At 42.8% G+C, this 230,686-nt stretch carries 227 protein-coding genes, 4 tRNA genes and 8 pseudogenes (1 of these 239 cut by a window edge); 35 read left to right on the top strand and 204 right to left on the bottom strand.

The annotated features are described in order from the left end of the window. The 15 genes from topA to MK370_RS01940 all read right to left on the bottom strand — a co-directional run. On the bottom strand, positions 1-1,786 hold the 5' portion of the coding sequence (gene topA / locus MK370_RS02010; protein WP_268683933.1) for a type I DNA topoisomerase. 308 nt of this gene lie to the left of the window's left edge; 1,786 of the gene's 2,094 nt are visible here — the first part of the coding sequence; the start codon lies at positions 1,784-1,786; its stop codon lies beyond the left edge, outside the window. Positions 1,787-1,870: 84 nt separating this feature from the next. Next, on the bottom strand, positions 1,871-2,713 hold the full coding sequence (gene dprA, locus MK370_RS02005) for a DNA-processing protein DprA (protein WP_268683932.1): 843 nt from the start codon (positions 2,711-2,713) through the stop codon (positions 1,871-1,873). Positions 2,714-2,844: 131 nt separating this feature from the next. Continuing rightward, positions 2,845-3,408, bottom strand: coding sequence for a sugar O-acetyltransferase (locus tag MK370_RS02000; protein WP_268683931.1), 564 nt, complete (start codon positions 3,406-3,408; stop codon positions 2,845-2,847). Further along, positions 3,384-4,226 (bottom strand): PRD domain-containing protein, encoded by an 843-nt coding sequence (locus tag MK370_RS01995; RefSeq protein WP_268683930.1) that lies wholly within the window; start codon positions 4,224-4,226, stop codon positions 3,384-3,386. The genes MK370_RS02000 and MK370_RS01995 overlap by 25 nt, the downstream gene beginning before the upstream one ends. A gap of 17 nt (positions 4,227-4,243) precedes the next feature. Continuing rightward, positions 4,244-5,008: a ribonuclease HII gene (locus MK370_RS01990; protein WP_268683929.1), complete on the bottom strand. Its 765-nt coding sequence runs from the start codon at positions 5,006-5,008 to the stop codon at positions 4,244-4,246. Beyond that, positions 4,995-5,846, bottom strand: a complete 852-nt coding sequence (ylqF, locus tag MK370_RS01985; RefSeq protein ID WP_268683928.1) for a ribosome biogenesis GTPase YlqF — start codon at positions 5,844-5,846, stop codon at positions 4,995-4,997. Before ylqF ends, MK370_RS01990 begins: the two co-directional genes overlap by 14 nt. Positions 5,847-5,987: 141 nt before the next feature. Next, on the bottom strand, positions 5,988-6,326 hold the full coding sequence (locus MK370_RS01980) for an ATP cone domain-containing protein (protein ID WP_002895476.1): 339 nt from the start codon (positions 6,324-6,326) through the stop codon (positions 5,988-5,990). 223 nt (positions 6,327-6,549) lie between these two features. After that, complete coding sequence (dapA, locus tag MK370_RS01975) at positions 6,550-7,485, bottom strand: 4-hydroxy-tetrahydrodipicolinate synthase (RefSeq protein ID WP_268683927.1); 936 nt, start codon at positions 7,483-7,485, stop codon at positions 6,550-6,552. Positions 7,486-7,567: 82 nt separating this feature from the next. After that, positions 7,568-8,644 carry an aspartate-semialdehyde dehydrogenase gene (locus MK370_RS01970; RefSeq protein ID WP_268683926.1) on the bottom strand — a complete coding sequence of 359 codons (1,077 nt, stop codon included), beginning with the start codon at positions 8,642-8,644 and terminating at the stop codon, positions 7,568-7,570. A gap of 302 nt (positions 8,645-8,946) precedes the next feature. Further along, positions 8,947-9,072, bottom strand: coding sequence for a hypothetical protein (locus tag MK370_RS01965; protein WP_268683925.1), 126 nt, complete (start codon positions 9,070-9,072; stop codon positions 8,947-8,949). Positions 9,073-9,256: 184 nt separating this feature from the next. Then, on the bottom strand, positions 9,257-9,781 hold the full coding sequence (locus MK370_RS01960) for a GNAT family N-acetyltransferase (protein WP_268683924.1): 525 nt from the start codon (positions 9,779-9,781) through the stop codon (positions 9,257-9,259). Next, the gene (locus MK370_RS01955) at positions 9,778-10,431 is read right to left on the bottom strand and encodes a DNA alkylation repair protein (protein ID WP_268683923.1); all 654 of its coding nucleotides are present in this window, start codon (positions 10,429-10,431) and stop codon (positions 9,778-9,780) included. The genes MK370_RS01960 and MK370_RS01955 overlap by 4 nt, the downstream gene beginning before the upstream one ends. A gap of 3 nt (positions 10,432-10,434) precedes the next feature. Continuing rightward, complete coding sequence (locus MK370_RS01950; RefSeq protein ID WP_268683922.1) at positions 10,435-11,046, bottom strand: DUF5052 family protein; 612 nt, start codon at positions 11,044-11,046, stop codon at positions 10,435-10,437. Next, the gene (locus tag MK370_RS01945) at positions 11,043-11,576 is read right to left on the bottom strand and encodes a GNAT family N-acetyltransferase (protein ID WP_268683921.1); all 534 of its coding nucleotides are present in this window, start codon (positions 11,574-11,576) and stop codon (positions 11,043-11,045) included. The genes MK370_RS01950 and MK370_RS01945 overlap by 4 nt, the downstream gene beginning before the upstream one ends. Before the next feature lie 75 nt (positions 11,577-11,651). After that, positions 11,652-13,322 carry a formate--tetrahydrofolate ligase gene (locus MK370_RS01940; protein ID WP_268683920.1) on the bottom strand — a complete coding sequence of 557 codons (1,671 nt, stop codon included), beginning with the start codon at positions 13,320-13,322 and terminating at the stop codon, positions 11,652-11,654. Between the two features lie 213 nt (positions 13,323-13,535). On the opposite strand from MK370_RS01940, the gene MK370_RS01935 reads away from it, so the two are divergent. The 5 genes from MK370_RS01935 to MK370_RS01915 all read left to right on the top strand — a co-directional run bounded on the left by MK370_RS01935 (position 13,536) and on the right by MK370_RS01915 (position 17,757). After that, positions 13,536-14,219: a phosphopantothenate--cysteine ligase gene (locus MK370_RS01935; protein ID WP_268683919.1), complete on the top strand. Its 684-nt coding sequence runs from the start codon at positions 13,536-13,538 to the stop codon at positions 14,217-14,219. Positions 14,220-14,230: 11 nt separating this feature from the next. After that, entirely contained in the window at positions 14,231-14,782 is a 552-nt protein-coding gene (coaC, locus tag MK370_RS01930; RefSeq protein WP_268684460.1) for a phosphopantothenoylcysteine decarboxylase, read from the top strand. Further along, positions 14,766-15,329 carry an ECF transporter S component gene (locus MK370_RS01925; protein WP_268683918.1) on the top strand — a complete coding sequence of 188 codons (564 nt, stop codon included), beginning with the start codon at positions 14,766-14,768 and terminating at the stop codon, positions 15,327-15,329. Before coaC ends, MK370_RS01925 begins: the two co-directional genes overlap by 17 nt. 237 nt (positions 15,330-15,566) lie before the next feature. Continuing rightward, a complete protein-coding gene (locus tag MK370_RS01920) occupies positions 15,567-17,285 on the top strand; it encodes a phospho-sugar mutase (RefSeq protein ID WP_268683917.1) in 1,719 nt (572 codons plus the stop codon). A 124-nt stretch (positions 17,286-17,409) separates the two neighbouring features. Next, positions 17,410-17,757: a thiol reductase thioredoxin gene (locus MK370_RS01915; RefSeq protein WP_002897535.1), complete on the top strand. Its 348-nt coding sequence runs from the start codon at positions 17,410-17,412 to the stop codon at positions 17,755-17,757. A 47-nt stretch (positions 17,758-17,804) separates the two neighbouring features. Here the strand turns inward: MK370_RS01915 and mutY are convergent, their stop codons facing one another. The 5 genes from mutY to MK370_RS01890 form a co-directional block, all read right to left on the bottom strand. After that, positions 17,805-18,965, bottom strand: a complete 1,161-nt coding sequence (mutY, locus tag MK370_RS01910) for an A/G-specific adenine glycosylase (protein WP_268683916.1) — start codon at positions 18,963-18,965, stop codon at positions 17,805-17,807. Between the two features lie 65 nt (positions 18,966-19,030). Beyond that, positions 19,031-20,008: a phosphate acetyltransferase gene (gene pta / locus MK370_RS01905; protein WP_002900314.1), complete on the bottom strand. Its 978-nt coding sequence runs from the start codon at positions 20,006-20,008 to the stop codon at positions 19,031-19,033. Positions 20,009-20,031: 23 nt separating this feature from the next. Then, entirely contained in the window at positions 20,032-20,919 is an 888-nt protein-coding gene (locus tag MK370_RS01900) for an RluA family pseudouridine synthase (protein WP_268683915.1), read from the bottom strand. Next, positions 20,916-21,734, bottom strand: coding sequence for an NAD kinase (locus MK370_RS01895; protein ID WP_326845076.1), 819 nt, complete (start codon positions 21,732-21,734; stop codon positions 20,916-20,918). Before MK370_RS01895 ends, MK370_RS01900 begins: the two co-directional genes overlap by 4 nt. Further along, on the bottom strand, positions 21,718-22,389 hold the full coding sequence (locus MK370_RS01890; RefSeq protein WP_002904528.1) for a GTP pyrophosphokinase: 672 nt from the start codon (positions 22,387-22,389) through the stop codon (positions 21,718-21,720). The genes MK370_RS01895 and MK370_RS01890 overlap by 17 nt, the downstream gene beginning before the upstream one ends. Before the next feature lie 95 nt (positions 22,390-22,484). On the opposite strand from MK370_RS01890, the gene MK370_RS01885 reads away from it, so the two are divergent. The 7 genes from MK370_RS01885 (at position 22,485) to MK370_RS01855 (ending at position 27,440) form a co-directional block, all read left to right on the top strand. After that, positions 22,485-23,048 (top strand): CYTH domain-containing protein, encoded by a 564-nt coding sequence (locus MK370_RS01885; protein ID WP_032913581.1) that lies wholly within the window; start codon positions 22,485-22,487, stop codon positions 23,046-23,048. 136 nt (positions 23,049-23,184) lie between these two features. Beyond that, positions 23,185-24,141 carry a ribose-phosphate diphosphokinase gene (locus MK370_RS01880; protein WP_048773468.1) on the top strand — a complete coding sequence of 319 codons (957 nt, stop codon included), beginning with the start codon at positions 23,185-23,187 and terminating at the stop codon, positions 24,139-24,141. A gap of 10 nt (positions 24,142-24,151) precedes the next feature. After that, a complete protein-coding gene (locus tag MK370_RS01875; protein ID WP_326845066.1) occupies positions 24,152-25,264 on the top strand; it encodes a cysteine desulfurase family protein in 1,113 nt (370 codons plus the stop codon). A 1-nt stretch (position 25,265) separates the two neighbouring features. Next, positions 25,266-25,613 (top strand): DUF1831 domain-containing protein, encoded by a 348-nt coding sequence (locus tag MK370_RS01870; RefSeq protein ID WP_268683913.1) that lies wholly within the window; start codon positions 25,266-25,268, stop codon positions 25,611-25,613. 116 nt (positions 25,614-25,729) lie between these two features. Beyond that, entirely contained in the window at positions 25,730-25,951 is a 222-nt protein-coding gene (locus tag MK370_RS01865) for a DUF4649 family protein (RefSeq protein ID WP_268683912.1), read from the top strand. Between the two features lie 124 nt (positions 25,952-26,075). Beyond that, on the top strand, positions 26,076-26,723 hold the full coding sequence (locus MK370_RS01860; protein ID WP_125382264.1) for a redox-sensing transcriptional repressor Rex: 648 nt from the start codon (positions 26,076-26,078) through the stop codon (positions 26,721-26,723). Between the two features lie 24 nt (positions 26,724-26,747). Further along, entirely contained in the window at positions 26,748-27,440 is a 693-nt protein-coding gene (locus MK370_RS01855) for a gamma-glutamyl-gamma-aminobutyrate hydrolase family protein (protein WP_268683911.1), read from the top strand. 68 nt (positions 27,441-27,508) lie between these two features. On the opposite strand, the gene radC is transcribed toward MK370_RS01855, so the two are convergent. The 3 genes from radC to gyrA form a co-directional block, all read right to left on the bottom strand. Beyond that, positions 27,509-28,192, bottom strand: a complete 684-nt coding sequence (gene radC / locus MK370_RS01850; RefSeq protein WP_002900302.1) for a RadC family protein — start codon at positions 28,190-28,192, stop codon at positions 27,509-27,511. A 148-nt stretch (positions 28,193-28,340) separates the two neighbouring features. After that, complete coding sequence (locus MK370_RS01845; protein ID WP_268683910.1) at positions 28,341-29,096, bottom strand: class A sortase; 756 nt, start codon at positions 29,094-29,096, stop codon at positions 28,341-28,343. 14 nt (positions 29,097-29,110) lie between these two features. Beyond that, complete coding sequence (gyrA, locus tag MK370_RS01840; RefSeq protein WP_268684458.1) at positions 29,111-31,570, bottom strand: DNA gyrase subunit A; 2,460 nt, start codon at positions 31,568-31,570, stop codon at positions 29,111-29,113. A 194-nt stretch (positions 31,571-31,764) separates the two neighbouring features. Between gyrA and MK370_RS01835 the strand changes: the two genes are divergently transcribed. Then, a complete protein-coding gene (locus MK370_RS01835; RefSeq protein ID WP_009660370.1) occupies positions 31,765-32,751 on the top strand; it encodes an L-lactate dehydrogenase in 987 nt (328 codons plus the stop codon). Between the two features lie 44 nt (positions 32,752-32,795). Here the strand turns inward: MK370_RS01835 and MK370_RS01830 are convergent, their stop codons facing one another. The 15 genes and pseudogenes from MK370_RS01830 to parE form a co-directional block, all read right to left on the bottom strand. Next, entirely contained in the window at positions 32,796-33,212 is a 417-nt protein-coding gene (locus MK370_RS01830) for an NUDIX hydrolase (RefSeq protein ID WP_268683909.1), read from the bottom strand. Between the two features lie 59 nt (positions 33,213-33,271). Beyond that, positions 33,272-33,343: transfer RNA gene (locus MK370_RS01825), tRNA-Arg, on the bottom strand. Positions 33,344-33,430: 87 nt separating this feature from the next. Beyond that, complete coding sequence (gene rpsA, locus MK370_RS01820) at positions 33,431-34,633, bottom strand: 30S ribosomal protein S1 (protein WP_002909688.1); 1,203 nt, start codon at positions 34,631-34,633, stop codon at positions 33,431-33,433. A gap of 163 nt (positions 34,634-34,796) precedes the next feature. Continuing rightward, a tRNA-Gln gene (locus tag MK370_RS01815) sits at positions 34,797-34,868 on the bottom strand. 13 nt (positions 34,869-34,881) lie between these two features. Further along, a tRNA-Tyr gene (locus MK370_RS01810) sits at positions 34,882-34,962 on the bottom strand. A gap of 50 nt (positions 34,963-35,012) precedes the next feature. Beyond that, the gene (locus tag MK370_RS01805; protein ID WP_268683908.1) at positions 35,013-35,243 is read right to left on the bottom strand and encodes a DUF2969 domain-containing protein; all 231 of its coding nucleotides are present in this window, start codon (positions 35,241-35,243) and stop codon (positions 35,013-35,015) included. 104 nt (positions 35,244-35,347) lie between these two features. Continuing rightward, positions 35,348-36,373 (bottom strand): annotated as a pseudogene (locus tag MK370_RS01800) (branched-chain amino acid aminotransferase); the annotation flags it as partial. A gap of 169 nt (positions 36,374-36,542) precedes the next feature. Beyond that, positions 36,543-38,993, bottom strand: coding sequence for a DNA topoisomerase IV subunit A (gene parC / locus MK370_RS01795; protein ID WP_268683906.1), 2,451 nt, complete (start codon positions 38,991-38,993; stop codon positions 36,543-36,545). An 894-nt stretch (positions 38,994-39,887) separates the two neighbouring features. Next, on the bottom strand, positions 39,888-40,700 hold the full coding sequence (locus MK370_RS01790; RefSeq protein WP_268683905.1) for an aminoglycoside 6-adenylyltransferase: 813 nt from the start codon (positions 40,698-40,700) through the stop codon (positions 39,888-39,890). Between the two features lie 16 nt (positions 40,701-40,716). Continuing rightward, a complete protein-coding gene (locus MK370_RS01785; RefSeq protein ID WP_268683904.1) occupies positions 40,717-41,253 on the bottom strand; it encodes a GNAT family N-acetyltransferase in 537 nt (178 codons plus the stop codon). 29 nt (positions 41,254-41,282) lie between these two features. Beyond that, the gene (fic, locus tag MK370_RS01780) at positions 41,283-41,888 is read right to left on the bottom strand and encodes a protein adenylyltransferase Fic (RefSeq protein WP_268683903.1); all 606 of its coding nucleotides are present in this window, start codon (positions 41,886-41,888) and stop codon (positions 41,283-41,285) included. 18 nt (positions 41,889-41,906) lie between these two features. Next, positions 41,907-42,281: a GNAT family N-acetyltransferase gene (locus MK370_RS01775; RefSeq protein WP_125352671.1), complete on the bottom strand. Its 375-nt coding sequence runs from the start codon at positions 42,279-42,281 to the stop codon at positions 41,907-41,909. A gap of 63 nt (positions 42,282-42,344) precedes the next feature. After that, the gene (locus MK370_RS01770) at positions 42,345-43,091 is read right to left on the bottom strand and encodes a DUF6261 family protein (protein ID WP_268683902.1); all 747 of its coding nucleotides are present in this window, start codon (positions 43,089-43,091) and stop codon (positions 42,345-42,347) included. Between the two features lie 289 nt (positions 43,092-43,380). Next, the gene (locus MK370_RS01765) at positions 43,381-44,400 is read right to left on the bottom strand and encodes a hypothetical protein (RefSeq protein WP_268683901.1); all 1,020 of its coding nucleotides are present in this window, start codon (positions 44,398-44,400) and stop codon (positions 43,381-43,383) included. Continuing rightward, positions 44,397-46,346 (bottom strand): DNA topoisomerase IV subunit B, encoded by a 1,950-nt coding sequence (gene parE, locus MK370_RS01760; protein WP_268683900.1) that lies wholly within the window; start codon positions 46,344-46,346, stop codon positions 44,397-44,399. Before parE ends, MK370_RS01765 begins: the two co-directional genes overlap by 4 nt. 190 nt (positions 46,347-46,536) lie before the next feature. On the opposite strand from parE, the gene plsY reads away from it, so the two are divergent. After that, positions 46,537-47,187 carry a glycerol-3-phosphate 1-O-acyltransferase PlsY gene (plsY, locus tag MK370_RS01755; protein ID WP_268683899.1) on the top strand — a complete coding sequence of 217 codons (651 nt, stop codon included), beginning with the start codon at positions 46,537-46,539 and terminating at the stop codon, positions 47,185-47,187. A gap of 39 nt (positions 47,188-47,226) precedes the next feature. On the opposite strand, the gene nt5e is transcribed toward plsY, so the two are convergent. The 13 genes and pseudogenes from nt5e to MK370_RS11305 form a co-directional block, all read right to left on the bottom strand. Further along, positions 47,227-49,407, bottom strand: coding sequence for a cell surface ecto-5'-nucleotidase Nt5e (gene nt5e / locus MK370_RS01750; protein ID WP_268683898.1), 2,181 nt, complete (start codon positions 49,405-49,407; stop codon positions 47,227-47,229). A gap of 163 nt (positions 49,408-49,570) precedes the next feature. Beyond that, a complete protein-coding gene (locus MK370_RS01745) occupies positions 49,571-50,839 on the bottom strand; it encodes a dihydroorotase (protein ID WP_268683897.1) in 1,269 nt (422 codons plus the stop codon). Between the two features lie 12 nt (positions 50,840-50,851). Next, the gene (locus MK370_RS01740) at positions 50,852-51,316 is read right to left on the bottom strand and encodes an NUDIX hydrolase (RefSeq protein ID WP_002904550.1); all 465 of its coding nucleotides are present in this window, start codon (positions 51,314-51,316) and stop codon (positions 50,852-50,854) included. Between the two features lie 8 nt (positions 51,317-51,324). Beyond that, the gene (locus tag MK370_RS01735) at positions 51,325-51,978 is read right to left on the bottom strand and encodes a uracil-DNA glycosylase (protein WP_002912555.1); all 654 of its coding nucleotides are present in this window, start codon (positions 51,976-51,978) and stop codon (positions 51,325-51,327) included. Positions 51,979-51,988: 10 nt separating this feature from the next. Further along, positions 51,989-52,621 (bottom strand): hypothetical protein, encoded by a 633-nt coding sequence (locus MK370_RS01730; protein WP_268683896.1) that lies wholly within the window; start codon positions 52,619-52,621, stop codon positions 51,989-51,991. Between the two features lie 49 nt (positions 52,622-52,670). Further along, positions 52,671-53,423: a DUF4336 domain-containing protein gene (locus tag MK370_RS01725; RefSeq protein ID WP_268683895.1), complete on the bottom strand. Its 753-nt coding sequence runs from the start codon at positions 53,421-53,423 to the stop codon at positions 52,671-52,673. Continuing rightward, positions 53,420-54,958 carry a glycosyltransferase family 39 protein gene (locus MK370_RS01720; protein ID WP_268683894.1) on the bottom strand — a complete coding sequence of 513 codons (1,539 nt, stop codon included), beginning with the start codon at positions 54,956-54,958 and terminating at the stop codon, positions 53,420-53,422. Before MK370_RS01720 ends, MK370_RS01725 begins: the two co-directional genes overlap by 4 nt. 111 nt (positions 54,959-55,069) lie before the next feature. Continuing rightward, a complete protein-coding gene (gene pyrE, locus MK370_RS01715) occupies positions 55,070-55,699 on the bottom strand; it encodes an orotate phosphoribosyltransferase (protein WP_268683893.1) in 630 nt (209 codons plus the stop codon). A 78-nt stretch (positions 55,700-55,777) separates the two neighbouring features. Continuing rightward, entirely contained in the window at positions 55,778-56,470 is a 693-nt protein-coding gene (gene pyrF / locus MK370_RS01710; RefSeq protein ID WP_049540152.1) for an orotidine-5'-phosphate decarboxylase, read from the bottom strand. Between the two features lie 247 nt (positions 56,471-56,717). After that, the gene (locus MK370_RS01705; protein WP_268683892.1) at positions 56,718-57,656 is read right to left on the bottom strand and encodes a dihydroorotate dehydrogenase; all 939 of its coding nucleotides are present in this window, start codon (positions 57,654-57,656) and stop codon (positions 56,718-56,720) included. Between the two features lie 11 nt (positions 57,657-57,667). After that, complete coding sequence (locus MK370_RS01700) at positions 57,668-58,579, bottom strand: dihydroorotate dehydrogenase electron transfer subunit (RefSeq protein ID WP_268683891.1); 912 nt, start codon at positions 58,577-58,579, stop codon at positions 57,668-57,670. A 103-nt stretch (positions 58,580-58,682) separates the two neighbouring features. Next, positions 58,683-59,657, bottom strand: a complete 975-nt coding sequence (locus MK370_RS01695; protein WP_268683890.1) for a hypothetical protein — start codon at positions 59,655-59,657, stop codon at positions 58,683-58,685. A gap of 30 nt (positions 59,658-59,687) precedes the next feature. After that, positions 59,688-60,533: pseudogene (locus MK370_RS11305) on the bottom strand (hypothetical protein). 233 nt (positions 60,534-60,766) lie between these two features. Between MK370_RS11305 and MK370_RS01680 the strand changes: the two are divergent. Further along, positions 60,767-61,675, top strand: a complete 909-nt coding sequence (locus MK370_RS01680) for a LysR family transcriptional regulator (protein WP_268683887.1) — start codon at positions 60,767-60,769, stop codon at positions 61,673-61,675. 44 nt (positions 61,676-61,719) lie between these two features. Here MK370_RS01680 and MK370_RS01675 read toward each other — a convergent pair whose 3' ends face one another. The 6 genes from MK370_RS01675 to rpiA form a co-directional block, all read right to left on the bottom strand. Then, a complete protein-coding gene (locus tag MK370_RS01675) occupies positions 61,720-62,448 on the bottom strand; it encodes an NAD-dependent protein deacylase (protein ID WP_268683886.1) in 729 nt (242 codons plus the stop codon). A gap of 11 nt (positions 62,449-62,459) precedes the next feature. Further along, the gene (locus tag MK370_RS01670; protein ID WP_268683885.1) at positions 62,460-63,221 is read right to left on the bottom strand and encodes a hypothetical protein; all 762 of its coding nucleotides are present in this window, start codon (positions 63,219-63,221) and stop codon (positions 62,460-62,462) included. After that, complete coding sequence (gene deoD, locus MK370_RS01665) at positions 63,218-63,931, bottom strand: purine-nucleoside phosphorylase (protein ID WP_268684457.1); 714 nt, start codon at positions 63,929-63,931, stop codon at positions 63,218-63,220. The genes MK370_RS01670 and deoD overlap by 4 nt, the downstream gene beginning before the upstream one ends. A 334-nt stretch (positions 63,932-64,265) precedes the next feature. Further along, positions 64,266-65,078, bottom strand: a complete 813-nt coding sequence (locus MK370_RS01660) for a purine-nucleoside phosphorylase (protein ID WP_268683884.1) — start codon at positions 65,076-65,078, stop codon at positions 64,266-64,268. 29 nt (positions 65,079-65,107) lie between these two features. After that, a complete protein-coding gene (locus MK370_RS01655; RefSeq protein ID WP_268683883.1) occupies positions 65,108-66,319 on the bottom strand; it encodes a phosphopentomutase in 1,212 nt (403 codons plus the stop codon). A 13-nt stretch (positions 66,320-66,332) separates the two neighbouring features. Then, positions 66,333-67,010: a ribose-5-phosphate isomerase RpiA gene (gene rpiA, locus MK370_RS01650; RefSeq protein ID WP_268683882.1), complete on the bottom strand. Its 678-nt coding sequence runs from the start codon at positions 67,008-67,010 to the stop codon at positions 66,333-66,335. 177 nt (positions 67,011-67,187) lie between these two features. Here rpiA and mnmE point away from each other — a divergent pair, with 177 nt between their 5' ends. Beyond that, positions 67,188-68,561 carry a tRNA uridine-5-carboxymethylaminomethyl(34) synthesis GTPase MnmE gene (gene mnmE / locus MK370_RS01645; protein ID WP_268683881.1) on the top strand — a complete coding sequence of 458 codons (1,374 nt, stop codon included), beginning with the start codon at positions 67,188-67,190 and terminating at the stop codon, positions 68,559-68,561. A 146-nt stretch (positions 68,562-68,707) separates the two neighbouring features. Continuing rightward, positions 68,708-69,235 carry a hypothetical protein gene (locus tag MK370_RS01640; protein WP_268683880.1) on the top strand — a complete coding sequence of 176 codons (528 nt, stop codon included), beginning with the start codon at positions 68,708-68,710 and terminating at the stop codon, positions 69,233-69,235. A 143-nt stretch (positions 69,236-69,378) separates the two neighbouring features. Here the strand turns inward: MK370_RS01640 and MK370_RS01635 are convergent, their stop codons facing one another. From MK370_RS01635 to MK370_RS01600, 8 genes are all read right to left on the bottom strand, one after another. Beyond that, the gene (locus MK370_RS01635; protein WP_268683879.1) at positions 69,379-70,095 is read right to left on the bottom strand and encodes an alpha/beta hydrolase; all 717 of its coding nucleotides are present in this window, start codon (positions 70,093-70,095) and stop codon (positions 69,379-69,381) included. Between the two features lie 50 nt (positions 70,096-70,145). Further along, positions 70,146-70,217 (bottom strand) — tRNA-Arg (locus tag MK370_RS01630). Positions 70,218-70,257: 40 nt separating this feature from the next. After that, positions 70,258-70,605 carry a 50S ribosomal protein L19 gene (rplS, locus tag MK370_RS01625; RefSeq protein WP_002900259.1) on the bottom strand — a complete coding sequence of 116 codons (348 nt, stop codon included), beginning with the start codon at positions 70,603-70,605 and terminating at the stop codon, positions 70,258-70,260. A gap of 118 nt (positions 70,606-70,723) precedes the next feature. After that, positions 70,724-71,050: a fluoride efflux transporter CrcB gene (crcB, locus tag MK370_RS01620; RefSeq protein WP_268683878.1), complete on the bottom strand. Its 327-nt coding sequence runs from the start codon at positions 71,048-71,050 to the stop codon at positions 70,724-70,726. Then, positions 71,047-71,421 (bottom strand): fluoride efflux transporter CrcB, encoded by a 375-nt coding sequence (crcB, locus tag MK370_RS01615; RefSeq protein ID WP_268683877.1) that lies wholly within the window; start codon positions 71,419-71,421, stop codon positions 71,047-71,049. Before crcB (MK370_RS01615) ends, crcB (MK370_RS01620) begins: the two co-directional genes overlap by 4 nt. Next, positions 71,421-71,684, bottom strand: a complete 264-nt coding sequence (locus MK370_RS01610; RefSeq protein ID WP_268683876.1) for a chorismate mutase — start codon at positions 71,682-71,684, stop codon at positions 71,421-71,423. Before MK370_RS01610 ends, crcB (MK370_RS01615) begins: the two co-directional genes overlap by 1 nt. Before the next feature lie 150 nt (positions 71,685-71,834). Further along, positions 71,835-73,217, bottom strand: a complete 1,383-nt coding sequence (gene sufB / locus MK370_RS01605) for a Fe-S cluster assembly protein SufB (RefSeq protein WP_268683875.1) — start codon at positions 73,215-73,217, stop codon at positions 71,835-71,837. 122 nt (positions 73,218-73,339) lie between these two features. After that, the gene (locus MK370_RS01600) at positions 73,340-73,780 is read right to left on the bottom strand and encodes a flavodoxin (protein ID WP_268683874.1); all 441 of its coding nucleotides are present in this window, start codon (positions 73,778-73,780) and stop codon (positions 73,340-73,342) included. Positions 73,781-73,885: 105 nt separating this feature from the next. Between MK370_RS01600 and MK370_RS01595 the strand changes: the two genes are divergently transcribed. After that, a complete protein-coding gene (locus tag MK370_RS01595; protein ID WP_268683873.1) occupies positions 73,886-74,821 on the top strand; it encodes a DHH family phosphoesterase in 936 nt (311 codons plus the stop codon). A 107-nt stretch (positions 74,822-74,928) separates the two neighbouring features. After that, positions 74,929-75,171: a type B 50S ribosomal protein L31 gene (locus MK370_RS01590; RefSeq protein ID WP_002895374.1), complete on the top strand. Its 243-nt coding sequence runs from the start codon at positions 74,929-74,931 to the stop codon at positions 75,169-75,171. Between the two features lie 209 nt (positions 75,172-75,380). Here MK370_RS01590 and MK370_RS01585 read toward each other — a convergent pair whose 3' ends face one another. The 13 genes and pseudogenes from MK370_RS01585 to uvrC form a co-directional block, all read right to left on the bottom strand. Then, a complete protein-coding gene (locus MK370_RS01585) occupies positions 75,381-77,276 on the bottom strand; it encodes a CAP domain-containing protein (RefSeq protein WP_268683872.1) in 1,896 nt (631 codons plus the stop codon). 703 nt (positions 77,277-77,979) lie between these two features. After that, complete coding sequence (locus MK370_RS01580; RefSeq protein ID WP_002895366.1) at positions 77,980-78,270, bottom strand: cupin domain-containing protein; 291 nt, start codon at positions 78,268-78,270, stop codon at positions 77,980-77,982. Positions 78,271-78,299: 29 nt separating this feature from the next. Then, entirely contained in the window at positions 78,300-79,088 is a 789-nt protein-coding gene (gene ldcB, locus MK370_RS01575) for an LD-carboxypeptidase LdcB/DacB (protein WP_268683871.1), read from the bottom strand. Positions 79,089-79,098: 10 nt separating this feature from the next. Continuing rightward, positions 79,099-80,829, bottom strand: a complete 1,731-nt coding sequence (locus tag MK370_RS01570; protein ID WP_268683870.1) for a TcaA second domain-containing protein — start codon at positions 80,827-80,829, stop codon at positions 79,099-79,101. Positions 80,830-80,848: 19 nt separating this feature from the next. After that, positions 80,849-81,973 carry a DUF6574 domain-containing protein gene (locus MK370_RS01565; RefSeq protein WP_268683869.1) on the bottom strand — a complete coding sequence of 375 codons (1,125 nt, stop codon included), beginning with the start codon at positions 81,971-81,973 and terminating at the stop codon, positions 80,849-80,851. Between the two features lie 98 nt (positions 81,974-82,071). Next, a complete protein-coding gene (locus MK370_RS01560; protein ID WP_002897468.1) occupies positions 82,072-82,386 on the bottom strand; it encodes a rhodanese-like domain-containing protein in 315 nt (104 codons plus the stop codon). Then, a complete protein-coding gene (locus MK370_RS01555) occupies positions 82,379-83,341 on the bottom strand; it encodes a zinc-binding alcohol dehydrogenase family protein (protein WP_268683868.1) in 963 nt (320 codons plus the stop codon). Before MK370_RS01555 ends, MK370_RS01560 begins: the two co-directional genes overlap by 8 nt. Before the next feature lie 274 nt (positions 83,342-83,615). Further along, positions 83,616-84,104, bottom strand: coding sequence for a prolyl-tRNA synthetase associated domain-containing protein (locus tag MK370_RS01550; protein WP_268683867.1), 489 nt, complete (start codon positions 84,102-84,104; stop codon positions 83,616-83,618). A gap of 12 nt (positions 84,105-84,116) precedes the next feature. Next, positions 84,117-84,701 (bottom strand): uracil-DNA glycosylase family protein, encoded by a 585-nt coding sequence (locus MK370_RS01545; protein ID WP_268683866.1) that lies wholly within the window; start codon positions 84,699-84,701, stop codon positions 84,117-84,119. 53 nt (positions 84,702-84,754) lie between these two features. Next, positions 84,755-86,161, bottom strand: coding sequence for a dipeptidase PepV (gene pepV / locus MK370_RS01540; protein ID WP_268683865.1), 1,407 nt, complete (start codon positions 86,159-86,161; stop codon positions 84,755-84,757). A gap of 69 nt (positions 86,162-86,230) precedes the next feature. After that, positions 86,231-86,836 carry a nitroreductase family protein gene (locus MK370_RS01535; RefSeq protein WP_268683864.1) on the bottom strand — a complete coding sequence of 202 codons (606 nt, stop codon included), beginning with the start codon at positions 86,834-86,836 and terminating at the stop codon, positions 86,231-86,233. Between the two features lie 296 nt (positions 86,837-87,132). After that, a pseudogene (locus MK370_RS11330) lies at positions 87,133-87,363 on the bottom strand (DUF4274 domain-containing protein); the annotation flags it as partial. Positions 87,364-87,377: 14 nt separating this feature from the next. After that, entirely contained in the window at positions 87,378-89,213 is a 1,836-nt protein-coding gene (gene uvrC / locus MK370_RS01530) for an excinuclease ABC subunit UvrC (RefSeq protein WP_268683863.1), read from the bottom strand. A 363-nt stretch (positions 89,214-89,576) separates the two neighbouring features. Between uvrC and MK370_RS01525 the strand changes: the two genes are divergently transcribed. The 3 genes from MK370_RS01525 (at position 89,577) to MK370_RS01515 (ending at position 93,109) form a co-directional block, all read left to right on the top strand. Next, complete coding sequence (locus MK370_RS01525) at positions 89,577-90,833, top strand: extracellular solute-binding protein (protein ID WP_268683862.1); 1,257 nt, start codon at positions 89,577-89,579, stop codon at positions 90,831-90,833. 81 nt (positions 90,834-90,914) lie between these two features. Further along, positions 90,915-92,273 carry a carbohydrate ABC transporter permease gene (locus MK370_RS01520; protein WP_268683861.1) on the top strand — a complete coding sequence of 453 codons (1,359 nt, stop codon included), beginning with the start codon at positions 90,915-90,917 and terminating at the stop codon, positions 92,271-92,273. Beyond that, the gene (locus MK370_RS01515; protein ID WP_268683860.1) at positions 92,273-93,109 is read left to right on the top strand and encodes a sugar ABC transporter permease; all 837 of its coding nucleotides are present in this window, start codon (positions 92,273-92,275) and stop codon (positions 93,107-93,109) included. Before MK370_RS01520 ends, MK370_RS01515 begins: the two co-directional genes overlap by 1 nt. Positions 93,110-93,240: 131 nt before the next feature. Here MK370_RS01515 and MK370_RS01510 read toward each other — a convergent pair whose 3' ends face one another. From MK370_RS01510 to lepA, 18 genes are all read right to left on the bottom strand, one after another. Next, on the bottom strand, positions 93,241-95,805 hold the full coding sequence (locus tag MK370_RS01510; RefSeq protein WP_268683859.1) for a CAP domain-containing protein: 2,565 nt from the start codon (positions 95,803-95,805) through the stop codon (positions 93,241-93,243). A 190-nt stretch (positions 95,806-95,995) separates the two neighbouring features. Then, complete coding sequence (gene trmD, locus MK370_RS01505; protein WP_268683858.1) at positions 95,996-96,718, bottom strand: tRNA (guanosine(37)-N1)-methyltransferase TrmD; 723 nt, start codon at positions 96,716-96,718, stop codon at positions 95,996-95,998. Continuing rightward, complete coding sequence (gene rimM, locus MK370_RS01500; protein WP_268683857.1) at positions 96,708-97,226, bottom strand: ribosome maturation factor RimM; 519 nt, start codon at positions 97,224-97,226, stop codon at positions 96,708-96,710. Before rimM ends, trmD begins: the two co-directional genes overlap by 11 nt. A 94-nt stretch (positions 97,227-97,320) precedes the next feature. Then, a complete protein-coding gene (locus MK370_RS01495) occupies positions 97,321-97,683 on the bottom strand; it encodes a TIGR02328 family protein (RefSeq protein ID WP_268683856.1) in 363 nt (120 codons plus the stop codon). Positions 97,684-97,758: 75 nt separating this feature from the next. Continuing rightward, complete coding sequence (locus tag MK370_RS01490; protein ID WP_268683855.1) at positions 97,759-98,313, bottom strand: GNAT family N-acetyltransferase; 555 nt, start codon at positions 98,311-98,313, stop codon at positions 97,759-97,761. Positions 98,314-98,471: 158 nt separating this feature from the next. Beyond that, positions 98,472-99,143 (bottom strand): potassium channel family protein, encoded by a 672-nt coding sequence (locus MK370_RS01485; protein WP_032913402.1) that lies wholly within the window; start codon positions 99,141-99,143, stop codon positions 98,472-98,474. A 10-nt stretch (positions 99,144-99,153) separates the two neighbouring features. Then, the gene (locus MK370_RS01480; RefSeq protein ID WP_268683854.1) at positions 99,154-100,503 is read right to left on the bottom strand and encodes a TrkH family potassium uptake protein; all 1,350 of its coding nucleotides are present in this window, start codon (positions 100,501-100,503) and stop codon (positions 99,154-99,156) included. After that, positions 100,500-101,051 carry a putative immunity protein gene (locus MK370_RS01475; protein WP_268683853.1) on the bottom strand — a complete coding sequence of 184 codons (552 nt, stop codon included), beginning with the start codon at positions 101,049-101,051 and terminating at the stop codon, positions 100,500-100,502. Before MK370_RS01475 ends, MK370_RS01480 begins: the two co-directional genes overlap by 4 nt. 252 nt (positions 101,052-101,303) lie before the next feature. Further along, the gene (gene kphA, locus MK370_RS01470; protein ID WP_002895313.1) at positions 101,304-101,543 is read right to left on the bottom strand and encodes an RNA-binding protein KphA; all 240 of its coding nucleotides are present in this window, start codon (positions 101,541-101,543) and stop codon (positions 101,304-101,306) included. 19 nt (positions 101,544-101,562) lie between these two features. Next, positions 101,563-101,835, bottom strand: a complete 273-nt coding sequence (gene rpsP, locus MK370_RS01465) for a 30S ribosomal protein S16 (protein ID WP_002895310.1) — start codon at positions 101,833-101,835, stop codon at positions 101,563-101,565. A gap of 176 nt (positions 101,836-102,011) precedes the next feature. Continuing rightward, positions 102,012-102,701 carry a YjjG family noncanonical pyrimidine nucleotidase gene (locus MK370_RS01460; RefSeq protein WP_326845065.1) on the bottom strand — a complete coding sequence of 230 codons (690 nt, stop codon included), beginning with the start codon at positions 102,699-102,701 and terminating at the stop codon, positions 102,012-102,014. Positions 102,702-102,901: 200 nt separating this feature from the next. After that, positions 102,902-103,828 carry a DNA repair protein RadC gene (locus MK370_RS01455; RefSeq protein WP_268683851.1) on the bottom strand — a complete coding sequence of 309 codons (927 nt, stop codon included), beginning with the start codon at positions 103,826-103,828 and terminating at the stop codon, positions 102,902-102,904. Between the two features lie 53 nt (positions 103,829-103,881). Beyond that, positions 103,882-104,715: an AraC family transcriptional regulator gene (locus MK370_RS01450; RefSeq protein ID WP_268683850.1), complete on the bottom strand. Its 834-nt coding sequence runs from the start codon at positions 104,713-104,715 to the stop codon at positions 103,882-103,884. A 197-nt stretch (positions 104,716-104,912) separates the two neighbouring features. Then, complete coding sequence (locus MK370_RS01445; RefSeq protein WP_268683849.1) at positions 104,913-105,407, bottom strand: YkgJ family cysteine cluster protein; 495 nt, start codon at positions 105,405-105,407, stop codon at positions 104,913-104,915. Between the two features lie 167 nt (positions 105,408-105,574). Next, positions 105,575-106,219, bottom strand: a complete 645-nt coding sequence (locus MK370_RS01440; RefSeq protein ID WP_268683848.1) for a hypothetical protein — start codon at positions 106,217-106,219, stop codon at positions 105,575-105,577. 105 nt (positions 106,220-106,324) lie between these two features. Continuing rightward, complete coding sequence (pnuC, locus tag MK370_RS01435; protein WP_002900207.1) at positions 106,325-107,116, bottom strand: nicotinamide riboside transporter PnuC; 792 nt, start codon at positions 107,114-107,116, stop codon at positions 106,325-106,327. Between the two features lie 331 nt (positions 107,117-107,447). Then, complete coding sequence (locus MK370_RS01430; protein ID WP_268683847.1) at positions 107,448-108,080, bottom strand: hypothetical protein; 633 nt, start codon at positions 108,078-108,080, stop codon at positions 107,448-107,450. A gap of 42 nt (positions 108,081-108,122) precedes the next feature. Beyond that, complete coding sequence (gene lepA / locus MK370_RS01425; RefSeq protein ID WP_032908149.1) at positions 108,123-109,946, bottom strand: translation elongation factor 4; 1,824 nt, start codon at positions 109,944-109,946, stop codon at positions 108,123-108,125. Between the two features lie 122 nt (positions 109,947-110,068). Here lepA and MK370_RS01420 point away from each other — a divergent pair, with 122 nt between their 5' ends. Then, positions 110,069-110,884, top strand: a complete 816-nt coding sequence (locus MK370_RS01420; protein WP_268683846.1) for a Cof-type HAD-IIB family hydrolase — start codon at positions 110,069-110,071, stop codon at positions 110,882-110,884. Between the two features lie 79 nt (positions 110,885-110,963). Here MK370_RS01420 and MK370_RS01415 read toward each other — a convergent pair whose 3' ends face one another. The 5 genes from MK370_RS01415 to MK370_RS01395 all read right to left on the bottom strand — a co-directional run bounded on the left by MK370_RS01415 (position 110,964) and on the right by MK370_RS01395 (position 115,257). Continuing rightward, entirely contained in the window at positions 110,964-111,329 is a 366-nt protein-coding gene (locus MK370_RS01415; RefSeq protein WP_268683845.1) for a TIGR02328 family protein, read from the bottom strand. Positions 111,330-111,449: 120 nt separating this feature from the next. Continuing rightward, a complete protein-coding gene (locus MK370_RS01410) occupies positions 111,450-112,733 on the bottom strand; it encodes a glycosyltransferase (RefSeq protein ID WP_268683844.1) in 1,284 nt (427 codons plus the stop codon). Continuing rightward, complete coding sequence (locus MK370_RS01405; protein ID WP_268683843.1) at positions 112,702-113,349, bottom strand: hypothetical protein; 648 nt, start codon at positions 113,347-113,349, stop codon at positions 112,702-112,704. Before MK370_RS01405 ends, MK370_RS01410 begins: the two co-directional genes overlap by 32 nt. Then, on the bottom strand, positions 113,342-114,484 hold the full coding sequence (locus tag MK370_RS01400; protein WP_268683842.1) for a glycosyltransferase: 1,143 nt from the start codon (positions 114,482-114,484) through the stop codon (positions 113,342-113,344). Before MK370_RS01400 ends, MK370_RS01405 begins: the two co-directional genes overlap by 8 nt. Before the next feature lie 2 nt (positions 114,485-114,486). Continuing rightward, a complete protein-coding gene (locus tag MK370_RS01395; protein WP_268683841.1) occupies positions 114,487-115,257 on the bottom strand; it encodes an SDR family NAD(P)-dependent oxidoreductase in 771 nt (256 codons plus the stop codon). 138 nt (positions 115,258-115,395) lie between these two features. Between MK370_RS01395 and pepT the strand changes: the two genes are divergently transcribed. Next, a complete protein-coding gene (gene pepT, locus MK370_RS01390; protein ID WP_268683840.1) occupies positions 115,396-116,619 on the top strand; it encodes a peptidase T in 1,224 nt (407 codons plus the stop codon). A 48-nt stretch (positions 116,620-116,667) separates the two neighbouring features. On the opposite strand, the pseudogene ifs reads toward pepT, so the two are convergent. The 51 genes and pseudogenes from ifs to MK370_RS01140 all read right to left on the bottom strand — a co-directional run bounded on the left by ifs (position 116,668) and on the right by MK370_RS01140 (position 169,721). Next, positions 116,668-117,544, bottom strand: a pseudogene (gene ifs / locus MK370_RS01385) (NAD glycohydrolase toxin immunity factor). A gap of 939 nt (positions 117,545-118,483) precedes the next feature. Then, positions 118,484-118,987, bottom strand: a pseudogene (locus MK370_RS11325) (pneumococcal-type histidine triad protein); the annotation flags it as partial. Positions 118,988-119,632: 645 nt separating this feature from the next. Next, positions 119,633-122,029: pseudogene (locus MK370_RS01380) on the bottom strand (pneumococcal-type histidine triad protein); the annotation flags it as partial. A 9-nt stretch (positions 122,030-122,038) separates the two neighbouring features. Then, entirely contained in the window at positions 122,039-122,977 is a 939-nt protein-coding gene (locus tag MK370_RS01375) for a metal ABC transporter solute-binding protein, Zn/Mn family (RefSeq protein ID WP_268683838.1), read from the bottom strand. A gap of 284 nt (positions 122,978-123,261) precedes the next feature. Beyond that, positions 123,262-126,441, bottom strand: a complete 3,180-nt coding sequence (gene carB / locus MK370_RS01370; RefSeq protein WP_268683837.1) for a carbamoyl-phosphate synthase large subunit — start codon at positions 126,439-126,441, stop codon at positions 123,262-123,264. A gap of 23 nt (positions 126,442-126,464) precedes the next feature. After that, positions 126,465-127,541, bottom strand: a complete 1,077-nt coding sequence (locus MK370_RS01365) for a carbamoyl phosphate synthase small subunit (protein ID WP_268683836.1) — start codon at positions 127,539-127,541, stop codon at positions 126,465-126,467. Positions 127,542-127,655: 114 nt separating this feature from the next. Beyond that, positions 127,656-128,573 (bottom strand): aspartate carbamoyltransferase catalytic subunit, encoded by a 918-nt coding sequence (locus tag MK370_RS01360; RefSeq protein ID WP_268683835.1) that lies wholly within the window; start codon positions 128,571-128,573, stop codon positions 127,656-127,658. Between the two features lie 107 nt (positions 128,574-128,680). After that, on the bottom strand, positions 128,681-129,964 hold the full coding sequence (locus tag MK370_RS01355) for a uracil-xanthine permease family protein (RefSeq protein ID WP_072074099.1): 1,284 nt from the start codon (positions 129,962-129,964) through the stop codon (positions 128,681-128,683). An 8-nt stretch (positions 129,965-129,972) separates the two neighbouring features. Next, on the bottom strand, positions 129,973-130,491 hold the full coding sequence (gene pyrR / locus MK370_RS01350; RefSeq protein ID WP_032912894.1) for a bifunctional pyr operon transcriptional regulator/uracil phosphoribosyltransferase PyrR: 519 nt from the start codon (positions 130,489-130,491) through the stop codon (positions 129,973-129,975). Positions 130,492-130,761: 270 nt separating this feature from the next. Further along, positions 130,762-131,394 carry a Pr6Pr family membrane protein gene (locus MK370_RS01345; RefSeq protein WP_268683834.1) on the bottom strand — a complete coding sequence of 211 codons (633 nt, stop codon included), beginning with the start codon at positions 131,392-131,394 and terminating at the stop codon, positions 130,762-130,764. Between the two features lie 7 nt (positions 131,395-131,401). Next, complete coding sequence (locus MK370_RS01340) at positions 131,402-131,740, bottom strand: zinc ribbon domain-containing protein YjdM (protein WP_268683833.1); 339 nt, start codon at positions 131,738-131,740, stop codon at positions 131,402-131,404. A gap of 472 nt (positions 131,741-132,212) precedes the next feature. Further along, entirely contained in the window at positions 132,213-133,541 is a 1,329-nt protein-coding gene (locus tag MK370_RS01335) for an ISLre2 family transposase (RefSeq protein ID WP_060971036.1), read from the bottom strand. 114 nt (positions 133,542-133,655) lie between these two features. After that, positions 133,656-133,964, bottom strand: a complete 309-nt coding sequence (locus MK370_RS01330; protein WP_060971035.1) for a hypothetical protein — start codon at positions 133,962-133,964, stop codon at positions 133,656-133,658. Positions 133,965-133,976: 12 nt separating this feature from the next. Continuing rightward, positions 133,977-134,249 carry a hypothetical protein gene (locus MK370_RS01325; RefSeq protein WP_225915774.1) on the bottom strand — a complete coding sequence of 91 codons (273 nt, stop codon included), beginning with the start codon at positions 134,247-134,249 and terminating at the stop codon, positions 133,977-133,979. Between the two features lie 39 nt (positions 134,250-134,288). Beyond that, positions 134,289-135,083 carry a ParA family protein gene (locus MK370_RS01320; RefSeq protein ID WP_060971034.1) on the bottom strand — a complete coding sequence of 265 codons (795 nt, stop codon included), beginning with the start codon at positions 135,081-135,083 and terminating at the stop codon, positions 134,289-134,291. Positions 135,084-135,252: 169 nt separating this feature from the next. Continuing rightward, the gene (locus MK370_RS01315) at positions 135,253-135,843 is read right to left on the bottom strand and encodes a hypothetical protein (RefSeq protein WP_060971033.1); all 591 of its coding nucleotides are present in this window, start codon (positions 135,841-135,843) and stop codon (positions 135,253-135,255) included. A gap of 12 nt (positions 135,844-135,855) precedes the next feature. Continuing rightward, positions 135,856-137,157 (bottom strand): CHAP domain-containing protein, encoded by a 1,302-nt coding sequence (locus MK370_RS01310; RefSeq protein ID WP_225915787.1) that lies wholly within the window; start codon positions 137,155-137,157, stop codon positions 135,856-135,858. Between the two features lie 75 nt (positions 137,158-137,232). Next, positions 137,233-137,490, bottom strand: a complete 258-nt coding sequence (locus MK370_RS01305; protein WP_060971031.1) for a hypothetical protein — start codon at positions 137,488-137,490, stop codon at positions 137,233-137,235. A gap of 17 nt (positions 137,491-137,507) precedes the next feature. Continuing rightward, positions 137,508-139,457 carry a virulence factor gene (locus MK370_RS01300; RefSeq protein WP_060971030.1) on the bottom strand — a complete coding sequence of 650 codons (1,950 nt, stop codon included), beginning with the start codon at positions 139,455-139,457 and terminating at the stop codon, positions 137,508-137,510. A gap of 9 nt (positions 139,458-139,466) precedes the next feature. After that, on the bottom strand, positions 139,467-140,117 hold the full coding sequence (locus MK370_RS01295) for a hypothetical protein (protein WP_008809712.1): 651 nt from the start codon (positions 140,115-140,117) through the stop codon (positions 139,467-139,469). Next, positions 140,117-140,431: a DUF5592 family protein gene (locus tag MK370_RS01290; RefSeq protein ID WP_053794444.1), complete on the bottom strand. Its 315-nt coding sequence runs from the start codon at positions 140,429-140,431 to the stop codon at positions 140,117-140,119. Before MK370_RS01290 ends, MK370_RS01295 begins: the two co-directional genes overlap by 1 nt. A 191-nt stretch (positions 140,432-140,622) precedes the next feature. Beyond that, positions 140,623-140,907, bottom strand: coding sequence for a BRCT domain-containing protein (locus MK370_RS01285; RefSeq protein WP_023917005.1), 285 nt, complete (start codon positions 140,905-140,907; stop codon positions 140,623-140,625). Between the two features lie 6 nt (positions 140,908-140,913). Then, positions 140,914-142,983: a pLS20_p028 family conjugation system transmembrane protein gene (locus MK370_RS01280; protein ID WP_060971053.1), complete on the bottom strand. Its 2,070-nt coding sequence runs from the start codon at positions 142,981-142,983 to the stop codon at positions 140,914-140,916. A gap of 126 nt (positions 142,984-143,109) precedes the next feature. Further along, positions 143,110-143,592 carry a hypothetical protein gene (locus tag MK370_RS01275; RefSeq protein ID WP_008809716.1) on the bottom strand — a complete coding sequence of 161 codons (483 nt, stop codon included), beginning with the start codon at positions 143,590-143,592 and terminating at the stop codon, positions 143,110-143,112. 97 nt (positions 143,593-143,689) lie between these two features. Continuing rightward, on the bottom strand, positions 143,690-146,830 hold the full coding sequence (locus MK370_RS01270; protein ID WP_125356400.1) for a VirD4-like conjugal transfer protein, CD1115 family: 3,141 nt from the start codon (positions 146,828-146,830) through the stop codon (positions 143,690-143,692). Beyond that, complete coding sequence (locus MK370_RS01265; protein WP_105025988.1) at positions 146,823-147,074, bottom strand: hypothetical protein; 252 nt, start codon at positions 147,072-147,074, stop codon at positions 146,823-146,825. Before MK370_RS01265 ends, MK370_RS01270 begins: the two co-directional genes overlap by 8 nt. Before the next feature lie 223 nt (positions 147,075-147,297). After that, positions 147,298-147,762 (bottom strand): single-stranded DNA-binding protein, encoded by a 465-nt coding sequence (locus MK370_RS01260; protein ID WP_105025989.1) that lies wholly within the window; start codon positions 147,760-147,762, stop codon positions 147,298-147,300. Between the two features lie 15 nt (positions 147,763-147,777). Next, on the bottom strand, positions 147,778-148,668 hold the full coding sequence (locus tag MK370_RS01255) for an LPXTG cell wall anchor domain-containing protein (protein WP_105025990.1): 891 nt from the start codon (positions 148,666-148,668) through the stop codon (positions 147,778-147,780). 20 nt (positions 148,669-148,688) lie between these two features. Further along, a complete protein-coding gene (locus MK370_RS01250) occupies positions 148,689-149,771 on the bottom strand; it encodes a hypothetical protein (RefSeq protein ID WP_060971024.1) in 1,083 nt (360 codons plus the stop codon). A 17-nt stretch (positions 149,772-149,788) separates the two neighbouring features. Continuing rightward, complete coding sequence (locus MK370_RS01245; protein WP_060971023.1) at positions 149,789-150,136, bottom strand: TrbC/VirB2 family protein; 348 nt, start codon at positions 150,134-150,136, stop codon at positions 149,789-149,791. Positions 150,137-150,232: 96 nt separating this feature from the next. Next, on the bottom strand, positions 150,233-152,056 hold the full coding sequence (locus MK370_RS01240) for an AAA family ATPase (protein ID WP_105025991.1): 1,824 nt from the start codon (positions 152,054-152,056) through the stop codon (positions 150,233-150,235). After that, complete coding sequence (locus MK370_RS01235) at positions 152,050-153,807, bottom strand: type IA DNA topoisomerase (RefSeq protein ID WP_060971021.1); 1,758 nt, start codon at positions 153,805-153,807, stop codon at positions 152,050-152,052. The genes MK370_RS01240 and MK370_RS01235 overlap by 7 nt, the downstream gene beginning before the upstream one ends. A gap of 194 nt (positions 153,808-154,001) precedes the next feature. Then, entirely contained in the window at positions 154,002-158,219 is a 4,218-nt protein-coding gene (locus MK370_RS01230; protein WP_268683832.1) for a PBECR4 domain-containing protein, read from the bottom strand. A gap of 18 nt (positions 158,220-158,237) precedes the next feature. Then, on the bottom strand, positions 158,238-158,498 hold the full coding sequence (locus MK370_RS01225; RefSeq protein WP_060971019.1) for a hypothetical protein: 261 nt from the start codon (positions 158,496-158,498) through the stop codon (positions 158,238-158,240). Between the two features lie 109 nt (positions 158,499-158,607). Next, the gene (gene mobP2, locus MK370_RS01220; RefSeq protein WP_105026031.1) at positions 158,608-160,974 is read right to left on the bottom strand and encodes a MobP2 family relaxase; all 2,367 of its coding nucleotides are present in this window, start codon (positions 160,972-160,974) and stop codon (positions 158,608-158,610) included. Between the two features lie 16 nt (positions 160,975-160,990). Further along, a complete protein-coding gene (locus MK370_RS01215; RefSeq protein ID WP_060971018.1) occupies positions 160,991-161,464 on the bottom strand; it encodes a hypothetical protein in 474 nt (157 codons plus the stop codon). A gap of 21 nt (positions 161,465-161,485) precedes the next feature. Beyond that, positions 161,486-162,280, bottom strand: coding sequence for a DNA/RNA non-specific endonuclease (locus MK370_RS01210; RefSeq protein WP_060971017.1), 795 nt, complete (start codon positions 162,278-162,280; stop codon positions 161,486-161,488). Then, on the bottom strand, positions 162,280-162,627 hold the full coding sequence (locus tag MK370_RS01205; protein WP_053794433.1) for a hypothetical protein: 348 nt from the start codon (positions 162,625-162,627) through the stop codon (positions 162,280-162,282). The genes MK370_RS01210 and MK370_RS01205 overlap by 1 nt, the downstream gene beginning before the upstream one ends. Continuing rightward, on the bottom strand, positions 162,620-162,958 hold the full coding sequence (locus tag MK370_RS01200; RefSeq protein WP_053794432.1) for a hypothetical protein: 339 nt from the start codon (positions 162,956-162,958) through the stop codon (positions 162,620-162,622). The genes MK370_RS01205 and MK370_RS01200 overlap by 8 nt, the downstream gene beginning before the upstream one ends. A gap of 409 nt (positions 162,959-163,367) precedes the next feature. After that, complete coding sequence (locus tag MK370_RS01195) at positions 163,368-163,643, bottom strand: hypothetical protein (protein ID WP_060971016.1); 276 nt, start codon at positions 163,641-163,643, stop codon at positions 163,368-163,370. Between the two features lie 127 nt (positions 163,644-163,770). After that, a complete protein-coding gene (locus MK370_RS01190) occupies positions 163,771-164,784 on the bottom strand; it encodes a hypothetical protein (protein WP_268683831.1) in 1,014 nt (337 codons plus the stop codon). Positions 164,785-164,800: 16 nt separating this feature from the next. After that, complete coding sequence (locus MK370_RS01185) at positions 164,801-165,001, bottom strand: hypothetical protein (RefSeq protein ID WP_053794429.1); 201 nt, start codon at positions 164,999-165,001, stop codon at positions 164,801-164,803. A 10-nt stretch (positions 165,002-165,011) separates the two neighbouring features. Further along, on the bottom strand, positions 165,012-165,239 hold the full coding sequence (locus tag MK370_RS01180; RefSeq protein ID WP_060971014.1) for a hypothetical protein: 228 nt from the start codon (positions 165,237-165,239) through the stop codon (positions 165,012-165,014). Next, a pseudogene (locus MK370_RS01175) lies at positions 165,236-165,676 on the bottom strand (thioredoxin). The gene MK370_RS01180 and the pseudogene MK370_RS01175 overlap by 4 nt, the downstream one beginning before the upstream one ends. Then, positions 165,673-166,089 (bottom strand): hypothetical protein, encoded by a 417-nt coding sequence (locus MK370_RS01170; protein WP_020992730.1) that lies wholly within the window; start codon positions 166,087-166,089, stop codon positions 165,673-165,675. Before MK370_RS01170 ends, MK370_RS01175 begins: the two are co-directional and overlap by 4 nt. Next, positions 166,073-166,261 carry a hypothetical protein gene (locus tag MK370_RS01165; RefSeq protein ID WP_225915773.1) on the bottom strand — a complete coding sequence of 63 codons (189 nt, stop codon included), beginning with the start codon at positions 166,259-166,261 and terminating at the stop codon, positions 166,073-166,075. Before MK370_RS01165 ends, MK370_RS01170 begins: the two co-directional genes overlap by 17 nt. A 13-nt stretch (positions 166,262-166,274) precedes the next feature. Then, positions 166,275-166,475, bottom strand: coding sequence for a hypothetical protein (locus tag MK370_RS01160; RefSeq protein ID WP_008809739.1), 201 nt, complete (start codon positions 166,473-166,475; stop codon positions 166,275-166,277). A gap of 194 nt (positions 166,476-166,669) precedes the next feature. Continuing rightward, entirely contained in the window at positions 166,670-168,160 is a 1,491-nt protein-coding gene (locus MK370_RS01155) for a primase C-terminal domain-containing protein (protein ID WP_105025994.1), read from the bottom strand. Positions 168,161-168,193: 33 nt separating this feature from the next. Further along, positions 168,194-168,865, bottom strand: a complete 672-nt coding sequence (locus tag MK370_RS01150) for a DUF2786 domain-containing protein (RefSeq protein ID WP_023916838.1) — start codon at positions 168,863-168,865, stop codon at positions 168,194-168,196. A gap of 168 nt (positions 168,866-169,033) precedes the next feature. Continuing rightward, on the bottom strand, positions 169,034-169,534 hold the full coding sequence (locus MK370_RS01145; RefSeq protein WP_042763686.1) for a hypothetical protein: 501 nt from the start codon (positions 169,532-169,534) through the stop codon (positions 169,034-169,036). A gap of 37 nt (positions 169,535-169,571) precedes the next feature. Then, complete coding sequence (locus MK370_RS01140; RefSeq protein ID WP_197414642.1) at positions 169,572-169,721, bottom strand: hypothetical protein; 150 nt, start codon at positions 169,719-169,721, stop codon at positions 169,572-169,574. Between the two features lie 289 nt (positions 169,722-170,010). Between MK370_RS01140 and MK370_RS01135 the strand changes: the two genes are divergently transcribed. Then, positions 170,011-170,535 carry an ECF transporter S component gene (locus MK370_RS01135; RefSeq protein ID WP_268683830.1) on the top strand — a complete coding sequence of 175 codons (525 nt, stop codon included), beginning with the start codon at positions 170,011-170,013 and terminating at the stop codon, positions 170,533-170,535. Positions 170,536-170,555: 20 nt separating this feature from the next. Then, positions 170,556-171,086 (top strand): transcription repressor NadR, encoded by a 531-nt coding sequence (locus MK370_RS01130; RefSeq protein ID WP_268683829.1) that lies wholly within the window; start codon positions 170,556-170,558, stop codon positions 171,084-171,086. Positions 171,087-171,134: 48 nt separating this feature from the next. Here the strand turns inward: MK370_RS01130 and MK370_RS01125 are convergent, their stop codons facing one another. From MK370_RS01125 to MK370_RS01095, 7 genes are all read right to left on the bottom strand, one after another. Continuing rightward, positions 171,135-171,602 (bottom strand): 8-oxo-dGTP diphosphatase, encoded by a 468-nt coding sequence (locus MK370_RS01125; RefSeq protein ID WP_268683828.1) that lies wholly within the window; start codon positions 171,600-171,602, stop codon positions 171,135-171,137. Beyond that, positions 171,575-172,111: a hypothetical protein gene (locus MK370_RS01120; RefSeq protein WP_268683827.1), complete on the bottom strand. Its 537-nt coding sequence runs from the start codon at positions 172,109-172,111 to the stop codon at positions 171,575-171,577. Before MK370_RS01120 ends, MK370_RS01125 begins: the two co-directional genes overlap by 28 nt. Next, the gene (locus MK370_RS01115) at positions 172,101-172,646 is read right to left on the bottom strand and encodes a DUF1697 domain-containing protein (protein WP_268683826.1); all 546 of its coding nucleotides are present in this window, start codon (positions 172,644-172,646) and stop codon (positions 172,101-172,103) included. Before MK370_RS01115 ends, MK370_RS01120 begins: the two co-directional genes overlap by 11 nt. 62 nt (positions 172,647-172,708) lie before the next feature. After that, on the bottom strand, positions 172,709-173,413 hold the full coding sequence (locus MK370_RS01110; RefSeq protein ID WP_002918866.1) for a hypothetical protein: 705 nt from the start codon (positions 173,411-173,413) through the stop codon (positions 172,709-172,711). A gap of 178 nt (positions 173,414-173,591) precedes the next feature. Next, positions 173,592-175,580, bottom strand: coding sequence for an excinuclease ABC subunit UvrB (uvrB, locus tag MK370_RS01105; protein ID WP_268683825.1), 1,989 nt, complete (start codon positions 175,578-175,580; stop codon positions 173,592-173,594). A gap of 161 nt (positions 175,581-175,741) precedes the next feature. Further along, positions 175,742-176,689, bottom strand: a complete 948-nt coding sequence (locus MK370_RS01100; RefSeq protein WP_268683824.1) for a CPBP family intramembrane glutamic endopeptidase — start codon at positions 176,687-176,689, stop codon at positions 175,742-175,744. A 67-nt stretch (positions 176,690-176,756) separates the two neighbouring features. Next, positions 176,757-177,701, bottom strand: a complete 945-nt coding sequence (locus MK370_RS01095; protein WP_268683823.1) for a CPBP family intramembrane glutamic endopeptidase — start codon at positions 177,699-177,701, stop codon at positions 176,757-176,759. 195 nt (positions 177,702-177,896) lie between these two features. On the opposite strand from MK370_RS01095, the gene MK370_RS01090 reads away from it, so the two are divergent. Both MK370_RS01090 and MK370_RS01085 read left to right on the top strand, forming a co-directional pair. Beyond that, complete coding sequence (locus tag MK370_RS01090) at positions 177,897-180,065, top strand: ABC transporter substrate-binding protein/permease (protein WP_268683822.1); 2,169 nt, start codon at positions 177,897-177,899, stop codon at positions 180,063-180,065. Further along, positions 180,065-180,805, top strand: a complete 741-nt coding sequence (locus tag MK370_RS01085; protein WP_002895249.1) for an amino acid ABC transporter ATP-binding protein — start codon at positions 180,065-180,067, stop codon at positions 180,803-180,805. The genes MK370_RS01090 and MK370_RS01085 overlap by 1 nt, the downstream gene beginning before the upstream one ends. A gap of 57 nt (positions 180,806-180,862) precedes the next feature. On the opposite strand, the pseudogene MK370_RS01080 reads toward MK370_RS01085, so the two are convergent. Together MK370_RS01080 and MK370_RS01075 are read right to left on the bottom strand one after the other, a co-directional pair. Next, positions 180,863-182,648: pseudogene (locus MK370_RS01080) on the bottom strand (serine hydrolase domain-containing protein). Positions 182,649-182,761: 113 nt separating this feature from the next. After that, positions 182,762-182,953 (bottom strand): hypothetical protein, encoded by a 192-nt coding sequence (locus MK370_RS01075; protein WP_268683821.1) that lies wholly within the window; start codon positions 182,951-182,953, stop codon positions 182,762-182,764. Positions 182,954-183,569: 616 nt separating this feature from the next. On the opposite strand from MK370_RS01075, the gene MK370_RS01070 reads away from it, so the two are divergent. After that, entirely contained in the window at positions 183,570-185,096 is a 1,527-nt protein-coding gene (locus MK370_RS01070) for an ATP-binding cassette domain-containing protein (RefSeq protein WP_268683820.1), read from the top strand. Positions 185,097-185,171: 75 nt separating this feature from the next. On the opposite strand, the gene MK370_RS01065 is transcribed toward MK370_RS01070, so the two are convergent. From MK370_RS01065 to MK370_RS01015, 11 genes are all read right to left on the bottom strand, one after another. Then, positions 185,172-186,908 carry an ABC transporter ATP-binding protein gene (locus tag MK370_RS01065; RefSeq protein WP_268683819.1) on the bottom strand — a complete coding sequence of 579 codons (1,737 nt, stop codon included), beginning with the start codon at positions 186,906-186,908 and terminating at the stop codon, positions 185,172-185,174. Further along, positions 186,898-188,640, bottom strand: coding sequence for an ABC transporter ATP-binding protein (locus MK370_RS01060; protein WP_268683818.1), 1,743 nt, complete (start codon positions 188,638-188,640; stop codon positions 186,898-186,900). The genes MK370_RS01065 and MK370_RS01060 overlap by 11 nt, the downstream gene beginning before the upstream one ends. A 96-nt stretch (positions 188,641-188,736) precedes the next feature. Further along, complete coding sequence (locus MK370_RS01055; protein WP_268683817.1) at positions 188,737-189,924, bottom strand: MFS transporter; 1,188 nt, start codon at positions 189,922-189,924, stop codon at positions 188,737-188,739. Between the two features lie 125 nt (positions 189,925-190,049). Further along, positions 190,050-191,396, bottom strand: coding sequence for an asparagine--tRNA ligase (gene asnS, locus MK370_RS01050; RefSeq protein ID WP_268683816.1), 1,347 nt, complete (start codon positions 191,394-191,396; stop codon positions 190,050-190,052). Between the two features lie 22 nt (positions 191,397-191,418). After that, a complete protein-coding gene (locus MK370_RS01045; protein ID WP_002906354.1) occupies positions 191,419-191,784 on the bottom strand; it encodes a VOC family protein in 366 nt (121 codons plus the stop codon). A gap of 179 nt (positions 191,785-191,963) precedes the next feature. Next, positions 191,964-192,314 (bottom strand): hypothetical protein, encoded by a 351-nt coding sequence (locus tag MK370_RS01040; RefSeq protein ID WP_268683815.1) that lies wholly within the window; start codon positions 192,312-192,314, stop codon positions 191,964-191,966. 9 nt (positions 192,315-192,323) lie between these two features. Continuing rightward, positions 192,324-192,917, bottom strand: coding sequence for a hypothetical protein (locus tag MK370_RS01035; RefSeq protein ID WP_268683814.1), 594 nt, complete (start codon positions 192,915-192,917; stop codon positions 192,324-192,326). A 14-nt stretch (positions 192,918-192,931) separates the two neighbouring features. Continuing rightward, positions 192,932-193,351, bottom strand: a complete 420-nt coding sequence (locus MK370_RS01030; protein WP_268683813.1) for a hypothetical protein — start codon at positions 193,349-193,351, stop codon at positions 192,932-192,934. Positions 193,352-193,583: 232 nt separating this feature from the next. Beyond that, the gene (locus MK370_RS01025) at positions 193,584-194,057 is read right to left on the bottom strand and encodes a hypothetical protein (RefSeq protein ID WP_268683812.1); all 474 of its coding nucleotides are present in this window, start codon (positions 194,055-194,057) and stop codon (positions 193,584-193,586) included. 262 nt (positions 194,058-194,319) lie between these two features. Continuing rightward, on the bottom strand, positions 194,320-195,501 hold the full coding sequence (locus MK370_RS01020) for a pyridoxal phosphate-dependent aminotransferase (RefSeq protein WP_268683811.1): 1,182 nt from the start codon (positions 195,499-195,501) through the stop codon (positions 194,320-194,322). Beyond that, positions 195,498-195,986, bottom strand: coding sequence for a DUF5590 domain-containing protein (locus MK370_RS01015; RefSeq protein ID WP_268683810.1), 489 nt, complete (start codon positions 195,984-195,986; stop codon positions 195,498-195,500). The genes MK370_RS01020 and MK370_RS01015 overlap by 4 nt, the downstream gene beginning before the upstream one ends. A gap of 114 nt (positions 195,987-196,100) precedes the next feature. Here MK370_RS01015 and MK370_RS01010 point away from each other — a divergent pair, with 114 nt between their 5' ends. Next, entirely contained in the window at positions 196,101-196,547 is a 447-nt protein-coding gene (locus MK370_RS01010; protein WP_268683809.1) for a MarR family winged helix-turn-helix transcriptional regulator, read from the top strand. Between the two features lie 85 nt (positions 196,548-196,632). Beyond that, entirely contained in the window at positions 196,633-197,181 is a 549-nt protein-coding gene (locus MK370_RS01005; RefSeq protein WP_268683808.1) for an NADPH-dependent FMN reductase, read from the top strand. 207 nt (positions 197,182-197,388) lie between these two features. Here the strand turns inward: MK370_RS01005 and yaaA are convergent, their stop codons facing one another. After that, positions 197,389-198,117, bottom strand: coding sequence for a peroxide stress protein YaaA (gene yaaA / locus MK370_RS01000; protein WP_268683807.1), 729 nt, complete (start codon positions 198,115-198,117; stop codon positions 197,389-197,391). A gap of 16 nt (positions 198,118-198,133) precedes the next feature. After that, positions 198,134-198,718: a VanZ family protein gene (locus MK370_RS00995; protein ID WP_268683806.1), complete on the bottom strand. Its 585-nt coding sequence runs from the start codon at positions 198,716-198,718 to the stop codon at positions 198,134-198,136. A 129-nt stretch (positions 198,719-198,847) separates the two neighbouring features. Between MK370_RS00995 and MK370_RS00990 the strand changes: the two genes are divergently transcribed. Both MK370_RS00990 and trhA read left to right on the top strand, forming a co-directional pair. After that, entirely contained in the window at positions 198,848-199,309 is a 462-nt protein-coding gene (locus MK370_RS00990) for a DUF1836 domain-containing protein (protein ID WP_268683805.1), read from the top strand. Next, positions 199,293-199,940 (top strand): PAQR family membrane homeostasis protein TrhA, encoded by a 648-nt coding sequence (gene trhA / locus MK370_RS00985; RefSeq protein WP_268683804.1) that lies wholly within the window; start codon positions 199,293-199,295, stop codon positions 199,938-199,940. Before MK370_RS00990 ends, trhA begins: the two co-directional genes overlap by 17 nt. Before the next feature lie 64 nt (positions 199,941-200,004). Here trhA and MK370_RS00980 read toward each other — a convergent pair whose 3' ends face one another. Both MK370_RS00980 and MK370_RS00975 read right to left on the bottom strand, forming a co-directional pair. Continuing rightward, positions 200,005-200,571, bottom strand: a complete 567-nt coding sequence (locus tag MK370_RS00980) for an ECF transporter S component (RefSeq protein WP_268683803.1) — start codon at positions 200,569-200,571, stop codon at positions 200,005-200,007. Further along, positions 200,528-201,418, bottom strand: coding sequence for a pyridoxamine kinase (locus MK370_RS00975; protein WP_268683802.1), 891 nt, complete (start codon positions 201,416-201,418; stop codon positions 200,528-200,530). The genes MK370_RS00980 and MK370_RS00975 overlap by 44 nt, the downstream gene beginning before the upstream one ends. 39 nt (positions 201,419-201,457) lie before the next feature. On the opposite strand from MK370_RS00975, the gene MK370_RS00970 reads away from it, so the two are divergent. After that, complete coding sequence (locus tag MK370_RS00970; protein ID WP_268683801.1) at positions 201,458-202,777, top strand: PLP-dependent aminotransferase family protein; 1,320 nt, start codon at positions 201,458-201,460, stop codon at positions 202,775-202,777. 49 nt (positions 202,778-202,826) lie between these two features. On the opposite strand, the gene MK370_RS00965 is transcribed toward MK370_RS00970, so the two are convergent. The 28 genes from MK370_RS00965 to miaA all read right to left on the bottom strand — a co-directional run bounded on the left by MK370_RS00965 (position 202,827) and on the right by miaA (position 230,374). Next, positions 202,827-204,566 carry an ABC transporter ATP-binding protein gene (locus tag MK370_RS00965; RefSeq protein ID WP_268683800.1) on the bottom strand — a complete coding sequence of 580 codons (1,740 nt, stop codon included), beginning with the start codon at positions 204,564-204,566 and terminating at the stop codon, positions 202,827-202,829. Between the two features lies 1 nt (position 204,567). Then, complete coding sequence (locus MK370_RS00960) at positions 204,568-206,310, bottom strand: ABC transporter ATP-binding protein (protein ID WP_268683799.1); 1,743 nt, start codon at positions 206,308-206,310, stop codon at positions 204,568-204,570. Positions 206,311-206,397: 87 nt separating this feature from the next. Further along, positions 206,398-207,069: an MmcQ/YjbR family DNA-binding protein gene (locus MK370_RS00955; protein ID WP_268683798.1), complete on the bottom strand. Its 672-nt coding sequence runs from the start codon at positions 207,067-207,069 to the stop codon at positions 206,398-206,400. Positions 207,070-207,101: 32 nt separating this feature from the next. Next, positions 207,102-207,734, bottom strand: coding sequence for a copper homeostasis protein CutC (locus MK370_RS00950; protein ID WP_268684456.1), 633 nt, complete (start codon positions 207,732-207,734; stop codon positions 207,102-207,104). 64 nt (positions 207,735-207,798) lie between these two features. Continuing rightward, positions 207,799-208,659, bottom strand: coding sequence for a GNAT family N-acetyltransferase (locus MK370_RS00945; protein ID WP_268683797.1), 861 nt, complete (start codon positions 208,657-208,659; stop codon positions 207,799-207,801). A gap of 90 nt (positions 208,660-208,749) precedes the next feature. Continuing rightward, positions 208,750-209,349, bottom strand: a complete 600-nt coding sequence (locus tag MK370_RS00940) for a hypothetical protein (RefSeq protein WP_268683796.1) — start codon at positions 209,347-209,349, stop codon at positions 208,750-208,752. Between the two features lie 203 nt (positions 209,350-209,552). Then, the gene (gene rfbB, locus MK370_RS00935) at positions 209,553-210,599 is read right to left on the bottom strand and encodes a dTDP-glucose 4,6-dehydratase (protein WP_268683795.1); all 1,047 of its coding nucleotides are present in this window, start codon (positions 210,597-210,599) and stop codon (positions 209,553-209,555) included. Positions 210,600-210,840: 241 nt separating this feature from the next. Next, on the bottom strand, positions 210,841-211,434 hold the full coding sequence (locus MK370_RS00930; protein ID WP_268683794.1) for a dTDP-4-dehydrorhamnose 3,5-epimerase family protein: 594 nt from the start codon (positions 211,432-211,434) through the stop codon (positions 210,841-210,843). 4 nt (positions 211,435-211,438) lie between these two features. Further along, the gene (gene rfbA, locus MK370_RS00925) at positions 211,439-212,308 is read right to left on the bottom strand and encodes a glucose-1-phosphate thymidylyltransferase RfbA (protein WP_002897349.1); all 870 of its coding nucleotides are present in this window, start codon (positions 212,306-212,308) and stop codon (positions 211,439-211,441) included. Between the two features lie 134 nt (positions 212,309-212,442). Next, positions 212,443-213,267, bottom strand: coding sequence for a ZIP family manganese transporter TmpA (tmpA, locus tag MK370_RS00920; protein ID WP_268683793.1), 825 nt, complete (start codon positions 213,265-213,267; stop codon positions 212,443-212,445). A 23-nt stretch (positions 213,268-213,290) separates the two neighbouring features. Continuing rightward, the gene (locus MK370_RS00915) at positions 213,291-213,761 is read right to left on the bottom strand and encodes an 8-oxo-dGTP diphosphatase (RefSeq protein WP_268683792.1); all 471 of its coding nucleotides are present in this window, start codon (positions 213,759-213,761) and stop codon (positions 213,291-213,293) included. A gap of 115 nt (positions 213,762-213,876) precedes the next feature. Next, entirely contained in the window at positions 213,877-214,893 is a 1,017-nt protein-coding gene (locus MK370_RS00910) for a hypothetical protein (RefSeq protein ID WP_268683791.1), read from the bottom strand. Continuing rightward, the gene (locus MK370_RS00905) at positions 214,884-216,002 is read right to left on the bottom strand and encodes an NAD(P)/FAD-dependent oxidoreductase (protein ID WP_268683790.1); all 1,119 of its coding nucleotides are present in this window, start codon (positions 216,000-216,002) and stop codon (positions 214,884-214,886) included. The genes MK370_RS00910 and MK370_RS00905 overlap by 10 nt, the downstream gene beginning before the upstream one ends. Before the next feature lie 11 nt (positions 216,003-216,013). Continuing rightward, positions 216,014-216,811: a Nif3-like dinuclear metal center hexameric protein gene (locus MK370_RS00900; protein ID WP_268683789.1), complete on the bottom strand. Its 798-nt coding sequence runs from the start codon at positions 216,809-216,811 to the stop codon at positions 216,014-216,016. Continuing rightward, complete coding sequence (locus MK370_RS00895; RefSeq protein ID WP_268683788.1) at positions 216,798-217,487, bottom strand: tRNA (adenine(22)-N(1))-methyltransferase; 690 nt, start codon at positions 217,485-217,487, stop codon at positions 216,798-216,800. The genes MK370_RS00900 and MK370_RS00895 overlap by 14 nt, the downstream gene beginning before the upstream one ends. A gap of 141 nt (positions 217,488-217,628) precedes the next feature. Further along, the gene (yghU, locus tag MK370_RS00890; RefSeq protein WP_268683787.1) at positions 217,629-218,417 is read right to left on the bottom strand and encodes a glutathione-dependent disulfide-bond oxidoreductase; all 789 of its coding nucleotides are present in this window, start codon (positions 218,415-218,417) and stop codon (positions 217,629-217,631) included. Positions 218,418-218,484: 67 nt separating this feature from the next. Next, positions 218,485-219,165 (bottom strand): DnaD domain-containing protein, encoded by a 681-nt coding sequence (locus tag MK370_RS00885; RefSeq protein WP_268683786.1) that lies wholly within the window; start codon positions 219,163-219,165, stop codon positions 218,485-218,487. Positions 219,166-219,173: 8 nt separating this feature from the next. After that, positions 219,174-220,115: a homoserine O-acetyltransferase MetA gene (gene metA, locus MK370_RS00880; RefSeq protein WP_268683785.1), complete on the bottom strand. Its 942-nt coding sequence runs from the start codon at positions 220,113-220,115 to the stop codon at positions 219,174-219,176. 147 nt (positions 220,116-220,262) lie between these two features. After that, entirely contained in the window at positions 220,263-220,775 is a 513-nt protein-coding gene (locus MK370_RS00875; protein ID WP_268683784.1) for an adenine phosphoribosyltransferase, read from the bottom strand. Positions 220,776-221,087: 312 nt separating this feature from the next. Further along, positions 221,088-223,307, bottom strand: a complete 2,220-nt coding sequence (gene recJ, locus MK370_RS00870) for a single-stranded-DNA-specific exonuclease RecJ (protein WP_268683783.1) — start codon at positions 223,305-223,307, stop codon at positions 221,088-221,090. 105 nt (positions 223,308-223,412) lie between these two features. Continuing rightward, positions 223,413-224,003 (bottom strand): HD domain-containing protein, encoded by a 591-nt coding sequence (locus MK370_RS00865; protein ID WP_268683782.1) that lies wholly within the window; start codon positions 224,001-224,003, stop codon positions 223,413-223,415. Between the two features lie 57 nt (positions 224,004-224,060). Continuing rightward, positions 224,061-224,681, bottom strand: a complete 621-nt coding sequence (locus MK370_RS00860) for a hypothetical protein (RefSeq protein ID WP_268683781.1) — start codon at positions 224,679-224,681, stop codon at positions 224,061-224,063. A 513-nt stretch (positions 224,682-225,194) separates the two neighbouring features. After that, the gene (locus tag MK370_RS00855; RefSeq protein WP_268683780.1) at positions 225,195-225,905 is read right to left on the bottom strand and encodes a class I SAM-dependent methyltransferase; all 711 of its coding nucleotides are present in this window, start codon (positions 225,903-225,905) and stop codon (positions 225,195-225,197) included. Positions 225,906-225,911: 6 nt separating this feature from the next. Continuing rightward, positions 225,912-226,667 (bottom strand): SDR family NAD(P)-dependent oxidoreductase, encoded by a 756-nt coding sequence (locus MK370_RS00850; RefSeq protein ID WP_268683779.1) that lies wholly within the window; start codon positions 226,665-226,667, stop codon positions 225,912-225,914. Next, positions 226,664-227,593 carry a ribonuclease Z gene (gene rnz, locus MK370_RS00845; RefSeq protein WP_268683778.1) on the bottom strand — a complete coding sequence of 310 codons (930 nt, stop codon included), beginning with the start codon at positions 227,591-227,593 and terminating at the stop codon, positions 226,664-226,666. Before rnz ends, MK370_RS00850 begins: the two co-directional genes overlap by 4 nt. A 10-nt stretch (positions 227,594-227,603) precedes the next feature. Then, positions 227,604-228,227, bottom strand: a complete 624-nt coding sequence (locus MK370_RS00840; RefSeq protein ID WP_268683777.1) for a cystathionine beta-lyase — start codon at positions 228,225-228,227, stop codon at positions 227,604-227,606. After that, positions 228,220-229,458, bottom strand: a complete 1,239-nt coding sequence (gene hflX, locus MK370_RS00835; protein ID WP_268683776.1) for a GTPase HflX — start codon at positions 229,456-229,458, stop codon at positions 228,220-228,222. Before hflX ends, MK370_RS00840 begins: the two co-directional genes overlap by 8 nt. Before the next feature lie 31 nt (positions 229,459-229,489). Beyond that, entirely contained in the window at positions 229,490-230,374 is an 885-nt protein-coding gene (gene miaA / locus MK370_RS00830) for a tRNA (adenosine(37)-N6)-dimethylallyltransferase MiaA (RefSeq protein WP_268683775.1), read from the bottom strand. 82 nt (positions 230,375-230,456) lie between these two features. On the opposite strand from miaA, the gene MK370_RS00825 reads away from it, so the two are divergent. Further along, positions 230,457-230,627 carry a DUF3042 family protein gene (locus MK370_RS00825; protein WP_268683774.1) on the top strand — a complete coding sequence of 57 codons (171 nt, stop codon included), beginning with the start codon at positions 230,457-230,459 and terminating at the stop codon, positions 230,625-230,627. The last annotated feature ends 59 nt before the right edge of the window (positions 230,628-230,686 follow it).

The following is a 230,686-nucleotide window of genomic DNA, read 5'->3' as shown; positions in this document are numbered from 1 at the left end:
CTAACTTAATGACCATGGGACTGCCACAGACCTCACAATCAAAACCAGCCGGTTCATCCTTGATTTGGATTTTCTCCATTTCAGTCTCGGCCTTAGCTACTTCCTTTTCAAACGGTTGATAAAACTCGTCAATAACCTTCTGCCACTGCTCTTTGCCAATTTCTACATCATCCAGTTTTGCTTCCATTTCGGCTGTAAATTTCACATTTACGATGCCTGGGAAGAATTCGACAATCAGAGAATTAACAATCTCACCTAGTTCCGTCGGCTCAAATCGCTTGGAAACCAGTTTAACGTAGTAACGTTTCTGAATAGTCTCAATGGTAGGCGCATAGGTAGACGGCCGACCAACACCATTTTCTTCTAAAGTCTTGATAAGAGTCGCTTCAGAATAACGAGCAGGTGGCTGGGTAAAGTGCTGTTCTGGATTGGTATTAACACGTTTGACAGTATCTCCCTTTTCCATATCTGGCAGCATTTTATTCTTGTCCGAGTCGTTGTAAATAGCCAGATAACCATCAAATTTGACCTGACTGCCGTTGGCTGCAAATTGGACACCATTTTGCCCTAGCTTAACATTCATAGTATCAAAGACTGCTGCTGTCATTTGACTAGCTACAAAACGGTTCCAAATCAGCGTATAGAGCTTAAGCTGATCCTTATCCAGATACTTTGCGATGCTTTCTGGAGTATTGAAAACGCTGGAAGGACGAATGGCCTCGTGGGCATCTTGAGCACCAGAGGCGTTCTTAGCCTTGCTGCCATGTTTGGAATATTTGGCGCCAAATTTATCCGTTATAAAGCTTGCTGCTTCATTTTGCGCTACTGGACTGATACGAGTCGAATCGGTACGCATATACGTAATAAGACCTTGTACGCCAGAACCGATATTAATCCCTTCATAGAGCTGCTGAGCCACCATCATGGTCTTACGAGTCCGGAAATTAATCTTATTAGCAGCATCCTGCTGCATAGAGGAAGTCGTGTAGGGCAGCGGGGCATTGCGTCGACGTTCTTTCTTTTCGACACTGTCGACTGTAAAGTCATCACCCTTGAGGTGAGACAGGACTTCTTTGACCTCATCGTTGTTGGTCAGCTTCATCTTTTTGCCATTCATACCGTAGAAGCTAGCCTGAAACTGACGAGTTCCCTTCTTGAAAGTTCCGTCAATTGTCCAGTATTCTTCTGGTTTGAAGGCGTTGATTTCATTTTCCCGGTCGATAATCAGCTTGAGCGCAACAGACTGCACCCGACCAGCTGACAGGCCCTTTTTGACTTTCTTCCAGAGAATAGGAGAAATGGAATAACCCACCAAGCGGTCCAGAACTCGGCGAGCCTGCTGTGCATCAACCAAATCCATATCAATCTGGCGCGGCTCTTTAAAAGCATTCTTGACTGCATCTTTGGTGATTTCATTGAAGACGACACGGTTTTTCTCTTTCTCATCCAAATTAAGAATGTGAGCCAGATGCCAAGAAATAGCTTCTCCTTCGCGGTCCGGGTCACTTGCCAGAAAAACTTGCTTAGCTTTCTTGGCTTCTTTTTTCAAGTCATTAATTAACGGACCTTTACCACGAATATTAATGTATTGCGGCTCATAGTTGTTCTCAAAATCAATGGACATAGTAGACTTTTTCAGGTCACGAATATGCCCGACACTGGCCAGAACCTTGTAGTTTCGTCCCAGATATTTTTCTATTGTTTTTGCCTTAGCAGGCGACTCTACGATGACAAGATTTTTCTTGCTTGTAGACTTTTTCTTTGTTTTTGTTACCAATTTAGACACCTTCTATAAGAAATAAATCTCATAGAGTTTAAACTATTTTTTGATAGATGTCAACTGCTAACTTTTCTTATAGGAAAACTTGTTTTAAAAATCAAACTCAGAAAGGACGTCAGAGCCTGATGTGATGCACTTTGCGCCCTCTTGAATCAAATGATGGCAGCCGTCAGATTTTCCATCTAAAATTGACCCCGGGATAGCAAAGACATCCCGTCCTTCTTCCATGGCTCGCTCGCAGGTAATCAGGCTGCCTGAGCGCATCTTGGCTTCTGCCACAATGACGCCTCGACAGAGACCGGCGATGATACGATTTCGCTCTGGAAAATGAAATTTCAAGGGCTGTTCACCTGGACCATACTCTGTCAGCAATAAATGATTTTTGCCAATGTAAGCTTGTAATTTTTTGTTGGCCTTGGGATAAAAGACATCTAATCCCGTTCCGATGACAGCAATCGTCTGCCCCCCGTTTTGCAGGGCAGCCATATGAGCTGCCGTATCTATTCCACGAGCTAGGCCACTGACGATAACCAATTCATTATTTAGCTCCTTGACAATCTTTTGTACAGAGGCATTTCCTTGCTTACTGCTGTCTCGACTGCCAACCACCGCAGCCTTGGGCAATTCTAGTAGATTTAGATTTCCCTGATAAAATAACAAAGTCGGGGCATCATAAATCTCGCATAAATCCCAAGGATAAATATCATCCAAGATAGAAAATGACGGAAAAAGTTCAAATTCTTCCTTCAAAGCTGGTAAATCAAGCCTCTTGTATTTCTCAATAAAGAGAGCAGGATTGCGGCACTCAGATACGACAGCCTTATCTCGCAGAGAAAGCTTGCCATCTTTACACTCGGCGTATCTCAAAACATTTAAAACCTGATGATTGGTCAAGCCAGCTTTTTTCATTTTATAAATTTCAAAATTATTCATTTTTTCACCTCACTTTCTTATTCGTAAAAAAGTTCAAAAAAAGAACTGTAATACAGTTCCTTCTTTACGATTCTATTAAATTTGATGTTGTCAATAGCTAGTCTCCTTGACTATTGCCTTTAACCCATCTTTTATTCTTTATGAACAGGGATTTCCTTAATAATTCGTGCTGGATTACCAGCCAAGACTACATTGTCACCAAAAGACTTGGTCACAACCGCTCCTGCTCCGACAACCACATTATCCCCTAATGTCACTCCTGGCAGAATCGTCACACCTCCGCCTGCCCAGAAATTATCACCAATAGTGATTGGTGCTCCGTACTCAATACCGGAATTTCTTTCCACTGGATCAAGCGGATGAAGAGGTGTCAGAAACTGACAATTTGGACCGAGCATGGCATTGTTTCCGACGCGAATGGGGCAAACGTCCATCATAGTCAGGTTCCAGTTAGAACAAAAATTTTCTCCTAAATGAATGTTAATTCCGTAGTCGCAAACCAAATCTGGCTTCATAGCAAGATTCTCCCCTGTACTGCCAAACCATTCTTTGATAATAGCACTTCTCTTGTCGCTGTCTTGCTCTTTGTTAAAACGATATTGAAATTCTTTGGATCGGGCTCTAATTTTTCTTAAATCTTCGTCTTGTGGTCGGTAAATCTCTCCAGCAATCATTTTTTCGTATTCGCTTTGCATGTCATCCTCCTTTTCATGCGTGACAAATGGATGGTCAGGTAAAGTTGTTCATCCTCTGATATTTGGTAATTTCTGGTTTGCTTTAAAAATTCAGCAATCTTCCTAGTGGTTTCATAGGCCAAGGGATACTTACATTTAAGTAAGTCAAACATCTCATTGTCCTCTAGGTCACGGTGGCCTCTATCAGTCAGGACTCGCTCACAGAAAAATTTTAGATGGGTCATGAAGCGCTCGAGGTAGATGTCTTCCTCGTCTAAAGAAATTTCCAAACTGTACTTGACAATGGTCATGATTTCCTCCATCATCATAGTCAAATCACGCGCAGCACCGTCGCCATTTTCCAGCTCTGCATTGACCAAGGTCAGCGCCATAAATGCTGCTTCATCATCTGGAAGTTCCTTGCTGACATATGCGCTCAAAAGCTGTTTTGCAAACTGACCAACCTCAAACTCGATAGGAAAAAAGCGTTTAATATCCCATATGAGGAAATTCTTGAGATAAATACCATCTTCCAAGCGCAGCAAGACTCCGTGGATATGATCTGCCATCGCCAGAAAAGCACTGTCTTTGAGCTTCTTCTGCAGTTTCTCCTTTGCGAAAGAAATAATCTTATCTGACATTTCCATGACCTCTGCTGGCAACTCCATCAGAAGCTGTCGTCTATTTTCTGACAAGACATACTTTTTCTCAATCAGCTCATCTGGAATCTCCTGGCCAACTTTTCGACCAAAGGCCAGTCCTCGTCCCATGAGAATAACTTCTTCTTGGTTTTCTTCAGAAATCACCACATTATTGTTTAAGATTTTACTGATAAGCATGCCTCACCTCTTCGTGCCTATTCATACATGGATTTTATTGGTTCAAATGTCTTGCGATGAATAGGAGTTACGCCGTTTCGCTCCAAGCCCTGCAAATGGCTCTTAGTTCCATAACCAGCATTTTGCGCAAAATCATAACCAGGATATTCTTTGTCATAGTCTGCCATCAGCTTATCTCGAGTGACCTTAGCAACAATACTGGCCGCTGCAATAGATAGCGAATTAGCATCACCTTTGATGATGGACTCTTGCGGAATCTCGACATCTAGCTTCATGGCATCAATCAGCAGATAATCTGGCTTGAGACAAAGCTTAGACAAAGCATCTTTCATAGCAAGCTTGGTCGCTTCATAAATATTGACTTGGTCAATAATCTCATTGTCTATCAGGCCAACACCGACTGCCAAAGCTTTATCAAGAACTGCCTGATAGATTTCTTGATGTTTTTTCTTGGGAATTTTTTTACTATCGTTGAGCCCCTTAATTTTACATCCTGGAGGTAAGATAACAGTTGCAGCGACAACTGGTCCAGCTAGAGGACCACGACCGACTTCATCAATCCCAGCTATCGCTTGGTAGCCGGCTTTATAAAGCTTTTTTTCATACCGTAACATCTGCTCCAGACGCAAATCCTCGTCTAACTCTGCTTGAATAGCTCTTTTACGCTTTTCAATCGCCTTTTGAACTCCGCTCCGTTGGTCATTAGCTGCTTCTGCCAGAAAAGAATCAGCCAAATCAGTCACTAACTCTAATCGTTGCTGGATTTCTTTAATCGTTGCCATCTAGTTCTCCAACCGTATCCAAGCAATAACGACCTAACTTGCCATCGCGGACATCTTTGACAAATAGGCTGTAAAAACGATCATAGTCATCGCGGAAGCCGAGTTTTTTGGTCATGTCCATAATCATGTCAGGTGCTTCCTGATTTAGATCCAGCTGCTTGAAACGTGCTGTCAGCTCCTCAGGATAATGCTCCTTAAAGTAATTGAGACCAAAAATCGTTACCTCATCCATAGGCAGCAGATTATCCTTAATAGCACCAGTCAGAGCAAGCTTGAGAGCAACCGTCTTATCTTCAAACTTAGGCCAGAGAATTCCTGGTGTATCCAAGATTTCCAAGTCTTTATTTGACTTGAGCCATTGCTGACCCTTGGTCACACCTGGCTTATTCCCTACAACAGCGATTTTCTTACCAGCTAAGCGATTCATGAGGGTTGATTTGCCAGCATTGGGAATACCGATTATCATGGTACGCAAGGTTTCGATGCGAATTCCTCTCTCCTTCTGACGCGCCAATTTGCCAGCCATAAGCTTTTTAGCCGCATCTGTCACTTTTTTTACAGCAGATTGCTCTTTGGAATTAATAGATAAGGTCGGAATCCCCTGGCTTTCAAAATAGCTCTGCCATTCCTTGATACGAACAGGGTCTGCCAAATCAGCCTTGTTTAAAATCAAAAGCTTGGGTTTGTCACCCACAATCTTAGTCAGCATAGGATTTTGACTGGATAAAGGAAGCCTGGCATCAACCAGTATCGTCACAAAATCAACAAACTTAATATTTTCCTGTACCTGTCTCCGCGCCTTGGACATATGCCCCGGAAACCATTGAATCGTTGCCATAATTCATCCTTTCAACGAATATCATTGATAAAATTTTATATCTTTACCTATTTTAACATATTTCTAAGATTTAAGCGGATGAATGCTAAAGTGATACTCTCTACCGCAAGAACAAAAAAAGCCCTAGCAGGCTTTCTAACTTTATCTTACTTGCTCAAAATGCAGATGCACAGCAATATGATCTCCATAGCCATTGCGCTCTAAATCGCGCTGCAAGCGATAAGAGATATAATGCTCGGCAATAGTAATATAACCTGCACCCAAGAGGCGGCTTTCAACCATGGACTGAATCATGCTGATCGTCGCACGTTCAACCTTAGCTTCTTCCAAATCCAGAACGACTTTCTTTGTAACCTGGGCCAAATTCTGACGCAAATCATCTGTCAACACATAGACAGTCTGCGCTGCCTTTAAAACTGCTTGATAGATTTTATCTGGGTCAAATTCCACAACTTCTCCACTCCGTTTAATAACTTGCATAAAAAACTCCTTTTTAAATTAAATATTTATATGTATTTCTGATGTATTGTAAGTCTCTAACCCAACTGTTGCCAATTAAGTCATCTATAGTCTGCACACAAAGAAACCCAAAGCAAGACCGTACCTTAACATTATACAATTTTTTCCTATTTTTTCAAAGAGAATAACATTCTTAGAAAAAGGATTGCAAAAGCAATCCAAAGTTAAAATTTATCTTTTAAAATCAATAATCCGGTCTCAGAACGCCTTTAACCGTCTCTTTAGTTGCTTGGTAGTCGCCATCAACCACGACCTTGATAATGCGTTTGGCATCTTCTTCAGGTGCAGGCACAAGTGGTAAGCGGGTTGGCCCAGCTGCAAAGCCCAAGTAATTAAGAACAGCCTTGACTGGAGCTGGACTTGGGTATGAGAAAAGGGCATTGACTTTAGGGATGAATTTCCGTTGGATAGCTGCTGCTTTTTTGATGTCATTGTGTTCAATAGCGTCCAGCATTTCAAACATTTCATCACCATTTGTGTGAGAAGCAACTGAAATAACTCCATCAGCTCCCAGATTCATAGCATGAAAGGCATCGCCATCCTCACCAGTGTAAATCAGAAACTCCTCTGGGCGATGCTCAATCAGATAGGCCATATTCGCCAGACTGGTACATTCTTTAACGCCGATAATGTTTGGATGTTCAGCCAACCTCAGCATAGTCTCAGGTGTCATCTCAACTACTACCCTTCCTGGTATATTGTAGATAATGATAGGCAGGTTTGAAGCATCCGCAATAGCTTTAAAGTGCTGATACATCCCTTCCTGAGAAGGTTTGTTGTAATAGGGTACGATGGCCAGACCAGCTGCAAAACAACCAAATTCATCTACTTCTTTGACGAATTCGATAGAATCACGCGTTTCGTTGGTACCGACACCGGCAATCAAAGGAACACGCCCTTTGACAACCTTTTGAACTGCCGCAAATAATTCCAACTCTTCATCGTGAGTCAGAGTTGGACTTTCAGCAGTTGTTCCAGCCAGCAAAATCCCATCTGTATGATGCGCCAAAAGGTGCTCAATCAAGTCTGGAATAGCTTCAAAATTGATGGAACCATCTTCATGAAAAGGTGTGATAAAAGCTGTGATGATTTTACAGTTTTTCAAATCCGCATACGCCATAAACTTACCTCTCTTTATTATACGAAAAGAGGGTTGAAAGAACGTTTATTCAACCCTGTGCTGTCAAGTTTCCTTGGTCACTTTATTTTAATTCAAAAACAACTTCTGCTGTCGGACGAACTAAACCACGCTCATGCAGTGTCTCTGCGATTTGAACAGAATTCCAAGCTGCTCCTTTAAGAAGATTGTCTGAAACAACCCACATGTGGATTCCTTTTTCTGCATCAAGATCCTTACGAATTCGGCCAACAAAGGTTTCTTTCTTACCAACCGCATTGATTGCTTGCGGATAAACCTGATGAGCTACATCATCTTCCAGAACTGCACCTGGGAAAGCTGCGATTGATGCTTTTACCTGGTCAATAGGTGCAACTTCCTTAGTCTCGATGTAGACAGACTCTGAGTGAGCAGACAAAATAGGAAGACGGACACATGTCGCAGAAACAGCAATAGAATCATCTTCCATGATTTTCTTAGTTTCCTTGGTCATCTTCATCTCTTCATAAGTGTAGTCGTTATCTGTAAAGACATCAATCTGAGGTAAGGCATTAAAGGCAATAGGATAATGCTTCTTATCACCGCCACATGGAAGGATATTGGCTTCCGCATCCTTAGGATTTACACCATCATTGAGAACAGAACGTAATTGAGCTTGGGTTTCAAGAATGGCTCCCATACCTGCACCAGAAACTGCTTGATAGGTAGATACGATGATACGCTCTAACCCCCATTGCTGACGAACAGGCTCCAAAGCCACCATCATCTGAATTGTCGAGCAGTTAGGGCAAGCGATAATTCCCTTGTGCTGATCTAAGGCATGGGCGTTGACTTCTGGAACAACCAGAGGGACATCAGGATTTTGACGGAAATAAGAGGTGTTATCGACCACCACTGCTCCAGCTTTGACTGCGTAAGGAGCGAATTTTGCTGAGGTAGAACCACCAGCTGAAAAGAGAGCAATATCTACACCTTCAAAAGCAGTCTCAGTCGTCTCTTCAATAGTAATATCTTGTCCCTTGAACTGGAGAACTTTACCAGCTGAGCGAGCTGACGCCAGATAGCGTATTTTATCAATTGGAAGGCTAGACTCTTCCAGCATTTTAATCATTTGAGATCCAACGGCACCAGTGGCACCTATTACAGCAACTGTATATCCCATGCGATAACCTCTCTGAATTTTCAAAAAATTTTGTATTGTTAGTATTATACTATTTTTAGGGAAAAATGCAAATATTTCTGAAGAATATAAGTTCTAGATTTTAGATAAACTGCATTTATCCACTGCTTTACAACTCAACTTCTTACTGCAGATTCGTTTCATCAAGAGTAATAGCACTCACGACACAGTCTGTCTCAGCATCAATGTCTCTAAGCTCGGCTGCGACTAACCGTCTTGCCTATCTAAGAGAGCTTTCAAGGTTTAGAGCTTTTGTTCTCACGAACAAAACTGCATCCATTGCTCTACGACTCAACTGCCTTCTGCGAAGTTGTTTCATCAAGAGCAATAGCACTCACGACACAGTCTGTCTCAGCATCAATGTCTCTAAGCTCGGCTGCGACTAATCGTCTTGCCTCTCTAAGAGACATAGAAAAATCCCCAATCCGTAGACTGGGGATAGGGGCACTTTCGTGTGATCAGCAGGTTCACACAACTAATCAAGGTCCGCTCCTGCGTTTATGACCTCCCATGCTTCAATTTGCAGAAAATCTGCATATCGACTCATCGCACGAAATATAGTTTACCTTATCTTTTTCCGTTTTGTCAAGATATTTAATCTAAAATATAAACAAAAACTTGTCTATCCTTCCACTCTTTATCTTCTTTTTGGAATTTTTTTCGTACTCCTTCAAGATAGAAATCAGCTTGCTCTAGTAATTTTTGTGAAGGGATATTCTGTAGATCAACATGTGCTTCTAAACGATGAAATCCTAATTCACAACTGACTTTCTTGAGTTCTTCTAACATTGCTCTGGCGTAGCCCTGACGCCAAAATTGATTATGTATCGTATAACCTATTTCTGCCCATTGAAAATCATCTCTAGCTAGCACAAATAAATTAACCATACCTACATGTTTTCCGCTTTTTGCATCATAAATTCCCCAAATATACTGTTGGTCTTTCTCTCGAAAATCGCGGTGCTTAGCCACCAAATCCGCAAACCAACTTTCTGTACAAATTGTCATATCTAAAAGCCCATCATCAAATGGTGATTGGGATGGTAGTCTATTTGAAAATCCTTCCAGCCAAACCGAGTAATCCTTCTCTTCCAGATATTTTAAATAAACATGTTTCATAAATACTTACTTCCTTCTCGAATACTTAACGCAGCCATTTCTTCCTGATGCCGTTCTATAAAATCCTTGACCCAGTCTGGATTGGTTTTGGAATAATCTCTCAGCGCCCAGCCGACGGCCTTGTTAATAAAGAATTCAGTTTGACCTAGATTATTCACTAAAATCTTTTCCAACAGCTCTGTGTCTGTTTCATCTTTTCGCAGCAGCTGATGATCAATGGCCAAGCGCCGCAGCCAGATATCCTCATCACAACTCCAGGATAAAATAATCTCTTTGGTTTCTGGAAATCGGGCAATGATTGATCCGACCAAGCGATCCAAAAAGTCAATGGTATCCCACCAAGATTTTGTTTGGGCCAGCTTTTTCAAACGTGGCAAGTCAGATGGAGTCAATGGTTTCTTGCGACTTTCCAGATAATCTAGCGCGGCATACTGTAATTCTCGATAGGGATTACTCCAAGCTTCATTTATAAAATTCCAGTCAATAACAGAGTCAGCTTGCTGTTTGAAAAAAGCTTTTGCGAGTTTCCGCCTGGCTGGAGTCTTGACTCCTAGAAACTCAAATTTATTTTTCATATAGGCTTTCATAGCCACTGCATCATCAGGTTTAGCTACTGCTTTTAGTTCTTTTACCAATTCTTCTACATTCATAGCTTACTCCAGCAATTCACGGTCATAAATAGTGTAGTCACAGCGGTAAATCACTAGCCTCTTGCCATCAATCAGCAATTCAGAGGTTTTAGGAGCATCTGAATTATCAAGAGAGACATGATCGCCAGCATAGGCAGCCAGCGGAGTCCCGTTTTGAGAGCGAATCAGAATAACTTTTTTCTTTCCAGTAAAGTCGTTTTTAAAAGCTGATATCATGCGATTTAAAACGGGAACTGCATGGCTATTCTCCTCAACATCTGCAGTCTTTTGATACTGGGCAAACACGTCTTTCAAGCCCTTTTCTTCTGCAATCAAGGAAGAGCCCACATGGTCGATCTCATACTTACCCAAAGTAATTTTGAGCACAGATGAATCTTCCTTGGAAATTCCTTCCGCATCAACTGAGTCAAACTCCTCGTTACGCGAAATGGATAGAGACTTACCCGACATTTGATCTATGAGTTGGGAATTTTCATCATAGGTTCGAACCGTCATCTCTAAACCAATCCATTCCTCCTTGGCATTTTTAAACCAATTTTCAACGGACTGACAACCGGTCAAAGTCAAAAGGGTAATGCTTAGAAGAGTTATTAATAAATGTTTCTTTTTCATCATTTCCATTCCATTTCTTTTAAAAGTTTGATGGATCCAGCATGCTTTCCTAAGGATCTTTGCAGCCAAACAATATCATGCCAACGTTCGAATTTATAGCCAATTTTAGGGAAATGTGCTACTTGCTGATAACCTCGCTTAGTATGAAAAGCAATGCTATCTTCGTTAGGCAAAGAAATACAGGCTAGAAAATGCATATATCCCATCTGCTCTAACATTTCTTCCAAAGCATCGTAAAGCTTACTGCCGATTCCTTTTCCTCTAGCATCTTGACTGACATAGACGGATAATTCCACCGCCCAATCATAGGCTGCACGCGCATAATAAGTCGAAGCATAAGCATAACCTAAAATTAAACCATCTTCCTCCGCTACCAGATAAGGATATTTTTCCAATGTTTTCTCAATCCTAGTTGCAAAATCCTCAATGGTCGGTACTTCATATTCAAAAGTGATGGCTGTATTTTCTACATAAGGCGCATAAATAGCAAGCAAGGTTGCAGCGTCTGATGGTGTTGCTAATCTAATGTTCATGTTGACTCCGTAGTCTATTCTCAGTATTTCCACTATTATACCAAAAAAGCTCGTAAAGAGTTTTTTAAACCATAATCAAAATAGACCAATCGCTGTACCGTCTGCTGCCACATCCATATTAAGTGCCGCAGGACGTTTTGGCAATCCTGGCATGGTCATGACATCTCCTGTCAAAGCCACGATAAAGCCTGCCCCAAGTTTTGGTACCAATTCACGAATGGTAATTTCAAAGTTTTCCGGCGCGCCCAGAGCAGCAGGATTGTCTGAGAAGCTATACTGTGTTTTAGCCATGCAGATTGGCAGCTTATCCCAGCCGTTTTTGACAATTTCTCGAATTTGAGTCTGCGCTTTTTTCTCAAAGTTCACTTTTGAACCACGATAAATTTCTCTGACAATTTTCTCTATTTTTTCTTCAATCGAAAGATTATTATCATAGAGACGAGTGTAATGAGCAGGTTCTTCATTAATGGTTTTGACTACAGTCTCAGCCAGAGATACACCACCTTCAGCGCCATCAGCCCAGACGCTAGCTAGCTCAACTGGAGCCTTAATTTCTGCACAAAGTTCCTTAAGCGCAGTAATTTCAGCAGCCGTATCTGAAACGAATTCATTGATAGCTACTACAACTGGAATACCGAACTTACGGATATTTTCAACGTGCCGCTTGAGATTAGCAAAACCAGCTTGGATCGCCTCAATATTCTCTTCTGTAAGTGCATCCTTAGCTACTCCACCATTCATCTTGAGGGCGCGCAAGGTTGCAACAATTACGACTGCATCTGGAGAAGTCGGTAAGTTTGGAGTTTTAATATCCAAGAATTTCTCAGCACCAAGGTCCGCACCAAATCCTGCTTCTGTCACTGTATAATCGGCCAAGCGCAACGCTGTGCTAGTCGCTAAAACAGAGTTACAGCCATGAGCGATATTGGCAAAAGGACCGCCATGAACAAAGGCTGGTGTCCCGTAAATAGTCTGAACTAGATTTGGCTTAATCGCATCTTTCAAGACTAAAGCCAAAGCTCCTTCTACTTCAAGGTCACGAACATAGACTGGTGAGCGGTCATAGCGATAACCGATGACAATGTTAGCCAAGCGCTTTTTCAAATCTTCAATATCCGTAGCTAAGCAAAGAATCGCCATAATTTCAGAAGCGACTGTGATATCAAAACCATCTTCTCGCGGAATACCATTAACCGGACTTCCTAAACCAACAGTCACATGGCGAAGAGCTCGGTCATTTAGGTCAACCACCCGCTTCCAGATAATACGACGCTGATCGATTCCCAGAGCATTTCCCTGATGAAGATGATTATCAATGAGAGCTGACAGGGCATTGTTAGCTGTCGTAATTGCGTGCATGTCTCCAGTAAAATGCAAGTTGATATCTTCCATCGGTAGAACCTGCGCATGACCGCCGCCAGCCGCTCCTCCCTTGATGCCCATCACAGGCCCCAGAGATGGTTCCCGGATAGCAATCATAGTTTTCTTTCCAATTTTGTTGAGAGCGTCAGCTAGTCCAATGGTAATGGTAGATTTACCTTCTCCAGCAGGTGTCGGATTGATTGCCGTTACCAAAATCAGTTTGCCAACAGGATTTTTTTCAACCTCACGAATTTTATCAAAGCTGAGCTTAGCCTTGTACTTACCATATAGTTCTAAGTCATCATAGTTGATGCCGACTTTTTTCACTACATCAACAATAGGCTGCAATTCAACACTTTGAGCAATTTCAATATCTGTTTTCATCAAGAACTCCTCTGTCAATTAATATAAAGATTATAACAAAAAAGAGCAAAATCTACATGATTAAGCTCTAAAAAGATTTTAATGTTCGGGAAAAAGGAAAGTTAAGAAAATTATATTCTCTAAAATATAAGATTTCAGAGAATTATTTTCCGCTGTGACACTCTGCAATTAGAATTATTTTACTAAATTTCTTTTTTCTTGTAAAATAAGGCTATGAAGATATTGATTACTTCTGGCGGGACCAGCGAGAAAATCGACCGTGTCCGCTCTATTACCAATCATTCAACTGGCCGGCTTGGAAAAATCATAACTGAAACTTTTCTAGGCAAGGGCGATCAGGTTACTCTGGTGACGACTCCCAAGGCTATTCGCCCTGCAGCTCATCCCAATCTTACCATTGTACAGATTGAAAATGTTGCTGAACTGCTTGAAAGCTTGGAGCCACTCGTTCACACACATGATGTACTGATTCATGCAATGGCTGTCTCAGACTACGCCCCCGTCTATATGACTGGTTTGGAAGCTGTAGCAGCTAGCCCTGATCTAACTGAATTTCTGAATAAGACTAACTCAGAAAGCAAGATTTCTTCTCAGGATGATGTTCAAGTTCTTTTTCTCAAACAAACACCAAAAATCATCAGCTTGGTAAAAAAATGGAATCCAGATATTCGCTTGATTGGCTTCAAACTCTTAGTCGATGTTTCTAAGGAAGAGTTACTCGAGACCGCACGAGCCAGTCTCATAAAAAATCAAGCAGAAATCATTGTCGCCAATGATTTGACAGAGATTTCTAATAAGGAGCACAAAGCCTATCTTGTCGGAAATGATACTGTAACCCATGCTCAATCCAAAGAAGAAATTGCTCAGCTCCTCTACCTGCATATCCATAATCCGTAAGGAGGTAAATGATGACACAGATTACCTTAGCCGTCAGCGGCAGCATATCAGCTTACAAGGCAGCTGACATTACTAGCCGTCTAAAGAAAGAAAACTTTGATGTTGCTGTCCTCATGACAGATGCAGCGACAGAATTTATCACACCGCTGACCCTGCAAGTCTTGTCGCAAAGACCAGTTGCAATTGATATTATGCAAGAACCTGACCCTAGCAAGGTCAATCACATTGACATCGCTAAAGAGTCTGATCTCTTTTTGCTTGCGCCAGCTACAGCCAATACCATCGCTAAATTAGCCAACGGTTTAGCTGATAATATGGTGACAGCTACTGCCCTGGCTCTGCCACCTCATACGAAGAAAGTTTTGGCTCCAGCTATGAACACTAAGATGTTTGAAAATCCACTAACCCAGCACAATTTGGAGCGTCTGCAGCGTTTTGGATGGAAGATTATCCAGCCGCGCGAAGCTGTTCTAGCCTGTGGCGATCAGGGGACAGGTGCTCTAGCTGAAATTGATACGATTATTGATACAGTAAAGGAACTTATTTATGAAAAAACAATCTAAAATTGCTCAAATTGCTATTTTCTTTGCCATTATGTTGGTACTGCACCTACTCAGCTCGGTTATTTTCAACTTACTTCCAGTACCGATTAAACCTACGATTATTCACATCCCAGTGATTATCGCCAGTATCCTCTATGGCCCTAAAGTCGGAGCTGTTCTAGGTGGCCTTATGGGATGTATCAGCGTTGTCACCAATACCTTGGTGTTGCTGCCAACTAGCTATCTCTTTAGCCCTTTTGTGCCAAATGGAAGCATTTCTTCGTTTCTTGTTGCCATGGTCCCTCGCATTCTCATTGGTATCACTCCTTATTTCGTATATAAAGCTATGAAAAATAAGGCTGGCTTGATTGTAGCAGGTTCCGTAGGTTCTGCCACCAATACTATCTTTGTCTTGGGCGGTATCTTCTTTCTCTTTGCAAATGTATACCAAGGAGATATCAAAGCACTTCTGGCTGTGATTCTATCAGCAAATTCAATTGCCGAGTTAATCATTTCTGCGGTTTTGACAGCAACTATCATTCCTGCACTTGAAAAAGCTAAAAAATGATGATAAATTAGCTTTCCAGACCAAGCCTTGGTTTGGTCTTTTTTTAATACTGCAATTCAGCTCTACCATCTTGAAATCCTTGAAAGAATGCCCTGAAAAGTATTTCATCGTTTTCTAGGTAACCTCTTTCAAAATTAATGAAAATATGCTACAATGAAAGCGATTAAGAAAATTTAAGAGCAGGATTTTTTACTAAATTTTCCACTCTTCATTTCAAAAATAAAGGAGACTCCACCTATGACTTATCAAGATAACTTCAAAAAATGGCTTGATTATGCTGAACTTCCGGACTATCTTCGTGAAGACTTGAATAGTATGGACGAAAAAACTAAGGAAGATGCCTTTTACACCAATCTTGAGTTTGGTACTGCTGGTATGCGTGGTTTGATTGGCGCTGGTACCAACCGTATTAATATTTATGTTGTCCGTCAGGCGACCGAAGGTTTGGCTCGCTTGATTGAAGAAAAAGGTGATGAGTTCAAAAAACGCGGTGTTGCTATTGCTTACGACTCCCGTCATTTCTCACCAGAATTTGCTTTTGAATCTGCTGCTGTTTTAGCTAAGCACAGCATCAAGTCCTATGTCTTTGAAAGTTTGCGCCCAACTCCAGAACTTTCATTTGCAGTGCGTCATCTGGGAACTTTCGCTGGTATCATGATTACAGCCAGCCACAACCCTGCTCCATTTAACGGCTACAAGGTATATGGTGAAGACGGCGGACAAATGCCTCCGCATGATGCAGATGCATTGACAGGCTACATCCGTGCGATTGAAAATCCTTTTGCTATTGAGGTTGCTGATGTTGAAGCTGAAAAAGCTTCTGGCTTGATTGAAGTGATTGGTGATGCTATTGATGCTGAATACCTCAAGGAAGTTAAAGATGTCAATATCAACCAAAAACTGATTGATGAATACGGCAAGGACATGAAGATTGTCTATACTCCTCTGCACGGTACTGGTGAAATGTTGGCTCGTCGTGCTTTGGCTCAAGCTGGATTTGATTCTGTAGAAGTTGTTGAAGCTCAAGCTGTAGCTGATCCAGACTTCTCTACTGTTAAGTCTCCAAATCCTGAAAGCCAAGCAGCCTTTGCCTTGGCTGAGGAATTGGGCCGTAAAGTTGGTGCAGATGTCTTGGTCGCAACTGACCCAGATGCTGACCGTGTCGGTGTCGAAGTTCTGCAAAAAGATGGCAGCTATCTCAACCTTTCAGGTAACCAAATCGGAGCTATCATGGCTAAGTACATCTTGGAAGCTCATAAGAGTGCTGGAACTCTGCCAGCAAACGCAGCACTTTGCAAGTCTATCGTTTCTACTGACTTGGTGACTAAGATTGCCGAAAGTTATGGCGCAACCATGTTCAATGTCTTGACTGGTTTCAAATTTATCGCTGAAAAGATTCAAGAATTCGAAGAAAAGCACAACCACACCTACATGATGGGATTCGAAGAAAGCTTCGGCTATCTGATTAAACCGTTTGTACGTGATAAAGACGCTATCCAAGCTGTTTTGGTTGTGGCTGAGCTTGCTGCTTACTATCGCTCACGAGGCTTGACTCTGGCTGACGGTATTGAAGAAATCTACAAAGAGTACGGTTACTTTGCTGAAAAGACTATCTCTGTAACCTTGTCTGGTGTTGATGGAGCTGAGCAAATCAAGGCTATCATGGCTAAGTTCCGTGACAATGCTCCGAAAGAATTCAACGCTACTGCTATTTCTGTTACAGAAGACTTTAAGGCACAGACTTCTACTGCCGCAGACGGTACTGTTACAGCTCTGACAACTCCTCCAAGCGATGTGCTGAAATACACTTTGGCTGATGGCTCATGGATTGCTGTCCGTCCATCTGGAACAGAACCAAAAATCAAGTTCTACATTGCCGTTGTCGGTGACAGCAATGAAGATGCTCAAGAAAAAATCGCTGCTATTGAAGCAGAGATTAATTCCTTTATCAAGTAAAATAACACTATCAACCAATCAACCAGAGAATGAAATTCACATTCTCTGGTTTTTCGTTTCCAAATCAAGCATTTTTCTGCTTTTTATGGCATACTAGTTTTATCAAAAGAAATGAGGATGATTTATGGAACAATTTGCTCAAAATATTAAAGACTTGGAAGTCACAACTGTAGACCGAGCTCGTCAAGCAATTGCTGACAAAGAGACAGCAACTTTCTTCGTAGGTCGCAAAACTTGCCCTTACTGCCGTAAATTCGCTGCTACTCTTGCTGGCGTGGTCGCTGATACCAAGGCGTATATTTTCTTTATCAATAGCGAAGAAGCTAGCGAATTAGAGAAACTGCAAGCCTTCCGCTCTGAATACAGCATTCCGACAGTTCCTGGTTTTGTTCATGTTCAAGACGGCCAAGTATCTGTTCGGTGTGATTCTTCTATGACTGCAGATGAGATTAAAGCTTTTGCAAACTTATAAAATTGATTCAATTCAAAAATCTGAGACCAAAAAAGTCTCAGATTTTTTTACTTATTTCTAACTTCCTGAAAAGCCTCCCACATCTTCTGCTGGGGTTTGGCAAAGGGGTAATTGCCAAAGTCTTCCGGATCAAGCCACAAGACCTCTCCCTCAGCTGCGTGCTGACTATCTTTAACTCGGCCATAAACCAGCTGGATATGCCACTTGCGATGACTGAAAACATGCTGCACTTTTGAAAAGGACTGCTGCTGCCAATCAACAATCAAATCATAATCCTGCTCAAAGCTTTCTTGAGGAGACAGATCCAGACTTGGCTGATTTTCTGCCACCTCAAAGAGGGACATCTGATTTTCAGTTTGAAATTCCTCGATTTCAATCAAGGGAAAATGCCAAAAACCTGATAATAAGCCAGCAGCCTCATTCTTTTCAAGCAAGAACTGTCCCTTTTCGTTTTCGATAATCAAGCCTTGCAGATAGACTGGAACTGGCTTCTTTTTAGGTGCTTTGATTGGATATTTATCCATTGTTCCATTCAAATAAGCTGTGCTGAACTCCTTTACAGGACTGTCTTCTGGATGAGGATTAAGAGGAGCTTCGATATCTGACCCCAGATCCATCAGCGCTTGATTAAAATCTCCGGGTCTGTCTGGATCAATCAGAATCTCCATCATAGCCTGAAAGACCTTACGATTGCTAGGTTGACCAATATCTAAATCAACTTCAAATAATCGACTCAGCACCCGCATGACATTGCCATCTACCGCAGGCTCAACTAGTCCAAAAGCGATACTAGCAATAGCACCAGCAGTATAAGGTCCAATTCCTTTGAGGCTAGCAATTCCTTCATAGCTAGCAGGAAATTTTCCAGCGAAATCTGCCATTATCTGCTGAGCTGCTTTTTGCATATTTCGCACCCGCGAATAATAGCCCAACCCTTCCCAAGCCTTGAGCAGTCTATCCTCTGGCGCCTGAGCTAAATCAGCTACAGTCGGAAACCAGTCAAGAAAGCGCTCATAGTAAGGAATCACCGTATCCACCCGAGTCTGCTGCAGCATAATCTCAGAAACCCAGATATGATAAGGATTATTTGTTCTACGCCAAGGCAGATCACGTTTGTTTTCATCATACCAAGTTAATAATTTCTCTCGAAAAGAGGCGATTTTATTTGCCTCCCACATCTCAATTCCGTATTCTTTCAAATCTAACATAAATCTAGTATAGCATAAGACAAGAAAAATTGAAGAGCTTATGCCCTCCAATTGTTTCTTATCGTTTAATAATGACCAACAGCCTGACTGGCTGTAATCAAAGTCAGCTTATAAACATCATCCGCATTACAGCCTCGAGAAAGATCATTAACTGGGTGGTTAAGACCCTGCAAGATAGGACCTACTGCTGAAAAGCCACCTAAACGCTCTGCCATTTTGTAACTAATATTCCCAGCTTCGATACTTGGGAAGACAAAGACAGTCGCTTGACCAGCCACAGGGCTGCCAGGTGCTTTCAGTTCAGCTGTTGCAGGAACGAAAGCTGCATCAAACTGCAATTCACCATCGATAGCCAAGTCTGGACGCATTTCCTGAGCCAGCTTAGTCGCTTCCACTACCTTATCAACCTTTTCACCGAAACCAGAGCCCTTGGTCGAATAGCTGAGCATGGCAACTTTGGGATCAATACCGAAAATTTGTGCTGTCAAAGCTGAGTTAACAGCAATCTCCGCCAAAACATTGGCATCTGGATCGATATTGATGGCACAGTCACTGAAAATGTAGCGTTCGTCATCACGCACCATGAGAAAGGCTCCTGAAGTACGAGACACCCAAGGCAGGGTCTTGATGATTTGAAGAGCCGGTCGAACAGTCGCTGCTGTAGAGTGAATCGCGCCAGATACCATTCCTTGGACTTTACCAAGATAAACCAACATAACACCAAAGTAGTTAACGTCTTCCTTTAGCAACTGACGTGCTTCATCTGCAGTGATTTTCCCTTTACGACGCTCAACGAATGCTTCTACCAGTTCTTCAAAGCAAGAACAGTTTGAAGGATCAATAACCTGATATCCTTCTTTTACTCCCTCAATTTCCAGATAAATACGGATTTTATCTGGATTCCCCAAAAGAACTGGTGTAATATCGGTTTCTTTCACCAAGCGTTTAGTTGCTTGCAAAATCCGTGGCTCCTCACCCTCTGGCAAGACAATCTTTACTTCCTTATCTTTCAAGGCTTCACGAATTGAGTCAAAAATTTTCATGTTTCTTAAAACTCCTTTATCTCTTATTCTTTTAATTTCTCAATAACTTGTTTAAAATCTTCTGGCAAAGGACTGGCACGCTCAACTTCCTGACTACTAAAAGGATTATAAAATTTCAAAGAATGACAATGTAAAGCTTGGCGCTCTATTCCGTGTTCCAAACTCCCTCCATAAAGGTCGTCACCCAAAAGCGGAAAGCCAATGTGTGAAAAATGAACGCGAATTTGATGAGTCCGCCCAGTATGCAGATGAATATCCACTAGATAGACATCTCCAAATCGCTCTATGACCTTGTAACTGGTATGAGCGTACTTGCCATCCTCTGTCACGCGCCTCGTAATGATACTCTCAGGATTGCGTCCAATCGGAGCAATAATCTCACCTTGCTCTTCTAAGTCACCAGTCCCCCGAACTAGAGCGTAATAGCGCTTTTCTATCAGCTTCTTCTGCAACTGTTTGTCCAATCTGGCATGAGCATAGCCATGCTTGGCAAAGAGCATGAGCCCACTTGTATCCTTATCCAGACGCGTCACGATATGCACCTGCTGGTTTTCATAGGCATGACGAATATAGTAAGCCTTAACAAAGTTTGCCATAGTATTGGAATGATTAACACTGGGAATACTGGCCACCCCTGCCGGTTTATCCAAAACCAAGAAATGCTCATCCTCGTAGACGACAGACAAGTCCTTATCAACAGCTTTCAGACTCTCAAATCCTTTTTCAGAAGGAATGTCAATCGTCACTTTATCGCCAATATCCAAGAGATAAATAGCGTTCTGAGGCTGATGGTTGACAAGAATGTTTCCGCCGGAAAATTTTATCTTAGCCAAGAGGCCTTTGGAAATTTCATGTCGCTTCAAAAAGGTCTTTACCTTGACATGTTCATCAGCAATAAACTCAAACCTCATTCCTGGCACTCTCCAATAAAGGAGTCTCTGACACGATTCCAAAAGCTGGTATGGCTTGGCGAAGCCACAAAATGTATCTTGTGATTGTCAATCTGGTACTCAATACGGACAATGTTTTTGAAAGAGAAAGTCTGATTATCAACCGCAATAGTGTGATAGTCACTGCGGGTCGGTACCAGCTCAATCTTATCCTTTTTGGGAACAATGACAGACGAACCCAATGTCCGATAAACCCGATTGTTGAGACTGGCAATTTCTGTCACCTGCAAGGCTTCGATTGTCGGATGCAATACCGCTCCACCTAGAGATTTGTTATAGGCAGTACTGCCCGTCGGAGTAGAGACGGAAATCCCATCTCCTCGGAAACGCTCAAAATGAACCCGATTGATAATGACATCAGCTACCATAGTCCGATCCGAACGCTTGATTGTTGCTTCGTTCAAAGCACGAATAGTGCGTGTATCACCATTTTCAAAAGTGATTTTGACATTTAAAATTGGATAAGAAACCTGAGCACCAGTATCTAATTTGAGATTTTCTACCAGCTTATCTAGTTCAAAATCACGGTAGTCTGTATAAAAGCCGAGATGCCCTGTATGCACACCGACAAAGCGGACCCGATCCAGATGTTCTTCATACATATGAAAAGCTGATAGCAGCATGCCATCACCACCCACCGAAATCACGATGTCGGGATTCTTAGGAGTTAAAATAAAGCCATTCTGTTTCAGCTTCTGCTTCAAATCCTGATAGACTTGTTCACTCTGTCTTTTCCGATTGCGGATAATCGCTATTTTTTTATCTGTATTCTTCATCTGTATCATCACTATTTCCCACACCGTCATTTAACTTGCGGTGAAGAGGATCAAAGAGAGCCTGCGCCTCCTGGATAGCATCACGGATTTCTCCCATCTCCTCATCCAGCTGATAGGCAAGATTAGCTGTCGTTTCCAAGCGACACTTGATCTCCTCGGGAAATTCTCCTTTATACTTGTAATTTAAAGAATGCTCAATCGTAGCCCAAAAATTCATCGAAAGGGTGCGAATCTGAATCTCAGCCAGAATAAGCCTATGACCATTAATCGTATCAACTGGATACTCTACAATCACATGGTAGCTCCGATAGCCACTGGCTTTTTTGTTTTTGATGTAATCCCGCTCCTGCACAATGCGCATATCAGTCCGATTTCGCAAGACTTCTAAAACTTCATCCACATCATCGACAAACTGGACCATGACTCGTAAGCCTGCAATATCCTGCATCTCTTGCTCGATATTTTCCTCGCGAATGCCTCTCAGAATCATCTTTTCTTTAATGCTCTCAATCGGCTTGACACGTCCGGTCACAAATTCAATCGGAGAATGGCGTTGCTGCTTGCGGTATTGCTTTCGCACTCCACGCAGCTTAATTTTTAGCTCTCCAACAGCTTGAATATAGGGGTCTAGAAACTCTTCCCATTCTATTGTCATACACTTACCTTGTCATATCATTATTTTTTGTATAAAATAAACACAACTGTTATTATAACATAAATCGCTTTCAAAAAAAAGAAAAGGATATGAAAATGAATCACTTAGAAATTGAATTCAAAACCATGCTGACCAAAGAAGAGCACGACCGTCTGCTCCAGTTATTTGCTGATATTTCCCCTATTAGCCAGACCAACTACTACATCGAGTCAGATCAGCAGAGTATCCGACACGCCCACATGGCTTTTCGAGTACGAACTTTTAACCATCGCGAAGCTGAGCTGACGCTCAAGATTCCTCAAGAAGTCGGAGCCTTGGAACTCAATCAGAACTTGACACCAGAAGAAACCGAAAACATTTTGCAGAACAATGAATTTCCTGCGGGAGAGATTTTAGAGACGCTGCTTCAAAAAGAAATTCCCATCCAAGACTTGAAGATTCTAGGTTCTCTAGAGACTATCCGCTATGAAAAAGAAGACAAAATCGGCCTATTTGCTTTGGATGAGAGCCACTACTTGGACAAAAAAGACTTCGAACTCGAAGTCGAAGTTGAAGATTTCGAAAAAGGAAAAGAAAATTTCCTCAACTTCCTAAAACAGCACTGCATCGACTACAAACCTAGTAAGAGCAAGATAGCAAGATTTTCTGAAAACTTGTAAATCAACGACCACAAAATAGCTGAAATAATCTAATTTTTTTGGTAAAATAAAAGGTAGCAATCTAAAGACTATTGAAATATAAATTTCATGGAGCATTAGATTATAGAAATGACACAAAAAGAGGACGGTCCAACTCATGTCAGATAAAAAAAATATGAAGCTTTTTTCCCTCAACTCCAATCATTCCATAGCTGAAAAAATCGCTGAGGCTGCTGGGGTTCCTTTGGGAAAACTTTCCTCCCGCCAATTCTCGGACGGCGAGATTCAGATTAACATTGAAGAAAGTGTCCGTGGCTATGATATATACATCATTCAGTCTACTAGCTTCCCTGTCAATAATCACTTGATGGAACTCTTGATTATGGTGGATGCCTGCAAGCGTGCAAGTGCCAATACGATTAATGTTGTGATGCCTTATTTTGGTTATGCCCGTCAGGATCGAACTGCTGCTCCTCGCGAGCCAATCACAGCTAAACTGGTTGCCAACATGCTTGTCGGCGCTGGAGTAGATCGCGTGATTTCTCTGGATCTTCATGCCGTGCAGGTCCAAGGTTTCTTTGATATCCCAGTCGATAACCTCTTCACTATCCCACTCTTTGCTAAACATTATTGCAATATGGGGTTAACGGGAGATGATGTCGTTGTCGTCAGTCCTAAAAACTCTGGTGTTAAACGCGCCCGCAATTTGGCAGAATATCTGGATGCCCCTATCGCTATCATTGATTATGGCGAAGATGAGGCGGGTCGATCTGAAGGATATATCATCGGAGATGTCGAAGGTAAGAAAGCAATTCTGATTGACGACATTTTAAATACCGGTCGGACTTTCTCTGAAGCAGCTAAAATTGTCTGTCGCGAAGGCGCAGTCGAAATCTATGCTGTATCCAGTCATGGTCTCTTTGCGGATAAAGCTGCGGAATTGCTGGATGATTCTCCTATCAGAGAAATACTTGTGACCGACTCTGTTGATACCAAAGAAAAAACACCTAAGAATCTCCACTATATTACAGCAAGTGAACTGATTGGTGATGCCATTGTCCGTATCCAAGAAAGAAGACCAGTCAGCCCACTCTTTGCCTATCAAAAGAAATAAGGTAACCGGAGTGATTTATTTAGATAATGCTGCTACAACTGCTTTGTCGCCCGCTGCAATCCAAGCAATGACCAAAACGATGACCGTCTTTGGAAATCCATCCAGTACGCATAGCCATGGCCGAGAGGCTAGTAAACTGCTCAGACAGGCGCGTGAGGATATTGCTCAAGCTCTGCATACTCAAAGCAATAAGATTCTTTTTACTTCAGGCGGAACTGAAAGCAATAATACTGCTATCAAAGGCTATGCCCTTCGTCACCAGAACAGAGGGAAGCATATTGTCACCAGTGCTATTGAGCACCATGCTGTCTTAGAAGTGGTAGAGTACTTAGTAGATAAATTTGGCTTCGAAGCTACTTTTGTTCAGCCAGTGGATGGTCAGATTCGAGCTGAGGATATTAAGAAGTCTCTTAGACCTGACACTATTCTTGTATCTGTCATGGCAGTTAATAACGAGACGGGTGCCATGCTCCCCATTAAGGAAATTGGTGAACTACTGCAAGAACATCCTGCTGCTTTTCACGTTGATGCTGTCCAAGCAATTGGTAAACTTCCCATTTACCCTGACGAGCTAGGGATTGACTTTCTATCTGCTTCAGCTCATAAGTTTCATGGCCCCAAAGGCGTTGGCTTCCTTTATGCCAAGAAGATGGATTTTGACAATTTCATGCACGGTGGTGATCAGGAAGAAAAACACCGGGCCGGAACTGAAAATCTAATCTCTATCACAGGCATGGCGGCGGCTCTGTCAGAGAGCATGGAACATCTAGAGGAAAATCTAGAGCATGCGCAAGACTTAAAAAACAGCTTACTTGCTGACTTATCGGACATTGACTATTACTTAAATGAAAGTCAGCCAAGCTTGCCTTACGTCATCAATTTGGGATTTCCCAATCAAAAAAATGACCTGCTCCTACTTCAAATGGATTTAAATGGATTTTCCATTTCAACAGGATCAGCCTGCACTGCCGGAGCTATACAACCTAGTCATGTCTTGCAGGCTATGTATGACGAGGATTCCAACCGCTTGCATGAGTCCGTTCGGATCAGTACTTCGGACCAAACGACTCTGCAAGAGATTCAATCATTTACAAAGAAATTAAAAGAAATTTTAGGAGGATAAGATGGCCTTTCAAACATCTGTTAGCTTAACAAACTGTGAATATACCTATTCACTTCACCCAAATGTCAAGAAATTTACCTTGCGCGACAATACTTTCGCGGAAAGCAAGGTTGGCAACTATGAACTCTCTCGTCTGCTGGAATCTGTTCCCAACAGCGGAAATGGCTTTCTGCTGAAAATAATCGTCAATAAAGATTTGAATGGCTTCAAAATCAACATCACTGACAAATCAGGCCTGCGCTTGGTCAATATTTTCAAATCAGAAGACCATCACATTATTCAGCAAAAATTTTATTTCTTGATGGATAGCCTGGTTGAAAGAAACATTTTTGAAAAGACTCCACAATAAGCAAGATTCTCGCAATTTTGCTTTTTTGATTTAGACTCTTAAAAAAACAAATGAGCTTGCCTTCTGCTTAGAGCACTTGAAGAAATGACCAACCGAACACAAGGAAAGGATTAACTATGGTTGAACTGATCTATTTGGACTCATATAAGGTAAAACGAACACTCACTTATGAAGACTTCGACGAATTTCTTCTCGCTTTCTCTGGCTGCGTCACAGTTCCTGACTCGCTCAAAGTACTTTCCATAACTTACAATGAGCACCAACTGCCTTTTACAGGGCTAATTGGGGACTTGTATCGCCAGATGTACCAGTTAGACTTGACTCCCTACCAGAACTAAGCACTTCGAATTTATAGCATGACTCAAACTTTCACTCTTTTCTTTTTTAGTGAATCAAACACCCTTAATTAGTTGATTTTTTCACAAACTTCCTATAAAATAGAATTAGAAAGGTTGTGATTTTGTGAAAACTGAAAAAAATACTACAATTCCCCGAGCAACTGCTAAGAGACTGTCGCTCTACTATCGTATTTTTAAACGGTTTAATGCTGAGAAGATTGAGAAAGCCAACTCCAAGCAAATCGCTGAAGCTATTGGTATTGACTCTGCTACCGTCAGACGAGATTTTTCTTATTTTGGTGAACTTGGCCGCAGAGGATTTGGCTATGATGTCAAGAAATTAATGAACTTTTTTGCTGACCTCTTGAATGACAATGCTATCACCAATGTCATGATTGTTGGTGTCGGTAATATGGGGCGGGCTCTGCTGCACTATCGTTTTCATGAGCGCAATAAAATGAAGGTTGTAATGGCTTTTGACACAGATGATCATCCAGAAGTTGGCAGCACAACCAGCGATGGGATTCCTATCTATGGAATTTCCCAAATCAAAGAAAAAATACAGTCAGGAAATGTGCAAACTGCCATCCTAACTGTACCTAGCGTAAAAGCTCAAGAAGTTGCATCAATCTTAGTTCAGGCTGGTGTCAAGGGCATTCTCTGTTTTTCACCAGTAAATCTATCCCTACCTAAGGACGTGGTCGTTCAGTATGTTGACCTGACTAGTGAACTGCAGACTCTGCTCTACTTCATGAGAAAAAATGAACATTAATTTGAAAGAGGTATTGAATACTCAATGAGTAAACCAATTATTGGAATAACCGGAAATGAAAGAGAAATCCCAGACGATCACTTCATCCATATGAGCTATACGGCGACTGGATTCGTTGAGGGAGTTAAAGAAGTTGGCGGAATTCCAATGATTTTGCCAATCGGTGATGAAGAGATGGCAAAACAGTATGTTTCCATTATTGACAAATTAATCATCACAGGCGGTCAGAATGTATGTCCACAATTCTATGGAGAAGAAAAAGCCATTGACAGTGATGATTATCTACTCAAACGGGACATTTTTGAATTAGCTTTAATCAAGGAAGCCCGCCGTCAAAATAAACCAATCTTCACTGTCTGCCGCGGAACCCAACTTTATAATGTCGCCCTGGGCGGTACTCTTCATCAAGACATTGAAGATCATTGGCAAGATAGCTCTGCTGAGTACACAACTCAAAGCATGGTGACCAAGAATGGCTCTATTCTGCATGAAATCTATGGCCCTGCATCTGAAATCAACTCCTTCCACCACCAGAGTATCAGGGATTTGGCTACTGGCCTAGAAGTCATCGCCTATGATCCACGCGATAAGATTATTGAAGCCATCACTTCTACTGACGGTAGTCCTTTCCTTGGCGTCCAATGGCACCCAGAGTTCTTATTTGGCTCCAGAGAAGGAGACTTAGCTCTGTTTGATTACGTTGTCAATATTCTTTAAAATCCTCTATTCCTAGAAAAGCCTCTTTTCAACACGAATAGAAGTTTTTTATATTCAAGTAAATCAAATTATATCATATCTGTCTCCTCTCGGTAGCTATAGTAGTTGGACTTGGACACAATCAAATGATCTAAAAGAACCAAGCCCATCATCTCACAAGCTTCTTTCATATGCTGGGTCACTTCATCGTCGTTTCTGCTAGGAACGACTGAGCCTGATGGATGATTGTGTACCAGTATGATAGATGTCGCTAGGTGCTTGAGAGCATAGTGGAGAATTTCTCTTGGCTCAGCAATACTTCTGCTTACAGTCCCCATAAAAATAGTCTGCTGATGCAAAATTTGATTTTGACTATTAAGATAAATAGCAACCAAGCACTCCTGCCTCATATCTCCCAATTCCTGCTGCATCTTCTGGGCTAATTTTTGACTGCCCATAATCTGCTCTTTCTGCAGAACCTCTGCTCGGTTAATCCGACGCCCCAATTCGATAATCGCCTGTAATTCTACAGCTTTAATCGGACCGATTCCAGAAATTGTTTGCAATTCCTGCAAAGTTAAATACTTGAGATCGTTCAAACTGGAAATAGATGATAGAATTCTTTGAGAAACTTGAAAAACAGTTTCTTTTTTGTTGCCTGTTCTGAGAAAGATTGATAGAAGCTCCTGGTTACTGAGTTTTTCAGCGCCTTCTCTCATCAATCGCTCCCGCGGCATCATGCTAATATCATCTTGAAATGAAATGCTATACATAGAAACCTCCTTATCTTATAATTCGGAAAAAGAGTATAAATCAGCAAGAGTAGATACAAAAAATCTTTTGCCCAAAACAAATTTTAGATAAAAAAAGCTCCAAAAATTAGAGTTCATTCTAACCTTTGGAGTGAAAATTTTTTTAACTTTAGATCTGCATTTGATTATAGGACTTACTGAAAGATTCAAGAACTTCCTTAGGAGCCTTATCATACTCGACAGAACCTTCTAAGGTTCCTTTGACAATAGTCCGGTTGGTTGCCTCGGCATCCTCACAGGTAACCAAAGTAATCTCTGTAACACCTTCTGTATCCTCAATCAGATCCGTTCGATCCGGAGTTACCGTTTCAACACTGGTGATTACATAAGTATAGACCTGCTCTTTATCAGTGATATAAATCTTCATGCCAGCCTTGGCACGATCTAGTGGGGAAAAAAGCATGTTACTAGCCCCTGTGATGCCAAAGACATGGTGGCTAGCCAAGGCATAATTTCCCTGCCCCATCTGCTGGGTCTCTTTCATCGTACCAGCACCATAATACAATCCAGCATTATCCAGTCCTTTGAAGATTGGCAAATTCATGGAAACTTCTGGAATAGAGATGCCTCCGATAACGGGCAGTTGCTGGGCTTTCCACTGAGCGTTGATAACTGCTTCTGTAGAAAGTGACTCTACCTTATTAAAATCAAAGCTAGTCTCAACATTTTTATTTTTATTAATAGAGTCTTTAGAAACCTTGCTGACCTGGTATTGGTTGGTATGCCAGACCATAATCATGTTTCGGATTTGCGCATTAAAGATTAAGCCAAGAGCCACAATAATTAATAATGTCGCAACAATATTGATAAAAATATTTCTTTTGCTTTTTTGTTTTCTTTTTCGACTTCTTTTTCTTTGTACCATATAGAGGTCCTCTTTTACGATTCGTTTTCTTCCTCTGCTACATCTTCTTTATCATCTGCTTCGACGCTTGTAAAGGTGACAATCTGAGCATTTTGGTCCAGACGCATGACCTTAACTCCCATGGTCGAGCGACCAGTCTGAGAAATATTAGCCACACTGGTCCGAATGATGACGCCTGTATTAGTGATAATCATCAAATCTTCCTCGCCAGTAACAGTCATCAGACCAGCAAGGGGTCCGTTCTTATCAGTGATATTGGCTGTTTTAATCCCTTTACCGCCACGACCCTTGGTTGGATACTCGCTGGCAAGAGTTCGCTTACCATAGCCTTTTTCGGTGATAACAAGCACTTCGTCTCCCTCAGCAATCACACCAGCTCCAACAACCTGGTCTCCATCACGCAAGTTAACACCTCGCACACCAGTTGCTATACGGCTCATGCTCCGGACAGCTGTCTCATTGAAGCGGACAGAATAACCAAACTTGGTACCAATGATAACGTCTGCAGCACCGTCCGTCAGAAAGACATTAATTAACTCGTCTTCATCCTTCAAATTCAAAGCCTTGAGACCGTTCTGACGAATATTAGCAAATTCCGTCACACTGGTCCGTTTGACCACCCCATGACGGGTAGTAAAGAAGAGATAGGAATCATCACTGCGGTCTTGTTGGACATTAATAATGGTCTGAATAGTCTCTCCTTCATCCAGCTTCAAGAGATTGACCACCGGCAAGCCCTTGGCTGTCCGACCGTACTCAGGAATTTCATATCCTTTGAGACGATAGACTCGGCCTTTATTGGTAAAGAAGAGCAGTCTATCGTGAGTACTCGTTGAAACCAGCTCTTTGACGAAGTCATCGTCTTTGACACCAGTTCCTTGAACACCGCGGCCTCCGCGTTTCTGAGCGGTAAATTCAGCCTGATTCAGGCGTTTGATATAGCCTTTATTAGACAGGGTAATCAAAACATCCGCTTCCTCAATCAAATCTTCATCTTCAAGAGAAAGAACTTCTCCCACCATCAGCTCAGTTCGACGGTCATCCGCAAATTTACGTTTGACCTCGTCTAACTCTTCCTTGATAATAGCGATAACGCGCTCTGGCTTAGTCAAGATATCAGCCAAGTCCGCAATCAAAGCAATCAATTCGTCGTACTCTGACTGAATCTTATCACGCTCCAAACCAGTCAGACGACGCAGACGCATGTCAAGGATAGCCTGACTCTGGCGCTCAGACAGCTCAAACTTAGCCATCAATTCAGCTTGAGCTTCTGCGTCCGTTTCGCTATTACGGATAATGCGAATCACTTCATCAATGTGATCCAACGCAATCAGCAAACCAGCCAAGATGTGAGCTCGAGCTTCTGCCTTTTCTTTATCAAAAGCCGTCCGTCGAGTCACTACTTCTTTTTGGTGCTCAATGTAAGCCAACAAAATCTCACGTAGAGACAGAATCTTCGGAACACCATTTTGAATAGCCAGCATATTGAAGCTGAAATTGGTCTGCATCTGAGTCAGCTTGAAAAGGTTATTTAGAATGACATGTGCAGAGGCATCACGACGAACCTCAATGACAAAACGGACCCCTTCACGGTTGGACTCATCACGAACAGCTGTGATACCGTCAATGCGTTTTTCCTGCACCAAACGAACAATATGCTCATGGACCTTGGTCTTATTAACCATGTATGGAAACTCGGTTACGACAATTCGCTCACGGCCATTTTTCATCTCTTCAATTTCAGTGCGAGAACGAAGAACAATCGAACCCTTCCCTGTTTCATAAGCCCGGTGAATACCAGACTTACCCATAACCAGTGCACCTGTAGGAAAATCTGGTCCAGGCAGGACTTCCATGATGTCGCGAGTTGTTGCCTCCGGATTGTCCATGACAAGTTTAACTGCATCAATAGACTCACCAAGATTATGTGGTGGGATATTGGTCGCCATCCCAACCGCAATCCCTGTCGCACCATTTACAAGTAAGTTAGGGAAGCGAGCAGGAAGAACTACAGGCTCTCTCTCGCTGGCATCATAGTTGTCAATATAATCAACAGTGTTTTTATTAATATCACGAAGCATCTCAAGAGCAATCTTGCTCATACGTGCTTCTGTATAACGTTGAGCAGCGGCCCCGTCTCCGTCCATAGAACCGAAGTTTCCATGGCCATCTACGAGCATATAGCGATAGCTCCACCATTGAGCCATCCGCACCATCGCTTCATAAATAGAGGAGTCACCATGCGGGTGATACTTACCCATGACATCCCCAGTGATACGAGCTGATTTCTTGTGAGGCTTCTCAGGCGTCACGCCCAGCTCATTCATACCATAGAGAATCCGACGGTGAACTGGTTTGAGACCATCACGAACATCTGGAAGTGCCCGAGCCACGATAACACTCATAGCGTAATCGATGAAACTAGTCTTCATTTCACTAGTCAGATTAACATTTACTAAGTTTCTGTCTTGCATTAAAAAATGCCTTTCTTTCATATTAAACTATCCTATATTATACCACATTTTCTTTAATTTTTCAGTATTTTGAACCGTTTCTAAAAACGTTTACATCGCTAGATATACAAGTTGACCGTGACAAAATATGTCAAAAGTGGTAGAATGAATGTGTATGGGAAATATTCCCTAAAAAAATAAGGAGATGTTTAGAAATGACTGCTACTAAACAACATAAAAAAGTCATCCTTGTCGGTGACGGTGCTGTAGGTTCATCTTACGCATTTGCTCTTGTAACCCAAGGTATCGCTCAAGAACTTGGTATCATTGAAATCCCTCAATTATTTGAAAAGGCTGTCGGTGATGCTGAAGACCTTAGTCACGCACTTGCTTTCACTTCACCTAAAAAAATCTATGCAGCTACTTATGCAGACTGTGCGGATGCTGACCTGGTTGTTATCACTGCAGGTGCACCTCAAAAACCAGGTGAAACTCGTCTTGACCTTGTTGGCAAAAACTTGGCTATCAACAAATCTATCGTTACTCAAGTTGTAGAATCAGGCTTTAACGGTATCTTCCTCGTTGCTGCTAACCCAGTGGACGTTTTGACATACTCTACATGGAAATTCTCTGGTTTCCCTAAAGAGCGCGTTATCGGTTCAGGTACTTCACTTGACTCAGCTCGCTTCCGTCAAGCTCTTGCTGAAAAGATTGGCATCGATGCTCGTTCTGTCCATGCCTACATCATGGGTGAGCATGGTGACTCTGAGTTTGCGGTTTGGTCACACGCTAACGTTGCAGGTGTGAAATTGGAGCAGTGGTTACAAGCTAACCGTGACTTGAATGAACAAGACTTGGTTGATCTTTTCATCTCCGTTCGTGATGCAGCTTACTCTATCATCAACAAAAAGGGTGCAACTTACTACGGTATCGCGGTTGCTTTGGCTCGTATCACAAAAGCTATCCTTGACGATGAAAATGCTGTATTGCCTTTGTCAGTCTTCCAAGAAGGCCAATATGGTGTTGAAAATGTCTTCATTGGTCAGCCTGCTATCGTTGGTGCTCATGGTATCGTCCGTCCAGTAAACATCCCATTGAACGATGCTGAAACACAAAAAATGCAAGCTTCTGCTAAAGAATTGCAAGCAATTATTGATGAAGCATGGAAGAATCCTGAATTCCAAGAAGCATCTAAAAACTAATTTAAAAAACATCTCCAGATAAAAGGGGATGTTTTTTTGTTGCTTTATACAGATTTGTCAGCAAAAATATCTATCAAATAAGGCGCGATGAGCTCTCTATCCATGTCTTCTAAAGAAGAAATCCAGACAAAGTCTGTATGCTCTTCTGGATCTAATATAATATCGCGCTGCTCCATAATCATACCCGCATAAATTAAGCATGTGAAAACAGTATCTTTTATAGAGTCAAATTGACTATCTTCATGGATAATCTTATCAATCCGAATCTTTTGATTAACCTCCTCCATAGCCTCACGTAGAGCAGCCTCTCTGGGCAGTTCATTCTCTTCTACACTCCCACCGGGAATATCCCAATAAGATGGATAGACATTAGGACGACCTCGCTTTATTTTCGAGCGTTTGATAAGCAAATACTTCCCGTCTTTCTCGATAAAGGTATGGGCGATTAATTTTACTGTCATTGCATATTTTCTCCAAAAAAAAAGCAAAAAAAGACTCCAAAGAGTCCAATTTTAAGTCATCCACCCTGAGAGAATCGAACTCCCATCTCAAGAACCGGAATCTTGCGTGATATCCATTACACTAAGGGTGGCAACTAATTCATTATAACTGATTTTCTCTAAAAACACAAGTGAAAATCAGAAAAAGAAGTTGAGATTTCACAACTTCTTTTATCTAATTACAATTCAATATCGCCAAACAAATCAGCCATTGAGAATCCAGTTTGAGTTTCTGGAAGTTCAAAGTCACGCTTTTCTTGACGTTTTGGACGACGAGGACGTGATTGACGTTTCTCATCTTTTTGTCCTTCTTCTTGAGCTGGACGTTCTTCAAGAGCCTTGATAGAAAGTGATACACGCTCATCAGCAGCATTCACTTCAAGAACCTTAACAGTTACTTCTTGACCAACTTTAAGGGCATCTTTAGGGCTTTCAACACGCTTGTGTGAAATTTGTGAAATATGAACCAATCCATCGATACCTGGCAATACTTCAACGAAAGCACCGAAATCAGTCAAACGTTTTACAGTTCCCTCGATCACATCGCCTGCAGCAAGTTTTTGCTCAACGCCATCCCATGGTCCAGGTGTTGTTGCTTTAAGAGAGAGGGATACGCGTCCTTCTTCTTCGTTCAAGTCAAGAACTTTCACTTCGATTTCATCACCAACTGATACAACAGACTTAGGTGATACGTTGCGTTCATGTGACAATTCAGTCAAGTGAACTAATCCATCAACTCCGCCAAGGTCAATGAAAGCACCGAAGCTAGTGATGCGAGCAACTTTACCAGTTACAACATCGCCAACATTCAACTTACCAAAGACTTCAGCACGCGCTGCTGCAGCTTCAGCTTCTACAACTTCACGACGTGAAAGGATGAAGCGGTTTTCTTTTGGATCTACTTCTTTGATCTTAGCATCAAACTCTTGACCTACAAAACGCTCAGTGTTGCGAACGAAACGAGTATCAAGCATTGAAGCAGGGATAAATCCACGAAGTCCTTCAAACTCAACTGAAAGACCACCTTTAACTGCACGAGTGCCCTTAACAGTGACAACTTCTTCTTCACGACCAACCAATTTGTCCCAAGCTTTGCGAGCTTCCAAACGTTTTTTAGATACCAGGTAAGTTACGGTGTCAGTATCTTTACCTACTACTTGACGAAGAACAAGCAATTCAAGTGTTTCACCTGGTTTTACAAGGTCGTTGATATCAGCGTCGCGGTCGTTTGTCAATTCACGAAGAGTCAAAACACCTTCAACACCAGTTCCAGCGATTGCAACATTAGCTTGGTTAGCGTCAACAGTCAATACTTCAGCAGTAACGACGTCACCTGGCTCAACTTGGCTAACACTGTTTAGCAAATCTTCAAATTCATTCATCTAAAAAAATCCTCCAACAATCAAGCTTTCGCTTGACATACTACTTATTTATTTTCCTAAGCACCCGCAAATGACATTGATCTATCGTTAACGATTTCCATCCTATAAAGAAATAAAACACCTGAAGACATTTTATTATTTTATCAGATCTATTACCTAAGAACTGGGGTAGCTGGATTCGAACCAACGCATGAGGGAGTCAAAGTCCCTTGCCTTACCGCTTGGCTATACCCCATTAATATAAAGAATGGAGAGAGAGGGATTCGAACCCCCGAACCCGAAGGAGCGGATTTACAGTCCGCCGCGTTTAGCCTCTTCGCTATCTCTCCGACAATCAACGCTATCTATTATAACATTGATACAATGAAAATGCAAGCCCTTATTTGCTTAAATTATAGGTTTCAATCAAAGTTTCCACGGCTCTTTCAAGTTTTTTATAAAAACTTTCAGCATTTCCATTTTTGATGATTGCAAACTGGCCATCTAGCTCGGCTATCTCGCCGATAACCTTCTTTCCAATAGCAAGATTATAACCGTCAAATTGGTCTGCTCCGACTTTCACTTTGCTATCTGTGATTTGAATTTCAATCTTTTTATCTTTTTTACTCATAACTTACCTCTTTCAAATTTCTATTGTACACGAAAAAGACTGAGTACGCAAGCTATCTTAAGCTAGAATTACATAAAAACTGCCAATCAAGGACAGTTTTTAGATTATACTTTTACAATCCAACCTTCTGGCGCTTCTATATCACCGAACTGAATACCAGTTAATTCGTCATACAGTTTGCGAGTGACTGGGCCGACTTCAGTCTCGCTATAAAAGACATGGAAGTCATCGCCGTGCTGGATACCTCCAATAGGAGAGATAACTGCAGCTGTTCCACAAGCTCCAGCTTCAGTAAATTTACTTAAGTCCGCCAGCGGAACATCACCCTCAATCGGTTTGAGTCCTAGTCTATGCTCTGCCAAATAAAGCAAAGAATACTTGGTGATGGATGGCAAGATTGAGGGACTGAGCGGTGTTACAAACTCATTATCCTTGGTGATACCAAAGAAATTCGCAGATCCCACTTCTTCAATCTTGGTATGGGTGGCAGGATCTAGATAAATCACATCTGAGAAATGCTTATCCTTAGCAATCTTTCCTGGTAATAAACTAGCAGCGTAATTGCCACCCACTTTTGCCGCACCAGTTCCGTGCGGTGCCGCGCGATCATAGTCGTCTGAGACAATGAAGTTAGTCGGAGTCAGACCGCCTTTGAAGTAATTGCCGACAGGCATTACAAAGATAGTGAAAATGTATTCTTCAGCTGGTTTTACGCCGATAATATCGCCGACTCCAATCAAGAGAGGTCGAATATAAAGGGTTCCGCCTGTTCCATAAGGTGGAACATATTCTTCATTAGCTCGGACAACCTGCTTGACTGCATCCACAAACATTTCTGTTGGAACCTGCGGCATGAGCAAGCGGTCAGCTGTTCGTTGCAGACGCTCCGCATTTTTATCCGGACGGAAAAGCTGAATACTGCCATCCTTAGTTCGATAAGCCTTCAGACCTTCAAAAGCCTGCTGACCATAGTGAAGGCAGGGAGACGACTCAGAGATATGGAGCGTAGCGTCCTCCGTTAACGTTCCTTCTTCCCACTGGCCATTGCGATAGTAAGCTAAATAGCGATAAGGCAGTTTCATATATGAGAATCCTAGATTTTCCCAGTCAAGATTTACAGTCATGGTCTTTCTCCTCTTCTTCCAAACTTCATTTTTAGATACTCCCTATTTTACACCTTTTTAAGATATTTTCAAGTATTATTTTCAATTTTCAGAAAATTTTGTTATTCAATCTTCTGTGCCACTATCAAACTTTTATAAATTGAAAAAAACCAGCTCCTGCGAACTGGTTTGATGATTATTTGATGTAAGCTGAGAAGACTTCTTCGTCTGAAATAGTATCAGAAATGAAGCTGCCGTTGCTAGTTCTCTCAGACAGGCTAAGATCAGCTAGATTGATTTCATAGGCAGTCCCTTTATTAGAAAGCACCTGCAAAATCTGCTCCTCACTAGCTTCTGCTTCTGTTGTAAAGAGGTCAAAGTCCACTGCTTCGCCATAGACTGGTCCAGCTGCAAAGACACGATGTGGCTTGGTCTTAAGCTCTCTCAGAACTTGAAGACCGCGATTTGCCCGACTGGTAACAGGAATATCTGCGACTGCCATACGCTTGAGCGAACCGCGCTGAGTCAGGAGGTAAAGTGAGTCAGTATTGGCGATAAAGGCTGCCGCTAGGACATCGTCCTTCTTGAGGTTGATGGCTTTAACCCCAGCCGCCTTAGCTCCGATGACAGGAACTTCCTCAATATTGAAGCGCAGTGCATAGCCATTCTTGGTCACGAGCATAACATCATCCAGCTTAATCGGCGCCAGAGCAATAACCTGGTCGTCTTCATTTTTCAGTTTAGCAAACTTAAGCGATTTGGACTTATAGGTCCGCCAAGGACTGAATTCCCTGCGCTCTACACGCTTGATCTGACCTAACTTGGTCGCTGCAAAGTAAGTGCCCTCCTCAAAGCTATCCAGCAATTCTGTATAGATAACCTCTTCCTTTGTATCAAAGTTGCTGATGGTCTGGCTGAGGTGTTCTCCGATTTCTTTCCAGCGGATGTCTGACAGCTCATGAACAGGCCGGTAAATAACATTTCCTAGACTTGTGAAGATCAGCATGTGCTGAGTCGTCTTAGCTGGACTAAGGAAAATCAGTCGGTCATCGTCACGCTTGCCCATCTCCTCTAGGGTTGAAGCTGAGAAGGAACGCGGACTTGTCCGCTTGATATAACCAGAACGAGTCACGCTGACATAAGTCTCTTCCTCAACGATGAGACTAGCTGTATCAATCTCGATGGCGTTTGCTGTATCCTGCAGCTCGCTGAGACGCGGATTGCCAAACTTTTTCTTGACATCGCGGAGCTCCCGCTTCATGAGGTTATACATAGTTCGCTCATCGCCGATAATAGCTGCCAGCATGGCAATCTTCTCGCGCAGCTCTGCTTCTTCCTCTTCCAGAACCACTACGTCTGTATTTGTCAAACGGTAGAGTTGGAGAGTGACGATAGCCTCAGCCTGCTCCTCAGTGAAATCATAGCTGATTTTAAGATTTTCCTTGGCATCTGCTTTGTTTTCGGAAGCACGAATCAGGGCAATCACCTCGTCCAAGATGGAAAGCACCCGAATCAGTCCTTCCACGATATGCAGCCGTTTTTCAGCCTTAGCCTTGTCAAAGCGGCTGCGAGCCAGAATAATCTCCTTGCGGTGGGCAATATAACTGGTCAAGATTGGTACAATTCCCACCAAACGAGGCGTGAAATTGTCAATTGCCACCATGTTGAAATTGTAATTGACCTGCAAATCAGTGTACTTGAAGAGGTAGTTGAGAATCAGCTCGGTATTAGCGTCTTTCTTGAGCTCGATGGCAATGCGAAGACCGTCACGGTCGGATTCGTCCCGCACTTCAGCAATGCCAGCCACCTTATTGTTGACCCGCACATCGTCGATTTTCTTGACCAAGACCGCTTTATTAATCTCATAAGGAATCTCAGTGATGACGATTTGCTCTTTACCGCCCTTCAGCTTTTCAATCTCAGTTCTAGAGCGTACTACAACTCGACCTTTGCCAGTCTCGTAGGCTTTCTTGATCTCATCTCGGCCTTGGACAATGGCTCCTGTCGGGAAGTCTGGACCAGGCAGAAATTCCATGAGTTTGTCCACCTTGGCAGACGGATGGTCAATCATATAAATAACCGCGTCAATGACTTCGGCTAGATTATGAGGAGGAATATCAGTCGCATAACCAGCAGAAATCCCAGTTGCTCCATTAACCAAGAGATTAGGAAAGGCTGCCGGCAGAACAGTCGGCTCCTTCTCGGTATCGTCAAAGTTCCAAGCAAAAGGAACGGTATCTTTCTCGATATCCTGCAAAAGATAGCCAGCCATCTCAGACAGCCGCGCCTCGGTATAACGCATAGCCGCCGGTGGATCACCGTCCATAGAACCGTTGTTACCGTGCATCTCAACGAGAATCTCACGGTTTTTCCAGTCCTGAGACATGCGGACCATAGCATCGTAGATGGAGCTGTCACCGTGAGGGTGGAAATTCCCCATGATGTTCCCGACAGACTTGGCCGACTTACGGTAGCCTTTGTCAAAGGTGTTGCCGTCCTTGTTCATGGAATAAAGAATACGGCGCTGAACAGGCTTCAAGCCATCGCGAATGTCCGGCAAGGCCCGCTCTTGAATAATGTATTTGGAGTAGCGACCAAAGCGCTCTCCCATGATGTCCTCAAGGGACATATTTTGAATATTACTCATAAGATACAAAGGGACGTTTCGGCTTGCCGAAAATTTCTGTAGAAAAATAGAAAACCGATGCAGGGTTCGATGAACCCCAAGCGATTTATCTTTTTTCCTAAGAATTTAGTCCCGTGTTCAGTTACTATAAAGTAACCAAACTATCCTTTCTGTAGTTTAAATACGTTGTTAAATGGTGGGGAAGGAGTTGAACACATCATTTAGGGTGTGTGAAAACTCCTTTCAAAGAATGTAGAGTAGATTTTTACATTAAAATTGGTACTTGAGAAAAATATTTTTAAATATTATTTAAGTCATTCACAAACACTTACTTTAGATTAACCAAAAGCAACTATTCCCTACGGATTGTTCTTTCTTCTTTGAAGTATGTACAAATATAGACAAGGTAAATAAGAGATTATAGCAGTTGATATCAGCAAGATATCAAATACAAACTTTTGCCCTCGAAATAGCTCCTCCCAATGCATTGTATTAAGATAATGAAAAATTAAACCGAATAAATAACAGATACTTATAGGGAAGACTCTCCACTTGATTGATTTGAATAAATAATATAAGCGTATTGAGTGATAGAGCGTGGAAGCAATGAGCATAGGTAAACAAAAATCAATTAGAAAAAAATAAAACCTTAAAGCATCGTGAAACATATCTGTCCGATCTATGGGAAACAACCAAATATTACATATGCTAATAATCACAGGAAAAAATAAACCATAAAATTTTTTGCCAAGTTTATTATTTTGTAAGGCAATATATATTGATAAGATTATGGACACAATCGGAAGAAATGGGAATAACATAGCAAATATTCCAAACATAAAATCCAACATACTATTTCACCTCAATAACTATTATCAACCAAAGATTTTGTTCATCTTGCAAGTGTCTCTGAAACTATTTCAACTTCTCCTCAGTATACTCAAGCATCTTCTCTGCGGTTGCTTTGTCATAGTGGAGGCCAGTTTTGAGAGAGAAAGCTTGTGCTTCTTTGTGGAAAAAATTCATGGTAGCTAAGAGAGACCTGGTGATTTTTTTCTGGTCGGAAAAGTCAAGCAAGGCTGTAAATTCTTTCTCTTTCTCAGTAGGCAAATACTGAAAGAGGTATTTGTAGTTCTTGCCAAGATCAACCATCCCCTTATCTGCTGCTACTTGCCAAGCTAAAAGCTTGAGCAATTCTTGCTGACAGATTCCATACAGATGATCCGTAGCATAGACCAGGTGGTTTCGATGAATGCCCTTGACTACATAAGCTGACACCCACCAGAATTCATTGCAGGATTTATCAAAGTCAGTCGCACTAGCTGGTGCTGTCCAATAGCGCTCGGGTTTTGGTGTATAAGGCTCAAACAGCCCCTGCGGGTCATCCAGTACCGTGAAATCCGCTTCGCTATCCACCCACTCTTTGATGTATTCCTTAGGACAAAGGGTCAAATCTATCCGATTACCATCTTCAAAGAGCATAAGATAGAGGCGGCGATGGTCTAGTAGGACATGCTGCTCAATCATGCTCTTGCCAAACTTTTCCAACCAAGCAAGGTCAGGCACCAGACCATTCAAATCCTCCACAATGTAGACTACATCATAATCTTGGAACTCGTCCTTGGGAGCATTCGGGTTTGTCCGCGAGCCGGACATAGCGACAGCTTCTACTTGTAGCACTTTTGCGGTTTGCAAAATCACATCAAACATCTCGGGTTCAGTTCTCATGGGAATACCTGCCTTTTTAGGAGAGGCTCTTGATTCTGTAGAGGACATGTCTATAAAGCGGACCGTCTGCTGGAACTTTTTCGTTATCAAATTCTTTGACAAATTCCATGCCCAGTTTTTGCATGACTTTTTGCGAAGGGAGATTAAGCAAGGATGTAAAAGAGTAAACTTCTAACAAGCCAGCTTGCTGAAAAGCAAAGTCTAGACAGGCTTGGGCAGCCTCCGTCGCATAACCACGATTCCAAAACTCTTTTCGCAGACGCCAGCCGATTTCTACAGCTTCTTTTCCAGCAAAAATCCGTAAATCCGAATGGTGCAGACCTACCAAGCCGATAAACTCCTGGCTGGTCTTTTCTTCAACAGCCCAAAGACTGTAGCCATAAGCCTTAACTTCATCTTGAATGCCCTGATAAAGACGCAAGGACTCCGCTTGACTATATGGCTTTGGGAAATACTGCATGACCTCTGGATCTTGATTCATGGCAATCAAAGCCGGCAAATCTGATTCCTGCAAGTCTCGTAGGATGAGACGATCTGTTTCAAGCATTGTCATCTAATCACTCCTCTGCAAACTTTTTTATCTCACAAGTCCTCAGCCTTATACAGGCTATAGCCTTCATAGTAGTAACTATGGTCAACGCCCTTCATGTAGAGGTGGCGGTTATGAATGTCCTTTGTGAGGGATTGCTTGAGGACGTGCTTGATTTCTGTGTCTCGAATGGGGCTGCGCTCCATGGCTAGGAGGTAATCTTCCTTGTCCACTTGAGACCAGTCCACAACTTGCCCTAGCTCAGCCTTGAGTAGGTGATCCAGCCAAAGCCTCATGCTTCTGCCATTTCCCTCACGGAAAGGGTGGGCAATATTTAGCTCCACATATTTTTCAACAATCTGATCAAAGGTCTGCTGAGGCATACGGTCAATATTTTCCAAGGAAGCTGCCAAATACATGACAGGAGCAAAGCGAAAACTCCCTTTGGAGAGATTGACTGTTCGAATCTGACCAGCGAAGTCATAAATTTCTTCAAACAAGAACCCGTGAATAAAGGCCAGAGTGGCATAGGTGCCAGCTGCTTTATCGTCCAGAAGCTGCTCTTCAAAAAGCTCTTTAGCTCGGGTCTTACTGATTTTTTCTTCCATCTTGGCTAGTTCAAGCGAATCCGTCAGACCCAGTTTATTGTCAAGCGTCATAAATACAGCTCCTTTCATTTAGATAGATTTTCTAAGCCCTGTTCCCACAGGTTTAAAACCTACTGTCTGATAAAATCCATCCGCTTCTGATATTAATTCAATGCGAGTCAAAGGATGTTTTTGATGAATTTCAGCAATCAATCGCCGTCCTAATCCTTTTCCGCGATAGGCTTTATCAATGATAATCTCAGCTAAAAAGGTCGTCATGACTTCATCTGTCAAGTAGCGGGCAAAACCAAGGATTTTCTGGTTCTCTTCAACTACCAAGTAATGGGACAGATTTGTTGAAAATAATGATGTCACTTTTTCCTCTGTAAAAGAAATCCATTTTTCATTTTGATAAAGGGCATAAATAGCTTGACAATCTTTTGTGCTTGCAGGTCTGATTATCATTTTCTACTCCTTCCAAATCCGATGCGACCACTAACAATTTTTCAACTCAAATTTAGTTATATTCTAGTTGCTCTCCGCCACTTCTTCTTTCATCTTCTTAGATGGTTTGCGTTTTTTGTAACGGCTGCGGATAGTGTTGAGGTGGTCGCGAAGATTGACCACATGCGTTCTTTCAGGATAAGCGTAGGCAATGATTGCAGTGAAATCCACTAGAAAATCATAGATTTCTTGCAGCTTGAGGCGGACGTTCTTATTCTGGCTCGGTGTCTTGCCCTTGAGCTCAGTCAATCGCTCCTTGTAGACCTTTTCAAAGGCCTTCTGAGCAGTAGCCAGACTGTCGACATGGGCTTCCAGATGAAGCTTAGCCAGTGCTGTCTGGTAGGCCGGTTTCTTCAGCTCTTGAAGCAAGTGGTTGATGCCCTCGGTCTCCTTTTCCAAGCTAGTTGCAGCTAGGCCGGTGTAGTTTTTCAGGAGCTGAGACAGGGTCTCGTAAGCTTCCTTGGTCGCTGCATCCTTGACCCGCGCAAAGGCCCGAACTAAAGACTGGAGCGTGCCTAAGGCATCATCACGCTCGCGGTCAGCCTGATCTAGACTAGCCACCAGCTTGCTGGACTTGGTCTGATGAAGCCCGCCCTGTAGCTGTTCCAGAAGTTTGTCCATCTCATCCAGCTTGGTCGTGTAAATGCCATCCACCTTATTTTCCTTGATAAATGCCGCAACCTCGCTCCGACTCTCGGACATGAGCTGGAAAAATTCGTTGTTTTCTAAAGTCTGAACATCTACACTAGTAATTCCATAAATTTTTTTCATTTCTATAATCTCCTAAATTTTTTATTTATTTTAACTTTAATTCCCGTTTTGCCTTTTCTGATTTTCTGAAAAGGTTTTTTGCTTTAAAACTGCTTTCCAGAAAAACAAACGTTCGTCTTTTACTCAAAAAATACTCGCCAGATTTTCTGCCAAACAGAATTTGCCTCAAAACACTCTGCCAGAAAATCTGGCAGTTTCACTTAAGCTCTGGCGAGCTTGTCAGAAAATCTGGTGAGTAAAGATTTGTTGTTTCAGGGCTAATGAGAGTGAATTAGCATGTGATATAGAACTAATTCTCGCAATCAGAATAAGTTCTATACATATATGACTTATATAAAAGATAATTTTCATAAGTGTTTAAATTTTTTAATGACTCAAGTGGCATGATCTCGTTTTCCACAATAGTCAGTAAAAATTTCTCAACACTTAGCAATTTGTTCTTGTACTCATCCCCGCCATAATAATAACATCTTTTTAGTTTTTTATAATCAGGTTTTTCTAAAAGCAATTGTTCTTGGAAAATCACTTGGGCTTTTTCTAATTTTCTTTTCATCACAGTTTTAATAATTAATTCAGCAATAGTACATGCAAAAGTCATTAGAAAAATAAATAAAAGCCAATACCAAGAATCTTCTATTTTATAAATATTTTTTCCAAAATCAAAAGCGCTAATCCCGATAGCCAACAAAGATAAAACTATAGCTGGAGTCGAACTGTAATTTCCAATTTTGTACAATGGTAAAGATCTGATTATTTCTCTAAAAATTAAGATTAAACATGAAACGATAAACGCTATTAAAGAAACAATATTTGCTGCTTTTAAACTATCTTTGTTTAAAATAAAGGCTTGAAATATAAAAGTAAACAACAAAGGCCAAATAGTTAAATTTAAAAAAATATAGTAATTAGCTAACCAATTAAAACGTTTAAGTATTTCAAATATTTTACTATTTTGTTCAATTGAAACAATAAATAATATACCTTCACATAATCTTAAAATTAGATAGAAAAAATTAATAATGAACAATGCATAAATTCCATTAACTAAATAACTTGTATTTCCATTTCCTAATTTCTGAATTAAATTGCAATAAAACATCTGAAATATAGTAAAAACAATAAGCCAAAACATAAGAGATAAAATAGTTTCAATAGCACGGAGTAGTGTTCTTGTTTCAACATCTATTTGATTATCCAGTATTTTCAATAATTCTAAATTATTAATCTTCCGTTTTGCATCTTTAATATCATCTTTACAATTAACTAATTTATCCTTGTAGTATTTGAATTTAATTATCAACTTCCTCAAAACACCATCTCCCCACTCTCCTCAAGCGTGAACTTGACATTATCCTCAATCCACTTGCGGCGTGGTTCGACCTTGTCGCCCATGAGGACATTGACACGGCGTTCGGCGCGGGCTAGGTCTTCGATAGTGACACGAATAAGGGTGCGGGTGTCGGGATTCATGGTGGTCTCCCAGAGCTGATCAGCGTTCATTTCACCGAGCCCCTTGTAGCGCTGAAGCATGGCTCCCTTGCCAAACTTGCGGCGCAGGTCATCCAGCTCGCCATCGGTCCAGGCATACTCGACAACTTCGCTCTTGCCCTTGCCCTTGGACATCTTGTAGAGAGGCGGCAGGGCAATATAGACGCGGCCAGCCTCGACCAGAGGGCGCATATAGCGATAGAAAAAGGTCAGCAGCAAGGTCTGGATATGGGCACCGTCAGTGTCCGCATCAGTCATGATGATGATCTTGTCATAGTTGGCATCCTCAAGGGTAAAGTCTGTACCAACACCCGCTCCAATCGTGTAGATCATGGTGTTGATTTCTTCGTTCTTGAGAATGTCAGCCATCTTAGCCTTGGCAGTATTGATAACCTTACCACGCAGGGGCAGGATGGCTTGGAACTTACGGTCACGGCCTTGCTTGGCAGAGCCACCGGCAGAGTCTCCCTCGACCAGATAGAGTTCGTTCTTGGCTGGGTTCTTGGACTGGGCCGGAGTCAGCTTACCAGACAGCAAGCCCTTGTCTTTCTTATTCTTCTTACCGTTCCGGCTTTCGTCACGCGCCTTGCGGGCCGCTTCCCTAGCATCTCTGGCCTTGATAGCTTTGCGGATGAGATTGGAAGCCAGCTCACCATTTTCCAAGAGGAAGAAAGTCAGCTTGTCAGAGACAATGGAGTCCACGGCCGGACGAGCCAAAGGGCTGCCCAGCTTGTCCTTGGTCTGGCCTTCAAACTGCAGGTGAGCCTCAGGGACCAGGATGGACAGGACAGCAGCTAAACCTTCACGGTAGTCCGAGCCTTCCAGATTCTTATCTTTTTCCTTGAGCAGGCCCGTCTTTCTGGCATAGTCGTTCATGGCCTTGGTAATAGCGGTCTTGAGACCCGTCTCATGGGTACCACCGTCCTTGGTGCGGACGTTATTGACAAAGGACAGGATATTATCGGCATAGCCATCGTTGTACTGGAGAGCCACCTGAACTTGGAAGCCGCTCTCCTCGCCCTCAAAATAGAGGACAGGAGTCAGGGTTTCCTTGTCTTCATTGAGATAGCTGACAAAGTCTTCAACCCCATTCTCATAGTGGAACTCTACCTCTTCGCCAGTCCGCGCATCGGTCAGCGACAGGCGGACATTCTTGAGCAGGAAGGCTGATTCCTTCAGCCGCTCAGCAATAGTGTTGTACTTGAAGTCTGTCGTTGAAAAAATCGTATCGTCCGGCATGAAGGTCACTTTGGTCCCAGACTTGGACTTAGGTGCCGTGCCGATTTTCTTGAGCGTAGTGACTGGTTTTCCGCCATTTTCAAAGCGCTGCTTGTAAACAGTCCCATCCCGAATGATTTCCACTTCCAGCCAGCTAGACAGAGCATTGACAACAGAGGACCCTACACCGTGGAGACCGCCTGAGGTCTTATAGCCACCTTGGCCGAACTTACCGCCGGCGTGGAGAACGGTGAAGATGACCTCAACCGTGGGAATGCCCATAGCGTGCTTGCCAACAGGCATCCCGCGTCCGTGGTCTGCGACGGTCAGACTGCCGTCCTTGTTGATAGTCACATCGATCCGGTCACCGAAGCCTGACAGGGCTTCATCGACAGCGTTGTCCACAATCTCCCAGACCAGATGGTGGAGGCCAGCTCCGTCGGTCGATCCGATATACATCCCCGGACGTTTGCGGACTGCATCCAACCCTTCTAACACCTGAATGGCATCGTCATTATAATTGTTAATATTGATTTCCTTTTTTGCCACAAGAACCTCCTAATGATTCATCTTTTCTATCTTACAAGTTTTTGGCAAATATTGCAAAGATTTTTTTGAAAAAACTGCTGATGAGAACGGATTTCAAACGAAGAAGAATCCAATATCCGAGTAGACATTTCCTGCTATAAATTCTATCCTTTTCTATTGTAAGAAAGCGAAATAATGGTATAATAAAATCATGATGAACACGATAATTGGATTAATACTAGCATACTTACTGGGCTCTATTCCGACTGGACTTTGGATTGGGCAAATTTTCTTTCAAAAGAACCTGAGAGAATACGGCAGCGGCAATACTGGAACGACCAATACTTTCCGTATTTTGGGAAAGACGGCTGGGACGGCTACTTTTGCTATTGACTTTCTCAAAGGAACTGCAGCGACCCTGCTGCCTTTCTTTTTGCATATTGAGGGAGTTTCGCCGCTTGTCTTTGGCCTCTTGGCTGTGATTGGCCATACTTTTCCTATCTTTGCTGGCTTTAAGGGCGGCAAGGCTGTGGCAACCAGTGCGGGGGTTGTTCTAGGCTTCTCACCAGCCTTCTTTGTCTATCTGATTGTCATCTTTGCCAGCATCCTTTATCTGGGAAGTATGATTTCTCTGGCAAGTGTGCTCTCAGCGGTCATCGCTATCCTGTCGGCGCTGCTCTTTCCTCTAGTCGGCTTTATACTGCCCAGCTACGACCTCTTCTTCACTCTGATTATCATTGCGCTGGCTTTGATTATTATCCTGCGGCACAAGGACAATATGCAACGTATCAAACAGAAAAAAGAAAACTTAATCCCTTGGGGCTTGAATATTACACATCAAAATCCTGAGACTAAGAAATAAAACGGAAGTGAACAACTTCCGTTTTATTGTGTCTTCTAACTAGTCTTCTTTGTGACTTTTCTTGATTCCTGCCAATCCAAAGAATCCTAAAACCATACCAACTAGGCTCAAGGCAACTGCTGATTCGCTGCCTGTCTGTGGCAGTTCTTTAGCTGCAGGGTCCTTAGTGAAAGTCTTGGCAACATGAACTGCTACTTGCTTGGTTTGTTTTGGCGTGTTGGCCATTGGAGCTGCCTGTTTTGCAGGATCAGCTGCTTTGGCACCAGTTGGGTAGGAAGCTGCATTAGCCGGATCTGTTCCTTGCTTGATTTCTTCAATATCTGTATAGCCATCACCGTCTGTATCTTTAGTGGATGAAATAGAGATAGCACGTGAGTTTGGATTGATAACCGCATAGGCTGTCAAATCAGCTTTTGCCAGATAGTCTGCGAAAGCCACATCCATAGATGGACCTTCCTCGCGAGGGCCACCCAGCATGGTATAGCCGTCACCACCAGCAGCCAAGAAGTCATTTGTTGTCAGATAGTAGGTCTTATTTGGATCAAGAGGCTCATAAACACCCGTTTCTTTGTTCTTAATCTCAATGTGGAGGACACGCTGATTAGCTGGCAGAGTCGTGTCGTAGTAGACTTTAGCACCAGAGATTTGCAGGTAACCACCGCTCGGTTCTAGCAAGGGTTGTCCGTTCTCATCTAGCACAGGCTTGCCATCTTTTTCCTGAAGAATAGAGCCTAGAGATTTGGCAAACATATCTGCGATATTTTGACCGGTTACCTTGATTTGAGAAATAGTATTCCCAAAAGGCAAGACAGCGATGACATTTCCCTTGGTGATTGGCTTGTCTTTGGCAATGGTCTCACGAAGACCGCCTCCGTTAGTAACAGCCAAGTCTGTTTTGTTGGCAAAGCCAGTTTGACCATAATCATAGAGAGCATCTGCGACCACATTACCCAGATTAGTTTCCCGAACGCGGACATTTTCACGATCACCATTAAGCTCTACAGGGCTGTTTGCCACGATAACCTTGGCATTATCAGCGTCGTACCTAGCTTTAATCTTGCTGACCATGTCAGCTACAACTGGATCTGGAGCCACTTTTTTAGCAGTTTCAGCAGGGATTTGCTGAGGATTACCTAGAAGCTGATTGGCCTTGAAAGTCACTTTTCCGATATTGTGTAGATAGCTACCGGTCTGGTTGTAGGTTACATTATCACCATAAGTCGTAGACTCTACTGTGTGGGAGTGTCCGTCTATGACGGTTACACGTTTGCCTTTGAGCTTAGGATTTTTGGAAAGGGCCTCAGATAAGGTTGAGCCGCGCCACTCAGTTGGAGTGGTCGTATCAATACCTAAGTGAGCCAGGACAACATAGTTTTTGTAGCTCTTTCCTTCTGCCGCTGCTCGTGCTTCGATTTCATCAATGACCCGATTCACTTCTGTGATTGGATCGGTGAAGGTCACACCTTGGACGTTTTTAGGGTGAGTTTTTGTAGCAGTTTCTGGTGTTGTCACACCGATTACCACAAACTCATCTCCCTCAACCGCTGGATCCTTGTCCACAATGGTAGAAGCTTGGAAAACTCGAGCATTATTGGCGTAGGTATTGGAGCTGAGAAGTGGGAATTTAAGAATTTCCTTGTATTTTTTCGCCTCATCTAGACCAAAGTCAAACTCATGGTTACCGACTGCCATAGCATCGTAGCCAATTTCATTGAGGATTTTCGCACGTTCTTCCCCTTTTGAACTATTGGAAATTGGCAGACCCTGGAAGGCATCACCCGCATCCACAACAAGCACTTTAGGATTTTTAGCGCGCTCTTCCTTGATAACAGTAGCCAGCTTAGCATCACCGATAACGCCTTTTTCCTCTACGATGCGGCCATGCACATCGTTAGTATGGAGAATCGTAGCCTCTGGTAGATTTTCAGACTGGGCTGGTGCTGCAGCGGCTTCTGTCGCAGCTGGATCAGCCGGAGCAGCTGCATCCTGACTAGCTGCTGCTGGTTTTTCTTCTGCTGAAGCTGCTGGAGCAGTTGGTTGCGCTGCTGGAGCAGTTGGTTGCGCTTCAGAAGCTGTCTCAGCAGCTGGCTGATTGGTCAACTCAGTCGTTGCTGGCTCTGGACTAGCTTGAGCCTCTTCTGCAGAGACTTGATGCGACAAAAAAGCAGGTGCCAAAAGCACTGTTGATAGAACAGGTAAGATGAAAAATTTCTTCTTCATATAACGAACACTCCTCTTTAGTATTTTGTTATATTATACCTCTTTTTGGTTTAAAAAGGAACTATATCCTTAATATTTCAACAAACATTCGTATTTTCAGAAAATTCCCAGAAAGTTTTCTATGTTAAAAAAGACCCTGAAATTCATCAGAGTCTTATTAGTATTATCCTTCAAAGACAACTTCCCCATCACAGATGGTAAACTTCACTTGGCCTTTAAGATTTTCACCAACGAAAGGTGAATTAGCTGCTTTGGAGGCAAAGTGATCAGTCACAAGTCTATCTGCTTCTGGGTCAAATATAGTCAAATCGGCTGGACCATCCTGAGCGATGAAGCCAGCATCAAAACCATACAACTGAGCCGGATTAAGAGTCATTTTCTCTAAAAGTTCCATCAAGCTCAGATGACCAGCCTCAACTAGGTAGGTCAGTCCTAGAGAAAGCGAAGTCTCAAGCCCAGTCATGCCAGAAGGCGCTTTAGTGATATCTTCAACATTTTTCTCGTCAGCATGATGTGGAGCATGGTCCGTCGCAATGACAGAAATGACACCAGATTTGAGCCCCTCAATAACCGCCAGACGATCCGATTCTAAGCGCAGAGGCGGATTCATCTTAGCATTGCTTCCCTTGGTCAATAGCAGAGCTTCTGTCTTAGAGAAGTGCTGAGGTGCTGCTTCAGCGGTTACTTGGGCACCTAGCTTCTGAGCGAATTCGACCACCTTTACACTCTCAGCCTTGGACAAATGCTGTATATGCACATGAGCTTTTGCATCATAAGCAATCATGACATCGCGGGCAACCATGCTGTATTCTGCCACACCTGTCGCGCCACAGATATGAAAATGCTCTTTAGCGATATGCTCATTGAAACCGAGTATGCCATTGAGATTAGGATCTTCCTCGTGCAAACTGATAAAGGTGTCATTTTTACGCGCTTCTACGAGCGCCTTGCGGACAATGCCTGCATTGGTCAGCGGAATACCGTCATCAGAAAAACCTACTGCACCAGCTGCCAAGAGACCTTGGAAATCTGTCAGATGCTGCCCATCAAAATTCTCTGTAATTGTTGCAACCGACTTGATATGGATATTTTCACGACTAGCCGACTCTAGCACTTCTTTCAGAGTTTCGACCGTAGAGATGGTCGGATTGGTATTAGCCATCATAACAACAGTCGTAAAGCCACCTGCTGCTGCTGCCAAAGCCCCCGTATGAATATCTTCCTTATGAGTCTGGCCCGGCTCCCGAAAATGAACGTGTATATCCACCAAACCTGGAGCCACAACCAAACCACTCGCGTCAATAACTTTTGCTCCTTCTGCCTGCAAATCTTGACCGATTTTGACAATTTTCTTCCCCTCAACCAAGAGGTCAGTAATTTGGTCAAAACCAGTCTTAGGATCCATAACTCGTCCGTTTTTGATTAATAGCATCGTCTTATCTCCTTATTCGTAAAAGTCCACCTGCGTATCCAATAGCTTATCCCCGTCATAAACAAACTTTGCTGAAAAGAAAGGCTTGTCTTCTAAAAGCCATTCAACAAAGGTATGATCGCCTTCCCAAGTTGGTTTAGACAAAACCTGATCATAGGGCACCCATTCCAAAGTACCTTCGTTGCAGTCAATCAGTTCCCCCTCAAACTCAGTCACCTTGAAGACATAGGTGTACCAGTCCAAGTCGGGAGTAAACTCCGGAAAAGTGATAACGCCTTTGAGAACAGGCTTGGCCTTTAGACCTGTTTCCTCTAGAATCTCGCGCGCCGCGCATTCCTGCGGAGTTTCTCCTCGCTCTAGCTTGCCACCGACACCAATCCACTTCCCAGCATGAACATCATTGGGCTTTTTGTTGCGGTGCAACATGAGAAACTCCCGGCCATTATCTATATAACAAATCGTTGCTAACTGAACCATACTACCTCCTAAGCTAACCAATCGATAGGTTCCAAGCCCTTAGTCACTAAGAAATCATTGGTACGTGAAAAAGGTTTGCTGCCAAAGAAGCCACGGTAAGCAGACAGCGGACTTGGGTGAGCTGACTCGATTATCAAATGTTGGGAATTGCTAATCAAGGCTTTTTTCTTGCGGGCGTAGGAACCCCATAGGATAAAGACAACTGGATCAGACTTTTCATTGACTACTTTGATAATCGCATCTGTAAAAGGCTCCCAGATTAAGCCGGCATGTGCATTGGCCTGGCCAGCAGGCACTGTCAGACCAGCATTGAGCAAGAGAACACCCTGCTGAGCCCAGGAAGTCAAATCATGCGACTCTTTCACTCCGATATCATCAGCCAGTTCTTTGAGAATATTCTGCAAAGAAGGCGGAGCTGGAATGTCATCAGGTACCGAAAAACTCAAGCCTTGTGCCTGTCTCGGTCCGTGGTAGGGGTCCTGCCCCAAAATAACCACCTTAACATCCGCTAAATCTGTCGTCTGAATCGCATTAAACACCTTTTCCCGAGGTGGGTAAATGGTCCCTGAAGCATACACTTCATCTAAAAAATGATTGATTTTTGCAAAATAACCTTCCGGCAGCTGCTCCTTAATCAAAGCATGCCAAGCTGAATGCTGCATACATTTCTCCTTATGTCTCAAATTCACGAACTTGTTCATCTAGCTCTATGGCCGGATAATGGTCGGCTAGATATGAACTAAATCGACTCCAATTTTTCTCTTTGTACTTAAGAGGCATAAACTGTTCCCTATAATCTTGATTTCTAACAATAAGGAAGAACTTCGGCGGCAAAAGAGACTTGTTTTTCTTGCCCTTGTATCGACTATATTTCTGATATTTATTCAAGAAAATCTGCCAAATTTGAGAATCAATCTTCCTAAAACAGAAATAGTTATGATAAGTAATGAGGCAATCCTTATAAATCAAAAGCTTTAATTCTTTGTCATGAAAGTCAGCCTCTTCTTCTATTGTCTTAAAATCAGGAGTTGGAGATAATTCCTCCGTCATTATTTTAAGATATTTTCTATGCCTGCTGATATGCTCAGTTAATTCAAGAAATCGAACAAAAGTGAAACCAGAAATAATAATTCCACCAGCGACCCCTATATAAGAACTTTTTCTCTCACTTTTACTCGCTTCTTCCCGTACATATCCACTTCCGTTATGAACCAAATAGGAAAAAGCAAAAACGGTCAGCGAGATAAAAAGCATAAGAAAAACGATTTTGTATATAAAATTAAAAAACAAACTTCTCTTTATCATAAAATTTTAGAGACTTCCTCCTTGGAACAAGGCAATAAATAATTTTTTCCTACCTAATCCACCTAAGTGCTCTTCTTAGTTCTGCTGTACCATTTTCTAGAAAACAAGAACCGTGGGCTAGTATGATTTTCTCCGGTTGCCAAGCCAGCATCTGCTCTAGACATTCTTTGGCTTCTTTTTGATGACCGATAAAGGTCATACGGTAGTCAATAGGTGTCTGTCCATCCGGAGCTGCAATACGAACCAATTTATAAGCCTTGCTGCGAAGCGGATTTGGAAAATGCTCTGTTTCAAAATTCTCAATCAAATCTGTCAAAATCAACGTTTGACTGTTTTTATGAAAAAAGACAACTTCCTCAATATAAGTACTTCCCTTGAAAACCAACTGATCTATCTGGTCTGTCCAAGCTTCAGGAGCCTCATCCGTCAGCTTTTCATCAAAAGAGACTGGGATTTTCTGCTTAGCTGCTCTCTCCTTCACTCCTGGGCTAGACCAAGCAATCGCCTCAGGATATCGCTTCTTCCAGTCAGCTATATAAGCATAGTGAATCTTATTAGGTGAAACGAGGTGTGCGACTGGTCCCAAAGCGTCCAACTGGTCAAACAAAGCTTGATTTGGCTGAATTGGTGAATGACACCAGAGCTGGCCATTTGCTAACTTAATGACAGTCATGCGGGTAGAAAAAGGCAACTTTGTCACCACTGCATCCATCTCAATTAAATCACCGTCGACAATCCAGATATTCTCAGCAATGGACTTCAAGCTATAAAGCGGTTCATAGATAGGAACAGGTCTTTTCATTTCAAAGAGTCCTTCTTTCTAGTCCAAAAGCGACACTTCCCTAGGGCTTGTGGATACTGTGATAAGCCCACAGCGGACAGAATCAGTATCTGTGGCAAAAACTGAATCAGATAACGCGTCTTTCCTCCCTCAAAAATCTGCAGAAAAAGCAGGCCGCCAAAAACAGCTAAGGTTAGAAAATTCAGTTCGTCACTGGATCGATATTTCCAAAGAGCAAAGACAAGTCCTGCCGCCATGACAATCCAAACCACCTGCTTGGACAGCGAGAAATAGACAAATTCTGACTTGTCAGTGTTCAGGAAGAAGTCACGGACAAACTGAGTAAAAGAATTATTCTTCGTATCTTGGTAAAAAGGCGATATATAAGGCGTCTTTTCATTTTCGACACTGCGGTAGAGCCAGCCCAAATCTCCTTCTGCTACAGTCAGAGACTGCTTATGGAAGAGATGATGAGCGAAAGTCAAAGGATTATATTCGCTTAAACGCCGCTTGATTTCCTTGATAACATATTCCTTAGCAAACATGCCATTGTTATAGTCATACTGCTTGTCAGGCTCAATATACTGCAAGAGCCCTTCTTTCATATCTTCCTGATTGTGGCCGTTGAAGGTCAAACCTAGATTAATAAAGAGCAGGGGAGCCTTTGCCAATCCTTCTCCCTCTATAATCGGCACTTCCGTCTGATGCTTGGACCAGTAATGCAGCGGAGCATAGCTAATCGCAAAACTGCAAGCAAAAACAACTAGTGTCAGAAAGAACTTCTTCCAATTCTTTTTGAAAAAGAGGACTCCAAAGACAGCTATCAGCAGAATCATTACTGTTGGTCTAAAGAAGAAAGCCAGACTAGTCATTAACCCAAGGAAAATACTGCGCCAAACCAGCTGTCTAGCGTTATCATCTCCTCTCAGCAAGCCCAGAACTAGGAAAATCTGCAGACTGATGAAAGGAAGGGGCGGAATATCCGTATACATAGAAAAGAAATAAGGAGAAAAGCCCAGTAAGAGCGCATAAAGACTAAAGACAGCATCTGCAGTCCTTTGTGAAAAATACTTTTTGCACCCCTTATAGAGAATCAAGGCCGTTACGTTAGTATAAACAACATTCAAGGCCTGCATGACCCATAGACCAGATTCCCCAAATACATTAAAGAAAAAACGCTCGTAGAGAAATAGTGAGACATTATTAGGATTGCGGGTCAGATAGTTAGAAATGGAGCTTTCTTTCAATGTTTTAAAAGCCCCTGTAAAGACTACTGCTGCATCCCGTCTAATCAAAAGCTCTGCCGAAAAGAGCATAATCAACTGAAAAATAAAGACAGCTACCATAACAAGAAGTTTATGCTTCATCAGCCAATGATAGGCTTTTTGCAACAAATGCCGATAGCGATAGGCCAGATAAGCCAAGCCAGTAAAAGCAATCATAGCTATACTATTCAGCTCCGAAACATGCCAGATGGCAATCAGAAACCAGTGAACAGCCGTAACCAGCATAACTTTCTGTAATATCGAAAAGGATAGATGATAAATCTTAGACATAGCTCTATTATACCAAACGCCGAGACTTTAAGCCATTTTTAAAGGCAATACAAGGACGTTTTACTGAAAAATGACCTGAATAAAGGTCAGATCATTTTACTTCTATTCGGTCTAGGCCTGCCAATTTTCTTGGTCATGCTTAAATTTCTCAAGCAAGGCCAAGCCCTCTGGACTTACATAACCCTCTGCTTCGGCCAGATTGATTAGCTCAGTGTAGTTAGAAAGGGTTACCAATTTGACACGCGCTTCACTGAAGTTCTTTTCTGCCTTTGGCAGCTCATAGGTAAAGATGGCCGCTGCGCCAATCACATCCGCACCTTCACGTTTAGCAGCAGCGATAGCATCCAAGACCGAACCGCCAGTCGAGATCAAATCCTCAATGACAACCATCTTTTGCCCAGGAGTTACACGACCTTCGATTTGATTGCCCGCTCCGTGATCTTTTGGTTTGCTGCGGATATAGGCAAATGGCAGGTTCATCTTATCTGCAATAATAGCTCCGTGAGGAATACCCGCTGTCGCAGTTCCAGCGATGACTTCTACATCTGGAAATTCCGCCTGAATCTTTTCGACAAAACCATCTTCAATCAAGGTCCGAGTCTCTGGATAAGCCAAGGTCACACGGTTGTCCGTATATATAGGTGACTTGATGCCTGATGCCCATGTAAAAGGCTCTTCTGGCTTCAAATACACAGCTTTTATTTTCAATAAATCACGCGCAATCTCTTTTGCTAAAGTCATTTTTTGCTCCTTATAAATTTGAATGTTTATGATACTGTTAATTTTTATAAACGATTTAATTAGAATCTCTTGTTTTTCCTAGCTATTCCACTGCTTCTTAATCTCGTGATAAGCATCCCAAGGATTTTCAGCTTGGATAATTGGACGTCCTACTACAATATAATCACTACCAATTTGATGGGCTTCCTGCGGTGTCATGACCCGTTTTTGGTCGCCGATTTCTGATCCAGCTGGCCGAATACCCGGCGTCACACAGAGGAAATCAGCTGCAGTTGCTGCCTTAATCAGTTCCACTTCTTGAGCTGAGCAAACTACGCCATCCAAACCGGCTTCTTTGGCTTTCCGAGCGTAATTGACAACAGACTCCTGAACTGTGGTCTGGATGTTTTGGCAATCCCGCATATCTTCCTCACTGGTCGAGGTCAGCTGGGTCACAGCAACCAACTTAGCCTTATCCCCCAAGACCTTCTTAGCTTCGCTCATCATCTCCACACCACCCGCTGCATGGACCGTCACCATGTCGATACCAAAAGTACCTAAGACAGACATGGCTGAGCGAACCGTATTGGGAATGTCGTGTAGTTTCAGATCCAAGAAAATGCTGTGTCCAAGACCTTTCAGATAATGAACGATTTCTGGACCAATGGCATAGAAGAATTCCATGCCGATTTTGACATAGAGTTTTTCATCTTCCGGAAAATGCTCCAAGAAATCTTTGACATCATCAAAAGATGGAAAGTCGAGGGCGATAATAGGCCGTTCTTCACGCATGAGGGGAAAATCTCCTTTTAAATTATTATCTTCAAAGAGGTCCATTAGACATTTATATCTCAAAACCACCTTCACATTAGGCTCAGAGACATAGAAAAAACCTTGCCCGAGAGCAAGGTTACACGAAAATGTGGCAGTATCTGCCATTCAAACGTATGTACCTTAGTAGCCTCTCTGGACTTCTTTAAAGGTTATATTTAATTCATTCTATAATTTCACAGCAGTATTGTCAAGTAAAAATGTAACTTTAAAGCAAATTCTCTCGAACTTCTTTTCGTAAACTTTCAAGACTTTCAATGCCATATTTATCCATAGCCTTAGGCAGGTTCTCAATGATGGTAGGACAAGCATAAGGATCCGTGAAATTAGCAGTTCCAACCCCAATGGCTGAAGCGCCCGCTATAAACATTTCCAGAGCAGCCTCCGCTGAATCAACTCCCCCCATACCAATAATGGGAAGTTTGCTTGCTTGCGCCACTTGACGGATCAGCTTGAGAGCTACAGGAAAGACAGCCGGACCTGACATACCGCCTGTTCCATTAGCGATAATAGGCTTGTGCGACTTCAAGTCAAATCGCATACCTACTAAGGTATTAATCATGGTAAAACCAGCAGCACCTGCGTCTTCAACAGCCTTAGCTACCTGAGTGATGTCTGCCACACTCGGAGTCAATTTGACATAGACAGGTACAGCGGAAGCATCTACTGCTGCCTTGGTTGCTTCGTAAGCCAACTCCGGAACTTGTCCAATCAAAAGGCCAGCATTTCCATGATCAACATTTGGACAGGAGATATTGAGCTCGATAGCCATGACGTTTGGAGCTTGGGAGATTTTCCCAGCTACTGTGGCATACTCTTGATTGGAAAAGCCTGCTACATTAGCGATGATTGACAGGTCGGGATAATGTTTTTCTAACCAGGGCAGTTTTTCAGCTAGAACAACCTCAACACCAGGATTTTGCAAGCCAATGGCATTAAGCATGCCAGCCGGCGTTTCAGCCACACGCGGAGTCGGATTGCCAAAGCGGGGCTCCAAAGTCGTAGCCTTTATCATGATAGAACCCAACAAGTCCAAGTCATAGTACTTGGCATATTCCTGACCGAAACCAAAGCAGCCTGATGCTGGAATAATTGGATTTTTCAGGTCCAATCCTGGCAAGGAAACTCTTAAACGTTGGTCACTCATTCTTTCCCCTTCTAGACAATAATCGTGCCCGTCTCAAAGACCGGACCGTCTTCACAAACGCGCTTATTGACCGACTCGTCCTGACCAGCAACATGAACGACGCAGGCATAGCAGGCGCCCATGCCACAAGCCATACGAGACTCCATGGAGAGATAAGCATGCGGATGGCCCTGAAACTTACGATCCACATACTGAAGCATAGCTGGCGCACCACAGGAATAAACAGCCGCATAGTCTTGGGAAAACTCATCCACAACAGCTGATACATAGCCTTTGCGGCCATAAGAACCATTATCCGTCGTGATAATGACATCAGCGTATTTTTTCATTTCTTCTTCTAAAATGACAGCAGATTTGTCAGCGAAACCCAATACAGCAGTCACCTGAGCTCCCTTGGTATGCAATTCTTTAGCAACCTCAAGCAGGGGAGGGACGCCAATCCCACCGCCGATAATCAAAGCGTGGTCACCTACCCTTACAGAACTCAAATCAAAACCATTTCCCTGAGGCCCCATAACATCAAGAAAAGACCCGACTGGAAGTTGTGAAAAAATAGCCGTGCCTCCGCCTTCTATCCGATAAATGATGCGACAAGTCAGGTTGTCTCGGTCAATCTCTGCGATTGAGATAGGCCGGCGCAAAAGCTTGCTGTTATCCGGTACCCGAATATGTAAAAACTGCCCAGCCTGCATCTGGCTGACCATTTGACCCTTTAGAATCATGGAAAAAATATTAGGTGAAATCTCTACTTGCTCCAGCAGCTCCATCTGCTCCAGCATAATCTTGCCAAATCTCTTTTTGCAACTGTCACTAACCATGACAACCTCACTTTCTACAAGAAAAAACCTCGCCGCAGCAAGGTTTCGCAAAAAACAAGGCAGCAAACTGCCTCTTAAACCGTTTTTCTCACCTTGCAGCCTCACTGGACTTGATTAAAGGTTAAATTGTAAACATTATATCGTTAGAGATGAGGATTGTCAAGGCATAAAAATATCAGAATTTTCATAGCTCATACTAATCAAAGTTTTACCAGTCCTTGTCAAATTCACTTTTTACATCTGCAAGACAAAAGCTTCCATCCTCCTGTCTTCTGAAAATCAAAGACACCCTATCCAATTTTCGTTCAGCAAGTGGACGATGAATATTAAAATAATTCACCTGCAATGATAAGGGGCTATAATCTGTATCGCTTCCAGAAAAATTCATCTCTGAAGGCAGTCCAAATCGAGCAACAATCTCCTGATATGTCATTCCACCTTTTCCATATTGACTATCACCTACTGTCAATGTATCCATATCTTCTGGCTTCCACTTAAAAACAAACTCATTTTTGGTAGCTGGTAGGTTATGAATGTCATCCAAGTAAACTGCCGTTTTGGTTATTAAATAGTACTTTTTTCCATTGGAATCGGGGTCATAAAATCCCAAACTGATTTCCTGAGGATGTCCCGACGAACCATATCTCGGAACATCTACAATTCTTGTCTTATAAGTCAGAATCAATCCGTTGTCGGTAAAACTTACGCCTGAACCCTTACCATATTTCGCAACAACCTCTTCCAAAGTTGGATTAGAACTCAACTCTCCAGGTTTTACCATTTTTAGTTCTACAAAATTGTCTAATGTCCAATTAAAAACAAACTTTTTTTCATCTTCCTCAACAATTTTCTTTTTCAGTTCCTTTTGATCTTGATTTATTTCTGGCTCGTCATCATATTGCTGAGTAATAGAGCTTTCTCTACTAACTGACGAAACCGTCTTATTATATTTGTACTTAAGGTTGGCTCTAGGAACCTTTTGAGAAAAATAATAGAAGCCAAAGAACAAAGCAAATGACAAGGTCAAACAAAGAAGAATAAAGGCCGAATTAATCCTTTTTTTCTCCTCCTGTATGGCCATCATGCTAAGTTCTTCTCTTTTTATCTTTTGTTGTTTATAAAGTTCTCTTTTGATATCTCTAAATGAATTGGCATCATGTTTTTTCTTGCTACTCCTTCTCAAGATTATCTCCTCTGTCTTTTTTATTTTAGTTTACTGGCTTTGTTTAGAAACCAAACGCCATGTTCCATCCTCTTGCTTATAGAATTCTAGATTAACAGACTTCAATTGATCTGGATTTTTCAAAGAATGAGGATTATGATAAGTAACCCGCATTTGAAGTTGTTTATCCTCTCCCAAAATCGTCTGATATAGAGGTAAGCCAACATTTGAAACAATCTCATCATAAGCCGTACCTTTGTCAGTACCTTCTCTAGCAGCAATAACAAGACTATCAATATATTCTTGCGTCCATAAAAAGTCTCTATTAGGATTTTGATCCACCTTAATTTCATCACTTGCAAGGTTAGAATGGTACTTGGAAATGAGCTTATAAACACCATCAAATTCAGCAAATGTTAAAGAAACATAGCCAAGAGCACCATTCTTCTCTTTCCAAAAAAGACGAATATGCTTTTGAATTTCATTATTTGATGAAAAGTCAATCCATGAACCAGCTTCAACTGGTTTTCCAAATTCTTTTAAAACATCTTCCAAGACGGCTCCGCCTTTATCTTTGTCCATGTGTAGAGAAACTGCCTTGTCAACCGTCCAAAGAAAGGGACCACTTTTTTCTGGAGAAACGATAAGGCTTTCAGCGAATTTTTTTACTTCAGTCTCCTTATCCTCTAATTCTTTTGATGGTGAAATAATCTGACTTGACTAGCTCACCGGTTGCTTAGATTTAGTCTTTTGCGGTATAGAAAGCATTAAAAAAACTGCTCCAATGACGGAAAAGCCAATAATGGCTAATAAAACGAATGGTAAGAACTTAGACTTAGAAGTCTCCTTCTCTAACTCAAAAGCAATATCTTCAAAAGAATCCTCTTTTTTCTTCATAACTACTCCTTTTATAGTCTAAAAATCATCATATCACGAATAACTTGAAATTGCAAAATCTGCTTCATTACAATAAAATGAATAAAATCCTTCTATGAAAAACTTCAAAAATATCACTATATCCAATAGATGTTTTTTACCATCTATCCATTTTAATAAACTCAACTATAAAACTATATTAGCTTTCATTGATTTATCGGGAAAAAATCCCCAGTTTGTGATAAAATAGTCCTATGAGAATTCAACAGTTACACTATATTATCAAAATCGTCGAGACTGGCAGTATGAACGAAGCTGCCAAGCAGCTTTTCATTACACAGCCTAGCTTATCTAATGCTGTGCGGGATTTGGAAAATGAAATGGGCATCGAGATTTTCATTCGCAATCCCAAAGGAATTACCTTGACTAAGGACGGCATGGAGTTTCTTTCCTATGCCCGGCAGGTAGTTGAGCAGACTCAGCTTCTAGAGGAGCGATACAAGAACCCTGTCGCCCACCGCGAGCTTTTCAGCGTTTCTGCCCAGCACTATGCCTTTGTGGTCAATGCCTTCGTGTCCCTGCTTAAAAAAAGCGATATGGAGAAATACGAGCTCTTCCTGCGGGAAACTCGGACTTGGGAAATTATTGACGACGTAAAAAACTTCCGCAGCGAAATCGGCGTCCTCTTTCTCAATAGCTACAACCGCGATGTCCTATCTAAGATGCTGGATGACAATCATCTGATTGCCACTCATCTCTTCACAGCTCAACCCCATATCTTTGTCAGCAAGTCAAATCCGCTGGCCAAGAAAAAGCTGGTTCAATTATCTGACTTAGAAAACTTCCCCTACCTCAGCTATGACCAAGGGACTCACAACTCCTTCTACTTTTCTGAGGAAATTCTCTCTCAGGAACACCATAAAAAATCTATCGTGGTCAGCGACCGTGCGACCCTCTTTAACCTTTTGATCGGTCTGGATGGCTACACAATTGCAACCGGTATTCTCAACAGAAACCTCAACGGAGATAATATCGTGTCAATCCCACTGGACATCGATGATCCGATTGAGCTGGTTTACATCCAGCACGAAAAAGCTAGCCTATCCAAAATGGGAGAACGATTCATTGAGTATCTGATTGAGGAAGTGAAGTTTGATAAATAAACTGCAAAAAACACCTGAAAAAGCTATCTCAGGTGTTTTTTCTATTATTTCAACTTCCCCAATACTTCCCCTATTTTGCCCTCAATGACTAGATCGGCCTGGCTATCTTGAGGGATGTTGGTCTTGTTGATGACAACCAGATGCTTACCTGCAAAGTACTGGATGAGGCTGGCTGCGGGATAGACGACTAAGGAAGTCCCGCCGATTATCAGTAGGTCTGCTTGATGGATAGCTTGGGCCGCCTGCTGGAAAACTTCCATATCTAGAGGCTCTTCATAGAGAGTCACATCTGGCTTGACAATACCGCCACAGTCAAGGCAGCGAGGAATGGTACCCTGCAGAGCCAGAAAGCCATCCAAATCATAGAATCGCTGACAATTCAGACAGTAATTTCTATACGCGCTGCCATGTAACTTGAGAACCTTTTTCGAACCGGCCATTTCATGCAAGCTATCGATATTTTGAGTCACCACAGCCTTGAGTTTGCCTGACTTCTCTAAATCCGCTAAGTAGACATGAGCAGCATTGGGCTTAGCATCTGGATAGAGCAGGTACTTCTTGTAAAAGTCAAAAAACTCCTGCGGATAGCGCTCAAACATAGTGTGAGAAACCAACTGCTCTGCTGTAAAATGCTGTCCTAGCTTGACGCTGTATATCCCATCTGAACTGCGGAAGTCCGGAATATTGGACTCCGTCGAAACACCCGCCCCACCGAAAAAGACGATATTCTGACTTTGGTCTATTAATTCTTGCAGCCTTGCAATCTTATCCATCCTGCTACTCCTTATAAGAGACTTTCTATGACTGCATTCGCTCGGTCGAAGTAAAAAGGTTCCCTCTGATAAACTATGCCTGTCTCCTGAGCCAAATCAACCAGAAGCTCCATAAAGTGCTGAGATGAGAAACCTGTCGTCCTGTGCAATTCTTCCTCATCAAAAGGCTTGATAAGATGAGCCAGTGGATTGCGGACTGACTTTTCTAACTCTCTTAGCTGTTGTGCTGATTCTTTGACGGATTCAGACAAATGCAACTGCAAAATCAGCTCCGTCAAGCTAGAAGAATTGACCGTACTTTCTGCATGAAAATTTTGCAGGACAGGATTATCAGAATGTCGCATCTTTTCAAACTTCCAACTGTCGTAACTAGCTCCTCGAGAATTATGAATATAGCTCTCAATATCTGGTATTTGCATGCAAATCAGCCGCATAAAAATCCGATAAATAGCTGGACTGACAGCTCGGATAAAATCAATCAGCTGCTCATTCCTTAGCTTGGCTTCGAGGTCATAAAGGTAATTGACCAGCTGTTCGTCCGCTTCATTTTCATGGCAAAAAAGCTGAAAATCAGCTAGGTCAGACCCAGTGATTTCCAACTTTAGATTCATCATAGATTGGATGTTGAGCTCTCTTCGCTCCGCTAAAGCGCCAAGAAGCAGAACCAAGTCAGACTGGACACTGTTTCCTGATCGCTCAGCTAGTTTATGAGCATAAGCATAGTCATAGCGAGAAATAGCAAAGTGAATGGCTTCTTTGACATCTAGTTTCATGCTTCTGCAATCAAGGTTTCCAAGCCAACCTTCATCATATCGGTAAAGGTATTTTGACGTTCTTCTGCAGTCGTGTCTTCTTCTGGATTGACCAAGCTGTCAGAAATCGTCATGATAGCAAGGGCATCCACATGGTGTTGAGCAGCCAAATAGTAAAGAGCTGCCGCTTCCATTTCCACTGCCTTAACGCCCCATTTACCAAGCTCAATATTCTTTTCAAAGTAGTTTGAATAAAAGACATCAGACGACAAGACATTCCCAACATGGGTTGTCATACCAAGACCTTTGGCAATGTGATAAGCCTTGTCTAGTAAATCAAAGCTAGAGATTTGTGGGAAATCATACTGTGGCCAGTCATTGCGGATGATATTGGAGTTAGTTGCAGCTCCTTGCGCCAGTACTAATTCACGGACATGCACATCAGCATTCAGCGAACCAGCTGTTCCCACACGAATCAGCTTTTTCACACCATAGTCAACAATCAGCTCACGCGCGTAGATAGAGATTGAGGGCATTCCCATCCCCGTTCCCATAACAGAAACACGCTCACCTTTATAAGTACCAGTGTAGCCGAACATATTGCGGACTTCATTAAAGCAAACAGCATCTTCCAGGAAATTCTCCGCAATAAATTTGGCCCGAAGCGGATCCCCTGGAAGAAGAATTTTATCCGCAATTTCACCTGGCTTAGCAGAAATATGAATAGACATAGTTAAGATACCAAACCCGTCAAAAGCAAAGGGAAAATAGGAGATGGTCGCAGTGAGCGATGCTCGCAAGACCATCTATCTTTTTCCCACCGCTTTTAGGGTGGGTTCAATTCCTTTCTTTCTTAATTTTAATATTCCATAGAAAGACTAGCCCGAGTTCAATTCAAACTCAGACGCCCTTCCTTTCTGTATTTATTTGAAAGATAATTTTCCGATCGTGTTCAAATCTGAACACCTCGCTCTACCTTTCTTTAGTTTAATGATTTTATCAGCATAGATAGAAAAGCTGTTACGAGTTTAATTACCAACCCAGACACTCCGCCTTTCAACATCTTTACAATTCAGCAAGTGTTTCTTTAAGTAGTCGTTTAAAATCACCTTTGACACGTTCTGTTACTTCAACCACTTCCTCATGATTAAGCTCTTCTTGGAACCCAGCAGCAAAGTTTGTAATGCATGATATTCCAAGGACTTTCAAACCAGAATGTGCCGCTACAATCACTTCAGGAACAGTAGACATGCCAACTGCATCCGCTCCAAGTGTCTTATAAGCGCGGATTTCTGCTGGTGTTTCATAAGTCGGTCCAGTTACACCGATATAGACACCCTCATCCAGCTTGATACCAAGCTTATCAGCAACTTTGTGAGCGACGGCACTGTATTCTGGAGTGTAAGATTTAGACATATCAGGGAAACGTGGACCAAATTCATCCAAGTTTTCACCGATCAAAGGATTTTGACCAGTCATATTGATGTGGTCAGTGATAGCCATAAGCGTACCTGGACCATACCCGATACCACCGGCAGCATTAGTGACAATAACACCTTTCGCACCAAGAGCCTTCATCACACGCACTGGGAAAGTAACGATTTCTAAAGGATTTCCTTCATAGAAGTGGAAACGGCCTTGCAGTGCCAAGACTTTACGTCCTGCCAAGTCTCCATAGACTAATTTCCCAGCGTGACCAACAACAGTTGAGCGGCCCCAGTTTGGAATATCCGCATAGTCAAGACTAACGGCATTTTGGATCTCTTCAGCCAATTCTCCCAAACCAGATCCCAAGATCAGACCAAATTCAGGCTCTGTCATCCCTTTTTCTTTTAAGAAGGCTGCTGTTGCTTTGATTTTTTCTGATAAGCTTGTCATAAAACATTTTCCTCACTCTCTTATTATGCTTATACCAATTTGTCCAAGAAACTTTCACCAATCATCGCCTTGTCCACTCCGAAGTTTTCAGCAACAGTAGCTGAGATATCCGCAAAGTGTCCGACAGGAATATGACCATGACCGCTCAGCGATTTTCCGAAGACTAAGAGCGGAATGTACTCACGAGTGTGGTCGGTTCCAGCATAGGTCGGGTCATTACCATGGTCAGCAGTAATCATGAGCAGATCATCTTCACGCATGTTTTCAATGATTTCTGGGATGCGAGCATCAAACTCTTCCAGGCAGTCACGGTAGCCATGTGGATCACGGCGGTGACCATAAAGAGCATCAAAGTCTACTAGGTTAGTGAATGAGAAACCTTCTTTGAAGTTTTCGTCTTTCAGGGCTTTGACCAAAGTATCTACACCATGATTGTTAGACTTATTGTGTCCCATGTCATGGTTAATTCCAGCGCCGTTGAAGATGTCATTTATCTTACCAACAGAATAAGTGTCAATTCCAGCTTCATTGAGCTTATCAAGTACAGTTGGCTCAAACGGAGAAACGGCATAGTCGTGACGGTTGGCTGTACGAGTAAAATTGCCTGGCTCACCTACATAAGGACGAGCGATGATACGTCCCAGAAGCGCAGGGCGTTCCAAGGTAATAGAGCGAGAGAATTCACAGATACGATAGAGCTCTTCCAAAGGAATCACTTCTTCGTGTGCCGCGATTTGCAATACTGGGTCTGCAGAGGTGTAGATAATCAGCTCGCCTGTTTCCATCTGACGAGGACCAAAGTCATCAATAACTGCTGTACCAGAGTATGGCTTGTTAGCCTCACGAATGACCTTGCGACCAGAAAACTCTTCAATCTGAGTCAGGATTTCTTCTGGGAAGCCATTCCAGAAAGTATCAAAAGGCTCAGTAATATTGAGACCCATGATTTCCCAGTGGCCTGTCATCGTGTCTTTTCCGAGTGATACTTCTTCCAGCTTGGTGTAGTAACCACTAGGATTTTCTTCTTGAGGAACTGTCTTCAAAGGAGCAGGGCGCTCGATATTTCCCAAACCGATTTTAGCCATATTTGGCACATTCAGTCCTACAGTTTTGGAAATATGTCCCAGAGTATCTGAAGCACCATCTGGTACCCCTGCATTGACAAAGTTATTGGCATCTGGCGCAGCACCGATACCAACTGAGTCCATGACTACCAAGTGAATACGATTAAATTTTGGCATAAAATACCTCTTTCTATTTATTGGCTTCTAAAACTTGAAGACCCGATTTTCCAGCAACAATGACCTTGTCTACCATTTGATTAAACAGTCCATGCTCTACTACGCCCACAACATGATCAAGTTCTTGTGCAAACTTAACTGGATTTTCAATCACACCTAAATCTAAGTCGATAATGAAATTCTGCATGTCCGTGACATAACGCTGACCGTCCTTCTGACGAAAAGCTGGGTTATAGCCCGCTCGCTCAAAGCGACGAAAGAGCTGCTCAGCACCGTACTGAACAACTTCTACTGGTAGCTTGAAGGCACCTAGCTTCTCAACCATCTTGCTTTCATCGACTACCCAGATATAGTGCTTGGTAGGCACCGCTACGACTTTCTCCATGAGTAGTGCGCCGCCACCACCCTTGATACCGTTAAAAGCTGAATCAACCTCATCAGCACCATCAACAGTGACATCCACCTGATCCACATCGTCGATAGACTTGAGCGGAATGCCCAGCTCTTCAGCCTGTTTGCTAGTGACACTAGAAGTCGTCACAGCTGTAATCCGCAGTCCTTCCTCCTTGACACGCCGGCCAATCTCCTCAACAAAATAGTAGGCGGTCGAACCCGTCCCAAGACCAACAATCATCCCGCTTTGGACAAATTCAGCAGCCTTGATTCCTGCCAGTTTCTTTAGATTTTCCATAGCACCTCCTCGAATCACACTACTTTTATTATATCATGATTCTCACTAACATGAAAGTGTTTTCTTTGCCAGACTTAAATTGCATTCCTTCCGCTTGATAATCGAAAGCCTTGCTCCTCCTTGATTTTTGCGTTACAATTAGGGTAATTGATTTTAAAAAACAAGGAAAAATACAGTATGATTACCAGAGAATTTGATACAATCGCTGCGATTTCTACGCCTCTTGGCGAAGGGGCTATCGGAATCGTTAGACTGAGCGGGACTGACAGCTTTGCTATTGCCCAAAAAATCTTCAAAGGGAAGAATCTAAGCAAAGTGGAAAGCCACACGCTCAACTACGGCCATATCGTTGACCCTCAAAATCAGGAAATTCTGGATGAGGTTATGCTTGGTGCCATGCGCTCTCCCAAAACCTTCACGCGCGAGGATATCATCGAGATTAACACCCACGGGGGGATTGCGGTTACGAATGAAATCCTGCAGCTTGCTATCCGAGAGGGTGCTAGAATGGCTGAGCCTGGTGAGTTTACCAAGCGGGCCTTTCTCAATGGGCGCGTGGATTTGACTCAGGCTGAGGCTGTCATGGACATCATCCGCGCCAAGACCGATAAAGCCATGAATAATGCTGTCAAGCAGCTGGATGGCTCTCTCTCCAATCTTATCAACAATACTCGTCAGGAAATTCTCAACACACTGGCTCAGGTCGAGGTCAACATCGACTATCCTGAGTACGACGATGTAGAAGAGATGACGACCCAACTTATGCGAGAAAAAACAGCTGAGTTCGAGGCATTGCTGAGCAATCTCCTCAATACTGCACGACGAGGTAAGATTTTACGCGAAGGCATTTCCACTGCTATCATCGGCCGGCCCAATGTTGGCAAGTCCAGCCTGCTCAACAATCTCCTGCGCGAGGACAAGGCCATTGTGACTGATATCGAGGGTACGACCCGTGATGTGATCGAGGAGTATGTTAATATCAAGGGTGTGCCGCTCAAACTCATCGATACCGCAGGGATTCGAGAAACCGATGACCTTGTGGAGCGAATTGGAGTTGAGCGCTCTAAAAAAGCCCTGCAGGAAGCTGACTTGGTTCTATTAGTTTTAAATGCCAGCGAGCCTCTGACAGACCAGGACAGACAATTGATTGAAATCAGCCAAGATAGCAATCGTATCGTCCTGCTTAACAAGACTGACCTGAAAGAAAAGATTGAGTTGGACCAGTTGCCAACTGATGTCATCAAGATTTCCGTCCTCCACAATCAAAATATCGATAAAATTGAAGAACGCATCAATCAGCTCTTCTTTGAAAATGCTGGTATCGTCGAGCAAGACGCTACCTACCTGTCAAACGCCCGCCATATCTCCTTGATTGAAAAAGCCCTAGAAAGCCTGCAAGCCGTCAACCAAGGCTTGGAAACGGGGATGCCGGTTGACCTTCTCCAAGTCGATATGACTCGCACTTGGGAGATACTTGGAGAAATCACTGGTGACGCTGCACCAGACGAGCTTATCACCCAACTCTTCAGCCAATTCTGCTTGGGGAAATAGAGAACAATAAATACCTGTCATTTCCAAACTTACACTTGTTCTACTGTCCCTAATTCTATTAAGTCCCATCGCCCTCTAATAAGACTATTGCTAAAATTTTCAAATTCATATAAAATAATCCTATCATATCAAAAAGGAGATTCTCCATGAAAAAAACCTTTCAAGTATTCTTACTAGCAACTAGTCTATTAAGTTTGGCTGCTTGTGCCCAATCTCAATCAAAGAAGCCAGCTCAATCAAGTGATAAGACCAAAACTTCCAGAAAATCATCCTCTAGCAGTAAGGTCAGTTCTAAATCATCTAGTAAATCTGATAGCTCTTCCTCATCCAGTTCATCTTCTGACTCCAGCAGCACTCCAAGCACTAACAGTAGCTCCAACTCTACTATAGTAGATGGCAAGGAAGTTTCTATTACTTCCGAAGGTGCTTTTATTACTTTTCCTGAAATCGGTAAGGTCGTAAAGAAAGATGATGGCTATCTATTCGCTTCGCAAGGCCTTTGGGTAATGATTAGAACTGATGGACAATATATGTCTATCACATCAGAAGGTAGAAATATCAATAGCATTGATGTTGATCCTGGTCCAGTTAATGACGTCTATGCAAAATTTGGAGTTTCTGGAACTGCTGATATTGACGCGATTATAGAAAAAGCCAAATCATCAAACAACTAGAGTAAAAATAAAGTATACCTAACCAATTTTGCTTTGGGAAATAGAGAACAAGAGACCTAAAATTTAGGTCTCTTTTCAAATGCAATATTTCATTCTTTAAAGTCACTAATTATCGTTTTAAATGAAAAAGAGTATTCTAACTCTCAATCTAAAACAGACCTTACCATCTTAGCCAGCCCCAAAGGATTGTCTACATAAATATTGTGGCCACAATCTTCAACTTCAATTAACTGAACATAATCAGGTAATTCTTTCAAAGCCTGATCTTTCCAATTAGGAGCAACTTCAGTTGCTTTAGGAATAAATAAATTAATTTGGCGGTCGCTGAGTTTAGATAAACGTCCGTACATAAGTCGTCTCAGCGTAAGCAAGTTCTTCACAATTTGCTGAGAAATTCCCAATTTCCATGCCTGAGCCTTTTTATTAAAGACAAGATTGGCTTTGACTGCTTTAGCATAGTTTTGTGACCAATGCTTGGCTTCCTTTCTTTCTGAAGAAATAGCTTCATCTACGCTAACGTAGCTGGTGTTTTCTAAATAAAGTTTTGCATCTGTAATTTCCTCTTCTAAACTGCAGATTTTTTCTAAATCTAAGAAACCACCATCCAGCAGAATTAATTTCTTAACAGAGGGAAAAACAGAAGCTAAATAAACTGCGAAATCAGCCCCCATAGAATGGGCAAGCAGGGTCACATCTTCGGTCAAATCAACTTGTCCACCAAACCACTGCTCCAGTTCACTTGGTCGGCGAATTTCTTGGCCATATAAGTCCAGATATAGAACTGGAAGATGTAAGGCGGTGAAAAAGTCTTGTGGGTAATAAACATTGCACCCCAGACCACCAATAAAGCAAAAAGTCATCTCTTTTCCTCCTGAGAGTATTGAAAAAAGCCTTAGTCAGGCTTTTAGAATGTCCCCTGCCGGAATCGAACCAGCAACTACTCCTTAGGAGGGAGTTGTTATATCCATTGAACTAAGGGGACTTAGAGAAAAACTCTGCCCAATGACAGAGTCTTTCTAAGATTAACGGCGAATTTCTTTGATACGCGCTGCCTTACCTTGCAATGCACGAAGGTAGTACAATTTAGCACGACGGACTTTACCGTAACGAACGACTTCAATCTTGTCAACACGTGGAGTGTGGATTGGGAAAGTACGTTCAACACCGATACCGTTAGAGATCTTACGAACGGTGTATGTTTCTGAGATACCAGCACCTTTACGAGCGATAACCACACCTTCAAAGATCTGGATACGTTCGCGACTTCCTTCGACAACTTTCGCGTGAACGCGGACAGTATCACCAGGACGGAATGCAGGGATGTCAGTACGAAGTTGACCTTCAGTCAAACTTTGGATTAATGGATTCATTTTTTCTACTCCTATCTTACTAATCTTAAGGTTCAAGACCGCAGCGGATTAGCCGTTTTTTGTGCTTCCATTAGGCACAAACTATATTATATCAAAATTTCTAAAAATGTAAAGATGTTTAAATGAAAATTCCCAAAAGAATCGCTAAAAATCCGAGGATATAAGTCAAACCCAAATAGAGAACAAATTTCTTTCGCTCCGAAAAGAGCTCTGCCAGCTCAGCATTCAAAGTGGAAAAGGTCGTCAGTCCACCACAGAAGCCTGTTGCCAAAATCACATAAAGCTGCTTGTCTTCGATATGATTATAAAAATAACCGATTAGAAAAGCACCTAGCAAGTTTGCAAATAAAGTCCCGATTGGCAAAAATGCTCTGCTATTGACATTGGAGAAAACATAACGCACAAGGGCACCAGCGCCGCAACAGATTAACATCGCCCACATCATGGCTTCACCTGCTTTCCATCCCATAGAGCGATTGCAAGGCCACCACCTACACTTAAAACTAGATAGATAAGAAGCTCCGTATAGCGCCCTGAATCTGCTAGTTTGATACTGTCTAGCAGAAGACCAGAAAAAGTCGTCAAACCTCCGCAAAAACCGGTCGAAAACGCTAGAATTAGGCGTTGAGACTTAATTTTACTGCTAAGATAGCCTTTGATAATATAGACCAGCAAAAAAGTTCCCAAATAATTGACCAGTAAGGTAGCCAGCGGAAATGAATCATCAAAAACTGATAAGAGCGCTACTTGGTAACGTAGCCAGCCGCCTGCCATCGCAGATAAAGCCACAGCTATCGAGTTCTGTACTTCTTTCATTAGATTTTTTTATTCTGAAATTCACGTGAACGTTTTAAAATGTCAGAAAAGGTCGCAATAACAGTTTCCTTATAGTCTTTGTTTTCAACCTTATCCGCCACTCTGGCAAAAATCACATCTTCTCTCTTGCTATCCAAGACAGCTGCGCCTGTTAATTTTTTTAAAGCTACGACTTGGCCAACCAGATTCATGCGTTGCTCCAGCAAGGCAACAATTTCATCATCAACTTGATCAATTTCCTGTCTGATTTCTTCTAACGTCATCTACTTCCTCCTTGTATTCTATCTATCATATCAAAATATAGTAAAATTTTCTAGTTCAATTCTAAATAAAAAGGTCCAATGGACCATGATTAAAGGGAACTCGCAAATGCGAGCCCCTATCTACAGATTAAAAAGGTTCCCCGAACCTTTTTAACCAACTGAGCCTTCCATACTCATGTTGATGAGTTGGTTGAGTTCGACGGCGTATTCCATTGGAAGTTCTTTGGTAATAGGTTCCATAAATCCATTGATAATCATAGCTGTGGCTTCTTCTTCACTGATTCCTCGGCTCATCAGGTAGTAGAGCTGGTCCTCAGACACTTTGGAAACCTTGGCTTCATGCTCTAACGCGACATTGGAATTATGGATTTCATTAAAAGGAATGGTGTCAGAACTGGACTCACCATCCATCAGAATGGTATCACACTCGATATGAGATTTGGAGCCTGCACTATTCTTACCAAAGCGGACCTGACCACGATAGTCTGTCTTGCCGCCATCCTTAGCCACTGATTTAGAAATTAAGGTACTGGAAGTCTTGGGTGCATTATGAAATACCTTACACCCCGCATCCAAGTGCTGGCCATAGTTGGCAAAAGACATGGATAGAACAGAAGTTCTTGAATTGCGACCGTTAAGAATGCTACACGGATATTTCATATTGACCTTACTGCCTAAGTTCCCATCAATCCACTCTAAGGTGCCGCCTTCATCAACAATCCCCCGCTCCGTTACAAGATTATAGACATTGTCCGACCAGTTTTGAATGGTTGTATATCGGAAAAAGGCATCCTTTTTGACAATGATTTCGACATTCGCCGCATGAAGACTATTGCTTGTGTAAGTCGGTGCTGTACAACCCTCTATATACTGGATAGAGCCGCCCTCCTCGATAATCATCAAGGAGCGCTCAAACTGGCCAGCATTTTCACCATTGATTCGAAAATAGGTCTGAACAGGAACTTGGCACTGGATGTTCTTAGGCACATAGATAAAGGTTCCGCCGGACCAAACTGCACTATTAAGAGCAGAGAATTTATGCTCAGCATTTGAAATCACAGTACCAAAATACTGCTTGACCAAGTCCGGATATTCCTGAACAGCCGTATCCGTGTCAGTGAAGATAATCCCCAGCTTGGCAAACTCTTCCTTCATATTGTGGTAAACCACTTCAGATTCATACTGAGCCACAGCTCCAGATAGAAAGCGCTTCTCGGCTTCTGGAATTCCCAAGCGGTCAAAGGTTTTCTTAATCTCTTCTGGTACTTCATCCCAACTGCGAGCCCGATCTCCGCTTAGCTTTTGATAGTAGATAACATCATCAAAGCGAATCCCTGACAAATCCGGGCCAAAGTCGGGCATGGGCAGTTTACGAAAGAGTTCCAAGGAGCGCAGACGATAGTCCAGCATCCACTGGGGCTCATTCTTGATTTCTGAGATTTCTCGAACTACTTCTTCGGTCAAACCTTTCCCAGTCGAAAAGAGTGGCTTGACATTATCATGAAAGCCAAAAGCATAGTCACGTTCTTTCATAGGGCTCCTCCTTTTTCTGATGGATAGCGCTTACCTACATTATACTCCTAATCATGAGAATTGTCAGAAAATAACACTTTCGCACAAAAAAACGGCCGTAGCCGTTTCCTCTATTTATCACTTTAAGCTTTATTAACCAAGCCTTCCGCAAAAGCTTCCAAGCGTGCAATATCATCATCTTCCGCAGATAGGTCCACTTTAACACTTTCTGCGCCCTTCGCCGCTCCTGTAGCAGCAAAAGCAGCATCAAAGTCATCAACAGCCTTGCAGAATTCGTCATAGAAAGTATCGCCCGAACCGACCACTCCGTAGACCTTGCCAGATAAATCCAATCCGGACAAGTCTTCGTAGAAGTCCATCATCTCATCAGGCAGCTCACCATCACCATAGGTATAGGTCGCTACAATCGCAATATCTGCTTCCAAGAAATCTTCTGCATCGACAGTGGTGCACTCGTCCACTTCAACTTCTACATCCAAGTCTCTTAGCTTATCCGCCACAATATCAGCAATTTCCTCGGTGTTTCCAGTCATGCTGGCAAATACAATTTTCGCTAAGGTCATAGTTTCCTCCAAATTCTAATCTGCTCTCATTATATCATATCTTTTTTATTTTAAAAATAAAAACTCTTATGCTACAATGGGTAAAGAAAGTTGACGAGGTTATTTATGACTCTTTATCATGATATTTTAAGTAAGATCAAAGAATACGATACTATTATCATTCATCGCCATATGCGGCCAGATCCTGATGCTCTTGGCAGTCAGGTCGGACTGCAAAAGCTGCTTCAGTACCACTTCCCAGAAAAGACGATCAAAGTGACAGGCTACGATGAACCCAATCTCATGTGGTTGGCGCAAATGGACCAAGTTACAGACGAAGAATACCAAGAGGCCTTAGTTATCGTGTGTGACACCGCTAATACAGCTCGCATTGACGACCAACGCTACACGACAGGCGATTTCCTGATCAAAATCGATCATCATCCTGATGATGAAGTTTACGGAGATATTTCTCTGGTAGATACAAGTTCCAGCAGTGCCAGTGAAATGATTGCTCTCTTTGCCTTTGAAAATAACTTAGACTTGAGCAAGGAAGCTGCAGAACTCCTCTATGCTGGTATCATCGGTGACACTGGCCGCTTCCTTTATCCTTCCACTAGCGCCCGCACATTCGAAGTAGCTGCCAAGCTGCGACAATATGATTTCGACTTATCAGCCTTGTCTCGCAAAATGGACTCTATCAGCCGCAAAGTCGCTAAACTGCAGGGCTATGTCTATGAGCAATTGGAAATAGATGAAAATGGTACTGCGCGGGTCATTCTGCCTCAGGAAGTTTTACAAGCCTATCAATTGACCGATGCTGACGCAGCAGCCATCGTCGGAGCGCCTGGACGAATTGAAGAAGTCGGTCTGTGGGCTATCTTTGTTGAGCAACCTGAAGGTCACTATCGTGTCCGCATGCGCAGCAAGGTTATTCCTATCAACGGTATTGCGAAAAACCATCACGGCGGTGGACACCCCTTAGCCAGCGGAGCCAATGCATTTTCTAAAGAAGAAATCGAGCAAATTTACACCGAGATGAAAGAATTGGTAAAAAAGTAAGAAATTAGTCTAAAAGTCTTGTCAAATCAATCAGAATTTGATAAACTATCAAAGTAACTAATCTATGGCTCGCAAAGAGACCATGGCAGAAAGGAAATTTTTGTAAAATGAGAAAAGATATTCATCCAGAATACCGCCCAGTTGTCTTCATGGACACTTCTACCGGCTACCAGTTCCTTAGTGGTTCAACTAAGCGTTCAAACGAAACAGTTGAATTCGAAGGGGAAACTTACCCATTGATCCGTGTAGAAATTTCATCAGACTCACACCCATTCTACACTGGACGTCAAAAGTTCACTCAAGCAGATGGACGTGTGGATCGTTTCAACAAAAAATACGGTCTCAAATAATCATAAGCACCAATCGGTGCTTTTTTTGTACTCAAAAATTTCTTTTCGCCTTTTTAAACTTTAAAATCTTTTCACAACCGCCATTTTTGTATCCTAGTTAAGTCAACAAAAAAACTCCAAAAGTCAGACGGTTAAAATCCAACTTTTGGAGTGTGGTTTATATGTAACCAAAGATTAAGAGCACAGATATTTAAGAATGAAATTCCTTATTATTTATAGCTGTAAGCCCAGTAGTATACGCCATTTCCGTCTACAACTGTCGCTACTGCACCTTCAGTTACGTTAGGATCGAGAAGCAAGTCTCTCAAACCGCTGTTAGCCCATTTCTTAACGACAACAGAGGCATCTTCATCACGACGTCCAACAAAGCCTGAGCTATCGTATTGACGTGAGATTTCATTTACTTTTGGAAGTGCTTGATTTTGATAAATGTCTTCTGACCAAGTCAACTCTTTCAAGCCTTGAGCTTTACGCTCTTCATTGATTTTAGCGAAAGCTTCTTTAGCTTTTGAAAGATAGTCATAGTTTGTATCGTTTGTTGCTTCAACACGGTAAACAAACTTAACATAACCAAATTCTACATCACTGTATTTCTTATCTTCAACACCACTCTTAAGGTTTGCGATCAAGACATAATCCTTAGCATATGGGTTTTCTTTAGTATTCTCAAAGATTTCTGGATCTTCGATTTCCCATTCAACCTTGGCATCCCATCCTGCGTTATCAAGGAATTTAGGATTCATCTTTTCGATAACGTAGTTCTTGAACTCTTCAACATTCTTGAATGGCAATGGTTGACCTGCTTTAGCAGTTGTCACTAGGTTAGTTGAGTACAATTTCACGCTAGAGTTTTTATCACTGTACATGTATTCATCATCAGCAGTGTTTTCGTGAAGTTTTGGATCTACACCTGGATCGTTTGGATCAGTCATACCTTGCAGTTTCCATTTTTGTCCAATCCACTTCCAGTATGCTGAATAACCTGTACGCTCTGTGTTAGATGGTACATAATAGTAGTGTGTACTACCATCGAAGTAGTAATTTTTATCATTCTCAAGGGCTTTATCACCTGGTTTTCCTGGTGGGTAAACCAATTTTGGAGTTTGTCCATTTGGTGCCCAAGCTAAATGCTCAAGACCTTCTGCAGGTTTTTCAACGTATGACGGGATTTGATCTTCACTTGGTTTATCAGTCGTTACCAAACCAGGAGTTTCTGGCACAGCAGGTGTTGTTGGAGTTTCTGGTTTTGGTTCTGCTGGTTGCTCTGGTTTCGGAGCAAATGGATCAAACTCACCTTCTGCACCGTTAATTGGAGGATTTTCTGGCAAATCAACACTTGGTACCTCAGGTTTTGGTTCTGCTGGAGTTGTTGGTTGTTCCGGTCTATCATTTGGAGCTGGAGTTGGTTGCTCTGGTTCCGCTGGTGTCGGAGTTGGAACTTCTGGTTTTGGTTCTTCCGGCTGGCTTGGAGTTGTTGGATTAGTTGAGTTATCAGCAGAATCCTTAACAAACACCCACTTACCATTTTGATAGTAGTAATAGTCGCCATTATCTAATACATAATAATGATAACCATTTTCATAACGATAATGCGGATCGTTTTCCAAGTTGTTATTGGATGTGCTGTTATTGTTAGTATTTGTCAATGGTTTCCACTCACCATCACGATAGATGCGGTAAGAACCATCCGTCATACGGTAGTAATGGTTACCATTCCAGTAAATGTAGTTTTCATCGTTTGCAAGATTGTTGTAATTATTCCAACCATTATAGCCATAATTGTTGCTATAGTTGTAATTCCAGTTGTTATAGCCTGGATAATAGTTATTGTAACCATAGTTGTAATTATAGCCATTGTAGCCGTAGTTATAGTTGTTATAGCCATAATTATAGTTGTTGTAACCATAGTTATAATTGTTGTAACGGTTATTATAGCCGTAATTATAATTGTTATAGCCGCCATTCCAGTAATTATAGCCTAGTTGATAGTAATTATAACCATAGCCATAATCTTGAGCCTGAGCATTATTCGCAAGAGCAAATGCTGGAATAATAGCCGCAGCCGCTACAACAGATCTTGATAAGAGTCTGAAACGATTGTTCATATTAATTAAACCTCCAAAGTGACCAACATCACTTCATATTTTTGTGGGGGGAATTTATCTTTTGTGCACAACTTCATAAAAAAGCATTTTACGAAAATACAGCCGGCTGACAGTTGACTGCTCCATCATTATCAAACGCAAAAAACGAATCACTAGTTAGTGAATCGACCTTGTTAAAGGTTGCACATAAATGTTTTTATAGTATTTGATTTAGAAAGAAAGAAGTCAATATGCTTGAAAATACTTTTTTATGCATATCTCACCCTCGAGATGAATTATAGCACAAGAAATTTTTGAATGCAAGCATTTTAGTTAACAAGGTGTAAATTATTTTTATGGGTAATTTTTTTATAGTTCGTGTTTTTGTTTTATTTTCTATTTTTTATCTATAAAAATCATTAAAATCTTCTCATTTACGAACTAAAACAATATAAAAATGTTTATAATTTGGTTTACACTATGTAAATTATTTTTATTACTTATTTATAAAAACTCCTCACCCTATCATTCCGATTTTTTATTTAAGTTTATTTTAAGCTTATATTAAGACTTTTTTAAGCTAAACTTAAGTTTGTTTTAAGAATCAAAGAATCTGTTTGTGAATTCCTTTCTTATGGGTTTTTATTTATAGAAATGAATAAGTATTAAAGAGTAGTAAAAAATACTAGAAGCATTTATTCTAGCTTCTAGTATTTTGAATTTATTAATATTTTAGTTGTTTGATAACCAAGAGGTGGCTATCTTCCTCACCGACCAAGCTATGTGGCTCATTGGGCTCCATCGTCAAAAAGGAACCTGCCACTAACCGAACGGTTTGTTCTCCAGCAGAAAAGCTTACATCTCCCGACAAACAAACAACTGTTACTAGTGCATCAGCACTGTGCTCTGGTACCTCTTTTCCTTTGGCAAGATGCAGATGATGGATGATTCTGCCTTCTTCTTGCACAGGTGTTTCTGCAAAATCATTATTGGGATTTGTAACAAAAAATTTCATTTTCTTCCTCCTTCTAATGAATGATGTGACTACTGATCTTCATAGCCTCCACCGGTAATGCCGAAATATTCTTCTAAAGATTTGCCTGATTGAGCAATTTCCTTGGCTTCTTGACCAATATAGCGCAGATGCCAGCTTTCAGGCATATAGCCAGTTGAACCTTCCTTACCCTCTAGATAGCGAACGATAAAACCGTATTTATAGGCGTTATCTAAAAGCCACTGACTTGCTCCAGCTTCTTGTACGAGATTGCCATTCTTGTCAATCAAGTCAAAGGCTAAACCGGTCTGATGCTCACTGTAGCCTGGCCGAGCCGAATAGCGGTCTGCAGCAGCTTTACCATCCTGATTGACATAATTTTGATAGAGTTCTGTCTGAGTATCATAGCTGCGGAAACCACTGTATTGGTCGCTAATGGCATAGCCTTGTGCCTGCATGTCTGCAATCAGTTTGAGCAATTCTGCTTTAGCAGTCGCATTCTCACCTGGGTTATAGGAAGCAGACAAAGGATAGTGTTTGTTGACAACAAGAATCTCATTATATTTCCCTTTGACACTGTAGTAGCTTCCGTTATAAGAAACATTTTGATCAAGAGTTTTGGCCTCGTGATTTTGCTCTTTTTTAGTATCAGTGCTATCTGAAGATGTTGTCGTATCTTGGCTAGAATTTTTGTCTTTTTCAGCATCTTGTTTCTTAACTGTACTAGTTGAGCTAGCCGCTTGTTTATCAGAGCTATCTCCAGTAGTGTCTTTACCAGACGAACACGCGCCTAGAACAAGAACAGATGCTGCAAGAAAAATTAGTTTACTGTATTTCATTGTCACAATATCAACCTTCTGAAACTTCAAGATTATAGATTACAAAAGAATCCCCGCTAGGTTTCAAGTAATAAGTCTTATTTTTACGATTTACACTATTTGGAGTGTTATCAACATAGTGGACTGTGTAGTCCTCATATGTTGTCACGATATAGGAACCATTTTCTTCCTTGATTTCGCGAATATCCAAAGCTCCTGGCTCATAATAGTTAATTTTCGCTTTCTTAACACCACCACCAGTGGTCCACTCAACCATTTCTCGATATACTGCACTAGAGGTATCGTAGTATTGAGAATAGTTGTTGCTCCTGTTAGAAACTGAGCTGAAAACAGCACTGCGGTAGTCATTAAGGAAAGTAGAGACTTTTGCTTTTTGAGCCTCAACCTTTTTCGCTTCTTCGTTCTTTTCTCTAATCTTAGAAACTACTTCCTTAGCAAGCGATAATTTCACATTCGTGGTATCATCTTCCACAATCGCTGTCTCTTTATTAGTAGTAAAGGTAGTATCAGAGATAGTAAACTTGGCATAAATTTCAAGTTCTTGATAAGGAACAAGCTGCAACTCAGGGGTTAAACTGCTACCACTCTCTTTACCATTAACAACGATTTTAATATCTGTTGCTTTTGAAGTTTCAGAAGGCATAGTAATTTTTAGCTGTTTCTTTTCAGACTTGAGTTCGAGTTTGATTTCATTATCCTTAGCCGAAGCTAAATCAAGCTGAACCTTACTCTCTACATCTCCAACATCCGTCTTACCTTTGAGAGTAAAGTCTTGTTTGATAAAGTGATATTCACCCAATTCAGTGTCAGTGTTTTTCTTAAGAGTAATAGTTTTTTTCTCACCAGGTTTAATGGTAGCATTATCCAAATTGGTATTGACTTTAACTTTGACTGGATAGGAAACCATCTGATATTCCTGAAAAATACCAAATTTCTTACTCTTTTCAGTAACACCTAAAATCTTATTATTGTTGTCATCGATATAAGCAGATTTGCCATTTGACTCAACAATGTTATCGAGTTCAGTTTCGAGATTAATCTTCTGGCTCTCTAGGTGCTCAACTAAAGCTCTTGCTTCAGCACGTGTCCACTTATCGGATTGAGTAGAGAGAAGACTTGCGACTTCATCAAAGTCTTTACTAGAGACGGCTTTTGCAAAATGCTCTGTGACCACTTTAACTCCAGTTATAGAGTTTAAATAGAAGAAAGCTCCAATCAAAGCGGCAACTAGAAGGGTTGGCCCCCCAATCATGATTGCTTGCTTCTTTGATATTCTCTTTTTAGCCTTTTTTACTGGCTTCTGTGGTAATTGTGAGTCGAGTAGTTCAGACCGAATAGGCAGGTTAGTGAATCCTTGACTCTTAGCCTCCGCAAATTCTTCTTTGGTAGGTTTTCGACCAATATTATTTTCAAAAGCTTGCAACCAATTCTTACGAAGTTCTTCATATTGACTAGATTCAAATGCGCCTTGCTTCTCATCTTGGGAAGTTGGTTGAACCGATTCTTCTGTGATAGAATCTTCAGAAGGTGTCTCCTGAACAATATCTTGATTATCAGAAGCTTCATCAGTAGTATTTTCTACTGACGAAGTTTCTGTAGTTGCTTCCTCTGCTTCACCTGCAATCTCCTTAATCTTTTTTGGGTCAAAGTTAGATTGTTTGCCGGCTTGAAACTCACTTGCAGTTGGTTTTCGACCAATTACTTTTTCAAAGAGATCAACCCATTTTTCTTTTGTTGCCATCGATCCCCCTCCTTTGAAACTACATCATCATAATGCTTGTCAAGAGAGAAAAGGCAATGAATGAGAAGAAGAATGTGACGATACCATTTACAACAATAGCCAATAAGTATTTATAGAAAGGATCCATAGAAGTACTTGTCTTTGAATAAATCAAAGCAAAAGTGGCTCCAACTCCAATAATTAAAACACCTATCCATGTTAAAAAGAGAGATAATGAAACAATGCCAAGAAGACTTAACAAAGCTGATACAGCAACAAAAGGCAATACAATAGCATAAAGTCGACCGTACCAATCAAAGGCTTTATTAAAACTAAAATTTTCATCCTTATAAACCAAGCGCTTCACAACAAATCCACCTAAAATAATCGAGAATAGGATTAGAGCAGCTGCAATCAGTGAGACAAAGAAAATTTTAAAATCAAAGATTGGTGCGCCAAAATAACCAAAAGTTACCATTCTAAAAACATTGAAAATATTAGAATTAAGTACTATTGCAGAGAACAAGACCGTCAATCCCAAAGAAAGATAACCATTTAACTTGCCACTTTCGACTTCAGACGTTGGCGATTTCCACGCTGAGATAAGCCAAGCCCAGAAGCCTTTCATTGTTTTAGAAAACTCGTTAGGCTGAGTAGGTTGTTGCTGACTATAATCCCCCTGAGGTCCTTGTTGAGGTATTTGAGCGTTGAATTGCCCTTGCGAATTATTTTGATAAGCTTGTTGATTAAAATCAGCCTGAACAGAATTCTGCTGTTGACCAGTAAAGGGGTTGGGCTGAATTCCACCAGATTGTTGATAAGGATAATCTTGTTGTGAAAATGGTTGAGCCTGATTTGCAAATTGATTTGGATTTGCTTGTTGCTGTGGAATCTCTTGATATTGTTGAGAAGGCTGTTGAGCAATAGGTTGTTGGAAATTTTGTTGCTGAGCAAAAGGTTGTTGTTGTGAATCAATTCCTTGAGATTCTTGTTGAGGCTGATTAAATGTTGATGAAGATATATTTCCCTCATTAACCACTTGATTTACATTTCCTTGTTCGGCTGCATCAAATTCTCCAGCAAGCATTGCCTGAGCAATTTCTTCCTCAGTTGCTGAACGACCATTTACAGCTTCAAAATATTCAAGCCAATCTTGTTTTGACATAGATTTTCTCCTATCTATAAATTATTATACTACTATAGTATACAAAAAAAATACTGAAAATTCAATCTATTCCAGTATTCACTCTTCTTAATCGCTTGTCATAACGTCAATTTAGCAGGAAAAGCTTCCACTCCTCCTTCGACATTGATTACTTGGTAACCCTTGGCTTCCAAAAATTCGCAGGCACGCGCTGAACGGCCTCCTTTTTGGCAGATGATATGGTAGGGGATTTGTTTATCCAATTGCCCATAATTCTCCGGTAAGCTGCTGAGAGGCAGATTCTGAGCTCCAGAGACATGTCCAGCTGTGAATTCGTCCACCTCGCGGACATCAATCAACTGCAGTTCTTCTGCCTGCAATTTGTCATATAAATCTTTCGCGCTAATTTTTTGCATCATTTTTCTCCTATTCATTCATAATTACAATTTTTCCAAAACCTGCCGTCCCCTCTATAAAAGCATGAGCTTTGGGCACTTGCTCTAGGGAAAAGACACGCCTTGGTGTAACATTGACCTGATAGCGGTCAATGTGGGCAAATAATTCATCCATCAAATCTTGACTCACATGAGCAGAGTGAAAACTTGTCAGAAAACTGTTGTTTTTGATTTCTTCTATTGGGTTGAAATCATCCAGTTCCCACTGAGCCCCCAAGAGACCGGTGACACAGATAATCCCCCTCTCTGCGATATGGTCAAAAGAATCCTTGATAGTCGCCGGACCGACCAACTCAAGGATTTTATCAAACTTATCCTCTGTTTCCAGTCGGCCATCCTGATCTATGATGATATCGTCGTAGGCTTGGTGTTTGAGCAGAAACTGTTTGGAACCACTATTGACAGAACCCACGATATGTGTGTCTGGAAACTGTGCCTTGACCAGACGAGCAAAGGCCAAACCGACACCGCTAGTAGCAGCTCGAACTAAAATCTTGTCATTGGGCTCGATGCACAGGTTTTTCATAGAACCTAGAGCAGTATAATAGGTCTCTGGCACTGCTGCCAGCTCAGTCCAGGTCAGGTTGGTCTCGACTGTATAAATTTGGTAGTTCGGCAAGAGGACATACTCAGCATAAGAACCGTCAAAAGCTCGCCCCATTTCTCCCATGATGGAAACCACTTTCTGGCCGACCTCTAAATCTGCTCGAGTCGTCTCGGCAACTTGGCCAACACACTCAATGCCTAAAATCCGAGGGAAGGTGACACTAGGCGATAAGCCCTCGCGAGTAAAAATCTCCGAGTGGTTAATCCCAAATCCTCTGACCTTGACCAGCGTCCAGCCTTCTTGAAGTTCTGGAATTGGTCTTTCTTCCAGCAGAAGCTTTTCTGGGCCACCTGCTTTGTAAATGACTATAGCTTTCATCGTTTCCATAGAATCACCTCGCTTTCTACCAAGTTTAGCATTCTAAGCTTAGATTTTTCAAAAAATCAGTCATCTACTCCTGCAATATCTAATAGTTCTTTGACAAAATCATTATCCGGCTGTTGGAGAAGCCCTTGAGGGGAAGCAAGTTGCTAGCTAAGTCCTTCATTCAAGTTCAAGATAGAGGGACAAGACGCTAGCAAACGAGTGATACCCATTCGCTAGGTTCGACCACCCGAAAGAGCAGCTAGATAGCGCTCCTCTATCACAGCAAAACGGTCAGTTACAGCTCCAGCACTTGGTAAGAGTAGCCCAAATCTTGCAAGAATTTAAACAAATCTGTTGTAGAGACAAAGATAGTCTTTTCATTGGTATTAGGATGGAAACTCATGCGTTCTTCGTTGATAATCTCTTTATCAAAATAAACTTGAATATCCTTTTCCTCGTTGTTAAGCAGACCAAAAGGCGATACCGTTCCTGCTGGTAGGTTCATTTTCTCAACCAAGGAGTCCAATGAAGCCATGCGAATCCGATCGGCTCCCACTTGAACTTTAAAGTCATCCATATCCAATCGTTTCTTGTCGTCCATGATGAGCAGATAGTACTGAGTTTTCTTCCTGTTGGTCAAAAACATGGACTTAGTCCGGACTCCTTCCATGCCTTCAATATAGCTATCTGCCTGCTCTGTCGTAAATGCAGGTGGGTGCTCCACCACATCAAAGGTGATTCCCAACTCATTCAACTTGTTAGCAACTTGTTGATAAGCATCCATAGTTTTTCCCCTTTATTGATGAATAATCTTTTGTACCAGCGCTTGCAAGTCTGGCACAACCTGCTCTGCAAACCAAGGATTTTTAGCCATCCAGATTTGGTTGCGGGGCGATGGGTGAACCAAAGGAAAAAAGTCTGGCAGGTAGTCTTGATAATGCTGAACCGTCTCGGTCAGCTTGATATTTCCTGTTTGATGCAGATAGTATTTCTGTGCATACTGACCAATCAAAATGGTCAGCTCAATATCTGGCAGAAGCTCTAAAATCGGCTGATGCCACTTGTCTGCAAAGCCCTTACGAGGCGGTAAATCTCCAGACTTCCCATGTCCCGGAAAATAAAAATCCATGGGCAAAACCGCAAAGTAGCCAGAATGATAAAAAGTCTCCTCATCGACACCCAGCCATTCTCTCAGCCGATCACCACTCTTGTCCTTCCAGTAAAGCCCTGCCTGCTGAGTTTTCAGTCCCGGCGCTTGACCAACAATGTTAATCCGAGCATTCTTTGGTGCCGCAAAGAGTGGCTTGATTCCCTGCTCCGTAAATTTCTGATTTTCTGGATCAGCCATGATGGCCTTGGCAATATCCTCTATTGTTTGCATGATAGCTCCTTGCAAAGAAACTCATCCAGCAAGGCCAAACGAGTTCTTCTTTTTTATTTGATTAGCTCGTAGATAGCCTCCGCGTAAATGGCCGCAGCACGGAAAAGGTCATCTACATCTGTAAATTCATTGGCTTGGTGCATGGTGTTGACATAGTCTGGGAACATAGCCCCAAAAGCCACACCTCGCTTCAAAAGACGGCCAAAGGTTCCACCACCAATGACTTGCTCATGTCCTTTGAGAGCTGTTTGTTTTTCATAAACACTCAAAAGAGTTGCTACCAACTCATCATCTACTGGGACATAGTGCGGAGTATGCCCATGCTCAGACAAACTCACTGACACAACACCAGCAACTTTTTCAAGACCGGCCTGAATCGTTTTCGGATCAGTACCTTGAGGGTAACGGATGTTCAGAGCAATGGTATTGTCAGCCTTGGCACTGTCAAAATGGAAAACACCAGCATTCATACTGAGAGCACCCATTTTAGCATCTGTATAAGCAATTCCTAACTTCTCACCAGCAAAGTCCTCGTGCAGAACTTGAGCTGCCACTTCCAGATAAGCCTTGGCGTCACCAGCAAAGTCAAATTGGTTGAGGAAGAGAGCCAGATAAGTTGCTCCGTTGATCCCCTCCTCCGGTGTAGAACCATGAGCTGATTTCCCAATGACTGTCACTTCAAGAGCGTCGCCATTTTCTTTCAGACTAGCTGAAAGCTTGTGAGCAGCAACAAACTCCTGTAATTTGACATCCAATTCCGCTGCATCAACCGGCGCTGTAAAAATAGCCGTAGCTGATTCTGGCACCATATTCTCACGAAGTCCGCCAGTGAAGCTCTTGAGTTTAAAGCTGCCATCATTACTGTTTCCAAAGTGGAGGTATTCTGTGATATTTCCTTTTTCACCGTTAATGATTGGGAATTCAGCATCTGGCGAGAAACCAAAGTCTGGCTCAGGTAGGCCAACATGCTTGAAATAATAGTCCATGTCTTGCCAACCGGATTCCTCGTCTGTCCCCACCACAAAGCGCACACGCTTCGATACTGGCAATCCCAAGTCTTTGATGATTTTTAAACCATAGTAACAAGCCATAGTTGGCCCTTTATCATCAGATGAACCACGCGCATAAAGTTTGCCATCAATAATTTCAGGTTTGTAAGGATCTGTATTCCAACCACTTCCAGCAGGGACCACATCCATGTGGGCAAAGATTCCTAATTCTTCCTCACCCTCACCAAAAGTAAAGTGACCAGCATAATTGTCCACATTCTTGGTTTCATAGCCGTCGCGCTCAGCGATTTCTAAAAACTTATGCAGGGCTTGAACAGGACCAGGTCCAAAAGGGTGTTCTTTATCTGCCTTGGAATCATCCCTCTCTGAATTAATTTCCAAAAGACTGAACAGGTCAGCTAAGAGAGCTTCTTTGCGTTTTTCAACTTCCGCTTTAAAATCAATTGTCATTATTTCACCCCAATTTCCGATTCGATTTAAATCGATAGAATTATGAATTAAATCGTAAATTTAACTATATCAACGTTTCTCAATGATTTCATCAACTGGCAAACGATAACTAGGTTCTAGTTTTTCATCAGTATAACCAACAGTAATCAAGAGTTCCGGACGGAAACGCTCATCAATTTCCAAAACCTCATTAATCTTAGATTTGTCGAAACCTAAGATGATGTTAGCTCCGATACCTTGGTCAGTCAGAGCTAGAACAAGATTCATAGCCACTAGACCAGCATTGAGAGCTAAATAATCACTCTTTTGCTGCTCACTATAGCGAGCAAACTCAGCAGGCAGATTCTGCATGTAAAATTGAAGCTGCTCATCAGAGAAATTATTAACTCCAGCCACACGCGCAATCTTGCGAGCACGCTTGGTCAAATCAGTATCTGTAAAGAGGGCAATGGACACTGGTGCTTCCTTAATCTGGTCCACATTTCCACCAAGAGCCGTCTCAGCTAGAGCCTGATTACGCTCCCGCACCACAACGAACTTCCATGGCTGGCTATTGTGGGCACTGGGTGCCAACGTTGCAATTTCAATCGCTGTGCGCACATCCTTTGGATCCACAGGCTTGTCATTAAAATGCTTGGTCGCATGACGCTTTTTATTGAGTTCTAGAAATTTCATAAGTTGCATCCTTTTCTAAATATACTAGCTTCATTTTATCATATTTTGTAAGAGTTTGCAGGAGTTTTTCATTCTCTCTAATGTAAGGATATCAATCCTTGCCACTTGATAAGATTATTCCGTCGCAGAGGTTTCGTTTTCTCCATCTGCTTACTTGACTCTCTTAAGCCCTTTTTAAATCGCTATAACTAGAGCTTCTTTCTTGATCAAAGACATTCTTAAAGTTTTGATTTTTCATAGATGTCTCAAGTCTAGGTTTAGGTATTCATTTTTCAGATGTTTAACTAATTATTTAATTAAATTACTATATTCAAATCTTTACCAGAAACTCCATCAAGGAAAATTGGATTTAATGCAGGTTTTAATTTTTTCAGTTTAACTTTTTGAATTCTCGTTATTTCGAGTCGAAAAGAGATATTCCCATTCGAAAATTTCCTTCTGATAATTTTATCATAGACTTCTTTTACAAAATATTCCTATTCCTTAGATAAAGAATTTGCAAAGGCTGATTCTGCATCTAATAAATAACTGAAAATTAATTTCAATCTATATCTAAAATTGGCTCCGCCACCTCTCGCAACTGTGCTTGTTGTTGCTCCTGAGTTTTCAGATTTAACTTCTCCCGCACTGCTTCTGCCACTGCTCGTGGTACACCGACTTCGACGATTTGGTCGACACTGGCTTCTTTAATCTTGGTTAGAGATTTGAAGTGTTTCATAAGATTTTGCTTTCTTTTTGGTCCCAAGCCTTCAATGCCATCTAGCTGCGATGAGAAGGAATTCTTAGACCGGAGCTGGCGGTGGAAGGTAATAGCAAAGCGGTGGACTTCATCTTGGATACGCTGAAGCAGGAAAAATTCCTGCGAATTCCGGGATAATTCTACAACCTGCAGAGGGTCACCAAAGAGCAATTCATGGGTCTGGTGCTTATCATTTTTTTGCAGTCCAGCGATGGGAATATCTAGTCCCAGCTGATCCTGGATAACTTCTTTAGCGACATTGACCTGGCCCTGTCCACCATCAATGACAATCAAATCAGGTGGAGTCAGTCCATCTCGAATCACCCGACTATAGCGCCGCTTGATGACCTCACGCATACTTGCGTAGTCATCAGGTCCTACCACAGTCTTAATCTTATACTTGCGATAGTCCTTCTTGCTTGGTTTACCATTGACAAAGACCACCATAGCTGATACAGGACTGGTCCCCATGATGTTGGAGTTATCAAAAGACTCAATGCGAACAGGTGTCGGAATGTTAAGGAGCTGCCCTAGATTCTCAATAGCACCTTGGGTCTTTTCAATAGATTTCTCCAAAAGGTCAAATTTCTGCTGGAGACTGACTCGGGCGTTTTTGATAGCCAGATTGACCAGCTGTTTCTTTTCGCCTCGCTGGGGCTTAAGCACCTTGGTATCCACCATGATCCTGACAGCTTCTTCGTCAATATCTGCCGGAATCAAAATTTCATTGGGCTTGAGGTGGGATTTTTCCTGGTAGAACTGGCCGATATAGGTCAGAAAATCTTCGTCCGGATCATTGTAATAGGGAAAAAGATTGACGTCACGCTCGATTAACTTGCCCTGGCGGACAAAGAAGACCTGTACGCACATCCAGCCCTTATCCACATAGTAGCCAAAGACATCGCGATTCTGCAAATCCTTAGCCATAACCCGCTGCTTGGTTCGCAAGGTGCCAATGGACTGAATCAAGTCGCGGTACTCCGCTGCCTTTTCAAACTCCATAGCTTGCGCTGCGCCAGCCATTTTTCCCCGTAAATCCTCAATAATCTGATCATCCTGACCCTTGAGAAAGGCTGCTACCTCCTGGGCCAGCTCCTTAAAATACTGGCTGTCTACCTGACAAACAGCGTGGGCCTTGCACTGCCCCAGATGGTAGTAAAAACAAACCTTCTCAGGCGGATTGGTACACTTACGAAAAGGAAAGAGCCGATCTAAGAGACGTTTGATTTCATTGGCCGCACCGACATCCGGATAAGGTCCGAAATAAAGCCCGCCGTCCTTTTTGACTTGGCGCGTGATGATTAGGCGCGGATAGGTTTCGTTGGTAATCTTGATAAATGGATAGGACTTATCGTCCTTGAGCATGATATTGTACTTGGGCTTGTTTTCCTTGATTAGGTTGATTTCCAGAAGCAAAGCTTCAATATTAGACTCAGTGACAATAAACTCAAAATCCTCAATCTCAGAAACCAGAGCCTCCGTCTTGGTATCATGGCTTCCGCGGAAATAAGAACGAACCCGATTGCGAAGATTCTTGGCTTTTCCGACATAGATAATGGTACCGTTCTTGTCTTTGTGGATGTAACAGCCAGGACTGGTCGGCAACAGTTCCAGCTTTGATTGGATTAGCTTGTTCATAGGTCTATTATAGCAGAAAAGGGAAGCATTCAACAGGTAGACACTAGATTATTAGAAAAACATAAGTTTGATTCCTTTCTTTGGTAATAATGAACTATAACTTATCTTCATATCTACTTGTAAGTGTCAAAATATATTGCGAATGAGACAAAATTCTCTTCATAATAAAGCGTTTTCTAATTAAAAATCAAGCAAGCGATTACACAGCCATTTTAATAGGCTTTGATTAAATAAACAGAAATAAAATAGAAAAATTTTAGAAAAATTAATATATTTTTAAGAAATTTTTCAAAAAAGACTTGACAAAAATTGCAAACGGTTGCATAATAGAAATGTAAATAAAAATTCCGGGAGGAAATAGGAATGAAAACATGGAAAAAAGTAGTATTGGGCAGTGTCAGCTTGCTGGCTGCAGGAACACTGTTAGCAGCTTGTAGCTCGAACAGTAGCAAGGAGAGTTCTTCTTCTAAAACTGATAGCAAGACCTTGAAACTTTGGGTACCAACTGGTGCTAAAGATTCTTACTCTGATACAGTTAGCAAGTTCGAGAAAGAATCAGGCTACAAGGTTGACGTAGTCGAAATGGAAGATCCAAACGCTCAGGAAAATCTGACAAAAGATGCTAGTACTGCTGCTGATGTTTTCTCTCTGCCACACGACCAACTTGGTAAATTAGTTGAAGCTGGAGCTATTCAAGAAGTTCCTTCTAAAATGGCAGAAGAAGTCAAGAAAAACGATACTGAACAAGCAGCAATTGGTGCTCAATACAAAGGCAAAACTTATGCTTTCCCATACGGTATCGAATCACAAGTAACCTACTATAACAAATCAAAGCTTTCCGCTGATGATGTTAAGTCTTATGAAACCATCACTTCTAAAGCTAAATTTGGTGGAAACTTGAAAGAGGCTAATGGATACATCACTGCTCCACTCTTCCTTTCTGTTGGCGACACTCTCTTTGGTAAAGATGGTGAGCAAGTAGACGGAACAAACTGGGGTAACGAAGCCGGTGTGAACGTTCTGAAGTTCATCGCAGCTCAAAAGAATAACAGCGGTTTTGTAAACGTAGATGCTTCTAACCTTCTTGCTAAATTTGAAGATGGTTCAGTTGACGCTTTCCAATCAGGTCCATGGGACTACGCAGCTGCTGAAAAAGCTGTCGGCAAAGACAACCTTGGTATCTCTGTTTACCCAACTGTTAACATTGGTGGACAAGACGTTCAACAAAAAGCCTTCCTTGGTGTAAAACTTTACGCAGTTAACCAAACACCTTCAAACGGTGACGGAGAACGTATCGCAGCAAGCTACAAACTGGCTCAAGCACTTACTAGCAAAGAAAGCCAAGAAAACCAATTCAAGTTTGAAGGACGTCACATCATCCCAGCTAACAAAGAAGTACAAGAGTCTGAAGATGTGAAGAAAGATGCCTTGGCACAAGCTGTTATTACAATGGGTTCTTCTGATACCTACACAACAGTTATGCCTAAACTTAGCCAAATGTCTGTCTTCTGGACTGAAAGTGCTGCAATCCTCAGCGATGCTTACAACGGTAAATTTGGTGAAGATCAATACCTCGCAAAATTACAACAGTTTGATAAAGATTTAGCAGCAGCTAAATAATCCTCAAACGAATAAAAATAAGCATTGAAGTGAGGAGGGCAGCCTCCTCACTTCTTTCTTTGTAAATATAAGGAGAATACTATGACTCAGTCATCCTATGACAATGCATCCATGGTTCAGGTCTTTAAAGAGGGAACCTGGGATGTCAAACTCTCTTTTCTGGTAATGGGGCTGAGCAACCTTGTAAACAAACAATTTATCAAGGGTCTGCTCTTCCTCTTCTCAGAAATTGCTTTCCTGATTGCTTTTGCAGTCCAAATCATACCAGCTATTGGCGGCATGATTACATTGGGGACTCAAGAGCAAGGAGAGGCTATCAAAAAAGTTAACGGCTTGGAAATCACCGTTCAAGTAGCGGGTGACAACTCTATGCTGATGCTGATTTTTGGACTTGCTTCTCTCATCTTCTGTGCAGTCTTCGCCTACATCTACTGGTGTAATCTGAAAAGTGCTCGTCATTTGATGACTCTCAAGCAGTCAGGCCAGAAGATTCCCAACTTCGTTGAGGACTTTAAGACGCTTGCTGACGGCCGCTTTCACATGGGCCTAATGAGCATCCCTCTTATCGGAGTACTGCTCTTTACCATCCTGCCTCTGATCTATATGATCTGTTTGGCCTTTACTAACTTTGACCATAAGCATCCTGCTCCTAAGTCACTCTTTGACTGGGTTGGCTTCTCTAGCTTCGGTGATGTTTTCTCAGGTCGCATGGCTAGCACCTTCTTCCCACTTTTAGGCTGGACCTTGATTTGGGCAGTTGCTGCGACAGCTACTACTTTCTTCTTCGGTATCGTTTTAGCTCTCTTGCTCAATACCAAAGGCCTCAAGTACAAGAGAGTTTGGCGGACACTCTTCGTTATCACTATTGCTGTACCGCAATTCGTATCCCTGCTCTTGATGCGTAATTTCCTGAATGACAATGGGCCTTTGAATGGACTATTGCAAAGCCTCCATCTCATTCAGCATCCAATTCCATTCTTGAGTGACCCTGTTTGGGCTAAGTTCTCAATCATCCTTGTCAATATGTGGATTGGTATTCCATTTACCATGCTGGTAGCGACAGGAATTATCATGAACCTACCTAGCGAGCAAATCGAAGCTGCTGAGATTGATGGAGCTAGCAAGCTTCAAATCTTCAAGAGCATTACTTTCCCTCAAATTCTCTTGATTATGGCGCCATCACTCATCCAGCAGTTTATCGGAAACATCAACAACTTTAACGTTATCTACTTCCTGACAGGCGGTGGACCTACTAACTCTTCCTACTATCAGGCAGGCTCAACTGACCTCTTGGTTACTTGGCTCTATAAACTGACCGTTTCTGCCAAGGACTACAATCTAGCATCTGTTATCGGTATCCTGATCTTTGCAATCTCTGCAGCCTTCAGTCTCTTATCCTATACTAGATCCGCATCATTCAAGGAAGGAACTGCTAAATAATGAAAAATAGAAAAAAACTCAGTTTATTAGGGATTTATGTCTTGCTGACTGTTTTAGCACTCATCTGGCTAACGCCGATTATCTGGATTTTTCTGACCAGCTTCCGTGGTGAAGGTTCTAATGCGGTCCCTTACTTCTTCCCTAAAACCTATACACTTGACAACTATATCAGACTGTTTAATAACAACACATATCCTTTTGTTCAGTGGTTTATGAATACACTGATTGTTGCGACAGCGACCTGTATCCTGTCTACTTTGATTACCGTGGGTATGGCTTACTCACTCAGCCGTATCAAATTCAAGCATAAAAATCGTTTCCTCAAGCTGGCTTTGGTTCTTAACATGTTCCCAGGCTTCATGTCTATGATTGCGGTTTACTACATCTTGAAAGCACTCAATTTGACACAAACCCTGACTTCACTGATTCTGGTTTATTCAGCTGGAGCAGCTCTAGGCTTCTATATAGCTAAAGGTTTCTTTGATACCATCCCATATTCTTTGGACGAATCCGCTATGATTGACGGAGCGACCCGCTTCCAAATCTTCCGGACTATCACACTGCCGCTGTCAAAACCGATTATCGTTTATACAGCACTTATGGCTTTCATGGGACCTTGGGTCGACTTCATCTTTGCCTCTGTCATCCTAGGCGATGTCAAGGAAAAATACACAGTCGCTTTAGGACTTTTCCAAATGCTTAATAAGGACGCCATCAATAAATGGTTCCTACCTTTTACATCTGGAGCGATTATCATCGCTATCCCAATCACTCTTCTCTTCATCTTCATGCAGAAATACTACGTAGAAGGTGTAACAGGCGGAGCAGTCAAATAGAAACTAATATTTATATTGAAAACTTCCGACAGTTAATATCGGAAGTTTTTATCTTTCTTTTTAAATTAGATAATTGCTGAAGACACAAAAAAATGAGTCTGGAAATTATTCCAGACTCATTTTGTATTTCTTTAATTATAATCTTCGTCTCTGCGACGGCGCTTGTTGGTTCCCAAAAAGGCCGCTGCACCAAGTGCCATACCAAAAATTGCTAGGCGTTCTGCTTCTGAACCAGTATTTGGCAGAATAGCAGGAACTGTTGGAGCCTTATCAGCAGTTGTAGCCACGCTAGCAAGCTGAGCTGCAGGATTTACAACAAAATCAGTAAATACGCCACTACCTGCCGCTTGAACGGCACCTGTAGTAGCTCCTTTAACTTCACGAGTGTTGGCATGAACTTCTGCAGTCTTAGCATCCGAATCTTTCTTAGATTCATCCTCTGCACCTGGACCAGCAGCTCCGCCTTTTACAGCAGTTAGAGGCTGTTTATCTTCACCTGAGCGATAGTTGCTATTCAGAGCATTTCCATACAGGAGAGATGCTTGATTCAAGATATTCAAGAGAGTTTCATAATTGGCTTGAAGACCGTTGTAGGATTCCTCAAGAACAGCTAAAGTTGCAGTCTCTTGATTTAAGATTGCTTGTTTAGCTTCATAATCAAGCTGCGCTTCTGCCAACTCCCGCTCTGCTTCTGAAAGTAACTGAGGAGCATTTTGAAGGTCAATAACTTTCTTTTTAGCTGCTGCTAATGTCTTTTGAGCAGACAGCAAGTCCTCTTGAGCAGTTGTCAAACTAGCTTTCGCAGCTTCTTGAGCTGACTGAAGTTCTGCCAACTTATCCTTAGCTGCCGCTAGAACTGCCTGAGCATTGCTCAAGTTAGTCTGATAAGGTGCTAGGTTTTCTGCAATCTTAGCTGTCGCTCTGTCGAGAGCTTCCTGCTTAAGGGCAACATTTTGCTTGGTCAATGCCAGATTATTTTCAGCAGTTGCTACCTTCTGACGAGCTGCTTCAACTGCTGAAATTTGGGCTGCCGCTGCCTTTTGAGCATCAGCTAATTTCGCATTGAGGATATTGATAGCTGATTCCTGACCAACTTTTTGAGCCTTGAGTTCAGCTAATTGATTCTTAAGTGCTGTAACATTAGCGTTAGAACCTGCAGAACGACCGCCACTAGCACGCAACAATTGCTCCATTGCTGCAACTGTCAGCAAAGTACCGTTATTAACACGTTGGTTAAAATTGCTAATATGATGGAAACCAACTTCGGATGTACCATGGGGTGTGCCCCATTGGTTTGGATGCTTATCATAAGCTGCTGAGATAGCATTCGCTTTATTGTCCATCATCTGAACATAGTGACCAATCTGAGCAAATACAGCCGCTCCAACTCTCATGTAGATAGCATTAGCATCAATCTGAGTTTCATCAGTAGGCAGTCCATATTGCGCTGCAATCTCTTGGTAGAGTGCTTTTTCTTCATTATGCCAGAAATTAACTGCACCCTGAGGGTCAAAACTAATCGCCACATTCTCGTTACGAATCAGCTTGCCCATGTGCCTGTTATTGCGCTCAAAGTAGATAGTCTGAATCTGGCTGGCCACATTCGCATACGGATCAACCAATAACTCTTGTAAGCCGGCATTACGACGGTAAGCATTAATGGCCTTAACCAACTCCAAAGCTTGAAGGTTATTTTCTAGACTAGCTGGACTTGTTGGGTCAGAATTAACTGAAATACCAAATTCATTTTGTCCGCGTTGATAAACTGCAAGAGCATTGTTAGCAGCATCACGAATCTCCTGATTAGCCGCATTGTTACGAACATTTTCTAAAAATTGAGAATAAGTCGTATTACGAAGGTCAACAGGAGCTGTTGCTGCTGCTTTCTCGGCAGCCGGAATCTGTCCTTCAAGAGAGCTGATAGCTTGATTGGTTTGACCCAAAGATTCCTTTGCCTGATTGATTTTATTCTGGATTTCAGCCTGCACTTGTGGAGCAGAAGACGCTGCTTGCTCTGCCTTTGTCAGTTCAGCCTTTGCATTGTCTAAAGCAGTCTGTGCTTGACTTTGCTGACTCTTAGCAGTTGCTACAGCTTGCTCTTCTGAGTTAAGTGGTGTTTTAGCTTGTTTCAATTCAGTCTCTGCAACATCTACCAGAGATTGACTCGCTTTAATAGTATTTGCTTGATCTTTAACAGCTTGGTCAGCCTTGGCAGCTTTAGCCGCTGCTTCTCGAACAGCAACGTCTTTCGTGCTAACCTCTTGCTCTGCTGTTTTTGCTTCTGTCTCCGCTTTAGCAACATTTTCTTCTGTTGCTTCTGCCTGTATTTCTTTAGCATTCTCAACAGCGGCTTCAGCCACTTTCACGCTAGTTTTTGCATCTTCAGCTTCTGTTTTAGCAGTATCTACTATCGATCTTTGCTCATCGAGTTTAGCTTTAGCAGCTTCAGCATTTTCTTGGGCAACAGCTACATCTGCTGCTGTCACCGGTTTTCCAGTTACCTCAGTCGCTTGTGGAGCTGCTACAGTTGATTCAACCAACTCATCCGCGTGCACTTGATGGGTCAGTCCACCAGAAATAATAGTTGTAGCCGCGATACCAGTCGCTACAACAGACTTGCCTATTTTCTTTTCCATAATCAATCTCCTTTTTATAATCTCACATACTATAATTACCCTGGGTATAGCAGCCCGCATAGTAATATACTATCACAAAACGCTAGTATTAACTAGTAGCAAACGTATAGTTTTAATAGTTTTTTTATTACATTTTAGTTACAAAAATGTTTTATTAGAAAAATAAGCTGGTTTTTCCAACAAAAATGAGCATTTCTGTATCAAATAAAGCAAAAACTCCTAGATACTTTCTAAGAGTTAACCTTGCTTGTCAGTCCGATTGAGCTTGTCGAACTTCTTCTAACATTGCTTCTTCTTCGGCCGTCATTTGATAGTGTTCCAGCAAGTCTGGACGTCTTAGATAGGTCTTTTTCAGACTTTCATAGAGACGCCACTTGCGGATGTTTTCATGATGGCCGCTCATAAGGACTTCAGGAACAACCATACCCCGATAGTCATAAGGCCGAGTGTACTGAGGATATTCCAAGAGTCCAGATGAAAAACTGTCATCTGTATGACTGGCTTCCTTGCCAATAACCTCTGGAATCAGGCGAACGGTAGCATCAATCATAGTCATAGCTGCCAATTCTCCCCCAGTAAGGACATAGTCCCCAAGCGAGATCTCATCTGTCACTAAAGTCTTGATCCGCTCATCATAGCCCTCGTAATGGCCACAAACGAAAATGAGTTCCTCTTCCTTAGACAGTTCCTCAGCATAGGCTTGGTCAAAAGTCCGACCAGCAGGATCCAGCAAAATCACACGCGGTTGCTTCTTTTCAATGGCATCATAGGCATCAAAAATAGGTTGGGCCCGTAGCAGCATCCCCTGACCTCCGCCGTAAGGCTCGTCGTCTACATGACGGGATTTTTCTGCCTTCTCTCTGAAATTGTGGTAGTTGATTTCCAAGAGGCCTTTTTCCCGAGCTTTACCGACGATAGAGTGTTCCAAGGGTGCAAACATCTCCGGAAAGAGAGTCAAAATATCAATTTTCATCGTCCAGTCCTTCCGGTATCTCTACATCAACCCGACCTTGCTCAATGTCAATCCCCAGCACCACTGGCGGAATGTAAGGCAGAAGCAAGTCGCGCTTGCCTTTACGTTTGACCACCCAGACATCATTAGCTCCTGGCTGCAGAATTTCCTTAATTGTACCAAGAAGAATGTCATTTTCATAGACTTCAAGGCCGATGATTTCATGGTAGTAAAATTCCCCGTCTTCCAAGTCCTTCAAATCCTCCTCTCGGACCTTCAGAGTAAAATCACGAAATTTCTCGATGTCATTGATGTGGTACATCCCCTTAAACTTGATAATATCAAAGTTCTTGACCTTACGATGACTGGTAATCTCCACGTCCATGACAAACTGATCTTTCTTGTCAAACAGGGCAAGAGTATTGCCTTTTTTAAAACGCTCTTCTGCAAAATCCGTCACTGACAAAACCCGCATCTCACCTTGCAGACCTTGCGTATTGACAATTTTTCCAACATTAAAATAATTCATTTTTACTCCAGTTAATCTTTTTACTATTCGTTTTATTGTATCATTTTGCTGGCTTTTTCTCAAGGCAGGCAGCTGGCTCAGACAGCGGAAAAGCTTATAAGTCAATGCCTTTTTCTTTGAGATTTTGCAGGCATTCCTCATAGTAAGCCGCGTCATGCTCGGGGTAAATAGAGCTCGCCACAGCCACTTCTTCCAGATGCACATAAGCTGGACAAGTCTTGCCACGATAGTCCCGCTCCAGCCATTCTGGAGACACACGATAACCTCGCTTGCTCATCTCCTCCATAATCAGCTCATGGTAGCGATAAAGCAAGTAAGGAGAGTGCGTAAAAACATAGTCAACGGTCGCATGTTTCTTGCCCCAGCCATTGCCACGAAGAGCGCAGCATTCCCGATGCTGACCAAGTAGTTGCGGACGGGGAAGCTTGGGAATCAGTGCTTGATGCCAGAGTCTCATTTTATCCTCCATTTAGTAAAAACAAAGCAATCTTTTTTTGCTCAAAATCGCAATTGAGCTCCAGAGAATTTCCTTTTAATAATCGCTGAAACGTCTATGTTTGATTTCAAAGTCGAAATAATTCTCCTCCTGAATTCGGCGGAAAATGTCTCGGTAGGCTTCTTCGTCAAAAGAATCCCCTCGATAAAGGATTTCAAAGCTAAGATTCTCATATTCCAGAAAGGCATTGGCTGAGCGGAAGCCTTTGCTGTGATAGAAATCCCAGCGAGCCTGACGCTGTGCAAGATTGTCACATGGCTCATCTAGGCGCTCGATTTCTAAAAACATGGTTCGCTGATAGAAATTGACCAGCTTTTCAATGATTTCACCGCCATAGCCATGGCTGCGCAAGTGAGGAATAATCGCAAAGAAACTAACATAAAAGGCTTGCGAGTTGGAGATAGCAAAGGCAAAACCAACAAATTCCTTTTCATGATAAAAGGCGAAAAAATTAGCATCTTCCTGTTCCTCATATCGTAAAAATTCACTGAGCGGTATCCTTTCCTCTTCTGGGAAAGCTTCATTATTCAAGGCTTCTACCTTATCCAAATCCGGAAAATCTGCTGTAATGATCTGGCTGGTTAAGCTCATAAAATCACTCCTTTTCTAGTGATAGTATAACAAATTTTACAACTGGTTTCAAAAAAGAGCCCTGAAAGAGCTCCTATGTATCCATTTTTTCTTCATATAATAGAAAGGTGCCGAATGCCTAGATAGAATCGGTTGGCCCCCACCGAAGAGGAATTATCCTAGCTGCTACTCACTATTTCACGTAAATTATCCAAATGCTGGTTATCAGTCACAGCCATAATGCTGACGCCTTCTGGCCAAACAAAGTCTGGAGTAAACTTGCTTTCCAAAGGCTGATTTTTTGTCAGACGGTAGCCGATAATATTAAGATGATAAAGCCTGCGAGCATCTACTTCACGGACCGTTTTCCCGACCCAGCTAGCAGGCAGTTCAAACTCAGCCACTACTACATCGTCATCCAGCTGGAACACCTCAATCGAATGGTTCAAGAGAATAGTCTTGGCCAATGAAATACCAGCCTCCACTTCAGGCAGAATAACCAGATCAGCTCCCACCTTTTCTAGCACCTGCTGAGTTACTTCATCTTTGACCTTGGCAATGACATTTTTAACGCCCAATGCCTTGCAGTGCATGACCGCTAGGACGCTGGATTCCAGACTTTCTCCCGTCGCTACGATGACCGTATCACAGGACCCAACGTCTGCCGCCTCTAAAAGCTCCATATCAGTAATGTCCCCGATCACACCAACGGCAATCATGTCTTCATACTGATTGATTGTCTCTTCGTGATTATCAATCGCAATGATTTCTACATCTTGAGAAATCAAGGCCTCAATGATACTCTGTCCAAAAATCCCCAAGCCGAGGATTCCAACTGTTTGATTTGCCATTTCTTTTCTCCTATCCAATCATAATGTCCGCCTTGCTGTAATGCAAGGTTGCAGCCTTCTTCGGTTGATAATGGTTGAGACTGACCATAAGAGTCAGCGGCCCCACCCGTCCAATAAACATTAGCAACATAATCAAAATCATACCAGCTGTATTGAGGCTGGTAGTGATATTGGCCGTGACACCAACTGTAGCCAATGCCGACACAGTCTCAAATATCAGGTAAATAAAACGATGACTGCTATCGGTCACTAGCCCAAGAGCCAAAAGACCAAGCAGAAATGTCAGCTGAAAAATCACTGTCACACCAAAAGCCTTCTGCACTAGCTGAGGAGACAGCGTTCTCCGTCCCATATTGGTATGAGGCAAGCCCAGGATTTCCTTTCGAGCAAAAAGAAAAAGAACTAGGAAGGTCGTAATTTTCAGACCGCCCGCTGTACCACCCGGAGCCCCTCCCAGAAACATCTGGAGCAGATAGATAAACAGGGTTACTGGACGAGCAGCTGTATAATCAATGGAAGCAAAGCCAGCTGTCCTCATACTGACTGTCTGAAAAAAGCTGACCAGTAGCTTATCGCCAAAGGAAAGATTGCCAATCGTTCCAGGATTATTATACTCCGTCCAGAGACTCGTGACCGTCCCAAAAACTAGGAGACCAGCAGTCAGCAGCAAGACTACCTTGGTATGAAAGTGAAGCTCCTTCTGTTTTCCTCCCAATTTAGTCGCCAAGTCAAACCAGACCATAAAGCCCAGTCCCCCAGTGATGATGAGGAGAGCCAAGGTGATATTAACCAAAACATCTGTCTGAAAGCCCAGTAGGCTATCATTACCAAAATTATCAAAGCCCGCATTACAAAATGCAGAAATGGCTAAAAAGATAGAATTAAAAATCCCTTTTCTCATACCAAACTTGGGAATGAAGCGAATCATGAGAAGGAGCGCACCCAGTCCTTCGATAGCAAAAGTCGTGATAAAAATCGAACGGACAAATTGACCTAAGGTACGATTGTGACCATAACTAAAACTATCTCGCAGAATACGGCGATCCTTGAGGCTGAGCTTTTTCCGACTTTCCATGGTGAAAAATCCGATAAAAGTCAGGATTCCCAAACCACCAATCTGAATCAGCAACATACAAAGGAGCTGTCCCCAGACATTGTATGTATCCACAACCGATTGAGTAAAAAGCCCTGTCACACAGACCATCGAGACAGCTGTAAAAAGATGATCCAGATAGCTCGCTTGGGAACTTGCCGTCTGCACCCAAGGCAGACTGAGTAGCAAGGAGCCACAGAATATCACCAGAAGAAAAGACAAGATAATCTTTTGCGCTGGTGACAAGCGTGAAAATAAATGCTTCATAAAGTTTCCTTTCCTGATCTAATAAAAGCAGAGGCTAACTCTATCTGTCTTTCTCTTTCCTTGACAGCCCGCTGCATATCATCTGGACTCTGCAAATTTCTGACTTTGATGGCATAATCCGCTGCGACAATAGCATGGCCCCGCATGTGGCCTGTTGCGACTCCTTGGGCAAAAACACGCGCAGCATATTTACCGATTTGTGATTGGGCTTGCTGCGACAGTTTGTTAGCCAAGAAACCAGCCTGCCTTAGTTCATAGGCAGATGCCCTACCATCAAGTCGAGCCTGAAAAATCGCTCTTACCTGAGTCAAAATCTTCTGCTTTTCAGACTCATCTTCCGCATCTATCAAAGCTATAAAGCTTGACGCCATTTTCATAGCCCATCGAGCCAGTTTCCCTTGAGGAAGTTCCTCCAAAACAAGCTCCAATTCCAATCTCTTCTCACCATCATCCAGGATTTTCAGCTTGTATGGGCTCGGTAAAATCACTTGGCTATTCTCATAACACTTGCGCTCATGAGCGTTCCAAGCATAATCTTCTGGCTTCATATGTCCTCCGGCTTCGAGTTTCCCTTAACTCGCCCCTGCATTTCGTTCTTCTCTTAAATGAAGTGTCTAGTTCTCACATACGCTCGAACTGCATCAATTCCCCTAAATTCAACTGCGCCTAACGGCTTATTTCATTAAGGGGCTTGTACCCACGCTTTGCTGGGCATCAATTTCCCTAAGCTCACTTGAGAGCTGCGCACTCAGTTCGCTAAGAGAAATAGAAAAAAACGGGACACATAGCCCCGCTGCTTCCTATTTCTCATCAATGACGATGCGAACCTTTTTGTACTCGGTTGGGACAGAGTAAACAATCGTCCTTATAGCGGAGATAGTACGACCTTTACGACCGATTACACGTCCAACATCACTCTGATCAAGATCCAGGTGATATTCTAAAAATTCAGGTGTATCCTCAATCTTGATAGTTAAGGCATCTGGCTGTGAAATCAAAGGTTTCACTATCGCAATAATTAGATTTTCAATCGTGTCCATATGTCAACCTACGCTTCTATTATTTAGAGTATTTTGAATCGTGGAATTTCTTCAATACGCCTTCTTTTGAAAGGATGTTGCGTACAGTATCAGAAGGTTGTGCACCATTACCCAACCACTCAAGGATACGGTCTTCCTTCAAAGTCACTTGGTTTTCAGCTACAAGTGGGTTGTAAGTACCAACTGTTTCGATGAAACGTCCGTCACGAGGTGAACGTGAGTCTGCAACATTGATACGGTAGAAAGGTTTTTTCTTAGAACCCATGCGAGTCAAACGGATTTTTACTGCCATTATTAAGGTCTCTTTTCTTTATTTTTTTCTTTTGGTGAAATAGCAGAGCTATTAAGCACATGTTCTATTATAGCAGATTAAAAACAGCTGTCAAGTTTTTTTCTTGACAGAGTTAAAAATTTTTTAGATTAGTCTTTCTTGTTTAAAAGGACAATTGTTTTTCATTTGCAGTCTCCTTATGGAACCAAGAGTCTGATAATCTCATCATAAGAATAAGCGGTATAGGTCGGCTGAAAAAGACTTTTATTTTCTAGCTGCTTGGGATTGTACCAGAGAGAGTCCAGTCCGGCATTATTAGCGCCAGCAATATCAGCTGTCAAGGAGTCTCCAATCATCAAAGTCTGAGACAGGTCAAAATCTGGTATCTGCTCTGCTATTTTTTCATAAAACAAAGCTTCGGGCTTCTGAGTCTCCATCTTCTCCGAGATGAAAATGTGGTTAAAATAGGGTGAAATATCGGAATGAGCCATACGGCCGGTCTGAATAGCCGTGATACCATTGGTCGCTCCGTAAATCTCATAATCAGCTGCTGTCAAGTTGTCCAAAAGCTCGCTAGCACCAGCGTAAGTTTGTCCTTGCTGAGCAATTTGCTGCTGATAAAGGAAGGCTAACTCGGAGCCATCCTTCTCTATGCCAAAATGGGCAAAAAGACGAGAAAAACGCGTATTGACCAGCTCAGGCTTGGTGATTTTCCCCTGCTCCAGATTCCGCCAAAGCCCCTTGTTCATGGGAATATAATAGTCTTTGTAGGTTTGAATATCCGTTACGCCCTGCTCCTCCAAAAAATGAGTCAAGGCGATGTCTTCTGCCGTATCAAAATCCAGCAGCGTGTGATCTAGGTCGAAAAGTAGAAATCTGTATGACAAAATCGAAATCCTTTCTGTAACTGTAGTAGCTTCATTATACCACAAGCTACAAAAATATCAGCCGATCAAAAATAAACGGCTGGTTTCTAATCTATTTCACTACTGGAATCCAGACTCTCATTTGATAGTTGGGTGGCTCTTGTTTTGATTCTGCTGCATTACATTTTTCCCAAACAGCATCTTCGTTTTTCTCACTTCTTCTACTCTTCTTTATAGTGAATACACAAATCTCTAAATTTACTATCTAGCGCTGCAATATCATACAAGACTTCTGACAGTTTCTGATAATCTTCCTTGATACAAAATAGATGAGCTTGGCCAAACAATTTTGCTAAATTTTCTTTTAGTTCAGATCTGACAATATCGTGGTCTTTTAAGAAGTTGCTCATGTATAGATTTCTGATAGAAGCTAATTTGAAACTAAAGTATTGATGAAGATGTTTTTGTTCTTCATTCAAGCCATTGTTCGCTACCGACTTAGCATATCTTGCTATCACGTTCTCCTCGCCGTCTTCATATCGTTGCTTCATCAACATAGATGTTTCCTGGTAAACTTCTTTGGAAGTAGGAGATTTGATTTTTTTAAAGTTTCCCCACATGGAAAAAGAACCTCTTTTATAGTCAATATTTTTAGCTTCCCAGGCTTTCGAAAATTCTGAGAAACTCATTTTCATACAAGCAAAGCCTGCTGGATCATGGAAATAGATAAACTCATCATCTAGATCATAAACTGAAACAAAATGGTCCACCCCATACAAATGGATATGATTAGGATTATAAGTCAGATACCCCATGTCCAAAGGGCCAAGAACAACAGGGCCGCTGAGCAAGAACTTGCTTAAGATCTCTCTGATAGAGAGAAGATTCTCCGCATTTGAATCCTTTATATAGTATTCATCATAGGTAAAACCCAGAATGTTTAAAGAATGGCTGATAGAACTATCTGGCATCCCATTATCAAAGAAGACTAAGGGGTGTTTTTCATCTTCCTTTACAATACTGGCACCATTTCCCATCACCATAATGGCTTCTAAAAAATCAGGGCGAAGATCATAACCATACGAATGCAACGCCATCGCAAGTGAATATGTATAACAAAGAGAAACGTCCCCAAAATACATCTGCATAGCATCATCCTCCTCTGTAATCAACGCTTAAAAAATGACTTGCAATCACCATTTTATTTCACCACTGGTATCCAGAGTTCCATTTGATAGTCTGGCGAGGACATGTCTCCCTCGGTGTAAACTTCAAAGTCTGGTGCTCCTGTGTGGCGATAGCCAGTTTCTGGAAAAAAGACTTCCAAGACATATTTCCAAGCATGGTGGATACTGGCTGGTATAGCCCCCTTGACTGGTACGATGGCATATTCAGCTTCTGCGATTTCTTTGATTGACAGACCTAGTTCTTCTGCTTTAGCTTTATCCGTCACATCATAAGCTGCCATATAGTTGATGATTTCGCCTTCTTTGACATCCGAGCAGACACCAAAGGATTGGCCACTGCCCAGACTTTCTAGGCTTTCAAAGCTGTGATTTGCATAGAGCTTCTCCCATGCAGACGGGCACTGGCTATTGTCAATAGCTTCAAATAGGACGCCTGCCACAGTAAAAGCAGGTTTCTTTTGAATCTTGATATCCATGTTCTTTCCTCCTGTAATCTTTAAGGATAATTGAAGTCTAGGAAAGACCCGATAAGGTTTTCCATTTCGAACTTCTGAGGGAGTAACACCATGGAATTTCTTGAAGGCTGCGCTGAAGGCATCCGCAGACTCATAGCCGTATTTCAGTGCTATATCAATGACTTTCTCAGAGCTTTTCCGCAAGTCTGTCACTGCTTCTGACAGCCTGCGATTGCGTAGATATTCCGCTAAAGTCATATCTGCCAGGATGGAAAAGAGCCTGCTAAAGAGAGCATAAGAATAGCCTGATAGCTGCTGGAATTGCTGCAAGTCCACTTCTGCGTCCAACTTACTTTCCAGATATTCCATGGTTCGATTGAATTGATGCATCATATTCTTTTTCACCTCACAAAAGATACTAAGGCCGTTAAAAGCAAAGTGAAAATAGGAAAATTGGCGGAGGGGCTCCTGCTCCGAGAAAATTTCATCTTTTTCACACAGCTTTTAGGCCGTGTTCAATTCTAACTATAGTCTAACACATATAAGATACTTCCGCCCTAGAATTTTTGTACAAGATTTAGAGGGGGATTTTACAACCTATCCCGCAGCTTCTCCACAAAGAGATAAGCCGCAGGACAGGTCAGGGTATTTTTGATTGTCAGATGATTAATCTGATGAATCTTTTTTCGGTCTGTATGGGGAAATTCTCTGCAAGCCTTTGGCCGGACATCGTAGATCGAGCAGAGATTGTCTCCACCTAAAAAAGGACAAGGCATCGCCTTGAAAACCTTGTCACCGTCTTCGTCCACCTGCAGAAACTCCTCTTCAAAAGCCGGCAGCTTCATCTTGAAATACTTGGCAATGCGGACAATATCGGCTTCCTTAAAGTCTGGCCCCAGAGTTTTACAGCAATTGGCGCAGGCTGTACAGTCAATCTCCTCAAAGACCTCATCATGGATCTGCTGGGCAATCTTATCGAGGTTTTTTGGTGGTCTCTTCTTGAGACTGGCTAAAAATTTTCGGTGCTCTTTCTGCTTCTGCAGAGCTAACTGATGGTACTTTTCAAGGTCGATTTCTTGAGTCATATATTTTTCTTTCTGTATTCAAATTGTTTTTATTATATCATAAAATGAGCGCTCTTAAATGTTGTCAAATCACAAAAATATGACATATTCCACCTCACAAAAAAATCTGAGAACGAGTCCCAGATTTGCTTTTTATAAACTTAGAGAGTTATCATCAAATGCGGTCGCTAAATGCTTTTTCCACCGTCCTTGCTGACGCTCCATGTATCTTCGATATAGGGGATAAACTCATACAGAGTATCTTCATCGCCCTCAAAGGACATCATATAGACCTTATCGCCTTGTTTGAAGACCCAAACCGTTAAGTTTTGAGTGGATTTTAAAATAACATTAATCTGAAAGGCTTCATTGCCGGCTACAGTACTCTTTGCTCCCCAAAAATCATCGACTTCCTTATTATCCTTCCAGTGGTAAGCAATCCGTTGGGCAATGGTTTCGGCGTTGAATTCTTCACCTTCTCCGATATTGGCTTTTTCTTTTGTATAAGCGTTCATCGTGACAATGTTATAGCCACTTCCATCCGTATACTGGACACTGTCGCCACCATCTACATCTGTAAACTTAATCCAATTATCAGGAATACTAATATAGTCATAATCATCAGATCCAACCCGCTGCGTACCAGTAGTCTTTGACGAATCTTTTTCTTTACGACTGCTACTACTTGTATCGCTGTCATCTCTCAGGGAAACTCGACTGGAAGAATTAGATGCTTTCCGACTGCTATAGCTCTTAATAAGGCTACAGGAAGATAGAGAGAGACCGGCTAAGATAGTTAGGGAGAGCAGAAAGTACTTCTTTTTCATGGTCATTCCTTCCTAAATCTAATAAATTTTACTAATACTAGTTTACCATATTTTTAGGACGAAAGGAAAGAGAGACATTGTCGCATCCGATTTCTTTTTCCATTTATAGGACTATGCTTTTTTAGCGGCCTTATTCCACTGGTACCATCCGACCAAACTGTTGATTAAATAAATCAAATATTTCCCTTGAATCTGAAGGCTTTCACCCCACCAGAGGTAGATAGAAAAAATATTGGTCGCTGCCCAGAAAATCCACTGTTCGCGATAAACAGCCGTCATCAAGATTTGCCCTACTCCATTTGTCGCATCCGTGATTGAATCACGATAAGGACGATTAGCCCCCACAGACTGATAAATCAAACCAAAGACCAACCACCAAAGCACACTGAGTGATAGATATTTTGTCCATCCTTTAGCATCTAGCTTACGAGCAACAAACTCTTGCTTTTCTTTCTTAAACTGACCTTGATAAATCCACACTAAGAGGCCAATTGGCTGCATGATGGTAAAGTAAAGAGTCGTCAGGACCTCGCCATAGAAGCCTTTCTGTAAAGCCAAAATCAAGTAAATCACAGAATTGATCAAACCAAAGAGGTAATTGCTAGCCCGTCCTTCAGAAACGAAGATTACACAGATAATCCCAGTCAGACTGCAAATCATCCCTGTCCAATCCACGATGCGATGTTCATATATCAGCTCTAGCCAGAGCGGAAAACTCCCTAGAATCAAGAGATAAAACCATTGACCTAGACTGCGATGAGCAAACAAATCGTCCCAGATAAGCTTCAAGGTACCAGAAAAGCCGAGCTTCTTCATGCTAGTCACCATTCGTTTGTAGCCACCAGACATTTCAGAAAGCGTCAGCTTCATGTTTGCGATTTTCTTTTGGATATAAGTATTCATTCTTTCTCCTTTTGTTTTTTAAGAGCCGTGTCAAATTGACTTACGGATGCAACGCTCTATTATTTTCGAACACGTACAAGATTTGTCTTATAAAGTGTTCACATTTTATCATATTCCTATTTCAGAAAATGTCAAGTAAAATCAAAAAAAGATTTTCTAACGTTCGGATTTCAAGAAAAGACCTACAAATTTTTGTAAGTCTTTTTACTTAGATTTGATAGTAGTCGAACGTTTTTTCTGATTTGTTACTATCTATTTGTGAAACATAATTAGCTTCTACACTGAAAAAAAACAAGAGACTTAATAAATAGGCCTCTTGTTTTTTAAACTATTATTCGCTGACTGCTCCCTTGCCATCAAGGCTCCAAGTATCTTTCATGTTTGTAATGAAATCATCAAGAGTTTCTTCGTCGCCTTCAAAGGATAGTATATAGACTTTGTCATCTTTTTGGAAAACCAATGTATTAGCAAATTGCCCCGATTTCAGAATGATGTTTATTTGAAAGGCTTCTATTCCTGAGACAGTACTTTTAGAGCCCCACATCTTCTCAATATTATCTTTTTGACTCCAATTATAGGCTACATGCTGAGCAATTGTTTCTGCATTGAAAGTCTCACCATCTGCTACTTCAGCTTCTGCCTTGGAAACAGCATTCATGGTAACGATATTATAAGCAGAACCGTCGGTATATTGGATAAGTCCCTCAACCTCTGCATCAAAAAATTTAATCCATTTACTTGGAATATTGATATAACCAAACTCTGGAGAACCAACACGTTTTGTTTCTTGATTGGTTTTGTTCTTGCTTTTTTTAGAAGAAGAATTTGAAGACTTCTTTTTCACTTGTGCACTGGAACTGGTTGAAGAACTAGATTGACTAGTCTTTTGTCCAGAATTGGCACACGATGCAAGAGTAAGTGAAGTTAATATCAGAACTGCTCCAAGCAGATATGATCGTTTCATGATTTTCTCCTTTTGGGATATATTACCTAGAGAAATAAGACTTTATTCCTCATCCATACTCAGGACGCTGAGGAAGGCCTCTTGTGGGACTTCGACAGATCCGATAGCTTTCATGCGTTTTTTACCAGCTTTTTGTTTTTCTAGGAGTTTGCGCTTCCGAGAAACGTCACCACCATAACACTTGGCCAAGACATTTTTACGCAAAGCCTTGATGTCTGTCCGAGCCACGATTTTCTGTCCGATAGCGGCCTGAATGGGTACTTCAAACTGCTGACGAGGAATGATTTTTTTGAGCTTGTCTACAATCAGCTTACCGCGCTCATAGGCAAATTCCTTGTGAACGATAAAGCTGAGAGCATCAACCTTGTCGCCATTGAGGAGAATATCCATCTTCACCAGCTTGGACGAGCGATACTCAGAAATTTCATAGTCAAAGCTAGCATAGCCACGAGTAGATGACTTGAGCTTGTCAAAGAAGTCAAAGACGATTTCAGCAAGTGGGATTTGATAGATGACATTGACCCGATTATCATCGATATAGTCCATGGTCACAAAGTCACCACGCTTGCGCTGAGCCAACTCCATCACTGCTCCGACAAATTCCTGAGGCACCATAATCTGCGCCTTGACATAAGGCTCTTCAATGGAATCAATCTTGGTCGGGTCTGGAAATTCGCTCGGATTGGACACATCAATTGAAGCACCATCTGTCATATTGACCTTATAGATAACGGATGGCGCCGTCATAATCAAATCAATATTGAACTCACGCTCCAAGCGCTCTTGAATGACATCCATGTGCAGCAAACCCAGGAAACCACAACGGAAACCAAATCCTAATGCCTGTGATGTTTCTGGTTCAAACTGCAGACTGGCGTCGTTTAGCTGGAGCTTTTCAAGAGCCTCACGTAGGTCATTGTATTTATTGGACTCGATAGGATAGAGACCGGCGAAGACCATAGGATTCATCTGCTTGTAGCCAGCTAGTGGCTCTGCAGCTGGATTGTCCGCCAAGGTCACTGTATCCCCGACCCGAGTATCCTGTACCGTCTTGATAGAAGCTGCGATATAGCCAACATCCCCTGTCGCTAAGAAATCGCGGCCAATAGCCTTGGGCGTAAAGATGCCGACCTCAGTCACATCAAAGGTCTTGCCATTGCTCATGAGCTGAATGGTATCTCCCGGTTTGACCACACCGTCCATAACCCGCACTTGCAGGATTACCCCGCGATAGGCGTCATAGACAGAGTCAAAAATCAAGGCCTTGAGCGGTGCCTCTACATTTCCAGTCGGAGCTGGAACTTTTTCCACAATCTGCTCTAAAATTTCCTCAATTCCGATGCCAGCCTTGGCAGAAGCCAATACGGCTTCGCTAGCATCCAACCCAATCACATCTTCAATTTCTGCCCGCACCCGCTCTGGATCCGCAGCTGGCAGGTCAATTTTATTAATAACTGGCAGGATTTCCAAGTCATTGTCCAGCGCTAGATAGACATTTGCCAAGGTCTGAGCTTCAATCCCCTGAGCTGCATCCACGACCAAAATAGCCCCTTCACAAGCCGCTAGCGACCGCGATACCTCATAGGTAAAGTCCACGTGTCCCGGCGTGTCAATCAAGTGGAAAATATAGGTTTCACCGTCCTTGGCAGTATAATTGAGCTCGATAGCATTGAGCTTAATGGTGATACCGCGCTCCCGCTCCAAGTCCATGCTGTCCAAGAGTTGGGCCTGCATTTCCCTGCTGGAAACCGTTTCAGTTGCCTCCAAAATCCGGTCAGCCAAGGTTGATTTCCCGTGGTCGATGTGGGCAATGATGGAGAAATTGCGGATTTTCTCCTGACGTTTTTTCAAATCTTCTAAATTCATTTGTCTCATCCTTTTAGGGTATTCTATTTATTATAACACAAGACCAGTGATTTTTCCTATAGACTCGGACTTTCTCTGTAAATTATGCTATACTAGTCAAAGAATAATTTTGGAGACACTTTATGATTAAAATTCTTGCACTTGATATGGACGGCACCTTGCTCAACAGCAAAAAAGAAATTCCTCAGGCTCACATTGAGGCTATCCACCAAGCCATTGATAAAGGGGTTAAATTAGTCCTCTGCACAGGTCGCCCCTTGGTCGGCGTCAAGCCTTATTATGACAAGCTGGGCCTTGCACAAGAAAACGAATATGTCATCGTGGACAATGGCTGCGCTACTCATCAGACCAGCGACTGGGGTCTGGTAGACTGGCAAGAGCTGAGCGGCCAGGATATTCGCTATCTCTATAGTCTGTCTGAAAATAGCCCTGTCCAGCTGACTCTCTTTGATGAGGAGCATTATTTCGTCGTCGGAGAAAAAGCCAGTTCCTATGTCGTGAACGATGCTAGCTTAGTCTTCACCACTCCAACCGAGATTAGCCTAGAAGAAGCTTGCAGCGGTCAACACAGAATGTTCCAAGCTATGTTTTTAGGCAGCCAAGAGCAAGTAGATGCTTTTGAAGCTGACTTTGGCCAAGAAATCTGCCAGCGTTTCAGTGGTGTGCGCTCTCAGCCGGTCATTTACGAGGCTATGCCGTCCGGTGTAACCAAAGCCTTTGCCCTAGAGCGACTGGCTAAACAATTAGACGTCAATCCTCAAGAAATCATGGCAATCGGTGATGCCAACAACGACATCGAAATGCTGGAATATGCAGGCCTCGGTGTAGCCATGGGCAATGCTTCAGACTATGTCAAAAGCATTGCCCATGCTGTCACAGACAGTTGTGAAGAAAATGGGGTCGCTACAGCTATTGAGAAGTTTATTTTGAACTCATAAAAGCCAAAAAGGAAGAGCACTGTCTCTTCCTTATTTTTGTTCTATAACCTTAATACTATGCCGTCTTGGCACTTGGAAATCAGACAATATCTATCCCCTTCTCTTTCAGATTTTCCAAGCATTCTTGCAGATAGGCTGCGTCATGCTCCGGATAAATGGGATGTTCGAGCTCCTCAGCTAGCAACTCCTGGTAGGGTGGGCAGGTCTTGCCACGGTAGTCTTTATCCAGCCAAACGGGATCCGGCTGATAGCCCCGTTGTTGCATCTCCTCCATAATCAGCAAGTGATAAGCATACAGGTAATAAGGACTGTGCTCAAAAACATAGTTGACCGTCGCATGCGGCTTACCCCACCCTCGACCACGCAAGGCTGCACACTCTCGATGCTGTCCTAAAAGCTGCTGGCGCGGAAGTTTTTCAATTAAATCTTGGTGCCAAAGTCTCATGGTTTTCTCCTTTTATTCTTCTTCATCAGCCTTTTTACAAAATCGGCAGTTTCAACTCTACATCTTTTATCAGAATCGAGCAGCTATTCACTGTAGGCTGTATTCGTCAATAAATTAAATTTACAAATCAACTTTCAAAAGCCGCCTCAGCTCTTGATAGAGAATCTCTGTAGGCTGATATTCTTTGCTTTGCTGGGCAAGAGTTTTCAAGTGAGACCAGTCCGTGCGATTTGTCAATTCCTTAAAAAGGCGCAGCACTTCTGCATCGTTCTTTCTTCGAGCAACCAGCCCCACCTGGGCCAGCTCAGCACGAACGGCATTGTCAAACTGGTCATAATCCTGCGGCAAAATGAGACTGGGAATCTCATGCTCAATACAGGCCATCATAATACCCGTTCCTGCGTGCTGAATGGCAAAATCTATCTTATCCAGAATATCGGTATAGGGCAGATAGTCAAAGAGCAGCAGGTTTTCCGCCAGTCTGTTCGGAGGATTCTCCAAGCCACTAGCTTCTCCCAAGGTGACGTAAAAGAGGTAATCTGGGTAGAGCTGACTCAGCTTTTTCGCTCTCTCCACCATGCGCTCCTTCTCCCATTTCAAATGCGTACCGCAAGTCACTAAAACCCGCTTCTTATCGGTCTCAAAATAAGACTCATGGGCTGCAGGCAGGCGATCAAAGGACAGGCATTTGTAGCCAACCCAGCGGAGGTGCTGCGGAAAGTCATCTCGAAACTCCAGCTCTTTCATGCCCAAAGCTAAGATAGAGTAAGGCGAATAAATAGCTTCTGAGCCGTCTTCCCGATAGAGTTTAAAATCTTGATAGTCTCCCAAACTTTTCCGGACTAAAGCAAAGGCCATTTTCTTTCCACAGCGAATAGCATGCCTGCCCAAGGCATCTCTGAACTTGTATAAGACACCCTGATGAGGTTTCCATCCTCCCAAATAGGTCGGCGTTGTCGTCCGGCATTCAATCGCAACCGGACTCGGAATCGTGGTTATCCAGGGGATGCCAAAGCGATCAGAAATCAGGCCCGCTGGTGAAGCAACAAAATCTGCTATGACCAAATCCGGTTTACCGTCCTCTTGCCAAATTCGATTTAATTCGTCTATAACTTCTGGAATGAGTCTAGAATTGGCTAGAAACTGCTGATAGGTAATCAAAGGATTGCTTTGCTGCGGGGTGTTGGCGATGTCCTCCATCACTGTCGGTCTTTCTGGAAAGAGGGCTAGACAGTCAAAACCGATTTCCTCTACTAGCTCTTTCTTTTGGCAACCAGTGATAACCCGAATTTGAAAACGCGAATCCGTCAGCAGAGGCTTGACTAAGGTCAAAGTAGGCAGCAGGTGGCCACTAAATGGCACACTAATCACATCAATCTTTATCACTTTGTCTAATCCATTCATCAACTAATCCTTTCACATCTTCCCTGTATTCATAATCAAAATGATTGCTATACACCATCACATCTGCTGGATGGCTATCAAGACATCTGCTGTATATATCCTTCCTGCCCTTGATGACCAGCAAGTCAATATCCTTGCGATTTAGGAGTCTCCGTGAAACAGGCCCCAGCGCAATCACTCTCAGTCTGATCGGCAGATTTTCCTCACCCAAGCCCTCCAGCCACTGGGTCAGCATATTGAGTCCCGAGCTTTTGCAGATAATGACAGCCTCCTCAGCATCCAGTAAAGGAGATAAATGCCGTTGCAAAGCCTCCTGAAAGCGAGAATTATAGAGAGTATACCAATAATAACGGATATTGGAAATGGAAGCTGCTAACAAGGCAACTTGGGTTTGTCTCCCGTGCTCAAATCCCTGGTTAAACGGAAAATTGCTTGGCACCACTGAGAAATCTGGTGGACAAATCTGCTCAAGAAACTCAAGTTGTCCTGAAGTCAGACTAGCGCTCTCCAAATGACTGCTGCCACTGAGAAAAAGCAAGACTTTGCTAGATTTTAACAAGGTTTGGTCTGGCGACAAAGCATCCAACTTATCCAAGTACTGCTTCATCTTACTCATAGCGGATTTTCCCATCCGTCACTCGAATCTTTCTTCCCCGCCAGTTAATCACCCGCGGACTGAGCAAGACATAGAGGAAAAGCCAAGGCAAGAGTAAGTCATTCAGTACCTCGTAAAACACCTCATCAGGATGCGGCCGAGCAGTTAGGATAAGGCGACGATAAGCCAGCATCCAAACCGCTTTGAACAAGAGCAAAAGCAAAGCCAGCAGCACAAAAGGCCAGCCAAGAAAGAAACTAATAAGCAAGGCAGGAAGAGGCAAAAAACTAGGCAGAGCAATTAAAATAATAACCTTCCAGTCCAAGTGCTCTTTCAGATAGATAGAGCTAAAAAGCAGCCAACGCTTCATTTGCAGCAAATATTGCTTGGCATCTTTGATAGTAGTCCGAACATTACAGGTCACCCGCGTCTGGATAATCTCAACTCCCTTGCTGCGCAGAAAATCCGCTACAGCCAAATCATCACACAAATAATCTTTTATAGCACTGAAGAGCTTCTGCTCCCTAGCCAGTTCAAGTGGCAGGATGTAGAACATTCCATTAATCGAGTGGTTGGCTTTGACTTCAGCCATGGTAAAATAGGTAATGAAAGAATTTCCATTGACAAAAGCAGCTACTAGCTTGGACCAGAAATTACTTCGCTCCTGATTATAGGGAATGCCTGTCAAAATAACATTCTCACCCAGATAATCTGTCAATTCTCCCATTTTTGAAAAATCAATGACACTATCGTCATCGAGAACAATCAGATATGGTCGAGTCAGCTCATCTATAATCTGCTCAATCTTATAACTCTTAGGATTAATCCCCTGGGGGACATCCTCCATGAGAAAAATGCGAATGCGCTGGGCATAAGAAGGATTTTGACAAATCTTGTCAGCCACTCGCTGAGCCTCTGGGTCAGACTGATCAATCAGCCAGTAAAACTCAACTGCTTCAGTCTGTTGGAGATTGGCTAATAAATCATTTTCCAAACGAGGATCACCAGATAGGATGGGCTGAACCACCGTATAAAGCTCCTCTTGAAAGTCTGATGAAGAGCTCTGCCCTTTTTTCAAATAAGCCAAAGACAAGAGCCAACGCAAGATAAAGAGAAGCAGGTAAGCAGCAGCCAGCAGGAAAAAAATAAGTTTCATAATCAAAGCCCCTTTCGTAGATAAGCGCCAATCAAACGGATAATCCATCGTTGCGGAAGTAGCTTCATGAGCCAAGCCAGTAGTTGATATCTCTTGCCAACTATCGCATAAGAACGGCCTTGCTGGAGCAGTCTGATGATGCGTCGTGCTGCTATCTCCGGGCTCATCTGCAACTGACTTCCACCCAAAGCATCCTGCAGCTCTGGAGGGAAGATAGAGGTCTGAACCGGTCCCAGTATATAAAGACAAACTCTCATTTCAGAGCCTTTGAGGCGCATCTCTTCTTGCAAGGCTAGACAGTAAGTCTGCAAAGCGGCCTTGCTAGCGCTGTAAGCCGCCAGATAAGGATGGGGACAAAGCGCTGCCAGAGAGGAAAGTTGGACAAATCTTATCTTGCGATTGCGCTCTGCGACTTGCTTCATCAGCCGAATCGGTGCCTGATAATTAACCTGCCAGAGGGCATTTTCATCTGCTTCCGAAAGAGATAGCGCTGGACCAAAATTAGCTAGACCGCAGCAATTAATCAGTAGATCTGCCTCTAGCTGCTGAGCAAAATCGTCTACCGCAGCCGCATCCAGCAAATCCAAAACTCTGCAGGAAGGCTTAGCTCTAACTCCAGACAAGTCCTCTTGCAACTGAGTGAGCTTCGCTTCATCTCTGCCAACCAAGACCATCTGGTCTGTCCTTTGAGCCAGTTCTCTAGCCAACTGACGACCTATACCTCCCGAAGCCCCCAAAATCACAGCTTTGCTGATTGTTTTTTCCATTTGCATAGATATAGTTTACCAGATTTTGACAAGATATAAAACTAATTGCTAGATTTTACCTTTGCCCTAAAGAAACGAAAAACATTTCTCACTCTCCCCTGAATATGCTAAAATAGATTTAAATGAAATGAAAAAGGAGCATTTATGAAATATCCTAATCTTTTAGAGCGTTTCCTGACTTATGTCAAGGTCAACACGCGCTCAGACGAGACATCTACAACTACACCCAGCACCCAGAGTCAGGTGGACTTTGCCAACAATGTCCTCATTCCTGAAATGAAGCGGGTTGGCTTGGAAAATGTCTACTACCTGCCCAACGGCTTTGCGATTGGAACTCTGCCAGCCAATGACCCAAGCTTTACCCGCAAGATTGGCTTTATTTCCCACATGGATACGGCGGACTTCAACGCAGAAAACATTCAGCCGCAGGTCATTGAGAATTATGACGGCGGTGTGATTCCGCTGGGGCAATCTGGCTTTAACTTAGATCCTGCGGACTTTGCCAGTCTCCATAAATACAAGGGCCAAACTCTGATTACGACTGATGGAACAACTCTTTTGGGAGCAGATGACAAGTCAGGTATTGCTGAAATCATGACGGCTATCGAATACCTGTCTGCCCATCCAGAAATCAAGCATGGAGAAATCCGAGTTGGCTTTGGACCAGACGAAGAAATCGGTATCGGGGCTGATAAGTTTGACGCTGAAGACTTTAATGTGGACTTTGCCTACACAGTAGATGGTGGCCCTCTAGGAGAACTCCAGTACGAAACCTTTAGCGCTGCTGGAGCAGAGCTGACCTTCCAAGGCCGCAATGTCCATCCGGGAACTGCTAAAGACCAGATGGTTAACGCTCTCCAGCTGGCTATTGACTTCCACAACCAGCTGCCAGAAGCCGACCGACCAGAGAAGACCGAGGGCTACCAAGGCTTCTACCACCTGATGAACCTGACAGGTACTGTCGAAGAAGCCCATGCTAGCTATATTGTCCGCGACTTTGAGACAGAGGCTTTTGAAAATCGCAAAGCTGCTATGCAGGCTACTGCTGATAAGATGAACCAAGAGTTGGGCAGCGAGCGCGTTATCCTGACCCTCAAAGACCAGTATTACAACATGAAACAGGTCATTGAAAAGGACATGACACCTATCCATATCGCCAAAGCAGTCATGGAAAGTCTGGATATCCAGCCTGTCATCGAGCCTATCCGTGGAGGAACTGATGGATCTAAAATTTCCTTTATGGGCATCCCGACTCCCAACCTCTTTGCAGGTGGTGAGAATATGCACGGACGTTTTGAATATGTCAGCCTAGAAACCATGGAACGCGCTGTCGATACCATCATCGGCATTGTTACCTATCAAGAGTAAAAAAAGAAACCACAGAAGTTCACAAAGTATTTCTGTGGTTTTTTCTCACTATGGCAATTCTACCTTCAAGCTCATATCTGTGGGTTGTAACACTTTCTGTACAGCAGCGAGAAAGGCTAGTCCATTAACAGATGGAGAATATTGGAAAGTGATATGGATGACTTTCTTGTCAAAGCTATCGCCATATCTCTCCACATATTGCTTGCTTTCGAGGGAGTAGATATAGTTGTTGAGTTTTTCTTGAAGTTTCAAAAGATGTTCTTCTTCCAGAGACTCTATCCATTTGTTTTTGTCAATCAACAACAACTCTAGATGGTCATCTGAAACACCCATAGCATCAATACTTGTAACGTCTAGTACAATTGGCCATACTTCTGCAACTGATTTAATTTTTCTTCTATTCTTATTTTCCTCTTTCTTTTGCTCATTAACAATATATTCTACTTTGTCTTTATCACAGTTTTTGAAAAACTCCATAGAATCAATTAAATTACAAATATTACGGTAATAATCAACCTTTTTCTCAATAGGAAGATTATAAATACTTTCAAGAACTATAGGTACTATGTTCTCCACATCAACGATAAAAGGTAAAGTACCATATTCTTCCAGTAAATCTTCTTGTTTTTTTATAAATGATACAACTTGATATAAATGTATAATATCCTGACTAGAAGCTAATTCCTTTAAAATATTAAAAAGTTCAATCTGGAATATCAAAATCTCCCTCTACATAAATTGGATAAAGGCTGTATTCTATCAAAATATGGGTATCCGTAATATCTTGATAATATGAATCGCGGTGACCAATTCTATACTCGGGATCAATACCTAAGAAAGCATCTACTTTTCTGTGATTTTCAATGGCTTTTTTATACCTCGTAATATCCCACTCAGTATCTGTTTTTAGTCTATATGTCTTCATTTATTTACTCCATTGATTTATTCTAAAAATTCCCTCAACTTGCTCAATTTTATTAGTCCCAGGCTTATAGACACTTGGATTTTTTTTTCATAATAGCCTTGACGTTCAATCGCAGATAAAAATTCATCGTATGAATTCTTCTTTGGTCATTTTTCTCTCGTTTCTTTTTTTATGCTTCAAATTTCACTACTTAAATATTCTTAATTTTTTTAGAAATCAATACCTTAACCCAACTTTCAAATTATAAGTTTATCTATGTCTACTCCCCACTTTCATTTTGTATGATTGACGAAGCATCTAATTGATTGTCTCCTTGACTGTCTCCAGTACTCGCTGAACTATCTGATTTTGGAAAATCTAAACTATACTCAGTTTCTGTACTAATCGCCGGAAGATCAATATCTACTATCTCCTGATTTTGAACAGATGATAAGAAGCGAAAATGGCCCAAACCATATAAACAAGAATGGCTGGATATACAATCAGATGTCTTCCCAAAAAATTCCCAGAAGCTTCAGCACCTCTTGTAGACATTCCTTTCAATTCTGGATACTGGGTCTCGTATTGTTTCTTTTTTGCCCAATACGGCCTTGATATAACAATACCTGCAAACACAACTAAGCCAATTGAAACATTTTCAAAGATTAGATTCCTAGATCTTTAATAGACCAAAATAAAGGACAGAATAGCTCCTGTAACCGCCGTTATCAAGAATATAAGGCGGCTATAAATAGCTTCTTTTTTTACTCTAAGATACTCTTTAATAGGTAGTTCTTTTTCTGTCATGATGATAATTTTTTCATCTATCAGTCTCTGTTTATTTTAACACAATATCAATCAAATAAGTATAGGGTTGTGAAAATCAAAAACGAATGATATCTTAGACTTGGCTCGGTCTTCATCATTCGTTTTATTCTTGTTTTACATCAAAATGTAAGCTTAGCTAATCTGAACAGTCTTCAGTTGGCCGTCAGCTCCTGTAAAGCTGATGCTTCTGCTTTCTGGATTATAGCTGAAAGTCTCTGGGCTGACTCCGTAGAGCTGAGAAAGCTCCTGCAATTTCTGGTTGAATGCTTCCTCTGTCATGCCAAAACTCGCTGCTAAGCTTGATTGACCAGTTGGGTTTGCAGCTGTCGAAGCTTCTGCTGGTTTGTCAGATTGGTTTTGAGCTGCTTCTCCAGTGGCAGATTCGGAAGGTAGATTGCTAGTTTGCGCAGTTTCTGGAGCACTGCTGCTGGATGGCTGACCAGAAGCAGGTTGTTGAGCTGATGCTTTCAGGAAGCCTTTTTGCACCGCATAGGCATCTGCTGCTTGGCGCTCAGCTTCTGATAAGTCTTTCTTGTAAATATAATGCTCGTGGTCCAGATGGGCTACCCGATAGCCTTGCTCATCCGCTCCGACCATATCCTGCAGATTAAAGTGATAGTCATCATCTTCCCTATGCTGAGAATCAGAGTCGCTTGCCCCCTCAGGATGGACGAGTGACTGCTGGAAGGCCAAGATTTCCTTGAGCAGCTCTTTCTTGTCAGTAGCTCTCTGTCCAAGCTTATCAAAAAGCTGGTCCAGCTGCTGGTATTGCTGCTCACTTCCTTGATTCTTTTCCAAATACTGATGGATAGACATGAGCAGATTATAAAGCTGTTGATAAACTTCCTGATTTTCCGTATTAGACGGCTCTTCCTTTTGCCCAGCAATGGTCCGGCTCATCTGATCTAAAAGCTTCTGACTTGCTGTCAGCAGAGCCTGCTTGTCTGAGCTGCTGCTCTTTAATTCCTTGCCTAATTCTAAGATTCTAGCTGCATAGTCTGCTCGGCTGTTTTGGTCCTTTACTTCTCCAAGCAATTCCTGCGCTTTCCCAAGGAAGACAAGGGCTTGAGCACTCTTCTCGCTATCATCCGAGGTGCCAAAATCATCATAAATACCCTTCAAAAAGTCATAAATCATGGCTTTGTAGGTTGGCTGATCTGGCTCTCCCTGATCCAGCTCTGTCTTTTCAGAGGACGGAGAAGGCTGACCGCTAGCAAGGGCAGCTGCAATCTCTTTTTTAGTCTGATAGAGGGCAGGGAAAAGCTGTTGGAGATTGGTCGCTTCTATAAAGGCTTGAGACTTATAGAGAGTCAAGGTCAGCTCGGCTGCTTTTCTGCGCAGCTCAGGGCTCAAACGCCCATCCTCTAAAGCTTGGTAGAAATAACGAATATAATCAACCGCTGTGACGCCTGTCCGATCATGATAATCTTCTAAAGCAGATAATACTTGTCCTAGCTCTGCCATTTCAGCTTGATTCTGGCCAGCATAAGCATTTTGCAGACGCTGCAGCAAGTCAGCTTTCTTCAATCCATAGCTATCCGTATCAAGTCGGTTCATTCTCTCCAAAAGTCCTTGATAGCTCTTGTCCAGCTCGGTCTCTTGGATTGGCTTGACCGTCTGATCCACATGGATAAACTGCTTATCAAAGTTGTCCAGACTGCTCAGGTAGCCAGCTGTTGAGTTGCTAGGCAGCTTCTTCATGGTTTCCACAAACTGCCCCAAAGCCAGCTCAATCCGCCGCTGCATAAGAGGATCATCGGCATAGAGACGCTGACTGTCCGATTTTAGACTTTCTACTTTTTGCAAAACAGCAGCCTCATCATAATCGCCCTGCTCATATTTAGATTGAATCTGAGGTAGACGATTTTTCAAGGCTGCTGCAGCGCCCTTGGACTGGATTTTGATATAGTGATTGTGGTCGCCATGAGGAATGACAAACTGACCATCTTCCACCTGCAGACTGTAAGGCGACAGACCTGAGCGCAAGGCTGTTGTGTAGAGCTCATTCATGAAGTCCAGCTCTGCATTGCCCGTTACCAGAGGAATGCGAACATGCTCCTTGCGGACAGCATAGGGGTGGATATGCTTCGGATCATAGGCTTGGTCAGGGTTATTAAAGACAAAGAAGCCATTTGAGATGCGAACCGCCTCATTGGGAACGCCATAGGTTTGGCTGATATAAGCGATCTTTTCCTCATCGCTGGCATCGCGTGAATAGCGTTCAGCGTCATTGACTGCTGCTGATGGTTTTACTGGCTGTTGCTTGGCCAAGACTTGCTCCGCTGCTTGAATCTGTTCAGCAGTCAAGTCTTTCTTGTAAAAGTAATGAGCGTGATCTCCATGCGATACCATGTAGCCATGGTCGTCCTTGCCAATGACAGCCTCCGCATGAAAACCATGGTCGTGCTCAGGCTGTGACGGTAACTGAGGCTTCAAAGCTTGCAGAGGATCTCCTAGCGGCTTGTAAGTATAACCAATAGGAATCAAGCGGGCAATCTTAGCTTCCAAGTCTGACAGCTTGTCATAAGGAATGAAATGATGGTGATTTCCGTGGGGAATAACGATCCCATTTTCTGTCCGACGGCTGATTTTCAGTGGGTCAAAAACCACACCGTCCCCTTCGTGATAGCGCTGAGACTGAGGCAGGGCATAGAGCTGCTGCAGCAGACTTGGCAAGGATGGCTGAGATGTTTGAGACGGCTGGAGCGAATTAGACGGACTCGGCTGAGTAACCGCTAAGCCATGACTTGGCTGGTCAATCTTTGAATGATTTGGCAGCTGTGGAGACGGATTTGAGACAGGTTCACCCTGATTGATAGCACTATTCTGATTCCAAGTATCGGAAGAAGCAATCGTCCTGTTGTAGTCAGGCGGATTTACTCGTCCGCCAGCCCGTCTGCTATTCCAGTAGCTCTGAGCCGCAGCCAATTCTGCCGGCGACAAGTCGCTCTTGGGAATGTAGTGAAAATGGCCGCCATGCGGCACGATAAAAGCATCGCCAGTATCCTCGATGACGTCAGAGGGGCTGAAAGTATAACCGTCATCCGTTTTATATCCCCCTTGCCCTTGGTGGGAAATTCCTGCAAGGTCTGCTGCCGTCTTTCCCGCAGCTAGGGACTTGCTGGGTTGACTGAAATCGCGAGTTCTGCTTGATTTTGTAGTGGAAGATTTGCCACTATCGCCTGCTTCCTTGGTCTTATGCAGCTTCTTCTGCCGAGCAATTTCATCCACCGAGCGGACATTACTGGTATGCTTGGCATCCTTGAGGTAGAGATAATACTTCCCATCTAGCTTGATGATATAGCCATCCTTGACCTCATTGACTATATCTGCTTCCTGCAGCGTATAGTTAGGATCTCGGATAATCAACTCTTCGCTGATAATGGCATCAAAAGGCACTTTACCATCAAAGTAATGATAATGGTCTCCATGAGAAGTGACATAGCCCTGATCTGTGATTTTCACAACGATTTGCTCCGCTTCAATACCTTCCTCATCATTGATTTGGTCAGATGTCAAATTTTTATCCGTCTTGTCACCCGAAGTCTTGTCCTCAATATAGGCTACTTTGTTATCTTTGGACTGAGTTCGGGGCTGAACTTGCCATTGGATAAGCCCGTAAGTTCCGAGACCAAGAGCTAATACAGCTGCTGAAGCAAGGAAATATTTCTTTTTCATGGTTTTCCTTTATCCTTTCAAATCTTTAGCTAAAACAGCTAAATTTTTTTCTAAATTTTCTAAATAAGATAGTTGGTTGGCTGGGTCTGCTTCCAGAGGATTCAGCTCCTTGATTTGTACACCGGTCGCCTTGACCAGAGTTTGAGCCACTTTGGAAGAAGCATTGCTTTCCACAAAAATGGTCTTCACCTGGTGCTCCTTGACAAAGTCTTCTATCTCTGTCAGCTGACGCGGACTAGGCTCCTGCTCTGGTGAAATACCAGCAATGCCCAACTGGGTCAGCCCGAAGCGCTTGGCTAGATAAGAAAAGGCTGTATGCTGGGTGACAAAGGTCTTGTTGGGCACTTTATCAAAAATCTCCTGATAGCGGTCTGTCAGTTTTTTGGCTTCTTCTTGAAATTTACGGGCATTGGCTTGATAAGTATCCCGATGGTCGCTATCCAGCTCCGACAGTCTGTCGGCGATAATCTGAGCTTCCTCTGCAGCCTTCTGAGGATCCAACCATGTATGGGGGTCATAGAGCGTCTTCTCATCCACTCCCTCTCCTGCTTGGACATCTTCCAAGCCAGCGACTCGATCCAGCTTCATACCCTGGGAAGCCTCAAAGACTTGAACCTTGGAATTCTTGAGACTAGGATTCAGCTCGCCAGCCCAGGACTCCAAGGTCCGTGAGTGATAGACAAAGACATCTGCATCATAGATAGCTGCAACGTCATTGGCTGAAGGCTCAAAATCATGAATACCGTTGCTAGACTGAATCATGCGCACATCATTCAGATCGCCCGATATAGCCTTGACCATAGAGTAGATAGAATAAAAGCTGGTTACAATCTTCAATCCTTGCGACGGACTGGATGGACTGGATTCCTTTTGAGACTGACAAGCCCAGAGACACAAGGCCAGGGCCAGCAGGCTAAGGCAAGCTGAAAATTTTAAAGCGCGTTTCATAACATCTCCTTAACTAATTATTAACTAGTTTATTAACCGGTTAATATCATACACTTTGTCAACTTCTTTGTCAAGTTTTTTAAGAAAATAAAGAAAAAAGGAAGCAGAATTCCTTCCCACTTCCTCTTTGCTTTTAATTCCAATATATTTTGAAAGGTTATTTATTATGACTATTCAAGGACAGGATAAACTTGGACAGATGCATTTCTCAATGTTTGCTGTATGAGATTACTTTTCAGACTTTCAGACTGTCAAATGACAATCTGGAACTGAAAACTCCATCTCTAAATCGCTTCTGTAGTGAAGCTGCGGCTTTCCAGTACCTTCAGCATGGCATCGGCCGTGTCCAAGGCTGTAAAGAGTGGCACTCCATGCTCAATAGCTGAGCTACGGATAATTTGACCATGCTTATCTGCTGTACGCTTGGTTCCGACCGTGTTGATAATAGCCTGAACCTTGCCCTTGCGGATATAGGCTGGAATATCCTTGTTATCATCACTGCCGATTTTTTCCACCAGTCGAACGTGTAGGCCGTGATTTTCAAAATAAGAGGCTGTCCCCTTAGTTGCCCAGATACCATAGCCAATATTGGCAAAACGCTGAGCCAGCTGCAGGGCTTCTTCCTTGCTATCATATGCAATAGTAAAGACGACATTTCCAAAGTTTGGCAGATGGAGATAGGAAGCCTCAAAAGCCTTGTAGAGCGCTTTTTCCAAAGTACGGTCGCTGCCCATTACTTCACCAGTAGACTTCATTTCAGGTCCCAAGAGACTGTCAACCTTCGCCAGCTTGGTAAAGGAGAAGACTGGCGCCTTGATATGAACCATGGAACTCTCTGGATGAAGGCCGTCTTCATAGTCCAGATCTACCAGACTTTCTCCAAGGATCAAACGAGTCGCTACTTGCGCCATCGGAATATCGGTTACCTTGGACAAGAAAGGAACAGTCCGGCTGGCCCGCGGATTGACCTCAATGACATAGACCTGCTCATCCTTGATGACGAACTGAATATTCATCATGCCGATACAGTTCAGTCCCAGAGCCAAACGCTTGGTATAGTCTGCAATAGTATCCTTGACTTTCTGCGATAGAGTTTGCGGCGGATAGGCTGCCATGGAATCTCCTGAGTGAACTCCTGCCCGCTCTATATGCTCCATAATCCCTGGAATCAAGATCTGACGGCCATCTGAAATGGCATCCACCTCGCACTCATCCCCAACAATGTAAGAATCCACCAAAACCGGATGGTCTGGACTGGCCTTAACCGCTGTCCGCATATAAGAGCGTAGATCCGCTTCGTTTTCTACGATTTCCATGGCACGACCACCCAAGACATAGGAAGGCCGCACCAGAACAGGGAAGCCAATCTTACGAGCAGCCTCTACTGCTTCCTCTTCATTAGTGGCCGTCTGACCCGGCGGCTGCGGAATATCCAACTCCTTCAGAGCTTGCTCAAAGAGATCGCGATCCTCAGCTCGATCCAAGTCCGCCACTTGGGTACCTAGAATCTTCACACCAGCCTTGGACAGTGGCTCTGCAAGATTAATGGCTGTCTGCCCGCCAAACTGAACGATAACGCCTTTAGGCTGCTCCAGCTCAATGACATTCATGACATCTTCAAAGGTCAACGGCTCAAAGTAGAGCTTGTCAGAGACAGAAAAGTCAGTCGATACAGTCTCTGGATTGCTGTTCATGATAATCGCTTCGTAGCCAGCTGCCTGAATAGCCTTTACAGAATGAACCGTCGCATAGTCAAACTCGACCCCTTGCCCGATTCGGATTGGACCTGAGCCCAGCACTAGAACAGATTCCTTACTGGATTTGACAGATTCATTTTCAAAGCCATAGGTAGAGTAGAAATAAGGTGTCGCAGACTCGAACTCAGCAGCACAGGTATCCACCATCTTGTAAACCGGCATAATCTTCTGCTCCTGCCGGATGCGACGCACCTGCTCGGCCGTCATGTCCCACAAGGCAGCAATCTTAGTATCCGCAAAGCCATTTTGCTTGGCTTTCTTAAGCACATAGCGATCTCCGATATGACTAGCCAGCTCCTGCTCAATTTCGTAAATATGGAGCAGCTTATCCAGGAAAAAGACATCAATCTTGGTCAGCTCGGCAATTTCATCCGGACTGTAACCACGGCGAATAGCCTCTGAGATATAGAAAAGCCGGTCATCTTGCGCCTTGACAATCTTCCTCATCAGCTCATCATCGCTTACTTGACTGAGAGCAGGCAACTCGTTGTGGTCCACACCAACTTCCAAAGAGCGGCAGGCCTTGAGTAAACTCTCCTCAATATTGCGGCCGATAGCCATGACTTCCCCTGTCGCCTTCATCTGGGTTCCCAGACGGCGTTCACCCTGCTCAAATTTATCAAATGGAAAGCGTGGAATTTTAGCGACCACATAGTCCAGAGCCGGCTCAAACATAGCATAGGTAGAGCCTGTCACTGGATTGATGATTTCATCCAATGTAAGCCCGACTGCGATTTTCGCAGCCAACTTGGCAATCGGATAGCCAGTCGCCTTAGAGGCAAGGGCTGATGAGCGAGAAACCCGTGGATTGACCTCGATAACATAGTATTTGAAACTATGCGGGTCCAGAGCCAGCTGTACATTACAGCCCCCCTCAATCTTCAGCGCTCGAATAATCTTGAGACTGGCGTCCCGCAGCATCTGGTATTCATAGTCTGATATAGTCTGACTAGGCGCAAAGACGATTGAATCCCCTGTGTGAATGCCGACTGGGTCAAAGTTTTCCATATTACAGACGACTAGCGCATTGTCGGCGCCATCCCGCATGACTTCGTATTCGATTTCCTTAAAGCCCGCTATAGATCGCTCGATTAGACACTGAGTAACAGGAGAAAGTTTGAGGCCGTTTTCTGCGATTTCCTGCAGCTCTTCTTCATTGCTACAGATACCGCCGCCAGTTCCTCCCAGTGTAAAAGCCGGACGGACAATGACTGGATAGCCGATGCCAGCCGCAAATTCCAGCGCTTCATCCACTGTATTGACAATTTCTGACTCAGGGATGGGCTGGCCTAGCTCTTCCATCAGCTGCTTGAAGAGATCCCTGTCTTCCGCTTGGTCAATGGCCGACAGCTTGGTTCCCAAAAGTTCCACTCCCAGCTCTTCTAAAAGTCCTGACTTGGATAGTTCCATGGCCATATTGAGTCCGGTCTGGCCACCCAGAGTAGGCAGCAGAGCATCTGGCCGCTCTTTACGCAAAATCCGCGCAACAAACTCCAGCGTGATTGGCTCGATATAAACCCGGTCCGCAATTTCCTTGTCCGTCATGATGGTTGCTGGGTTAGAATTAACCAAGACAACACTGTAGCCCTCTTCTTTCAAGGACAGGCAAGCTTGAGTTCCTGCATAGTCAAACTCCGCAGCCTGGCCGATGACGATAGGACCAGAACCAATGACCATAATTTTCTGAATATCTTTACGTTTTGGCATAGTGCACCTCTCAATCTTGCTTCCTAGTAAGCCTGATGGGCATCCATCATTTCCATAAACTCATCAAAGAGATAGTCTGCATCATGCGGTCCCGGCGCAGCATCTGGGTGGAACTGCACAGAAAAGGCGGGATAATCCCGATGGCGCACACCTTCGACGGACTTATCATTGATTTCTTCATGAGTCACAATCAGGCATTCCGGCAAATCCTCACGGCTGACTGCATAGCCGTGATTTTGACTGGTAAAGTCAACTCGGCCGGTCGCAATCTCACGTACCGCATGGTTGAAACCACGGTGACCGAACTTCATCTTATGCGTCTTGGCACCGTTAGCCATGGAGAAGAGCTGATGTCCCATACAGATTCCGAAAATTGGAATCTTGCCCTGAACACCGCGAATCATGTCCAGAGCCTCCGGCACATCTTCCGGATTTCCCGGTCCATTTGACAGCATGACGCCGTCAGGATTGAGCTGGAGAATTTCCTCAGCACTGGTATCATAAGGCACCACTGTCACGCTGCAGTTGCGCTTAGCTAACTCCCGCAGGATAGAATGCTTCAAACCAAAGTCCACCAATACCACGCTGCGACCCGTTCCCGGAGCTGGATAGGCCTGCTTGGTAGAAACCTGCTTGATATTATCAGTCGGCAGAACAGTCGCCTGCAGCTGGTCCTGCAGATGCTCGATGCTATCCTCTGCATTGGCAATGGTCGCCCGCATGGTTCCATGCTGGCGGATAATCTTGGTTAGTGCTCTTGTATCAATTCCCGAAATTCCTGGTATCTTCTTGACTTTGAGGAACTCATCCAAAGACAATTGCTGGCGCCAATTGCTGGCACGACGTGCATACTCATAGACCACTACTCCCTTACAAGTCGGTAAAATGGACTCATAGTCGTCCCGATTGACACCATAATTTCCAACCAAGGGATAGGTAAAGGTCAAAATCTGGCCGTTATAAGACTGGTCCGTAATCGATTCCTGATAGCCAGTCATGCCTGTGTTAAAGACGATTTCACCTGTTACGAAAAGATCCGCTCCAAAAGCTTCCCCTTCGAAAATCATTCCGTTTTCTAATATTAAAAGTCTCTTTGTCATTCTTCCCTCCTGTCCAAGATGCAGACTGCCTATCGAACTTCCACACCAAAATATAATAATAGGGAGTGGGATTGCTTCACATAGCTTCACCCACTCCCGGCCTACTGTCCGAGATTATTGACGACCTTTCAGAACTGCTTCGATAATAGCCATTCTGACAAAGACGCCATTGGTCATTTGTTCAACGATACGTGATTTTGGTGCTTCGACCAGATGATCCGCAATTTCTACATCGCGGTTAACTGGAGCCGGATGCATCAGAATCGCTGTATCTTTCATGCGGTCATAACGCTCTTGAGTCAGACCATGCAGTCTGTGGTAATTTTCTTTAGAAAAGATGGACTCGTAGTCATGGCGCTCATGCTGCACGCGCAGGAACATCATGACATCCACTTCTTCAATCACCTCATCAATGGTGACAAATTTACCATAGTCCGCAAACTCCTGGCTCCGCCATTCTTCAGGACCAGCAAAGTAGAGCTCTGCACCCAAGCGCTTGAGAATCTGCATATTTGACTTAGCCACACGCGAATGGTCCAAGTCACCAGCAATCGCAACCTTGAGGCCTTCGAAGCGACCAAACTCTTGATAAATAGTCATCAAATCCAGCAAGCTTTGGCTAGGATGCTGACCAGAACCGTCTCCACCGTTAACGATGGAAGTCGTAATTGTTGGACTTTCAACTAGCTCTTTGTAATAATCTACTTCTGGGTGGCGAATGACACAGACATCAACGCCTAGGGCAGACATGGTCAAGATAGTGTCATACAAGGTTTCTCCTTTATTGACCGAGCTGGTCTTGACATCAAAGTCCAGAAGATCGCAGCCTAACTTCAACTCCGCTACCTCAAAGGCCTTGTGGGTCCGAGTCGAAGGCTCAAAGAAGAGGTTAGACACGATATGCTGCTCATCATAATGGACTTTAGCGCCATTTTTAAATTCGATTCCGCGTTTAATCAAGGCCATAACTTCTTCATTTGACAGATTTTCCATAGAAACAAGGTTCTTAAGAGCGATTTGATTGGATGACATGATGTAATTCTCCTTTATGAAAGAATGAGGGCTTCCAGAGTGCTGCAAGTAAAGTCGCTCTGAGAGCAAGCTATTTTTGAACGAAAGTTAATGATTTAGCACCTAGCTCAATCCTTGGGCTCAGGCAGGACAAGATAGAGGACAATTCCCAGAATAGTTGACAAGGCAACTCCTGAGATTTGCAGACCAGACAGCTGCAAGGTCAGACCACCGATACCAGACACCAAGATGACGCTGGCAATCAAGAGGTTCTTTTTGTTGTCAAAGTTGGTCTGTGCTTCGATTAGAATCTTGAGACCGCTCGAAGCAATTACCCCAAAGAGGGCGATGGAAATACCACCCAGCACAGGACTCGGGATGGATTGGAGCAGGGCTGATACCTTGCCCACAAAGCTCATGACAATAGCCAGTACTGCTGCACCTGCAATGACATAGACGCTGTAGATTTTATTGAGCGCCATAACTCCGATATTCTCTCCGTAGCTAGTCACCGGCGGTGCTCCGAAAAGCCCTGCAATAATCTGAGCCAGACCATCTCCGGTCAAGGTCTTGTCCAGTCCTGGATCCTTGAAGAAGTCCTTTCCTGTCAAGCTATTTAGTACCATGACATGCCCGAAGTGTTCTGTCATGGTTACAAAGGCGATAGGCGCCATAGTTAAAATCGCACTAGGATAAAATTTCACATCGTAGTCCAAGAAAGGCAGACTCATGGGCGGAAGGTGGAACCAAGAAGCTTGCCCAACCTTGGCAAAAGAAACGATTTCCTGCCCAGTCACAGCCCCTAGAATCAAGCTAAAGATGTAGCCGACTATCAAACCTAGCAAGACTGGGATAATTCCCACAATCTTCTTACCATATATATTAAAGAGGATAACTGCCAAGAGAGTGACCATTCCGATAATGAAGTAGGTCAAATCATAAACCTTTTCACCATTAGTCAAAGTCTTATTCATCACATCGCTAACAGCTGTACCAGCCAAGCTCAAACCGATGACCATGATGATAGGTCCCACCACTACTGGCGGCAGCACCTTGTCAATCCAAGCATTGCCAGCAAACTTGACAATCAGGGCTACGATGAAATAAACCAAACCACCGGTGATGGCTCCCTGTGCAACCGCTCCAATACCATCTGTCTTCATTAGCATCTGCATGGCTGCGATATAAGCAAAGCTGGATCCCATGTAGGCTGGAATCTTGTACTTGGTAACAGTCAGATGGGCCAGTGTCCCCAGACCGCTTGAGAAGAGGGCCACCGCTGGGTCAATTCCCACCAGAATCGGTACCAAGACTGTCGCCCCAAACATGGCGAACAAGTGCTGAAAGGATAGTCCTAAAAGCAGACCTGGCTTTGGCATATCATGCACATCATACTTAACATCTTGATTCATTTAGCTAATTACTCCCCCATAATCAAAACGCGATCTTGACCGTCTGTCTCAGTCACCTCAACAACAATCTCCTCGGTTTGGCTAGTCGGAATATTCTTGCCGACATAGTCTGCTCGAATGGGCAGTTCGCGGTGACCACGGTCAACCAAGACAGCCAAACCAACCCGAGACGGCCGTCCATGACTGACCAGATTGTCGATAGCTGCTCGGATGGTCCGCCCTGTGTAGAGGACATCGTCAATCAGGATTACTTGGCGGTCGGTAATATCTACTGGAATCACTGTCGTATCTTCCTCAACCTTGATATCATCTCGGAAAGGCTTAGTGTCTATTTCTGCGACTGGAATATCAATATTCTCCAACTGAGCCAATCGCTTCTGAATCCGGTGAGCCAAGTGAACCCCACGGGTCTTAATCCCAGCCAAGACCACTTGATTTAAGTCCTTGTTGCGCTCGATGATTTCATAGGTAATCCGCGTAATCGCGCGATTCATGGTGATGTCATCGACAACTTCTTTTGTTTTCATTCTTTCCTCCTCAAACAACAGAAAAAGTCTCCTTATTACAAGGAGACTTCAGAAAAATCTAGTCAGGCAAGCTAAAACAAGACGCACTTGCTTACACCCCACCCATCTTTTTACTTGCTCCTTGTCTATCTCTCTGGATAGAATTAAAGGATTATTTAATTTTTTATACTATATCACAAATTCAAAACTATTTCAAGAAAAAATTGTATTTTTTCTGCTTGACTGGATAAGGGTTAGTGAAATCTGTTTTTCATCTACAAGTACAAATCTCTAAGAAGTCTTCTTCTTTGAGAAAGAGATAGACTTTATTCCGTAAAAGACAAAACCAAAGATCAGGTAGGCCGCAAAAATAATCAGACACATCTGGATGACATAAGGCCAGCCTTTCTTAAAGACATTGAGAAAAAAGTAAGGAAATGGATTGTCCTTAGATCTTGGAATATCTATTTTCAAGAAAAAGCCATTAAAGAGAGCAAAGGCCATGTAGACTAAAGGCACACTTGTCCAAGAAATCGGATCAAACCAGCGGTACTGACGCGATTTGTCAAAGATTACTGTATCCAGAAGAAACGCCAAGGGTACTATGTAATGACACAGAAAATTCTCTAGACGGTAAAAATCTGTCGCAATGGGAGCCAGCAAGAGGTGGTAAACGACGCAAGTAATCATGATTGACATGGTTACCCCACCCTTGATTCTCAAGATTTTCGGTGCCTTCCAAGCATCGCTAGGTCTCGTCATCAGATAGACAAGATAGCCCGTAAAGAGCAAGACCAAGAGATTGGACAAAACCGTATAGTACATGAGCATGCCTACACTATACTTAGTGATTTCCAGATACACACCCAAAAATGCTAGGATAAAAAGAATAATTCGATAAATTAAGATAAAACGGCGATTCATAGAGACCTCAAATTTTCTTAACAAACTCTGACTTGAGCTTCATCGCACCGAAGCCGTCAATCTTACAGTCAATATTATGATCGCCTTCCACGATGCGGATATTTTTCACGCGCGTTCCTTGCTTGAGATCCTTAGGTGCTCCTTTGACTTTCAAGTCCTTAATCAAGGTAACTGTGTCGCCATCAGCCAGCTTATTGCCATTAGCATCGATCGCTACTGGACCTTCTTCTGCTTCTTGGTCCTCAGCCGGATTCCATTCATAGGCGCACTCTGGGCAGACCAAGAGCGTTCCATCTTCGTAGACATACTCTGAATTACATTTGGTGCAGTTTGGTAAGTTGTTCATTTTCTTCTCCATTTCTAGTCAAGGCTGCTAAATTTCCATACCAGCCTTCTATATATGATTAAGCTCTTCTTTCATTTTTCAAATCCAGCAGAACACTAATCAATGTGAAGGTCAACTAAATTCTAAAAATCGTATGTGGTAGAATTTTTTAGAAAGCCCATTTCTTGTAATATGAAAGGAGAACTTTGACCGAGGAGTGCAAAAAAAGACTGAACATTTTTCTTGCTCAGTCTTGACAGAATGGACTTTATCCTGTATCATTAGATGAAGACTGAGTAAGAAGGACGAGTTCTTACTCGGTAAGGCGGAAGGTGTTGACGCACCTTTCGTCTTTTTTTATTCGATTTATTTAATAAGTATTATAGCACACAAGTACCCACTATGCAAGTATTTTCTGTAAAAAAACAGCAGAAAAAACACTTTTTTGAAAAAGCGACTATTATATAACTTATTATATACTTTATTGTATAACTTACTTTTTCCCAAGACGACGTTTAGAAGGATAGCGAAAATTAGGCAAGCGATAGCAACGTTTTACCTTATTTTGTTTAACCTTGATTGTCCCTCCAGTTATATCATCAAGTTCCATCATTTCCTCATATTCCTCTCGCCAACAACCAAAGAAAAGCTCACGCAAGCCATCCTCATAATTCAGAATAATCATTTGGCTCATGGTCTGGGCGCCAAGTACCGTCCAGTACATACCACGCTTTTTCATGCGATAGGTGACTTTTCTGTGCTGGCTTTCCATAACCCCAATTCCTGAAGAACTAAGTCCTCTTAAATTAGCTGGTTTGGTGTATTGAAAATTTTGTAGGAGTTTATTTTTAAAGTGTTCAAACTCTTCTTCCTCCTCTTCTGTAGACAGTAAGCCCTCTGTCGTATCAAGGACAGTCCGCAGCTTTTCTTTGTCGTGCTGCTTGATCGCCTGGAAAGCTAAATCCAGGAGTTCTTCTGCATAAGGCCTAAAAGCAAGCTTCAGCTTCTGGTTGACATGGTAAGCGTCCCAGAAGTGCTCATGACGTTTTACCTTTAGGGCTTTGGCTATCTCTTTAAAGATATAGGGTGTATAACCATGACCGCCGTCCGAATTGGTAATCAGGATAGTTTCTTCCTTGATGTCAAAGTGGTTATAGAGGTAGTCTAGCACTTGATCTCTCGTCAATCGATTATCTAAGGAGATAAACTCTTTTTTCCCTTGAAGTTCAAAGCGGTTACTTCCTACCTTTTTGCTTCCCGTGTGAATGACAAAATGAGAGAGATCATAGTTTCGACTAGGATCTTCCTGATCACTCGCTTTCACCATCACCCCATCTCCTTCAATATAAATCACATCGACAGGCTGCTTTTCTTGAGCCTCTTCATCTCCATAAAAGCGATAAGTTGCTTTCTCCTTCAGAAGTTCATCGCAAAGTTTGACAGCCTTCACAACAATCGGCTTGGTGATACGGATATGATAAGTCAACTGAATAACCTGGATGACCTTATCATAAGGCATCATGGTAGAGAGGCAGGCCACCTGGTACATAAACTCCCAGGAGAAGCGAGTGTTCTTAGACAAGCCTAGCTTCTCATCGACAGGCACAACCCACTCACCCCCTTTCTTCCAACGGCGGCGTCTGAAGGTTATTTCTCCAAAAGTAAAGGCAACCGTCCGCTCCATTGAGTGAATACAGGTATAACCTCTGGCTTTCATGATGGGAACCATCTCTTCATCGTACTGAACGATGCTTTCATAAACATCTTTCGCATTTTGCGCAAATAATTGATCCTTTAATTCTCTTTCATCAAAAACAGTCATTAACACTCTCCTTGAAAGTTAAATTAAAATCTATTTTAATCAATTTTTACCTCTTTTTTCAACTAATAGACCTTAAATAAAAAAGAGCCTCACTTTGGAATGAAGCTCATTTTCTTATTTTTTCTTCTGGATAGAGTTCACCAGACGTTCAAAGACTGGATAAGCAATCATTGAGCAGGGGATGACTAGGAAAATAGCTACAATTGAGTCTGCTATAAAGGAGAAGTCCCCTGTAAAATGAACCATTATAGCAATAAGGGCAATAGGAAGAACCAAGACTGGTACAAACTTCAGAGCCAGTAGCCCTACAATCAGCAAGAACAGCATGCTTAAGCCGTAGGTCTTATAAAAGACAAAGACGGCCACCGTTCCCAAGAAGATAAAGAACAATCGGACTAAGGTTTTCATATTCAGGATAATCATGAGCTTATCTCCTTATTTTTTCAGTTTTCGCTGCATCCTTTCCCACTCCCGAATAATCAGATTTTCCAAATAATCTGAAGCTGATTTAGCTTGGTGATACTCCACCAACTCCTCCAGCTTGTCATAGCGGACATCATGGTGCAAGGAAAAAGGATAGCGGCCTTTCTTGTTATAGTTAGACGCAGCCTTTTTAGAGGTGCGGTTGCTTTTTGGGGGTGTAACGGACTGAGAAAGGGCTTCATTCAGGGATTGTTTTAACTTATCTTTATTTGGATTAAATGCCATTATTAATCTCTCCTCTTTAAATATTCTATAAATAAATCTTTAAGCTAATTGATTCATAGTTTCAATAATTGAATCTAAACTATTTTGAAGTACATCAAAGAAAGCCTGATGCTTTTTGTAAATTCTAGGATTGTTCTTCATATCAATAATTGTATTATCTTTTGTAGTTTGATTAAATAATTCTTTTTGTGGAATTGGACTTAAAACATTATCTTCTTCAGCCAGACCTGCCATCAACTCTTTTGATTTTATCTTACTACTAATCATATTTGGAAGGAAAAAAAGTTTAGCTGTAATAAGAGACTCACGACTTGGACGAACAATCTCTTCTTTACGATAAGCCTCTAATCTTAATTTAAGATTCTCCTTCCCTTCCTCAGAAAAATCACTTGGAATCACCGGACAAATAACCGCATGGCTAACCGCTATTGCATTCTTTGTTGCAGTACCAAAATCTGGGCGGCAGTCGATTAAGAGATAATCATATTCATCTAGGTTCATAGCTTGATAGTTAGCATCTAACCAGTCATAAAAATAAACATTTTTATTAGGATCAGTTTCTAACTTTCTTTCAATTTCGTCCAATCTCATAAATCCTGGAATTAAATCAATATTAGGTGCTACAGATATAATGTCTACTTCTCCACCCATATATACATTAGCAATAGTACCTTTTGTAGGATAAATATTAAAATAATGTGTAAGATTACACTGATGGTCTTCATCAGCTGCCAGGACTTTATAACCTTGTTCTGCTAACTCAGCAGCCATCATCAATAACGCAGTTGTTTTCCCTGCTCCTCCCTTTATAGCTGCAAATGTAATAATTTTCATCTAACTTCTCCTTGCATTATAATTATAAACATATACCTTTCTATACTTCTATTATACCACTACACAAAGGAATCGTCAACAAAAAATACACAATAAGTTATATAACTTATTGTGTATTTTATTATATACTTAATTATCCATTTCATTATCTAAGTTCTTACGTAAGAGCTTAGCCAAATGTCGCTCCGATATTCCCGCCAATGTAGGCTTTCAATTGGATTTGATTGACTGTGGTATTGAAGTTTCCAATAAAATAACAATTCTCTTCATTCTCTTTAGTCAACACCACCAAGAATTGAACCACATCGTCACTCTCTGAAGTGCTGACTTCTAGTTTTGCCTTTTGATAGGTGTATTGATTGACTAAAATTGCCATCGCAAAGGTTTGTATCATAGCGTTATCGGTCATGGAGAGGTGATTTTCAATCGTCCCTTTTACATCAGCAAGAGTTTTAGCCTTTTGGATATCCGCCACTGCCTCATCAAAAGCCACAACAACTGCTTGCGTTTGAACCTCATCTGCTTGGCTATAGGGATGTTCCAGCTTTAATTTAGCTGTTCGATGGTTCTTTTCATCCACTGTCTCCTCTTCGACTGGAGAAACTGTTTCCTTCTTCTTTGAAGGTTCTGTCTGCTCTGTTTTAGGCTCCTCTTTTGATTTTTCTTTGGTCAGGTATTGGTAAATACCGACACCAGCTGAAGTGATTAAGAGAGCTGTTGCAATGATGAATACCATGTTATCTTTAATCCTTTTCTTCATTCTTGTTTCCTTCTATTTTACTAATTTTGGTGACTTATTATCTGGATAAGCAAAGGTCGTAATCTCCGCCTTTTGTTGGGCGGGACTCCAAATCCGATAATCCCATGTGTAGGGCTTTTTGAAATAGTCCCATCCACTGATTGGCGTGTTTTGTTCAACAATCAGGATAGAACCATCTTCAAAGACATGGCAGACGATACCTGTATGCCCATATCCGCCTCCTCCGTTTTGAGTAGAGAAGATAGCGCCCTTCTTAGGGGTCGTTTTGACGCTATTTCCGAATATAGAGGCCCAAGATGACGCCTGGTCTTTCCCGTTCCCTGAGACAGATCCAGAGTGGCCCCAAAGATGATTTCCTAAACTAATAGTTAAGTTTACACACTGGCCATCTAAGCTAGGCCCATACCCTGTCACATACCAGCCTTGAGAAGAAGCATATTCCATCCCCAAACTTTTTGGATCGATGATGTATTGTTTCAGACTAGCTGGAAGATTATCAGGACTATAGCCCCAGGCTGTTGCATCCCCTGGAACAGTTCCTGTCCCATCAGATACTCCACCTGAACTGTCATCATCGCTGCAATCAGTGTCGCTATCGCTGGAGCTATCCTCAGCTGAAGAAGTGTTGGGAGCTTCTGAAGCAGCTGTCGTTGTACTGCCCTTATAGGGTTTAGTTCCGTGAGCAGCAATAGCTTTGTCATCCAGCCACTTGTACTTCGTACCCAGAGTATCATACATAGCAAGCAGTTTAGTCTTATAAGTGCCATCTGTTGCCCAGCCACCGTCCGCAATCGCAGTTAAGGTACTCTTTCCATCTGTATTATTGATAGCGGCTGTGTAGAGGGTCTGGTGAGCCATGAACTCTGCCTTCCCTACAATCCCTGCATCATAGCTGGAAAACCAAGTATAAGCTCCGCCAGTTCCATCTCCGACGTTGGCACCTGGCTTGGTACCGCTTAAGTCAACACTATCTTCCCCATAAGTCGCAAGCGTGACTGGGAAATTACTTTTACTAGAGGTTTTAACTCCGCCCATATTGTGAGCCATCCAAAAGGAGGTACCGTTTGGATTGGAGAAGTTAAAACCATTTTCTATCATCGTCTGAGTGATAGAAGCAGACGGTAGGAAACCACCTGCTTTCCAGGAGTTGATATAGGCTTCTTCATGCTTCTTAACAAAATCATCAATCGAGCCATCCCCTGAAGGGATTTCACCTGAAGAAGTAACCTGGGTATCAGAGCTAGAGCTACAATCTTTTGAGCTACTGCGAGACACGGCACCAAATACTCCAGCCAATATACTTGTCAGCATCATCACCAAGATGATAAAAGCTCCTAGCGTGAGCCCGATTTTCCATACAAAAAGTTTCTTCACAGACTCCCTCTCTTTCTACCAGAGACCCAGGACTGTTTTTAAAAGAACATAGAAAATCAAAAAGATAATAAAGCCAATCGCAACCTTCTTGAGACTATTGATAAACTCCTGATCACGGGCTTTCTGAGCCTCTAATCGTTCAGGGTCAGAATCTCCTTCAGAAGCGAAATAGTCTCGTTCCGCTTTCATTCTGGTTTTTCTGATTAACACATATTCATCAAACGCTTGCTTCTTACGTCCAAAAAATCCTAATCCATCGTTTTTGCGTGACATTCTTTCTTCCTTTCTGATTACTGGAGCCCGCCATAGCGTTCTATTTCAGGGGCTAACAACTGCTGGTTAAAGACAATATTTCCTACACTGGAGATATTCATGAACAGCTGGCCTTTTCTTAGTCGTGGTAAAGTTTCCAATTCTGATTGGTTCATAGATCCCGATAGCGCATTGGCCAAAAGCGGCACACTGGTATCATCCGTTTGAGCAAATACTCGATACTGCATCAATCCAAAGATACGTTGAACTGCTGTCACATACGGATCCTTAAAAGTAGCACTTCCTGACTCAAAGAGGATGCCTCGAAGGGAATTTACCGACAAGACCACGCCAGCAAAGTTCTCACCCATCGAGTCAATAATATCTGCCAGCAGTTTTACGCTGCTTTCATACTTAGGATTTATGAGCGTTTGTGCTTCAGAAATATTAACAATATAGTGAGGCATATCCATCTCATTTTTATCAGGTGAAGCCTTCAGGGTCTGCTTGCATCGTTTCCCGTGGTTAACAATATCAGCCGAGACCAGGGATAAAACAGAGAAAATCTGCGCATTCAGCAAGTTTGGCATGGCTTTGAGTCCTGACAGGTCAAAGGTCACAACCTGCTCTCTTGAAATATCCTGAAATTCGGTTGTCCCTTCAAACATATCCGCATTGGTTGTCAGAAGCTCATTAAAAGTATTGTAAATACGATTAACAGAGCTTAGTTCAATCTTATTGGTATGTTTTTTACTCTGAAGCTTATCTTGATAGTCTTCTACATACATCACAAAGTCAGACAGAATAGGGTACTCATCCGTGACAAGTTCAGTTGCCTTCAGCTTTTCAGGGGTCAGGGTAGGATTACGAGCCCAGAGACCTTCCTCAATATAGAATTCGTTTAAAATTTGGCCAAGAGTAGTCAAGTCATCTCTAGTAGCTTCATCGTTTAACAGCTTGAAAATATTCTTGAGCTTCTCAATATGCAAGTTATATGATTTCTTCTTGTCTACCTCAGTTCCTTCTTCATTCGTTACGGTTGGGAAGACCTGAAAGATATTGATCCGATTGGCCTCACCTGAGAGATCTAAGATCAGTCCGTGTTGTTTACGGGTCTGATCGAGAAACGTGCCATTGGCATCAAAATTACGAATAAAATTCCCTTTGGCATACAGGCCATCAGTATGTTTGAGAAGGAAGGAGCGCTGGCCCATTTTAGGGTTACCAGAGATAATCATGAAGGAACGGGTTCGACGCTCATCCCGTTCTAAAAAGTTAAAGTTGACAGCTCCTCGAGTCGGCGTCCACCCGAGATAGACGCCTCGCTGATCTTCCAATTTGGTATGATTGAAGAAATAGCCACCTGCCAGATCATGAGGCTTAACAGGAATGCCTCGACGACGATTAGGAAGGTCAATCTGATATTGAGCTGGAATAAACGGAGCATGGTATTCAAAGTCTAATTCACCTGAGAGGATGGTTGATTTGAAGTTAGAGGTCTTATCCTTGATGTCCTCAACTTTGCGGAAGAGCCCTTCTTTCGTTGAGGCGGGCACAAAAATTCTCACATACATCCCCAGTATAGAAATATTCTTCTTCGTAATTTCACGGTTCAGTTCCTGCAAGTCCTTGATTTCATCTAACTCTTTCTGGTTATCCGTAAGCTTACTATTGCCAGTAATACGGGTTGATTTCTCCTCGATGGAGTCCGTAATCTCTTGACGAATGACCTTACTGTTTTCTCGGTAGATAGAAAGGAAAGCCTGTGTTCCAGGAATGAGCATCAGATCAGATAACCAGAACCGATCCAAGTCTTCTGACGGATATTCATAGAAATGAAGCACGGTATGGCAGCCGTCTCCACTCGTCCAATAGCGGTCATTTCTAGCAAAATCAATATTCCCTTGAGGTTGGATTTGGCTGAGAAAGGCTAAGTCATAGCCATCTGCTTTCAGTTGACGTTGGCGGCGTTTTGATAATTCTGGCATAAGAACCTCCTATACTTTTTCGTTCATGTTGTTAAATTGCTTTATAATCTGGATTTTCTTTGTCTTCGTCACTTCCTGTGGAACAAAGTCATTATTCCCGTAAGTCTTAGCCTTACGCACTAACTCATCAAGTTCTGATGTCGTTGGAGCAAAGAGCCAGAGTATAAACTCTGTATTGTAGATTTCCTGTTGGATGTTTTCCTCGGTTTGGATTTGGGAGATTAACCATTCTTCACGGTCTTTCAATTGCAAGTAACGTCTTTCTTCAGGAAGCAACCTCGCTTTCTCCTGACGAACCTGACTCAGATGATGCCTAAGATCCATAATCTGCGTATCCGTATTGGTGGGAAGTGTTGTGGTTTCCACCTGAATATCCGTATTAAAATCTGTCAGCCACTTTTCAAAATTATCCAAGGTACGGCGGATTTCATCATAAGACAGGGAGCCTAGGTCTTTGCCTGGGATTTCCAAAAACTGCAAATAGCCAAAGTCCACTAGTTCAATGTAAGCTTTATGATTATTAATAATCTTTTTGGTATCCAGGAGCTCGACGCAGGAGTGAAGATCGAAGTATTCCTGTTTGAATTTCTTATCTTGGCGGATTTGACGCCCCAAAGGCCGTTTCTCTTGAGAAACTGGTGAGTAATGTTTTATTGCCATTAGTGTTTTTCCTCCTCTTTAGATCGTTGGTAATTGATACTGGTATAGTGTTTACGACGGCGTCTGAAGAAAAGATACATACTCTGCCAATTCTTCTTTCCGCCGTTGGTTGGCAAAACTAAATATAGACACATGAGAGGCGTTAGGATAATAAAGGCTAACAGCTGGGGCCACTGGCTCGTCGGAAATATCTTCGTGCCAATAGAGAGAGCCACAACCGCTGAACCGCCAACAAAAACAATATCTGCCATGAACAGTCCGATGATTTTGACTTTCGCATAGATGTCCCTAGGGACACCGTACTTTTCGTTCATATTTTCTTCTCCTTTATCATTGATAATCCTAGTGTAAAGGATAATTCAAAAGCTTGCTCTAACGGGACAAGTCACCGCAAAAACTCTTTTCCAGCTGAAAGAGAATAGATTTTTATTAGCCATAAAGTTATATATTTTTTTATACATTTCATTACACACTGTCTGACAAATAGGAAGGCAAAAAAAGAGCCTCACTCCTGAGACTCTTTCACGATAGTGAAGAAGGATTCTTCAGATAGAATGGTAATCTCCTGCCCTTCCTCTAACCTCTTTAAAACGGCTTCATATTTCTTAGAGCGGCGATCAGGTTTAAAGAGATCCAGTTGCTTATGGCCCGCTACTAAAATTTGTGTTTGAGCGGACACATACCCTTGAACGATAGCTCCTCTCTCGGTAAGAAAGGCTACTGCTTCATTTCGAGTCAGTGGCCTCAAGCTTCCTGTGATGACCACCACTTTATCTTTGAGATCAATCATAGGCACTTACTCCTCTGTTTCGTCAATCTCTGCCCCTCTGATATGACTTTGGCCTTGCATTCGTTGGCCTGCCTGCTGCATCTGTTGGCTCATATAGTTCATCTGGGACATAGACTGCTGGAAGTTGCTTTTCGCAGGTGAGGGGTTTGGAGGAGTTGTTGGATCACTCACTCCCTGAAATGATGCTTCTTCTGATGGAGTTGGAGGTAACGTCGGATCCGTCACTCCGCCACTTGGTGAAAGGGAGCTTGCATCATCTGAGAAGATCGGTTCTCCACCATATTGACCTGAAGGGTTCAAAGTATAGTCACCATCTCGACTAAATCCTGGCTCAGGGACAACGGCATCATTTTTCAGCCCCTTATAGACTGCATTTTGAGCATTTGAGGCTTTCTGATCAAGATTATCCGTCACTCCGCCCATATAATCTTTAATCTTGCCAGCTCCCTGTTTGGCCATAGCATCCGCCAAATCTACGGCATTACTTACACCGCCTTTGGCTGTATTCCAAATGCCTTGATCTCTCACAGCATTAGCAACACCACTCAAGCCACCGCCTGTCGCCGCCAGGCTATTGCCAAGAACTTTACTACCTGTCACCACGGCACCTGGGACTTTCTTAGCCATATCTACACCGAATTGACCAGCGCCAACCGCTCCATGAGCTAGGGCACCTGCACCAGTCGCAAAGGCATTCCCCATCATCATGGCTCCAAGAAGTTGTTGTGCGGTGTCGCTGTGACCTGTTGAGACTCCCAGCCAGCGTTCAATCATGCTCACTCCTTGCATAGCTGCAAAGAAGACTCCGATATAGACAAGCCCAGCAGCCAAACATTGTTCCCACATATTTAAGCCATCGAAGAAACCACCTGATAGTTTGGTAATAGCAGAAACAGATAGGGTAGGAAGGTCACGACAGATCTCCAGCGTCACACGCATGATGACAACTTCAAAGAAGATACCAGCGAAGGCTCCACCGATTGTCCGAAGCAGCTCTTTATACTTCTTAGAATTTGAAAGGGATGAATACCCCTGAATTGGCGAGATCATTGCTTCAATGACGATGTCAAAGACTGACTTTACAAACTTTATCGACATACTCACCAAGAGGATGATTAAAATGATATATTGCATATACATTCCAATCCAGTTGACCTTATAGCGCAGGTAGACTGACTCAAAGGCATTTAAACCTTTAGCAAATCTATGTTCTGTGATTGTTTCGACTCCTACTTGCTCAGAATCTAACTTATGAAGGAATAATCCTTTAATTCCTTCATAGCCAAATTTTTTCTTGTATCGTTCTTGTACTTGTTTTAGCAACTCGCTATTAGTAGCTCCGTATGTAGCTCCAAAATCAATCCGAGTCGCAAAATCAGATGTGTCTCGTTTGTCTGTGCTGTCTGTAATATTATTGACAGGAGTTGATCCTTTCTTAACAGGTTTGATATAACCATAAGAGTCCATAGGGAAGAGCTCCGTTGAAAAGTCATTATCAATCAAGACTTTCAAATCCACTACGTTATTTTTCATGGGTTGTATTGCTAGAGAAGAATATTGTTCACTTCCTTTTGGTGCTTCACTAGAAACAGTCTGAACAGACATCGCATCTTGCGCAACAACAGTAGCTATCGAGGTCAAGGCTAGCGGCATTACAGCTGTAACAAAGGTCACCAAAAGAAAATTGGTGATAACTCCTTTGTATTTAACAGGCTTTGTAAAGACTCCAGTTATAGCTGATACAACCAAAATTAAGCTAAACACCACAGTCCCCAGCACCTGGAAGCCTCGGAAAAACTGGCCAATAACCGTGTTAGAATCTCCCAAATAACCAAAGAGGCCAAAGAGTTTGAACATGTTATTAAAGACATGTTCTAAGCTAGCTGTAATTTGATATAAGGCTTTACCAATCCCACCTGGAATATAAGCTATAAAAGCCATAAAAGCAGGGGTAGGCTCCAGGTAATTACTCCAGTAAGAATAAAACTGAGCCAATTTTTCTGCTTTATCGCCGCTAAGATCACCGTCAGTACTTCCAATCTCCTTCATGAGATCAGAAAAAGTTTGGTAATTCAATAAAGGCACCTACTTTCTTTTTTAGATACCTTTATCATAAAAGATAATCAAGATACCCGCTCTAAGAGGACAAGTCACCGCAAAAAAAGGAAGCCTCAAAATCGAGACTTCCTTTTTATAACACAACTAGTCAGCTTTCCCAGTGAAATCATAAAATGCATTTCCGTCTTTATATCCTCGACGTAATTCAATTATGCGAATTGTTTTCCCACTATCCGTGAGAACAATTTGATAAAAAGCTTTATCTTCAAACTTATCAAATTCCCCAACTGCAATCGTGAAATTATCTGTACCTTTTAGCTCGTTTTCCAATTCATCTAAAGCACCTTTAAACGAGGAAGGCAATTCTTTTACTTGTTTTTCCGAAAGAACTTGAAACTTATTCTCATTATTAGCTCCGTTAGTAATAACATGATTTTTCTTATCAAATTTCAACGTATCTCCGCCAGCTGAGAAAGGATATTCATAACCAGCTTCTTTTGAGTATCCAGTGTAACTATCCTTCAATTCTGTTTTCATAATATCTTCAGCGGATTTTTGGCCGCAGGCCACAAGGAGCACAGCCATGAAACCTAGCAACATAACACCAAATATCTTTTTCATTTTCATGAGTACTTCTCCTATCTTTTATTGAGTTTATTATAGCAGATATATCTTATTAATGCAAAAGGTATATAACTTATTATACAATTCTTTGTACCTCATCTTACATCACATCATCTGCAAACAGATCCTCATATTCATCCATATCCTCATACTGATAGCCGTCATAGAGAATTTCTTCAGCTGCAGCCGCAATCATTTCAGCTGGAGAGGAGAATTGCTGGTTAGGAGACGGCTTCCCTTTTTGATAGCGAGTCGCTAATTTGGCTGTTTCCCCGCTGTTTGAGCCAATCCGATTGCTTAGTGCTCTCCGCCAGTCAATGATATTATCAAAGCTCCTCTGAGCTCCTACAGCTATTTCTTGTAGGTCAAGATTGCGGTGCGGACTTTCCACTGGAATATCCGCAAAAGTCATAGACTGGTCAAACTCTTCCTGAAGGAACATGTATCGATACGGAAGACTGGTCTTTTCGTGCAAGAAGATTGGATCTGTTGTCACTTTACGGCCTGCATTATCCCGTCCTTTGACTCCACGCAGAATGACCGCTTCTCCCTCTTGGAGCTTGGCTAGCTGAGTTGGCGTCAGCAATTCCTGACGTGGGTTTTCAATCGCCACATTTGGATTGGCTTCATCCAAAATATTGCTAGATCTGCGGCGTTTGGTAATTGTGCGATAGCCAAGCGCTTTACTAAAGGTTGAGTTCGTATCTTCAGACGTAGACTTGATATAAATCTGAAGCGAACAGTTATCCTTGATAGTTTTAGCTGTGTTCTCACCATATTTATCAGTCAGCTGTTCCAAGTTTTGGATCCACAAATAGTATAAAATATTCTGTCCCAAACAGATGGAGATTTTTGTATCCATGTGAGGGATGGCAGGGATATTGGTAAACTCATCCAGAATGTGAAGGATGCGGTTCACACATTTTCTCCCAGCGGACAAAGCCAGCTCATAATTAGCATTAAAGAGCTGGTCAAGAAAGAGCGACACAATACTGTTGTACTCGGTACGATTAGGCGGTGTCACCAGGTAAATGATGGTTGGATTATCAGAGTAAATCAACTCAACATCTTCTTCCTGAAGCAAGTGACCTGCTTGTTTATCAAGCACTGTTACTTTGATAGAGTCCAGAACTGGTTTCTTGGTGTACTCATCCAAATAGATGACATTGCTTTGGTTGCGATAGACCTTTTCAGCTGAGAAACGATAAATCTCCTTTTCAAAACCAAGGCCATTATTCGGATGGTTGAAGTCAATCGTAACGAGAAATTGATCTGGCAATTTAGGCTCAATAACATAGGTTAAATATCCTTCACCATCGACCAGAGCCGCCGCTTCCTTCACGTAGATGCCCTTACCATCCGCTGAAGAGATGGAGACCTTAGCCGTTTGATGCGCAAATTGATTAGAGATGGCGTTAGCTGTACTAGATCGAAACTTTACGGATAAGCGACGTGGGAAACCGATAGACTCCAAATCAATCGAGTTTTTGGAGGTGAGCTTGGCGATATTGTCTTGCAAGAATAGGTTAATCCCTGACATCATGCTTGAGTAAACATTGCCCTTGGTTTCTTCAGCCGCAAAATCGGACGACCTGAAGTTGAGGTCAGCCATTTCCCGAAACTTCGAGAATTGACGTTGATTGATACTTCTCAGATTATCGAAATAAACCGTAATTTTGGATTTTTTTGTCAACTGTTGGTCTTTCATCGGGTTCTCAACTACTTCTCCCATTTCATCCACCAAGACTTCTTCAGATCCTAAGTCCGTCAAAAATTTGGCGATATTTCTAACGGTCACAGTATCCCAGGCATCAGTCTCTCCATTTTTAAAAGTCTCATTAGCTCGATCAATCAAAGCCATCGCAATCGCATTGAAAAGAGAGATAGAAGTGTCTTCCCAATATTTAGCATTTCCGTTCCCCATACCTGGCTTAGTCTTACGGTAAATCGCTTCAGATACTGCATTGACACGAGTTTGAGTTTTTTCATAGTAGCCCTTTTTAGCGGCTGCAACCGCTAAAGCCAAAGGATTATAGGACATTGACCAATCCATGTTCTGAAAAGACAAGACATTGACATCATAGCCACGGCGGCGCATCGTCTTATACGAGGACTGATAGTGCTCTCCTTTTGGATCCCCAAGGATCATTGAGGGTGGAATGGCTGCTCGGCTGTTAATATCCGTAGTTGTTGTAATGGCACTTTCTCCTTTTCCAGAACGGGTTGACCCAATCCCCAATAAATTAATAGGCTTATCCTCGATGTAGTAGTCCCCAGAAGGAGTCGCAAGCATGCCTAACACTCGCTCAGATTTGAGTAAATAACGGCTAAATCTGCGATTTTGCCAAAGCATTTGGGCTCCTAGAGTAAGTCCTGATAAATTTTTTCTAGTTTCATGAAGAACCGGCGCACCACCTTCACCTGGGAAGATTTCTGTCTTGTTCGGCACTTTCTTATATTGTCCGTGGACCTCCTTAACCGTCGCAAAACGATCATCTCCTTCCTCGTTGTTATTGTAACTGCGATATTGCTCGAAATTAACCCAAGCCGATTTCCAGGCAATAATCAAGCCAACAATCAAAAGCGGAAAAGTAAGAATAGGCGCTAGGACAAAGACTCGGACGTTCAGGAGATTTTGGATTAAGAGGCTGTCCGTATCAAATTCAGCCATTTGACTATTGTCTTTTAAGGTCATCACTGCAAAATAAAGATAGCGAATAGCAGCACGCAAAACCGTCACTCCATAATTAGTAGTCATAAAAGCAATCAGACTGAAACCCAGCCCCATGAGGACTAAGCTACGGTAACTATTGAAATACAAGATTGGCTTCATCTCTTTATCAAATCGCTTTCGCTCTTGTTTAACAAAAGGCAAAAGATAGACTATCCGAAAAAGTAAATTTCCAAAGAATAAGAAAGTAAAAGCTGGGATGACCTCCACCAATCGCTTGATAAAAGTCAAGATACTGTTCAAGAACCCTCTCCAGTTAATTTTTTCTTTCCCTGTAACAATTGCTTTGACCTTATTCCATTTTTGGACAATTCTTATCTTGATAGTTGCTCTATTCTGATAGGCTTTTGTGAGTTGCTTCAAAACTCTCCTGATTGATGGTCGCTGCCATTTAAACACCTGGAAAAGAAGATAGCCTAAGAAAGCTACAATAATCAGCAAGTTGAAATAATTGACTTTGACCAGCTGGATGATGGTGTAATAGATCACCTCCAACCAATTATTATTCATTCACTTCACCCCTTTCTATATCATGAACAATCTTTCTGTCATAGAAACTGGAATAAAGAAAGATTTTGAAGCGTAGATCTGGACTGGCTTTTTGGTAGCGATACAAATAATGATGAAGCCAATCTTCCAATCCCAGCTGGATAGTTGCCAGAGAGCAAGTTCTCCCCTGCTTCAGATAATTTTCAGCCTGAAGAGAGTCAGCCATCAAATCATCTGCTATTGGTTCTGTCTGTTGTTTTGCCATAGGCAAAACTCCTTTCTTTTTGATTTACTCCTTTAGTGTAAGGGATAATGAAAAAGCCTGCTCTAACGGGACAAGTCAGAGGAAGCCCCTTCTCCAGGCGAAAAAGGAACGCCCATTAGTAAATAAGTTGTTATATAACTTTTTGTGCAACTTATTATTTAATTTTTTGTTCCATTCAATAAAAATAGCACCTGGCTTTTAAAGCCAAGTGCTGCACTGAACTTTAGAAAGGTTCATCAGCATCCATGGGGATAGGGTAAGCTGAACTTCCTTCAGCTTCTTGATGAGTTGGAGCTGGTTCAGACTGGAAAATATTAGTTCCTGGAACTTGAGCTTGACGACGCTTGACCGCTGCATCTTTACTTTCTAAGAAGGTGATCCCGTCAAACTGTGCAGGAGCAATATACTGATAAGAGCGGCGCTGACCGCCTTTACTGGTATAGCTCCGCTGGATAATTTCTCCCTTCAGCAAAATAGGAGACCCTTTAGAGAGGCTTTTTGCCATCACTTCTGCTTGTTTCCCGTACATTTGAACGTGGAAGAAGCTAGGCGTCGGCTTGCGGTTCTCATCCAGGAGACTGGAGTCACACACAAAATCAAATTTGAAGCTGACATTCCCATTAGAAGTTTTACCTACTGCATCTTGAGGAATATCAGAGACACGGCCATCAGCTATAAATGTTTGCATAAGCAATTGTCCTTTCTAGACTTCTTTAGCCTCACGGCATTTCTTCAGGAAGAAAGTACCTACACCCAGCAACAAGCTTCCAAGGACAGTCAATAGACTTCCTTTATCTCCTGTAGATGGAAGAGTGGTCATCTTTCCTACTTGATCTGTAACTGAAATTGTTTTATCTGAATTAACTGTAGCGCCAACTACTTCAGGAGCCACCGTTTGAGTGGAACCATCCGCAGTCGCAATCACGACTTGGCTATTTTGTGTAGAGACAATTTGATAGCCCGTGTTCGTAAAAATTGGTTCAGTCGGAGATACGTTAGAAACAACTTGACCAGTCACCTGGGAAGTTGTTCCTACCTGACTAGCTCCCACGCTGGCAGCTGTTTGAGCAGAAATAGTAGGGTCATTAGTTGGGGTATTGGTATTTGGTGTAATCGTAGCTGTACCGCCGTTAATCGTTGGAACAGTTGTTGGCTCATCCTGACTAGGAGGGGTCACAGGATCTTTTGATTTAGGATCTTCAGCAGTCTGACCTTTTCCATCAGCTGGAAGCGTTTCTGAAGAAGATGTTGTGTTGCCTCCTGGCTTAGTTGGTTCCTCCGTTGATGTTGGAGGGGTATTCGAGTCACTTGGTGTTACCGTACTTGGAGGGGTACTTGGCTGTGACGGTTCAGATGGTAGCTGAACTCCTGGGGTAGTCGTTCCATCGACGGGATTCGTTTGATCTGTTGAAGATGGGGTTTCTGTTGGCTGCGTCACACTCGTACCTGGTTCAGCTGAAGGGGCTGGAACTGTTACTGAAGGACTGGAAGTGTTATCTACTGGAGCGACATTCTCAGCAGCAAATACAGCACCTGCCTGACTCAAAATGATTGTAGAGATGGCTAGACTAGCTAAAAGTTGTTTCTTTTTCATAAGATATGTTCCTCTTTCATTTATTTTTTGGGCTTGAGATAATCTGTTTCTTTCGGTTCTGTTATGACCACAAAGCCGTAAGTACTAGATTTATCTTCTTTGACAGAAAAACTCAAGCGGTGATTTGAAGCTTCTTCACCTTGTTTAACAGATAAAACATAGGTTGCTTGATAGCTTTTCTTTTCAGCATCATACGTGATTTTTTCTAAGATGACAGACTGCAAAGTACCCTCTTTAGGAGTGGTGTACTTAGCATCTCCAGCATCTAGGAACGGGGCCAGAGCTTCCTTATTTCCTGAATAATAGTTTGGCAGGAAATAGCGATTGAATACATCTACCTGGTGTTCAGTAGCTACTAAGTGTTGTTCTTGCTTCAACTCCTGGTAAAGATACTGAAGCTGCTCGTTTTGTTTGGTTAGGCGGCTGATAGATAGCATTGACAAGCTCAAAGCTCCTGCCGTCAACACCCCTATCACTCCCAGCAGGAGATAAACTTTTTTCAGATTTACAGGCTGAGGTGTCACCTGTTTTGAAGAAGCCATCGCTTGAGGCTCCCGTGGAGTTGTAAAATAGGAACTTTTTACAGGTTCCATCGCTTCACCTTCAGCTGGAAAGAGAGGGAGGGCCGACTCAGGAATACCTAAGCTTTGCCTATAAATAGGGTACACTTGATTTTCAAAGTATTCCTTTTTATCTGAATGAGTATAATTTCTAAAAGCTTCATCTGTCATAATCGCCTGGATTAATGGGATAAGCAAATTTTGATAGGTTTTGCCAATCACAAAGGGACTGGCAAATACTTCTCCTTCGGAAACAGCTTCTTTCCCTTCCAGGTGACAAACGGCTACCTTCTGAAAAGCAAATTCTCCATAGGCTTTTTTCAGTTCCTGAAAGAGTAGCTCTGCCGTCAAAAAACTCACATAAGGAAGAGAGTCTTCAACCGAAATCTGTCCTTCTGGCAGATAGCTATTATCTAACCCTTCAATAATGCCAAGCAGTTCGTTGTCATCCTCAGGAGATTTACCTTCCTCCCAGGTAAGCTCTAAAAACAAGTCATCCGTCATCAAGCATTTTTTGTTTTTTTGAAACGGGCTAAATGCCATAGGTTCTGACTCCTTTCTTAGTTTTTCACAAAGTTAAAGCCCCACTCCACGATACTTGGGCCAGCAGCTACTGCGATAATACCAATGGCAATAGCCACCCAATGTTTTTTGATAGCAGCCTTCATTTCGCGACCGCCCAGACCATAGGCAAGCCCAGTCGCTACAATAGCCAGACCAAAGGTGATAATCCCAATTCCCTGGATCTTTGAAATTCCCTGTTGAGCGAGATTTTGAGTTTTTGCGAATGGATCATCTGCATAGACAGGAGAAGCCAACAGCCCAGTCAAGAAGAGAGATAAGATCAGAAAAAAAGGTTTTGTTTTTTGCTTAACGGTTTGAAGAGTGTTTGTCAATTTTTGTTTCATGTGAAATCCTCCTTAAAATTATTGACATCTTTAGTGTAAGAGATAATGAAAGTTTTCGCTGTAAAGGGACAAGTCACTGTAAAAGAAGTATTTTTTTCAACTGAAGAGAACTTCCAGGGGCTCTGTCACATCAAAATGAAGTTGGCGCTGATCGACACGGTGACTGCCATCTGGAGCCTCGCCCTCTACCCAAACATGGATATTGTAAGATTGAGTCGTTTTATTGAGGTCTAGGCTTTTAGCAGAAATAGGGGCCAAGACTTTCCGCTTAATCAAACGTTCCAGTGGACGGGCCCCATTTCTAACATCTGTTCCCACGTCGGATAAATAAGCAATCAAGCTAGAGTCATAGGATAGAGTGAGATTTTGGCGTTTCATCCGCAACGCAATCTCTGATAGATTTTTCTCCGCAATTTCTTCAATAACATCACTTTCCAGCAGATTGAAAATCAGTTTATTTTCAATACGATTTAGATATTCAGGTCGGAACTCTCTCTGGAGTACATTTTCCATACTGCGTTCAAACTGTTGGCGTTCCCGATCTGTCAGATTTTTAAAGTTGCCTTTCAGCTCCGCCTTATCAATGATTTTCTTCGCTCCAACGTTTGTCGTCATAATCACAATCGTATTTTTAAAACTCACAAGGCGGCCTGTGGCATCTGTCAGACGACCATCATCTAAGACCTGCAAGAAGAGATCAAGCACCTCACCATCCGCCTTTTCAATTTCATCCAGCAATAGCACACAGTAAGGTTTCTGTTTGACTCCTTCAGTCAGCTGGCCCTTTGTCCTGGTTCCTCTATTACCAATCAGTTTGGCAACGTCTTCCTTCTGTTTATATTCAGACATATCAAAGCGCAGCATGGCATCTTCATCATCAAAAAGTGCCTCCGCCACTGCTTTTGATAATTCAGTTTTTCCGACTCCTGTTGGGCCAAGAAAAAGGAAAGATGAAATTGGTTTATTTTCATCCTGAAGCCCTGCTTGAGCAATCGTAACAGCATCTACCACAGCGTCAATAGCTTCATCTTGGCCTTTGACCCGTTTCAATAGCTTTTCTTTAAAGCCAGCTAGGCGTTCATTATCACCTTTTAGAATGGTGGTAATCGGGATCCCCGTCTTATTCTTCAAGACTTGGGCAATTTCTTTTTCGGTGACCAGCTCTTTGTTTTCGGCTGAGGAAATAGTGGCAGCCTCGTCAATCAGATCAAAGGCCTTGTCAGGCAGGAAGCGGTCTGTAATATAACGAACTGAGAGCCTGACTGCCGTTTCTACGGCAGCTCGACTAATTTTGATGCGATGAAAGTCTTCATAGATTACCTTAGCTTGATCAATAATTGTGATCGCTTCAGGAATTGTCGGTTCTTCAACCATAACTTTTTGAACCCGCCGTTCCAAGGCTCGGTCTGTTTCCACGTAGTCGTGAAATTCGTCTAATGTGGTAGCCCCAATTAGCTGGAGCTCCCCACGTGCTAGGGCTGGCTTGATAATATTTCCAGCGTCAAGAGACTCCCCGTTTTGGCTTCCCGCCCCAACAATAGTATGAAATTCATCGACAAAAAGGATATTTTGGCCTTTGGTAGCAATCATTTCTTGAATGATGTTTTTAAATTTAGGAATAAAACCACCGTCGTCACCACTCATTAGACTGGAGAGCTCCAAAGAGCGGACAGTTAAGCCTTTTAGATCATTTGGCACCTGATCTCTTAAAATGGCTAAAGCAAGCCCTTCTACAATAGCAGTCTTCCCAACGCCCGCTTCTCCAACCAGAATTGGGTTATTTTTAGTGCGCCTGCGAAGAGAAGTAATGACGTTCTGGATTTCCTCATCTCGTCCGTAAACCTCATAATCTGCTTCTTTTTTAGCAATTTTAGCCGATAAGTTATCCGTGTATTTTTCCAAAAATGGAGTTTTCACCATGTATCAGCCCTCCCTTCTTTGGCCTGCTCAATTTGAATTGTTAATTTATCTTTAATTGCATTTACAAAATCACGGGGATTGATCGCTCCCTCGCCAATCTGGGAGAGAAAAAGCTCCCAGCCTCCTGTCGTTTCAGGATTGGAAAATTCATTATCCCATAGATAGTTAATCAGCAAGTACCCCTTATCTGTCGGAAAGAGCTGATCCGTTTTCTTATCCTTTTTCACGTAACCACGGGATTGAATTGTTTGAATAACTGCTCCACGTGTCGCCTGTGTTCCTAGACCATATTTAGGAAAGACTTGGCCAATCAGATGACTTTCCGTCAATCGTTTAGGCGGCTTTGTAATACCGTCTACAATCGTTATCTGACAAGCTACCGGATCATCCAACCGATAGTTTGGCAACTCTACATCTTTCTTGATAGGCAGATCACTCCATTCTATCCAGCCTGGTTCCAGGGTTCGTTTGCCTTTTGTTTGAAAGACTTGCCCCTTATTTTCCAGCTGAACCGTCGTCGTTTGATACCGACAGTCAGCCGCAAACATCAAAATAGATCGTTTGACGACTGCCTCATAAATCAATCGTTCATCTGGAGAAAGGCTTAGGAGATTAGGGATATTCTCCGTTGGGATAAGGGCATAGTGGCTGCTTTTAGCCACTTTAGCAGGATCTACATAAAAATCCCTAGGCTCTAAGAAAAAAGGCTTAAAATGGCAATGAATAGTGTCCTGATAGCTGGATAGGTACTGCCTCAAATAATTAAATTCATCTTCAGTAATAAAACGACAATCTGACCGAGGATAGGACAAGTATTTTTTCAAGTACAACCCTTCAACCAGCCTCTCTGTTTTCGTTGCTTCAAACTTCCAACGTCTAGCCGCATAGCTTTGTAGGTCAGAAAGATTGAAGAGTGCTGGAGCAGGCTTTGCCTTCTCTTCAGCTTCAACTGAAGAAACGAGAGCAACATCAGCAAGGCTCCTGGAAAGCTCCAAAACTTCGTCGCTATCGGTAAATTTATCCTTATTAGTAAAGATTACCTCATTTTCTTTATCTTCAAGCTGAAGTTTCCAATAGGTTTGTTGGACAAAGTTTCGGATGGCCAGATCATTCTCGCAGATCAGACGAACGACTGGGGTTTGAACACGGCCAACTGATAAACTGTTTCCCTTTGCTTTAGGGAGCATTCCCTGTTTCTGAAGGTTTAGCGTGGCCATTGGAGATAAATTCATCCCTACCAGCCAATCACTTTGTGCTCTAGCTTCAGCTTCTAAATAGAAGCTGTAGGTTTCTTGAGGATCCCTCATATTCTGAAAGGCTCGCTGTAGAGCTCTTGTTGTCATGGAATTGACCCAGAGACGCTTTTTAATTTTCGCTTTACCTTCAGGAATATGAGATAAAATGGAATAAGCTATTCTCTCCCCTTCACGGTCAGCGTCCGTCCCTATAATCACTTCATCCGCAGCCGTCACCTCTTCATAAATTCGTTTAAACATTTCTTTTGAGGTACGGTCTTTTTTGAGAAATTGTTTAAAAGAGACATCGACCAAGGGGAGTTTAGTTAAATCCCAATTATTTTTTGGAAGTCCATATTCAAATAAATGACCTTCAGCGGACACTATATGCACTTCACCTGAAAGAAAGGGTGTCTGTTTGATAATATGAACTTTCTTTCTTGTCGTGAAGGTTCCTAGTGCCTCTGCATAATCTAAGGCTTGACTTTCTTTCTCAGCCAGAATAACTGTTAGCATCTTTTTCTCCTTCCATTTGTTTTACTTCTTTAATGTAAGGGATAATGGAAAAACGTGCTCTAAGAGGACAAGTCGCTGCACTCAATCTTTTCCAGCTGAGAAAGGCGCCTTTTTTATTGTTCACTAAGTTATATAACTTAGTGTGTATCTTCTTGAACAAGAAAAGGCGCTCCGCATAGGAAGCACCTTGACTGTTAAGGCTTCAGCCCTTTAGTTGGGCTTTTGGGAAAATTTGGCGATTGCCATCTATTTTTGGGAGGTTCATAAGGTTTTGTGTGGTGTTCAATATGCTTAACCATTTTTGAGACGGTCTGATGGATCCGTTTCATGGACTCTGCCAGCTGCTTATCATCCAACTGTGTTAGATTTTTAGTCCAGCCAGCCATGTAATCGATGGCAGCCTCACTCGTATCTAAGCCAAAATGCTTCGACACCAGGTGACTGGTCATTTCAGCTTCTAGTTCCTTACGAGGAGTTGACACATCTTCCTTGTAATGAGCGGTAAATTTGGGATTATGGAGAGTGGCATGCGCCAACTCATGAATAGTTGTCGCAATTTGTTCTCCAGGTAAATTATTAGGGTTCAGGAGAATTTTTTGTTCTCCTGGATAAAAGGCCCCTTTAGCATTTCCCAGCTCATGAACCTCATCCCGTAACAGACGAACTCCTAAAGTCCCTGCATAATCACATAGACCATCTAATACCTCTTTCGTTTTTACTTGATCAGTGTCAAACTGGTATTGACGGTTTGGCATAGCCTTTGGATAACTCTCTGGCTTCAAGGTTGTTTGAGAAAGTTCAAACACCTTGTAAGTGGTGAACTTAGGCAGCCCTGTCTCTTGGTCTCTCTCCTGGAATTGAACCACCTTCAACTTTCCTTCCTTCAGCAAAGCTTTCTCTTGAGTGGTCGCTTCTGAAATCTTCTTGAACTTCGGATTGCCTTTACTGTTCTTAACCTGGTTTCCCTGATCATCCAAGACGGGGATCATTTTAGCCATGAGAGGACGGAACAGAGTAATCTGTGCCTTCTCACCTGACTTCACAGACAAGCCCTGGTGAATAACTTCTTTCGTCTCACCTGTCCGCTTATTGGTGTAGGTGTTCCTGGTCTCAATGACATCTTCAGGCTTAATCCCTAATGTTTTCCCTAGTGCCTGCCACTGGTTATACGTCGCCACTGCATTGGCCCCTTGCCATTGATCCTGGATAAGCGCCACGTTTCTTGGGGAGAGCTGTGGAAATTTACTCATGAAATCCATATACTCAGCTAAGGCTTCAGGAGAACGGGTAAACTCCCTAATTTTTTGAAAGGCAATTTCACTCAGTTCATGAGGCGAGACCAGGCTGTAATCAATTTCTCCTGGAGACTCTTTAGCCGGGGCCACTTCTTCAGCAGCTTTCTGATTATCTGCTACAATTTCATTCACCCGTTGTTCCAGCTGGCCCTTTGTTTCCTGCTTAGGAGAGCGAAATTCTTTTTCTTCAGCAGGGGAAGCTGTCAGATCTGTTTCTGGAGTAGCAAGTGAATTTTGAGGATTGTTAGCCTCATGAGAAATTTCTTGATTAAGAGCCAGATTTTCCAGCTGAGAAAGGACATTCTCATCAATGTTAGCTAGTATTGGTTGACCTTTTAGACGACGATAGCCCAATCCTAGCATTTGTGAAATTGGCTTAGTTTCATCACCAATATTAAATCGAACCCCCTCTTTAATCATCTCTCCCCCTGGAGCATAAATATCAAATTTGATTTTAGAAATATTAGCTTCAGTATTGTTTTTGGTTTCTTGATTAGCCTTGTATAGCTTTCTAGCAAAGTCTTGATAAGAAACTAGGCTATGTTCTTCAAATTGTAATTTAAGATTATTCTCCTGTTCTTCTAACCACTGAAAACGTACATGATAATTATTATTATAAATATCTTCTAGGCGCCATTCTTGATAAAAACTAGAGTTTTTGTCAAGTAAACCTAATTCTTCTGCTTTGAGAACAATTGTATTAAAATCTCCTGAAGATACATCTGATAACTCTATATACTTAGCCCAAGCTTCCTTAGCCTCTTCTGGTATAGTCACACCGAGTTCTACAAAGTTGCCTACATTACGTGCGTCATCTAGTACTTGTGTAAAAATGGCTGCATCAATATTTTTTTCAACTGGAGATAATGTGGTTTTTTGTTCTTGACTTGGTTCATTTAAAGAGGACAGTTGATTTTTTAGATTATCTAACATTTCTTCTCCACCATCTGTAACGAACTCTTCATTGATTGATAACTGTTCAATTTGATTATCCCGTTCTCGATAAACACCAAGAATAACCTTTTCATCTAGCGATTTTACATTAGCTGCAAGCTCTCCCTTGAGTTTCATGAGAGAGGCAGGGATTTTTTCACCTTCAGCGTCTTTAAACAGCAACAAGAAATCTTCATCTTTTGCCTTGATAGCTTCGCTCATATTGAGATTGTGTAATTTCTCAACACTGCTCAAATCATCCAGAACAAAGGATTGTGGCTCTAAAATGTCCTGAAACATTGGAAGAACCTGCAACTTATCCTTAATTGCATTACTGACTAGCATACTGTCATAATGACCTTGACCAGTCGCAAAATCTTCTAAGAAGTCAGCAGCTCCTTTTCCTTCTTCAAAAGGTCTAATCCCTGAAAGATGGATAAAGTTTTCTTTTAGGAAAGTTACTTGAAGAACGTTTTCCTCTCCATTATCCGCATAAACAAAACTGATTTTACTTCCAGCCAGTTCGCTTAAGTACCAAGACGCCGTGCTTTGAATTGACGGCGCATATTGATTCAAGCGCCTCAAATCAGAAGGTGTAATTGGGTGATAATTTCCTATCCGCCGTTGCACGTTATCATAATTTGTGCTAAAATGAAGGTAAGGATAGGATGATGTCGGGTGACTGGTAACAGTTTGCTCAAAGGTGCTTGTTTCAAGTACAGGTGTGGGACTGCCTTCAGCTTCTAGCTGTAAAGACCCCGTGCCACCACTGGTCCTATCAATCAAGCGCTCCTGACTTTGTTCAGGGGCTTTTTCTATGTACTCCAGTATTTGTGCATCTAAACGATCAATCTCTTTTCGGATAGACGTTGAACTATCCGCAAAATAAGCATCCCTTTCCAATATGGTACGTTTTGCGAATAACTTGTCTAAATCAGTCGTTATAAATCGTGACATTTCTTTTTCAAATTGCCATGCCTGTAGTTCATGGTTAATACCTAAATCTTCCCGAATTTTTTCTGCTAATTCATCTTCCCATTTTCCATGTAATTTCCAAACTGGCTCTAATGGATTATTAGAAAAATTTTCATTTTCTACTGTTTCTACTGATAGAGCTGATAAATCAACTAACGGTTGTTCATTCTGAGTTTTCAAGACGTCATTCCAGTCTGTTTTATCTTGTCCTTGCTTTAGTTCAGGCAAATCTACAGTAACAGCTGCTCCTTTGGCTTTCAGTTCCTCAACGAATGTTCTTCCTGCGGTATCATTATCCACCGCAAGAGTAATCATATCAGTATGTTTCCCATCCGCAAAATACTGACTGTCAATCGCTGTTTGGAGACCCTTAGCTAGTTGTTCAGGCGTCCAATTTAGCGGACGGCCTGATAATTCTGATTGAAGCTGGGCCAGATGACGACCAATCGTAGCTTCTTTAAGACCATCCATAGATACAAGCCGAACGTCTTGTAAAGTATCCTTATTGATCTCATAATAGGACATTAGATCAATTGGGCTTTCAGTGAAGATGAGCCGATTAGGCTTTCCAATATCCACATGCAAGCCATCCATTCCATCAGAATTTCTGATAATATTTTTGGCAAAGCCACGACCCGGCCATTTATCCCGATTTTCTTCAATGCCTTGTAGGGTAGCTCCTGTAATTTCACCTGAAGAAGTCAAGGTTTTAAAAACAACCACAGGCTCCACGCTGTTATTCAGCATCGCATTAGCCTGGGCTAGAACACCTTTTTCTAAAAAGAAGTCAATCGTTTCATCAGAGAGACCACGATTTACTTTTAAATAATTTCTGGCTTCTACAAAGTCCTGCTCATACGGTTGAAGATGATAACGAAATGGCTCTTTTTCCCTCTCGACAGCAGTAAACTCTTTGAAGGTACCATCGTTGAGATAGTCAATTGCTTGATTGAAATTGATCTCTCTAATAGTTTCTACAAGAGCAATCACATCCCCGCCTTGATGGCGGGAAAACCAATTCCACTTGTTCTTATCAGGTGAAATTACCAGAGAGTCGTGTTCTTTCCAGCGATAGTCTTTCCCATCTCGTACCAATTCCATATTCAATTCATTGGCGACATCCAGAATATCTCTGGAACGGGCAATTTCTACTCTTTCTCGACGGCTGCGGCCACGGTTTCCTTGAGGTTGATTTGTTTCTTCTGGCATAATAGCTCCTTTCTTGTATTAAAAAGGTTCACAGATCGGCTGGAAAGGTTCTTCTTCGGCCTCTAAAAACAGTTCTTTTGGCAGCTGAACCAGCTCCCCTACTGCAAGTTCTTCAAAATCCTTGGGATTGGCCTGGTAATCAATCGTCATTTCAAGATCGGCATTTTTGCCTTGACCCTCAAAAAGGACTCGGTGAGTCTCACTATCCAGCGCTTTGACAAGCCAATCAGCTTCAAAGTCAAAGTCTTCTATTGTCACACTTGGAAAACATAGCTTCATGATGTTTTCTCCTTTCTTTTGTTTTATTCTTCTAGTCTAAGGGATAATGAAAAAACTTGCTCTAACAGGACAAGTCAACATAAAAAAAGCCATTGGTTGCCAATGGCTTTTAACGACGATTTTCACGGCGTTCTTCCTGTTCTTCTCGCTCATCACTCCTAGCTCTTTCCATAAGGGCTTTTTGACTGCTCCTTTGAGCTTGATTGAGAGAAGCTGTCAGATTTCTCATAAAGCTAGTATCAACCTTCAGGCTGCCCTGTGTTTGTTGGATGGTGCTACGTCTGTTTTGTTTTTGAGACTGGATCTGTTTTTGTACCGTCTGAAGAAGAGCTTCTTTTTGTCCCTCTTCTTCAGGTCGTAATTTACCATACAATTCTTTCAGTTTGGAAAACTCCTTTGCATTGAATTGTTTATAGACTTTGATTTGAGCTTCATCCGTGGTTTGGGCTATCTTCTGATTGGTTTTATAAATCCCATGTTTCACCTGGAAAATGGAGATTTGTGTCTCCAACTCTTCCTTGTAATCCTGCTTGGAAATAGGATAACCTTTCAGCAACATTAGGATCCCCTCATCCTGGAGTGGTTTCAACGCTTCCAGCTCTGATTGTAGGTGTCGGATAGGAAGTTGGATAGTGCCCCTATCTGCTTTAGAAATAGGGAGATTGACGCTCTCTACAAACTGACGGCTCAGTGATTGTTTTAGTTCCAATTCAGACTTAGACAAGCGATAGTTTGGTGTCAGCTGTAGTTCAACTAGTTTTAGTTCTGTGGCCAGTCTTTCTTGTTTTAACTGGAGAAAAGGCTGATCAGACCGTAAAGGCTGCACCTGGTGAAGAAGCTTTTGACTGACTAGTAAAGCCTTTTGACGCTCTTCTAGCTTACTTAACTTTAGAGCATAGCGAAAGGTCCCCAGCTCCTGCCTTTCTTTCTCCGTCTGATTTTCTTTCTTTTTGGCCGCATCAACAAGCTCCTGTAGTTCAGCTGAAGAAAAGAGAGACAATTCTTTCAAAGACAGCCTTTTAGTCAGGATATTTTCTTCCATCTGTTTGATGTCGTAAACATAGCTGGTCTCAAAGCTCATTTCTCCAATCCCATTTCCATGTTTATCATACTCTTTATAGACTGGCTTTATAATTTCAATCGGCTGCATCCCTTCCTTGGGACTGTAGCCTTTTTTCTCCCAGGCAGCTAAGGACTTTAAGTAGCTGGCTTCTGGAAACTGCTGGAGAATACGCTTTTGATTGCCTTTAGAAAAATCTGGCAAATTTTTTTCCAGCTGAACGTCTTCAATCTGCGGGGCCGCTTCTTTAAAAGAGCGTAGAATACGATTTCCTAGCCGTTCTCTCAATTCCAGTTCCCGCCGATGGATCACACCTTCTAAGTCATAGCCTTTGGCCTGTTTTTCTGATCGTACCGTTTGGCCATTCACCTTTCGGACACGTTCATACGTTTGATTTTTTCCAGCTAAATAAGCCCTATCATAAAGTCCCAAGAAGTTTCTGGTCTCCTCCATAAACTCCTGATAAAGTTCTTTCCCTTCATTCTGTAAGTAAGAGTCAATATATTTATCCAGGAAAAATTTACTAACCGCAAAGTCTTTGGCATTCGAGCCATAGCGCCAATTTTTTTGGAGCGGCAAATGATTATATGCCTGCTCCAGAAAATTTTTCTCAGCTGAAGAAGTCACCTGTTGATTATGAAAAACTTGATCAACAAGATTGGATTTTAGGTTCGCCAAAATCTGCTCTTTTCTGATGAGGCGCTTGCGAGTCTGATCATTAAGCAACCCGTGAAACACATCACTTTTCAGTTTTGAAATGGTCTTCTGCGAAAAGTTGCCTTTATACTCCATCCGCCCTCTCGGTTGATAAAAGATTTTTTCACGGGCACTTTGAAGCTCAGACAGCCCAAAATGGACGTGAATATTCTCCGTATTCAAGTGAATGTTGGCCCACCAAAAAGAAGAGTCTGACAGTCCTTCTTTAGCAATCACTTTCGGCAAGGCGTCTCTTATCACCGATTTGATAGCCTGCTGGTCAACCTGACCCGTCGCAATATCATATAGCCCCTGTTGGGCCAAAAAGGCATTATCAAAAGAGATTACTCCCTGCCAAAGAAGGGAGCCGTTTTGACAAGCTGTTTCAAGATTTTCCTTTAGCTCATTGACCTTGCTTCTTTGAAGATAATTCGCATCTGCTGTAAAGATAGCCGTTAGCTCCTCTGATTGATTTTCTGTCGCATAAGAACGGTTCATATAACTCAGGTAGTCTCTAAAATTGAGATTGAGTTCAGGAACCGCTGCCTGCATGGCCAAAACTTGTTCTTCAGTCAATCCTTCGATTTCTTGACGATGAGTTTCAAGAGCTAATTCTTGATCCTGTTTGACTGCTTCAGAACGGTTTGTGTAATCTACAAATCCACTATTTGCCTCCGTGTACTGCAACATAAATGTCACGGCTGGACTGTTCATTTCCATAGGCATTTACAGCTCCTTAATGAGAATGTTTGATGGTTTGACCCCTGGCCACATCTTCTTGAATGACATCATCAATTCTGGCCATTAGTTCGTGCTGGTTAGGATCCATCCGTGAGTGAATAGACTCTAAATCCTGCACATCAAATTCTTGCCCTTTGGTAATAGCATGAAAATTAGTCAGCTCCAAATACTGCAATCTATTGAGCTGATTTTTCATTACTTTCAGATCCTGCTCTATATTTTCCAGCTGGTTATTTTTGGCCCCTTGAAGCTCAGCTAAACGTTGGATATAAGGCCGAGGGCGATCAATATCAAGGAACAATTTATAGAAAGCATCCAGGGCTAATTGAATTGTTTCTGACTTATTCAATTCTGGCCCGTGTGGGGATCCCTGATCTTGTAAATAATCAATAATCGCTGTAAATTTTTCAGCACCTTCATCTCCTAGGTATAGGCTAAACCGACGGATATTTGATTTTTTTCTTGGCATGAGTTCTCCTTTTTTGGTTCATCAAGGGGCAACTTTTTGAGAGTCCCCGGTTAAATAATTGAGTTCATATCCTGGCTGGATATTGAAAATATACACGTCAAAAGAGATGGTATCATCTTCTACACTTTGGGCCTCCAGACGGATGCCCCGACACACCAATTCCACATTTTTGAAAATTGGTGTGACCCTGTAGCGGACATGATGATTTGTTTCTTTGATATAGTTTGAGATAAAATTTTCATAGTAAAGCATAGAAGATTTTTCATCTTCAAAATTTGCATTCAGGGCCCGTGTCCCTGTGAATAGATTTTGCGGATTATCATTTTCACCACTCAACTGAAAAGCAATTAAGTGGGAACGATTGTAGAGGTAATCCGACTGACCGTTAAAATCAATCTTCTTGTTTTTCCAACCAGTCGGTGTGACGGTTGAAATATCTTCTCGCTCTTTTTTAGGCAGTAGGTCTTGACCTAACATGGCTTCAGCCACTCCTACACGATTGAGCAGATCAAGACTGGAAAATTTTTTCCAGGTGCCTTTTTCCAAATTCAATTCTTCACTCGTAAATTGAGCTTTAGAATGAACTTCAATGACTTGATTTTTTCCATCATAGATTTGTGATTTCAGTTCACTATTTTTAGAATGATAGGTGGATGAAATATCAGAATTTTTTTCTCCAGGTGAACCAGTAATATTGAGCTGACTTTTCAAATCATTTTGTGTAAAAAATGAGACGACCGCTTGAAAATTTTGAGGCTGTACCAGAAGGATGGCTAAAAAGATTATAGCGACAAAAACAAATTTATTTTTCTTCATCAGTAATCACCTGCCTGTCGTTCAGAAGTCACTGCTTTTTCGTCATTCATAAATCCAAGCCAATCAATCGTCAGCTGTTCTACCAGTTCTTGTTTTGCACCATATCCTGATAATTTGATTTCATTCTTCAACAGCAACTCTAAAATCTGGCTCTGTTGCTTTTTAATTTCAGCCAAAGTCTCCGCAAAACGATTTTCATATAAATCTAGTCCATCGTTCATCACGACAGACTCACATTGTGAGAGCATAAATTCATTGAATGATGAATACTGATATTTGTTCGCTATGGTGTGCAGCTGCTCAAACGTATGATCTGGAATATTTCTGATTTTGATCTCCTTAGTCATCTCTTTCCACCTCTCCCTCGTATTCCAACCAGCGGGAAATGTGATTAGCGTATCGGGCCATTTTCGTTTCAAAATCTTGTAAAATGTCGGACTGTTTTTCTGTCAAAAACAAAACGTGGTCAGATGTCAGTTTGATATTTTCAAGATGGGAGACGTACAAATCTTCTGCCCGATTGAATTTTCCTTTTTCAATTTTTTCACGGCACATTCCCAGCAAAAATTCATTAAATGATTTTGCCTTGGTATCTTTCGCAAGAGCTTTTAGATAATTCACCTCTTGGTGTGAAAGTCCTCGGATTTTGATTTCAACAGTTTGATTTTTGGTCGGCATTTCATCTCTCCTTTCTTCAAAAAATGAGCGCCCTTCTTTTTTCTTTTTACGAGGAAAAAGCAAAAAGAAGCAAAAAAGAAAACCTGAACCTCGCAACGTCACGAACCGAAACGGTTCTACTTTTGCGGTTTTTCAGCACACCAGCGCCCACCTGCAAGGCTTAAGGCCTTTTAGGGTCTTAGTGCTTGAAAAGAGCATAAGAGAAACTGTCCCCACGTCCCGTGTGGAGTTGATAGTATCAACGTTTCCTTTGTCCCCAATTTTCTCGGCTACGCCTACCTAAGCACACTGCTCTAACACACCTATACTTACTCTTATTTCTAATCAGCACACTTTCAGCCACTGAACTTTTAAGAGCAAAATCAGGTTATTTAGTGCTCATTCAGCTGGAGAAAATCAGTCTGTTTTTTTAAGAAACCTGTTCACTTTCTTCAGTAGCTTTTTGAGCAGCCTGACGACGTTCTTTTTCTTCTTCTTTGAGAAGAGCGAGTTCTGTTTTTAGGTCAGCATGAATTTGTTCATACGACAAATTTTTATCTTTTTTGAGCTGCACCTGGACGTACAATTTACCAATATTTTTTTGAAGCTTTTCTTCTGCTTCTTTACGAACTGACTCTAAAGCAGCAACTTTTTTCTTTGCTTCTTCCAATTCTAAATCAATTTTTTTAAGATCTTTTTTTGCCATCTTATAGCCTCCTTTTTAAAATTAAAATCAGTATAAGGGATAAAAAATTTTTGTGCTGTAAAGGGACAAGTCACCGCAAAAAGAAAACTCCCCAATCTATGATTAGGGAGAAAAAGTTCATGAAGGATTAGTTCATTTCGATGGTTTCAATCGGATTAGAAAATTCAAATGTCCCATCTTTCACGGCTGCTTTTTTCTTGTTCAAGGTCTCAATCTTACCTTTTAGTTTTTCGATATTCTCTGTAGCTGTTTCAATCGAACGGTTCTTTGTTTCGATGTTACTATCAATGACAGAAATATCTTTTTGGTTGGCTTCCAGGTCATCACCTGTAAGATATTTTGCTTCAGTATTCAATCCGTCTTTGCGAGACTCATCATCTTCAATAGAGGTTTTCAGCTTAGAAATAGACTCATTCAATTTTTTGATTTGTCCTTCCTGATAGCTGATTTCATCCTCGATTTCAGTCAGTGTAAACTCTTCACGAGACACCGCATCGATTGTCTTTTGTTTGAGATTTTTATTTTGAGTTGTGACAAAAAATTGGACGGTTCTTTCTGCTTCCTCCTCTTTCGGGGACAAGGATTTTGAAGTGGAACTATCGTCACTTGATGGCGATGTAATGTCAATATCAACTGAACTAGTTGAGACAGTTGTATTGATGACATCAATCGCAAAAGCGCCAAAATCTTCAGGTACTCCACGGATAATCACTGAGATTTTATTATCCACGATTGGGACAACTTCCATGCTCGTTTTAGCTGATTTATTTTGTGAGTAAAGCTTCCATTTTAAGCGCTTGGCATCAATTCCACGCTCAACAGATGAAGTCGCATCCCTAGTCTCAAACTGAAGAACAATGATACCTGTTTTGGGAGAATAGGTCTGACTGGTCAGCTTAATTTCTCCAGTTCCATTGACAAATGTTTGCTTGGTTTTAAGCTGATCATCTGTGTAGGTTTGGCGTTCTGGAGAATAGAGTGCTCCAGCCAAAAGACTGATCCAGGCCGCAAATAAAACGGAAAAAATGACTAATTTTCGTTTGATCACATTCTCCTGAAACCAGTTTTTAACGGCCAGAAATGGTTTTACAACGGTGCTGGATTTTGCATTTCCCATCCAGCGTTTTAATGTTTCTATCATGTCTAACAAATCCTTTCTAATTTTCTTTTCCCCACTTCACCTGACTATTAGGCCAGAACATTTTCAACAACATCATCAAGACGACAGACGCTCTCATTTGCTTTTTCTCATTCTCATATTTATCTCTGATTGTCACAGAACAAATAGGAAGAAACCAAGCGCATAGCAAGCTAGCCAAGATGACAAAATGACTAATAAAATTCGATAAGTTATTCATGGGAAACCTCCTAGATACAAGACATTTTTTCTGGTGCAAGTTCGAGAGTTAGCCACAAAGCCTCACTCTCTGAGATATAGGTAAGGCTGCCGCCCTCGTCATGGAACTGGAGAAGATAGTAAGGATCTTCTCCAACATGTCTGCCTAAAGCAACCACACCTTCAGGCGTCTTAGCACGCCACAATTCATTATCAAAACGAAACAAAGCTTCCGTCTTTTTGCTTACCTTTTTAGTCATTTCATTGCCTCCTTAATAGCGGACTCATCAGCCTTGATTTTGCCTTTACTGTCCTTAGTCGCATAGAGAGAAAGCTGTTGTTTTCCATCTCTCAGTGTAACAATCGTCGCCGCTTTTTTTACCTGGTATTTCTTTACCAAGACCTGGCCTTTTTCCGACTCAACATTGATATAAAAAGTCGGATAAGCACTCTTTTCAGCAGCAGAAATAACTGCTTGTTTTCCTGCCTAGCAATAGGGACAGCCTGACTTGTAAAAGACCAGGTTTGCATTCTGATCAACTACCGCAGCCGTATATTCGTTTTGGGTCAGATGGCTGTCATAATCTTTGAAAACAACCTCTTGCCAAACTGTCTTTACTCCAATAGCAGCAAAACTCAAAAGCATGATAAAAAGAACAATGCCAAAACCCAATTTGATTGCTTTCAAATCTTTCATAGAGAGTCCTCCTTGTCCAGAAAATCAAAGAGATTGCCCTGGATCACTTGGAGTTTAGCCAGCCGTTTCATGTCTTGCTTTAGCTCCTGAAAGCTGGTCATAATCTTATTAAAAACAAGCGGATCAAAATCATCATAAATCGCCACAATCGGCAACATAGGCAGATGATCTTTCTTCTCACTATGGAGAAATTCATTGACCTGTCTTTCAGCTACAATGACCCCATCAACTCGTACCAAAGCTGGTAAACTTGTGATAGTTTCTCCATTTTGATAAAAGGTCAGGGCTACATCTCCAGGAGCAATCGTTTCAAAGTCTGCATCGCTTTCAGACACTTTGAAGTAATAAGCTGAGGGCTCTTGTCCTAGTCCTGTCAGATAAGTCCCTCGTACAATCTTAAACGTTTTTGTCATCTTCCCTCTCCTCCTCGTCATCAAACTTAAACATCACCATTTTATTTCTTGATGACATCTCCATTTCAATTTGTTTCCATTCTTGCTTGGTCTTTGTCGTTTTCCATAATGGAATAATATCAAACAGATAAAGTCTTCCAGTATAAAGAACATCATCTTCATTTTTCACCATTAAAACCTCCCTTCTAACAAACCTTATGAAATCTAAATGGAGCCTGATAGTAATTCGGATACTGAATAATTCTCTTTGTCCTCGTTACTGGTACGGGTTTGTGATACCATTTTTGAAGATATTGAGAAGCCATCCCCTGAGTCTCAAAAACTAGAAGGTTCTTCTTCTCATCACGCAGATAATCTCCAATCTCAAAACTAAAAATAGCAATCATTTGACTTCCTCACTTTCTTGATCTTCCAAGTTCTTGACTAGCTCCAGAACATTGAGTACACCCAACTCTTATACTTTTTTACGTGTTATTTGTTCTCCTACCTAATGAATAGTTACTAGCTAGTTTTTCCCCGCCTCCGAATTGCCTCACATTATCCTAGATATAATGTAAAGGCACTTGACGGGTTTTATTTTTTATCCAATGTCGAGCTCAAATAAAGAGAGTTGTGATACTTGTTTAAGGTCATTTTTAACTCCTTCTATCACTCGCCGAGTGAGACTCAAGCTTTCTTCAAAGAAAGCAGCAATATAACCAACATACGCTTCCTGGCGTTCCTTTTTCACCTGGAGAAGGGACAGGAAGATAGCCTTGACGGAAGCAATACGGATCCCGCCGCCACGGCCAGATTTAATCGTGAAGAAGATCTTCTGATCTGCCTTTAGTGCTTTCAGTACTCTGTCTAAAGAGCGTTCAGGGATACTGAGAGCTTCTCTCAGCGCCTTTTTCGTTGTCTGAATAAATGGATCTTCTGACTGGTAAAAGTCCTCTAAATAGGCCATCACATCGGCTTTCCATTCATACAGATGACTGTTCTTGCGATCAGCCCGCTTCTTCTTGAATTTGTACCACCGCTGCTTGGTAAAGAGATCCGCAGCCTTCAAATCCTTATTGACCCAGGCCCGACACAGCAGCATGATATAATCTCTGCTGGCTGCCTCATATTTGCCTGAATAAGCACTGGCAATAATCTTTAAGAGTTCGCTTGTAGTGACTGGTTCGTCCAGTCGTAGGCTAAATTCGTTTAACACGACCTCACAATCGCCTTGTGAGACACCGCTGGAGAAATTAGCCAAGGCTAAAGTGAACAATACAGAATTTCGACCCATTAAGTCCTTAGTACCTTTGATGTTTGACTCATTCATCAACATCTTATACCAGGGCTCATCGGTCTGTTTTGCCCCTTCTGTTCCTGAAATAACCGTTAGGTTCGGTTTCTTACTTGGGAAAGGCAAGTCTGATTGTTTCATCGACCAATTCAGCCACTCCTGGAAAGAATAGGTGTACTCTTCGTCAAAGAATTCGATATTATCTGTACGGGGTATTCTGCAAATACCAAAGTGATTACAGGTCATATCAACAGGTAAAGTCTGACCAAAGTAACTTCTCAAGTTTTGAGAGATCGCCTTGGCCACCTTTACCACCTTGAACTGTGAATGGGCGGTCACATAGGCTGGCTCAGACAGAACAAAGTAAGCCTGGTATCCTTTATCTGACTTTAGAATTAACGTTGGCATGAAGCCTAAATCAAGAGCAGCCGTCAGGATGTCTCCTGATGTCATTACATCGTCTGAGGACAGGTCAAAATCAATCACAAAGGTATTGATCTGGCGCAAGTTCTCTTCAGCATGGCCACGTGTAATTTGTCGTCGGCTGTCACTGTATGATCCGAAGCGATAAACGTTCGGCGTCCAGTGAGTGAAGCCATCTTGATTTTCTTTAATAGCTTCCATTGAGGTTAGAACAAGTCCACGGGCCTTGATCATGTGAGCTTTGGAACGGTAAGTGAATATAGCTCCTCGCTTACCTTCCTCAACTGAAGAAACAGGTTTCAAATGACTGTTTCTAAATTTATAATTCCTTAATCCATCTTTGAGAATTAAAGGATAGATTGTATTCAAATTCATATTGAAATATTCCTAATTTTTTTCATCACTGAGCTAGCTGTTTAACAATTCATCAGTCATTAGCTTTGTTTCTTTTGCATGTTCAAGTCCTACAGAATAAGCTTCCAGGTCTACTTTTTGAATTGGAATTTTGGCAGATCTCTCATTGAGTTTTCCCATTCGTTTATACTGTTCTTCCAATACTTCAGCAGGAACCTGAACCATCAAAGCAAATTTTTCTGATGATTGAGTTTGTTTCTCAAAACGCTCATTCAACCCTGTAAGAAATCCAAACAAGTAAGACTTCTTGTAGTCTTTCCAGCGAGCTTTTGTAATTGTAGGGAAAAGACGTTTTAATCGATATTCCAGATATAAAACAGCACCTTCATAAACTTTGGTGCAAAATTCAGCATCACTATCATAGCCAAAGAAAATCATTTTCGTAATTCCTTCATCAACTTTCCTTTGTCTAATGACTTTACACCTGAAGTTTGCACCAAGAATACCAGCCAATTTCTCTTTCCACCAAACCATTCTATATTCTGAGGCTGCAACAGTCTCTCCAATATTATTCTTGTGGATCTTTTGTATATCACTCATGGCTAAATTGTGTTTTACCATCAACTTCTGGGCCATGAGAAGCGCTGACTGCCCTTCTTCATCATTTGGAGCGTCATAGGCTAATTCAAGTAAGTTTTGAACTTTTAAAATAATCTTATCGTTCATTTGGGACCTCCTGAGCTATTCCTAATCCATAATAGCAATGGCTGCAAATTGTTTCTTCTTCATCTATCCACCAACAAGCCCCCTTGTCTGGAGTGTAGCAAGCATTGTTCCAAGTGCAGCCACAGATACAACATTTTCCCTGTTCTTTTGAACTCATGTCAACCTCTCTTAGTTCTCTTTCATACTCTTAGGAGGAGCAGCAACCGAAAAGAAGTAGCCGTCCTTTAAGTCCTCTTTACTGTAAAACTCAGTCTCTGCGGTCGTTACATAATCGCACCGACTCCAGTCACTCCGTAGCTTTTTGTAGGACAGTGATACTCTTTTTTCAATTTCTCTAAAGCGAAAACCTAGCTTCAAATACGTGGTCACGATTTCTTCAATATGTTCTTGAGTTTCTGGAACCTTGACCCTGGTTTGGATATTCTCTTTCTTGTCTTCTTCACGTAGGCTTAGCTGATATTGAATATAGAGTAATCGCATTTCCTCAATTTTCTCTTGCCAGTAAGGATTATAAGGCTGACCTGAATACTTGTTCGTTAAGCTGCGGACAGGTTTTCTGAATTTCATCTGAACCTTGTCAAACTCTCCTAGATCTGTCAGCGGATCAATAAATCCTAACGGCTCACTATTGAGTAACTTTTCATATAAATTTAAACTGTTTGTCATCATCGTTTGTCTCCTCTGATACAGTTCTTTACAATCTCCCCTAGGATGTGTTCTGACAGCTCATGCTTTCAAATAAATCAAGTTGAAAGGCACCTGGAGAAACTTCAGAATCTTCTAGCGGTAATTTCTCTGACTGATTTTCTTTATCGTGATCAATCACTTCATAAACTTCCAATGTGTCAATATTCATGACAATCTCCAATCCTCGCATGATGATCTCCTTTCTCTTTAAATTTAAAACGAACAAAAAAGGAGAACAGATTTCTCCGTTCTCCTTCCTATACAAGATATTCAATTTATACTTTTCTAAAAACTCTTACCACTTACCTAAAAATCTAGTTTGCTCCTATTTCCACACCCTTCTAGTATAAGCTATTTTAAGCATTTTGACAAATCTCTTTTAGGATTTTTACAGGTCTTGACCTTTCTGCAAAAACAGTGTACTATACTAGTGTATATACAGATGAAAAGGAGTCACTATGAAACCAAAATCTAAAAATCAGTTTATGACACTGACCGCTTTTTTGACTGCACTAGCTATTGTTATCCCGCTGGTTATTCCGATTAAAATTGTCATTCCGCCTGCTTCCTTCACCTTAGCCAGCCATGTCGCTATTTTTTTGGCTATGTTTATTTCACCTCTCATGACGGTGATTGTTGTGATTGGCTCCACTATTGGATTTTTTATGTCTGGGCTTCCTTTTATCATCACGCTTAGGGCCCTGTCCCACTTGCTCTTCGCTAGCATAGGCGCTCTTTATCTTCAAAAGCACCCTGACACACTGGACAGCCAGAAGAAGACTTGGATATTTAATTTCCTGCTAGCCTTGATTCATGCCTTTGGCGAAGTGGTCGTCTGCATTCTCTTTTACACGACTTCTGCCTATCCAGCTAATGCTTTCTATATCTTATTTGGTCTGGTTGGACTTGGTACGGTCATCCATAGCATGGTCGACTTTGTCATTGCTAAGTTCATCTATCAAGCGCTGAAAAAGATTCGCTAGAGCTTGAAGATTCCTGACTTTTGGTTTACAATGAAGCTATGACCAAGCAAAGACGAGAAGAACTATTAGACCTTTTGAAAACATCATCTGCTGCCCTCAATGGCCAGTCACTGGCGGAGCATTTCCATGTGACCAGACAGATTATCGTGCAAGATATTGCCCTCTTGCGGGCTGATGGTGCCCCCATCCTCTCAACCAATCGTGGCTATCTTTATAAAGACCGCCAAGAAAATGCTGCTGTCCATCAGCTCTTCAAGGTTCAGCATGGGGCTGAGGATATGGAGGCCGAGCTGCTGGCTATCGTAGATAATGGCGGCCGCGTGCAGACTATTTTGATTGAGCACCCGGTTTACGGCGAAATTCAGACTTACCTGAAGCTGACCTGCCGCCGAGATGTCCAGCATTTTCTCCAACAGGTCGCATCCTGTGCCTTTCGCTCCTTATCTGAGCTGACAGATGGAGTCCACTATCACCTAGTACAAGCCGACTCCCAGCAGGATTTGGACTATGTAGAATCCGCCTTGAGAGACCTAGGATTTTTACAGGAATAATATTTAAGAAAGAAAAAGACTGATTAGGGCCTAACCTAGTCAGTCTTTTTAATACATACTCTTGCGCCAGCCACCTTCGATGCGCTCGTGATAGTAATATTCGGATAATTCCTCATCTTCCATCATACGCAGAAGTTCAAGCATATCGTAGGCCAAGTCTAGCTGAGGTAGGGTTTCCTTGTCTACCCAAGAAATCTCGCCCTCTTCTGTCGAACGAATCTGACCAGAAAATTCAGTCGCTTTGTAGCAAAAGACGATGTAGCGAACCCCTTCATCCGTATGCCAGTTCTTTACTCCGACCAGTTTTGGATGAGTAATAGTCAAACCCGTTTCCTCTAAAATCTCACGGACAACTGAATCATGGAGAGACTCACCCTTCTCAATATGCCCACCAGGGAAGGCATAACCAGACCAATGATAGCGCTCAGGAGAGCGATACTGAACTAGGACTTTTCCTCGAGTTTCATCTTCGACAAGGCAGATGTTTGTTAGGATTGTTTTTTGGGCACGGGACATTTCTTCTTCCTTTCTAAATAAATAGCAATAAGAGTTGCAAGCGCAGCTATTGAAAAAAATAGGATATAAGTTGCAATCGGAAACCAAACATAGCGAGAATCCAAACTGATTAAAGGTGGTGCAAAATGTTTTCCATCTTTTGACCGAATTCCTATAAAATAATGGATTAAGAAAACCGGCTCGTTCATATAAAGAAATCCTTCAGCTAAAACCTTCAAAGAAGTAAATCCTTCTTTTCTCAAGCTACCAAATCGAGAATAATAAGGAATAAGCACCAAGAGGACCAAGTTTACATATAAAGGAGTAATATAATTCAAATGACGAAGTGGAACAGGAATGCTCTCATTACCAAAAGTTAAATATCCCACACCAATCGCAACAACTATTAAGACTAAAAAATTTAAAAAAGCTTCTACTAGCCAATGCTTTTCCAACCAAAGACTAAACTTATTCCCCTGAACTTTTATTTTTATTTTGTTTTTATTTTTCTTTTTGGTTTTACTTTTCATTTACCAACTCAACAATCTTCTGGAAAGTCTTGCCGTTTCGGATAGTTAGTTGCTTGTAAAAACTAGATTTGAGCAGTTTCTTATGGTAGTTGGACTTGAGATAGTCCGCTTGGTCAGCGTTGCTATAAAAGAAAGCCGTATGCCCAAAATGCAGTTGCTCCTTGTCATTTGCCCAGCTGCCTGCCAGCTCTTGAATGCTCTCCTTGTCGGTCTCCGGCAGATAAAAGAGAACATCTCGCCGAAAGGCAGTTTCATCCTGCCACCAAGTAGGCAGATTGGCTATTTCTTTTTCAAGCATAGCAGAGCTGACAAGGACAAAAGGCAGAGGAAAATCATAAGACCGACTGAAATAAGCCGACAATATCTCCCGAATCCTCTCCTCCCGCTCCTCGCTATCAAAGAAAAGATTGCCACTATTGATGTAGGAAACTGGATTTTCAAAACCCAACCCAGCCAAATCTTTCTTCAAATCAGCCATAACGACCTTGTTTTTTCCGCCAACATTAATGCCGCGGAGTAAAAGTGCATAACGCATGTGGTGCTCCTTTTATCTATTCAGTAAGACTGAAATAGCAAGTTATCTCTGATGATATCCTATTACTTCTCTTTTAATCTTTGTTCATCGCTTCTAAACTCCACTGAACCTAATTGTGTAATATCAATCTTTTTCACAAAAGGAAATACAGCAAATATAGCACTAGTCAATAAAAATGCTAAATCTATCCAAGTTAGTTCAATTTTCATAAACTTACTACAGACCCATATAAAAAATATAAAAACTGACAGAATTGGGCTTATGAATTTCAAGCTATCAAAGGCTTCTCTTAAACTTTTTCTTTGCTCCTGCTTCTGTCTCTCATTTTCATAAATTAAAGCTGCAGAATTTCGTGCCAACAATTCTTTATAAGATGGTAAATCTGTCTCTTTGAAAGTAAATTTTGACTTGTGATCATCCACTTCTTGAAATAGTCTATTAATCGTAAATGCTACTTGATCCTCATTGCTTTTTAAAACATAATAAACTGGAATATCCCTACCATTAGTTTGAATAAGTTGTTTAATTCTACTATTAAAGCCAGACAATTGTTGTTGGTTAAAGGAGTCCGCTTTACTCATTTTTAATTCGAAAATGGCAATAATTTCTTTTGTATCTTCTTTTATAATTGCGAAATCAGTTCTAAAATTTCCCAGTTTACATTCTGGTATCACATTTTTTTCTGAATATTGTTTTAATAACTGGTTCTTAAATTCATTGGCAAACTCTTTTTCAAACCCTACCATGTAAGTTTTGTTAGACATCATTATCTCACTTTCTAAAATTTTTTCTCAACATTCTTAATTGTAGCACAATAGTTATAATTCTGAACAAATATAAATTCCTGCTCATTCATAAATAAGTTCTCATTATCACGATTTCATAAACATGTTAGCCATAACCTTGGTTATCTAAATTTATTTAAATTACTATTGCATTTATCCCTCAATCCATCGCCTTTATTTCCAGAATCATATCGCGAATCTGTGCAGCTAGTTCGAAGTCGAGAAGTCCGGCAGCTTCTTGCATTTGGCCTTCCAGTTTCTTGATCATGTCCTTGCGTTCTTGCTTATTGAGGCTTTCGATTTCGACGGTTTCTTCCTTGTCTGGCAAGGCAGCCTTGGTCACACTGATTAGGTCGCGGATTTCTTTCTTGATGGTCTGCGGTACAATGCCATGCTCTTCATTATATGCCATCTGGATTGCCCGACGGCGGGCAGTTTCATCGATAGCTCGCTGCATGGACTGGGTCATGGTGTCGGCATACATAATCACATGACCTTCGCTGTTGCGGGCCGCCCGACCAATAGTCTGGATAAGACCGCGTTCGTTGCGAAGGAAACCTTCCTTGTCCGCATCAAGGATTGCCACTAGACTAACCTCAGGAACGTCGATTCCCTCGCGCAGCAGGTTAATCCCAACCAAAACATCAAAGACACCTAAGCGCAGGTCTCGAATAATCTCAGTCCGCTCCAAGGTCTTGATATCCGAGTGCATGTACTTGACCTTGACACCCATTTCCTTGAAGTAGTCGGTCAAGTCTTCAGCCATTTTCTTGGTCAGGGTTGTGATAAAGGTACGTTCATTCTTTTCAACACGGGCATTGATTTCACCTAAGAGATCATCAATCTGCCCCATTGTTGGGCGGACTTCCACCTCTGGATCCAGAAGCCCAGTCGGCCGGATAATTTGCTCAATAACAGTATCTGTCTGTTCATTTTCATAGTCGCCCGGCGTAGCCGATACATAGACAATCTGGTGAACATGGCTTTCAAACTCTTCTCTGCGCAGCGGACGGTTGTCCAAGGCAGACGGCAAGCGGAAGCCATAATTAACCAGCATCTCCTTGCGAGAGCGGTCCCCATTGTACATGCCCCGAATCTGTCCCATGGTCATGTGACTCTCATCAATCATAATCAAGAAATCATCAGGGAAAAAGTCCAGAAGGGTATAAGGAGGCTCTCCTTCGCTTCGACAATCCATGTGGCGGGAATAGTTCTCAACACCGTTTGTATAGCCCATTTCACGCAGCATTTCGATATCGTACTCCGTGCGCTGCTTCAAGCGCTGGGCTTCCAGAAGCTTGCCTTCCTTCTCAAAGATAGCCAGCTGCTCCTCTAGCTCGGCCTGAATCTTAGCAATGGCTACTTCCATGTGGTCTTCATTGGTCACGAAGTGAGTGGCCGGGAAGATGGCTAAATGGTCCACCTCACCCAAGACTCGACCTGTCAAGGCTTCGACCTCACGGATCCGGTCAATCTCGTCTCCGAAAAACTCCACTCGAAAGGCATGTTCATCCCGAGAAGCTGGGAAAATCTCCACCACATCACCACGAACCCGGAATTTCCCCCGATGAAAGTCAATGTCATTGCGCTCAAACTGGATATCTACCAGATCGTTGAGCAACTTGTCACGGGAAATCTCTAGTCCAGGACGCAGGCTAACTACACTATCAGAGTATTCCTTAGGCGAACCCAGACCATAAATACAAGAGACCGAAGCCACAACAATCACATCATTACGCTCCAAGAGGGCTGATGTCGCTGAGTGACGGAGCTTATCAATCTCATCATTGACCGAGCTATCCTTTTCGATATAAGTATCACTGGAAGGCACATAAGCCTCTGGCTGGTAGTAATCATAGTAGGAAACGAAGTATTCCACCGCGTTATTAGGGAAGAACTCCTTGAACTCACCATAAAGCTGGCCGGCCAGCGTTTTATTATGGGCGATAACCAGAGTCGGCTTGTTGACCTGAGCAATAACCTGACTCATGGTATAGGTCTTACCAGTACCAGTCGCCCCCATGAGAATCTGGGCTTTCTCGCCTCCCTCGATATTGTCCACCAACTGCTCAATAGCCTGGGGCTGGTCACCTGAAGGCTCGTACTTGGAAACCAATTCAAATTTATTATCTGTTATTCTGTTAATCATCTTTTATTCCTTAAATTGTGCTTCTATCATTTTACCATATTTGCCCTATTTTCTCTGGATTTGGGTGTAGGTAGAATGGCCACGCTTCTACCATCGGCTGTCCCTTGTCACACATCTCGTTAAAAGACATAAAAAATGCCCAGCTAAACTGGGCGAAATGGTTATTTCTTAAAAATCAGCGCTTGAGGCAGGCGATTTTCTTTTTTAAGTGACCAGTAGAGATAGGCAATGCAGCCAATCAGGACGATACTGGCAAAAATAGATCCTTCAGCACCGAAGGCTCCGCCGGACAGTAAATCCACAGAAGATTGTGAGCTATAGTTCAAGATTGAGGTAGATGCTCCTTGGCCACTGACCTGAATACCATAGATATTTCCTTGCACAAAATTCCAAGCGCCGTGCATGCCAGCTAGTACCCACATATTGTCATACTTGAGCATAAGGAAACAAGCAAAGATACCGTCTAATATGATATTGACAATCGAAAGAATGGTCACACCAGGGTTAAAGAGGTGCAGAGCCCCAAATATAGCACTGGAAATCAAGATACCAATGAAGATATTTGACTTAGTGCTAACTGCTGGAAAGAGCCAACCACGCGTTACTAGCTCTTCTGTCCCACCTTGAAGAATCCAGAAAGGAATGATAGCTAGGACGAAAATAAAATCTTGTAAGTTAACCTGACCAAATTTCAGACTGCCTGTCCCCGTTACCAGGAGCAAGACCACAACGATTGAGAACTGAACCGCTCCTATAAGGAAGCCTTTGAGGAGATTTTTGAACCAGTCTTCTTTGTAAAATCCCAGACTGACAAAAGTACGCTTTTCACGATATCGAACCCAAAGAAAGACAGCAAGAGCGATAAAAAAGAAACCAGCTAGCTGAAAAAAGACCGTATAGTGACTAATAGCTGCCATTGCTTCTGTCCGATTAATCGTCGGATCTGCAAAACCAATCAAGAGTCCGACAATGATACCAATTGGCAACATTCCGACAAAACTTAAAATTCCTCCTCCATAAACAAAGCCTATAGCGATTAAAATAGCTAACCAAACTGGTGGGATATAGCGCGATTGCTTGATAGCATCCAACATACGAGATTTAAACATATACACATTCCTTTCCTTGTTTGAATTTATTATAGCATATTATTTTAGGATGAGCAAAAGCTAGCTGTCAATACTGTTTCTGAGCCATTCTCACAAGATCTGTCAAACTACCGTCTTTTTTCATCTTGATAAGCAAGTAAAAAACGGCCAGCAAAAGAATGAGCGAGCTGAAAATAGAAGCTTCAGCACCGAAAGCTCCACCAGTTAGCCAGCTCGAATCCGTCTTAGGAATAAAGTTCAATACTGCCGCGTCAACGCCAGTACCACTAACGCTGAAACCATAGATATTTCCTTGGCTAAAGTTCCAAGCAGCATGAAGTCCTATAATCCCCCAGACATTGTCCGTCCAGATCAGATAGAGACTTGCAAAAAGGCCAAATAAAGCAATGTTAAGAATGGGAAGAATACCAACATCTGGATTGCCTAGGTGCAAGAGGGCAAAGAGCAGGCTTGAAGTCAGCAAACCGATGGGCAGATTGGTCTTTTTGACAGCAACTGGCAGCAGCCAAGCGCGTGTCACTAGCTCTTCTGCTCCACCCTGAATCATCCAAAGCGGAAGCAAAATCAAGATATAGAGAAAAGGTTCCAGTGTCAGCTGTCCCCATTCAAAAGAGCCAGCTCCGCTCAACAGCATAAGCAGAGCGACTAGACTAAAGAGGAGAAAACCTGCTGCCAATCCTTTGACCAGCTCCACCAAGCTTCCTTTTTTGACAAAGCCTAGAGTCGCGAGCGGTCGTCCTTCAGCCCAGCGCACCCAAAGAAAGAGAGCCAGTATCATAAAAACAAAGCCGAACAAGAGAAAAGGCAGGGCAAAATTGAAGAAAATTTCAAAGAATCCGCCTTGACCTAAGAAACCTAGCATAAGACTAAGCACAGCCGAAATTGGCTCCAAAGCCTGATAGGCCAACTGCTGTCCACCTTGCACAAAAATAACAGCCAGTAAAAGAGACAAAATATAAGGAGGAACAAAGCGAGCTTGATTGACTCCGTCCAAGATACGTGATTTTTTCATAAGAACCTCATTCTATCCTTGTTTTCATTTATTTCCAGTATAGCAGACTTTGCTCTAAGAACAAAGAAAAATTGCGGCTCAACTTACAAAAACAGAGAGTTTTATATGTTAGAAAACCTAACATATAAACAGGAGAAATTTGCCTAATCAATGATTTTCTGCTATAATGCTAGAATGCTAAAAAGGAGGAAGAAAATGAAGAAAAAATTCTTAGCAGTCTTGCTAACATTATTTCCATTTTTTGCGTTAGGGGTGACAGCCCAGGCAGATACGGTCAAAATCGTATCCGATACTGCTTACGCACCATTTGAATTTAAAGATTCTGATCAGACTTACAAGGGGATTGACGTTGATATCATCAACAAGGTCGCAGAAATCAAAGGTTGGGACATTGACATGAGCTTCCCGGGCTTCGATGCAGCTGTCAATGCCGTCCAAGCTGGTCAAGCGGACGCCATCATGGCTGGTATGACCAAGACAAGCGAGCGTGAAAAAGTCTTTACCATGTCTGATACCTACTATGACACTAAGGTCGTTATCGCGACACGAAAAGAAAACACCATCAGCAAATACGAACAGCTGAAAGGGAAGAAAGTCGGTGTAAAAACAGGAACGGCTGCCCAACGTTTCCTTGAGAAGAACAAGGATAAGTACGGCTACACTCTCAAAACCTTTGACACGGGTGACTTGATGTATAACAGCCTTTCTGCTGGTGATGTTGACGCAGTGATGGACGATCAGCCGGTCATTGAGTACGCCATCAATCAAGGCCAAAACCTGAAAATTTCTATGAAGGGTGAGGCTGTCGGAAGCTTTGCTTTCGGTGTCAAAAAAGGCAGCAAACACGAGCACTTAGTTACTGAGTTTAACGAAGCTTTGGCGCAGATGAAAGAAGACGGCAGTCTGGAAGAAATCATCAATAAATGGACTGCTTCTAAAGGCAGCTCTGACTCGGCTGTTCCAGAGACTTCTACTCCTGCCGGTCAAAAAGCTAGTCCGACAAAGGACAAATACATCATTGCCAGCGACTCATCTTTTGCTCCATTTGTCTTCCAAGATGACAGCAACCAATACACTGGGATTGACATGGATCTGATTAAGGCTATTGCCAAAGACCAAGGCTTTACTGTGGAAGTAACCAACCCTGGCTTTGATGCAGCTATCAATAGCGTTCAGACCGGTCAGGCTGACGGAATCATCGCTGGCATGTCTGTCACAGATGCCCGCAAGAAAACTTTTGACTATTCTGACCCTTACTACACAGCCAACTCTATCTTGGCAGTCAAGGACAGCAGCAATATCAAGTCCTACGAGGAACTCAAGGGCAAGACTGTTGGTGTCAAAACCGGTACCGCTTCTCAGACTTTCCTTGAGGAAAACAAGAGCAAGTACGGCTACTCTATCAAAACATTCTCAGATGCAGCTTCCATGTATGACAGCCTTAATACTGGCTCCGTCGCAGCTGTGATGGATGATGAGCCCGTTGTCAAATACGCTATCAAACAAGGCAAGAAGCTTAAAACACCTATTGAAGGTACACCAAGCGGCCAAGTCGCTTTCGCAGTTAAAAAAGGCAGCAATCCTGAGTTGATTGAGATGTTTAACAACGGACTGGCCAACCTCAAAGAAAGCGGCAAGTACCAAGAGATTTTAGACAAGTATCTGGCTAGCGAGGAAAAAGAATCCACTGTAGATGAGTCCACTATTTGGGGCTTGCTGCAAAACAACTACCAAGAACTTCTTAAAGGTCTGGGAGTGACGATTGCTTTGGCTCTGATTTCATTTGCGATTGCTATGGTCATCGGGATTATCTTCGGTATGTTCAGCGTCAGCCCTTATAAACCGCTGCGCTGGATTGCAGAAATCTTTGTCGATGTCATTCGTGGTATTCCACTGATGATTGTGGCAGCCTTTATCTTCTGGGGCATTCCTAACCTAATCGAATCCATGACTGGCCAACAGAGCCCAATCAATGCTTTCGTTGCAGGAACCATCGCCCTCTCTCTCAATGCCGGCGCCTATATCGCAGAAATTGTCCGCGGGGGTATCCAAGCCGTTCCTGTTGGACAGATGGAAGCTAGCCGCAGCTTAGGGATTTCCTACTCCAAGACCATGCGCAAGATTATCCTGCCACAGGCAACCAAGATTATGCTGCCAAACTTTGTCAATCAGTTTGTCATCGCACTCAAGGATACAACGATTGTCTCAGCCATTGGACTGGCCGAGCTCTTCAAAACTGGTAAGGACATCATCGCCCGCAACTATCAGAGTTTCCGGATGTATGCTATCCTAGCCGTGCTCTATCTCATTATTATCACGCTCTTGACCCGCTTGGCAAAACGCTTAGAAAAGAGGATTAAGTAATGGCAAAATTAAAAATCGATGTGAATGATCTTCATAAATATTACGGGGAAAACGAAGTCCTAAAGGGGATTACTGCTAAATTCTACGAGGGCGATGTGGTCTGCATCATCGGTCCTTCTGGTTCTGGTAAATCAACCTTCCTGCGCAGTCTCAACCTGCTAGAGGAAGTCACAAGCGGGACTATCACGGTTGATGGCTTTGATCTGACGGACAAAAAGACTGATGTGGATCTGGTACGAGAAAATATCGGTATGGTCTTCCAGCACTTCAACCTCTTCCCGCACATGACTGTTCTGGAAAATATCACCTTTGCTCCTGTTGAGCACAAGCGCTTGACCCAAGACGAAGCAAACAAGCTGGGGATGGAGCTCTTGGAAAAGGTCGGCTTGGCTGATAAGGCTGATGCCAGTCCAGACAGTCTGTCCGGCGGTCAAAAGCAGCGGGTGGCAATTGCTCGCGGTCTGGCTATGAATCCGGACATCATGCTCTTTGACGAGCCTACTTCTGCCCTTGATCCTGAAATGGTCGGCGATGTTCTCAACGTTATGAAGGATCTGGCCCAGCAAGGTATGACCATGCTGATTGTGACCCATGAGATGGGCTTCGCCCGCCAGGTAGCCAACCGCGTTATCTTTACCGCTGATGGTGAATTCCTAGAGGACGGCAAGCCTGACCAAATCTTTGACAATCCACAGCATCCACGTCTTAAAGACTTCTTGGACAAGGTGCTGAATGTATAAAACCAAACGAAGAGCCAGCTTATATGCCGGCTCTTTTCTTGTTTCTGAATTTTTAAATTACATCACCCACCATTGATAAAGTGACCAGTAGAGGATATTAGATACTATCGCAAGGGCAGATAGACTAGTCAGAACTGTCAGGAAAAGGCGACCTTTTCCGAGCCCCTTTCGAGCCTTGCTAAAGAGCGGATAAACCGCACAAATTGCCAAGATTAACCCTAGACCAGCAAATGTCATGAAACGCCAGCTAGCCAGAAAACTCAGATCGCTGACAGCCAAAGCACTAAAGAAGAGAGCAAAGTTGACAGCCACACCTACTCCAGCTAAAGAAGTTAGGTAAGTCCAGATACGAAGAGGTTTTGGTGTTTTAGATTGACCTTTTTTGAAGACCAAGCGGAAGAGATCCAGTCCGCCCCGTGCCAAAAAGAGAATAAAACTAAAGACAATTCCAATAGCTGCTAAAATCAGGATGGTCCAATCTCTTATCACATCCGAATTCTTTACCTTAACGCTGTCGCCATAAGCTGCTGTTACTTTTTCCGTTCCTGCTTGATTGCTGACAACCGCATAGTTCTGAGTCAAAAGCTGGTTGTCCGCAGATTTCTTGACAAAATTTGTATAAAGCAAACTTCTGGTAACGGAGAGAGGTCCTGTCGCAAAATGACGTGCCGGTCTGTAATAGCCAAATTGAAATGCATCAAAAGTCTCTTGACTCGTCTTTTTCTTAGGTCCAAAGACCAAGGCAGGCATCTCAAAGTTATAAACGGACTCGTGCTCTTGATTGGTCATAACTGTCATGCCAATACCATTTTTCAAATCCATAAGTAGATAAGAGGAATACCCCATGGTATTACCGCTATGGCCGACAACAGTCATGCCAAACTCTGCATCCCAAAAACCGTGCATATTGAGCGGCATATCCGTTCCCGGATAATTCGAAGTTGCCGTATAAAGGGTCGCCCAAGTCTCAGCTCGCTGGAAGAGCTTCTCTTTCTTCAAAAGCGCTTGGGCAAACTTCTGAAAGTCAGCCATGGTAGAGGCAGCATACCCCATTGGATAGAGCGCTGAGTATAAATAGGCAGTCCCCATCGAAGTCTGACCATCTGCACGATAGGACAAGGCCTCCATTCGCTTCTTATAAACCTTGAGATTATCCTTAAAATCTGAAGACATAGCTGTATCATTCATCTCTAATGGCTGGAAGATATGCTCATGGACATAGGCAGAGAAGTCCTGTCCGGAGATTCGCTCGACGATATAGCCCGCCAAACCGGCAGAGAAGTTTGAGTAGCTGGTCATGGTGCCGGGTTCGTAGGACTGGGTTGGCTGATTAGTGGCTAAGCTTTCCTCAATTGTCAATCCTGTCTCTTCCTTATAGCCCTGAATTGACTCGCTAAATCCCGCCTGATGGTTCATGAGGTCAATCATCGTGATCGGCTTGTCATAGCGAAGGTTTTTTAAAAATCCCTCTGGCAGATAGGTGCGGATGTCTTCCTCTAGGTCAATCTTTCCCTCTTCCCAGAGCTGCATGACGGAGACCCAAACCGTCAGCTTGGTAACCGATCCCCATTCAAAAATGCTGCTATCATCCGTTTTGACTTTCTTTTCCTTGTTCATATAGCCAAAGTTTCCTTTGTAGATGGTGCCATCCTTATCAAAGACCGTCGTCGCCAAACCAGCTGTTGTTTTTTTCATGTTCCTTGACAAAGTCTTGGATTTTCTGACCGATTTTATCACGGTCCGTGCCAGACGGCAGCTTCTGCTCCTCAGCCAAGGCTGTAACCGGCCGGAAGAGTCCTAGAGTTATAATCGTTAAAAGTGTTAGAATAAATGATTTTTTCATGATATTTCTTTTCTATTTAGCTTCAACAATCGCATAGGCGATACTTCTGTATACCATTCGGATAAAAATTCTTAGCATATCTTTCTCCTTTCTTAAGCAATGATTTGCATCATCTAATCAAAAGTCACTGCTTCTACAACCACTCTTGTCGTTTCCTCTTTCTTGACATGATCCTGAATTTTTTGGCTAATCTCAATGACCGCCGTGTTAGACTTCAAAGATTGCTCCATCGTCTTAGCTTGAGGCGTTTTTACTAGTCCTAAGCTTAGGACTGTCAAAAGCCAGAGAAATAAAATTTTTGGCATGGTTTCTTACTCCTTAGATACAATTTAAAATGATGACTGGAATCTATCCCATTCCAGCTCTTCTTATCTTTTACAAATTTTAGGCCAATTTGTATAATCATTTTATATATATAATTTTTATATACAAGACGATTATATATAATTTTCGGGCATATGTGAATTTTTATATAATTAAAAAATTATATATTGAAATCAGCTTAAAAGCCTTGAAACCAATATCCTTAGAGAGCTTATAAAAATTAGCTCCAAAATCTTTTAAAAAATTTTTATTTATTTGAAAGCGCTTGACGAATCTGCTATCTTCTGCTAGACTTAAGACAGAACTATTTCGGAGGTACACGGAGACATGAAAAATTAAGTCTATTTTTTAAAGGAAACTTTATTTAGTAGATTTTGTCATGTTTCTGCATACCCGCGGTATGTTCGTTTTCGGTGCTTTCTAGCTTCTATTTGCTTATCTTTAGATCAATCCTGTCACTCCTATGACAGTGCAAGCTAGAAGCCTATAGACGAATATTCCTACTTAGACACTCTTGTGTCTGCTTTGTGCAACTAAAAACAGCTCTGCTAAATAAAGCAGGGCTGTATTTTTTGTTATAAAACGAAGGAGACATCTATGCTTCAAATAAGAAATCTAACGATCACCCACCTAAAAGACCTGAAAGAGTTAGTCAAAGATTTGTCACTGACTGTCAATCAAGGAGACAAGGTCGCTATTATCGGTGAGGAGGGCAATGGCAAGTCCACCCTGCTCAAGCTCCTACTAGACGAGCGACTGGTCAGTCCCTATGTCAGCTACAGCGGACAGATTAATAAGTCCTATACTGCTGCTGTCTACCTGCCCCAGCAGTTGCCTTCAGAAGATGCCCAACTAACGCTCAATGACTATTTCTTTGCTGATTTTGAGACAGAGCTAGACTATGCCAAGCTCTATCGCTATGCTGGAGAGCTCAACTTTGACAGCCAGCGTTTTGCCAGTCAGCAGCAGCTCTCTAGCCTATCTGGAGGAGAAAAGCTCAAGGTCCAACTCATCAAGAAACTAGCCAGCGATTGGGACATTCTCTTTCTTGACGAGCCCTCTAATGACCTTGATCTCGAAACTCTGACTTGGCTGGAAAGCTTTATCAGCCACAGCCAGAGAACGGTTCTTTTCGTCTCTCACGACGAGCACTTTCTCGCTCAAGCTGCGACCAAGATTGTTCATCTGGAGCGAATCAAAAAGAAGCAGGAGGCTAGAACCAGTGTCAAGAGTCTGGACTATAAAAATTACCGCCATCAGCGTCAGGAGGCTTTTGAAAAACAAGGGCAACTAGCACGGAAAGAGCGGGAAGAACACGCAAAGACCATGGAAAAACACCGACGGGTTAAGCAGAGTGTGGAGCATACTTTACGAAACACCCATGACGCTACTGCAGGTCGACTGGTGGCTAAGAAAATGAAAAACGTCCTCTCGCAGGGCAAACGATTTGAAAAGGCAGGCGCTGAAATGACAGAAATTCCGACACAGGAAGATGCCATCAGCCTTCACTTCTCAGATATAGAAGCTCTGCCATTGACCAAAAGAATCCTCAAATTAGAAGGAATGAAGCTGAAAACAAACGAACGACAACTGGCGGAAAATCTGACTCTGGAGGTCTGTGGCCAGGAAAAAATCGGACTAATTGGTACTAATGGTGCAGGCAAATCTACTCTGCTTAAAGAAATATGGAAGTTCCTGCGTGAGCGGACAGATATTCGGGTCGGCTACATGCCCCAGCATTACGGCGACTTGCTGGCTGATGAGAGCAGCCCTTTGGACTTTCTGGCTCCCTCTGGCGACAAGTCCCAGGAGGAGAAAATCCTGACTCATCTAGCTAGCCTCCAGTTCACGCGCGACGAGGCCCGCCACCCGATTGAGCAGCTTTCCGGTGGCCAAAAAGCCAAGCTCCTCCTGCTCAAACTTGTCCTAGATCGTCCCAATGTCCTCCTTCTGGACGAACCAACCCGCAACTTCTCTCCCACCTCTCAGCCTCAGGTTCGCCAGCTTTTGGCGACCTATCCTGGCGCCATTATCGCTGTCTCCCACGACCGAATCTTTCTCAAAGAAGTCTGCCAGAAGATTTATCGACTTACGGAGGAGGGATTGGAAGAAGTTGAACTATAAGCAAAAAGAGTTGGAAATCCAACTCTTTTAGTTTTGTTTAGTATCAATCTGTGAACTTTAATAAAGCTCTTCCTTCTACTCCTGCGCCGTCTGCATTTGGTAATAAACACCTCTGGCTGCCATGAGCTCCTGATGATTACCATGCTCGACGATATCACCATCTACCATGACGAGGATGATGTCAGCATTTTGAATAGTGGACAGGCGATGGGCAATGATGAAGCTAGTACGACCAACCATGAGCTTGCTGAAAGCCTCCTGAATCAAGACTTCTGTCCGGGTATCGATAGAGGAAGTCGCCTCATCCAAGATTAGGATTTTAGGAACCGAAAGGAAGACACGGGCAATGGTCAAGAGCTGCCGCTGACCTTGAGACAGTGAGTCCCCAGCATCCGCCAGATAGGTGTCATACCCCTGAGGTAGCTGCTGAATAAAGAAATGCGCGTTGGCCGACTTGGCAGCTGCAATGACCTCTTCTCGGCTGGCATCTGGCCGGCCAAAAGCTATGTTGTCGTGAATAGTCGCCGTCTTGAGCCAAGTCTCTTGCAGTACCATACCAAACTGCTGACGATAAGAAGCTCTGGTGTAATGTGTGATGGGAACATCGTCTAGCGAAATAAGACCACTGTCTACATTGTAAAAGCGCATGAGGAGATTAATCAAGGTAGACTTGCCAGCACCAGTTGGCCCGACAATTGCGACCTTGCTAGCTGCTGGAATCCTTATATTCAAATCCTGAATCAGCTCTTTTCCAGGCTCATAGCCAAAAGCCACATGCTCAAAGCTAATCTGTCCTTTGACATCTTCCGACTGGAGGATTTCCTGACCGGGCTCAGCTATTTCTTCTTGGTCCAAAACGCTGTAAATCCGCTCCGCACAAGCTAAAGCGCTCTGCAATTCCGACATGACAGACGATATATCATTGAAAGGCTTGGTGTACTGGTTGACATAGTTGAGAAAGGTTACCAGCTGCCCGACCGTAAAACCTGTTCCCTGAATGATTCGGACAGCCCCAAAGCCCACAATCAAAGCATAGATCAGGGCATTGATAAAACGAGTCGAAGGATTAACCGTCGAAGAATAGAAAATAGCCGCCTGCGAATAGTCTGCATAAGTTTGATTACTGCGAGTAAAAGCTGTATCAAACTGCTCCTGAGCATTAAAAGCCTGAATCAAACTTTCCTGGGTCAGACTTTCCTCAATCAACTGGGTCTGTGCCCCTCTCGCCTGTGTCTGCCGTTGGAAAAAGCTAAAACTCTTTCTAGCAATAAAGCGAGCTAAGAAGAGAGAAAGGGGCGTCAAAAGCAGAACCAAAAGCAAGAGGAAAAAGTCCAATCTGGCCATGCTAATGATAGTCACTAAAATTGTCAGCAAACCCACAAAAAATTGATTGAAAACCATAAGCAGGCCATTGCTGAGCTGCTCCAAGTCCGTCGTCACCCGACTAACCAAGTCGCCAGTTCCCTGCCGATCCAGATAAGCCAAAGGCAGATAGTGCACTTTCTTGATGACGCCTTGACGGAGCTGCTGGCTATAGCGATAGACCAGCTCATTATAGAGCAAGGGATTGAGCCACTGAATCAGCGTATTGGCTAAGATAACCAGCAACATCTGGCCCAAAATCGGCATCACATGCTTCTCCGCTTGAGGAAGAAGAACACTATCAACCGCATTTCCGATTAAAACTGGGAGAAGAACAGTCAGAGCCACTTGAGCCACCGTTCCCAGACTAGCTAGGAGAAAGAGCCAGCGCGCCTGCAGCAAATCTCGAGTCAAACGCCTCAAACTGCTAGATGATGTCTTATGCTTCATGCTTGTCCTCCTCTTCCTGACTATGCTGTGAGTCATGGATTTCTCGGTAAATGGCAGAGCTGATTAAGAGTTCCTCATGGCGACCAAGGGCCACCTGCTCTCCCTTATCTAGGACTAAAATTTGATCCGCTGAGCGCAAGCTATTGGTCCGCTGAGAGATCAAGACCAGACTGGTCTCTGTCAATTCATTCTTAATAGCCTGCAAGAGTCTAGCCTCTGTCAAATAGTCCAGAGCTGAGGTCGCATCATCTAAAACCAAGAAAGGTGCCCTCCGCAAGACAGCTCTGGCAATGGTTAAACGCTGACGCTGACCGCCAGAAAAATTCCGACCAAAGGCCTCTACAGTCGCATCCAAGCCACCTTCCTTCTGAGAGACAAAGTCCGCCGCCTGAGCAATCTCTAAAGCCTGCCACAAGTCTGCATCTGTTGGCTTGGTTGACAATCCTAAAGTCAGATTGGAGCGAACAGTTCCTTGAAAAAGCTCCGCCTTCTGAGGCACAAGACTAATCCAAGACCGCAATTCGCTCAGATTTTTAGGACTGCGTCCTTGGGAAAAGATGGTCAACTGACCAGCAGCCACAGGATAGAGATGGGCCAGCAGCTGAACCAGGGTAGATTTACCTGATCCTGTTCCGCCAATAACTCCCAAAGTCTGGCCGTTTTTCAAATCAAAAGTCAGACCTGTCAGGGCTGGACTAGCTGCATTTGGATAGGAAAAGCTGACCTGCTTGACTTTAATGGCTTGATTCGGCAGAGCGGTTTCCTGCACTAATTCCTGCAGAACATCTTCTTCTGCTTGCTCGAATACCTGACTGATACGACCTGCACTGATATAGCTTTGATTGAGTGAATTGACCAGCATAGCCAGCTTGAGCAATTCCACCAAAATTTGCAATAAATAATTAACCAAGGCCACTAGCATCCCCTGGGTTAGCAATCCCTTGCCGATAAAGGTATTCCCCTGCCAAATCACAGCAATCAGGGTACCATTGACCGTAAGAAAGGTCAGAGGGCTAATCAGACTAGCCAAAGCTCCCGTCCTAATTTGCCAGGTTTTATAGAGCTCGTTGCGATTGCGAAAGGTCTGAACCTCGCGCTGGGTCTGACCGAAAGCTCGTATAACCCGCATGCCCTGCAGCTGCTCACGCGTCAAATTGACCAATTGATCTGTCAGCTGACGAATCTTGGCGTAGAGAGGATTCATCAGACGTGACATGAGAACGATAATAGCCGTTAAAATTGCCACCATGAGCAAGAACCACAAGGTAATGACCGGACTGATAGTAAAGGCCATGATGATGGAGCCAAAAACGATAATGGGCGCCCGCAGAAAGAGACGAAGAAATTGATTGATTCCTGTCTGAATCTGGTAGGTGTCGCTCGTCAGCCGAGTCACCAGGCTAGAGGTCGTCAGCTCATCCCGACTAGCCTTGGGCAAGCGCAGAATCTTTTGATAGAGGTCACCTGTCATCTGACGAGTAAAGCCCACTGCCGCCTTTGACGAATAATACTGGGCCACCACCGCTACTACCACGCCCAGCGTAGCCAAGCCCATCAAAAGAAAAACCATCCAGTAGAGATGGGAGCTGTCGTGTCTAGGAATGGTCTCATCAACAATACCCGCAATCAAAAGCGGAACCAAGAGTTCAAAACTGGCCTCCAAGAGCTTAAACAAGGGTCCCAGCAAAGACTCCCTGATATAGCCCTTGAAATATTTCAATAAATCTTTCATACTTCCTACTTCTCCATTAAACTGTATTTATTTTACCATAATTTTCAAAGGCTAAAAAATATTCTCCTTCTGACCAGCAGAAAGAGAACATTAATATTAGACTTCTTGTAAGTTCTGGCTTATTTTCTTTAGACCTATATACAAAAAAGGTGTCGTTGCTAATAAGAAGCCGCCTAAAACTATAAAAGTCCAGTCAAAGCCAAAGTAATCAATCAACCAGCCCGTTACAGGGAAAATGACAATCATACTCAGACTGAACATCATAGAGTAGACACTAAGCATGGTCGCCCGTACCTCACTTGGCAGCTGCTTTTGCAAATCATTGTCAAAAATCGGCTGGAAAAGAGCATACAAGGCGTTGCTGATTAGATAAATCAAAATATAGATAACTGGCGTTCCAAAATAGGACAACAGGTAGCTTGCTCCAGTTAGAAGGACCACTGTAGGAAAGAGTTTTAGGGCAGAATACTTCTTTCCAATCACACTCGCCAGATAGACTGCTAAGATATTCAAAGCACTGCCAATCAGCATGACTACCGAAATCTGCCAATCTTTTAAGTCAGGCAATTGATTCTGATAATAAAAATAAAACATACACATCAAGGTGCAGATGATTTGAGACAAAATCATCCAGATAAAAAGACTGGGATTCCTATGCAACTCCTCTTTGACAGCCCAGATAATCTTTTTCATGGTCAGACGTTCTGCTTTCTCTGCTTTGAAACTAGGTTCTTTCAGCATCCAGGTCAAAAATAGAACGATGATGGAAGTCCCAATCATGATATAGTAGGTCAGATACAATTGTCCGTGGACAAAAAATCCAGCCCAGACCGTTCCCAAAGACCGAGTCGCTTCAGCCACCCCAGACATAAAACTGGAGATGGATAAGTAACGTTCCTTGAGTCCGGCCTCCACAGATGAATCATAGACCATGGCTGCGCTTGTCCCCGAATCAAAATTATAGGACCAAGCACTAATCACCATAGCCAGTGCATAGATCCAAAAGTTCCCCTGCCCGGCCAACATGAGAACAGAAGACACAATCCCGGCTATCCGGCTCAGATACAGATTGGTCTTGTAGGAAAAGCGATCCGCCAACATCCCAGAAGGAATTTCACAAATAACGCTAGTCGCATGAAAAATACTTTCCAAAAGCCCAATCTGCCAAAGTGACATTCCGTTTTTACTGAGAAATAAAATCCAAAAACTAGTAATGCCTAGAAAGGCAAAAAATTCAACTCCAGCCATCAGGCCGATATTTTTCCGATAACTTTTTTTAAACATATTTTCTCCTTTAACAAGTGTTTTTTCATTTCTATCCTTTGTCACTTGTTAATCTGCTGTTTACATGATCTCCACCTCTTCTTTCTAGTGCTTTGAAAAAACGCCCCCTGGGCGTTTTCATTGATTTACGGTTTAATACGGTGCAGCATACGTGGGAATGGAATGGCTTCACGGATATGCTTGGTTCCTGCTACAAAGGTTACCATACGCTCGATACCGATACCGAAGCCACCATGTGGAACTGTTCCATACTTACGAAGATCAAGGTAGAATTCATATTCTGTCGTATCCATACCAAGGTTATTCATTTTAGCAACAAGAGCATCGTAGTCTTCCTCACGCATAGAACCACCGATGATTTCACCGTAGCCTTCTGGTGCAAGTAGGTCTGCACAAAGGACACGGTCTGGATTTCTAGGAACAGGCTTCATGTAGAAAGCCTTGATAGCTGCTGGGTAGTTCACGACAAAGGTTGGTACACCAAAGTGGTTTGAAATCCATGTTTCATGCGGTGAACCAAAGTCATCTCCATGTTCAAGATGCTCATAATCTGCATCCTCATCATTTTCATGAGCTTGCAAGAGATCAATCGCTTCATCATAGCTAACACGCTTGAAAGGCTCAGCAATATAGCGTTTCAAAAGATCTACATCACGTTCCAGTGTTTCCAAAGCTTGAGGAGCACGGTCAAGCACGCCTTGGATCAAGGCTTTAACATAAGCTTCTTGCAAGTCAAGTGACTCATCATGCGTCAAGTATGAATACTCTGCATCCATCATCCAGAACTCCGTCAAATGACGACGGGTTTTTGATTTTTCTGCACGAAATACAGGCCCGAAGTCAAAGACACGACCAAGAGCCATAGCACCTGCTTCCAGATAAAGCTGACCAGATTGGCTCAAGTAAGCTGGAGTTCCGAAGTAGTCTGTTTCAAAGAGCTCAGTTGAGTCTTCTGCTGCATTTCCTGACAAGATTGGGCTGTCAAACTTCATAAAGCCATTCTTATCAAAGAATTCATAAGTAACATAGATGATGGCATTGCGAATTTGCATCATAGCTACTTGCTTACGAGAACGCAGCCACAAGTGACGATTGTCCATGAGAAAGTCAGTCCCATGTTCTTTGGGCGTAATTGGATAGTCATTTGACTCACCGATGATTTCGATGTCTGTAATGTCCAGCTCGTAGCCAAATTTTGAGCGCTCGTCTTCCTTGACAATCCCTGTCACATAGACAGAAGTTTCTTGGCTAAGCTTTTTAATCGTATCAAACTTCGCCAATCCTTCCTCTTCGCCAAATTTCTCGATAAAGTTAGGCTTGAAGGCCACCCCTTGGAAAAAGGCAGAGCCATCGCGCAACTGCAAGAAAGCAATCTTACCCTTACCTGACTTATTGGCAACCCAAGCACCGATGGTCACTTCTTGACCAACATAATTTTTCACATCAATAATTGTTACGATTTTCTTTGACACGTTTTTTCTCTTTTCTATTTTTTTATTCTTTATGACAGACTGCCTCGACATTATTACCATCTGGATCCAAGACAAAGGCTGCATAATATGATGAAAGGTTCCCCCGATAATTTGGCGCACCGTTGTCTTTTCCCCCTGCCTTTAAACCAGCCTCATAACAAGCTTGAACCTGCTCATGGTTTTCTGCCAAAAAAGCAAAGTGAATCGGAGACTGCTCTCCCTCCCCCAACCAAAAATCTCCACCAGGATGTGGGCTGTTGGGAGCAACAAAACTGAGTAGAGAACTACTTCTAAAAGCCAATTTGTAGCCTAGAGGAGAAAGAAAACTTGTATAAAAGTCTTTTGAAATTTGTAGATTCCTGACCTTTATCTCAAAATGATCAATCATATCTGCCTCCTAGATTGGTTGCTAAATGTCACTTTATTTCAAGACAAATCTTTTGGACATCTGTTCTATATTTTACCATAAAGCGATTGCAATAGCTATCCTTGAAGAGTCTAAATCTCAGAAAAATTAAAAAACCAGCCTCCTAAAGGCTGGCGGATAACTCTCTCTGAATAAGAGGACTAATTTTTCGTTCCATATAGCAGTCGATCAACCATGTCATCATCATAGTTCAAGACTTTTTTCAAAGCCATCTTAAAACGCTGATCGCTGAGAATCTGACCTCCAGGACTCTGGTCAATCGTCGCATAATTCCCCTCCCCATCCTGAGTAAAGGCTACAGTGAGCTCTTGGTCAGGATCTTCACAAACATCTCTCCGAGGATCTTTTGAACTGGTAGACGGTCGAAAGTCCATTCTTTGCAGACGAAACGACAGTTCTTTATGAAAAGCCGCAATATCCTTCTGACGATTGGTCACTGGCTCATGTTTCTCCAGCCAAGTCAAAAGATCTTCTCTTGTAATATATATCATCTTCCCCTCCTAAACCAAATCAAAGTTCGCCCTGTAAATGACCGTATTATAGCTTGGGCTAGCTGCTGACAGAGCTGCTTGAATGATATGGAGCACCCGCTGCTGTTGACCTTCGAAAGCTATGGGCAGAAGCATATTGGAGACATTTTTGACAATCACTCCCTTGGTGAATTCCCCATCTTCATAAGAAAAATCCTGCTGATGAAAAATGGTCTTGGTCTTAAATTCAATCACCTGTCCTTGCAAGATTATCTTATAGGTTTTCTTCCAGTTGGTTCTGCCACCAAAGCGATAAAGGACCAGGTAAATCCCCAAATCATGATCTGCGACCCAATCGCCAGTCTCAAAAACTAGCTCGTCATCAATCCCAGCCTTCTTTAAAAGCTCAATCCCTTCTTCAGAAATCATCTCATGCACGAACTTCCAACTTCCTTCTTGGGGAAGAGACGCTGCTCCCTCAGTCTCCTTCTGAGGGCTACTAATGACTTCTTTGTGGTGAACTCTTTTAGGGGTAAATTCCTCCTCCCAAGTCATCTCTTCTTTTATGTCACTTACAGCCCACCTACTAGGAAAAAAATCCAGATACTTTTCTAATAATCCCATATCCTATCTCCTCTTTATCTGTACTCCACGTGGTTTACTTCCCTTATCTTTGTATCATAATAAGGGTTAATTTGCGACAGGGCATGTTGAATCACTGTTACGATCTTGTCCTCTCGTCCCTTTAAAACCTTGGGAATCACAAGCTGGGAGATTGTTTCTGTTGATAGACCTTTTACACTTTGATCTTCCTCATTGCGAACTGGATATCTATCGGCCCGCTCTTCTTCTAGGCGAAATTCAAGCAAGTGCCCTCCGAGCATCATGGCTAAAACCTGATATTTCCCTTCCCCAATACGAAATTGCTTGACACAGAGAAAAATCCCTCTCTTCTCATCCTCTAGTAAAAATGGCAAAGCCAGTTCTTTTTCTTCAATAGAAAAATCCTCGAGAAGCTTCTTCTCTCTTTCCTCTATTTCCTTTCTGATAAAACCCATTTTATCTCCTTTTGTACAAAATAATCTTCATCCCTATTATTACTTAAGTAAAAAGACCATGAGGAACACACTGCAAGTCAATAGAATGCAGGGCTAGACCAAATGGACTTCTTTTATTATACACTGAAATACCGTCGTCTTCAACTAAATACTCCTCAAATTTTTAAGTCGTCTGGTGATTCCTATCAGAAAGTGACTTATACATAGTTAATCTAGCATTGATAGCTGCTATTTAATCAATCGGCGGATTATCCTTTACCTCTTCTTCCGTCTTCCAGTAGTTCATACTGCTTTTCTTAGTATCTACCTCCATCTTTTTATTAAGTCTAATATCGACTTTATAATAGGCGCGTTTAATTAAAAACTTTTGACTGTTATCTGCAGAACCCCAAGTTCTACAAACCATCAAAAAACTTGCAGAGCCCTGTCCGGATATCTCTTCTTTAGTGTAAGAACCGGGGGCATTGGGACGTTCTAAGATTCTCATATTTAAATTCAATTCTGGCGGGTAATTGTTCAAATACCAGTCTATTCGGGACGAGTCATTCTCATAATATTGGATACGATAGCGATGACCTTTGGCTTGCAGACTATAGCCATTGGATTCAGAAATAGTGGTCCAACCCTGCTCTGAATCAAAGAAAACATAAGCTCCTAGCAAGACTAGACCGCCTAGCAAGAATAAGAAAATCAAACGACCTTTCATATTATTCTCCTTCCACTATTGTTTAAATCCTTCATCAGCTGAATTCTAAGCGAAGCCAATTAACATTTATCCATGCCAAAGCTTACTAATTTTGACTAGAGTGAAAAACGCTTCCATCTCTTTCTATATTATTTTACCATTTTATTTAACTCATTGCCAGTACAGTCAAAAAAATGAAAAGGACGAACTCTGAGTTCATCCTTATCTATTGTTTATAAATTTTGGTAGGTTATCTTTAGCAAGCAATGCCGGTTTGCGAGCTTTATTTACTCTCCATAAATTGCTGCAGTCGTTGAACTGCTTCTTTGAGTGTTTCCAGGTCTGTTGCATAGCTAAGACGGACATTTTCTGGAGCACCGAAGCCTGCTCCGGTCACCAGAGCTACGCCAACTTCTTCTAAAATTGCTGTCGTAAAGTCGGTCACATCTGTGTAACCTTTCATTTCCATGGCTTTCTTGACATTTGGAAAGAGATAGAAGGCCCCTTGTGGCTTGACCACTTCAAATCCTGGCACCTGAGCCAAGAGTGGATAGATGGTATTAAGACGTTCTTCAAAGGCCTGGCGCATGGTTTCAACCGTTTCCTGACTGCCAGTCAAGGCCTCGATTGCTGCATATTGAGCCGCTGCTGTCGGGTTAGAAGTCGTTTGACCTGCAATCTTACTCATGGCCGCTATAATTTCCGGCTCACCAACTGCATAGCCAATCCGCCAGCCTGTCATGGAGTAGCTCTTAGAGACACCATTGATGACCACCGTCTGCTTGCGAATCTCCTCAGACAGACTGGAAATTGGTGTAAATTTATTGCCGTTATAAACCAGACGTCCATAAATGTCATCTGCCAAAATCAGAATGTCATGCTCTACAGCCCAGTTCCCAATCGCCAGCAGCTCCTCTGCTGTATAAATCATACCAGTCGGGTTGGACGGAGAATTCAAAACCAAGACCTTGGTCTTATCAGTACGAGCAGCTTCTAGCTGTTCCACCATCACCTTGAAATTGTTTTCCTCTGTGGCTTGGACAAAAACAGGAGTCCCCTCGGCCATCTTAATCTGGTCGCCATAGCTTACCCAATAAGGCGTCGGAATGATAGCTTCATCACCTGGGTCAAGCACACTCATAAAGAAGGTATAGAGGGAGAACTTAGCTCCAGTTGCCACCGTCACTTGATTCGGCTGGATTGTGTAGCCGTAATAGTTGGCAAAATACTCTACTACAGCTTCTTTTAGCTCTGGCAGACCGCTAGTCACCGTATAAAAGCTAGCACGGCCATCCTCAATAGCTGCTACAGCCGCATCTCGGATATTCTTAGGCGTTGGAAAATCCGGCTCTCCCAGAGTCAGAGATAGAATATCCCTCCCCTGCGCTTTCAAAGCCTTAGCACGCGCTGCTGTTGCTAAAGTCACACTTTCTTCCATCTTTAAGACACGATTTGATAATTTCATAGTCCCTCCTTGCTGGCCAACTGTCCGCTTTCAAAACCAATCAGGTAGTAGGTGCCTCCCGACTTGACTTCCCAGATGGGCTGATCTTTAAAATAGCCCATGGTCACCTTATCAATAGTTCCTGCTCCATTTTCCTTGGCAATGCTCTCCGCCTCTGTCTGACTGACGCCTTGGTCCAGTCGATAGACCCGAATCTCATTGGAATCTTTTGCAATCAATACAGCTTTTTCGACACCCTTACTTGTCTTGCCAAGCAGACTGTAGTAAGATTCCTGCCCATTGTAGATGGCAAATGAGTCAACTTTTGCAAGATCTGCGTATTCCTTGGCCAAGCGTCTGCTTGCTTCCTTAGCCGACTGTCTCGGCTGCATGGATACTTGCAAAACTGCAAAAAATGAAAAGACAAGAACGCTGAGAACGATAAAAATACCGATAAGGTACTGCCAAATTGGAAAACTGGCTTTATTTCTATTTTTATATTTCACTCCGTCATTATACTACAAATACTACTATTTTTCTATCTTTTTTTGATGAGAATATTCTCAAAATTCTAAAGCAATATCCTTGCATATGATACTATTTATTGGTAAAATATTGTTATGAAGATTACAGACGATTTAAACAAAGAAGCTCTGCTTGATTTGAAAACCATGATTGTCTTTCACAAGGCAGCAAGAACCATCCGTGCCATTGAAGCCCAGATTTTTAAAAAGCATGATTTGACTCCTACTCAGTTTTCCGTCTTAGAAACCTTGTACAGCAAAGGGGAACTGCGTATTCAGGACCTGATTGACCGCATATTGGCAACTTCTGGCAACATGACTGTCGTCATCAAAAATATGGAACGCGACGGCTGGATTGTCCGCACCTGCGACCCAAATGACCGCCGGGCTTTTTTGATTGGTTTGACAGAACAAGGCAGAGCTAAAATCGAAGCCGCCCTGCCTGATCATATCAAAAATATTCAGCAAGCTCTTTCCATTCTCGAAGAAGAAGATAAACAAGATTTGATTCGCATTCTAAAAAATTTCAAAAAAATGAGCTAAATAATTGCTAACTAGTGATTAATGTTGTAACATATATTGTAACAAGAGAAATTTCTCTTTATTTTATAAAAAAGGAGACAATGCAATGTCTAAAGTATTATTCATCGTCGGCTCGCTTCGTCAAGGTTCTTTCAACCACCAATTGGCTGAGCAAGCTGAAAAAGCTTTGGCTGGCAAGGCAGAAGTTTCATATCTTGATTACAAAGATGTACCATTCTTCAACCAAGACATCGAAAATCCTGATCCAGCTGCTGTTGCTAAGGTTAGTGAAGAAATTTTGGCCGCTGATGCCATCTGGATTTTCTCACCTGTCTACAACTGGGCTATTCCAGGAGTAGTGAAAAGCCTCTTGGACTGGGCTTCACGCGCTCTGGATCTGTCAGACCCAACTGGCCCATCTGCTCTGAATGCTAAGGTTGTTACTGTTTCATCTGTAGCTAACGGCACATCACCAGATGAAGTATTCAAGCACTACCGCAGCCTGCTGCCATTCATCCGTATGAACGTGGTAGAACCATTCACAGGTGTTGGTATCAACCCAGAAGCATGGGGAACTGGTCAACTGACTGTCGCAGAAGACAAACTTGCTGAACTCTCAGCACAGGCTGATGCTCTTTTAGCAGCCCTTAACTAAAAAGAGAAGATTATAAAAAGAAAAGAAAACTTATAAGACACTAACCCCCCGCAAATAATTGCGAGGGGTTTTAGTACGGGATTTATCAAAATAGTCTCAATTTTAGTACTTTTAGAGAGACAAATAAAATTTAAGATTTTTAAAGTATATTGTTGGATTTAACACATAAAAAGAATGCTATTTTCTTGTATAAATACTTCTTCTCTTCTAAAATTCCTTCACATAAACCAACTCTTGGTCACTGGACAGGTCAGGTCGGTAAGTGAAGCCGGCAAAGTTTAATTTCTTCATCCGTTCAACTTCTGTCACTTGGTTAGTTATTAGAGCTGTTAAAAACTCGCCACGTGCTTTTTTAGAAATGGTCGAATGGACTTTCAGCTTGCCATCTCGGTTTTCTAGAAACTTGAAACCTATCATGCGCTGGCGGATTCCCTTAGAAAAGACCGTTTCAAACTCGCTGGACAGGAGAGAGAAAATCACCTCATCTTCTGCCAGAGCTTGGTCATAAGCTTCCTTCCAAAATGCCTTGAGACTCTTCCCATCTAACTTGAGTGGCATCATAAAGTCCAAGCGATGGGGCGCTATGGGCTCCAGGGCAGGGATGACTCCGTAAAGTGCTGATGTGATAGCAAGATGCTTCTCGATATACTGTCTCTCTTCTTCGGTATAACCCTCTCTCTTGATATGGCGGTACATGAGGCCGTCAAAAAGATAAAGTGCTGGAGCATGCTGCGCAGTTCCTTCTCGCAGAGCCTGAATGGCTTGCCACTCTACCTCTGCTCTTTTTGGGGAGATTTTATAAAATGATGCCAAGTCAGCTACTGACATGGCTGTCAACTCATCCAACACAGCTTGAGTTTGTGCTGAAAGTGGATTAGGGATTGTAGATGGCGCAGTTAGATTCAACTCTTTAGCAGTTGGGATAAGAATTTTCATAGTTTCCTTCTTTCATTTAGTGAATATGGCGGACAACCCATTTGCCTAAGGTTGTCTCTAGTAGATAGCTACCGATGATGAAGCCTAGCAGATTGGTCAAGATATCACCCAAGTCAAAAATGCCAAGGTGAAAGAGATACTGGCTCCCCTCAACCATACTAATAGCCAAGGTAAAACAAGCCACATGTTTCCATGACAGCTTGCAGAGAAAGCCCAGCGGAATGAACATAATGATATTCATGGTTGGTACCAGCTTATCTCCATAAATCCAATTATAGGTAAAAGACTGCAGGTCTAGACTGAAGCCCTGTTTACCGATATTTTTCAAAAAGAGAGCATAAAACAAAATGATAAAATAAAGGGTGTAACTAGCTAGCACCAGCCAACGAGGAATGTGCCGACTATAGAGGCCGCGAATAAAAAGCGAGCTAATAGCTGTCAGAGTCAGAACGATAGAAGCTGGCATCAGCAGGTTCCACTCTGGCTGATTCTTGTAAAAGACGACGGCTACGTAGGCATAAAAAAAGCGCATATAGATCCAAGACCAAAAAATCATACTGCCTAGGAAGGCTGTCATATCAAAGATTGTTTGTTTTTTCATCTGAGACCTCCCTTTCTTCTTTTTAAAATTATATCAAATTTCAATGGGACATTCTATTTTTTGCTTGACTTTGATTTACAGAGATGTTATCATCTAGTTATAAAGACTAGATAAGAAAGTGATAAAGATTTGAACCCTCAACAAGTTTTTCCCAAGTGGGACGAAATACCAGACCTGGATCTATATTTGGATCAGGTTCTGCTCTATGTAAACAATGTCTGTGGCTCTTCCTTTTCAGCTGCTGACAAGGGACTAACCGCTTCTATGATTAACAACTATGTCAAGCACGGCTATATTGCCAAGCCAGTCAAGAAAAAATATCAACGCCGCCAAGTAGCCCGCTTGATTGCCATTACGACCTTAAAGACAGTCTTTTCTATCCAGGAAATTTCTGCCACTTTAAATATGCTACATAAGGAAGCAGATTCGCGAGAACTCTATGACGACTTTGTAGACTATATGAACGGCAGCAAGCTAGAGGTTGCACCCATCATTTCCACAGCCTGCCAGACGGTCAAACTCTATCAAAAGACCTTATCCCTAATCCAAGTACCAAGTGAGGAGGAAGAAAATCTTGAACTACGCGCTTAAACTCAGTAAAAAACTATCCTTCGGAGAGGAAATTGCAAACGCTGTTACCCATGCGGTAGGGGCTGTTCTGATGCTGATTCTGCTGCCTATCTCAGCCATTTATAGCTATGAAGAGGACGGCTTGGTGGCTGCTGTCGGAACTTCTATCTTTGTCATCAGCCTCTTTCTCATGTTCCTCTCTTCAACTGTCTACCATTCCATGTCCTATGGCTCAACCCACAAGTATATCTTGCGCATTATCGACCACTCTATGATTTACATCGCCATCGCTGGCAGCTACACGCCTGTCGTGCTGTCACTGATGAATAACTGGTTTGGCTATCTCATCATTGCTATCCAGTGGGGCACAACCATCTTTGGCATTCTTTACAAGATTTTCGCCAAGAAGGTCAATGAAAAATTCAGTTTAGCCCTCTATCTTATTATGGGCTGGCTGGTGGTCTTTATCATTCCGCAGATTATCGGTCAAACTGGACCTATCTTCTGGGGACTCATGCTGGCTGGTGGTCTCTGCTATACTGTAGGAGCTGGCTTCTATGCTCAAAAGAAGCCCTACTTCCACATGATTTGGCATCTTTTCATTCTAGCTGCTTCCGCCCTGCAATATCTTGCTATCGTTTATTTTATGTAAGAGAAAAACACAAAAACCGTCTGAGGATTTTCAGACGGTTTCTTTGTTTATGCTGATTGTTGATTCATCCCTGCTTTTCTAGAGTCTTTCTTTGCTTGTGTGCTTTTCTAACTTGCTGAAAGATTGGATATAAGATTGGGACAGCGATGACTGTCGCTAGACTGGAGCCAAATGTACCAGTAATTTTAGCTACTGCCAGTAAAAAGGCTGCTGGTAAACTACTCCCGCCAAGCAGTGTTCCTGTCAGAGTGTACTTGAGGATATTAAGCACAATCTTCACCAAAGCTGCGGCTACCGCTATCACGAGAATATTTCTTAGTTTATCCCTTCTCTGAAAGAGTCCTTCATACAGAAAATGAATCACCACGGCTACCGCAAGAGCTTCTAGCAAGATAATTGGGATTTCCGCTGTGTAACCATTCAGTAAGTCAAATATTCCCAATCCGATAGCGGCTGCTAAAAAACCGAGTTTACTGCCAAAAATCAGACAGCCCACTACCACTAGTGCATTTCCAAAGTGAATAAACTGAGCTCCGACAGGAATTTTAAAAAACTGAATGCTCAGAAAAATCAAAGCAGCAAATAAACTAATCATGGTTAAGGTTTGCAAATCGAGTGTTTGTTTCTTCATCTTTTTCCTCCATCAAGGCTTGAAAATCAGCAAAAAGCTCTCCTAGGTAGGGCTGGTAAAAAACGCCCTTCTTTGGATCTATTTGCTCTTTAAAGCTAAGTGCCAAGCTCTTTTCAATAAACTTCAAAATCACAGGCAGGGCTTGCTTGATGTCAATTCTCTGAACAAAAGCCGCAGCTACAAGTGTCGTCAATATATCACCCGTTCCAAAAAATTGCTGGGGCAGAGCTGGACTAGAAAAGAGGTTAAACTCCTCTGTTGCCGCATCAAAATAGGCCACACCAATCTGATTCTCTTTCATCGGCAAGCCAGTCAGCAAGACCTTGCTCGGTCCTAACTCAGTCAAACGCTTGCAGTAGTCCTCCCATCTATCTTCAGATAAACTCGCTTCGTAGGGTTCTTCCAATAACAAACAGGCATCCGTCAAATTGGGCAGAACCAAATCGGCATGCTGGCAGAGGCGACGCATATGGTCTAGATGGGCATCTGAAAATCCCTGATAAAAAGTCCCCTTGTCCCCCATGATAGGATCCACGATAAGGGGCAAGCTTTTTTCCTCTTTAAAGAGCAGCAAATTTTCCACCTGTATGTCAGACTTCAAATATCCTGTTACCAGAGCTGAAAAGTCGAACTCCATGCTCTGCCATTGTTTCAAAAAAGAAAGCATCCCATACGTGTAATCATCCATATAGATGTCTGAAAAACCGCCTGTATGGGAAGATAAAATCATGGTTGGCAAGAGGGACACCTCTAGCTGGCAAATTGCAAAGAGTGGCAGGGCAGCTGTTGCAGCAACCTTCCCTAAGCCAGAAATATCTGTGGCCAGAATGACTGTTTTTGTTTTCATGACTCCTCCTACTTGCTCTCTATTGTAAAATATCTGAAAATGAGTTACAATATGAAAAAATCAAATCTGTATGGGGACAGTTTTATGACCAAGGCAAAATACCAACGCATCGTTGATAAGATTACTAAGGATATTAAAGAGGGAAAACTGGCAACTGGTCAGAAAATTCCTTCTGTCCGACAGCTAGCAGAGCGTTATCACTGTAGTAAGGATACCGCGCAAAAGGCTCTGATTGAGCTCAAGTATCAGAAGTACATCTATGCCGTTCCCAAAAGCGGCTACTATGTGCTGGAAAATGCTCAAGGAGAAAAGCAGGATTTGGAGCTGTCTGTGAGGGATGACCGTCACCAAGCCTATGAGGATTTCCGACTCTGTGTAAATGAAACTCTGATTGGCCGGGAAAATTATCTCTTCAATTACTACCTTCAGCAGGAAGGACTGGAGGATCTGCGTCGCTCCGTGCAAAAGCTGATGTTGGACTCTGCTGTCTACGCTTCTATGGACCAGCTAGTACTGACTTCCGGCACCCAGCAGGCCCTCTATATCCTCTCACAGATTGACTTTCCCAATCAAAAAGAGCGAATCTTGGTGGAACAGCCGACCTACCATCGTATTAATGACCTTCTGCTAGCGCAAAAACTTCCTTGTGAAACCATTGAAAGAACACCTCAGGGGATTAATCTAGGAGAGTTGGAGAAGATTTTTCAAAGCGGAAAGATCAAGTTTTTCTACACTATTCCGCGCTTTCACTATCCCTTGGGCCACTCCTACAGTCAGCAGGACAAGGAAGAGATTCTTCGGCTAGCCCAGCTCTATAATGTCTATGTTGTAGAAGACGACTACCTATCAGACTTTGATGGCCGGCGGGAGCTAACCTTTCACTATTTAGATAATAGCCAGCGAGTCATCTACATTAAGTCCTTTTCAACCAGCCTTTTCCCAGCCCTGAGGATTACCGCCCTGCTCCTTCCGCCCCAGATTCAAAAGACCTTCATCGCTTACAAAAGCGCCGTGGACTACGACAGCAACCTCATCATGCAGAAGGCCCTATCGCTCTACATCGACAGTCTCATGTTTGAAAAAAATAGGCTGGCGCTGCTGCAGCTTCAAGAAGAGGAAGCAAGAAAGGCGCAGACACTGCTAGAGCAAGCTCAGCTGCCGCTATCCAACTATCTGACCAAGGACGGTGTCCTGCTAGACTTAAGGTCACTTTCTTCCGTCAGTGCTCTCAAACACAGCAGCCTGCCGCTTGACTTCTTTGAACAAAGCTACCTTGCTAGCTGCCCTTACCAGTATGCCAAGCTGCCTTACGATAACTTAGGAGAAAATGTAGAGAAATTAAAAGACTATTTAAAATAGGTGTAGAATTCATTTGTAATTCTACACCTTTCATTTATAATCAGGCTTTTCAAGACCCCATCATCCCAGCCTGAAGTTGATACATTTTCTTATAGGTTCCATCTTGGGCTAACAATTCTTCGTGGCTGCCGGATTCGATAATGCGGCCCTTATCCAAGACATAGATGCAGTCGGCATCCTGAATAGTAGACAGACGGTGGGCAATGGCAATGGTTGTCCTACCCTGCCGCATTTTTCTCAGTGAGGCTTGAATCAACTCCTCTGTCTCCGAATCGATATTAGCCGTCGCTTCATCCAAAATCAAGATTTTAGGCTTGGTGGCGATGGTTCTGGCAAAGGCTAGAAGCTGCCGCTGACCGCTGGAAAAAGTCGCTCCCCGCTCAGTCACGGGGGCGTCATAGCCTTGAGGTAGCTGACTGATAAAGCCATGAGCATCTACAAACTTAGCCGCTTCTATAATTTCTTCTCGCGTCAGCTGCTTTTGGTAAAGCTGAATATTGGAAGCAACGGTACCGTGATAAAGGAAGGGATCCTGCAAAACAAGGCCAATCTTTCGCCGCAGCTCCTCCTGACTATAGTCTTTAATATCACTGCCATCAATCAAAATCTGTCCCCGCTCAAACTCATAAAAACGCAGAAAGAGATTGATAATAGAGGACTTGCCAGAGCCAGTCGATCCCACAAAGGCAATCGTCTGGCCTTTTTTGACAGAAAAGGAGATATCCTGTAAAACATCACGCTTTCCATCATAAGAAAAGGAAACATGCTTGAATTCGATGCTGCCATCTTGGATTTGCATGTCTTGGTTAGCCTGCTCAGGCTCGTAGTCAGTGCGGTCCATAATTTCAAAAACCCTCTCCGCAGCAACCATAGATGTCTGTAAAACAGAGTAATTCTGCATAACATCAATCAAGGGATTAAAAAGCTGATTGACATACTGGATAAAGGCATACATAATACCAGCCGTAATTCCCGCCACTTGCCAAGTCAAGCCAAAGTAAGTCAGAATCACTCCATAAGCCAAGATTTTCAGCAGGGACATGGCCGGTCTCAGAAAGAGACTGTTGATATTGAGATAGCGATTGGTGAAGCCTAAATGCTGACCGTTAATTTCTTCAAATTCCCGCAGCAATCGCTTCTCTTGCCCAAAAGCTTGGATAATCCGCATTCCCTCGATACTCTCAGATAGCTTGACATTCAAATCACTGAGCTTATTCCGGACCTGCTTCAGCTGACGATTGGATAAATGTTGATAGAGCAAGATAGAGGCTGCCATCAGAGGTAAAAATAGAGCAATCATCAGGGTCAATTGCCAGTTGAGGGCAAACATGGCGCTCAAAGTAACAACTAAAATCAGCAAGGAGCTCAAAAAATTAGAAAAAATCTCACTGAACATATCTGCGACTGCCTGAGTATCATTGGTCAAGCGGGAAACGATAGCACCAGCTGGCGTTCTATCAAAATAAGCCATTTGGAGGCGCTGGATATTGGCAAAACTTTCCTGTCGCAAGTCCCGAACCACGCTTTGAGCCACACGCGCAAAGAAATACTTTCCCAAGAAGGTAAAAAGTACCCGCAAGAGGAAAAGGCCATAGTAAAGAGCCAGCAAAGGCAGGCCAGCCCAAGCTTGATTGCGGCCGATAAACTGATCAATAAAATAGCGGGCCAGAAGCGGCAAGGCCGTTGTGACCAGAGTCGTCAGCAGAATGAAGATCAAGGCCATGCTGCTCACTATTCTGTAGCGCCACATGTAGCCTAGGAGGCGATGAAAAGTTGCTTTCTTTTTCATGTTAATCTTCCTCCTTCAAGCTTTCTGCCAGCTGCTGATTATGGTATGTCTGAGCATACCAGCCCTCTTGCTCCAATAGCTCTTGATGAGTGCCCCGCTCCTTGATTCGTCCCTCTTCCATAACCAAAATCAGGTCTGCATGCACCAAGGCTGACAGCCGATGAGCTGTGATGATGGTTGTCTTGCCAGCACGCTCTGACTTTAGATTTTCTAAAATCAGATGCTCCGTCTTAGCATCGACAGCTGACAGAGAGTCATCCAAAATCAGAATATCAGGATTAGTTATAATAGCCCGACTCATCGCCAAGCGCTGTTTCTGCCCACCAGACAGGGACAACCCCCGCTCACCGACAACCGTATCCAGCCCCTCTGGCATAGCCTGAATGTCCTCATACACACCACAGAGTTGAGCGGCAGCTAGAACCTGACTATCTGTCAGCTGGGGATTCGCAAAGCGAATATTGTCCCGAATGGACAGAGCAAAGAGCATCTGTTCCTGTGGTACATAGCCGATAAGACGACGCAGGTCTTTGAGGCGGTACTCCCGGATATCATGGCCATTCAGATAGATAGCCCCCTCCTGGATATCCTGCTCCCGCAGCAGCAAGCGCAGAAGAGTGGTCTTCCCTGAGCCCGTCTGACCGACAATGCCCAGTGTCTGTCCCTGCTCAATGGAAAAATGAATATCCGATAAACTAGTCTCCTCTGCATAAGCAAACTTCTGAATGTCATAATCTAATCGACCATTTTCCGCATGAGAGAGGGGTTGTTCAGCTTCCTTGACATCTGACTCCTGAGCCAGAAGTTTCTCGATTCGCTCATAAGAAACAGCCCCTCGCTGGCCGATGTTAAAAAGATATCCTGTAGCCTGCAACGGCCAAACCAGCATATCCAGATAAGTGATAAAAGTAACCAACTCTCCTATAGTAAACTGCCCTTGGGAGATAAAAATTCCACCGAAAATCAAGGTCAAAACATAAGAAAGACCGATAAAAAGCAAAACCAAGGGGTCGAAAAGAGAATCGTACTTGGCAGCCAAAACGTTTTTTTCGTAGACTTCCTGATTGGTCTTAGCAAAAGACTGAGTCTCAGCTTCCTGATAGCCAAAGGACTTGGTCACTCGAATCCCTGAAACACTCTCCTGAACCTTATTGTTCAAATCTGAAAATGCCTCTTGAGCAGCCTTAAAACTTTCATGATTTTTTCGGCCAATCAAGCCCGTGCCCCATGACAGGAAGGGCATGGGCACAATGGCAATCAAGGTCAGCCGCCAGTCCAAAATGAAAAACATAGTCAGCAGGGTCACCAAGGCTGTAATAGAAGCATCCACAGCTGACATGACTCCACCACCAGCCAAACTGACAACTGCATTGATATCATTGGTCGCATGAGCCATCAAGTCCCCTGTTCGGTATTTCTGATAAAAAGAGGGAGACATATGAGTAAAGTGCTCGAACAATCGAGAGCGCAGAATTCGTCCCAGATTATTGGACGTCCCTAAGATATAAAGGCGCCAGACATAGCGCAGGCCGTACATGATAAAAGCTGAAGCAATCAGCAACAGCAAATTAAGGAGCAGCTCTTGAGAAGTCAGATGTTTGCTAGCAATTCGGTCAATAACCTGACCTATGACTCTGGGCGGTATCAGATTGAAGACACTGACCAAGGATAAGGCCAGGATACCGATGATATAGCGCCGCTTTTCCAACTTAAAAAACCAGGCTAATTTTCTAATGAGGTTCATAATTTCTCCTATTCTTACTAGTCTTTTTATTATACTGTTTTTTGAGGAAAAATGAAACACAGCGGATTGGAGCGCTGTGCTTCGATTCTATTTTTTACTAGTCAGCTGGTAACTAATAGCCAGTAAATCAAAGATTTCCTGATCGCTCAGGCTATCATCCAAGGGCAGACTGAGCCAATATTTCTTATTCATGTGAAAGGCAGGGTAAATCCCCTTTTTCTGAATCAGTTCTGCTACATGATCATTCTTAACATTTAGCACCTCAATAGCGCCGCTTCGCTCTGCTTCAAACTTAGACCAGTCTGTGGTCAGAAAAGCCCCATACCATTTTTTACTGTCCTGGTGGCGGAAAACTCCAGCCTTGGTCGAGCTCTTTCTGGACGACTTCTCCCAGAGGTACTCTATTTGCCCCTGATAAACCTCAGCCGCATGATCCCGCAGTCGCTTACTCTGCTCATAGAGAAAGCCAGCCTCGTCAAAACAGTGCTGACGGATAGCCAGAAGAGCTGCCTGACAAGCTTCACGAACCTGACCGACAAACTCCCCCGTCACCTGCTCCATCTTGACCTGCAGATAGGCGTCATCAGTATCGCAGTCAAAGACCTGATAGTCCAGCTCTCCATCTCTGATAGTCACTTCCAAGCGAAAGTCACCCTTCATAATCTTCTGCGAGAAACGGTAAGCTCCATCAGACTCCTTAAAACCGTAAGTCTGAAGCTTATCTGGATTAGACTTGTATTTTTCAAATAGTTCCAACATTTTATTAGGAGCCGCTAGAGCCCTTCTCCTCCTTAAAATACAATTTTAGTTCCATGCAGCTGGTCAACTGCCAGACTATCTATAATTTGCTGACGATTGCCTAGATCAATGCCACCTCCCGGCATGATATCAATCCGATCAGCAGCATGCTCGATTAATTCATCCAGCCAAGCAAAATGCTCCTCAATCGGCTCATTAGCAGGTCCTCCGTGGGTCAAAATTCGCTGGACACCGTTTTCAATCAGCCAGTCCATTTCGCCAAACTGGTATTCAGCTGGGATTGAGTCAAAAGCCATGTGGAAGACTACTTCCAGTCCCTTGCAAGCCTCTAGCAGGCGTTGCATCTTCGAAACATCTATTTCGTTCTTCTCCGTCAAGGCACCAAAAACCACTCCCTGACTGCCGGCTTCCTTGGCTTTTTGGATATCAGTCAGCATAATCTCAATTTCAAGATCCGAGTAAACAAAATCACCGCCCCGAGGCCGAATCATGGTCATCACAGTCGCACCGTAAGGCTTGGCTAAGTCAACTGCTGCTTGAATTACGCCATAGCTGGGCGTCGTACCACCGACAGCCAGGTTATCACAGAGTTCAATCCGCTGGACTCCAGCCTTCATAGCCTTTTCTAACAAGGTTACATTTTCCGCACAAAATTCATAAAGCATCATCTCACCTCTGATTTAATATATTAATTTCCTCTATCTATTATAACACAAGAGCTTCGCAATATCAGCTCTTATCAAATTTTCCAGCTTCTCTCTTACACCAATCAAGCCAATTGGTTTGATAGTCTTCCTTGGACAAGATGCGGTTCTGTAAATCAGCTATAGAGAATATGCCTCTTTCTTGACAAGCTTGAAGACAGTATCGATAAAAGTCCCAGTTAAGCTCGTCCCTATCATAATAGATGGGAATATGAGAAAGGCCAGCCTGATAAGCCTTAAAAGCTCTGCTATGTCCATCAGTAAAGAAAACTTTTCCATCCATGCGCTTGACAGGTAAAGCTTCAAGTTCTTGTTGGTCAAAATCAATGCTAATCCTGTCCAGCTTTTCCCGTGAAAGGTAGAACTGACTGGGCTGGATCTGCGCTATGGGCAAGGTCAAATCAAGTGTATAGGACCTACCTTTCTCCCTAGCATGAGTTGGATAGAAACCAAGCGACTCAAACAAACTGCGAGAGGGCTGATTGAAATCATAAATTTCTTGAACTGCTAGTTTCTGATAGCCTAGATTGCGTGCGCGCTGTATCAAAGCAGAAAGAACTTTTTTGCCAATGCCTTTCCCGCGGTAGTCCGCTTTTCCAATGACAATGGGCAAATCATCTTGCCAAAAGGTCACATCTCCAACGGGTAGCCAATGCTCCGTCTCCCAAACCTCAATAAAATACACTTCACCTTGCCTAGCAAGAGATTCATACATTCTTTGAACTCGCTCCGGCGGATAGGGGTCTCTTCTACCATCAATCATATAAATCGTATCTGGATCTTGGTACCAATCTAAGGCCAACTCAAACTGGCCATCATAGGCCCGCAAACGCAGATTGTCATCAATAACAATCAGCTCCTCTTGCTGGATATTAGGAATAGGCATCTTTTCTCCCTCACAATGCTATTGCTCAAATAATAGTATAAAAACTCCATTTGATTCGGAAGCCTTCTTCCTCAAATGAAGTTTTCTTTTTTAGATTCCATAACCCATGCTGAACTGGATTTTAGCAGCTCCGCTCTGGAAGCTGATTTTGTTAATGCTGAATTGACTCTGCGGCAGAGCTAGAAGGAAACTATCTCCCTCTGTTGTGATAGATGAATTAGAGGCCTGCATTTGTTGCTTCAGCATGCCTGTCACCCAAGATTTAGGGATAGGAAGAGAGCCCAGCTTAGCACTATCGATTGTGATGTGCAAGACATTATCCCTCACCGTCACATCCACCTCTAGGTCCAGCTTACTATCAATAAAGAGAAGCTTGACCGGATACTGGATGCGCAGCTTATTGCCTTCAATACTGTAAACACTGTTCAGCAGCTCCTGATTTTCAGAGTCAGTCAGAGAAGACTTGAGCACCTGATTAAGCTGGACGCTATTGAGAGAAACCTCTGTGCTGACTCCCTGAGCCGTCACATTGGCATTGCTCAAAGCCGGCTCAATAATACTCATCCAGGAAGCACTGCCTTGAACATTTTTTAATTGTTCACTTTGATTAACAGATGCAGGAACCAGAAACAGCACCGCTGCAAGCAACAGCACCAAAGCAATTCCCACTACTCTTTTTACCATTTTCATGTTTGTATTCCTTTAATTTGAGAAAATCCCTTTAGCTAAAAACACAGAAAGGATTTATCTTATTTTACACTATTTTTGCATAATTTTCTGTAACAAACATATTAAAAAGCTAACAATCCTGTGAGAAAAGGCTGGGACAAATCATCCCAGCCTCTTAATCACATAGCGCTAGTTTTACAAGGCTCATCATAGATAGCCTATTCTTATTTAATCACTTCCTGAGTCTTAGCATAGTTGGCTTCGACTGCTTCTTTTTCAGATTTCCACCATTCTTGGTTGTCCGTGTACCACTTGATTGTCTCTTTGAGACCTGCTTCAAAGTTGGTGAACTCTGGCTTCCAACCTAGCTCATCACGGAGCTTGCTGGCATCAATGGCATAGCGGAGGTCGTGGCCGGCACGATCTGTCACATGATCATAAGCATCAGCTGGCTGTCCCATTTCCTTGAGAATCAGCTCCAGCACTTCCTTGTTATTCTTCTCACCGTCAGCACCGATCAAGTAAGTTTCACCAATTTGACCCTTGGTCAGAATCGTCCAAACACCTGATGAATGGTCATTGGTATGAATCCAGTCACGGACATTCTTGCCTTCACCGTAGAGTTTTGGCTTGATACCGCTCAAGATATTGGTGATCTGGCGCGGAATGAACTTCTCAATGTGCTGGTAAGGACCATAGTTATTTGAACAGTTAGAAATCGTCGCTTTGACAGCAAATGAGCGCACCCAAGCTTTAACAATCAAGTCTGAAGCTGCCTTGGTTGATGAGTAAGGCGAGCTTGGATTGTACTTGGTTTCAGCAGTAAATTTCTCACCTGGGCCTTCTCCATGTCCTGGCAAATCTTCACGCAGAGGCAGGTCCCCATAGACTTCGTCAGTCGATACATGGTGGAAACGAATATCGTACTTACGAGCTGCTTCCAAGAGTGTGTAAGTTCCGATGAAGTTGGTGTGGATAAATGGACTCGGGTCATTGAGCGAGTTATCATTGTGGCTTTCTGCCGCATAGTGAACGATAGCATCAGCTCTAGAAGCTAGCTTATCTACCAAGCCTGCATCAGCAATATCTCCAACGACCAACTCAACACGGTCGCCCAAAATTTCTTCAATATTAGCACGATTTCCCGCGTAAGTCAGCTTGTCCAGCACTGTCACATGGACATCTGGAAAGTTATTGTAAACATAGTGGACAAAGTTGGAACCGATAAAACCAGCTCCACCTGTCACGATAATTTTTTTGTATTCAGTCATTTTTATTCCTTAACTTTTTTATAATTGCCTTAAGTGGTGGAGACGCAAGCAAACCTTCGGTTTCATCGCTTATTTTTGAACCTCATGTCTCAAAAATTCCCTGTCATGTAACAAATTTTTTAGTTTGTTACATGACTTACACCACAGCGGCAATCATTTCTTTAACTAGCTCCGCTCGAATAGGAGCTGAGCTAAATCATATATTTCAATATAAATTAATGCGTCAGAAAAGAATTCTTTTTTACAAATCTTCTTTTCTTAGAGGTTTGACATCCTTAAGTAGCGGATGCTTCTTGTCTGCTTCTGAGACTTCTGCTGCTTCTAGGTTTTCCCACTGGATGCCTAAAGCTGGGTCTGCATAGTTGACAAAGGCATACTTGGGTTTGAGTTCCAAAGCCCAGTAGTCATTGACCAGGTAGCTATATGAAACGGTATCAGAAAGCACTTGGAAGCCGTTGGCGACGCCCCGAGGTACAAAAATTCCCTTGCTGGCATCAATTACTGTCTGATAGGTATTGCCAAAGGTGTCACCCTCGCGCAGGTCAACCCAAGACCCCAGTACCTTACCGTCATCTGCAACAGAAATGTACTTGTCCCAGGGCTCTGCATGAAGGCCACGCAGGACATTTTTACGAGAAAAACTGACATTATTTTGCAGTTTTCCTTCTGCAAAGAAGCTTTCAGGGAAGCCTAGCGGCAGCATCTTTTCCTTTTGAAAATTCTCCTTAAACCAGCCTCGGTTGTCCCCGCGTACAGGGATATCAAATTCTAACATTCCAGGGATTCCAGGAACCTCACGCGCTGCTAATTCCTTATCAAAAAATTGTTCCGTCATCTTCTTATTCTTCTCCAATCAAGCGCAAGAGATAGTGGCCATATTCATTCTTTTTCAATGGCTGCGCCAATTCATGCACTTGCTCTTTAGTAATATAGCCCATACGATAGGCAATTTCTTCCAGATTTGCCACCTGAACGTTCTGCATACGCTGAACTGTTTCGATATATTGAGCGGCTTCTAAGAGACTTTCGTGGGTTCCTGTATCCAACCAGGCAAAACCACGTCCCATGAGCTCAACAGACAAATCACCACGATCCAAGTAAGCCTTGTTAACATCTGTGATTTCCAGTTCTCCGCGAGGACTTGGTTTGATGTTCTTGGCAATTTCTACAACATCGTTATCATAGAAATACAGTCCTGTCACTGCATAGTTAGAGCGCGGCTGTTCCGGTTTTTCTTCGATGGAGATAGCATTCATATTCTCATCAAATTCTACTACACCAAAGCGTTCTGGATCCTTGACATGGTAGCCAAAAACAGTTGCTCCTTTTTCCTTAGCAGCAGCATTTTGGAGCATTTTGCTTAAACCTGGTCCATGGTAAATATTATCCCCAAGAATCAGCGCCACGCGGTCATCTCCAATAAAATCAGCCCCAATGATAAAGGCTTGTGCCAGCCCGTCCGGACTTGGCTGCTCAGCATAAGAGAGCTTGATACCAAACTCAGATCCATCACCCAGCAGATCCTCAAAACGAGGCAGATCCGTCGGAGTGGAGATAATCAAGATGTCCTTGATACCAGCCAGCATAAGAGTTGACAGTGGATAATAAATCATGGGTTTGTCATAAACCGGCATGAGCTGTTTTGACGCAGCACGGGTCAATGGGTACAAACGTGTACCAGAACCACCTGCAAGAATAATACCTTTCATATGAGTTTCCTCTCTTAATGTATTCTCCTTATTCTACCATTTTTGAAAGCGGATGTCATCCTTTTCACTACCCTTAAATAAAAGAAAAAGAGCGGAAATTCCGCTTTCTTCCGCTCTTTGATTTTAAGTTGGTATCAACCCAAAGCCACATCCAAGACCATCATGAGAACAAAGCCCACCATGAGACCTAAAGTCGCCACATCTGTATTGCCATTGGTCTGCGAATCCGGTATCAGCTCCTCTACCACCACGAAAATCATAGCTCCTGCCGCAAAGGAGAGGGCATAGGGCAGAATAGCCGTCATAGCCATAACAGCAACTGCCCCAAGTACTGCCCCAATTGGCTCTACAATAGCAGACATGGAGCCCCAGTAAAAGGCTTTAAGGCGAGACTTGCCGTCCGTCCGAATCGGAATGGACAGAGCCGCTCCTTCTGGGACGTTTTGCAGGCCAATTCCCAAAGCTAGCCCAATCGCACCGACAAAGGCTTCCGGGCTAGGATTGGCGGCCAAAGCACCAAAGGCTACTCCAACTGCCAAACCTTCTGGAAAATTGTGAATGGTAATGGCTAAGAAAAGCAGAGCTGTCTTGGACAGCTTCTTGCGGCTATGCTCAGGAACACTCTCTGCCTCCGAAATGTCCTTGCTCAAGTGCAAGTGAGGCACCACAGCATCAATCAGCCGCAGGAAAAAACCTCCCACTAAAAAACCAATCGCTGCAGGCAGCCAGGATAGCTTGCCATAAGAACTTTGCGCATACTCAATTGACGGTGCTAGAAGCGACCAAAAGGAAGCCGCAATCATGACCCCTGCTGCAAAGCCCATCATAATATCCAGCAGCTTTCTGCTGATATTCTTAAAGAAAAATACAACAGCCGAGCCTACAATGGTACATCCCCACGTGAAAAGTCCAGCCAAGAAAGCCTGCATAACTACAGGCTGCGATCGTAACCAGTCCATAAACTTCTCCTTATCCTCTGAAATCAATCATACAAAATCGTCTTAGTTTCCCCGATACAGTGTTTTTCCTCATTCCAGTAATGAATCCGCTCGAAAGATCCTTTCCGCCAGTAGAGAGGCAAACGTTCACGTATATCGTCCTGCATATCTATTTGGCCAAGTTCCGAAATCTTCCACCATTTTGGCTCTCCTTCATGATCGTTTCCCCTGACTTGTCCTTCAAATGCAGTACAAAGAAAATCGTAATACACATACCGTTCTTTTTTACTCGGATTGGTGAAGCCTGAAATCCCCTTCAATTCCATATTTAGAACAGTCAGCCCCGTTTCTTCTTTTAATTCGCGCCTTGCAGCTTCGAAGAAAGATTCTGGAAACTCCACCTTCCCGCCTGGTTGTATCCATCCCTTAAAGTTATCATGCTGGCGATTAAGTAGTAGGATTTCTTCATCTTTTTTTACACAAATATTGACCCAATTCAAAATAGTCTCTGTCATATCAAACCTTCTTTACATAGAAGTAGTAACTTTAAGAAAAACTCAATCATAAAACTTTCACAAACAACAAGCTGTGATTTAAAGTAATACCTAAAAAACTTACTCTAACTTAATATTATTTATTTTGGATAGAAAATCTAACTATCTGATGATTTTGAACAATGACTTCGTATTTACCAAATCCAGAATGTTTACTATTACTTCCGACACCAATTGCCATAAGATAGCGTGCATTTGGTAGCTTAGTTAAATCTAGCTGTTCTTGTAAAATCTGTTTGATTTTATCATCATTCTTCTGGTCTTGGCCAATACTAATGATAGATCCATCATCCTGCTCCACGTTCAAAGTTACTTTCATTTCAATGGCAAGAGCCTCTTTTTCCAACATATCAGAAATAGGGATTGGATACAAGCCCTGCAAAGGCCGGCCTTCTTCCCGATTCTTTTTTATAAGAGCCTCGTATTCATCAATATTGGGCGCATCTTTATCTATCATAAAATCAAGAGATTCTAGATGCAACTTCTTCTTATCAGCCTTTTTGAAGCTATCTTTTACAGTCTGTAAAGTTTCACTAAAACCCGGGCTCAGCTCAAGTCCTCTATAAGCGATACTAGGGAAAGCTTGATAAATTGCGTCTCCATTTTCAAGCTTTAGGTCAATATCCATTTTTCCCTGTTTCTTATCCCGAGAGGTGTAATATTCAATTTGGTCACCAATCTTAACCGTTTTCCCGTTAATTTCCTCAGAATACTCGGCGCTGATTAAATAACCAGAAAAAGTGGTGTAGTTCTTCTTAGCATCTAAAACTCTGACCTTTCCTTCAAAACCACTCTGCTCATAAGAGCCTTGGACAGCTAGTTCCATTTTATCTTTCGGTACTTGCGCAAAAACTCCCCACATGTTTGTGAAACTCAGAAACATAGAGACAAGAGCTAATAAAACAATGATTACCACACTAGATAGAAAACAACCTAAGACACCGAAACCTATTTTATGTTTGGTATTCTTTACTAGTACCTGATTTTCACCATTATTATGAAAAACAAGAGGATGTTGAGAACGACTTTTGCGTCTAGTAAATAGAATAAATGATATTGATAATACTAGTAAAATGAAAAATATTAAAAACATTTATCTTCCTTAAGCGCCTTCTTCTTCACATACCGCTCAATAGGATAGTCAGCTGAATCTAGCACCCCCGCTTCTTCTAGAGCCATCTGGGCCAATTGGCGTCCGATAAGCGGGCCAGTTGTCAGACCAGAAGAGCCTAATCCGCTGGCAGCGTAGACATGCGGTAAGTCTGGAACAGCTCCAAAGAAAGGTGCAAAGTCGCTGGTATAAGCCCGTGTTCCCACGCGCTCACCTAAAATCTCTGCAGTAGCCAACCTCGGCAAGTAAGTTTCCGCTTCTTGCTGCAACTGATTTAATACCGCCTTATCTACCGTTAAATCAAAGCCCTGATCATTTTCATGACTGGCACCGACGCTGACCTTGCCTGCTGGAAAGGGAATAATATCCAGCTCACCCTCAGGCATCACAACAGGGTAGTCATCCGTCTGGTCAGCCAGTTTAAAATCACGTAGCTGTCCCTTTTGCGGCCGAACATCTGTCTTATAGCCCAGTGGCTGCAAGATTTCTCCCAGCCAAGCCCCCACAGCCAAGATCACACAGTCAAAGCTGCGTCCGTCCACAAGAAGTTGCTCTCCTTCCACTGTCAAACTTACCTTTTTCTCAACCAGTTTTGCCTTGCTGGCTTTCAGAAGCGTCTCCGTCAAGAGCGCTCCCTCCACACGGGCACCGCCGGAAGCATAAAGAAGTTGATCAAAGCCTTGCAAATCTGGAAATTTCTCCTGGGCTTCTTGACGGCTGAGAAGACTCAGGTCCCCTATTAAGGGCGACTCTTCTCGGCGATTAGAAGCTAAATCATAAAGCTCCTGCAGCTTGCTCTCATCCTTTTTCAGCAGATAAACACCTGTCTGTTGGTAAAAGTCTGTCTGGATTCCAGCTGCTTTCAGTTCCGTAATCAAGTCCTGATAAAAATCAGCGCCCAAACGCGCCATCCTGTACCAAGCCTTGTTACGACGCTTGGAAAACCAAGGACTGATAATGCCTGCAGCTGCCTTGGTTGCCTGCCCCTTGCCGTCATCAAAGACAGTCATCTCCACATCTGGGGATTTGGACAGATAATAAGCTGCTGTTGAGCCGACAATCCCAGCTCCAATCACTGCTACTCTTTTCATATCGCTTCCTCTCAAATATGTCGGAAAGGATTGGTCCAAGCCTGACTAGCCAGAATCTCAATCTCCCATCCCTCTTCTGACTTCCAAGTATCAAGCTTTTCTTTCAATTTTTCCGTAAAAAGAACCTCGATATGATGTCCAGGATCCAGCGCCAAAAGACCTTCTGTCAGCATCTCCTGAGCTGTATGATAGTAAATATCACCTGTTATGTAGACCTGCGCTCCCTTGACAATGGCCTCTTGATAAAAGGACTGACCGCTGCCACCGCAGATAGCTACACGCTCAATCACGCGTTCGAGATCCACTTCTTCATAAGCGACCAGACGCAAACTATCTAGTCCAAAAGTTGCCTTGACCTTAGCCGCAAAGTCCCCAAAGGTCTGAGGAGCAATCCTCCCTACGCGGCCAATACCATGTTCTGGCCCCGTCTGACTGAGAAAACTTGTCTCCTCAATCTCTAAAAGCTGACTGAACCAGTCATTAAGCCCGTCCTCCACGACATCAATATTGGTATGGCTAACATAGACAGCAATATCATGCTTGATGAGGCTTAAAATCATCTGATTTTGCGCCTTATCCGCCACTAGGTCCTTAAGCGGGCGAAAGATAGGCGCATGCTTAACGATAATCAGTCCAGCACCTGCCTCAATAGCCTCCGCCACTGTCTGCTCGCGAATATCCAATGCCACTAGAACCTTGTCCACTTCCTTATCCAAAGTCCCGATTTGCAGACCTGAAACGTCGCCCTCCATGGATAGTTCTTGCGGGCAATAGGCTTCATAACGGGCAATGATTTCACTTGCTAGCATGGAGCACCTCCTTGATACTTTCGATTTTTTGGGACATAGCAGAGCGTTCCAGCTGATTCTTTTCTGGAATATGAGTCAAAGCTCCTTCAAGTTTCTTCAGTTCTTTCTGCCATCTTAGCTGAAAAGCAGGTGACTGTTGCTTCATCAGAAAAGGCCCGAAACGCTTTTCTTGCTCTGTCAAAGTTTGCTGGCCAGCTTCTACTACTAGAATTTCGTAAAACTTCCCCGCCTCTTCTAAGACATCCTCAGCCAGCAAGCGAAAGCCGTTAGATACCAGCCAGCTGCGGAGCTCATCCTCTCGGTTATTGGGCTGCAAAATCAAGCGGGAAATAGACCCAAGCTTAGCTCTGCCATTTTCCAAAATCTCTGAAATCAAGCGACCACCCATGCCAGCGATAACGATGGTATCAATCTGATCCTCTGCTTCCAAAGCCGCCAGACCATTGGCCAAACGAACCTCAATCTGCTCTGTCAGCCCGTGATCTGCCACATTTTTCTGGGCAGACTGAAAAGGGCCTTCTACCACTTCTCCGGCCAGAGCCTTCTCAATCCGTCCCTCCTGAATCAGGTAAATAGGCAGATAGGCATGATCGCTCCCAACATCCAGCAACTTTGCCCCCTCCGGCACAAAAGCAGCTACTCGCTCCAAGCGTTGGGAAATAGTCTTTTTTTGCATTGCTTACTCTTTTCTAAACATTCTTCTATTCAGTATATCATTTTTAAGGGTATAAAAAAAGCAGCGGAGGAAAAATCAGCCTGTTGATAAACTGATTTTGTCTCGCCACTTGATGATGGGAAGTTCCTCCCCATCAAATGTTTATTTGATTTCCTGATACACGGCAGCTAAACCTCGCTGAACCGCCGGACGAGCTGCAATCTTCTCCGCCCAAGTAACTAGATGTTTGTAGGAGGTGGCACTCAAGAACTCAGCAGCGCCTGGATAAAGCTTATCCTGTACCAACTGCCCATACCAAGACCAGATAGCAATATCAGCAATACTGTATTCATCTCCAGCGATATAAGCTTTCTTGGCCAATTCTTTATCCAACAAATCCAGCTGTCGCTTGGCTTCCATGGTAAAGCGGTTGATAGGGTATTCTAGTTTTTCTGGTGCATAGTTAAAGAAATGACCAAATCCGCCCCCCAAGAAAGGAGCCGCTCCTGTCTTCCAGAAGAGCCAGTTGAGCACCTCAGTTCGACCGGACAAATCTGACGGAAACAGCTTTCCGAACTTCTCTGCTAGATAGAGTAGGATATTGGCTGACTCGAAGACAGGAATCGGCTTATGACCTGACTGGTCCAACAAGGCCGGAATCTTAGAGTTGGGATTGATTTTCACAAAATCTGAGCCAAACTGGTCGCCATCCATGATGCTGATCTTATAGAGGTCATAGGTTGCCCCTGTCACACCTGCTGCCAGAAGTTCCTCCAGCATAATCGTCACCTTGACCCCATTTGGAGTTCCAAGTGAATACAGCTGAAAAGGCGCTGTACCGACAGGAAGCTTCTGCTCAAAACGCGCTCCAGCAGTAGGCTGATTGATACCTGAAAATTTTCCTTGGTCGCTGTCCGCAGCAGACCAGACTTTTGGCAATTGATACGTCATACTTTTCTCCTTTTTTATAAAATCAAGGGCCTGTCATATCTAACAGGCCGCTGTAAATCAAATAAAGTCAATCCTTCCACAAATTCATGGCATTGAGGAAATCATCTGAAACTGTCACATTTTGAGGATTAGCTGCTTCGCGCTCTTCCCGCTTGGCTTCTACCTGAGCAAGCGTGGTGATGCCTTCTTTACGCCAATTGCGCAAGATAGCCTGAATATACTTCCAGTTGGCCTTGCCATTAAACACAGCCTCACGAAGGGCAGCCTTGATCAAGTCAGGATTTGTTTTGTCGTCTTGGACAGTCTTGGTCAAGTCCTCAATTTCAAAGGGGGTCAAGAGACGGCCCAATTCCTGCTGGAAGGTCTCCACCAAGTCTTTCAAAACATTCTGAGGTGCCTTTGCCACAGTCTGATGACCGCTTTTAGCTGCCAGCAGTTCATCCAGCTTTTCTAAAGCCGGTGAAGCATCAAAGATAACCTCTGTCTCTCCATTCAGCTCAATGGTCTTATACTGCAAGAGACCTTTCTCCGTCAGATGGGACATAGAGCGATTGACTTCTGACAGAGTCTTACCAATATGCTCCGCAATCTGACTAGGCGCTAGCTCTTCCAGAGAAGTCGTATTTTGCAGATAGAAAAACTGCCAGACCAAAAAATCATCGCTGGAATCAAAGATGTCCTTAAAATGTAAAAGAAGGGCACTCGGGATTACTAGGTTGCCCGATTTAAAAGCTGATAAATAAGTCATGTCACCTCTTATAGATAAGCAAAAAACGATACATCATTTTCAGGACTTTCCCAGTCGAAAGGCGTCTCCTGATAGACAGCATAATTGACCCAATTGCTGAAAAAGAGTGCTGCAGCCGAACTCCAACGCAAGGTCGGCGTCGCATGGACATCATCGTTTTTGAAATAATTCTCTGGAATATGTGGATTCTTCCCTGCCTTCAAATCGCGGAAATACTCTTTAGATAGAGTATCGCGGTCGTATTCCATGTGACCGAAACTATACACCTCTCGCAAGTCCCGGCTAGCCAACACAGAGAGGCCAGCGTCCTCTCCAAATGAGAGAATTTCCAGATTAGTCAGATTGACAATATCTTCCTTCAGAACTTCGGTATGACGGGAATGCGGCGTATAAAACTCATCGTCAAAGCCACGGAAAAGTAGATTACTGCTGTCAGCCGACTGGCTATAGACACCCGATAATTTGCGCATCATCTGGTGCTTGTCAACGCCGTAGCGAGCGTAAAGTCCAGCCTGAGCTCCCCAACAGATATGCAGAGTAGAAAAGACATGGGTCTTGGACCATTCAATCACCTGCTGGAACTCTTCCCAGTAGTCCACAGCTTCAAAAGGCAGATGCTCTACCGGTGCACCAGTGATAATCAAGCCATCAAAATAGCGATTTTTAACCTCATCAAAAGTTTTATAGAAAGTCTCCATATGCTCTGCACGTGTCGTTTTAGACTGATGAGAGCTCATGTAGAGGAAGTCAATAGTCAGCTGCAGCGGCGTATTAGCCAAGTGGCGCAGTATCTGGGTCTCCGTCACCATTTTCTGGGGCATGAGATTGAGTACCAGAATATTCAGAGGGCGGATATCCTGATGGTCCGCCCTATCGTCATCCATGACAAAGATATTCTCAGAACTTAAAATGTCAACAGCTGGCAGTTTCTTATCAATCTTAATTGGCATGAAAATATCTCCTTCAATCGTTAGAAAGGCTTGGAAATACTTTTCCAGCCTATTCTTTGTTTATCCAATGTACTTTCATTATACTGAAAGGAGATATAGTTTTCAATTATACTTTTTCTCTAACTAGATATAGCTAGAAACTATGTATTAATAGTGCATCAGAACCTTATAGTCGTAATCGCCAATAACTTCGCGACCCTTGAGCTCATCCAGCTCAATAAGGAAGGCACAGCCAGCCACTATACCGCCAAGGTGCTCAATCATCTCAATCGTTGCCTTCACTGTTCCACCAGTCGCAAGGAGATCATCTACGATTAGAACGCGCTGACCTGGCTTGATAGCATCTGCATGAATGGTCAAAGTATCTACACCATACTCTTTTTCATAGTCAGCTGAGATAACTTCACGAGGAAGCTTACCAGGCTTGCGGACTGGAGCAAAGCCGATCCCTAACTCAAAGGCAACAGGACAGCCCACGATAAAGCCACGAGCTTCCGGTCCAACAATCATGTCAATCTTCTTGTCTGTAGCATATTGAACAATCTCACGAACAGCGTAGCTGTATGCATTCCCGTCTGCCATCAATGGGCTGATATCACGGAATGTCACGCCTTCCTTAGGATAATTTTCGATTGTTGCAATGTAGTCTCTTAAATTCATGATATACTTTCTTTCAAAAAAATTTTTTACTCTCTATTATATCACTTTTTCATCCAAATGGTAATAGAAAAACTTACTTTTTAAGCCTATCTATTATTTACATAGAAAAGCCAATTTCACATTCATTTAAGGTAAATCTCACGAAAGTTAAAATCCTTTCCATCAAGTGGAAAGGATTAGATTGTTTCATAGAAGATGAGATGATTTCAAATCTATCGAACAGAGAGAAAAAATTCAGTTTTGACGCTTAAGATAATGCCATTCATCTAAAATTTTCTCCTTTGCGAGACTTAGGCTTAGTCCTTCATTATCTCATCTCTCCATCAAATAATCATAAATCTCCTGCACGGTGCCCAGTGCCATGAGTTCTTGTTCTTTGATTAGGCGCTTGAGGTCTTGGTAAATGTGACTACTGTCAATTTCTTTCTTTTCTGCTTCTTTATTGACCGTCATGACGCCTTCTGTGATGCTGACAAAGCCCAGCTCTTCAAAAATCTGAATCATTTTGACCAAGAGAATAGGGTCGATTTTCAGGTAAGCTGCCAGATCCTTTAGCTTATAGCGAACATCAAACTCGGGAAACTGATAGATTGTCTTATAGAGTTTGGTAAACTGCTCACGGTTACCATAACCTGTCAGATAGTATGGCTTGGCAATTTCATTCTTAAAGTAAATAGCTTCAAAATCCTGAGACTGAAGAATCTTCTTCAAGACTTTCAAATCATCAGGCAGGTCATAAACCACAACTGCTCTGCTATTTGTCAAATCTGGCAACTCCTCTGTGAAACGCAAGACTGGAACCTTGTCAGGCAGCGTCGCATTTTTGCTGCGGATATTGAAAAGCTGAACGCCGTCCACACGGGCATCTACCAGCATGAGCTGGAGACTAGTCTGTCCATTCCATTTATTGACAGAGAGGCTGACAGCCAGCTCCAGATTCTTGGTCTGGGCAAACTCTGTCGCCAGGTTTCCTTGCCCAAAAGCTACTACTTCAAAAGTAGCATCTTGCTGAGAAATTTTCAGCTTGAGATGGCTATTGCCAGCCCCCATAGTCCTAGCATTGTCCACTTTAAAGTCCTTGAGGTAAAAAAGCGGCTTCTTATTGTCCATACCAAAAGGAGCCAGTCTCTCAAAGCTTTTGAGTGTATCAAGGGTCAGCTCTGGCAAGTGTAGCTCCTCATCTAAATACAGGGCTGTTTTGCCAGCCAAATCCAAATTGTTGTCTAAGATATACTCTGTTAAGATATCAGCAAGCTCCGCCAGCTTGTCTGCTTCGAGAGTCATTCCAGCTGCTCCAGCATGCCCACCAAAGGATACAAAGAGGTCACGGTGGCTGTCTAAGGCCTCAAAAATATTGACCGCATCAATACTGCGGGCGCTGCCCTTAGCGATGCCATCCTCGATATTAAGCACTATGACTGGCTGGTGTAGCTCTTCCAGCAAGCGCCCAGCGACAATCCCTAGCACACCGGGATTCCAGCCTTCCTTGGCCAACACCTGCACTGGTCTCTTAGGGTCCAACATGGTTTGTGCTTCTTCATAAATCTGCTGGACGATTTCCTTGCGTTCGTCATTTTTCTGGTTGATCATAAGCGCAATGTCACGAGCTTCTTCGTCGTCAAAGCCTGTTAAAAGCTCAACTGCTGGATTGGGATCATCCAGCCGTCCCAAGGCATTGAGTCGGGGGGCAAGTTGGAAGCCAACCGTTTCTTCATCCAGTTCATCTGGCTGAATGCCTGCGATTTTGAAAAGTTCCTGAAGTCCTACTCGCTGGGTATTTTTGAGGACAGAGAGACCATATTTGACTAGAATCCGATTTTCCCCAGTCAGACTGACCATGTCGGCAATGGTACCGATAGCAACTAAGTCCAAAAGTTCGACTTGGACTTCTTCCAACAAGGCTGTTGCCAGCTTAAAAGCCACCCCACAACCAGCCAGATGCTTGAAAGGGTAATCCGAGCCGCTATGTTCCGGATGGACGATCGCATAGGCGTTTGGCAGCTCCTCAGGCATGGAGTGATGATCCGTCACGATGACATCCACACCCAGAGACTGGGCCAGCTCGATAGCTTCAAGTCCCGCCACTCCATTATCTACTGTAATAATGAGCGAAACTCCTTGATTTTCAATAAAATACTTGTAAACACTGCTATTAGGACCATAGCCGTCCGTAAAGCGATTGGGCAGATAGACCTGACACTCAGCCCCAAGCTGCTCCAATGCTTCCTTGACAATCGATGCCGAGGTCATCCCATCAGCATCATAATCGCCATAGATCAAAATCTGCTCGTAATTCTCAATCGCTGCACGAATCCGCTCCACTGCCCGCTCCATATCATGCAGGTCATAAGGGTTGTGAAGCTGGTCTAAACTAGGCTCCAAAAATTCCTGTAAGGCCTCTTCAGTCTGCACACCTCTTTGATATAGAAGACTGGCAGCGGCAGGTTCTAATCCAGCTTTCTTAGCTTTTTTTAAAAATTTTTCGTCTGTAAAATTAGTGGCAAACTGCCAGTCGTATTTTGAGCTAATCATGATAAGTGAAACACTTTCTCCGTTCAATCTTGTCTGAATATTATAACATGAAAAGACTGGTTCAACCAGTCTCAAACTTCTTATCTACGAGCAAAACTCTCAGGCTCACTCATCTAGGTAAAGCCCTTTAGCAACACTTTGCTCAATAACTTCCTGAGCCAATTCCCAAAGAGTTTCAGAGGTTTCTTGGATAAAGGATTTCTTAGCGATGACCTGCGACTTGGTCAGGCTATAAGGATTGTCATGAGGCTGAGCGACTTCCAAGTGATTGAGCAGAGGAACCAGAGCATCCGACACTCGGGCATATTTAGCCTCTATACTAATGCCGGTCTCGAACTCCTGCCAAAGCTCTAAAAAGGAATCCTGCTGATCTGACGGCAGCTTGTCCAAACTGATTTTCAAGGACTCCAACTCTCTATCGTAAGAATCGCTCTTGCCCACGTCGTCAAAGATAAAGGTATCACCAGCATATATTTCCCCCAAATCATGAATCAATAACATAGACATGACCTTTTCCAGATTAACTTCTTCGGGAATATATTCTCGAAAGACTAGCGCAATGAGCGCCCCCTGCCAACTATGCTCAGCAGAATTCTCAAAACGATAGGCGTCCAAGGTTCTGTTGTTCCTATGAGTGGCTTTCAGTTTTTCCAGCTCATTTGTAAAAGCTAACTGCTGTTTTAGACGTTCAAGCATGTGGAACTCCTTTGAAATGTTTTTATAGCTAATTCTATTCAAAATTGATAATCACTCTTAACTCTCTATATGATTTTCTTCAAAAACTAAACTTTCACTTCTTTTCTGTTTTTTCCCTCGCCATCGAATCAGCAACTCTGACGTCAGGTGGATCAGGATAATCGTCAGAAGGAAGGCCCAACGGCCAGTTTCCCACTTGGTCAAGTGCCGGGATTTGAGCAGAAAGAAAGATAACTCAATAAAGATAGGATGGAGGAAGAAATAAAGGATTCTTAGATCTTTTAAATGTCGCCAATTTTTTTCACGCTTCCACCGTGTTTTTAACAGCCAATTGAATAAGAAGAGCGTAAAGGGAATAAGAGCAAAGAAAAAGTTTTTATCCAGTTCCTGCCTCATGTAAACAAGTACTCCTTCGCCTACTAGGAAAAGACTTGCCAACAGAAGAGACAGCCAGCGTTTCTTCTGAAATAAGGCTATTTGCCCGTAATCAGCTAGAAAGTAGCCTAAATAGATAAAAATGGTCGTATAGAAGAGGCCATTCCTGCTAGTGAAAAAGAGCTTGGCATAGGCATCGTACCAGTCTGTCAGCAGACTAGGCGCCAGATAGGCGTGATAAGTCTCAATAGCACCTACGGCGTAGAGAACCATTAAAAGAGCAAATGTTTTCTTTGGACCCAATTTCCTCTACAAGAAATGGACTAGCAGCAAACCTAAGAGAAAGGCGGGAATATACCAGAGCTGGCAGCTCATTCCGATGTAGAAGAGCGCTGCTAGAACAGCCAGCGAAGCTAGGTAGAGAGGCAAGTGAAGAGAGTGGAAATAAGTCAAAGCATAGGGGAGATAGACCAAGCTCCAAAAGCCATAGACCTTTAAAATGCCTTTAATATACAGAGTCAGTTTCGTAGAACCGTGCTTTCGCTTCCAGCGTACTCGGAAAAAATAGGCTGAAGAAATTAAAAAGAAAGGGACCGCCAGCGGCCAAACATACTCTTCTGAATAAAATGCAGAGCTTCATGTTCAAAAAGCCTCTAGCAATGGACCAGAATTACCAAAACGGAAGCGATATATTGAAAAAGGCTGAGCAGGGCATAATTGACTGGCTGCCTTGGCCCTATGACTTCTCTCCTTTACATCAAGCTTTCTCCTTACGAGGTTTGTTTAAGATGTAAATGAGCACTTTTTTCCTTTGACCTAGGACTTGACTAGCCAAACATGCTGAAAGGCAGCAATGTCCCGATAAGGAGATTGGTTGCAGACTGCTAGCTCCATCTCAAGCATCTTTTCAGCCCAGTCAGGGGCAATTTTGTAGTCATTGGATTGCAGCCCGTAAAAAATCCGTATCCCTTGATAATCCTCAACTTCTAATGGATGGCCTGAAATCACATCTTGTATCTGATAGACCTTGGCAGCTCCCATGCTGTGGGTTAGATATTCCTGACCTTTCAAAAGCTGCTGGGCCTTTTCTGGGTCATTTTCAAAAACCACTGTATGCATAATTCGCCCGACCTCGTGATGCTTGACCAGAGAAATTTTTCCGTCATTTTTTAAGAGGCGGGAAAATTCTGCTAAATAAAGAGCAGGGTCAGATATATACTCTAAAACATTATGACAGATGATGACATCAAAAGACTGGTCTGGCAATGTTTGCAGAAGGTCCAAGCTGCCTTGCAATTGCTCATAATAAAAGTCCTGCTTGCGCTCAGCAATCATTTCTGGGTTAGGTTCGATGGCGGTCACTTGGTTCTTTTCCGCTAGATAATCAGCCACAATCCCAAAACCGCTACCGAAATCAAGAATTTTCTGGCTCTTCAGCGACTCTAGAAAGGCAAAAACAATATCATACTGAAGCCTGCCCCAAGGCGCCTGCAGATGAGCTTTGTAGGCTTGTAGATTAGCTGTCATAAAACCTCACTTGTAGTTAAACATATTGGCTGCCATCTTGTCGGCAATTCTTGGAAAAAGTGTATAAAGCATATGTGCAAGATTGAGAATGCCAGGCAGGTTGATTTCCCGCTTCTTTTTGCCAAAGCAACTGACGATTTTGCCAGCTACAAAGTCAGGCTCAAGGATATACTTGTCCACTGCTTTTACATAGGAACCGTCAGGATCTGCTTGATCGAAAAAGGAAGTTTTGATAGGACCTGGATTAACCGTCGTGACATAAACCCCAAAAGGCATGAGTTCCAAACGCAAGGCATTGGAAAAACCAATAGCAGCAAACTTGGTCGCCGAATAAAGACTGGACTTGCTACTTGCAATGAGGCCGGCCATACTAACGATATTGACGATATGTCCTTGACCTGCCTGCTTCATGCGAGCTCCAAAGATACGGGACAGGTTCATCAGGGCAAAGGTATTGACTTCAAACATGGCCTCAATATCACTGGATCTGATTTTGTCAAATTCTTCAAAAATCCCATAGCCAGCGTTATTGACCAGGACATCAACACGACCGTACTGGCTGTCAATCCGCTCAGCAAATCTTTCCAAAGCTGAGCTGTCAGTGATATCCAGCTCCACTAGGTCAAGATTTCCCCTTTCTCCATAAAGTTTTTCTAGCTTAGCCTTGCTCCGTCCGACCAAAATCAGTCGGTCATGGGGCAAGAGCTTAAACATTTCCTGAGCCAGTCCACCGCTAGCCCCTGTGATGATGATGGTTCTCATATCTCCACCTCTTCCAAGTCCTTGACCACATGGACCTTTTCAAAAACAGCACTGGCATCGCGACGCATTTGGCTGATGTCCTTAGCCAAAAAGCGAGCACTGATATGATTGAGTAGGAGGCGCTTAGCGCCAGCTTCCTTGGCTACTTCTGCGGCTTGCATATTGGTAGAATGACCGTGATTACGGGCCAGTTTTTCATCTCCCTTGCCATAGGTCGCTTCATGGACCAGCACATCTGCTGCCACAGCCAAGCGGACGCTGGCAGCAGTCTTCCTAGTATCACCTAGAATAGTAATGGTCTTGCCTGGACGAGGAGCTGAGATATAATCGGCTGCAATGATTTTGGTCCCATCATCTAGGACGATATTCTGACCGTTCTTGACTTTACCAAAGAGGGGGCCAAAGGGAACACCCGCTGCTCGTAGTTTGTCTGCATCCAGCGTTCCTTCCAAATCTTTCTGCATCACCCGATAACCCACGCAGAAAATCGTATGATCCAGCTTATCCGCATAAACAGTGAACTTGTCCGTTTCTAAAATCTTACCCAGACTGTTTTCGTCAAACTCATGAAAATCAATCCGATAAGGCAGACGGGAACCAGACACGCGCAGACTAGACAGGACAAAGTTCTTAATACCTTTAGGACCATAAATCTCTAGGTCTGTTTGCTCTTCATTGGCCTGAAAGGAGCGACTGGACAGAAAGCCCGGCAGGCCGAAAATATGGTCTCCATGCAGATGCGTGATAAAAATCTTGCTGATTTTGCGCGGTTTAATCGTCGTCTCCAAAATCTGGTGCTGGGTACCTTCACCACAGTCAAACATCCAGACCTCATTGATTTCCTCCAAAAGCTTGAGGACAAGGCTGGACACATTGCGAGCCTTGGAGGGCTGACCGGCTCCGGTTCCTAAAAATTGTAATTGCATGTTTTTCTTTCTAAATGATATAAATCATGGCAGAACGATTCTGCGAGTGATAGTATTTTCTACCAGCATAGGACTGAGCCAGCTGACTGACTTCATCTTGATTGTAGCCCAGAACTCTCTGACTGCCATCCGCTAGCTGCTGCCAATCGGTCAAAGCAGTCAACGCCTGACTGTCCACGACTTGAGACTCAGCATTGAGAGGCACCATTTTTATTCTCCCAGCTTCTTCGTAGACCAAATACTGTGGAAAGACTTGAGCGATTTCAAAGAGCAAGTCAGCTGTTACCGGCTCTGGCTTTTCAGGAAAGACCAAGCCGACTTTCTCTCTCTCATAGCAAAATCCATAGGACTTGCCAGAAAGATTGAGTCGGACAAAAGGTTTAGTTTCTACAAAGCTAGGCTCCGGATTCCACAAGTCCAGCGCCTGACTGATTTCTAAAAAATAGGCGGTCGCAGCTTCAGGACTTTTCTTTTGATAAAGCTCAGCAAAGTAAGCATTGATAACGCTGGGCGGTGGTGTGATGAAGCTACGCTTCTGCTCTTCTGTCAGCCCAGCCAACACTTGCTCTAAGTAGACCCTGTCTAGACTAGTAAAACCGCCGTATTTCAGGGCTAAATCTATATAATCAGTCATAAAATTCTTCCAGTTTCCATTTGTTTTTCTCGGCAATCCAACCTGAAATGGTTTCGACATCGTCTATATATTCTCGATTCCCCATAATCGCGACTTTCTCTAAATCATGAATCTTGTATGCTTTAGCCGGCGCTACCTTGATGGTAAAAGGCAAAAAGAGCTCTTTCATCCGCTCCAGCAGGACTTGCTGCAAAAGAGCTCTGCTATTGTCCGCCTTAGCCGAAATCAAAGAATATGGAGTCAAGGTCGGAGTGAAATCCTCCGCCTTGTCTGCTTTGTTATAGAGAGTCAATAGAGGAATATCCAGCATATCAAGCTCTTTCATGATGTCAAGGACGGTCTTTTCATGTTCCTCATGATGAGGGTCGCTGGCGTCAATAACATGGACCAGCAAATCGACATTTTTACTCTCTTCCAGTGTGGATTTAAAGCTGGATACTAGCTCTGTAGGCAAATCCTGAATGAAACCAACCGTGTCTGTCAGAGTGACATTGAGCTGACCACTGAGGTTGATGTTCTTGGTCGTGGCGTCTAGCGTCGCAAAAAGCTCGTCTGCTTCATACTGACTCTTACTGGTCAAGCAGTTCATGATAGTCGACTTGCCAGCATTGGTATAGCCAATGAGGCCGATTTTGAAAATACTGGATTCCAGCCGTTTTTCACGAACGGTTGCGCGATTTTTCTCCACAGCCTTGAGCTGGCGCTCAATATCATGAATCTGATTGCGGACACTGCGTCGATTGAGCTCCAGCTGGCTTTCACCAGGACCGCGGGAGCCAATTCCACCAGCCTGACGGCTGAGCATAATGCCCTGTCCAACCAAGCGAGGCAGCAGGTACTTGAGCTGGGCCAGATGCACCTGCAACTTGCCCTCATGACTCCTAGCCCTCATGGCAAAAATTTCCAAAATCAGCTGCATCCGGTCAATGACCTTGACACCCAAGCTTCCCTCCAGATTGACATTCTGCCGAGGTGTCAGACGGTTATTGACAATAACGGTCGAAATCTCTTCGGCATCAACCATCTGTCGGATTTCTCCTAACTTTCCAGATCCGACAAAGGTCTTGCTATCATACTTTTCCCGTTTCTGGCTATAGGAGCCAACTACTTCAGCACCTGCCGTCTTAGCTAGACTTTGCAGCTCCTCCATGGATAGGTCAAAATTCTCCGTGTCTGCCAGTTCCACACCGACCAAAAAGACACGCTCTGTTTTTTTCTCTGTTTCTATCATCTCATATCCTTACTAAGACTTGGTCAGCCAGCTACTTGTCCAAAAACTTCCTGATGTCCTCCATGACCTGATTTTTATAGTCTGGATTTCCCACCTGATAAAAGGTCACGGACATCCGGTTGCGAAACCAAGTCAGCTGGCGCTTGGCGAAACGGCGGGTATTTTGCTTGAGCTTGTCCACCGCCTCTTCAAGACTTATCTGACCTTCAAAGTAGGGGAAAAGTTCCTTGTAGCCGATACCCTTGCTGGCTTGACTGGTTGGAGCCTGCTCATACAGCCAACGGGCTTCTTCTAAAAGTCCGACTTCTAGCATCAGATCTACTCGCTGATTAATTCGCTCATAAAGTTTTTGTCGCTCATCATCTAGACAAATCAACAAAGCTTCATAATCTGGCTGGCTGTTTTCTAGTTGACCACCTAGCTGAGCAATCTCCAGCGCCCTCATAGCCCTGCGTCGATTCAGCTGGGGAATCTCGATACCCAGCTCTGCTATTTTCCCAAACAAATCCCCATCCGACCAAATGTCCAGCTGCGCCCGATAGGCCAGAATCTCCTCGTGAGGGACGGTTCCGCCCAGATGGTAGCCCTCAAGCAAGCTCTGGATATAGAGCCCCGTGCCACCGCATATGATGGGAAGCTGACCTTGAGCCGCAATCTCATGAATAGCCTGAGCCGCCTCAGTCACAAAATCATAGGCCGAGTAGCTTTCTCCAACCTCCCGCACATCCAGCAGATAATGGGGAACACCCCCCTGCTCTTCAGGACGAATCTTGGCCGTGCCAATATCTAAGCCACGATAGACCTGCTGACTGTCACCGCTGACGATTTGGCCATTGAAGCGCTTGGCTACCTCGATACTCAGAGCTGTTTTTCCAACTGCCGTAGGCCCCACTATCACAATTATCTTGGTTTTCATCTTTTTTCCTTGAAAAAATTTAAATTTTCTGTTAGTATTAATTATAACATAAATAATAAAAGTTCAGAAAAGGAGAAATCATATGGCTAAAGGATTTGGAAAAGGCGTTCTTACAGGAGTTGCAGCTACTGTTGCTGCTGTGGCTGGCGCAGTATATGCAGTCAAGAAAAAAGTCATCGAACCTGAAGAACTAAAACTCGCTTTCATTGAAGAAAACCGTAAAAAAGCAGCTCGCAAACGTGTAGCACACTAAGCCTGCACATTTCACTAAAAAGCCTGGAAAATGAACTGCACCCCAAAAGTTAGACAGAA

The sequence above is a fragment of the Streptococcus sanguinis genome, assembly GCF_026781265.1.
In the GTDB taxonomy this organism is placed as follows: Bacteria; Bacillota; Bacilli; order Lactobacillales; family Streptococcaceae; genus Streptococcus; species Streptococcus sanguinis_T.
Note: the sequence above shows the minus strand (reverse complement) of the source record. Positions and strands in the feature narration are given on the sequence as shown.

What these genes read in the sequence shown, in the direction of transcription:
- MK370_RS01255 (WP_105025990.1), bottom strand. Translation starts at nt 148,668, where the DNA reads ATGAAAAAGAAACAACTTTTAGCTAGTCTAGCCATCTCTACAATCATT.
- MK370_RS00865 (WP_268683782.1), bottom strand. Translation starts at nt 224,003, where the DNA reads ATGCTTGAACGTCTAAAACAGCAGTTAGCTTTTACAAATGAGCTGGAA.
- MK370_RS00895 (WP_268683788.1), bottom strand. Translation starts at nt 217,487, where the DNA reads ATGCAAAAAAAGACTATTTCCCAACGCTTGGAGCGAGTAGCTGCTTTT.
- MK370_RS01085 (WP_002895249.1), top strand. Translation starts at nt 180,065, where the DNA reads ATGGCAAAATTAAAAATCGATGTGAATGATCTTCATAAATATTACGGG.
- MK370_RS01360 (WP_268683835.1), bottom strand. Translation starts at nt 128,573, where the DNA reads ATGTCATCCAATCAAATCGCTCTTAAGAACCTTGTTTCTATGGAAAAT.
- pepT (WP_268683840.1), top strand. Translation starts at nt 115,396, where the DNA reads ATGAAATATCCTAATCTTTTAGAGCGTTTCCTGACTTATGTCAAGGTC.
- MK370_RS01950 (WP_268683922.1), bottom strand. Translation starts at nt 11,046, where the DNA reads ATGATGAAAAAGAAACATTTATTAATAACTCTTCTAAGCATTACCCTT.
- MK370_RS01475 (WP_268683853.1), bottom strand. Translation starts at nt 101,051, where the DNA reads ATGAAGCCAGAAGATTATGCTTGGAACGCTCATGAGCGCAAGTGTTAT.
- rpsA (WP_002909688.1), bottom strand. Translation starts at nt 34,633, where the DNA reads ATGAATGAATTTGAAGATTTGCTAAACAGTGTTAGCCAAGTTGAGCCA.
- MK370_RS01290 (WP_053794444.1), bottom strand. Translation starts at nt 140,431, where the DNA reads ATGAACGAAAAGTACGGTGTCCCTAGGGACATCTATGCGAAAGTCAAA.
- MK370_RS01705 (WP_268683892.1), bottom strand. Translation starts at nt 57,656, where the DNA reads ATGAGTGACCAACGTTTAAGAGTTTCCTTGCCAGGATTGGACCTGAAA.
- MK370_RS00995 (WP_268683806.1), bottom strand. Translation starts at nt 198,718, where the DNA reads ATGAAAAAACAAACAATCTTTGATATGACAGCCTTCCTAGGCAGTATG.
- MK370_RS01400 (WP_268683842.1), bottom strand. Translation starts at nt 114,484, where the DNA reads ATGAAACTTATTTTTTTCCTGCTGGCTGCTGCTTACCTGCTTCTCTTT.
- MK370_RS01395 (WP_268683841.1), bottom strand. Translation starts at nt 115,257, where the DNA reads ATGCAAATGGAAAAAACAATCAGCAAAGCTGTGATTTTGGGGGCTTCG.
- sufB (WP_268683875.1), bottom strand. Translation starts at nt 73,217, where the DNA reads ATGAAAGAACGTGACTATGCTTTTGGCTTTCATGATAATGTCAAGCCA.
- coaC (WP_268684460.1), top strand. Translation starts at nt 14,231, where the DNA reads ATGACACAGATTACCTTAGCCGTCAGCGGCAGCATATCAGCTTACAAG.
- MK370_RS01730 (WP_268683896.1), bottom strand. Translation starts at nt 52,621, where the DNA reads ATGATAAAGAGAAGTTTGTTTTTTAATTTTATATACAAAATCGTTTTT.
- MK370_RS01300 (WP_060971030.1), bottom strand. Translation starts at nt 139,457, where the DNA reads ATGCCAGAATTATCAAAACGCCGCCAACGTCAACTGAAAGCAGATGGC.
- uvrC (WP_268683863.1), bottom strand. Translation starts at nt 89,213, where the DNA reads ATGAACAAGCTAATCCAATCAAAGCTGGAACTGTTGCCGACCAGTCCT.
- MK370_RS01560 (WP_002897468.1), bottom strand. Translation starts at nt 82,386, where the DNA reads ATGAATAGGAGAAAAATGATGCAAAAAATTAGCGCGAAAGATTTATAT.
- yghU (WP_268683787.1), bottom strand. Translation starts at nt 218,417, where the DNA reads ATGACGTATCAATTGCCAAAAGTCTGGTCTGCTGCGGACAGCGACCAA.
- MK370_RS01720 (WP_268683894.1), bottom strand. Translation starts at nt 54,958, where the DNA reads ATGTCTAAGATTTATCATCTATCCTTTTCGATATTACAGAAAGTTATG.
- MK370_RS01250 (WP_060971024.1), bottom strand. Translation starts at nt 149,771, where the DNA reads ATGGCATTTAGCCCGTTTCAAAAAAACAAAAAATGCTTGATGACGGAT.
- MK370_RS01595 (WP_268683873.1), top strand. Translation starts at nt 73,886, where the DNA reads ATGACTCTTTATCATGATATTTTAAGTAAGATCAAAGAATACGATACT.
- MK370_RS00965 (WP_268683800.1), bottom strand. Translation starts at nt 204,566, where the DNA reads ATGAAAAAGAAAGCAACTTTTCATCGCCTCCTAGGCTACATGTGGCGC.
- MK370_RS01670 (WP_268683885.1), bottom strand. Translation starts at nt 63,221, where the DNA reads ATGAAACTAGATGTCAAAGAAGCCATTCACTTTGCTATTTCTCGCTAT.
- MK370_RS01025 (WP_268683812.1), bottom strand. Translation starts at nt 194,057, where the DNA reads ATGAAAGGTCGTTTGATTTTCTTATTCTTGCTAGGCGGTCTAGTCTTG.
- crcB (WP_268683877.1), bottom strand. Translation starts at nt 71,421, where the DNA reads ATGAAAGAAGTACAGAACTCGATAGCTGTGGCTTTATCTGCGATGGCA.
- MK370_RS01960 (WP_268683924.1), bottom strand. Translation starts at nt 9,781, where the DNA reads ATGAAACATGTTTATTTAAAATATCTGGAAGAGAAGGATTACTCGGTT.
- MK370_RS00950 (WP_268684456.1), bottom strand. Translation starts at nt 207,734, where the DNA reads ATGCTTTATGAATTTTGTGCGGAAAATGTAACCTTGTTAGAAAAGGCT.
- MK370_RS01190 (WP_268683831.1), bottom strand. Translation starts at nt 164,784, where the DNA reads ATGATAGAAACATTAAAACGCTGGATGGGAAATGCAAAATCCAGCACC.
- rplS (WP_002900259.1), bottom strand. Translation starts at nt 70,605, where the DNA reads ATGAATCCATTAATCCAAAGTTTGACTGAAGGTCAACTTCGTACTGAC.
- mutY (WP_268683916.1), bottom strand. Translation starts at nt 18,965, where the DNA reads ATGTTAGATTTGAAAGAATACGGAATTGAGATGTGGGAGGCAAATAAA.
- hflX (WP_268683776.1), bottom strand. Translation starts at nt 229,458, where the DNA reads ATGATAGAAACAGAGAAAAAAACAGAGCGTGTCTTTTTGGTCGGTGTG.
- MK370_RS00930 (WP_268683794.1), bottom strand. Translation starts at nt 211,434, where the DNA reads ATGACGGAACAATTTTTTGATAAGGAATTAGCAGCGCGTGAGGTTCCT.
- MK370_RS01115 (WP_268683826.1), bottom strand. Translation starts at nt 172,646, where the DNA reads ATGCGTTATGCACTTTTACTCCGCGGCATTAATGTTGGCGGAAAAAAC.
- MK370_RS01200 (WP_053794432.1), bottom strand. Translation starts at nt 162,958, where the DNA reads ATGCCGACCAAAAATCAAACTGTTGAAATCAAAATCCGAGGACTTTCA.
- plsY (WP_268683899.1), top strand. Translation starts at nt 46,537, where the DNA reads ATGATGAACACGATAATTGGATTAATACTAGCATACTTACTGGGCTCT.
- MK370_RS01965 (WP_268683925.1), bottom strand. Translation starts at nt 9,072, where the DNA reads ATGTCTCTTAGAGAGGCAAGACGATTAGTCGCAGCCGAGCTTAGAGAC.
- MK370_RS01590 (WP_002895374.1), top strand. Translation starts at nt 74,929, where the DNA reads ATGAGAAAAGATATTCATCCAGAATACCGCCCAGTTGTCTTCATGGAC.
- MK370_RS00980 (WP_268683803.1), bottom strand. Translation starts at nt 200,571, where the DNA reads ATGAAGAAACAAACACTCGATTTGCAAACCTTAACCATGATTAGTTTA.
- deoD (WP_268684457.1), bottom strand. Translation starts at nt 63,931, where the DNA reads ATGTCTATTCATATTTCTGCTAAGCCAGGTGAAATTGCGGATAAAATT.
- MK370_RS01325 (WP_225915774.1), bottom strand. Translation starts at nt 134,249, where the DNA reads ATGGCATTTAATCCAAATAAAGATAAGTTAAAACAATCCCTGAATGAA.
- MK370_RS01455 (WP_268683851.1), bottom strand. Translation starts at nt 103,828, where the DNA reads ATGCAGATGTATTTTGGGGACGTTTCTCTTTGTTATACATATTCACTT.
- MK370_RS01340 (WP_268683833.1), bottom strand. Translation starts at nt 131,740, where the DNA reads ATGAACAACTTACCAAACTGCACCAAATGTAATTCAGAGTATGTCTAC.
- MK370_RS00825 (WP_268683774.1), top strand. Translation starts at nt 230,457, where the DNA reads ATGGCTAAAGGATTTGGAAAAGGCGTTCTTACAGGAGTTGCAGCTACT.
- MK370_RS01725 (WP_268683895.1), bottom strand. Translation starts at nt 53,423, where the DNA reads ATGAAAAGACCTGTTCCTATCTATGAACCGCTTTATAGCTTGAAGTCC.
- MK370_RS01185 (WP_053794429.1), bottom strand. Translation starts at nt 165,001, where the DNA reads ATGAATAACTTATCGAATTTTATTAGTCATTTTGTCATCTTGGCTAGC.
- MK370_RS01230 (WP_268683832.1), bottom strand. Translation starts at nt 158,219, where the DNA reads ATGCCAGAAGAAACAAATCAACCTCAAGGAAACCGTGGCCGCAGCCGT.
- ylqF (WP_268683928.1), bottom strand. Translation starts at nt 5,846, where the DNA reads ATGGCAACGATTCAATGGTTTCCGGGGCATATGTCCAAGGCGCGGAGA.
- MK370_RS01320 (WP_060971034.1), bottom strand. Translation starts at nt 135,083, where the DNA reads ATGAAAATTATTACATTTGCAGCTATAAAGGGAGGAGCAGGGAAAACA.
- MK370_RS01520 (WP_268683861.1), top strand. Translation starts at nt 90,915, where the DNA reads ATGACTCAGTCATCCTATGACAATGCATCCATGGTTCAGGTCTTTAAA.
- MK370_RS01145 (WP_042763686.1), bottom strand. Translation starts at nt 169,534, where the DNA reads ATGATGACAAACAGTTTAAATTTATATGAAAAGTTACTCAATAGTGAG.
- pyrR (WP_032912894.1), bottom strand. Translation starts at nt 130,491, where the DNA reads ATGAAAACAAAAGAAGTTGTCGATGACATCACCATGAATCGCGCGATT.
- MK370_RS01160 (WP_008809739.1), bottom strand. Translation starts at nt 166,475, where the DNA reads ATGATTGCTATTTTTAGTTTTGAGATTGGAGATTATCTGCGTGATGAG.
- MK370_RS01225 (WP_060971019.1), bottom strand. Translation starts at nt 158,498, where the DNA reads ATGAAGCTATGTTTTCCAAGTGTGACAATAGAAGACTTTGACTTTGAA.
- MK370_RS01310 (WP_225915787.1), bottom strand. Translation starts at nt 137,157, where the DNA reads ATGATGCTGACAAGTATATTGGCTGGAGTATTTGGTGCCGTGTCTCGC.
- MK370_RS01125 (WP_268683828.1), bottom strand. Translation starts at nt 171,602, where the DNA reads ATGTCCCGTGCCCAAAAAACAATCCTAACAAACATCTGCCTTGTCGAA.
- MK370_RS01600 (WP_268683874.1), bottom strand. Translation starts at nt 73,780, where the DNA reads ATGACCTTAGCGAAAATTGTATTTGCCAGCATGACTGGAAACACCGAG.
- MK370_RS01270 (WP_125356400.1), bottom strand. Translation starts at nt 146,830, where the DNA reads ATGAATAATAATTGGTTGGAGGTGATCTATTACACCATCATCCAGCTG.
- MK370_RS01790 (WP_268683905.1), bottom strand. Translation starts at nt 40,700, where the DNA reads ATGAGAACTGAACCCGAGATGTTTGATGTGATTTTGCAAACCGCAAAA.
- dapA (WP_268683927.1), bottom strand. Translation starts at nt 7,485, where the DNA reads ATGGCGTATGCGGATTTGAAAAACTGTAAAATCATCACAGCTTTTATC.
- MK370_RS01585 (WP_268683872.1), bottom strand. Translation starts at nt 77,276, where the DNA reads ATGAACAATCGTTTCAGACTCTTATCAAGATCTGTTGTAGCGGCTGCG.
- MK370_RS01510 (WP_268683859.1), bottom strand. Translation starts at nt 95,805, where the DNA reads ATGCGGGCTGCTATACCCAGGGTAATTATAGTATGTGAGATTATAAAA.
- MK370_RS01110 (WP_002918866.1), bottom strand. Translation starts at nt 173,413, where the DNA reads ATGATGTCTAACAAAACTTACATGGTAGGGTTTGAAAAAGAGTTTGCC.
- MK370_RS01745 (WP_268683897.1), bottom strand. Translation starts at nt 50,839, where the DNA reads ATGCTATTAATCAAAAACGGACGAGTTATGGATCCTAAGACTGGTTTT.
- MK370_RS01240 (WP_105025991.1), bottom strand. Translation starts at nt 152,056, where the DNA reads ATGGTGAAAACTCCATTTTTGGAAAAATACACGGATAACTTATCGGCT.
- MK370_RS01075 (WP_268683821.1), bottom strand. Translation starts at nt 182,953, where the DNA reads ATGCCAAAAATTTTATTTCTCTGGCTTTTGACAGTCCTAAGCTTAGGA.
- kphA (WP_002895313.1), bottom strand. Translation starts at nt 101,543, where the DNA reads ATGGACACGATTGAAAATCTAATTATTGCGATAGTGAAACCTTTGATT.
- MK370_RS01990 (WP_268683929.1), bottom strand. Translation starts at nt 5,008, where the DNA reads ATGGCAACGATTAAAGAAATCCAGCAACGATTAGAGTTAGTGACTGAT.
- MK370_RS01065 (WP_268683819.1), bottom strand. Translation starts at nt 186,908, where the DNA reads ATGAAGCATAAGACATCATCTAGCAGTTTGAGGCGTTTGACTCGAGAT.
- fic (WP_268683903.1), bottom strand. Translation starts at nt 41,888, where the DNA reads ATGACGCTTGACAATAAACTGGGTCTGACGGATTCGCTTGAACTAGCC.
- ldcB (WP_268683871.1), bottom strand. Translation starts at nt 79,088, where the DNA reads ATGAAATACAGTAAACTAATTTTTCTTGCAGCATCTGTTCTTGTTCTA.
- MK370_RS00960 (WP_268683799.1), bottom strand. Translation starts at nt 206,310, where the DNA reads ATGAACCTCATTAGAAAATTAGCCTGGTTTTTTAAGTTGGAAAAGCGG.
- MK370_RS01410 (WP_268683844.1), bottom strand. Translation starts at nt 112,733, where the DNA reads ATGAATGGATTAGACAAAGTGATAAAGATTGATGTGATTAGTGTGCCA.
- MK370_RS01865 (WP_268683912.1), top strand. Translation starts at nt 25,730, where the DNA reads ATGGTTGAACTGATCTATTTGGACTCATATAAGGTAAAACGAACACTC.
- MK370_RS01010 (WP_268683809.1), top strand. Translation starts at nt 196,101, where the DNA reads ATGAAGATTACAGACGATTTAAACAAAGAAGCTCTGCTTGATTTGAAA.
- MK370_RS01045 (WP_002906354.1), bottom strand. Translation starts at nt 191,784, where the DNA reads ATGATTGATCATTTTGAGATAAAGGTCAGGAATCTACAAATTTCAAAA.
- MK370_RS00945 (WP_268683797.1), bottom strand. Translation starts at nt 208,659, where the DNA reads ATGCCTATTCCTAATATCCAGCAAGAGGAGCTGATTGTTATTGATGAC.
- MK370_RS01295 (WP_008809712.1), bottom strand. Translation starts at nt 140,117, where the DNA reads ATGGCAATAAAACATTACTCACCAGTTTCTCAAGAGAAACGGCCTTTG.
- MK370_RS01090 (WP_268683822.1), top strand. Translation starts at nt 177,897, where the DNA reads ATGAAGAAAAAATTCTTAGCAGTCTTGCTAACATTATTTCCATTTTTT.
- crcB (WP_268683878.1), bottom strand. Translation starts at nt 71,050, where the DNA reads ATGATGTGGGCGATGTTAATCTGTTGCGGCGCTGGTGCCCTTGTGCGT.
- MK370_RS01995 (WP_268683930.1), bottom strand. Translation starts at nt 4,226, where the DNA reads ATGCTTATCAGTAAAATCTTAAACAATAATGTGGTGATTTCTGAAGAA.
- MK370_RS01165 (WP_225915773.1), bottom strand. Translation starts at nt 166,261, where the DNA reads ATGGTGAAAAATGAAGATGATGTTCTTTATACTGGAAGACTTTATCTG.
- uvrB (WP_268683825.1), bottom strand. Translation starts at nt 175,580, where the DNA reads ATGATTAACAGAATAACAGATAATAAATTTGAATTGGTTTCCAAGTAC.
- MK370_RS01545 (WP_268683866.1), bottom strand. Translation starts at nt 84,701, where the DNA reads ATGCAAACAATAGAGGATATTGCCAAGGCCATCATGGCTGATCCAGAA.
- MK370_RS01055 (WP_268683817.1), bottom strand. Translation starts at nt 189,924, where the DNA reads ATGTTTAAAAAAAGTTATCGGAAAAATATCGGCCTGATGGCTGGAGTT.
- MK370_RS01660 (WP_268683884.1), bottom strand. Translation starts at nt 65,078, where the DNA reads ATGACAAGCTTATCAGAAAAAATCAAAGCAACAGCAGCCTTCTTAAAA.
- MK370_RS01150 (WP_023916838.1), bottom strand. Translation starts at nt 168,865, where the DNA reads ATGAACGATAAGATTATTTTAAAAGTTCAAAACTTACTTGAATTAGCC.
- rfbA (WP_002897349.1), bottom strand. Translation starts at nt 212,308, where the DNA reads ATGAAAGGTATTATTCTTGCAGGTGGTTCTGGTACACGTTTGTACCCA.
- MK370_RS01155 (WP_105025994.1), bottom strand. Translation starts at nt 168,160, where the DNA reads ATGAATTTGAATACAATCTATCCTTTAATTCTCAAAGATGGATTAAGG.
- MK370_RS01980 (WP_002895476.1), bottom strand. Translation starts at nt 6,326, where the DNA reads ATGCAAGTTATTAAACGGAGTGGAGAAGTTGTGGAATTTGACCCAGAT.
- dprA (WP_268683932.1), bottom strand. Translation starts at nt 2,713, where the DNA reads ATGAATAATTTTGAAATTTATAAAATGAAAAAAGCTGGCTTGACCAAT.
- MK370_RS01770 (WP_268683902.1), bottom strand. Translation starts at nt 43,091, where the DNA reads ATGAAAAAAATTTATGGAATTACTAGTGTAGATGTTCAGACTTTAGAA.
- MK370_RS01675 (WP_268683886.1), bottom strand. Translation starts at nt 62,448, where the DNA reads ATGGATAAGATTGCAAGGCTGCAAGAATTAATAGACCAAAGTCAGAAT.
- MK370_RS01495 (WP_268683856.1), bottom strand. Translation starts at nt 97,683, where the DNA reads ATGAGACTCTGGCATCAAGCACTGATTCCCAAGCTTCCCCGTCCGCAA.
- MK370_RS01330 (WP_060971035.1), bottom strand. Translation starts at nt 133,964, where the DNA reads ATGATTATCCTGAATATGAAAACCTTAGTCCGATTGTTCTTTATCTTC.
- pepV (WP_268683865.1), bottom strand. Translation starts at nt 86,161, where the DNA reads ATGACAATTGATTTTAAAGCGGAAGTTGAAAAACGCAAAGAAGCTCTC.
- MK370_RS01945 (WP_268683921.1), bottom strand. Translation starts at nt 11,576, where the DNA reads ATGAACATTAGATTAGCAACACCATCAGACGCTGCAACCTTGCTTGCT.
- MK370_RS01020 (WP_268683811.1), bottom strand. Translation starts at nt 195,501, where the DNA reads ATGAAATTATCAAATCGTGTCTTAAAGATGGAAGAAAGTGTGACTTTA.
- pyrF (WP_049540152.1), bottom strand. Translation starts at nt 56,470, where the DNA reads ATGCGTGAAGAACGGCCTATTATCGCCCTCGACTTTCCATCTTTTGAT.
- MK370_RS01265 (WP_105025988.1), bottom strand. Translation starts at nt 147,074, where the DNA reads ATGGCAAAACAACAGACAGAACCAATAGCAGATGATTTGATGGCTGAC.
- MK370_RS01515 (WP_268683860.1), top strand. Translation starts at nt 92,273, where the DNA reads ATGAAAAATAGAAAAAAACTCAGTTTATTAGGGATTTATGTCTTGCTG.
- MK370_RS01610 (WP_268683876.1), bottom strand. Translation starts at nt 71,684, where the DNA reads ATGACGTTAGAAGAAATCAGACAGGAAATTGATCAAGTTGATGATGAA.
- MK370_RS01035 (WP_268683814.1), bottom strand. Translation starts at nt 192,917, where the DNA reads ATGGGATTATTAGAAAAGTATCTGGATTTTTTTCCTAGTAGGTGGGCT.
- MK370_RS00975 (WP_268683802.1), bottom strand. Translation starts at nt 201,418, where the DNA reads ATGAAAACAAAAACAGTCATTCTGGCCACAGATATTTCTGGCTTAGGG.
- MK370_RS01430 (WP_268683847.1), bottom strand. Translation starts at nt 108,080, where the DNA reads ATGAAACGATCATATCTGCTTGGAGCAGTTCTGATATTAACTTCACTT.
- MK370_RS01955 (WP_268683923.1), bottom strand. Translation starts at nt 10,431, where the DNA reads ATGAATGTAGAAGAATTGGTAAAAGAACTAAAAGCAGTAGCTAAACCT.
- MK370_RS01835 (WP_009660370.1), top strand. Translation starts at nt 31,765, where the DNA reads ATGACTGCTACTAAACAACATAAAAAAGTCATCCTTGTCGGTGACGGT.
- MK370_RS01405 (WP_268683843.1), bottom strand. Translation starts at nt 113,349, where the DNA reads ATGAGTAAGATGAAGCAGTACTTGGATAAGTTGGATGCTTTGTCGCCA.
- MK370_RS01375 (WP_268683838.1), bottom strand. Translation starts at nt 122,977, where the DNA reads ATGAAACGCGCTTTAAAATTTTCAGCTTGCCTTAGCCTGCTGGCCCTG.
- MK370_RS01970 (WP_268683926.1), bottom strand. Translation starts at nt 8,644, where the DNA reads ATGGGATATACAGTTGCTGTAATAGGTGCCACTGGTGCCGTTGGATCT.
- MK370_RS01140 (WP_197414642.1), bottom strand. Translation starts at nt 169,721, where the DNA reads ATGAATATTGACACATTGGAAGTTTATGAAGTGATTGATCACGATAAA.
- nt5e (WP_268683898.1), bottom strand. Translation starts at nt 49,407, where the DNA reads ATGAAGAAGAAATTTTTCATCTTACCTGTTCTATCAACAGTGCTTTTG.
- MK370_RS01445 (WP_268683849.1), bottom strand. Translation starts at nt 105,407, where the DNA reads ATGACTCAAGAAATCGACCTTGAAAAGTACCATCAGTTAGCTCTGCAG.
- mobP2 (WP_105026031.1), bottom strand. Translation starts at nt 160,974, where the DNA reads ATGGAAATGAACAGTCCAGCCGTGACATTTATGTTGCAGTACACGGAG.
- MK370_RS01180 (WP_060971014.1), bottom strand. Translation starts at nt 165,239, where the DNA reads ATGACTAAAAAGGTAAGCAAAAAGACGGAAGCTTTGTTTCGTTTTGAT.
- MK370_RS01415 (WP_268683845.1), bottom strand. Translation starts at nt 111,329, where the DNA reads ATGAGACTTTGGCACCAAGATTTAATTGAAAAACTTCCGCGCCAGCAG.
- MK370_RS00940 (WP_268683796.1), bottom strand. Translation starts at nt 209,349, where the DNA reads ATGAAAATGGTAAAAAGAGTAGTGGGAATTGCTTTGGTGCTGTTGCTT.
- MK370_RS01920 (WP_268683917.1), top strand. Translation starts at nt 15,567, where the DNA reads ATGACTTATCAAGATAACTTCAAAAAATGGCTTGATTATGCTGAACTT.
- MK370_RS01060 (WP_268683818.1), bottom strand. Translation starts at nt 188,640, where the DNA reads ATGAAAGATTTATTGAAATATTTCAAGGGCTATATCAGGGAGTCTTTG.
- MK370_RS01170 (WP_020992730.1), bottom strand. Translation starts at nt 166,089, where the DNA reads ATGACAAAAACGTTTAAGATTGTACGAGGGACTTATCTGACAGGACTA.
- MK370_RS00900 (WP_268683789.1), bottom strand. Translation starts at nt 216,811, where the DNA reads ATGCTAGCAAGTGAAATCATTGCCCGTTATGAAGCCTATTGCCCGCAA.
- MK370_RS01895 (WP_326845076.1), bottom strand. Translation starts at nt 21,734, where the DNA reads ATGAAGAATACAGATAAAAAAATAGCGATTATCCGCAATCGGAAAAGA.
- MK370_RS01680 (WP_268683887.1), top strand. Translation starts at nt 60,767, where the DNA reads ATGAGAATTCAACAGTTACACTATATTATCAAAATCGTCGAGACTGGC.
- MK370_RS01135 (WP_268683830.1), top strand. Translation starts at nt 170,011, where the DNA reads ATGAAACCAAAATCTAAAAATCAGTTTATGACACTGACCGCTTTTTTG.
- MK370_RS01900 (WP_268683915.1), bottom strand. Translation starts at nt 20,919, where the DNA reads ATGAGGTTTGAGTTTATTGCTGATGAACATGTCAAGGTAAAGACCTTT.
- MK370_RS00840 (WP_268683777.1), bottom strand. Translation starts at nt 228,227, where the DNA reads ATGACTGATTATATAGATTTAGCCCTGAAATACGGCGGTTTTACTAGT.
- miaA (WP_268683775.1), bottom strand. Translation starts at nt 230,374, where the DNA reads ATGAAAACCAAGATAATTGTGATAGTGGGGCCTACGGCAGTTGGAAAA.
- MK370_RS01915 (WP_002897535.1), top strand. Translation starts at nt 17,410, where the DNA reads ATGGAACAATTTGCTCAAAATATTAAAGACTTGGAAGTCACAACTGTA.
- MK370_RS01845 (WP_268683910.1), bottom strand. Translation starts at nt 29,096, where the DNA reads ATGGTACAAAGAAAAAGAAGTCGAAAAAGAAAACAAAAAAGCAAAAGA.
- pyrE (WP_268683893.1), bottom strand. Translation starts at nt 55,699, where the DNA reads ATGACTTTAGCAAAAGAGATTGCGCGTGATTTATTGAAAATAAAAGCT.
- MK370_RS00885 (WP_268683786.1), bottom strand. Translation starts at nt 219,165, where the DNA reads ATGACTTATTTATCAGCTTTTAAATCGGGCAACCTAGTAATCCCGAGT.
- yaaA (WP_268683807.1), bottom strand. Translation starts at nt 198,117, where the DNA reads ATGAAAATTCTTATCCCAACTGCTAAAGAGTTGAATCTAACTGCGCCA.
- MK370_RS01095 (WP_268683823.1), bottom strand. Translation starts at nt 177,701, where the DNA reads ATGAAAAAATCACGTATCTTGGACGGAGTCAATCAAGCTCGCTTTGTT.
- carB (WP_268683837.1), bottom strand. Translation starts at nt 126,441, where the DNA reads ATGCCAAAACGTAAAGATATTCAGAAAATTATGGTCATTGGTTCTGGT.
- MK370_RS01940 (WP_268683920.1), bottom strand. Translation starts at nt 13,322, where the DNA reads ATGAAAACAGATATTGAAATTGCTCAAAGTGTTGAATTGCAGCCTATT.
- MK370_RS01355 (WP_072074099.1), bottom strand. Translation starts at nt 129,964, where the DNA reads ATGAATCAAGATGTTAAGTATGATGTGCATGATATGCCAAAGCCAGGT.
- MK370_RS01235 (WP_060971021.1), bottom strand. Translation starts at nt 153,807, where the DNA reads ATGCTAACAGTTATTCTGGCTGAGAAAGAAAGTCAAGCCTTAGATTAT.
- MK370_RS01535 (WP_268683864.1), bottom strand. Translation starts at nt 86,836, where the DNA reads ATGAAATTTCTAGAACTCAATAAAAAGCGTCATGCGACCAAGCATTTT.
- MK370_RS01740 (WP_002904550.1), bottom strand. Translation starts at nt 51,316, where the DNA reads ATGGTTCAGTTAGCAACGATTTGTTATATAGATAATGGCCGGGAGTTT.
- tmpA (WP_268683793.1), bottom strand. Translation starts at nt 213,267, where the DNA reads ATGGACTGGTTACGATCGCAGCCTGTAGTTATGCAGGCTTTCTTGGCT.
- MK370_RS01550 (WP_268683867.1), bottom strand. Translation starts at nt 84,104, where the DNA reads ATGGATGCTTATCAACAAGTTGCTAACAAGTTGAATGAGTTGGGAATC.
- MK370_RS01855 (WP_268683911.1), top strand. Translation starts at nt 26,748, where the DNA reads ATGAGTAAACCAATTATTGGAATAACCGGAAATGAAAGAGAAATCCCA.
- rpiA (WP_268683882.1), bottom strand. Translation starts at nt 67,010, where the DNA reads ATGGAAAATCTAAAGAAACTGGCAGGAATCAAGGCTGCTGAATTTGTC.
- MK370_RS01775 (WP_125352671.1), bottom strand. Translation starts at nt 42,281, where the DNA reads ATGATAATCAGACCTGCAAGCACAAAAGATTGTCAAGCTATTTATGCC.
- MK370_RS01555 (WP_268683868.1), bottom strand. Translation starts at nt 83,341, where the DNA reads ATGGAAACGATGAAAGCTATAGTCATTTACAAAGCAGGTGGCCCAGAA.
- MK370_RS01525 (WP_268683862.1), top strand. Translation starts at nt 89,577, where the DNA reads ATGAAAACATGGAAAAAAGTAGTATTGGGCAGTGTCAGCTTGCTGGCT.
- lepA (WP_032908149.1), bottom strand. Translation starts at nt 109,946, where the DNA reads ATGAATTTAGAAGATTTGAAAAAACGTCAGGAGAAAATCCGCAATTTC.
- MK370_RS01305 (WP_060971031.1), bottom strand. Translation starts at nt 137,490, where the DNA reads ATGTCACGCAAAAACGATGGATTAGGATTTTTTGGACGTAAGAAGCAA.
- MK370_RS01480 (WP_268683854.1), bottom strand. Translation starts at nt 100,503, where the DNA reads ATGAAGCATTTATTTTCACGCTTGTCACCAGCGCAAAAGATTATCTTG.
- rpsP (WP_002895310.1), bottom strand. Translation starts at nt 101,835, where the DNA reads ATGGCAGTAAAAATCCGTTTGACTCGCATGGGTTCTAAGAAAAAACCT.
- MK370_RS00970 (WP_268683801.1), top strand. Translation starts at nt 201,458, where the DNA reads ATGAGTTACAATATGAAAAAATCAAATCTGTATGGGGACAGTTTTATG.
- MK370_RS01570 (WP_268683870.1), bottom strand. Translation starts at nt 80,829, where the DNA reads ATGGCAACAAAAGAAAAATGGGTTGATCTCTTTGAAAAAGTAATTGGT.
- MK370_RS01490 (WP_268683855.1), bottom strand. Translation starts at nt 98,313, where the DNA reads ATGAGCTTAACCAGCCAGATCATTACAGCAGATTTTCCGGATTTGGAT.
- radC (WP_002900302.1), bottom strand. Translation starts at nt 28,192, where the DNA reads ATGTATAGCATTTCATTTCAAGATGATATTAGCATGATGCCGCGGGAG.
- MK370_RS01005 (WP_268683808.1), top strand. Translation starts at nt 196,633, where the DNA reads ATGTCTAAAGTATTATTCATCGTCGGCTCGCTTCGTCAAGGTTCTTTC.
- gyrA (WP_268684458.1), bottom strand. Translation starts at nt 31,570, where the DNA reads ATGCAAGACAGAAACTTAGTAAATGTTAATCTGACTAGTGAAATGAAG.
- mnmE (WP_268683881.1), top strand. Translation starts at nt 67,188, where the DNA reads ATGATTACCAGAGAATTTGATACAATCGCTGCGATTTCTACGCCTCTT.
- MK370_RS01885 (WP_032913581.1), top strand. Translation starts at nt 22,485, where the DNA reads ATGAATCACTTAGAAATTGAATTCAAAACCATGCTGACCAAAGAAGAG.
- MK370_RS01870 (WP_268683913.1), top strand. Translation starts at nt 25,266, where the DNA reads ATGGCCTTTCAAACATCTGTTAGCTTAACAAACTGTGAATATACCTAT.
- MK370_RS01925 (WP_268683918.1), top strand. Translation starts at nt 14,766, where the DNA reads ATGAAAAAACAATCTAAAATTGCTCAAATTGCTATTTTCTTTGCCATT.
- MK370_RS01100 (WP_268683824.1), bottom strand. Translation starts at nt 176,689, where the DNA reads ATGTTTAAATCTCGTATGTTGGATGCTATCAAGCAATCGCGCTATATC.
- MK370_RS01580 (WP_002895366.1), bottom strand. Translation starts at nt 78,270, where the DNA reads ATGAAATTTTTTGTTACAAATCCCAATAATGATTTTGCAGAAACACCT.
- MK370_RS01210 (WP_060971017.1), bottom strand. Translation starts at nt 162,280, where the DNA reads ATGAAGAAAAATAAATTTGTTTTTGTCGCTATAATCTTTTTAGCCATC.
- MK370_RS01365 (WP_268683836.1), bottom strand. Translation starts at nt 127,541, where the DNA reads ATGACAAAGAGACTTTTAATATTAGAAAACGGAATGATTTTCGAAGGG.
- MK370_RS01120 (WP_268683827.1), bottom strand. Translation starts at nt 172,111, where the DNA reads ATGAAAAGTAAAACCAAAAAGAAAAATAAAAACAAAATAAAAATAAAA.
- MK370_RS01890 (WP_002904528.1), bottom strand. Translation starts at nt 22,389, where the DNA reads ATGACAATAGAATGGGAAGAGTTTCTAGACCCCTATATTCAAGCTGTT.
- MK370_RS01880 (WP_048773468.1), top strand. Translation starts at nt 23,185, where the DNA reads ATGTCAGATAAAAAAAATATGAAGCTTTTTTCCCTCAACTCCAATCAT.
- MK370_RS01030 (WP_268683813.1), bottom strand. Translation starts at nt 193,351, where the DNA reads ATGGGTTTTATCAGAAAGGAAATAGAGGAAAGAGAGAAGAAGCTTCTC.
- MK370_RS02000 (WP_268683931.1), bottom strand. Translation starts at nt 3,408, where the DNA reads ATGCAAAGCGAATACGAAAAAATGATTGCTGGAGAGATTTACCGACCA.
- MK370_RS01485 (WP_032913402.1), bottom strand. Translation starts at nt 99,143, where the DNA reads ATGGCAAATCAAACAGTTGGAATCCTCGGCTTGGGGATTTTTGGACAG.
- MK370_RS00910 (WP_268683791.1), bottom strand. Translation starts at nt 214,893, where the DNA reads ATGTTTTTAATATTTTTCATTTTACTAGTATTATCAATATCATTTATT.
- rfbB (WP_268683795.1), bottom strand. Translation starts at nt 210,599, where the DNA reads ATGACTGAATACAAAAAAATTATCGTGACAGGTGGAGCTGGTTTTATC.
- pnuC (WP_002900207.1), bottom strand. Translation starts at nt 107,116, where the DNA reads ATGAATACTTATATCCAAAAGAAAATCGCAAACATGAAGCTGACGCTT.
- MK370_RS01785 (WP_268683904.1), bottom strand. Translation starts at nt 41,253, where the DNA reads ATGACAATGCTTGAAACAGATCGTCTCATCCTACGAGACTTGCAGGAA.
- MK370_RS00875 (WP_268683784.1), bottom strand. Translation starts at nt 220,775, where the DNA reads ATGAATTTAAGAGACTACATTGCAACAATCGAAAATTATCCTAAGGAA.
- MK370_RS01420 (WP_268683846.1), top strand. Translation starts at nt 110,069, where the DNA reads ATGATTAAAATTCTTGCACTTGATATGGACGGCACCTTGCTCAACAGC.
- MK370_RS01040 (WP_268683815.1), bottom strand. Translation starts at nt 192,314, where the DNA reads ATGATATATATTACAAGAGAAGATCTTTTGACTTGGCTGGAGAAACAT.
- MK370_RS01260 (WP_105025989.1), bottom strand. Translation starts at nt 147,762, where the DNA reads ATGCAAACATTTATAGCTGATGGCCGTGTCTCTGATATTCCTCAAGAT.
- MK370_RS01335 (WP_060971036.1), bottom strand. Translation starts at nt 133,541, where the DNA reads ATGACTGTTTTTGATGAAAGAGAATTAAAGGATCAATTATTTGCGCAA.
- MK370_RS01640 (WP_268683880.1), top strand. Translation starts at nt 68,708, where the DNA reads ATGAAAAAAACCTTTCAAGTATTCTTACTAGCAACTAGTCTATTAAGT.
- metA (WP_268683785.1), bottom strand. Translation starts at nt 220,115, where the DNA reads ATGCCAATTAAGATTGATAAGAAACTGCCAGCTGTTGACATTTTAAGT.
- MK370_RS01935 (WP_268683919.1), top strand. Translation starts at nt 13,536, where the DNA reads ATGAAGATATTGATTACTTCTGGCGGGACCAGCGAGAAAATCGACCGT.
- MK370_RS00850 (WP_268683779.1), bottom strand. Translation starts at nt 226,667, where the DNA reads ATGAGAACCATCATCATCACAGGGGCTAGCGGTGGACTGGCTCAGGAA.
- MK370_RS01345 (WP_268683834.1), bottom strand. Translation starts at nt 131,394, where the DNA reads ATGAATCGCCGTTTTATCTTAATTTATCGAATTATTCTTTTTATCCTA.
- parC (WP_268683906.1), bottom strand. Translation starts at nt 38,993, where the DNA reads ATGAGTAATATTCAAAATATGTCCCTTGAGGACATCATGGGAGAGCGC.
- MK370_RS01440 (WP_268683848.1), bottom strand. Translation starts at nt 106,219, where the DNA reads ATGACCATGAAAAAGAAGTACTTTCTGCTCTCCCTAACTATCTTAGCC.
- MK370_RS01285 (WP_023917005.1), bottom strand. Translation starts at nt 140,907, where the DNA reads ATGATTGATCTCAAAGATAAAGTGGTGGTCATCACAGGAAGCTTGAGG.
- MK370_RS01735 (WP_002912555.1), bottom strand. Translation starts at nt 51,978, where the DNA reads ATGCAGCATTCAGCTTGGCATGCTTTGATTAAGGAGCAGCTGCCGGAA.
- MK370_RS01635 (WP_268683879.1), bottom strand. Translation starts at nt 70,095, where the DNA reads ATGACTTTTTGCTTTATTGGTGGTCTGGGGTGCAATGTTTATTACCCA.
- MK370_RS00955 (WP_268683798.1), bottom strand. Translation starts at nt 207,069, where the DNA reads ATGTTGGAACTATTTGAAAAATACAAGTCTAATCCAGATAAGCTTCAG.
- MK370_RS00905 (WP_268683790.1), bottom strand. Translation starts at nt 216,002, where the DNA reads ATGAAAAGAGTAGCAGTGATTGGAGCTGGGATTGTCGGCTCAACAGCA.
- MK370_RS01655 (WP_268683883.1), bottom strand. Translation starts at nt 66,319, where the DNA reads ATGCCAAAATTTAATCGTATTCACTTGGTAGTCATGGACTCAGTTGGT.
- MK370_RS01565 (WP_268683869.1), bottom strand. Translation starts at nt 81,973, where the DNA reads ATGTCAAAACAAGATTGGCTTGAATATTTTGAAGCTGTAAATGGTCGT.
- MK370_RS01830 (WP_268683909.1), bottom strand. Translation starts at nt 33,212, where the DNA reads ATGACAGTAAAATTAATCGCCCATACCTTTATCGAGAAAGACGGGAAG.
- rnz (WP_268683778.1), bottom strand. Translation starts at nt 227,593, where the DNA reads ATGCAATTACAATTTTTAGGAACCGGAGCCGGTCAGCCCTCCAAGGCT.
- MK370_RS01245 (WP_060971023.1), bottom strand. Translation starts at nt 150,136, where the DNA reads ATGAAACAAAAATTGACAAACACTCTTCAAACCGTTAAGCAAAAAACA.
- MK370_RS01275 (WP_008809716.1), bottom strand. Translation starts at nt 143,592, where the DNA reads ATGAAAATGAAAAAGATATTTGGTGTTATGTTGCTAGGTTTCATGGCT.
- MK370_RS01450 (WP_268683850.1), bottom strand. Translation starts at nt 104,715, where the DNA reads ATGATGCATCAATTCAATCGAACCATGGAATATCTGGAAAGTAAGTTG.
- MK370_RS01215 (WP_060971018.1), bottom strand. Translation starts at nt 161,464, where the DNA reads ATGCCAAGAAAAAAATCAAATATCCGTCGGTTTAGCCTATACCTAGGA.
- recJ (WP_268683783.1), bottom strand. Translation starts at nt 223,307, where the DNA reads ATGATTAGCTCAAAATACGACTGGCAGTTTGCCACTAATTTTACAGAC.
- trmD (WP_268683858.1), bottom strand. Translation starts at nt 96,718, where the DNA reads ATGAAAATTGATATTTTGACTCTCTTTCCGGAGATGTTTGCACCCTTG.
- MK370_RS01195 (WP_060971016.1), bottom strand. Translation starts at nt 163,643, where the DNA reads ATGGCAAAAAAAGATCTTAAAAAAATTGATTTAGAATTGGAAGAAGCA.
- MK370_RS01805 (WP_268683908.1), bottom strand. Translation starts at nt 35,243, where the DNA reads ATGAGTAAAAAAGATAAAAAGATTGAAATTCAAATCACAGATAGCAAA.
- MK370_RS01070 (WP_268683820.1), top strand. Translation starts at nt 183,570, where the DNA reads ATGCTTCAAATAAGAAATCTAACGATCACCCACCTAAAAGACCTGAAA.
- MK370_RS01315 (WP_060971033.1), bottom strand. Translation starts at nt 135,843, where the DNA reads ATGAAGAAAAGGATTAAAGATAACATGGTATTCATCATTGCAACAGCT.
- rimM (WP_268683857.1), bottom strand. Translation starts at nt 97,226, where the DNA reads ATGAATTATTTTAATGTTGGAAAAATTGTCAATACGCAAGGTCTGCAA.
- MK370_RS01205 (WP_053794433.1), bottom strand. Translation starts at nt 162,627, where the DNA reads ATGACTAAGGAGATCAAAATCAGAAATATTCCAGATCATACGTTTGAG.
- MK370_RS00855 (WP_268683780.1), bottom strand. Translation starts at nt 225,905, where the DNA reads ATGACAGCTAATCTACAAGCCTACAAAGCTCATCTGCAGGCGCCTTGG.
- MK370_RS00915 (WP_268683792.1), bottom strand. Translation starts at nt 213,761, where the DNA reads ATGACAGAGACTATTTTGAATTGGGTCAATATTTGTGTAAAAAAAGAT.
- pta (WP_002900314.1), bottom strand. Translation starts at nt 20,008, where the DNA reads ATGAAAATTTTTGACTCAATTCGTGAAGCCTTGAAAGATAAGGAAGTA.